This window comes from Brevundimonas sp. (genome assembly GCF_046299595.1).
In the GTDB taxonomy this organism is placed as follows: Bacteria; Pseudomonadota; Alphaproteobacteria; order Caulobacterales; family Caulobacteraceae; genus Brevundimonas.
In genome coordinates, this window is record NZ_JBKBHQ010000001.1 from 1,925,097 (window position 1) to 2,144,328 (window position 219,232).

The following is a 219,232-nucleotide window of genomic DNA, read 5'->3' on the forward strand; positions in this document are numbered from 1 at the left end:
CCCCTGCGCGTGGCGGGCTTCGACATCTATCCGACCGTCTCGATCGGGGCGGTGCGCGCCGAGGGCGGACCCGATGCGGCGGATTCCGCCGAACTGCTGCGCCGTGCGGAACTGGCGGTCGAGTCGGCCAAGGGCGGCGGGCGCAGCGGACTGGCGGCCTACGGGCGTGCGCTGGAGAGCGACTCGCTCTCGCGTCTGGCGCTGGAGAGCGATCTTCGCAACGCGCTGGTGCGCGGCGAGGTCGAGCCCTTCTATCAGCCCATCGTCAACCTCGACACCGGCGCGGTGGCGGGCTTCGAGGCCCTGGTGCGCTGGCGCCATCCCAAGCGCGGACTGGTGCCGCCGGACGAGTTCCTGACCCTGGCCGCCGAGATGGGCCTGATGAACGACATCGGCCTGCTGATGATGCAGGGATCGGCCCGGCAGCTCGCCGAGTGGCTGGCGCGCCATCCGCGCGCGGGCAAGCTGTTCGTCAGCGTCAATCTCTCGACCATCGAACTGGAGCGCGAGGGGCTGATCGAGGACGTGGCGCGCATCCGTTCCGAGACGCGCCTGCCGCCCGGTGCGCTCAAGCTGGAAGTGACCGAAAGCGATATCATGCGCGATCCCAACCGCGCCGCCCTGACCTTGCAGGCACTGCGTGAGGCGGGCGCGTCGCTGGCGCTTGACGACTTCGGTACCGGCTTTTCATCGCTGTCCTATCTGGCGCGGCTGCCCTTCGACACGCTCAAGATCGACCGGTACTTCGTGCTGACCATGGGCGAGGACGAGGGCTCGTCCAAGATCGTGCGCTCGGTGGTGGCGCTGGGCCGCGACCTGTCCCTTGAGGTGGTGGCCGAGGGGGTGGAGAACGCCGCGCTGGCGCGCAAGCTGCTGGGCGCTGGCTGCCACTATGGTCAGGGCTTTGGCTACGCGCCGGCCCTGCCCGCCCAGGAGGCCGAGGTCTATCTCAATGAATCGCTGTCGGACGGCATGGCGCCGATCAAGGCGAGGTCGGGCTGAGACCGGGCGTGGCCTGCAAGATCGGGCCTGGGTCAGGCATGGCCTGACAGGCTGCTGAGATTGGCGGCATTGATGCCCAGCAGGGCGAGCGCCCGCGACCACTTGCCCGCATAGTCGTCATCGAAGATCAGCGCCTCGTCCGCATCAAGCGTCAGCCAGACGTTCTCGAGCAGCTCGCCCTCGAGTTGGCCCGCATCCCAGCCCGCATACCCCAGCGCCAGAAAGGCCCGGCGCGGCCCCTCGCTGATACCGCTCAGCGCCAGCAGGGCCTCGCGCGTGGTGGTCAGACCCAGCCCCGGCCTGATCGGCAAGGTGGCCTCCTCTATGCGCCAGTCATCGGAGTGGATCACGAAGCCACGCTCGCGCTCAACAGGTCCGCCCGAGAGCACGGGAGCATCGGCATTGGGCAGGTCCATCTCGATGCCGAGCCGCTCCATGACCCGCGCCAGCGTCACGCCGCGCGCAGGCTGGTCGAGGCGCACGCCCAGGGCGTGCTCGTCGGTGTGGGCACACACCAGTATCACCGCGTGCTCGAAGCGCTCGTCGTCGATACCGGGCATGGCCACGAGAATGCGCCCGGCGAGGCTGTGCTCGGGCTCCAGCCTCGGCCTCGGAGTGATGGAGGGCTCATGATCCATGAGGGCATCAAAGCGATGATGGGAACGGAAGGCAAGGTTTGGGGGTTGGCGCAGTCACCTGCGCGGCCTATCTGTCGGCCAGCGTGATCCTCCTCCCATGAAAGAGACTGTCATGACCATCCAGCCCGGCGATCGCCTGCCCGAGTGCACCCTGACCACCCCGTCCAAGGACGGTCCCCAGGCGGTTTCGACCAGCGAGCTGTTCAAGGGCAAGACCGTCGCCCTGTTCGCGGTGCCCGGTGCCTTCACGCCGACCTGCTCGGCCCGTCACCTGCCCGGCTTCAAGGACAAGAAGGACGAGCTGAAGGCCCGCGGCATCGACCAGATCGCCTGCCTGTCGGTCAACGACGCCTTCGTCATGCAGGCCTGGGGCGAGAGCCAGGGCGTTGACGGCGGCGAGATCCTGATGCTGGCCGACGGCAATGGCGAGTTCACCCGCAAGCTCGGCCTCGAGCTGGACGCCAGCAAGTTCGGCATGGGCGAGCGCTCGCAGCGCTATTCCATGATCGTCGAGGACGGCGTGGTGAAGACGCTCAACGTCGAGGAAGGCGGCGAGTTCAAGGTCTCGTCCGCCGAGCACCTGCTGACCCAGCTCTGATCCGTCAGGCGGCGGCGCTGGCCCCTTCGCCCGCGTCGCCCGCCTCTGCCGCCGCGCTGAGCACATGGTTGACCGCACCCAGCAGGGCAGCGGGCGTCAGCGGCTTGGAGACGAAATAGTTCATCCCTGCGTCCATGCAGGCGGCCACGTCGTCTTCGGAAGTATCGGCGGTGACGGCGATCACCGGCGTGAACTGGTTGGGTCCGGCGTGCGCGCGAAGGCGGCGCGTGGTCTCGCGACCGTCCAGCTCGGGCATGCGCACATCCATGAACACCAGATCGAACGGCTCCGCTCCGGCGGCCTCCAGCGCGGCCATGCCGTCGGCGGCGGTGGCGACATTCACGCCCAGCGGCATCAGGATCAGCTGTATGGCGCGGCGATTGATCTCGTGATCGTCGACGATCAGCACGCTGAGCGCGCGGCCCGCATCCTCGCCTTGCGCGGCCTGCTGCGCCTCGGGCTCGGCGGGAGCCTGCGAGGGGGCGGCTGAAACAGTCCGGGGCTCGGCAGCTTCAGCGACCGCAGGTTCGGCCGCCGCAGGCGCGGGCGCGGGCGCGGGTGCGGGCGCGATCCGGGCGGGCGTCACCAGGGCGGGAGGCGCGACCAGCAGGGTGCGGATGGCCTCGCGGGTCTCCAGGGTGGCATTGGCGAGCGCGGGCGTGGAGCCGGCATCGACCGGATCGAGGTTGAGGGCGATGGTGAAGGCGGCGCCAAGGCCCTTCTCGCTGCGCACGGTCAGGGTGCCGCCCATCAGGCGCACCAGATCGCGGCTGATGCTGAGGCCGAGGCCCGATCCGCCGAACTTGCGGCTGACACCCTCGGCGGTCTGGTCGAAGGGGGTGAACAGGCGCGCGAGCTGCTCGCGGTCCATGCCCGGCCCGCTGTCGCTGATCTCGATGGTGAGGGCGTGCTGGCCGTTCTCGTTCACCCAGGCGCTGAAGCGCACGCAGACGAAGCCGTCGGTGGTGAACTTCAGGGCGTTGGAGAGAATGTTGTTCATGACCTGCTGAAGGCGCATGCCGTCGGCGCGCACATGGGAAGGAACGCTCGCCGCGCCCTCGATGCGAAAGCGCAGGCCCTTGGCGCGGGCCTCGCGCTGCCACAGTTGCAGGCTCCGGGCCAGCAGGGCGCGCAGGGGCAGGTCCGAGGGCTCGACCCTCATGCCGCCCGCCTCCAGCTTGGCGTGGTCGAGCAGGTCGTCCAGCAGTGCCCGCATCATGATGCCGGCTTGGGTGATGAGGGCGGCGTGGGCGCGCGCCGAGCTGTCGGTGGCGGTGCGCTCAAGCTCGTGGGCGCCGGTGAGAATGGCCCCGATGGGCGTGCGCAGGTCATGGCCGACGGCCGCGAGCATGGCGCTGCGGCTGTTCATCAGGGCCTCGGCCTCGCGCTGGCGGGCCTCGGCCTCGCGGCGCGCGGCGCTCTCGGCCAGCCAGGCCTTCTCGACCATGTGCCACAGGCTGATGCAGTAGCCGACATAGACGATCAGGCTGAGGGTGACGGCGACGATGAAGATGCGCGGCGCGCCCGCTGCGGCCATGAAGACCGGCGTCATGGCCATGTAGAGCACATGGGGCGCCAGCGTCGCGGCCAGCACGGCCTTGGAGCGCGGCGAGTTCATCACCGCATAGATCGAGGCCGCCGATACCAGTATGGCGGCAGCCACGCCGCCGAACTCGCCGCCCGACAGCCACAGCGCCGCCGACAGCGAGGAAAAGATCACCGAGTTGATGCCGAGCACCAGCAGGCCCCCGGCCGTCCTCAGGCTGCCAAAGCCCTCGCGGCGCCCCGAGGTGATGGGCGCGAAATAGACTGCCTCGATGACCTGTATGGCGAAATAGGCGCAGGCCCAGAGCGCCACGACTTCCCAGCCGATCACCGGCGTGAACACCAGGGCCGTGATGCAGCCCATGCCCGAGCGCAGCACGAGCGAGCGTCTGCGCTGGCGCACGGCGGTGGCCAGGGTGGTGTCGTGTTCACGCATCTGTCTTGAGGGCATAACCGTTTCCCCGGACCATCACTGATGAGGAGGCGAGACGGGCTTCTTGGCGGCCTGATGGCGCTCCCTCAGGCTCCCACAGTGGCACACAAGGGCCTAACGCGGCGTCAACGCGTGCGGGGGCTTCCGGCTTCGGCGGCGCGGGCCAGATCGCGGTTGAGCCGGGCGATCAGGCCCGGACCCTCGAACACCAGCGCGCTGTAGATCTGCACCGCATGGGCACCGGCCTGAAGGCGGGCCTCGACATCGCCTGCCGTCTCTATGCCCCCAGCCGCGATCAGGGCGAGGCGACCGTCCGCAGCGGCTGCGGCATGGCTCAGCGCCTTGAGGGCCCTGTCTTTCAGCGGCGCACCCGACAGGCCCCCCGACTGGGGCGCATGGGGCGAGCGCAGTGTCTCGGGCCGCTCCAGCGTGGTGTTCGAGACCACCATGCCATCGAGGCCGTGGGCGATCACACTGGCGACAATGGCACCTATGGCCTCGGCATCGAGATCGGGCGCGATCTTCAGGAACAGGGGTGCGCGGACCGCAGGCGACAGGCGCGCGCGGGCCTCGGCCAGGGCGTCCAGCAGGCGCGCCAGCTCCTGATCGCCCTGAAGGGCACGCAGGCCGGGCGTGTTGGGCGAAGAGATGTTGATGGTGAAATAGTCCGCCAGACCCCATAGGCGCTGAAGCCCCGTCACATAGTCGACGGTTCGGTCCTCGCTGTCCTTGTTGGCGCCCAGATTGGCACCGACCACACCGCTCACGCGGCCGCGCGCAAGGTGTGCCTCGAGCCGCCGCGCGAAGGGCTCCAGTCCCTCGTTGTTGAAGCCCATGCGGTTGATGACCGCGCGATCCTCGCTGAGGCGGAACAGGCGCGGTCGCGGGTTGCCGCTCTGGGGGCGCGGCGTGACCGAGCCGCACTCGATGAAGCCGAAGCCCAGGGACAGCAGCCCGTCGATGGCGACGGCATCCTTGTCGAACCCTGCGGCCAGACCTATGGGCGAGGGCAGCGACAGCCCGGCAAGCGTGGTGCGCAGCGCAGGCGCAGGCGCGGGCGCACGCGGGCCAAGGCCTATCTGCACCGCCTTCAGCGCCAGGGTATGGGCCTGTTCGGGATCGAGCGCGCGCAGCAGCTCCAGCCCCAGATCGTGAACAGCGCTCAAGGCTCGATGCCCAGACTGCGGGGCGTGAAGTGGCCCTCGAAGGTGAAACGCTCGGCGGCATCGACACCAAAGACGCACAGCGCCGCCGTGGGAAAGCCCTCGGACAGGCGCGCGCCGGCAGAAGCGGGGCCTGCGCCTTCTTCCAGAAGTTCGAGCGCCAGTTCGTGAATTCCGGGGTTGTGGCCGATCACCAGCAAGGTGCCCGGCTGGGCCATTGCCGCCTCGATGCGGGCACGCCAGCGCGAGGCGGGTGCATTGTAGAGGGCCTCGTCCTCGCTGGCGACGGCGTCGGGAAACAGCGGGGTCATGGCCTGCCAGGTGCCGCGCGTGCGTGCGGCCGACGAGACCAGCACACGATCAGGCCGCAGCCTGCGCTCTGCCAGCGCCTCGCCCATGGCCAGCGCCTGTGCCAGTCCGCGCGGGCTCAAGGCGCGGTCGAAGTCGCGGCCCGAGGCGCTGGCGCGCTCGGCCTTGGCATGGCGCATGATGATGAGGCGGTCCATGCGCCCTCTTAGGGGGCTTTTCCGACCCGTGACAAGCGTGGCATTCGCCCGCTGGCGGGCTGGGGCAGCAGGGTGCCGGGGGCCAGCGCCGGTCGCGCGCGGGCGCGATGACCGGGCAGGGTCAGGGCAGGCACCTGCCGCCCCGCCTCCAGCAGGATCAGACCCGCCGCGCCGGGCAGCAGGACCGAGCCAAAGCTCTCGAAGCTGTCGGCCATGGCAATGAAGGCGCGCCAGGGCGGCACATAGAGGGTCTGGGACCATGCCAGTGGGGTCAGGTCGGCCCCGCGCACCAGTTGCTCGACTTGACCGCGCGTGAAAGGTCGTCCGTGGCCGAACGGCGTGGCCTCCGAGCGGGTCCAGAAACCGCCACGCGCAGCCACGGCCACGATCAGCCGCCCGCTGGGCCGCAGCACCCTTGCCGCCTCGATCAGGGCTGCCTGCGGATTGTCGCTTTCCTCAAGGGCATGGATCAGCAGCACGCGATCAAAGCTGCCGGTGGCGAACGGCAGGGCGAACTCGCTCACCAGGGCGGTGCGGCTGCGTGCATCCAGCGGCCAGACCTCCGCGCCCTGACCCTCGGGCATGGCCGCCAGGGCGCGCCGCGCGGCGGGAAAGCTGTCGAGCCAGGGGGTCGCATAGCCGATGCCCAGCACGTCGCATGCAGGCGCATCGCCCCAGGCATCGCGCAGGCGCCGGGCCACGAGACGGCGGACCAGTGCTCCGGCGGGCTCGGCATAGAAGCGGCGAAGATCGTCGATCGAGCGGCGCATGACGGCGACACTATAGGCCATCGGCAAGGCGCGCTCTATACGAAGGCCCATGGCCCTCGAGATCCTCCAGTTCCCCTGCCTCATCGACAACTACGGCTTTCTTGTGCGCTGCCCCGGGACCGGTGTGGTGGCCAGCATCGACGCGCCCGAGGCCGAGGCCGTGATCGCGGCGCTTGACCAGACGGGCTGGGGGCGGCTCGACCTGATCCTCAACACCCACTGGCACGGCGATCACACCGGCGGAAACGGCGCTCTTCATGCGCTGTTCGGCTGCGAGATCCTTGGCCCCGAGGAAGTCCGGCGCGCCGCGCCTCTGGACCGCGCGCTCGCCCATGGCGATGAGGTGCGGGTCGGAGAGGTGCGCTTTCAGGTGCTGGCCACGCCGGGCCATACGCTGGGCCACATCGTCTATCGCTGCATGGACGAGCCGCTCGCCTTCGTGGGCGATACGCTGTTCGCGCTTGGCTGCGGGCGTCTGTTCGAGGGCACGGCGGCCCAGATGTTCGAGAGCCTGCGCCTGACGGACGCCTGGCCCGGCGAGACGCGCATCTACTGCGCGCACGAATACACCCTGTCCAATGCCCGCTTCGCCCTGAGCGTGGATGAGCGCCCGGAGATGAAGGCCCATGCCGATGCCATCAACGCGCTGCGCGCGAGTGATCAGCCCACGGTGCCGACCACCCTGGCCGTGGAGCGCCGGTTCAATCCCTTCCTGAGAGCTGACAGCGCCGAGGCCTTTGCGGCGCTGCGGGCGGCCAAGGACAGCTTCGGCTGAGCCGCTCAGGGCCGCATTCAGGGCCGCATGGAGAAGGCGCGCACGATCCGCGCCGATGAGGGCCGCCCCTCGACCCCGCGCGAGGGCACCACGGTGATCAGCAGCACCGCGCCATTGAAGCTCACGTCCGGGCGGCTGCCCTCGCGGATGATGATCTGGCGCAGGCGCATCGCCTCGGGGCGCAGGTTGCGCGAGCGGGTCATGCGCTGGACCGCCTCGACGGCGGTAGCCGCAGCGTCGGCATAGACGGCCTCGTTGCCCGGCGTGATCTCGGGCGCGTCGATCAGAACGGGACGTCCCAGCGCGCGCAGCAGGGCATGGCTCTGGGCCATGAGAAAGCTGGTCAGCTGCATCACCGACATGGGCGGCGGCGACAGCCGGTCGGCCGAGCCGGCCACCGAGACGGGAATCCCCCCCGGCGACTGGGGCGTGAACAGGGTCAGCCCGCCGTTGCGCGTGACGCGCAGCACCAGATCGCCCGCATCATTGCGATAGAGAACGTCACCGGCAGGCGCGGGCACCGGGCGCAGCGACCAGACCTCGCTGGAGTTGTCGAAGCGCATAAGCGGGCGCGAGCCCGAGCGGTCGAGCACGAAGGAGGTGCCGTTGCTGGCCTGATAGCGGGCGGTCTGGGGCAGGCTCTGGGAGGCGAAGCGCTCACGCAGCGAGCGGCTGTCCTCGGCCTGGGCATTGGCACCGCGCTGGGCGAGGCTGGGCGTGGGCGCAAGCATCGCAGCGGCGCCAAGCGCCATCGCGATCACCAGCGGCCTTGCAGCCGACCTGACCCATGAACGAACCATCATGGCCCTAGCGTTGACTCCCCACCCGGGCGGATTTTGGGCCAAGGGCCGTCGCCCGCCCCCTAGCCGACCAGATACTGACCGCCGTTCAGTGAAAGCGTACAGCCTGTGACATATCCGGCACGCTCGCCCGCCAGCCACGAGACCATGTCGGCGATCTCCTCGCCGCGCCCGAGGCGGCCCACGGGAATCTGGGCGATGATGGCATCGAGAACCTTCTGGTCCATGGCGCCGACCATTTCGGTGTCGATATAGCCCGGCGCGATGCAGTTGACCGTCACGCCCTTGCGCGCGTTCTCCAGCGCCAGTGCCTTGGTAAAGCCGATCATGCCGGCCTTGGCTGCGGAATAGTTGGTCTGGCCGATCTGGCCCTTCTGGCCGTTGATCGAACTGATGTTGATGATGCGCCCGAAGTTGCGCTCGCGCATGCCGCCGATCACATGACGGGTCATGTTGAACACCGAGTCCATGTTCACGCGGATCACGTCGGACCACTGCTCGGGCGTCATCTTGTGAAAGAAGCCGTCGCGGGTGATGCCGGCGTTGTTGACCAGCACATCGACGGGGCCAAGCTCGGCCTCGACCGCCTGCACGGCGCGCTCGCAGTCCTCGTAAGAGCCGACGTTGCCCTTGACCACCATCACGCCCAGTTCCTCGGCGGTGGCGCGTGCGGCGTCCTCGTTGCCCGAATAGCCCGCCGCGACCTTGTGGCCGTCGGCCTTTAGGCGCTCGACGATGGCGCGTCCGATACCGCGTGTTCCGCCCGTGACCAGTGCAACCCGGCTCATGTAACCTCCCGTTGTTTCCTGTGATGCCGCGCCATGCGAAGCGACGCGATCGTGCCTTGTGGATAACCCTAGTCAGGCGCGCCGGTCAGGCCAAGAGGCGAATGTCGCCCTGTGCTCAGCCGCGCTCGACGCACATCGCCACGCCCATGCCCCCGCCAACGCACAGCGTGGCAAGACCGCGCGCCGCGCCGCGCCGCTTCATCTCATGAAGCAGGGTGACGAGGATGCGTGCACCCGAGGCCCCGATGGGGTGGCCAAGGGCGATGGCGCCGCCGTTCACATTCACCTTGTCGGGATCGAGCCCAAGCTCGCGCACCACGCACAGCGCCTGTGCGGCAAAGGCCTCGTTGCTCTCGATCAGGTCGAGGTCGGCGACGCTCCAGCCCGCCTTTTCCAGCGCGCGGCGGCTGGCGGGGATGGGGCCGGTGCCCATGATGGCCGGATCGACCCCGGCGTGGGACCAGGACGCGATGCGCGCCAGCGGCTCAAGGCCCCGGCGTGATGCCTCGTCGGCGCCCATCAGAACCAGGGCAGCGGCCCCGTCGTTCAGGCCCGAGGCGTTGGCCGCCGTCACGCTGCCCTCGCGCGTGAAGGCCGGGCGCAGGCCTGCCAGGGATTCGGCGCTGACGCCCTCGCGGATGTATTCGTCCCTGTCGACCACGGTATCGCCCTTGCGCCCGCTGATGGTCACGGGCGTGATCTCGTCGGCAAAGCGGCCCTCGCGACGGGCGGCTTCGGCGCGGTTCTGGGAAGTGGCGGCAAAGCGGTCCTGATCCTCGCGCGAGATCGACCAGCGCTCGGCGATGTTCTCGGCGGTCTGACCCATGTGGTAGCCGTGGAAGGCATCCCACAGCCCGTCGCGGATCATGGTGTCGACAAGGGCGAGGTCGCCCATTTTCTGGCCCTGGCGCAGGGGTGCGCAGTGGGGGGCCTGGCTCATGCTCTCCTGACCGCCGGCGACGACCACCTTCGCGTCGCCCTGGGCGATCTGCTGCATACCGAGCGCCACCGCGCGCAGGCCCGAGCCGCACAGCTGGTTGAGGCTCCATGCCGGGGTGTGATGGCCCAGCCCGGCCTTGATCGCCGCCTGTCGCGCAGGGCCCTGACCGGCGCCCGCCTGCAGCACCTGACCCAGGATCACCTCGTCCACCTCGCCCGGATCGACACCGGCGCGCCTCAGGGCCTCGGCAATGACGCGCGCGCCAAGTTCATGAGCCGGAAGGCTGGAGAGGCCCCCCAGAAAAGAGCCGATGGGAGTGCGCGTGGCAGAGACGATGACGATGTCTTGGGCGGTTTCGGACATGGGGGGAGCTTTCGTCCTCAGCTTGATGTCTGGGTCGCCGCTGGCGGCGGCGGGTCTCGGGGAGCGACTGATCTAAGCGCGCTACGGTTCCGGCCGCGAGCCGTTTTCGCAGCCGCGCACAGCCGACTGTGGCGCTTTTGCCCCATCGCGAGGCTCCCGTCACCTCTGGGCAAAGGGAACGAGTTGGCTCCTCTGGCGATTCAGTCTCGCGACATCTTTTTATGAGAGGCTTCTCGTAAGACCCGGATCAACCGGGCCTCGATCAGACCATTGTTTGACCACACGTGCCTATGGGGATGAAAGGTGATGATGAACGCGCTGCGACGGCTTGGCCGCCACATGCTGACCCCCGATGCTCTCGACATGGCCGAGCACTACGAGACGCGCGCCGAGCGTGAGGCGGACCTGTGGGTCCATGTCATCGGTCTGGCGCTGGCAGCGCTGGGTGCCGTGGTGCTGGCGGGGCTGGCCGTGGTTTACGGCGGCATGAGCGTGATGGTGGCGACGGCCATCTATGCCCTGTGCCTGATCGCCATGCTGACCTGTTCTACAATCTACAACCTGACCCATCCGTGCACGGTTCGCCCCCTGCTGCGGCGCCTCGACGAGGCGGCGATCTTCGTGATGATCGCGGGCTCGTACACCCCTTTCACGACCCAGAGGTTCGAGGGCGCATGGGCCGTGGGCTTCACGGCCCTGATCTGGGGCATCGCACTCGCTGGGGTGCTGGCCAAGCTCTTCGCCCCGCGCATCAACGATATGTTCTGGAGCGCGGTCTATGTGGTGTTCGGCTGGCTTGTGGTGCTGGCGATCCGCCCGCTGATCGAGACGGTGCATCCGGTGGCGCTGTGGCTTCTGGTCGCTGGCGGGCTGATCTATACGGCGGGGGTGTTCGTTTTCATCAACCAGAAGATCCGCTTTCGCCGCGCGATCTGGCACGGCTTCGTCGTCGCGGGCGCGGGCACGCACTGGGCAGCGGTTCTGGTCGGTGTGGTGCTGGCCCCGGCCATGGGCTGAGGGGTGCAGGTCATTAGCGCTGGCGTCTCTGGTGCGTGTGCGGAATAATGCAGCGCCCCCGCCGAGGGGCCCTTGAGCGAGGGGACTTGCGTGGCAGACACCAGCCGGGACGGACGATCCAAGAAGGACGATGCGGGCGCCAGGGCGGGGGCCTCGCAGGACGATGCCATCGTCATCAAGAAATATGCGAACCGGCGCCTCTACAACACCGCCTCGTCGGCCTATGTGACGCTGGAAGACCTGGCCGCCATGGTGCGCGAAGGTGTGCACTTCGTGGTCTTCGATGCCAAGACGGGCGAGGATCTGACCCGTCAGGTGCTGACCCAGATCATCTTCGAGGAGGAAAGCCGGGGCCAGTCCCTGCTGCCCGTGCAGTTCCTGCGCCAGCTCATCGGCTTTTACGGCGACCAGATGCAGGCGGTGCTGCCCAGCTATCTGGAGATGTCTCTCGACAGTTTCGCGCGCCAGCAGGAACAGTTCCGCGCCCAGTTCTCGCGCGCCTTCGGTGCGGCACCGGGCGCAGGCTTCTTTGACGAGCAGGTGCGCCAGAACGTGGCCATGTTCGAGCGGGCCATGAAGATGTTCAGCCCCTTCGCCTATCCGGGCACACCGTCCGCAGACGCGGGAGCCCGCAAGGATACGGCCCCAGCCCGCACCGACCCTGCATCCGACTCCGCATCCTATGCCGCCCTCGACGAGATGCGCCGCCAGATGGCCGAGATGCAGGCGCGTCTCGATCAAATCGCCCAAGGCCAGTCAGGCAAGGCGGGGAAAACGGGGGAGGGATGAGCGGGCCGGTCAAGCCCCCTTCGCCTGCATCGGGCGTCAGCGAGCGGCGCGCGGAACAGCGCCGGGCCGACGAGCGCCGCCAGCGCGACCGGCGCGCGGAGCACCGTGCCCTCATGCTCAGCGGGGAAGATGAGCCCAGGGCCGATACGGTCGCCCCGTCACCTCATGCCAGCAAGAGGGCGCAGCCTGCGCCTGAGGGGGCGACAGCATTTTCGGCCCAGGTCATGGGACAGGACGGGCAGAAGCGCGGCCTGAAGGGCGGCGAGCCCGTGCTGGATGCGGCGCGGCGCAGCTATCTTGGCACCGAGTATGCCGGCACACGCGATCGCAGGCCGCGTGCGGGGGTGGTCAAGAAGACCGAGATCTGAGCGCCCCACCCTGGGGGACACTCTGGCGCAATCCTTGCAGGGCTGAGGGCATCTCGTTTCGCTTTGCTCAGGCCCCGTCATGTCGCTTCTGCTGCAAGTTGCCGCCCGCACCCTCGACATCAGCGTGCTCGCCCTGATCTTTCTGGCCCTGGCCTGAGGCCTGCGGGGACGCTTCTCAGCCGGGGCGTAACGGTCTAGTCAGCAGGCATGAACCTTCGCGCCCTGCCGTTCGGCCTGCTGTTTCTCGTCAGCCTGGTAGCCGGGGCCGGCAGCATGGCCCTGCAATCCGTGCTGCCGGCCATCGGTCGCGAGTTCGGCCTGCCCGATACGCTGGTGGCGGGCGCCTTTGCCATCTCGGCCCTGATCTGGACCCTGACCTCGCCGGTGTGGGCGCGCCTGTCTGACACGGTAGGGCGCAAGCGCATCATCATGGTGGGGCTGGGCGGCTTCACCGCCTCCATGCTCTGTTTCGGTCTCGCGGTCACGGCGGGGCTTGAGGGCTGGCTGCCGGTGCTGGTGGCGTTCGTGGCCATGGCGGCGGCGCGCTCGCTCTATGGCGTGTTCGGCTCGGCCTCGCCCATCGCGGCCCAGGCCTATGTGGCCGACCGCACCAGCCGTGCCCAGAGAACGCGGGCCCTGAGCCTGCTGGCTTCGGGTCAGGGGCTGGGCACGGTGCTGGGACCGGCGCTGGCCCCCTTCTTCGTGCTGCCGCTGATCGGTCTGGCAGGGCCGATGTATGCCTTTGCCGCCCTGGGGCTGATCGTGCTGTGGGCCGTTTGGCGCCATCTGCCTTCGGGCGAGGTCGAGCGAAAGCCCACCGAGGGTGCACGGCAGGGCCGCCACCTGTGGCGCGATGCGCGGGTGCGCGATTTCCTGCTGTTCGGCCTGCTGGTCACCTCGGTGCAGGCGGCCAATATGTCGGTGCTGGGCTTTCACGTCATCGACGAACTGGGCCTGCCCGCGCGCGAGGCCCAGTCCTTCATCGGCATCGCCATGCTGGCGGGCGCAGCGGCGACCCTTATGGCGCAGTGGGGCCTGATACCGCTGCTGCGGATGCAGCCGCCGGAGCTGATGAAGTGGGGGGTGGCACTGGCGCTGGCAGGCAATGCGCTGAGCCTGGTCGCGCCGGGATATTTCGGTGTGGTGGTCAGCTATGCCCTGGTGTCGCTGGGCTTCGGCTTTGCGAGGCCGGGCTTCACGGCAGGCTCGTCCATCGCGGTGGGACCGAGCGAGCAGGGCGCCATCGCCGGTCTGATGATGATGCTGGCGGGACTGTCCTTCCTGGCACCGCCCGTGCTGGGCGTGGGGCTGTATGAGCTGGCCGAGCACGCGCCCTTCATCGCCAATGTGCTGGTGCTGCTGGTGGCCCTGTGGCTGGCCTTCACGCGCGCGAGCCTGAGCCGCCACGGCGGCGATCCGCCCTCGACCAGCCTGCCTCCGGCCAGCCTGCCGCCCGCCTCGCGTGCTGGCCCCTGATGATGGGGGGGCTGACGGTAAGGGGCCTTGAAGGCGGGGGGCCTTTTTTTGGCTCCGCCGATGAGCTAGCCAGAGCCCATGGATTTTCGCGTCGAACACCGCATCGGGATTCCCCTGTCCGCCGAGGACATCTGGGAGGTCTTCGCCGACATGGAACGCTGGCCCGAGTGGAACCCGCTCTACAAGCAAGCCGAGGGCAGAATCGGCATCGGACAGCCCCTGACCTTGCGCGAGGCCATCGAGGGCCTGCCCGAGCGCATGGTGCAGGCGCGCGTGCTGGACTGGGTGCCCAACGAACAGCTCATCCTGACCGAGAAGCGCGGCTGGCAGTTCTCGGTGGTGCGCTATTTCGAGATCGAGCCCCTGGCGCCGCGCAGCAGCATCGTCTCCAGCGGCCAGATATTCTCGGGCATGCTGGGCGAGGGCTTCCTCAAGAAGAACAAGGGCCGCCTGCGCGCATCGCTGGAGGCCAAGAACACGGCTTTGAGCGCGCGCGTTCTGGGGACCGCTCGCTAGAGCCGGGCGCAGGCCCTATATGCCTCGGTCATGATCGACGCGCTCTACAGCGATGCCGTGCTCAGGCTGGCGGCGAACCTGCCCCATTCGGGCCGCCTCGATGCGCCCCACGGTACGGGCGAGAAGGTGGCGCGGCTGTGCGGCTCTCGGGCCATCGTCGATGTGCGGCTGGACGGGTCGGGGCGCATCGCGGACTTTGCCCAGGACGTGAAGGCCTGTGCGCTGGGTCAGGCGGCGGCGTCGCTGCTGGGGCAGGCGGTCGTGGGCGCATCGGCTGACGAGATCGAGGCCCTGCGCGAACAGATGCTCGCCATGCTGAAGCGCGGCGGAGCAGGCCCGCAGGGGCGCTTCGAGGCCCTGCGCCTGCTCTCTCAGGTTGCTGATTATCCCGCGCGCCATGCCTCGACCCTCGTGGCCATCGAGGCGACCGCCGAGGCGGTGAGGCAGGCGCTCCGGCGCGGCGACGGGGCGATGCCGTCCTGAGCGCCCGCGCGCGGCCCGCTTGATATGGCGGGCACCTTGGGGCCATAAGCGGCTTCGCTTCTTCACTCCTGTGTGCTGTGCACCGTCATGTCGACGTATGAACGCAGCGTCCGCCTTGCCCACCGGGCCTACAAGGTGACGCTGTCGCCCCTGATCGGTCAGCAGTGCCGCTTCCTGCCGACCTGCTCGGACTATGCGGCCGAGGCCCTGATCCGTCACGGGCCTGCGCGCGGCGGCTGGCTGGCGCTGAAGCGTTTGTGCCGCTGTAATCCCTTCGGGGGATCGGGCTTTGACCCGGTGCCGCCGGACCCTGTTGACCCTTCCGAGACCTGACCATGATCGAGCTGATTTTTCCCGATGGCGCCCGACGCGAGTATCCCGAAGGCACCACGGGGCGCGAAGTGGCGGCCTCGATCTCGCCGTCTCTGGCCAAGAAGGCGGCACTGGTCGAGCTGGAGGGCGAGCAGCGGGACCTGGATCGCGCGCTCGAGAAGGGCGGGCGCTTCCGCCTGCTGATGCGCGATGATCCCGAGGCCCTGGCCACCATCCGCCACGACTGCGCGCACGTTCTGGCCGAAGCGGTGCAGAGCCTGTTCCCCGGCACCCAGGTCACGATCGGCCCGGCCATCGAGGATGGCTTCTACTACGACTTTGCGCGTGACGAGCCCTTCTCCACCGACGACTTCGCCGCCATCGAGAAGAAGATGGCCGAGATCATCGACCGCGACGCGAAACTGGAGCGCGAGGTGTGGGAGCGGGACGCGGCCATCGCCTATTTCGAGGCCCGGGGCGAGACCTACAAGGCCGAGCTGATCCGTGACCTGCCCGAAGACGAGACCATCACCATCTATCGCCAGGGCGAGTGGCTGGACCTGTGCCGGGGGCCGCACTTCCCCTCATTGAAGTTCGTGGGCAAGGCGTTCAAGCTGACCAAGCTGGCCGGGGCCTACTGGCGCGGCGATCACCGCAATGCCCAGCTTCAGCGAATCTATGGCACCGCCTGGGCCACGCGCGAGGATCTGGACGCCTATCTTCAGCGCCTCGAGGAGGCCGAAAAGCGCGATCACCGCCGCATCGGCCGACAGATGAACCTGTTCCACATGCAGGAAGAAGGCCGGGGCATGGTGTTCTGGCACCCGAGGGGCTGGGTGCTGTGGCAGGTGATCGAGGCCTATATGCGCCGCCGGCTGGAGGCTGCGGGCTATGTCGAGGTCAAGACGCCCCAGGTGCTTGATCGCAAGTTCTGGGAGGCCTCGGGTCACTGGGAAAAGTACCGGCCCAACATGTTCGTGTGCGAGACGGTGGAGGGCGAGACGCTCTCGCTCAAGCCGATGAACTGTCCCGGCCACGTCCAGATCTTCGGCATCGGCCAGCGCTCCTATCGCGAGCTGCCGCTGCGCATGGCCGAGTTCGGGGCCTGCCACCGCTATGAGCCGTCGGGCTCGCTGCACGGGCTGATGCGGGTGCGCGGCTTCACCCAGGACGATGCCCACATCTTCTGCCGCGAGGACCAGATCGTCGAGGAGACGGCCGCCTTCATCGAACTGGCGCGCAGCGTCCACGCGGACCTCGGCATGGAAACCGCCTACATCAGCCTCGGCACCCGGCCTGAGGTGCGGGCGGGCTCGGATGCGTTCTGGGACAAGGCCGAGGCACTGATGGCCGAGGCGGCGCGCGCGGCAGGCACCGAGCCGGTGGTCACCGAGGGCGACGGTGCCTTCTATGCGCCCAAGCTCGATTTCATCGTCAAGGATGCCATCGGGCGCGAGTGGACCTGTGGCACCATCCAGCTCGACTATGTTCTGCCCGAGCGGCTGGACGCGACCTACATCGGCGAGGATGGCGGCAAGCACCGTCCCGTGATGCTGCACCGGGCCATTCTGGGCAGTTTCGAGCGTTTCATCGGCATCATGATCGAGAACTATGCCGGGGCCTTCCCGCTGTGGCTGGCACCGGTGCAGGTGGTGGTGGCGACCATCACCTCGGATGCGGACCCCTATGCCGAGGCCGTTGCGGCGAAGATGCGTGCGGCGGGCCTGCGCGTCGAGACGGACCTGCGCAACGAGAAGGTCGGCTACAAGGTGCGCGAGCACTCGGTCGGCAAGGTTCCCGTGATCGCCGTGGTCGGTCGCAAGGAGGCCGAGGAAGGCAAGGTGGCCCTGCGCCGTCTGGGCAGTCAGGACCAGAGCATCGTGTCTCTGGACGAGGCCATCGCCCTGCTGTGCGACGAGGCCCTGGCGCCCGACCTGAAGCGCGCGCGCTGAAATCGGGCACGGCGCGCGCTCGCCCCTCGCCTTGATGGCGGTGCGCCGCTATAGGCGGGGCCTCGGCAGACTCTAGGCAGGAGTGCAAGGCGTGGCCAATGTCGCGGTGATCGGGGCCCAGTGGGGCGACGAAGGCAAGGGCAAGATCGTCGACTGGCTGTCGAACCGGGCCGATGTGGTCGTGCGATTCCAGGGCGGGCACAATGCGGGCCACACCCTGGTGGTGGGCGAAAAGGTCTACAAGCTCAGCCTGCTGCCGTCCGGCGTCGTGCAGGGCAAGCTGTCGGTGATCGGCAACGGCGTGGTCGTCGATCCGCGCGCCCTGCTCGCCGAGATCGCGCGCATCGAGGCGCAGGGCCTCTCCATCACCCCCGACGTGCTGGTGCTGGCGGACAATGCCTGCCTGATCTTGCCTCTGCATCAGGATCTGGACGCGGCGCGCGAGGCGCAGGCGGGCTCAGGCAGGATCGGCACCACGGGCCGGGGCATTGGTCCGGCCTATGAGGACAAGGTCGGCAGGCGCGCCATTCGCGTGGCGGACCTGCATGATCCCGAAAGCCTCGCGCCCAAGGTCGAGCGCCTGCTGGCGCACCATGGCGCGCTGCGCCGGGGCCTCGGCCTGCCCGAGGTGGACCCGGACGCCCTGATCGCGGACCTGCTGGCTCTGGCTCCCGACATACTGAAGTTCGCCCGGCCCGTGTGGCGCGAGCTGGACACCGCCTTTCGTGCAGGGCGCCGCATCCTGTTCGAGGGCGCGCAGGGTGCCTTGCTGGACATCGACCACGGCACCTACCCCTTCGTCACCTCGTCGAACACGGTGGCGGGGCAGGCGGCAGCGGGCTCGGGGCTCGGCCCGCGGGCGATCGGCTATGTGCTGGGCATCGTCAAGGCCTACACCACGCGCGTGGGCGAGGGGCCCTTTCCGACCGAACTGTCCGACGCCATCGGCCAGCGGCTGGGCGAGCGCGGGCGCGAGTTCGGCACGGTCACGGGGCGGGCGCGGCGCTGCGGCTGGTTCGATGCCACCCTGGTGCACCAGTCGGTCGCCATCAACGGCATTCACGGCATTGCCCTGACTAAGCTCGACGTGCTGGACGGCTTCGAGAGCCTGAAGGTGTGCACGGGTTATCGCATCGGCGATCAGACGCTTGACCATCTGCCTGCGGGCCTCAAGGCCCAGGGCGCGGTCGAGCCGGTCTATGAGACGCTGGAGGGCTGGTCGCAGAGCACCCAGGGCGCACGCTCCTGGATGGACCTGCCCGCGGCTGCCATCAAATATGTGCGGCGCATCGAGGAGCTGATCGGGGCGCCGGTCGCCCTGCTGTCCACCAGCCCCGAGCGCGACGACACCATCCTGATGCACGACCCCTTCCAGGCCTGACGGGCACGCGCAGAACCCCGGCGCGTCAAGCCGATCTTTACCACAGGCGGTTAGAACGATCTGTCACCAGTGGAGCAGGTCGTACAGTGTTCAGTCTCGATCCCAAGACCTCGGGCCGTGTCGCCGAGCGTATCCGTCGCGTGCTTGTCGTTGATCCCAACTTGGCTTCGGCGCGTCTGGTGGCCGATCTCATGAAGTCCATCGGCACCCGGCAGGTGGCGTTCGAGACCACCGAACAGGCCGCCCTGATCGCGGCGCGGGACATGGACCCGCAGATCATCTTCGTCGAGCGCGCGGGCGAGGGGCTGGACGGGGAAAGCTTCACCCGGCGGCTGAGACGATCGAACCTTAGCTGCCGCATGGTGCCGGTCATCATGATCACCGCCGATGCCACCGCCACCTCGATCAAGGGCGCGCGCGATGCCGGCGTGCACGAGTTCGTGCGTAAGCCCTTCACCAGCGGCGACATCATCAAGCGTGTCGAGGTGGTCAGCCTGAAGTCGCGCAACTGGGTCGAGGCGCTGGGCTATGTCGGCCCGGACCGGCGGCGTTTCAACTCGGCCGACTACAAGGGCCCGCGCAAGCGCCAGAGCGAGACGGCCACGACTCCTGCCGATGCCAGCGCGGCCACCATCGATCAGGCCATGCGCATCATTGCCTCGGCCCATGAGCGCTTCGACACCGATCCCATGCAGGCGGTGCGGGCCCTGCGCAGCCAGGTCGATGCGCTGCGCGGCACCGTGGCCTCACGCCCCGACATGGGCGCGGCCATCGAGATGCTCGGTGCTGCCCTGTCCGAGGGCAATCCCACCCGCCAGAGCCTCGGACCCAGCGTTCAGGCCCTGCTGAAGTTCGCCGATCCGGCATCGCTTGCGCCCCGGCATCTGGCCCAGCCCTCGGCTGCGTGAGCGCTGACCTTTACAGGCGCTAGCCTGTTCCCGTTCCGCGCTGGAAGCTCTCGACCAGCGATCCGGCCACAAGGCGCCAGCCGTCCACCAGCACGAAGAAGATCAGCTTGAACGGCAGGCTGATGATGACCGGCGGCAGCATCATCATGCCCATGCTCATCAGCACGCTGGCGACCACAAGATCGATGACCAGGAACGGCACGAACAGCAGAAAGCCGATCTCGAAGGCGCGCTTCAGCTCCGAGATCATGAAGGCGGGGGTGACCACCCGCAGGGGCAGATCGCGCACATCGCCCGTCGCCTCGACGCCCGACAGACGGGTGAACAGCTCAAGCTCGCCCTCGCCTACCTGTGACAGCATGAACACCCGGACCGGGTCGGTGGCGGCATCGAAGGCCTGGGGCAGCTCCATTTCCTGATCCATCAGGGGCCGGATGCCCGCGTCATAGGCCTCCTGCCAGGTCGGGGCCATGATGACCGCCGAGAGGAACAGGGCCAGCGAGACCAGCACCGCATTGGGCGGGCTCTGTTGCAGGCCCAGCGCGGTTCTCAGCAGGCTGAGCACCACGATGATGCGCACGAAGCTGGTGGTCATGATCACGATGCTGGGCGCCAGCGACAGCACGGTCAGCAGGCCGACGAGCTGCACGACCCGCTCGGTCAGGCCCGCCCCGGTGCCAAGGTCGATGTTGATGGCCGAGCCGCCCGCCGCCACATCCTGGGCAAAGGCCGCCAGCGGGAAGGCCCAGCTGAGCAGGGTGACGATCAGCGACAGGCGCGCGGCGCGCCAAAGGTCGGCCCGGCTGGGGATGCGGAACAGCGCCCTCACGAGAAGATGTCCTGGTCGGGATCGCGGGCACCGGGCCGTGCGGTTGGCTCAGGCCTGGACGCGGAATTGCCGGGCGCGGCGGGCTGGACGGCGAGGCTGCGCTGGCGCGGCTCGATCAGCTCGCGCCCCTCGCCCAGCAGCAGCAGGCGCTCCTCGTCATCGATCCTGACCAGCACCAGACGGCGCGCCGGATCCAGCACCAGGGTCTCGACGACGCTGAGCCTGCGCTCGCCCCGGCTGGTCTGCATCCGCTCCAGAAACTGCGGGGCATAGCGGCGCAGCACGAAGGCGGCCAGGCCGATCAGTCCCAGGGTGATCGCGAGGCCGAGGATGGCGCGCAGATAATCGAGAATGTCCATTCAGGCCCCGAAGGTGGCCGCCCCGCATTCGCGCTCTGGTGCCCGATTGCTCTGGAGCACGACTCAGGGCGGCTTTCGGTGCCAACCCTTGACGAACAGGGTTAACGGGGCGTTGCCAGATACCTTTGCTTAACCATAGGGGCGGCATTTTCTGCCCATGAGCATCGATTCCCTGCCCATCTTCTCGGTGATCCGTGACCGGCTCGGCTGGCTGAACGCGCGCCAGAGGGTGATCGCGGAGAACGTGGCCAATGCCGACACGCCCGGCTATGTGGCGCGCGATCTGGCCGAGCCCTCACGCTTTCAGCGGATGCTGGGCGGCGGGCAAGGGAGTGCGCAAGGTGGTGCTCAGGGCGGCGTACAGGTGGCGCGCACCCAGGCCGGACATATCGCGCCGGCCGCGCCGCGCACGGCGGCCTATGGCACGGTGAGCGCGCCCGACTCCGAGACCACTCTGGATGGCAACTCCGTGGTGGTCGAGGAGCAGATGCTGCGCATGGCCGAGAGCCGCATGGCCTATGACGCGGCCATCAGCTTCTATCAGAAATCCCTGTCCATGCTGCGCATGGCGGCCCGTCCGCCGGGACGGGGCTAGGCCTTGAGGGACATGACCCATGAGTGATCCCGTCGCACCGCGTAACCAGACCATGGCCGTGGCCGCCTCGGCCCTGCGCGCCCAGCAGTCACGCATGAGGGTGATCGCCGAGAACATCGCCAATGCCAACTCGACCGCGCCGGTGGCCGGGGGCGAGCCCTATCGACGCCAGGTGCCGGTGTTCCAGACCCGCAGCATCGACGGCGCCTCGGGCGTGGCGCTGGCACGGGTGCAGCCGGATCAGCGCGACTTCCGCCTCGAATACGAGCCCGGCCATCCGGCTGCGAACGAGGAGGGCTTCGTGCTGCGGCCCAATGTGGACACCCTGGTCGAGAGCATGGACATGCGCGAGGCGCAGCGCGCCTATGAGGCCAATCTCAACGTCATAGAGACCGCGCGCACCATGGAATCGCGCACCCTCGACCTGCTCAAGCGCTGAGGCCCTGACCGATGAACCCCGTCCTTGCCACCCGCGCCTATGCCGCCATCCAGAACAGCGCGGGCATCACCGAAAGTGGCGCCAGCGCGCCTGCCGGAGCCAGCGGCTTTGCCCAGCTTCTGCAAGGTGTGATGGGTGATGCGGTCAGCGCCTCGCGCCACGCCGAGACACAGATGATCGCCAATGTCGAGGGGCGTGCCGAGCTGGTGGACGTGGTCACAGCCGTCGCCTCCGCCGAAGCCTCTCTGGAGACGGTCATGGCCGTGCGCGATCAGGTGATCCAGGCCTATCAGGAAATCATGCGCATGCCGATCTGACCGCGGGGCGGCACAGGTCATTAGCGCGGCGTTAACCATGAGCGTTCAGCTTGGGCGGCAGTTTCTGCCGGGTGCCCGCGCGCCCGGCGCGGGATGCGGGAGTTAAGGATCATGAACGGCGCCGAGGTTCTGGATGTGGGACGCGATGCGCTGTGGCTGACCATTCAGCTCGCCGCGCCGGTGCTGATCGTGGGGCTGCTGGTGGGCGTCACCATCGGGCTGTTTCAGGCCCTGACCCAGATTCAGGAGGCGACCTTGATCTATGCGCCCAAGATTCTGGCGATCTTCGTCTCGCTGATGATCTTCCTGCCGCTGATGGGCACGCTTCTGGGCGCGTTCATGCGCCAGATCGCGGGCCGCATCGCCGGGATGTAGCGCGTGGAGCCCCACGCCACGGCCGAGCAGGTCTGGGCCGCCAGCCTGATCTTTGCGCGCATCGGGGCGGTGGTGATGCTCATTCCGGGCATCGGCGAGGCCTATGTGCCCCCGCGCATCCGCCTGGCCCTGGCCCTGCTGGTCACCCTGGCCCTGACGCCGGTGATCGCCCCTGCGCTGCCGTCGCTGCCCGCAAGCGTGGGCGCCATGGCGGGCTGGGTGCTGCGCGAGCTGATCACGGGGCTGATGATCGGCGCGCTGATGCGCATGATGATCGCGGCCATGGGCATCGCAGGCGAGATCGCCTCGCTTCAGACCGCGCTGGGCTTTGCCCAGACCGCCAATCCCATGCAGGCCCAGCCGGGCACCACACTGTCAGCCTTCCTGACCCTGATGGCCGTGACCCTGGTGTTCGCCACGGGCACCCATCACCTTTTCATCGCAGGGATTGCGGGCAGCTATGAGGTCATCACGCTGAGCGCGCCGCTGATGATGGGCGACTTCAGCACCCTGGCGGTGCGCACCCTCGGCCAGAGCTTTCTTCTGGGCGTGCAGCTGGCCGCGCCCCTGATGGTGTTTTCGCTGATCTTCAATCTGGCCTCGGGGCTGATCGGGCGGGTCATGCCCTCGTTCCAGATCTATTTCGCCGCTGCCCCGCTGAACGTGCTGCTGGGCCTCAGCGTGTTCGCCCTGTCTCTGGGGGTGATCGGGATGATGTTCATCGACCGCTATCAGAGCTTCCTGCAGACCTTTACGGGAGGTGCCGGTGGCTGAGGAGAAGGAACAGTCTTCCAAGACAGAAGAAGCCACCCCGCGGAAACTCGAGGAAGCGCGGAAAAAAGGCGATGTGGCGCGCACCCCGGACCTGCCCAGCGCCCTTTCGCTTACGGGGGCAACGCTGGTGCTGATGGTGGGCGGGACATGGTTCGCACCCATGATGGCCGAGGGGCTGGTGCCTTTCATCGCCAGCCCCCATGCCATGGGCGGCGTGCTGCATTCGGGCTCGGGCGCTGAGATTCTGCGCCATGCGGTCATGGTGATCGCCCCGCTGCTGGGTGCCATGGCGCTGGCCACCATTCTGGGCGGGGCGGGCGGCAATCTGATGCAGTCGGGCGGACTGATCATCTCGGGCGAGAAGCTGAAGCCCAAGCTGGAGAAGATCTCGCCCCTGAAGGGCTTCAAGCGCATCTATGGCCCGGATGGCCTGATGCAGTTTGCCAAGACCCTGGCCAAGCTGGTCGCCACGGTGGTGATCGCCTGGGTGGTGCTGCGGCCCCACACGCGTGAGCTTGAGGCCCTGGCCAGCATGAGCCCGGCGGCCATACTGCCCTTCGTGCGCGATCTGGCGCTGGCGATCATGGCGTCCATGCTGGCGTTTCTGGGCATTGCGGCGGGGGCGGACTGGCTGTGGCAGAAGCACCGCTTTGCCATACGAATGCGCATGACCCGCGAGGAGCTGAAGGATGACTACAAGCAGTCCGAGGGCGATCCTCACGTCAAGGCGCGACTGAAGCAGATCCGCATCGAGCGATCGCGCCGGCGCATGATGGCCAGTGTGCCCACCGCCACGGTGGTGGTGACCAACCCCACCCACTATTCGGTCGCCCTGCGCTACGAGCCGGGCAAGGATGCGGCGCCGGTCTGCGTGGCCAAGGGTGTCGACACCCTCGCCCTCAAGATACGCGAGGTGGCCCGCGAGCATGGTGTGCCCATTGTCGAGGACGTGCCTCTGGCGCGCGCCCTGCACGCCGCCGTCGATGTGGACCAGACCATCCCCGAGGCGCACTTCGCTGCTGCCGCACGCGTGATCGGCTTCGTTCTGGGCCAGAAGGCCCGACGGGGCGGCGGCGCGGGCCGATGACGGCAAATGGCGAAAGGGCGCTATGATGGTCACGATGATTCGATGGCGGCGGCTTGCGACAGCCCCGGACGGCGAGAGATGACAGCAGACCCGCAGCTGGCCGCACAGATCCGGCCCTCGCACGGTGGCCCCGCGGTTAGGCCGGGACGCAAGCCCGGAGTCTTGCGTGGGTCGAAGGCCTCGCGTGCGCTTGCGGGCCTCGATCCCTGGCTGGTGACGGCGGCGGTGTTCTTCGTGATCGCCTTTGCGGCGGCCGGTTATCCCGCGTTCCGTGCCGATCCGTGGAGCGCGCCGGGCCTGATCCTGATCATCGCCATATCGGCTGTGGCCCTTGTGGGACTGTTCGCGTTCGCGCGCGCCGAGCAGGCGCCTGCAAGGCCTGCACAGAGCATCGATCTCATCAGCGCGCTTGGCGAGCCTGCGGCCCTGGTCACCTCCGGCGGCGGCGTGCTGTCACACAACGGGGCGTGGGTGGAGAGCGGCGGCTCCGAAGCCCTGCCGCGCGCGGTCCAGTCGCCCGGACTGATGGCGGCCTTTGCCGAGGCGAGGCGGGGCGGGCAGGGCCGTGCCCTGCTGAAGCTGTCTGGGCGCGATGTCGAGGTCATGATCGCGCGCACGGACTGTGGCCGGTATCTGGTGCGCGCCGCGCCCGATGCCCTGCTGGAGGCCGAGGCCCCCCAGCCCCTGTCGGGAAGCGCTCCTTCGCCTGCGACCCTGACCGGCACGGATGCGGCGGTGCGCGTCAGCGGCGCGCCCTTCGGCTCGGCACTGATCGAGGGCGAGGACATCTTTGCGGTGCGCCCGCTTGATGCCAACGCGGCCCTGTCCGAGCTGACGGGACCGGCGCCCTCGGGCGATGCGCCGTTCGGCGCCCTGTTCAAGGACGAGAGCGTGCGCGATGCGCGCGAGCGGCTCAAGGACGGCTCGACCGGGCCGATCGAGCTGGTGCCCCGCGCCTTCAAGGACCGCACCTTGCATCTCTACATCGCGCCCGAGGGCGAGGCGCGGCGCATATGGCTGTTCGACGTGTCGGCCCAGAAGAGCCTGGAGCTTGAGCTGTTCCAGTCCCAGAAGATGCAGGCGGTGGGCCAGCTTGCGGGCGGCGTCGCCCATGACTTCAACAATCTCCTGTCGGTGATCGAGGGGCACCTCGACCTCCTGTTCCAGCGCCACCCGGTCGGCGATCCGTCCTATGACTCCTTGCGCGAGATCCGCTCGACCACGACGCGCGCGGCGGACCTGATCGGCAAGATGCTGGCCTTTTCGCGCAAGCAGACCGTGCGGCGCGAACGTCTCGATCTGGGCGAGCTGATCTCGGAGTTCCAGGTGCTGCTGCGCCGCCTGATGCGCGAGGACGTGCGCCTCGAGACCGAGCACGGGCGCGACCTGCCCGTCATTCTGGCGGACAGGGGCCAGCTCGAGACGGCGGTGATGAACCTGGCGGTCAATGCGCGCGACGCCATGCAGGGCTTTGTTCCGACAGGGCAGGGCGTGCTGACCATCCGTACTGCGCGCCTTGGCCTGGACGATGCCCGCCAGCTGGGCTGGCCGGGCAGCGAGCCGTCGTCCATCGGCATGATCGAGGTGGCCGACAACGGGCCGGGCATCGCGCCCGAGCTGCTGGACAAGATCTTCGAGCCCTTCTTCACCACCAAGGCGGTCAACAAGGGCACCGGCATGGGCCTGGCCACCGTCTATGGCATCGTGCAGCAGGCAGGCGGCCACATCAGCGTGAGCAATCGCAGCGACGGGCAGAGCGGGGCCGTGTTCCGCATCCTGCTGCCCGAGGCCGCCCCCGCCCGGCCCGAGGAGTCCAAGGTGGCTGCCGGGACCGCGAGCGCACCGCCGGTGCGCCGCGCGCCGCGCGACCTGTCGGGAGCGGGACGCATCCTGCTGGTGGAGGACGAGCCTGCGGTGCGAGACATCACCGCGCGCCTGCTGCGCCAGCGGGGCTATGAGGTCATCACGGCGGACGACGGCCTGCACGCGCTGGAACTGGCCGAGGTTCATGCCGGCGAGATCGACATGATGATCTCGGACGTCATCATGCCGGGGCTGGACGGACCGGCGCTGCTGAGAAAGGCGCGCCCCTTCCTCGGCGATGTGCCGGTGATGTTCATTTCGGGATATGCGGAGAGCTATTTCTCGGATCTGCTTCAGGACGACGCCAACATCTCGTTCCTGCCCAAGCCTTTGAACATCAAGCTGCTGGCCGAGCGGGTGAAGCAGGAACTGCATCAGGATCAGGCACCGGCGGCGGACCCCAGCCTTACCGAGGTTTAATGCCCCACACCTAGGCGTCGGCGCTGGCGGGTGATACCGCTTGCCCCTGACATCTTGAGGGAGGCATCCATGATCGATCGGCGCAAACTTCTGGCGGGTATGGCTGTCAGCGCAGGCATGGCCGCGTCGGGCACCGCAATCGCCCGCGCCCAGAGCGCCTCCGAGAGCCTGCACGCACTGCTGGACCGCATCTTCAACGAGGAAGTGCTGTCCTCGCCCGAGACCCTGACCGCGCTGGGTCTCGATACCGGGCCGAATGCGGCCATGAAGGCCAGGCTGGATGATCGCTCGGCGGCCTATGTGGCCCGGTCGAGAAGCCGGTTCCTTGGACACATGGAAGCGCTTTCGCGCATTGACCGCAGCGCCCTCGATGCGCGTGACAGCGTCTATTACGACACCGTGCGCTTTGCCGGCGAGACCAGCGTGATCGGCTATGGCTTCGACTATGGCAGCAGCGGCTATCCCGCGCCCTATCTGGTGAGCCAGCTGACCGGCAGCTACAACGCCATTCCCGACTTCCTCGACAGTCAGCACAGCATCGCCAGTGCCGAGGATGCCGAGGCCTATCTGTCGCGCCTGTCCCAGTTCCCGCAGGAACTCGATCACGAGACCGAGCGCATGAGGGCCGATTTTGCGCGCGGCGCGACGCCGCCGGATTTCATCATCGAGCGGACCACCGGCCTGATCCGCAACATCACCGAGGTGGCGGCGGCGCAGTCGACCATGGTGGAATCCATCGTGCGCCGCACGGGCGAGCAGGGCATCGGCGGTGACTGGGGCGCGCGCGCCGAGCGCATCGTGTCGGAGGGCGTCTATCCGGCCCTGGAGCGCCAGATCGCGGCCTTCGAGGCGATCCGCCCCGGTGCCAGCCACGATGCGGGCTGCTGGCGCCTGCCGGACGGTGAGGCCTACTACGACTATGGCATCCGCTCCTACACCACCACGACCCTGTCGGGCGCGGAGATCCACCAGATCGGTCTGGAGCAGGTGGCGGAGATATCGGCGCGGACCGACACCCTGCTGCGCGCCCAGGGCATGACCACCGGCACGGTGGGCGAGCGTCTGGCCGCCATGATGGCCGATGAGCGCTTCCTCTATCCCAACACCGGTGCAGGCCGCGAGCAGCTGCTGGCGGACCTGAACGCGCAGATGGCCGACATGCAACAGCGCCTGCCGGACTATTTCGGGCGCATCCCGCGCTCGCCGGTCGAGGTGCGCCGCGTGCCCGAGGCGATCGAGGCGGGTGCGCCGGGCGGTTATTACCAGATCCCGGCTCTGGATGGCTCGCGCCCCGGTGCCTATTACATCAACCTGCGCAACACCGCCGAGTGGCCGCGCTGGACCCTGCCGACCCTGACCTATCACGAGGCCTCGCCGGGCCATCACCATCAGCTCGCCCTGCAGATCGAGAACGACGACTCCCCGATGCTGCTCAAGGTGATGGGCTTCTCGGCCTATTCGGAAGGCTGGGCGCTCTATGCCGAGCAGCTTGCCGATGAGATGGGGGTCTATGAGAGCGATCCGTGGGGCCAGATCGGCTATATGCAGTCCTTCCTGTTCCGCGCCGTGCGCCTGGTGGTCGATTCGGGCCTGCACTACGGCCGCTGGAGCCGCGAGCAGGCCATCCGCTACATGGTCGACACCCTGGGCGATCAGGAAAGCACCGTCACCACCGAGGTCGAGCGCTACTGCGTGTGGCCCGGCCAGGCGTGCAGCTACAAGATCGGTCACACGGTCTGGGACCGCCTGCGCACCGAGGCACGCACCGCGCTGGGCAGCCGCTTCGACATCCGCGGCTTCCACGACACGGGCCTGGCGGCGGGAGGCATTCCGCTGGCGGTGCTGGAGCGCGTGATGGGCGAGTGGGTGGCCGCCCAGGGCGGCTGAGGCCTTCAGATCTTGGACAGGAGGTCAGATCTTGGACAGAAGGTCTGGGTCTTCGCCGGGCCGGGTGGCGCGCGCGCTTGACTGAGGCGTGCGCGCCGCGCCCGTCTCGTGGTCGCGCTCGATCAGGCGCCGCATGATCCTCAGGTCGTCGCTGATGCGGAAGATGGCGACGTAGAACTCGCAGAACGAGCGCCACACCAGTGCGACTATGGCCAGCACCAGAAAACCGATCACCACGGTCGGTATGGTCAGAAGCCACGCCATGATGCCCGGCTCGCGCAGGGCCAGCCCCACCGCCGTGCCCGTGATGCTGAAGCCCGCCAGCACGATCAGCGCCAGCCCCGCCCAGTAGATCAGATGAATGACCGGCCCGGTCAGCAGCCGGTCAAAGGTGAGGGCGTTCCAGAACAGCTCGGGCACGGACGTGCTCTTGAAGCTGTGCAGCAGGCTGCCTGCGCGTGCGCGATCAGTGTGGGAAGAGGGCCTGGAGCCGGGCATGGGACGCCTCCTGCGCTGTTGGCGATCCTAGGGCTAACAGGGCCGCGCCGGTGGTGCAATCGCGCGCGGGCGCGGCGGTCTCCCGTCCGGCGGGGGCTTGCATGGCGGGCGTGCGCCGCTATACCCGCGCCGACCCCCTAGCTCAGACAGTTCGAGAGGCAAGCGCCCATGGCCAAGATCAAGGTCGACAACCCCATCGTCGATATCGACGGCGACGAGATGACCCGGATCATCTGGCAGATGATCAAGGACAAGCTGGTCTTTCCGTATCTGGACCTGGAGCTGGACTATTACGATCTGGGCATGGAGAACCGCGACGCCACCGACGATCAGGTGACGATCGATGCGGCCGAGGCGATCAAGCGTCACGGCGTGGGCGTGAAGTGCGCCACCATCACCCCTGACGAGGCCCGCGTGGCCGAGTTCGGCCTCAAGAAGATGTGGAAGTCGCCCAACGGCACGATCCGCAACATCCTTGGCGGTGTGGTGTTCCGCGAGCCGATCATCTGCCGCAATGTGCCGCGTCTGGTGCCCGGCTGGACCCAGCCCATCATCATCGGCCGTCACGCCTTTGGCGATCAGTACCGCGCCACGGACTTCCTGTTCCCCGGCAAGGGCACGCTCACGATCAAGTTCGTGGGCGAGGACGGCCAGGTGATCGAGCACGAGGTGTTCAAGGCCCCGTCGGCGGGCATCGCCATGGGCATGTACAATCTGGACGACTCGATCCGCGATTTCGCCCGCGCCAGCTTCGCCTACGGGCTGGACCGGGGCTATCCGGTCTATCTGTCGACCAAGAACACCATCCTGAAAGCCTATGACGGTCGCTTCAAGGACATCTTCCAGGAGATTTTCGACGCCGAGTTCAAGGCCGATTTCGACAAGCGCGACCTGACCTACGAGCATCGCCTGATCGACGACATGGTGGCCTCGGCGCTCAAGTGGTCCGGCGGTTTCGTCTGGGCGTGCAAGAACTATGACGGCGACGTGCAGTCCGACACCGTGGCCCAGGGCTTCGGCTCTCTGGGCCTCATGACCTCGGTGCTGATGACGCCTGACGGGCGCACGCTGGAGGCCGAGGCTGCCCACGGCACCGTCACGCGCCACTATCGCCAGCACCAGAAGGGCGAGGCCACCTCGACCAACTCCATCGCCTCGATCTTTGCCTGGACGCGCGGCTTCAAGCACCGGGGCAAGCTGGACGGCAACCAGCCCCTGATCGATTTCGCCGAGACGCTGGAGAAGGTCGTCATCGATACCGTCGAGAGCGGCTTCATGACCAAGGATCTGGCGCTGCTGGTCGGCGATCAGCAGGGCTGGCTGACCACCGAGGGCTTCCTCGACAAGGTGGCCGAGAACCTCAACGCCGCCATGAAGGGCTGAGGCGCGCCGCGCACCAGCCCTGCTTGCCGGAGTCTCCTGCCGGGCGCAGTCCATTGCGGGCTGCGCCCGGACGTGCATCCTGACGCCGGTTTTATCGTTAAGACCTGATATGGGTGCGGGGGTGAAAGGGTCTTTGCATGGGTGCTTTGTCCAAACTGATCGTCTGGATCGTTGTGCTGGGCGCGCTGGCGTTCGTCGCCGCGCCTTATGGTGCCTATTACGGCCTGCGCTCGGCGGCGCTGTCGCAGGACGTGGCGGCGGTCGCCGAGCTTGTAGACTTTCCCGCCGTGCGCCAGTCCCTGCGCCCGCAGCTTTCTGACCGGCCCGAGGCCATGCGCCCTGCGCCGGGCCTGCTCGAAGACCCCATCGGCGCCATCCGCCAGTCGTTCGAGAACAGCCGCACGCCCCAGCCGGACGTAAACGCCTATCTGACGCCCCAGGCCATCGCTGCCCTCACGCTTGGCGAGGGCCGCTATGCCTCCGAGCGCTCGCGCCCCGGCGCTTCCATGCCAGTGGCCGAGAGCCGCATCCAGCCGCTGCCGCGCCCGCGCTACTGGGGCATCGACCGCGCGCGCATGGCCGTGAGGGACGAGGGCGGGTCCGAGACGATCTTTACGTTCGCGCGCAAGGGAATCTATCGCTGGCAGCTGGTTCACGTCGCCCTGCCGGACGGCGGCACACCCACCGATGACGGTGAGGTGCGCTTTGGCGAAGAGCCATCGGCACAGCCCTGACTCTTCACGTTTTCGTCACTGGAAAGAGAGTGGCAACACACGCCACACAATCGTCACGGCTACGCTGACATTAGGATCACGCACAGGCTCGGCCGTGTTCGCGCACAGGCCCGCAGCGCAGGCTCCGGTTGTGGCTGCTGACATGAAACTTGCAGGCCGCACGATACGGTCATCGCGCCGAAGGAAACAACGATCCCGCACCGGGATCAGTCGAGGGATGGGTTGAATATGGGCGAACCCGGCACGGTTCACATGCTGAACGTCGTCGAGCTTTTCATGAGTGCGGACTGGGTGGTGAAGTCGGTCATGATCGGCCTCGTCATCGCCTCGCTGTGGTCGTGGGCCGTCATTCTGGACAAGGCGTTCAAGTTTGCAGGGCTCAACCGCCAGGCAAGCGCCTTCGAGAACGCCGTGTCCTCGGGTCGCCCGCTTGAGGAAATCGCCGCCCAGGCCGGTCCCGATCCCGCCCATCCCCTTCCGCGCATGCTGCAACTGGCCCTGACCGACTGGCGAGAGGCGCGTCAGGGCGGGGCGCTCAGCGAAACCCAGGGGCAGCTGCTGATGTCGCGCATCGAGCGCAGCCTCGACAGCCTGATCGCGCGCGAGAGCCAGCAGGCGGAAGAGGGGCTGGGCGTGCTTTCGGTGGTGGCCACATCCTCGCCCTTCATCGGTCTGTTCGGCACGGTGTGGGGCATCATGAACGCGTTTGGCGCCATCGCCTCGGCGGGCAACACCAATCTGGCGACCGTGGCCCCGGCCATTGCCGAGGCCCTGTTTGCGACGGCGCTGGGTCTGGCCGCAGCCATTCCCGCTTACATGGCCTACAACAAGTTCTCGATCGATGCGGGCAAGTTCACCGGCCGGCTGGAGAGCTTTGCCGACGAACTTCAGGCCGCCGTGGCGCGCCGCCTCGGCCGGAGCGCCTGACATGGGCATGGGTGCGGGCTCGGGCAGCGGCGGGGGCGGGCGCGGCAGGCGCCGGGCCAGAAAGAGGCCTCTGTCGGAAATCAACGTCACGCCGCTGGTCGACGTGATGCTGGTGCTGCTGATCATCTTCATGATCTCGGCGCCACTGCTGACCGTGGGCGTTCCTGTCGAGCTGCCCAAGACCGATGCGGGCGCGGTCGAGGACGTGCAGACGCCCATCAGCGTGACCGTCGACCGCAGCGGCGCCATCTTCGTCGAGGAAGACCCGGCAACTCTCGATCAGCTCGCCCCGCGTGTGGGTGCCATTGCCGATGCCTCGCGCAATCTTTCCGAGCGGCCGATCTTCGTGCGGGCAGACGGGCGCGCGCCCTATGAGGCAGTGGCCCAAGTCATGGCGCGCCTGTCATCGTCGGGCTTCACGCGGCTCAATCTCGTGACCGACACGGCGGCCCCCCAGGCTACTGGTCAGGGCGCGGGTCAGGGCGCTGGTCAAGGCGCGGCCGAGGCGTCTGCTGCGCCTGCCGTGCGCGAGGCCGTGCCGCTGGCGGCCCCGCAGGAGGCGCGCTGAGCCCATGCGCAGGTCCTCACTGGCAGGATCGGTCATCGTGCACCTCGCCGTGGTGGGGGCGGCCTTCATCTCGTGGCCGCGCGGGGACTCGAACCTGATCGTGGGGGCAGTGCCCGTGACCATCGTGTCCGACGTGATCCAGGAGGCTGCGCCGCGCTCCGAGCCCGAGGCCGAGGCCGAGGCGCTGGACGAACAGACCTTCGGCGAGCCCGAGCCCGCTCCTCCCGAACCCACGCCGCCCGTGCCGACGCCGCCTGCGCCGACGCCGCCTGCGCCGACACCGCCCCAGCCCGCACCACAGCCCGCCCAGCAGCGCCCGCCTGAAAAGGCCCCGCCGCGCCAGAACACGCCGCCTACACAGACGCCGCCGCGCCAAAACCCGGCCCAGAATCCGCCGCAGCGCCAGCCCGATCCGGGCCTTGATCTGGACGCCCTGTCCCGGCCCGGCCAGACCCGCACGCCCAACACCACCGGCCCCAGCGGTCAGGGCAGCGCGCCCGTGGCCACCGGTCCCCAGATCGCGGTGCTGGTCGGCCAGATCTACGAGCACTGGAACCTCGGCTCGACCTGCGAGGCGCCGAACCTGTCGGACATGGTGTTCCGGGTGCGCATCACCATCTCGTCCCAGGGCCGCGTGACCTCTGGCCCGACCCTGGTGGAGACCCGCTCCGATCCCGCATGGCGGACCGCTGCCGAGGCGGCCCTGCGCGCGGTGCGTGCCGCCGATCCGTTCCGGGTGCCCGATGGCTTCGTCGGCCAGACCATCACCTTCCGTTTCCTGGCCGAACAGGCGTGCGGGCGGTGAGTTCGCGCCCCTGCCCCTGTTTGGTCCGCTGTGACCGATACGTTATGCCTATCTCAGCCCTCTCAGAACCGTGCGGGAGACCCTGATGCGCCTTGGAAACACCCTTGCCGGAACCGCCCTCGCCCTCGTGATGGCCGCGGGCCTCAGCCACCCGGCCCTGGCCCAGAGCCAGCCTTCGGGCGGTGATGTGGACGTGACCCAGGGCGTGCTGCGCCCGACGCGCATCGCCATTGCGCCCTTCATCGGGCCGAACGGCGGTGAGATCACAGGGGTCATCTCGAACAACCTGCAGCGCTCGGGCTACTTCTCGCCCATCGATCCCAATGCCTTCATCGAGCGCGAGCTGCGGGTGGCCAACCAGCCCACCTTCGATGCCTGGACGCGCATCGGGGCCGAGGCGGTGCTCTATGGCGAGGCCCAGCCCCAGCCGGACGGCCGCGTGGCCGTGGCTTTTCGCCTCTATGATCCCTATCGCCGCTGCCAGCTGGTCGGCTACCGCTTCGTGACCACGCCCGAGAACTGGCGGCGCGTGGCGCACAAGGTGTCGGACGTCGTCTATCAGCGCATGACGGGCGAGCCGGGCTATTTCGACACGCGCATCGCCTATGTGGCCGAAAGCGGCTCCGGCCCCAACCGCTCGACCCAGCTTGCGATCATGGATCAGGACGGCTTCAACCCCGTTTATCTGACCCGCACCGACGAGATCATCATCACGCCGCGCTTCTCGGCCAACAGCGACGAGCTGGTCTATATGGCGCTGGGGCGGGACTATACGCGCATCTATATGCTCAACATCGCCACCGGGCGGCGCGAGAGCCTGGGCCAGTTCCAGGGCAATGTGTTCGCGCCCCAGTTCTCGCCCGATGGCACGCGCGTGGCCTTTTCCATCGAGCGCGGCGGCAACACCGACATCTATGTCATGAACCTGCAGAGCCGGAACCTGCAGCGCCTGACCACCGATCCGGGCATCGACACCTCGCCCAGCTTCTCGCCCGATGGCCGCCAGATCGTGTTCAACTCGGACCGGGGGGGGCGCCCGCGGCTCTACATCATGAACGCGGACGGCTCGAACCAGCGCCCGATCTCGCGCGGGAGCGGCAACTATCACACGCCCGCATGGAGCCCGCGCGGCGACCTGATCGCCTTCACCAAGCAGCAGGGCGGGCGCTTCCACATCGGCGTCATGGCTCCTGACGGCACGGGCGAGCGCATTGTCTCCTCGTCCTATTTCGAGGAAGGCCCGTCCTGGGCACCCAACGGTCGCTATCTCGTCTTCTCGCGCCAGCAGGGCAGCTCGCGCCTCTGGATGGTGGACGTGACAGGCCGCGTCACCTCGGCGCTGTCCTATGGGGGTGCCGCGACCGATCCGGCGTGGTCGCCGCTGCTCGATCCGCCGCCGTCCAACCTCGGGTTTGGTGACGGCCCGGACAGCTGTCCGCTTGGCGCGGCGCAATAGTCAGGGCCTTGCGCGCAAATCGGACGGCCACAGGGAGCCGCCCGGTCAACTGTGCGTTATCGGGCGTTGGCGGCCAGAAGCGGTCGCGCTAGACGTATGGCCAAGCTGGAGCGGGCCGTGTCCCGTGCCAAGCCAGAGGAGATGACCCCCAATGACAAGCCTTAAGACACTCGTTCGCCTGTCCGTCGTTGGTCTGGCCGTTGCGGCCATGGCGGCTTGCGCCCGCCAGCCCGCCCAGACCCCGCCCGCGACCACCCCGCCGCCCGCGACCCAGCCCGGTGGCACCACGCCGCCGCCGCCGCCTCCCGTGCAGCAAGGCCCGATCGGTGCCGTGACGCCCGGCTCGGTGGCCGATTTCAATCAGAACGTCGGCGACCGCGTGTTCTTCGACTTCGACAGCTATGCCGTGCGCTCCGACGCCCGCCCGCGTCTGGACGCCCAGGCCCAGTGGCTGCTGCGCTACCCCTCGGTGCGCGTGCGCATCGAGGGCAATGCCGACGAGCGCGGCACGCGTGAGTACAACTTCGCCCTGGCCGCGCGCCGTGCCGAAGCGGTCCGCGCCTATCTGGTCGAGCGCGGCGTGCCCGCCAACCGCATCGACACCATCTCGTACGGCAAGGAGCGTCCGATCGCTCAGGGCTCGAACGAGGCGGCGTGGGCCCAGAACCGCAACGCCGGCACCGTGATCATCTCGGGCGCCCAGTAACCAGCTACAGTAAGCGTTGTGACCTGTGCGTCGGCTCATGCCGGTGAATGGAAAGGGGGCTGGAGCGATCCGGCCCCCTTTTTGCGCCGCTCCGCCGCACAGCACTGCCCTCGCAATGCCGCAAACCGCTGAGAGCGTGGCAAGGCACGCGCCTTGGAAGGGCGCGCGGCGCGCACTAGACTAGGCTCCCTGTTTTTCCCTGCCCGGACCGCCGGGCCGATCAGAGTGGTTGAACACTGATGACCCCGATCAAGACGCCTCATGAGGCTCCTTCATCCGCAGGTGGCCGCACCACGGGCCGATCTGCACCGCTGCGCACGCTCATCGCCGGGCTGATGGTCTCGGTTCTGGGCGCAGGCTTCATCGGCACGGTCGTGATCGCCCAGGCCCAGCCCCAGCAGGCGATCGAGTGGGACAAGCGCCGCCTCGACCAGCTGGACCGCAATGTGCGCCGCCTTGAGCGCGCCCTGACCCAGCGCAACGCCGCAGGTGCCCCGGTCATCATCGAGCCCGATCCCGAGGTGGTGGCGCTTCAGGGCCGCGTGGACGTGCTGCAACGCAGGCTTGAGGACATCGAGGCCAGCTTCCAGCGCGTCAATCAGGACATGGAGCGCATGAGCTTCGCCCTCGACGAGGCCGAGCGCTCCAACACCCAGCTGCGCCGCCGCCTCGATGCCACCACCGAGCGGCTCAACACGCTCGAGACGCGCGCCTCGGCCATCATCGAGGCCAATACCCCCGTGGCGGCCAACTCGCCCACCGGCAGCGCGGCTGGCGATTATGCCGAGGCGATGCGCTTCATGAACCAGGGCGATTTTGCCGCCGCGCGCCGCGCCTTCGAGGTGTTCGTGGTCACATGGCCCGATGCCGAACAGACGCGGGAGGCCAACTACCGCCTCGGCGAGACGCGCCTGCTGGCCGAGGACAACAGCGGTGCGGTCCAGGCCTATGCCGCCTCGCTTTCGGGCTGGCCGCGCACGCCCTGGGCGGCGGATGCGACCGTGAAGCTGGCCACGGCCCTGCACGCGGACGGGCGCACGCCCCAGGCCTGTCAGGCCCTCAACGAGTTCCGCACGCGCTACAACGAAGGCGCTCCCCAGGCGGTGCGCACCCGTGCCACCCAGCTTCGCACCCGCGCCCAATGTGCGTGAACCCGGCGGACAGGCGGCTCACCATCATGGGGTCTGCACCAAAGGCTCTCTGACGCCTGAGTGGATCGAGGCGGCTGTTCATGCCGAGCTTTCGCGGCGTCTTTCGACCAGGGCGCGGGGCCCTGTGGCGGTGGCGTTTTCGGGCGGCGGCGACTCTCTGGCCCTGCTCATGCTCACGCGGGGCTGGGCGGCAGCCAACGGGCGCGAGATACTGGCTCTCAGCGTCGATCACGGACTGAACCCGCGCTCGGGCGCGTGGATGGCCTGGTGCGAGGCGCGCGCACGCTCGCTCGGCGTTCTCTGGCAGGGCCTGAAGTGCGCCTCGTTTGCGCCCGCTGTAGGCGGGTGGGCCAGCGGCCTTCAGGCGCGCGCGCGCGATGGCCGCCTGCGGCTGATCTGTGAGGCGGCGCGAGAGGCCGGAGCCCGCATCGTTCTGACCGGTCACACCTGCGATGACGTGCGCGAAAGCGCGCTGATGATCGCCCGCGCCGAGATGCGAGGGCGCCTGCGGCCCGTTGCACCTGCGCCGGTCTGGCCCGAGGGCCGGGGGCTTTTGCTCGTGCGCCCCCTGCTTGATGTGTCGCGCGCGGACCTGAGGCACTGGCTGACCGCGCGCGGGGCGGACTGGATCGATGATCCGGCCAACGAGGATGCGCGCTTTGCCAGGGTCCGAGCGCGGGCCGATCTGGGTGCGGGCGAGGGCGCGCCGCCTTTGCCTGATGCGCCGGGCGCTTCCCTCGTGCTGCCTGCACTGATGAGTCTGGGCGCGGCCTGGTTCTGCGAGCTTCCCGGCGCAGAGAGTCTCGCCCATGCGCTGGTGGCCGTGGCCGGACATGATCGACTGCCGCGCGGCAGGCGGCTGGCCGCGCTCCTTGCACGCATGAGGCAGGGCGAGGGGGGCACGCTGGCGGGCGCGAGGGTGGAGCCCTGGCGCGCGGGCTGGCTGCTGACGCGCGAGCGTGGGCGCGGGCCGGGCGCGCATCTGGCGCTGGCGGCGGGTGAGACAGGGCTGTTCGAGGGGGTGTTCGAGATCACCGCCCATGACCGGCCCATCACCGTGGCGCGCGCGGGCGGGCATTTGAGGGCGCTTTTACCTGAAGACCGCGGGGCGCTGCAGGCCTATGCGCCCTCGATCAGGGCCGCCCTGCCGGTGGCGATCGGGCTCGCGGAGGCACCGGTTCTTGCATGGCACCGGGCAAGCGTTCAGCCCCTTGTGCCATTGCGGCTCACCCTGGCGGCAGGGGTGCGCTCCGGCGCCGTCGCCAGCGAAGACGACCTGGCGCGCGCGTCGTATGTCGCAGGTGATGGCGGTTTGCTGACGAAGTGCCTATCTAGTGAGCTTGCATCGTGGGCCCGAAGCAGGTGCGACAGCACCACAGCCAAGGGCGGTGTCATCGAGGACGACAATGAACCTGCGTAATCTGGCGGTCTGGGGCCTGATCATTCTTTCGGCTCTGGCGCTCTATCAGATGTTCGGTGCCTCCATGGGCGGGGCGGGGCAGAACGCGGCCAAGGCCGGCGCACGCCCGGCCGAGATCACCTATTCGCAGCTTCTCGAGCGCATCGAGGCCGGGCAGGTCGAGCGCCTTCACCTTAAGGCCGACGTGGCCACGGCCACCACCACGGACGAGGAAGTGGTGCGCGCCACCACGCCCACACCGTCCACCTATCTGGAGGAGCGCGCCCGCGAGGCGGGTGTGAACATCGAGGTGGAGTCGGCACGCACGCCCCTGCTGGTTTCGATCCTGATCGGCCTTCTGCCGTTCGTGCTGCTGATCGCCATCTGGATCTGGTTCATGAACCGGATGCAGGGCGGCGCGCGCGGGGCCATGGGCTTTGGCAAGTCCAAGGCCAAGCTGCTGACCGAGCACAAGGGCCGCAAGACCTTCGATGACGTGGCCGGTGTCGACGAGGCCAAGGAGGAGCTGTCCGAGGTCGTCGAGTTCCTGAAGGACCCCGCCAAGTTCCAGCGCCTGGGCGGCAAGATCCCCAAGGGCGCCCTGCTGGTCGGCCCTCCGGGCACCGGCAAGACCCTGCTGGCGCGCGCGGTGGCGGGCGAGGCGGGCGTGCCCTTCTTCTCGATCTCGGGTTCGGACTTCGTGGAGATGTTCGTCGGCGTCGGTGCCAGCCGCGTGCGCGACATGTTCGAGCAGGCCAAGAAGAACGCGCCCTGCATCATCTTCATCGACGAGATCGACGCCGTGGGCCGCCATCGCGGCGCTGGCCTTGGCGGCGGCAACGACGAGCGCGAGCAGACCCTCAACCAGCTTCTGGTCGAGATGGACGGCTTCGAGGCCAACGAGGGCATCATCCTGATCGCTGCCACCAACCGCCCCGATGTTCTGGACCCCGCCCTGCTGCGCCCCGGTCGCTTCGACCGCCAGGTGGTGGTGCCCAACCCCGATGTCTCGGGCCGCGAGAAGATCCTGCGCGTGCACATGAAGGACGTGCCCGCCGGGCCTGACGTCTCGATCCGCACCATCGCACGCGGCACGCCCGGATTTTCCGGTGCGGACCTGGCCAATCTGGTCAACGAGGCGGCCCTGATGGCAGCGCGCAAGAACCGCAAGATGGTCACCCAGCGCGACTTCGAGGACGCCAAGGACAAGGTGATGATGGGTGCCGAGCGTCGCTCCATGGCCATGAACGAGGAGGAGAAGCGACTGACCGCCTATCACGAGGGCGGCCATGCCATCGTGGCCATGTCGGTTCCCCAGTCCGACCCGGTGCACAAGGCGACCATCGTGCCGCGCGGGCGTGCGCTGGGCATGGTGATGCAGCTTCCCGAGGGCGACCGCTATTCCATGAAGCAGCAGCAGATGCTCTCGCGCCTCACCATCCTGATGGGCGGGCGCGTGGCCGAGGAGCTGATCTTCGGCAAGGAGAACATCACCTCCGGTGCTGCCTCCGACATCGAGCAGGCCACGCGGCTGGCGCGGGCCATGGTGACGCGATGGGGCTTTTCCGATCAGCTCGGCGTCGTGGCCTATGGCGAGAACCAGGAAGAAGTGTTCCTCGGTCACTCGGTTGCGCGCCAGCAGAACATTTCGGACGAGACCGCGCGTCTGATCGATGCCGAGATCAAGCGGCTGGTCGAACAGGGTCACACCGAGGCGCGCCGCATCCTGACCGAGCGCATGGAAGACCTGCATCAGCTGGCCAAGGCCCTGCTGGAGCACGAGACGCTGTCGGGCGAGGAAATCCGCGACCTTCTTGAAAAGGGTGTCATGCCCCAGCGCGACGAGAACGACCTGCCGGATACCGGTCCCTCGGTGTCGGTGCCCGTGACGCCCGAGCCCACCGAGCCCGAGGCACCGCGCACGGTGCACTGAGCGTGAGCACCGTGCGCCCGCTCGTTATGGGCATCGTCAATGTCACGCCGGACAGCTTCTCGGACGGCGGGCAGCACGCGGATGCGGACGCGGCGTTGCGCCATGGGCTGGCTCTGGTCGAGGCAGGGGCCGACTGGCTCGACGTGGGCGGCGAGAGCACGCGCCCCGGTGCCGCGCCCGTCAGCGAGGACGACGAGCTTGCCCGCGTGCTGCCGGTCATCACTGCCATCCGCCGCCACTGGTCAGGCCCCGTCAGCATCGACACCATGAAGCCCCGCGTGGCGCGCGCAGCGGTGGAGGCGGGCGCATCGGGCTGGAACGATGTGAGCGCGCTGAGCCATTCGCATGACAGCCTCGAAGTAGCTGCCGCGCTCAAGGTGCCGGTGTTTCTCATGCACATGAAGGGCGCGCCGCCCACCATGCAGGATGCGCCCGCCTATGGCGATGTGGTGGCAGAGGTGCGGACGACGCTGCTGGCGCGCGCACGGGCGGCCGAGGCGGCGGGCGTGGTGCGCTCTGATATCTGGCTCGATCCGGGCATCGGCTTTGGCAAGACGACGGCGCACAATCTGGCCCTGACGGCGCGCCTGTCAGAGCTGTGCGCGGCCGGCTATCCCGTCCTGTTCGGGGCCAGCCGCAAGCGCATGATCGCCGATCTGGACGCGCCCGCGCCTGCGCCGGATGCGCGCCTCGGCGGCTCGCTGGCCCTGGCCCTGGCGGCAGCGGCGCAGGGCGCGGCCATGGTGCGCGTGCATGACGTGCGCGAGACGGTGCAAGCACTGAGCGTGCAGGCGGCCCTCGATGGGGCGGCTGTCAGCGCGCGATGATCTGCCAGGACACGTCGAAGCGGTCCTGGACCCAGGCGAAGCGCGGCGCAAAGCCGTAGTCGCCCGGCGGCATCATCACCTTACCGCCCTCACCCAGGGCCCCGGCGAGGGCATCGACCGCCTCGCTCTCATCGACTTCGAGAAAGATCGACAGGGAAGGCGTGAAGGTGAAGTCATGCACGGGCGGGGAGTCATTGGCCATGACCTCGAGCCCCGCCACCGACAGCCGCGCCATGGCCACAGTGCCGTCAGGCTTGCGCTCCAGCGCAAGGATGCGCGTGTCGGGCACGCTCGCTTCATAAAAGGCCAGCGCCTCGGCGCAGCGGCCCTGAAACATGAGGAAGGGGCGGGCAGTGGGGCTCATGCGGGGCTCACTTCACGCGGGTGTAGGTCGTGCGGCTGAAGTCGCGCCATTGCCCGTTCTCGTCCTTCACGCGGGCCTGGGAGAGGCGGATATCGGGCGAGACGATCTCGAAGATGTCGTCGTATTCGCGCTCCCCGCCCTTGCCTTCCATGTCCGGGCCGCGGCTGTAGAGGTGCAGCCGCCCGTCAGCCTCGACCTCGCCCTCGTATGTCCACAGAAACGGATGCTCCCAGTGCACGAAGTCGCCCGCAAGCTTGCCCGTCTCGGGGTCCATGGAGAACTGGAAGCGGTAGTCCTCGCCCTCGATCACCAGCCATGCGCCCCGTCGCGTGACGTGCTCGGTGCCCGTGCGCGCCTGGGCAGGATCATCGGGCACCATGCGCCCGTCATAGGTCCAGACCCCCACCATCTGATCGAGCCAGTCTGCCATCATCAGTCCTCCAGTGTTGCGCCATAGGCATCGCGCAGCGCGAACCATTCGTCCCAGACCCACAGCCTGCGGCGGCCAAGGGCGGCGTCGTCAAGGCCTTCCATGTGATAGTGCCAGCCGCTGAGCACGTTCCGACGCGCATCGCGCCAGCTTTCCGGGATCACATGGGTCAGGGACAGGTGCGTGCCATCGCCATCGGGCGTCAGGCGCCAGGTCACCACGGAGTCCGGGTTCGAGCCGAAGGTGTGGCGGAACAGGCGCGGGGGCACGACCTCGAGCACGGTGTTGCTCTGTCGGCGGCGCTCGGGCGTGTCGGGCATGAACTCGTGGTCGGGTTGGCGGAAGTTGAGGGACATCTCGCCGCCGGGCTCCAGCTCAAGCTTCGCCTCGGCCAGCCAGCAGGCAAGGCCCTCGGGCGTGGTCAGGGCGGCCCACACGCGCTCGATGTCGTGGCGCAGGCGACGCTCGAAGCGAAGCTCCCATCCGCCCTCGATGCGGACAAGATGACCGGCCTCAGCCGGAAGAGTGCTGGTGGTCATTGGGACTCCTGACGGTCGAGGTGGGCCTCCAGCGCATCGAGCCGCCCGGACCAGAACCGGCGGTAGGGCGCGAGCCAGGCATCAAGCTCGGCCAGGGGCTGGGGGTTGAGGCGATAGAGGCGACGCTGGGCGTCCTTGCGCACACTCACCAGACCGGCCGCGCGCAGCACGGCGAGGTGCTTGGATACGGCGGGCTGGCTGATGGGCAGGGCGCTGACCAGATCGCCTGCGGCCCGCTCGCCCTCGCCCAGAAGGCCGAGAATGGCCAGCCGGTTCGGCTCTGACAGGGCGGCGAGGGTGTTGTGCATGAATATTCTTTATCAGCTATATTCGCCTATGGCAATATGAGTGCTCTTGCCCGCCAAACCCTGATGGTTCAAGAGCGGGCTATGCCCATCCCTCCGATCCATCCCTGGCTGGCCCTCATCATCGCAGGCGTTCTCGAGATCGCCTGGGCCTCGGGCTTCAGGTTCATAGGCTTCAACCGCCCGGTGGTGAGCCTGGTCGTCGCCATGGTGATGGTGCTGAGCTTCTACTTCCTGTGGGTGGCGGTGCAGCGCCTGCCCATCGGCACGGCCTATGCGGTCTGGACGGGCATCGGTGCCGTGGGTGCGGCGGTGGTGGGCATGGTGCTCTATGGCGAGCCTGCAGGCGCGATCCGCATCGTCTCGATCGTTCTGATCGTGGCGGGCATTGTCGGGCTGAAGCTGGTTTCCGCCCATTAATCTCGCCTGAAAACCCGCCGTTAAAGGCACCGCGCTAAGGTGCGCACACCCCTTGCTGAGGCCTGATGGCGGAGGGGCTACGCAGCGGATGTGCAAGTCCGCAAAGCCTCCGTTCGAGTCGGAGGTCAGGCCTCCAATCCCTCCATCAAGTCCTGTGCGCTGCCAAAGCGGCACGCACCGCTTGCCTTCTCTCGCGTCGCTCGCCATGCAGTCGGGATGATACCGCCCAGACAGCCAGCGCGCGTTCTCATCATCGCCGGATCCGATTCGGGCGGCGGGGCGGGGATACAGGCCGATCTCAAGACCGTGACCATGCTCGGGGCCTATGGCGCGACGGCCCTCACCGCGATCACTGTGCAGAACACGCTGGGCGTCTCGCGCGTGTACCCTTTGCCCGTGGACCTGATCGAGGCCCAGGCCCGCGCCGTGCTCGATGACATCGGCGCGGATGTCATCAAGACCGGTATGCTGGGCACGCCCGAGGTGGTCGAGGCCGTCGCGGGCCTGATCGACGAGGCGGGCGTGGGCGCGGTCATCGATCCGGTCATGATGGCCAAGGGCGGGGCCAGCCTGCTCGATGACACCGCGCAAGAGGCCGTAAGGGGGCTCATGGTGCCGCGCGCGCGCCTGCTCACGCCGAATGCGCCCGAGGCCGAGGCCCTGACAGGCATGGAAGTGCGCGATCTGGACGGCCAGCGCCGCGCGGGCGAGCGCCTGCTGGCCATGGGGGCACAGGCGGTGCTGATGAAGGGGGGGCACATCGCCCATGAGCGGGTCGTGGACCTGCTCGTGACCCCGGCGGGAGAGAGTCTGTTCGAGAGCGAGCGCATCGACACGCGCCACACCCACGGCACGGGCTGCACGCTCGCCAGTGCCTGCGCGGCGGGTCTGGCCAGGGGGCTTATGCTGGAGCAGGCGGTGGCGCAGGGCTGGGCCTATGTGGCCGAGGCCATCCGTCGCGCGCCGGGACTGGGGCACGGGCACGGGCCGCTGCATCATGGCTGGCCCCTCGATGACTGAGGCGGCGCTTCAGGCCCGGCTGGTCGAGCTGGTTCGAGGCGATGCTGCCCTGATGCAGGTGCTGCGGACCTTGCACGTGCTGGATCTGCCCGACTGGTGCGTGTTCTCCGGTGCGGTCTATCAGTGCGTCTGGAATGGCGTGAGCGGGCGAGCGCCCGGCTACGGCATCCGCGACTATGACGTGGGCTATTTCGACGCTTCCGACATCGGCTGGGACGCTGAGGATCGCGTGATCCGCCGCGTGGCCAGCGCCTTCGACGAGCCGCTGAAATCTGCCGTGGAAGTCAGGAACCAGGCCCGCGTGCACCTGTGGTTCGAGGATCACTTCGGTGAGCCCTATGCCCCGCTGTCCAGCACGGGCGAGGCGCTGTCGCGCTTTGTCGCTCCGGCCTTTGCGGTGGGCGTGCGCCTAGGGCCGAACGATGGGATCAGCGTGACCGCGCCATTCGGCCTTCAGGATGTCTTTGCCATGCGCCTGCGGCCCAACCCGACGCGCCCGCGTGCGCGCGGCTGGCAGAAGGCGGTGGACAGCGCCCGTGCCCGCTGGCCTGAGGTGATCGTCGAGGACGCCTGAGGGGGCTCGCGCCTGCCGTTATTTTGCCTCACGATCCTGTGATCACTGGCGCGCTGGCGGCGAACGGGCAGAGGTCTGCGCGGGGGCGGAACGCCATCTCTGACAATGGAGTGCGCATTGGACGCGCTGTTTCCGAGCTGGCTGCTGATCGCGGGCGGACTGATCGGGCTGTTTGCCGGGGGCGAAGCCCTGGTGCGCGGAGCGGTGGGTGTGGCGGGGCGACTGCGCCTGCCCAGCCTGCTGATCGGCCTGACCGTGGTGGGCTTTGGCACCTCGACGCCCGAGCTGCTGGTCTCGCTGGACGCGGCCCTTAGAGGCTCGCCCGACATCGCCATCGGCAACATCCTTGGCTCGAACATCGGCAACATCCTGCTGATCGTCGGTCTTGCGGCCCTGGTCTGGCCTATCCGGCTGGGCCAGATGCGGATGGCACGCGACGTCGGTGTGATGCTGCTGGCCGCCCTGATTCTGGTGCCGCTATTTCTGGGCGGACAGCTGGGCCGCGCTGCGGGTGCGGCTCTGGTGGCCCTGCTGGTGGCCTATCTGGTCTGGTCATACCTCAGGCCCGGCGATGGCGCGGGCGACGAGGCGCAGGGCAGGGCCCGCAGTCTGTGGCTTTCGGGGCTGTGGGTCGTGCTGGGCCTTGCCGCCCTGATGCTGGGCGCCCGCGCCCTGGTGAGTGGCGCCGTGGCGGTGGCGCGCGATTTCGGGGTGTCTGAGGCCTTCATCGGCCTGACCATCGTGGCCATAGGCACCTCACTGCCCGAGCTGGCGACCTCGATGATCGCAGCCCTGAGGCGTCAGTCCGCCATCGCCATCGGCAACATCGTCGGCTCGAACATCTTCAATGTGCTGGGTATTCTGGGGGTGACGGCCATGGTCGCACCCATTCCCGTGGCCAGCCGCTTTCTGGTGCTCGACCTGCCGGTGATGATCGCGGCCACGCTGTTGCTGGCGTGCCTGCTGCTGCTGAACAGGGGCGCGGGGCGTTCCTGGGGGCTGATTCTGCTGGTCGCCTATGGTGCCTATGTGTTCGTGGCCCAGGGCTGAGTCTTCCTGGCGGGGCTCAGGCGGCGCTGACGATGGCGTCGTCGCTGTCGCCGGTCATGTCCTCGGCGGCAAAGACGGACCAGTCGAGGTCCGGCGCACTGGCGCAGGCCGCCGCCATCAGGGCGCGAAGCTCGGCCGCAGAGGCCGCACCCACCACCACCTTCGCCACGCCGGGCTGACTGAGCGCGAAGGCAAGGGTGGCCTGCATGGGATCAAGACGCGCCTCGGCCAGTCGGCGACGCAGGCGCGACATGGCCATGTCCGCCTCGGTGGGACGCACCAGCAGCCGCTCTGACGGCGCGAAGATGGCGCCGCCATGAAACAGCGAGCAGAGCTGAACCTCGATACCGAGGGTGGCCAGCGATTCGACCAGGCCCGTGCGGATGACCCGCTGGTCGAGCAGGCTGGCGGGCACCTGGACCACGTCGGGACTGAAGCGCCGGGCCAGAAGAAGCGGTCCGTCGCTCATGCGGGCGCGAAACCCGATGCGCCGGTAAAGGCCCGCAGCCTTCAGCCCCTCCAGCCGCGCCCACAGTGCGCCGCCCTCGGCACCCAGCAGGTCCGTGGCCTGACCGACGATCAGGGTGTCGCCGCGCGGCAGGCCCATGCGCTCCAGCGACTGGCGCGCGCGCGCCTCGACGCGGGCGATGCCCTCGCTGGCGGGAAGGGTGCGCACGCTGACGCCGAACGGGCTCGGGAAGGGCCAGCTCTGACCCAGCACGCGCTCGACATCGCCGGGGCGCGCCTCGATGTGGCGGATGCCGCCGTCCGCCGCTGTGGTTAGCAGGGCGCGGGTCTGGTCGATGGCGATGCGCCCGGCGCGGGCCGGGTCGCTGGCGGCGGCACGCGGCTCGGCCACGGGACTGGCGGCGAGCACGAGCCGGCCCTGTGCAAAAGGCGCGCTCGATCGCGGCAGACCGGGACTGGGCGGGTTGAAGCTCATGCGCCGTGCCGGGCCACGAGTGCGGGGAGGACGGCGTCATAGGCCGCCACCATGTGAGCGACGTGGCTCTCGTCGATGGCGAGCGAGGGCACGTGCGAGCCGAGGCTCATCACGCCTGCCGCTTCGAGACCTGCGCTTAGTTCATCGCGAATCCTGCCGCCAAGCTGTCCGTCATCGCGCGCACGAACCACGCTCCAGGCCGGATCGCCGCACAGCTCGAACAGGCCATCGGCACCGTGGCGGCGCAGGGCGCGCGCGCACTCGACCTCGATCTCGGCTCCCACCACCGCCAGGGCGCGCGGGCCATCGAGGGTGTCGAAGCGGCTCAGCACGTGAAGGCCCGCGATCAAGGCCTCGCGCAGGGCGGCGGGTGAGAGGGCACTGAGGTCGCTGTGGACCGCGCGCATGATCTCGTAATGGCCACAGATGGCGCCAATGGCGCGGCCGTTGGCCAGAGCGGGTCCGAGCACCGTCACATCCGCGCCGACACCGTAGAGCCCCGCCACGCCCGCGTCGTGCACGCGCAGCATGGAGCGGCTCTCGTCGAAGATCAGCACCGCGCCGATGCGCTCGGTCACAAGGCGCGCGCGCATGAGAAAGCGGCGCGGCACATCCAGCGGACGAATGACAAGGGCGGCGAGCTGGTCGGCATGGCGGCTGACCGCCTGCTCCAGTGTCTCGACGTCGCCCGACAGGGCGGTGGCCTCGTCGCACAGAAAGGCCCCGTCGCGCCCGGTCAGCGCCTTGGCAGCCATCAGCGTGCTGGCCAGGGCGTCGGAGAGCGAGGGTGCAAAGGCCACGGCCTCGGCGCCGATCACCCGCGCGCTGAGCTGGGAGGCCAGCTGGCCCATCAGCGCCGAGGTGTCGCCATCGGCTTCGCTGATCGCGCGGCTGATGCCCGCATCGTTCCAGCCGAGCAGCACCTGACCGTCGTCATTGTCCAGATCGAGAAGCTGGTGCCCGCGCGCACCCTTCAGCCAAGCGCCCCGGCTCTCGGGCAGGAAGGCGGGCCTGTGCGAGCGCGCGCGCGGCGGCGCGTCATGCACGCTCCTGCCCGGTTTTCTCAGCGCATTGCCCATCACGTCCTCGCCTGATCCGATGCTTTCGCTCGCCCGGATCGTTGGGGACCAGCATGGAGCGCAATGCTTAAGGGACGCTGAGCAAGACCCTTATCAGGGGTTAAGACGGCTCAGTCCGCGTCGGGCTGATTGTCAGGGTGCGCATCAATGAAGGCCTTGTGCGCGCTGGCGTTTTCCTCGACCCGCAGCAGGGCGGTGTAGGGCGAGAGGTCCACGTTGAAACGCCGGGCCGAATAAATCTGTGGAACAAGATAGCAGTCGATCAGTCCGGGCTGATCGCCATGGGCGAATCGCGCGCCGCGCGCGCTGACGTGGGCGTTCAGCGCCTCGAAGCCGGGGCGGATCCAGCGTGCGGCCCACGCATCGAGCGCCGCCTGATCAGCACCGAACTGCCCCTTCAGGGCGGTCAGCACGCGAAGATTGTTCAGGGGGTGAATGTCGCACCCGATGATGGCGGCCAGCGCCCTGACACGGGCGCGCTCCAGCGGATCGTGCGGCAACAGGGGCGGGTCGGGATAGCGCTCCTCCAGCCACTCGATGATGGCAGGCGACTGGGTGATGACCTGCCCCTGCACCTCCAGCGCGGGCACCAGCCCCTGGACATTGAGGGCGCGGTAGGCCTCGCCGGCCTGATCGCCGCGGCGCAGGTCTATGGCGCGCTGCTCATAGGAGAGCCCCTTGAGGTTCAGGGCGATGCGCGTGCGGTACGATGTGCCCGACCGCCAGTAGCCATGCAGGATCATGGGATGGTCGCTCATGTCTGATCCCTCATTCCAGGGTGAAGGCGAGGGAGGGCAGGCCCTCGATATGCGCCTCGACGCGCTCGCCGCGCACGATAGGGCCGACGCCCTCGGGCGTGCCGGTAAAGATCAGATCGCCCGGCGCCAGGGTCCACAGCCTCGAGGCTTCCGCGATGACCTCGGGGATGGACCAGATCATGTCGGACAGTCGGCCGCCCTGGCGCTGCGATCCGTTGACCGACAGGGTGATGGGTGCATCGGGCGCAGGGGCCTCGCGCGAGATCGCTCCCATGGGCGCGGAGTGATCGAAGCCCTTGGCCGTGTCCCAGGGCCTGCCCGCTGCCTTGGCCGCCGCCTGAAGATCGCGCCGCGTCAGATCGACGCCCACGCCATAGCCATAGATCAGTGCCCCGGCCTCGTCCGGCGGGATGTCGCGCCCACCGCCCGACAGCGCCACGACCAGCTCCACCTCGTGATGCAGATCATCTGTCGCGCCCGGATAGGGCAGATGGACGTGCCCGCTTATGCCGAGTGCGGAGTCGCGCGGCTTGGTGAAGAAGAACGGCGGCTCGCGCTCGGGGTCTGCGCCCATCTCGCGCGCATGGGCCGCATAGTTGCGCCCGACGCAATAGATGCGCCGCACCGGAAAGGCGGCGCGCTCGCCGATCACCGGAAGCAGGACCGGCGGGGCCGGATCGAAGACGGTTGCACTCATTATGGCCGCCCATGGGCAGGGATGGGATGGTGGGCAAGGTGCGCCTATCGAGCATGATGCGTGCCTTGGCGCAAACCCCGAATGGCCAAGGATTGCAAGATGGCCCTCGCGCTCGATTGCCGGGAACAACCCTGGGGGGTCTGGCGTTTGAAGCGCGACCGCCCTATCTCACATCACAAGCTTAGCTGGAGAGCGCATCATGGCCACGACCAAGGCACGCGAAGACATCAAGAACGACCTCAAGACCCTGAAGGAAGACCTCAAGGTCGGTGCGCGCGAAGAGGCGGATCGCCTGAAGGATCTGGCCGTGCAGGCCGAGAACCGCGTGCGCGAGGAAGCCTCCAAGGCCCGCGCCAAGGCCGAGGCCTATTACGAGCAGGCGCGCATCCGCGGTCGCGAGTATTTCGACGACGCTTCCGAGCGTTTCGATGAGGCTCAGCGCTATGTGACCGAGCGCGTGCAGGAGAAGCCCCTGCAGTCGACCGCCATCGCCATGGGCGTCGGCGTCATCCTCGGCCTGCTGCTGGCCGGCCGTCGTCACTGATGATTGGCAAAAGCCTGATCCGTAAGGTCGTTATGGCTGCGGCGGTGGCGGGCTGTGTGCTCGTCGCCGTCGTCGCGCTCGGTTTTGCCATCTATGCGGCGCTGGCGCTGGTTCTGATACCGGCGGGTGCCGCTGCGGTGACGGCGTTGCTGTTCGCGGCGGCTGCCGGGCTCGGGGCCTATATGATGGGCCGCGACAGCGGTGGCAGCGATGCCCACGACGACGAGCCTGTGGGCATGGGACAGCGCGCCTTCGAGCTGTTCCGCCAGCGTCCCGTTCTGGGCACGGTTGCCGCCCTGGCCGGGGGCTGGATCTTCCTGCGCAATCCGGCCTTGGCCACCATGGTCGCGGCCGCCTTCACGGAAAAGAGCCACGTCCGACGCTGACCGGACCGCTCGCTGTCCAGCGCCGGGGGCAAGTGCCCGGCAACAGGATTTGACGGGAGCGCGCCTGAGCGGTGCGCTCCCGTTTCTGCATGGCCGACACCTCGGGGAATGCCCGTCGGCGAGAAAAGAAAAAAGCGTCATGTTTGTGTCGGCGAATTGAGTGGTCACGGGAACGCGGAAGGTCAGAGAGCGTTTATTTTCCGACTTCGATACCGGGGTCACACCTTAGAAATGCTAGTGAAGGGACTACGCTATGTTGCGTTGGGCACTGATCTTCCTGGTCGTCGCGCTGATCGCCGGTGTGCTGGGCTTTAGCGGTATTGCGGGCGCTTCCGCAAACATCGCCTGGATTCTTTTTGTTATCTTCATCATCCTGTTCGTGATCTCGCTGGTCTTCGGCGGAATCCGGGGACGACGACTGTAGCATCAGAGTTCAACTCTTGTGCATTGAAGGCCGCAGGGTTCGCCCGGCGGCCTTTTTGCTTGCGGTTGATCTTGCAGCAAGGCGCGGCAGCGCAGCCGTTTCAGCCGCCCGTGACGTCGTGGGGCTGGCGTCGGATCAGGTTCCAGGTGCGCTCCGGGCTGAAGCCCTCGCCGTCCCACGCCTGGGCGGTGACGCAGATCTCGTCATTGGTCCAGCTGATGCAGTTGAAGCCGGGCGCCGCGCCGCGCTCACGCACCGACAAGGTACCGCATCCGATCGCATAGCTGGATCGGTCGCCCATCTCGATGGGCAGGGCGAAGGGCACGTGCACATGGCCCGTGGTGATCAGGTCGACCCCCGCCTCGGCGAAGATGTGCGCGGCCTCCTCGCCCCGACGGACAGCGCCGGTCATGGGCGTGCCGAGCATTTCGATCAGCGGGTGATGACAGGCCAGCACGCGCAGCACCCCTCGGGGCGCCGCCCGGAGCGCGTCAGCCGCGCGGCGCGTCTGGTCGAGATCGATGGAGCCCTTCGACCAGTTGAGCCGCGCCTGCCAGCCCCGGGCCGTGGTCACGCCGCGAACCCAGACCTTGTCGCTGATGAACTGGTGGTCGTGGGCGGGATGGCCGACATAGCGCTCGAAGCGCTTCCAGGGCCAGAAGACGCGCGCGAGCGGATTCCAGTAGGGCACATCGTGATTGCCGACCGTGACGAAGACCGGCTCGGGCATGGCCCTGATCCACTCGGCAGCCGCAGCGAACTCGCGCCGATAACCCTGCTGGGTCACATCGCCGGTGATCAGCACCAGATCGGGAGGATCGGCGAGGGCGAAATCGAGGGCAGCTTGCACGGCCCTGGGGTGTTCGACCCCGAAATGCACGTCCGAGAACTGGAGAATGCGCCCCATCCTCAGACGCCATCGCCCTGTTCGGGAGGTGGCGCAAGGGTGCGGAAGGCCACAGGCAGGAATCGGGCCTCGGCGAAGGCTTCGAGCGCGACGGACTCGCCGTCGAGTATCGCCGGAATGCGCGAGCGCGCGGCAATGTCGATGCGGCGCGAGGGGCGGGTGCGAACCATGGGGTCGGCGCGCCAGTCGTCGAACAGCGCGCGCGCAGCGAGGCGGAAGGCGTCGGCCGCGTCGTTGAGGTTCATGATCGCTGCCTCCAGGCCCGTGGGCGTCTCCATGGCGCGTGAGATCAGCGGGCTGATCAGCACCAGCGCCTCGGCGCGCTCGGTGCGCCCGCCATCGAGGCGAAAGCGGATGCGCCCCGAAAAGGCCCGCTTGAAGGCCCTCAGACCATAGAGCCAGGCGCGCTTGATCCGCCAGCCGCGCAGGGCCTCGCGCGCCGGTGCCCACAGGGCGGGAGAGCCGATGATGGCCGCGCAATAAAACGGATGACCGTCCAGCGTGCCGCCCGAGACGGGACGCACCTGCCCTTCGCTCAGCAGCCGCTCGAGCGCCAGCTTCCAGTCGGCTGTGTGATAAAGCGCCTTGGGCAGCATGTTCATGGTCCCGCCGGGCAGGGGTGCCACCAGCGGGCCGTCCGCCCCGGCCTTGGCCGCGATCGCGCGCGCAGTGCCGTCTCCGGCCAGGACGATGACCAGGTCGGGGCCACCGGCAAAGGCCTGCTCGATCGTTTCGGCAAAGCCGTTCTCGCCCAGCTCGAACACCTCGGACTCAAAGGCATATTCGCTGAGCGCCTCGCGCATCTGCTCGGTGGCGCGCGCGTCGACGCCGCCCGACAGCGGATTAACCAGGGCATGAACCCTGGTCAGCGGCACGCAGGCCGTCTTGAGCACGGATGTCGCCGGTGCCGCCTCGCCACCGCCACCGCCATCGCCTTCGTGGCGCGCGCCATCGCCAGAGGCTCCGTCAGGCGAACGCTCTTGCGAGGACTCGGGCGGCCGAGCGGCATTATTGCCTTGTGCGTGATCGTTGCCGATGGATGTCATCAGTGAGGCCAGGACGGCGGCGGGCGTGTTCATCCCGCCGCAACGTCCGGCCCGCCCCACGGTTCCGCTTGCCGCGTTGCGCCGCAGGCGGTCCGTTCAAGCATGACGTCGCCTCAGTTCGAGGCGGCGTCCGAAACGCGCTCGGCACCCTCGCGGGCCGCATCGCCGACCTGGCTGGCGGCATCGCCGATGGCCTCGCCGACCTCGCCCGCCGCGGCATCGGTTTCACCGGCCACGCCGCGAACCGTGTTCCATGCCGTGGAGATCCAGCCGTCGATGATCGCTCCGCCCTCGGCGACGGACTGCTCCTTGATGGACAGCACGGCGGTCAGCGCGCCGAACAGGGCCAGCACGGTCACCAGCAGGCCGATGATCGGATTGCCGCCGCTGCGGCGGCGGGTGCGGGCCCAGACAGGGCCGGTGTCGTCCGCCATGCGGACCGGTTCAGGAAAGCGCATCGTGTGTTCAACCCCCAGATACGAACGCGGAAAAAGGCCGGACGACAAGGCCCTGACCCCGGCTCATTCCGGCTGGGCCCCCTCTTTATCGCCGACTTTCCGCCACGAGCTTAGCGTTAACCTTGCCCGTTCGACAAGCAATAGGCCGGGAACCGCCGTCCTGATCCAGCGTTCTCGCCCTGTGAGCGAACTTGTGGGAGCAGGCCCCATCGGGCCGGTCCCTTCGGGCGCGTTCTCGCAAGTGTCGAAACCTCGAGTGTTCAGGGGGGTCAACAGGGATGAAGGAAATCACGATGTACAAGTCTATCGTCGCCCTCGCCGGTGCTGGCCTGCTGGCCGCAGCCTGCACGCAGACCGGCAACATTGAGCGCAACGCCGCCGCAGGTGCCCTGATCGGTGGCGTCGCCGGTGCCGCGATCGGCAACAACGTCGGTGACGGCAATGCCGGCCGCGGTGCTGCCATCGGTGCTGCGGTTGGTGCCGCTGCCGGTGCCGTGCGCGGCTCCGAGCAGGACCGCGCCAACCAGCAGCGTTACTGGGACAGCCGTGCGGGCCGTTACTACTACTGCTACGACAACCGTCAGAACGAGTGCTACTGGGAAGACGGTCGCCGTCGCTACTGATCGGCCCGGCTGATCAGTTCGGCTGATTGAACGGATCGGGCGGCTCGACGTGTGCGGGCCGCCCTTTTCATGGGGATTTTCCCCGGGGACTGGAGGGGAGTGGGCAATGGTAAGGGGAAAGAGCGCGCGCATCATCGCGATCGCCGGTGCGGCGCTGGCCATGATCGGCGTGTCTGGCTGCGAGCAGGCGCGCAGTGTCTTCAGGGATCGCAACGATCTGGTCGCGGACATGAGCCCGTGCCGCGAGCACCGCTTTGAAATCTATTTCGTCGAGGGTCAGGCGCGCCTGACGGCTCCCGCGCGCGAGCTGATCGCGCTGACGGCAGAGCAGATGCGGGACTGCCGCATCGAACGGGTCCATGTCACGGGCCTTGCGTCGGCCACCGGCTCGTCCGCCGCCAACCAGCGTCTGTCCGAACAGCGCGCCGAAGCGGTAGTTGCGGCCATGCGTGAGGAGGGCTGGCCGTTGCCGGGCTTCGAGGTCGAGGCCATGGGCGACGAGGGCGCGCGCACCGAGGGCGGAGGGCTCGCGCCGCTGCGCCGCCGCACCGAGGTGTTCATCAATGCGGCCCGGCGTTGAGGTCTGAATCTGGCACAGGATCGGTGTCATTTGGCTTGATCCTGCGCTGTCGGGCTTTAGGGTGTGGGCAGAGCGGGTCTGCACCCGAGCCCCGCATTCAGACGGCCTAGCCAGATACCGGCCTGTTTCACACTGGCGATGGCCGGACGCATGACGCCTCAGGAGGTCCGCCCCTGTTTCGCTCCCGATACATGAATCCTGACCGGTTCCCGCTCTGGTCGCAGGGCACGCCTGCGCCCCTGCTGATCATGGTGCTGGCCCTGATGCTCGCCTTGATGCCGAGCCTCTGGGGTGCGGTCGCGAGCGCGCAGCAGGGCGGTGCGGTGGAAGGGCCCGAGGTCAGCTCGGAGCGCATCAGCGCGCGGCTGGTGCCCATGACGCGCGCGGCCACGCCCGGCTCGACCCTCGTGCTGGCCGTGCGCCAGGACATCGAGCCCGGCTGGCACACCTATTGGCGCAATCCGGGCGATTCAGGCGGTGCGACGCGCATCGAGTGGCGCCTGCCCGAGGGCTGGGAAGCGGGCGACATCATCTGGCCCCTGCCCGAGCGCCAGCGCATCCAGACGCTGATGAATTACGGCTATTCGGACGTGGTCTATCTGCCGGTGCCGCTCGAAGTGCCCGCCGGGGCCAGCGGCACGGTGAGCCTCGAGGCCACGGTTCACTTCATGGTCTGCAGCGACGAGATGTGCGTGCCGGACAGCTTTGAGATGAGCCTCGAACTGCCTCTGGCTCCGGGCGAGGCCGCCATGAACGCGCCCCATGCCGACGCCATCGCTAGGGTGATGGCCGAGGCCCCGCGCTCTTCGGAGCTTTCGGCGACGGTGTCGCGCAGCGGCGAGACGGTTCTGCTGAGCGTCAGCGGCCCGGAGCTGGCCTCGCGCGAGGCCATACAGGGCGCTTACTTCTTTCCCTATCTCGGCGGGGTCATCGACCATGCCGCCGTGCAGCAGGGCGAGGCAGGCGAGAACGGCCTGACGCTCACGCTCACGCCGGGCGGGCTGATCCGCGCCTCGGGCCTGACGGAGCCGGTGCAGGGCGTGCTCGCCACAGCCGCAGGGGCATGGGAGATCACCGCCGTACCGGGCGAGCCCCTGGCCGGAACCGCGGGCGGCGGCGCCTTGCGCAGTGCCGATGAGGGCGGCGCAGGCAGTGCGGCTGCGATGTCGCTGGCCGGTTTTCTTCAGGCGGTGGGACTGGCGTTCCTCGGCGGTCTGATCCTCAATCTGATGCCCTGCGTGTTCCCGGTGCTGTCCATGAAGGCGGCCAGCCTTGCCTCCAGCGCCAGCGTGCCGCGCGAGGCGCGCATCGACGGCCTGATGTTCCTGCTGGGCGTGGTCGTCTCGTTCCTGGTGCTGGCGGGGGCGCTGCTGGGGCTGCGGGCGGCGGGCGAGGCGATCGGCTGGGGCTTTCAGCTTCAGTCGCCCGGCGTGATCGCCGCGCTGGGCCTGCTCATGCTGGCGGTGGCGCTGAACCTGTCGGGTGTGTTCGAGATCGGTGCCGGTCTGCAAGCCGCCGGGGGGCGGGCGTCGTATCTGAACGGCCGCGCAGGCGCATTCCTGACGGGTGTGCTGGCGGTGCTGGTGGCGGCACCGTGCACCGCGCCCTTCATGGGCGTAGCCATGGGCACGGCCATGCTGATGCCGTGGATCATGGCGCTTATGGTGTTTGCGGCGCTCGGCGTCGGCCTGGCCCTGCCCTATGTGCTGATCGCCTTCTCGCCGCGCCTTCTGTCGCTGTTCCCGAGGCCCGGCCCGTGGATGGAGCAGCTTCGTGGCCTGCTGGCGTTTCCGATGTATGGCGCGGCGGCCTGGCTGGCCTGGGTGCTCTCTCGCCAGAGCGGCTCGGAGGCGCTGGCGCTGTTCTTCCTTTCCGCTCTCGTGCTGGCCCTGTCCGCGTGGCTGTTCGGTCAGGCCCAGCGCAAGCAGGACCGCGCCCTGGGTTGGCGTATTGCCGCTGGCGTGATGCTGGCCCTGGCCCTCGGCCTTTCGGTGGTTACGTCGCGCATGGCACCATCGCCCTCGCAAACGGCGGCGGGCAGCGTCGATGAGGTGGTCCTTGGCGCGCAGCCCTGGTCGCCGCAGGCCGTGCAGGCGGCGCTCGATGAGGGGCGTCCGGTGCTGGTGAACTTCACGGCCGACTGGTGCGTGACCTGCAAGATCAACGAGCGCACGGCGCTGGCGAACGAGCGCACCCGTGCGGCCCTGGCCTCGACAAACACGCTTTATCTGGTGGGCGACTGGACCTTGCAGGATGCGCAGATTGCCGCCGAGCTGGCCGCCCACGGGCGCTCGGGCGTGCCGCTTTATCTTCTGTATCGTCCCGGAGCCGACCAGCCCGAAATCCTGCCTCAGATCCTGACCACCGGCATTGTCGTGCGGGCCCTGTCCCGCGCGGGCGATGCGTCCTGACTACCATTACTCAAGGAGGAAAGACCGATGAAGATGCGACTGATGGTGACTCTCGCGGCCTCGTGCCTGGTGCTGGCGGCCTGCGGGCAGGGCGGTGAAGCGGGCGGTGCCCAGCAGGTAGCCGATGACGGCTCGGCCTCGGCCGAGGGGCTGCAACTGGCTCCGGCCTTCGATCTGGTCGACAGCGAGGGCCAGCGCCGCACGCTGGAGGAGTTCCGCGGCCGCGTGGTGGTTCTGGAATGGACCAACGAGGGCTGTCCCTATGTGCAGAAGTTCTACAACGCCGGGGCCATGCAGGCCCTGCAACGCGAGGCGACGAGCAATGGCGTGGTCTGGCTGACCCTGATCTCGTCGCGCCCCGGCGCCCAGGGCTATGTCGAGGGTGACGAGGCCCGCCAGTGGTCCTCGCGCAACAATGCCGGGGCCAATCACCTGCTGCTCGACCCGACGGGCGTGACGGGTCAGGCCTATGACGCGCGCACAACGCCGGACATGCGCGTGATCGACGAGCAGGGCCGCATCATCTACGCCGGAGCCATCGACGACCGCCCGACCAACGATCCGGCAGACATCGAAGGGGCGACCAACTATGTGCGCGCCGCCCTGGCCGACCATGCGGCGGGCCGCGCCGTGGCCGTGCCCTATGCCCAGCCCTACGGCTGCTCGATCAAGTATCCCGGCGTCGACTGACGAGGCTTGGGGCCGCGAGTCGTGACAGCTTGGTCGTGACTGGCGAGGCCTGCTGACCGTGTCGTGCTGATCCCGTCCTGACGGCCTGCGCCGGACGGGTGGGATCAGTCGGGCGGGATCAGTCGCTTTCGGCTGTAGCGGGCTGGGGCGGGGACAGCACCACGGCGGCGTTGTCCTCGAACAGGTGACGCAGCTCGCCCAGCGCGCTCTGGCGCTCGGGCGCGGACGTGGCGGCGGCGTAGTCCGACAGGCGCACGGGGATGTCCTCGGCCAGCCCACGCAGGATGCACTTCAGGTCGCCGTCCACACTGCGCGCGGCCAGATCGTGATGCCCGCGCATGTTCAGCTCGGCCAGAGCGCCCGCCTCGGCACGAAGATCGGCAAAGCGCTGACTCTCGGAAAAGCCCGCGTCCACTCCCTCTCCCGCCGCAAGCCACTGGGCCACAGTGCGCTCCAGCGACTGCGCGCGCGCGACGATCTCGGCATAGAGGGGCTCCTGGGCGATTACCGCGGCAGGGGCGGGCATGTGCGCCGACATATCCTGGGCTTCGGGCACGCTCAGCATCAGGCTTGAGGCGATCAGGGCGGCGCACAGCATATCGGGGGACTCCTCGGCTCGGGCTTCAGCCTACCGCCCCCAGGGTAAACGAGCCCTTTCGGGGCACGGGTGCCTGATATTTGCTCTTTGTCATTCGCGGCGGATGTGAAAAGTCTCGGCCCATGGTTTCAGGGCACGACAAGGATCAGGGCCGCACGGCACACGCCATCGGCGAGGCGTCGGGCGATGCGCTGGGCACGGCGCTTTTGCAAGGGGACCGGGCGCGCACCATCAGCGCGCATTTCGCCGATGAGCCCGATCGGATGGCCCGCCTGACGCTCGAGGCAGCGGGCCTGTTCATCGACCTGTCCAAACAGGCCTTCAGCCTCGATCAGCTTGATCGCCTGCTGAAGCTGGCCGAAGCCGCTGACGTGCCGGGCTGGCGCGCGCGGATGTTCGCGGGCGAGGCTGTCAACGCATCGGAGCAGCGCGCGGTCCTGCATCCGGCTCTGCGCGCCGAGGATGACGCCGACTTTAGCGCCCTCGGCAAGCCGGTCATGGACGAGGTGCGCGCCCAGCGAAGGGCCATGCAGGCCTTGGCCGAAGCCATCGGCGCGGGCGAGCGGCGCGGGGCGGGCGGGGCTGCATTCCGGGCCATCGTGCACATCGGCATCGGCGGCTCCGATCTTGGCCCGCGGCTGGTGTGGGAGGCGCTGCGGCCACGCGCGCCCGGCATGGATCTGCGCTTCGTGGCCAACATCGACCCGGACGAGCTGGACGAGGCCTTGAGCGGGCTCGATCCGGCCAGCACCCTGGTGGTGGTGGTCTCCAAGACCTTCACCACGCGCGAGACCCTGTTCAATGCCGAGCGCGCACGCCGGTGGCTGGCGGCGGCGCTAGGCGAATCCGAGGCCCGTTCCCATCTGATCGGCGTCAGTGCCGCGCCCGAGCGCGCGCGTGCTTTCGGTTGCGGCGAGGTCATCGGCTTTGCCGACTGGGTGGGCGGGCGCTTCTCGCTGTGGTCGGGCGTGGGGCTCTCGTGTGCCATCGCGCTGGGCTGGCCGACGTTCTCGCGCCTGCTGGACGGCGCACGCGCCATGGACGCGCATTTCCTGTCCGCTCCGCTCGGCGCTTCTGCGCCCGTGCTGATGGCCCTGGCCGAGGTGTGGAACGTCAACGCGCTGGGCCGCCATGCCCGCTCGGTGGCGCCTTACGCCCACCGCCTGCGCCGCCTGCCAGCCTATCTGCAGCAGCTCGAGATGGAATCGAACGGCAAGAGTGTCGGCAGGATGGGCCAGCGGCTGGATCACCACACCGCGCCCGTGGTGTTCGGCGAGCCCGGCACCAATGGCCAGCACGCCTTCTTTCAGATGCTGCATCAGGGCACCAGCGTCGTCCCCGTCGACATCATCGCCGTGCGCGAAAGCGTGGAGCAGACCGGTGATCGCCGTCCGCTGAACGCCAATGCCATTGCCCAGGGCGAGGCCCTGATGCTGGGGCGCAGCGAGGCCGAGGTGCGCCAGCGCCTCGAGGCCGAGGGCCGCAGCCCCGCCGAGATCGACGCCCTCGCGCCCCAGATGGCCTTTGCAGGCGACCGTCCCGCCACCACCATCGTGCTCGATGCACTGACGCCCGAGCGTCTGGGTGAACTGATCGCGCTTTTCGAGCACAAGGTGTTCGTGCTGGGTGTGATCTGGGGCGTCAACAGCTTCGATCAGTGGGGCGTGGAGCTGGGCAAGGTGCTGGCGCGCACCCTCGAGGCGGCGCTGGAGCGCCCGCAGGATGCCGCTGGCCATGATCCCTCCACCCTGTCCCTGATCGCACGGCTCACACAGGCTCCGCAGAGCTGATTTTTCTGGACGGCGGCCTTGACGCCATGGGCCCTGGTGAATACCTGCCGGGGCATTGGCACTCTCGCCTTGTGACTGCTAACAGCGACCGTCCATGACGGGGCCGTAGCGTCGCGGGCGAGGGGCAAACCCTGACCCAACGGAGAAAAATCAGATGGCGTTCCGTCCTCTCGGCGACCGCGTGCTGGTGAAGCGCGTCGAAGAAGAAGCCAAGACCAAGGGGGGCATCATCATCCCCGATACCGCCAAGGAAAAGCCCCAGGAAGGCGAAGTCATCGCCGTCGGCCCCGGCGCGCGTGACGACAACGGCAAGCCCGTGCCCCTCGACGTCAAGGCCGGCGACCGCATCCTGTTCGGAAAGTGGTCCGGCACCGAGGTCAAGATCGACGGCGAAGACCTGATCATCATGAAGGAAAGCGACATCCTGGGTACCCTGTCCTGATCGCTGATCCGATGACCGATGCCGGTGCCTGCGGGCCAGTTGCCCCGCGCCGGTATCCAGCCACCCAAACCCATTCAAGAGGAGCTGCCTGATGGCTGCCAAGATCGTTCACTTCAACACCGACGCGCGCGACAAGATGCTGCGCGGCGTCAATGTCCTGGCCAATGCGGTCAAGGTCACCCTCGGTCCCAAGGGCCGCAATGTCGTGATCCAGAAGTCCTTCGGCGCGCCGCGCTCGACCAAGGACGGCGTGTCGGTTGCCAAGGAAATCGAGCTGGAAGACGCCTTCGAGAACATGGGCGCCCAGATGATCCGCGAAGTGGCGTCCAAGACCAATGACAAGGCCGGTGACGGCACCACCACCGCGACGGTGCTGGCCCAGGCCATCGTTCAGGAAGGCCTGAAGTCGGTCGCAGCCGGCATGAACCCGATGGATCTTAAGCGCGGCATCGACAAGGCCGTCACCGCCGTGATCGCCGAGATCAAGTCGAACGCCAAGAAGGTCTCGGCCAACTCCGAAATCGCCCAGGTCGGCACCATCTCGGCCAATGGCGATTCGGAAGTCGGCGACATGATCGCCAAGGCCATGGAAAAGGTCGGCAACGAGGGTGTCATCACCGTCGAGGAAGCCAAGACCGCCGAGACCGAGCTGGACGTGGTCGAGGGCATGCAGTTCGACCGCGGCTACCTGTCGCCCTACTTCATCACCAATGCCGACAAGATGGAGGCCGATCTCGACGAGCCGCTGATCCTGCTCCACGAGAAGAAGCTCTCCTCGCTGCAGCCCATGCTGCCGATCCTCGAGGCCGTGGTGCAGTCGGGTCGCCCACTGGTCATCATCGCCGAAGACATCGAGGGCGAGGCCCTGGCCACCCTGGTGGTCAACAAGCTGCGCGGCGGCCTGCGCGTGGCCGCCGTCAAGGCGCCGGGCTTCGGCGATCGCCGCAAGGCCATGCTGGAGGACATCGCCGTCCTGACCGGCGGTCAGGTGATCTCGGAAGACCTCGGCATCAAGCTGGAGAACGTCGGCCTCGACATGCTGGGCCGCGCCAAGAAGGTCACCATCACCAAGGACAACACCACCATCGTGGACGGTTCGGGTGAGAAGGACGCCATCGAGGGCCGCATCTCGCAGATCAAGCGCCAGATCGAGGACACCACCTCGGACTACGACCGCGAAAAGCTGCAGGAGCGTCTGGCCAAGCTGGCGGGCGGCGTCGCGGTCATCCGCGTCGGCGGCTCGACCGAGGTCGAGGTCAAGGAGAAGAAGGACCGCGTTGACGATGCCCTGAACGCCACCCGCGCTGCTGTGGAAGAAGGCATCGTCCCGGGCGGCGGCATCGCGCTGCTCAAGGGCTCCAAAGCGCTCGACGGCCTGACCGGCGACAACGCCGACCAGAACGCGGGCATCGCCATCATCCGCCGCGCCCTTCAGGCCCCGATCCGTCAGATCTCGGAAAACGCCGGGGTCGAAGGCTCGATCGTGGTCGGCAAGGTGCTGGAAGCCAAGGAAGCCAACTTCGGCTTCAACGCCCAGACCGAGGAATACGGCGATCTGGTCAAGATGGGCGTGATCGACCCGGCCAAGGTGGTGCGCACCGCCCTTCAGGACGCGGCTTCGGTCGCGGGCATCCTGATCACCACCGAAGCGGCCGTGGCCGATGCGCCCAAGAAGGCCTCGCCCGCTCCGGCCATGCCGGGCGGTGGCATGGGTGATATGGACTTCTGAGGAAGTCCATAAGCTCAGAGTGAACAGGAAGGGCGGGTCCAGCGATGGGCCCGCCCTTTTTGCTTGCGCCAGGGCTGGCGGGGAAACGAAAGTCGTGCTCGCGGGGTTGCCCTGACAGGGGGCATGGGCTAAGTGCCGCCCCCCGGAAGCGGGCCTCTGGCCCCTCATCGCCATCTTGCAAGGAGGCTGACATGGACGACGGACCTAGTCGCATGGCCGCATGCCTTGCTGCGCGCGGCCACAACTCGATCGCCCCCAATCTGAACGGCCGGTGATGTTCGCCTGATCGCGTCCGCCGGCCCCTGCGCCGATGGAGACTGCGATGACGCACACCCACGACCTTCATACCCGCGATCTCGAGCCGGTGATCGCCCGCCTCAATGACCTGCCCGCCGATGCGCTGCGTGCGGAGCTGGCGGAGTTCCACCCTGCGGACCTGGGCCAGCTTCTCGCGGAGCTGCCTGCGAGCGATGCCGCGCGCTGGCTGTCCCTTCTGCCGCGCCAGGACCAGGCCGATGCCTTCGGCTATCTGCCGCTGGAGTGCCAGGCGGCGGTGGCCGAGTCCCTGGACCGCAACGCCCTGATCGGCATTGTCGGAGCCATGTCCCACGACGAGCGTGCGGACCTCTACAACCTGCTGCCCGAGGATCGGCGCGAGCGCCTGCTGCCGGCGCTGGCGCAGGCGGAGCGCGAGGACATCCGCAAGCTGGCCGCCTATGCCGAGGGCACGGTCGGCGCGGTCATGACCTCCGACTATGCCACCTTGTCCGCACAGATGACGGCGGCCGAGGCCATCGATGCGCTGCGCCGCGCCGCGCCCGACCGCGAGACCATCTATGATGCCTATGTGATCGACGCCGCGCGCCGCCTGATCGGTGTGGTCTCGCTGCGCGACCTGATTCTGGCACCGGCCGATGCGCGGCTGGAGCAGTTCATGACCACCGAGGTGATCTTCGCGCGCGCCGAAGAGCCCCAGGAGGAAGCGGCGCGGCGCATCGCCCGCTATGACCTGCGCGCGCTGCCGGTCATCAACGGCGGCGACATGCTGGCGGGTATCGTCACCCAGGACGACGCCATGGACGTGGCCGAGGAGGAGGCGACCGAGGACTTCCACAAGGTCGGGGCCTCGACGCGCCTGCTGGGCGGTCTGCGCCGCGCGGGCGTGATGGCGCTCTATCGCGCCCGCATCCCGTGGCTGGTGGTGCTGGTGTTCGGGAACCTGTTTTCGGGTGCGGCCATTGCGGCCTATGAGGACACCATCGCCGCCTATATCTCGCTGGTCTTCTTCCTGCCGCTGCTGATCGACTCGGGCGGCAATGCGGGCTCGCAGTCGGCGACCCTGATGGTGCGCGCCCTGGCGACCGGAGACGTGCGTCTGCGCGACTGGTCCTCGATGCTGGGCCGCGAGGTGATGATCGCCGCCATGCTGGGCGCCACCATGGCGCTGGCGGTCTCGACCATCGGCTATGTGCGCGCAGGGCCGGACGTGGCCCTGGTGGTCTCGCTCTCCATGGTCATCATCGTGATCGTGGGCAGCCTGATCGGCATGACCCTGCCCTTCATCCTGACGCGCCTGAAGCTCGACCCCGCCACGGCCAGTGCGCCGCTGATCACCTCCATCGCCGATGCGACCGGGGTGCTGATCTATTTCGCCATGGCCACCAGCCTCCTGCCCGGCCTGATCGAGGCGGGCTGAGGTCGCTTGAAAGGAGAGAGATCATGCGCAAGATCATGATCCTGGGCGTGCTGATGCTCGCCCTGCCGGGCGCTGCCCTGGCCAATCCCTATGCCGTGGACGATGCGGCCATCACCGATGCAGGGGCCTGCACCACCGAACTGGCGTGGCGCGACGGGGAGAGGGAGGCGCGCGCCTCTTTTGCCTGCACGCCCGGGGCCGTCCCGTTCCTTGAGGCGGGCCTTGATGTCACCCACGACGGTGCGGCGGCGCTTTCGCCTTATGCCAAGCTGTTGCTGCCCGAGCCCGCGCGGGGGGTGGCCCTGGCCGTCAGCGCGGCACCGGTGTTCGCCTCTGGCTATCAGGGCACAGAGATGCGGCTCATGGCCGGGGTGTCGCTGGGCGAGAGCACGGTGCTGAGCCTCAATGCCGGGCGGTTCTTCGCGCGCGGCGGCGAGGGGAGCAACCTCTATGGCGTGCGGATCGACCATGAACTGGGGCCGCGCTATGGCGTCGTTGCCGAATGGTCGCGCGAGGAAGGGGAGCGCGCCGTGCCGGCCATCGCCCTGCGCTACAGGCCCGGGCGGGGCGACATCGAGCTGGACGCGGGCATCAGCGTCACGGACAGCCGTCCGCGCCTGATGCTGGGTTTCGCACTGGTGCGCTGAGGCCCGGCTCAGGCGGTGCGACGGCGCCGCTCGGTGCCCTGCAAGGTGGCGCGCAGGAACTCTGCGGGCGGATCGGTCTCGGCCAGAACGGCGTCCTTGATGGCGCGCGGCTCACCGAACAGGTGGCCCTGGCCGAGGCTGACGTCGAGATCGAGGATGTCGACGATCTGGCGCTCGCTCTCGACCTTTTCTGCGATGACCTCAAGGCCATAGCGGCGGGTGAGCGGCACATAGTCCTCGGCGCGGATGTCCTTCAGGCGCGAAAGGCCGTGGCCCGCCTCGGCATCCATGAGCTGCTCGATCATCAGGTCGGCACCGATCTTGAGGAACTTCACGTCCGAGCGTTGCAGGTCAGCAAAATCGAGGTCCAGGGTCTGCACCTTGTCGAGCGAGAAGCGGAAGCCGAGGTCGGCCAGCTTGGCCATGTTGCGCGCCTCGACCGCGCCGCGCGCATCGAAGGTGGCCTGGCCCAGCTCGAAGATCAGCGCATCCTTCAGGTCGCGGTTCTCGCTGAGGAAGTCGAGGAACTGGGGAAAGAAGCTCTCGTCGCCCAGCGAGGCGAGCGAGACGTTACAGAACACGCCGATGCGCCGGTCCTCGCGCGCCAGCCGCCGCACGATCTGGGCACAGCGGAACAGCAGCAGATTGTCGATGGCGCCCACCAGCCCCTCGCCCTCGGCGATGGAGAGATACTCGGCGGGCATCATGATGCGCCCGCTGACGTCGCGCAGGCGCGTGAAGCTCTCGTAGAAGGTGGTGCGCCGCTGGGGCAGGGTGACGATGGGCTGAAGATACAGGTCCACGCGGTTCTCGATCAGCGCCTCGCGCACGGTCTCGATCAGGGCATGGCTCTGGCGCGCCCGGCGACCCTCGAAGCTGTCAGGCGCGGTGTGGACGGGCGTTTCGGACAGGCGCGCATCGAGGCTGTCGCTCATCTGCTGGATCAGGCCCTCCAGCATCTTGACCTCGCTGCTCAGCTCCTCGGTGCGCGACAGGGCGCCGGACTCCATTGCTGTCGCCAGATCGCCGAGCGCGCCCTGGGTGCTTTCCAGCGCATCGGCCAGCAGGTGATGGGCCTCGCGTATGGCCGACAGTTCGCGCTTCAGGTGCACCACGGCAAAAAGGGCGGTCATGCCCACGTGCAGCGCCAGCAAGGTCGCGAAGGTGGCCAGCACCGCCGTCGTGGCCACGGCGATACCGAGCCCGGCCCGGAACGTCAGGGCCGCAATGCTGAGGCCCAGAAACAGATAGGCGAACAGCAGAACCGCATGGGTGAGCTTGCGCATGAAAAAGGCCCGTCGCTCCTGATCGCCGGGCGCGAGCGGCCCGGAGTTGCGGGCGCTGTCCCGGCGCGGCATGACACAATCGCCACCCGCAGGAGGGAATCACCCACAGGCACTCTAACAAGACTTTGCCGTCCTCGCATGGTCTTGTGCCCGAAGGCGCGCTAAGCGGTGTGCAAAACCTTCCGTCAGCAAGGGCAAATGGCATGGAACTGTTCGATCTCGGCGGCCAGGTGGCCATCATCACGGGCTCGTCGCGGGGCATCGGCAAGGCGATTGCCGAGCGCATGGCCGAGCACGGCGCAAAGGTGGTGATCTCGTCGCGCAAGGCCGGACCCTGCGATGAGGTGGCGGCCGGGATCAACGGGCGCTTCGGCGAGGGCCGCGCCATCGCCGTGCCCGCCAACATCGCCTCCAAGGAAGACCTGCAACGCCTTGTCGACGAGACCCTGTCGGCCTTCGGTCGCATCGATGCGCTGGTGTGCAACGCCGCCAGCAACCCTTACGCGGGGCCGATGGCGGGCATTTCGGACGAGCAGTTCGAGAAGATCCTGCACAACAACGTCATCTCGAACCACTGGCTGATCCAGATGGTCGCGCCGCACATGCTGGAGCGCGGCTCGGGCACTATCACGGTGATCTCCTCGATCGGCGGGATGCGCGGCAATGCCCAGATCGGCGCCTACAACATCTCAAAGGCCGCGGACATGCAGCTGGTGCGCAATCTGGCGGTGGAGTGGGGTGCGTCGGGCGTGCGGGTGAACTGCATCGCGCCGGGTCTCGTGCAGACCGACTTTGCCCGCTATCTGTGGGAGAACCCCGCCCTGCTGAAGATGGTCACCGAGCCCGCGCCGCTCAAGCGGATCGGCCAGCCCGACGAGATCGCGGGGGCTGCGGTCTATCTGGCTGCGCCCGCCTCATCCTACATGACCGGCCAGACCCTCGTGGTCGACGGCGGTCTGACCATCGCCTGGTGAGCGCGCCGCCATGACGCGCGACGAGGGCGAGAGAATCGCGAATCCACCGCGCGCCGCCGGTCCCATCGGCCAGGAAATCCAGTGGCGGATCGAGGCGGCGCTGTTCTCGGGCTACATCGCCCTGATGCGTGCCCTGCCGGTGGAGTGGGCCTCTCGCCTCGGCGGGGCGCTGCTGGGCTGGCTGGGGCCGCGCATCGGCACCGAGCGCACGGTGCAGAAGAACCTGCGGCTGGCCTTCCCCGCCATGGGCGAGACCGAGCGCCGCGCCCTCTCGCGCGCCCAGTGGGCACAGACGGGGCGCACCTTTGCCGAGGTCGCCATCATGGACCGCCTCACACCGGCCAGCGGGCGCGTCGAGATCGTCAATGCCGAGCGGCTGGAGGCCATTCGCACTTCGGGCACGCCGGTGGTGTTTGTCTCGGGGCATCTGGCCAACTGGGAGATCATGCCCATGGTGATCCTGGATGCGGGCATACCGTGCCAGATCACCTATCGACAGGCCAACAACCCTTATGTCGACGACATGATCCGCAAGAGCCGGGCGCGCTATGGCGTGCAGCTTTTCGCGCCCAAGGGCGGCGATGGCGCGCGCGAGCTGCTGGAGGGCATGAAGCGCGGCCAGTCGGTCGCCCTGATGAACGATCAGAAGTTCAGTCAGGGCCTGGAGGTGTCGTTCTTCGGTCATCCGGTTCATGCCGCGCCGGGGCCATCGCGCCTGGCGCACCGCTTCGGCACCGTGCTCCAGCCCATGTCGGTCGAGCGGGTGGGCGGGGCGCGCTTTCGCGTGGTGGTGCACGAGCCCATTGCGCTTGACCGCACGCTGGAGCGCGGCGAGGCCATCCATCGCGCGGTGCAGGACATCACCGATTTCGTCGAAGCGCGCGTTCGCGAGCGCCCCGAGGAGTGGTTCTGGAGCCACAAGCGCTTTTCGGATGCGGCCTACGCCACGCTCTCGGACTGATTGGCCTCGTCGGTGGACCTGCGCCACGGTCCCTTGTAGCCGAAGCCGGTGGTGCGCCTGCGGCAGGGGCCGAAGTAGTCGCCCGACTTCACGAACGGGCGCGGGTGGAAGATCACCGCCTGGATGCGGCTCAGGATCGCCTTGGCGGTGATGGGCTTTGCCACGAACTCGGTCACGCCCGCGTCGCGTGCCTCGGTCACGCGGGTGCGCTCGGAATGGCCGGTCATCATGATGATGGGCAGATAGGGATTGGCGCTGTCGGGCGAGTTGCGCACGAGGCGGGTGAACTCGACACCGTCCAGCGGGAACATGTTGAAATCGACGATGGCCAGGTCGATGGGCTGCTCGCGCAGGGCCTGCAAGGCCTCGGAGCCGTCATTGACCTCGCGGATGCGACGGATCCCGGCCGAGCCCAGGATCGTCGAGGTGATCGCGCGCATATGCTGATTGTCGTCAATCAGCAGGATCTGCAACGCCTGAAAGGCCGATGACATGAGAGGACCGGGTCCGGGAGCCGAAAATATCCGTCAGCTTTGAGCCGCGAATGGTTATCAGATCATGACTGGAGGCCTGCGGAAAATGCAGGTTTCTCAATCAATTCCGATGACACCGGGCGCACGCACCCCCACCAGCAGAGAGGGGTCGAGATTGCGGTCGCGCCACTTCAGGCGCCAGCACAGGTGCGGGCCGGTCGCACGGCCGGTAGCGCCCACGCGCCCGATGGGCTGGCCTGCGCTGACGACATCGCCGCGCGAAACCAGCAGGCGCGACTGGTGCAGGTAGGCCGAGATCAGCCCCTGACCGTGATCGATCAGGGTCAGGCCGCCTTCGAAATGCAGGTCGCGCTCGGCCAGGGTGACGAGGCCGGGGGCAGGAGCGCGGATCTCGGTGCCCGCAGGAGTTGCCAGGTCGATGCCATAGTGCGGGCGCGCGGGCGTGCCGTTGAGAATGCGCTGGGCACCAAAGCGCGACGAGACCCGATAGCTGGTCAGCGGCCACACGAACCCTTGGATGAAATGATCGAGGTCGGTGCGGCTGGCAAAGCCTTCGGCCTTGACCGCGGCCTCGCGCTGGATGCGCGCCAGCAGGGCCGGATCGGTGGGCGTGACGGTGGAGGGCGGCAGGCCATCTACCCGCTGAACGGCAAAGTCTCCACGGGCCACCTGGATGCTCTGGCGGGCCACGGTGCTGACGCCGTCACGCACCTCGATGGTCGTGCTGGCTGGCGCATCGCGGTCGAGGCCGACGATGAAGAAGCCGCGCGCCGAGGCCGTGGCCAGGGCCTCGCCGTCCACCATGATGGTCGCGCGCGGCCGCGTCCGCCCGATGATGGCGCCGCCCTGAACGCGCGGGCCCCACAGTTGCAGGGCTTCACTCTGGCGATGGGCGAGGGCGCGATGGGCGAGGGCGGAAGGGGCCAGCGCAAGCCCGCCTGCCGACAGCAAAAGGGCCCGCCGGTTCATGGCGATGACGGTCCCATGCGCGAGAGCGCTTCCTGAGGGCCGAGATAGGCTTCCTGCCGGTCTTTCGACCAGTAGCGCAGGGCGTTCAGGGCTATGGGCCTGCCGGTGACGGCGCACAGGACGTGGTGGCCGGGCTTGAGCACCACATATTCCCCGTCACCATAATGGAGCGAGGCAAGCTGGCCGGGGCCTGAGGCAGTATCTTTCATGGGGGCAGCTTAAGGGCGCGGCAGGCCCTTTTCCAAGGGGGCCGGAGCCTAGAACAGATCACCCTGGCGTGATGAGGGCGCTGCGGCGCGCGGTGCCTTGCGTGCGGCAGCGGGTTTGTCGGCGGCGGCCTTTTCGCCCTTCGTGCCCGAACCGATCAGGGCCTCGTGCTGACCATCGGCGAAGACGAGGCGCACCGCGTCCCCGTCCGACAGATCGCCCGCACCATGGACCAGGGCGCCATCGCTCCTGTGGACGCGCGCAAAGCCTCGCTGCAGCGGCGAGTCGGGGTTGAGGCTGAGCAGCAGGCGCGACAGGCGCGACAGGCGCTCGCTTTCGCGCGGCAGGGTGCGGGTCAGGCCCGAGGTAAGGCGCGCGTGCAACTCGTCCACACGCTCGCGGCGGGCAGCGAGGCTGCGCAGCAGTGCCGCCGAAGACAGTCGCGCGCCGGCCCCCGCCAGCGCCCGTTCGTGTACCGAGACATTGCGCTGCAAACTGGCACCGAGGCGCGATGTGGCCAGATCGAGCCGCTGGCCGGGCAGGGCGAGCAGGTCTTCGGGCCGGGACGGCAGGCCGCGAGCGGCGGCGCGGAGGCGGGTGCGGCGCTCCTCGATCATGCGCCCCGAGGCCAGCGTCAGGCGTCGGCCCTGCTCGTCGACGAAGGCGCGCAGCTCCGACAGCACGGGCGCGGCCATCTCGGCGGCTGCGGTGGGCGTGGGCGCGCGCCGGTCGGCCACCAGATCAATGAGGGTGGTGTCGGTCTCGTGGCCGATGGCCGAGATCACGGGCAGGTCGAGCGCCGCGACCGTGCGGGCCAGAGCCTCGTCGTTGAAGGGCCACAGATCCTCGACCGAACCGCCGCCGCGGGCAACGATCACGACATCGGGGCGGGGCACCGGCCCTTCGGCAGACAGGGCCGCAAAGCCCTTGAGGGCGCGGATCACCTGGCCGCTGGCCGCTTCGCCCTGCACCACCACCGGCCAGACCAGCACCCGGCAGGGCCAGCGCTCGGACAGGCGGTGCAGGATGTCGCGGATCACGGCGCCCGTGGGGCTGGTGATGACGCCGATGGTGCGCGGATAGGCGGGCAGGGGCCGCTTGCGCTCGGGCGCGAACAGGCCTTCGGCGCGCATCGTCTCCTTCAGGCGCTCAAGCTGGGCCAGCAGGGCGCCGACACCCGCAGGCTCCAGCGTGTCGATCACGATCTGATAGCTGGAGCGTGCCGGATAGCTGGTGATCTTGCCGGTGACGATCACCTCTAGCCCCGTCTCCGGGCGGGTGGGAAGGCGCGCGGCCACGCCCTTCCAGATCACCCCGTCGATGGCGGCGCGCTCGTCCTTCAAGGTCAGATAGACGTGCCCCGAGCTGTGGCGATTGACCTTGGAGACCTCGGCGCGCAGGCGCACGAAGCCGAAACGGTCCTCCAGGGTGCGCTTCAGGGCGAACGACAGCTCGGAAACCGACCAGGGCGCGTCATTGGCACCGCCATCGCGGTTGCCGGACATGGAGCCGGTTTCGGGTGCGCTATCGGGAGTGTCGGAAGGGGTGCCGCTCATGCCGGGCCGAGCATAGAAGCGTGCCCGCACCCTGACCAGCCCGATGGCGGAGCTTCGGGCGGCGCACAACTTGACCGGCGGCGCGATGCGGGCCATTGCGCGGCCATGAACATTCTGCTGGTCGGATCGGGCGGGCGCGAGCACGCTCTGGCATGGAAGATCGCCCGCTCGCCGCTGCTCGAGCGGCTGGTGATCGCGCCCGGCAATCCCGGCATGGCGCGCCTTGGCGAGCTGCGCGCAATCAAGCCGACCGATGTGGATGCGCTCACGGCCTGCGCGCGCGAGATCAGGGCCGATCTGGTGGTGGTCGGGCCGGAGGCGGCGCTGGATGCGGGTCTGGCCGACCGACTGGCCAGTGTGGGCATCGCCTGCTTCGGCCCATCGCGCAGGGCGGCCCGCCTCGAGACCAGCAAGGCCTTTGCCAAGGCGTTCATGGAGCGCCACGACATCCCCACCGCCGCCTACGGTGTCTATGACCGACTCAAGGATGCCAAGGCCGCCCTCGACGTGTTCAGGCCGCCCTATGTGCTCAAGGCCGATGGCCTGGCGGCGGGTAAGGGCGTGGTGATCTCCGCAGATCGGCGCGAGGCGCGCTCCGAGCTGGAGGACATCTTCGGCGGCCGCTTCGGCGCGGCGGGGGCGAGGGTCGTGATCGAGGAGTTCATGACCGGCGAGGAGGGCTCCCTGTTCGCCCTGTCGGACGGGCGCCACGCCATGCTGCTGGGCGGGGCCCAGGACCACAAGCGCGCCTTCGATGGCGATCTCGGCCCCAACACCGGCGGCATGGGTGCCTACAGCCCCGCGCCCGTGTTCGACGCCGACACGGTGGAGGCGGCCCGCACGCGCATCGTCGAGCCGACCATTGCGGCCATGAACGCCGAGGGCTGTCCCTATCGCGGGGTGCTCTATGCGGGCCTGATGGTCGGCGAGGAGGGGCCGAGGGTGGTCGAGTTCAACGCCCGCTTCGGCGACCCGGAGTGCCAGGTGCTGATGATGCGCATGGAATCGGACCTGGTGCCCTATCTGCTGGCGTGCGCGCGCGGTGGTCTGGAGCGCCTGCCCGAGCCCGTGTTCTCGCCGCAGGCCGGGATCGTGGTGGTGCTGGCGGCCAAGGGCTATCCCGACAGCCCCCTGGAAGGCTCGATCATCCGTGGTGCCGAGCAGGACTTCGGCGAGGGTGTGCAGGTCTTTCACGCGGGCACGCGGCGCAGGCCCGACGGCACCCTGATCGCGGCGGGCGGGCGCGTGCTGAATGTCTGCGCCGTGGGCGATTCCCTGGCCGAGGCCCGCGCGCGCGCCTATCGCGCCGTGCGCGCCATCGACTGGCCGGGCGGCTTTCATCGCTCGGACATCGGCTGGCGGGCCCTGGCCCGCGACGAGGGCAGCGACAGCGCCTGAGGCCACGCTCAGGGGCATCTGTGGCAATCTGGCCGCACGGTCCGGTGCGTGAGCGCTTGCCGACACAACGGTCCCGCCTGTCCGGTTTTCGCGATCACGCGCCATTACAGCGCGTTAACAATCTCATTTGAGTCCCGAATTGCGCCGTTCTCTCGCCGCATTGGACGGTAACCGTGGATGTCATCATTCTCCCGCCGGGTGAAAAGCGCGCTCTCGCACTTGACGCTCTGGTATGGGTTCGCCAAAGGAGCTTGACCGCGTCCTTTGCGACTGCGGCTAAGGGTATTGCCTGTGGCTTGCCACCGGTGTTCTCTTGCCACCTCTTGCCAACGGCCAGACCAGTCACGACTGGCGCAACCGGAAGCATCCGACGCGTTTCGGCGATGGCGCCTCTGGGCCGGAGTCGGGCGTACTTTTACAAGCTTAGGGTCAGGCGCCGTGCGCCCTCCCATGGTCCCAACGTGTCAGACCAAACAGGAACTGGCGAAAAGATGCTCGAAATGAAAAAGACGAACCTCCTCCTCGCCCTGGCCGGCGTTGCCGTGCTCGTGGCAGGCTCTCCGGCTCTCGCGCAGGACGCGGCGCCGGCTCCCGCCGAGGCCCCCGTGGCCGAAGCCCCCGCGACCACCGAAGCTCCGGCTCCGGCTCCGGCTGAAGAAGCGGCCGAAGAGGGCGCTGGCCATCACGGCGAACTGACCGTTGCGCGCATGTTCCTCGACTCCGACGCCGTCGTGCAGTCGGTGATGATCGGTCTGGTCCTGGCCTCGATCATCTCGTGGACCCTGCTGGTCATCAAGCTGTTCGAGTTCGCCTCGCTGAACCGTGGCACGGACCGCTTCCTCGAAGCCTTCCGCGGCACCCGCACCATCGCTGACATGCGCCGTGTGGCCATCTCGGACGAGTTCGACGGCAATCCGCTCGCGGACATGGCGGCTGCGGCCACCGAAGAAGTCGAGCTGTCGCGCCAGGCAGGCCTCGCCGTCACCGGCGAGCACCGCGAGACCACCATCAACCGCGCCCAGATCGCCGTGGCTGCCGTGCAGTCGGGTCTGGCCAAGCGCCTCTCGGGCGGTCAGCAGTTCCTGGCCTCGCTGGGTTCGGGCGGTCCGTTCATCGGTCTGTTCGGTACGGTGTACGGCATCATGAACTCGTTCATCGGCATCGCGAACACCAACACCACCAACCTCGCGGTCGTGGCCCCCGGTATCGCCGAGGCGCTGCTGGCCACGGGTCTCGGCCTGTTCGCCGCCATTCCGTCGGTGATGTTCTACAACTACTTCCAGACCCGCATCGCGGCGTATGGCGTGCGTTCGGACGGCTTCAACGCCGAACTCATGAACGCCATCTCGCGTCAGCTCGACAAGGGGGCCTAAGCCTTGGGAGCCAAACTTGCCGGTTCCGGCGGTGGTGGCAAGTACGCCATCCAGCAGAACAGCGAGATCAACGTCACCCCGTTCGTGGACGTGATGCTCGTGCTGCTGATCATCTTCATGGTGGCGGCTCCGCTCGCCACCGTGTCGGTGAAGGTGGACCTGCCTCCGGCCGTCGCACCGCCCGCGCCGAACCCGCCGACGCCGATCTACATTTCCATCCAGAACAACGGGAATGTGTTCATCGGTGACAACCTGGTCCCCATCTACTCGATGGGTGACGAGCTCCGTCGCCTGATCGGTCGCCGTAATCCCGACGATGAACGTGTCTTCATCCGCTCTGACAGAACGACCCGCTACGGGGACTTCATGCAGGTGATGAATACGCTGCAGGACAATGGTTTCTACAGCGTGGCACTCGTCGGTGAGGACACCAACACCTTCTAAGGGTCACGGTCCAAAAGTATGACTGAAGAACATCATCGCGACCCTATTCTCGATCCGCCTCGCCGCCGGAAGAAAGGTCTTTCGACCGGCGTCATGGTCGGCATCGGGATGTCCGTGGTCGTCCACGCGTTGGGAGCGTACTACCTCTACAAGGCCAAGTTCGAGCTCAAGGAAATCACCTACTCGGACGAGTCCATCGAAGTAGAGCTGTTCACGCCTCCGCCGCCTCCGCCGCCGCCTCCTCCTCCTCCGCCGCCGCCGCCGGACCAGCCGCCGCCGCCGAAACTGCAGGTTCGTGAACCTCAGATCGCGTCGGATGTGCCTCCGCCGCCGATCCAGCTGCCGATCGAGGCGACGAAGAAGGAAGACCGCGTCGAGTATGAAGGTCCTCCGGTGATCGTCCCCGGACCGCCGCCGCCGCCGGCTCCGCCTGCGCCGCCGCGTCCGAGCGTCATCACCAACCCGGACTGGGTCAGCCGCCCCTCGGGTGCCGACCTGGCGCGCTTCTACCCGACGCGTGCTGCCGAGCAGGGGATCGCGGGCTCCGCGACCATCCGCTGCACGGTGCGGGCCAACGGCTCGCTGGCCAACTGCTCGGTGCTCTCCGAGAGCCCGCCCAACGCCGGCTTCGGCCGTGCCACGGTGCAGCTGGCCTCGCGCTTCCGGATGCGTCCGCGGACCGTAGATGGTCAGGCGGTTGAAGGCGCCCAGGTGGACATTCCGATCCGCTGGCAGCTCGCCGACTGATCCGGGGCTTTCGGCTCCATACGACAACACCCCGAGGGTTCGCCCCCGGGGTGTTTTCTTTTGTGCCGCATGGTTTTGCCAGCCTGCCGCAGCGGCCTGGGCAGCGCACCCAGACTAACCGCGTGAAGGGCTCTCCAGCCGGGCACGAAGGGCGCTCTTCATGGCATTGACCCAGCCGGTGAAGGTTTCGGTGCGGGCGGCCAGCTGTGACACATCTTGCCCGCGCAGGGGCTCGCCCCCCTCGAACACGATGCGCATGGCGGCAGACTGGCGCGCGCCGGCGATGAGCGCGCCATAGCGCCCGCCCAGCCGCGCCACCGCAGCGCCATCGCCTGACAGAACATAGCCTATGCCCGCGCGAAGCAGGCGCGCTTCCTCATCGGCGTTCAAAGATTCGCTCTGGCGCCAGCGCTCGGCGAGGCGGGCCTCATAGATGCGCGCGGCGTCGGCCCAGGCCTGCTGGCGCCACAGCACTTCGGCGCGCACGTCCTGGGCCTCGGCGCTGGTGTCCGTGCCCAGCACCTCCAGCGCGTGCTCATAGCGGCTGAGATCCATGAGCGCGCGCGCCTCAATGGCACGCCTGCGGCTGTTGAGGGCGGCGGGCAGCAGGGTCGTGCGGCTGGACCATAGCGCCTGAAGGGCCTGCTCGGGCTCGCGGTTCATCACATAGACGGTGGCCAGATCGGTGGCGACCTGGGCACGGGCCACGCCCTCCAAACGGTTGTCGACCTGATGCTGGAGCAGCTCGCTGGCCGCATCGAGCAGGTCCACGTCGATCAGGCGGCGCGCCAGCCTGCGCACCATGTCGTCGCCCTCGGCGCCCACGGGGGTCAGCTCGCGAAAGTCGTAGAACAGCGCCAGCGCCTGCACGGGCTGCAAGCCATCGGCACCGCCCTCCAGAAACAGGGCGCGAAACGCGGTGGCCAGATCCTGTTGCAGCCCGACCGCCTCGGGCAGGTTGGGCAGGCGCGCCCCGGCACTGCGCAGCGCATCGAGCGCCTCGCGGTATCGGCCTTGCGCCAGATAGATGCCGCCCAGGGTGCGGATCACGGCAAGCTCCGTGGCATCGCCCCGCCAGCGCCAGCGCAGTGGCTCCAGATGCTGCACGGCCTGATCGGGTGTGAGCGTGCCGCGCGCAAGCTCGAGGCGTACCACGTTCATGCGCGCGGGCGTGGCGAGGGCGTCGAGAGGGGCACGGCCAACGGCGCGATAGACGGCCAGCGCGCGATCAGGCTCACTCGAAAGCTCGAACAGGCGCGCCTGCACCAGACGCGCGCGAAGCTGTTCGGCAGGGGCGATGTCCTGGCTGAACACATAGGCCAGCAAGGTGCGCGCGGCATTGAGGTCGCCGGTCTCGATGGCCGCCTCGGCATGGGCGGTGCCAAAGCGCGCACGCCAGATGGGCGGAAAGTCGTCGAGGGTGCGTGCGCCTGCCACGAAGCCCTGGCGGGCGGCGGTCCAGTCGCGCTGATGGGCCGCGATATAGCCGCGCCAGACCGAGGCGGACGGATCGCCGGACAGGGCCGAGGCGGCAAAGTCGCTCTGGGCCTCGCCAAAGCGTCCGATCATGGCGCGTGCCGCACCGCGAAGGCCGCGAATCTCGGCCTCGCCGCCGAGTCCGGGCTGGGACTGCATCAGGGCGTTGAGAACACCGATGGCCTCGAAGCCGAGCTGCGAACCGACCAGAAAGCGCGCCAGCGCCAGCCGCGCCTCTACAGGTGCGCGCGGATTGCTCGCGGCCATGTCCGCCTCGCGCGCGGCGGCGTCCTGAAGCTGGCGATAGCGGGCAAGAAAGCTGCCGTGGCCCGTGTCGGCCCAGCTCTCGAGGATCAGGGCCGGCAGGCGCGCGCGCGCGGGCAGCTCGTCAAGCCCGCTGGCCTGCGACAGGGCATCGACAGGCGAGGACAGCGCGAGCCCGCCGGGGCGGCTGACGCGCACCAGATCGCCTGCGGCGACAATGCTGAGGTCATCGCGCCGCGCCTCGAGCGCAAGGCCGTGGGCCGAGGGCAGCAGTGTCAGATCGACAAGCTGGCGGCGTGCGCCCAGTCCCTTGACCGGCCCGACGGCAGGCACGGCGGCGAAGCGGTCGCCGATCAGCGGATCGGTCAGCCACAGGGTGCGGCTGGCCCCGGCCATCTGGGCGACAAGGGCCGTGGGACCATTCAGGTCGTCGCGGGCCAAGGAGACGCCGGTGGCACCCTCGCGCGGGCCGCCAATACGCACGCTCCAGCCCTGGCCGTCCTGACGGGCCGAGACGGCGAGGGTCTCGGGCGCGCTGATGCGAACTGCGACATAGCCCTCGCCGCCAGCCCAGCGGATGTCACTGGCCGGGCCGGTGGGCTGATCGGCGCTGACGCGTGGGCCGAGGTCCAGGCGCGCAGGCGTGTCGAACACGATCCAGACGGCGGGGCCCCGGCGGAACACGGCAGCGGGCGTCGGTGTGGTGAAGTCAAAACCGAGATCAAGCCGGTCGTCGGTGGCCTCGATGCGGACCGGAACGCGGGTCTGGGCCTCGGGCGGCGGCGCGCTGTGGTGCAGATTGACATAGGCGACGCCATCGGCGCGGCCCAGCCTCACGCCCGCACCCTCGGCCAGCGTCAGGACGATCTCGTGGCCGCCAGCAACGGGTGTGCGCGTCACACCGGCGAGGGCGGCGGGGCGATCGACTCTGAGGCGCGAGATGTCGGGCGGCTGGGTGCCGGGCACGCGCACCACCACCTGATTGCCCGTGCGGCGCAGGGCTACGCGGCCCTGACGCTCGGAAATCTCGATGCGCACGAAGCCATCGGCCGTGCCCACGCTGATCAGCGATGGGGGCGGTGCAGGCGTGCTCTCGGCCAGCACCGGCGCCAGCGGCGACAGCACCACGCTCCCGGCAGCCGTGAGGGCCACCGATGTCCTGAGCAGACGGCGTGGAGAGGGGCGTGCGCGCATCAGGCGCACTCTCGCGCGCGCGCCTTACGTCGCGGTTAACGCGAGGGTAACGGCGGAGCCGAAAGCGGGCGGCGGGCACCGCACGGGCGGCAAAGGTGCTGGCGGATGTCACAACAGTTTGGACTCCGTCCCGTGCAATTACAGCGCCGTATGCGGAGTGGCGTCACCCTGCTTGGACCGCCGGTGCCACAGTAGTTTGGACCAACATCTCAATTCGTCAGAAATGCTGGGACTGTTTCGCGCCGCCCCATCCGGGTGGTAGCAGGAGGGCTCAAGCGGCCAATGGCGGCGTGTCGCCCAATGCCTCGGCCACTCCCACCTCTTTCAACCATGCGGCCCACGCAGACAGAAACGAGCGGAAGTCATCCTTGTGGACCCGAAGGACATTTAGCCCAACCACGTTATGGCCTCTCGTCACCGCTCCTGCGAAAGCCAGCATTTCGGCAGCCCCCTCTGATGCCCGGCCGACAGCGTCGAGGTATGCTACACCGCCGTGAGCCAAGGCGTTTCGTAAGTCCTGCAAGATTCGCCAAGTCGGCGCGCGCTCGGCCGCTTCTCTGGCAGCCTCGGTGCCTAATTGGTCCAAGAGATCTTCAGGCCACTGCTGGCCGACATTGAAGGGGCCAACCCTCTCAGCATACGTCCAGCGCCTGGAGCCGAATGGGGCGCCTCCGAATGCATGATCTTCGCCGAGCACCGACTTCACGCCTCGTGCTAGCGCTTCGTCGATCCCTCGATCATCCGCTACACCGGGGTCATTAAACGCAACCCGCTTGAATATCCGCTCGACTGGCAGGACGACCATCGGCGTGGCGAGGGCCAATAGGAGCGTAGTTTTCAGGGGCCCTCCGAACTTGGCGTCCGCTCTCAGCCCGCCTTCGACAATAGGAAGCAACTCTTCGATCAGCGCCTCACACCTTTGAGGCACATCCCTACTGTAGTGTTGTGGAATACCCATGATGTTCTCTCATTGTGGAAACCACTCTGGCACTCAGGAAGCATACGCGAAAGAAGGTTGGACTGAGAGTTCGCGCTAGACGGCAGCGCTTTAGGCGCTGGCGACCCCGGCAGGACTCGAACCTGCGACCTCCGCTTTAGGAAAGCGCTGCTCTATCCGGCTGAGCTACGGGGCCTGATGCCGCTCACCGATAGCGGCAAGACCGGCCCTTGCCTAGGCTTGTTGCGGTTCCGGGCCGTCTTGCGGTTAAAGCGCGTTAAGATACAATATCTTGTATGGAACAAAGCCTGAATCGGGCCTTGTCAGTGATTCGGTCCTGATTCGTTTCGCGCCTGTTCCGCTGTGTACGGGTGGCCCGTTAACCCTGGCGCGCACGCCGCTGTTGAGGACATCCCGGCGGTGCGCAGGTTTCGCTTGAGTGCAGGCGGGGGCGTGCCCACCTTGAGGCCATGAGCGATCGCGGCACGGGCCGTCATCCCGCACGGATCACCGCCGTGCTCGGCCCCACCAATACCGGCAAGACCCATCTGGCGCTCGAGCGCATGATGGCCCACGCCAGCGGCATGATCGGCCTGCCGCTGCGCCTGCTGGCGCGCGAGGTCTTCGAGCGGGTGCGCGCGCGCATGGGCTCGGGCTCGGTCGCGCTCATCACCGGCGAGGAAAAGATCGTGCCTGCGCGCGCGACCTATTTCGTCTGCACGGTCGAGGCCATGCCCTTGCAGCGCCAGGTCGAGTTCATGGCCATCGACGAGGTGCAGCTGGCCAGCGATCCGGCGCGCGGCCATGTGTTCACCGACCGTCTGCTGCGCGCGCGCGGCACAGCCGAGACCATGCTGCTGGGCGCGGGCACCATGGCGCCCCTGATCCGCACCCTGATCCCGGAGGCCGAGATCGTGGGCCGGGACCGCCTGTCCATGCTGTCCTATGCAGGACCGGCCAAGCTGACACGCCTGCCGCGCCGCACGGCCATCGTCGCGTTTTCAGGCGAGCAGGTCTATGCCATTGCCGAGCTGATCCGCCGACAGAAGGGCGGAGCCGCCGTGGTCATGGGCAGCCTCAGCCCGCGCACGCGCAACGCCCAGGTGGCCATGTTCCAGTCCGGCGAGGTGGATTATCTGGTGGCGACCGACGCCATCGGCATGGGCCTGAACATGGACGTGGATCATGTGGCGTTTGCGGGCCTGCGCAAGTTCGACGGGCGGCGAACGCGCTGGCTGGCACCGCAGGAGGTGGCCCAGGTTGCAGGCCGGGCCGGGCGGCACATGCGCGATGGCACCTTCGGCACCACGGGTGAGTGCCCGCCCATGGACGAGGACATGATCGAGGCTGTGGTCGAGCACCGTTTCGATCCCGTGCCGATGCTCGAATGGCGCAATGCCAGCCTTGATTTCGACAGTGTGGCGGCCCTGCTGCGCTCTCTGGGACAGGCGCCCGCGCGCGAGGGGCTGAGGCTGACGGCCGAGGCGCTGGACGAGCAGGTGCTGCGCAGGCTGTCGGGCGACGAGGAGGCAGCGCGCCGGGCGCGCTCGCGCGGCGGGGTCATGCGCCTGTGGGACGTGTGCCAGATGCCCGACTTCCAGAAGGTGTCCATGGACGACCATGTCGATCTGGTGCGCGCCATCTTCATGACGCTGACGGGCGCAGGTGGGCGGCTCGATGACGACTTCATGCAGGCGCGCCTCGGCGGGGCCGATCGGCTGGACGGCGAGGTCGATCAGCTCTCGGCCCGGCTGGCGCGGGTGCGCACCTTGTCCTACATCGCCCAGCGACCGGACTGGGTGCGCGATGTGCGCGAATGGCGCGAGCGCATGGCCGAGCTGGAGACGCGCCTTTCCGACCGGCTGCACGAGCGACTGACCGCGCGCTTCGTCGACCGGCGTACCAGCGTGCTGATGGCGGCGCTCAATGTGCCCGACGAGGTTCTGGCCGAGCTGTCGGGTGATGGGGCGGTCAAGGTGGCGGGCGAGAGTATCGGCGCGCTGCACGGGGTGCAGTTCTCGCTCGAAGCGGGGCAGAGCCAGGTGGAAAACCGTGCCCTGCGCGCGGCGGCCCATCGCGCCATCGCACCGGAAGTGGCGCGGCGGCTGGGCGAGCTGGCGGCCAGCAAGGACGAGGCCTTCAGCCTCACCCCGGACGGACAGGTGCTGTGGCGCGGGGCGGCGGCGGCGAGCATTCTGCCCGGATCGCCCTTTTCGCCTCGCGCGCGGCTGCTGGCGCATCTGGGCGGCGCAGCCCTGATCGAGCGGGCGGGCCGGCGGGTTGATGCATGGCTGATGACCCGCTCGCGCGCGCTTCTGGCACCGCTTCACGGCCTGCGCGCGGCCATGGAGGACGGGCGGCTGCGAGGCCTGGCGCGCGGCATAGCCTGGCGGCTGATCGAGGCGGGCGGGGTGATCGCGCGGCGCGAGGTGGCCGATCAGGTCAGCCAGCTCAGCGTGCACGAGCGCCGCACCTTGAGGCGGCTGGGCGTGAGCATCGGTGCCGAATGCCTGTATCTTCCCGCCCTGAAGGGGGCCGAGGCGCGCACGCTCATGGGCCTGCTGGCCGGGCCGCAAGCCATTGCGCTGGCTCGGACGGGGGACGGCCCCCGTCGCCATGATGGCGCGCCGCTGAGTGACATGGCCCTGTCGGCCGCGGCGTGCGTTCGGGTCCACGACTGGATCGTGCCGCTTGACGGGCTGGAGCGGCTGGCCGATCTGATCCGCGAGCACCGCCACCGGCCCGTCGAACCCGCTGAAGGCGATGGCGCTCAAGAGCCCGGCAGCAGGCAGGCCGGGCACCGCCAGCTTCGCCCCCGCGCAGAGGTGATCGCCATGATCGCCCCTGTCGCCAGCAGCGAGCTGGGCTGGAGCGAGGGGGATGTGCGCGCCATCGCGCAGGCCATGATGCAGCCGCGAAAGCCGGGCAGGGGTGGTCCTGCGCGAAGCCCGGCGAACTCGCCCTTTGCCGCGCTCTCGGAGCTGAAGCCCCCGGCAAGGCCTGCTGCCTCGCGCCGCAAGCCCCGCGGAAAGCGCGCGCCTCGCAAGGCCCGTGGCGGTGCCTCGGGTGAGTGAGGACTGCCGCATCGACGTGTGGCTGTGGCATGCGCGCCGCTTTCGCACACGCACCCTGGCGGCGGATTTCGTCGAGGCGGGCCGGGTGCGGCTGGTGCGTCCGGGCCAGGGCGCGGTGCGCCTCGACAAGCCTTCGCGCAAGGTGCGTGTCGGCGACCGGCTGATCTATGTGCAGGGCGGGCGGGTGATCGAGGTCGAGATCCTCGGGCTTGCCACGAGGCGTGGCTCTGCGCCCGAGGCCGCCAGCCTGTTCCGGCAGGTCGACGGCGAGGCCACCGCGCAGTTGACAGAAAGCCCGGCGGGGGCCATGTCCCCGGCTCCCGATCCACCAAACCACAGCCCTGAACGAGCCCGCCGCACGCCATGACTTATATCGTCACCGATGCCTGTGTGAGGTGCAAGTTCATGGACTGCGTGGAGGTGTGTCCGGTGGACTGCTTCTACGAGGGCGAGAACTTCCTGGTGATCCACCCGGACGAGTGCATCGACTGCGGGGTCTGTGAGCCCGAATGCCCGGTCGATGCCATCAAGCCGGACACCGAGGACGAGCCGGACGGCAAGTGGCTCCAGATCAATGCCACCTATGCCAAGGTGTGGCCCAACATCACCACCAAGGGCGAGCCGCCCGCCGATGCGGCCCAGTTCGAGCGCGAGAGCGGAAAGTTCGAAAAGTACTTTTCCGACAAACCGGGGCGCGGTTCCTGAGCGCGCGGCAGCGTGCTTTGAATTGTAGAGTTTTTGTGATATAACAGTCGCCTTGGTCGGGCGGTGTGCATCCTGTGCGTGCCGCCCGAATTCGTGAAAATCCGCACCAAAGCGGCATCGATCCGAGGTTGGGTGTTTCGTTTCCGGCTCTAGTTTCAGGTATTTTCATGCGCCGCGCCGCAGGGCGTGCGCGCACGCGATAATCTTGTCACCGGACGTCGGCGCGCAGAGCGCCCAGGCCCGCGATTTCGAGGCCAGCCGCGTTGGTCAGTGCGAGAGAAGGATGGCTATGTCGAACAAGCAAACGGGCCTGGCATTCAAGGTTGGCGACAGCGTGGTCTATCCTGCCCATGGCGTCGGCAAGGTGGCCGCCATCGAGACGCAGGAAGTGGCCGGAATGTCGCTCGAGGTCTATGTGGTCACCTTCGACCATGAGAAGATGACCCTGCGCGTGCCGACCAAGCGCGCCTCCACGGCCGGTCTGCGCCCTCTGGCTGCCGAGGACGTGGTGGGCAAGGCCCTGACCACGCTCAAGGGCCGCGCGCGTGTCAAGCGCACCATGTGGTCGCGTCGCGCCCAGGAGTATGAGGCAAAGATCAACTCCGGCGACCTGGTTTCCATCGCCGAGGTGGTGCGTGACCTGCACCGCGCCGACAGCCAGCCCGAGCAGTCCTACTCCGAGCGCCAGCTCTATGAATCGGCTCTGGACCGCATGGCCCGCGAAGTGGCGGCCATCGAGCGTATCGACCGCGACGCCGCCGTCGAGATTCTTACCCGGTCGCTGCTCAAGAAGGCGGCCTGACCGCGCATCGCGCGTCAGCTGAAATGCAAGAGGGGCCTTCGCGGGCCCCTCTTTTTCTTTGCGGTGTCAACTGCGGTGGCGCGGCTCAGAAATACTCTGCATTGGCCGGGCAGGTGGCCGAGAGCCTGCGCGCATTGATCGAGCCCGGCACGCGCGGCGTCCAGACGCCGCCGACGCGGGTGCTGACCGAGCCGCGGAAGTTGAAGCTCTCGGGCGTGTAGGGGCCTTCGAGGCGCACGCGAAGCTGGCGCTGGCTGCGGCCGGTGCTGACACAGGTGCCCTCGAACAGGGCCTGACCGTTACCCACCTGGCGCGTCGGATAGGTGCAGTTGTAGCGCCTCGTGCTGAGCCCGCCGAAGAAGCGGTTGATCTCGCTGGGGCGCACGCAGCGCCGCTCCGTCTCGTTCTGGCCGAGCGCGCGCGTGGTGTATTCCCAGTAGCCCGGCAGGATGGTGTCCGAACTGCGGTTCTGGGCCTGGGGCTGGCCTGCGCTGATGGCGACGAGGGCAGCGCCGGCAAGCAGCGGCGCGCCCAGCATCGCGGCACGGTGAAGCGCCTTGCGGTGGTCAAAGGTGCGGGCCTTGGCCTTGGTCATGATGACATCCCGATGGTGAGCCGTCTGCGACGGGCGAGTGAGGTGTTTTCCTTGGGCGGACGCAGACTTGCAAGGGCAATCCAGCGCGCCGCCATGGCCCTTGTGTGGCAGGGGGCGCTTGAACGCATGCTGAACGAGATGGGCGCAGAGCCGTTCCCCGCACACTGCGCGCATGACCCCTAGACGGCCCGCACTCTGCATGAGGGGCGAGAGGGAGCGGGCGCGCGCAAGGGGGCAGGGCAAAGGGCGATCGGGCCTTGACGCGCATGGGCTTTCCGCCCTATAGAGCCGCCTCCCGCGCGGGGGGCTTTCCCGTGCGAACCCTTTTTGCCTCGCAGCTTTTTTGCCTGGCGCCCTGAAACAGGCCCGCCCGCCGGTCCCGTATCAGTCGCCCGACGATCAGGAAACCAAGTCATGTCGCGCCGTTGCGAACTTACCGGGATCGGCCCGATGGTCGGCCACAGTGTCAGCCACTCGAACATCAAGACCAAGCGCCGCTTCCTGCCGTCGCTGAAGGCCGTGGGCCTGCAGTCCGAAGCCCTCGGTCAGTCGTTCCGCCTGCGCATCTCCAACGCGGCGCTGCGCACCCTCGACTACAAGGGCGGCCTCGACGCCTATCTGCTCAAGGCCCGCGACGAGAAGCTCTCGCTGCGCGCCCAGCGCATCAAGCGCCAGATCAAGGCCAAGCTGGCCGACTGACCGCCCGGCGGCCCTGCGCCGGGAGGCCTTGCGCCGCTGACGTGATACGAAAAAGGACGGGCCGGTCTTCACCGCCCGTCCTTTTTGCTTATGCGATTTGCGGGGGCTGAGCCGATACTCAGGCCGGTTCGAGGTTGCGGTCCTCGGCAGCAGCGCGCATGGCCTTCTGCAGCTTTTCAAAGGCGCGCACCTCGATCTGGCGCACGCGCTCGCGGCTGACGCCATAGTGGCCGGCCAGCTCTTCCAGAGTGACGGGATCATCCTTCAGGCGGCGCTCGGTCAGGATGTGACGCTCGCGGTCGGTCAGCTCGTGCATGGCCTCTTGCAGAAGGCTCATGCGGATGTCGCGCTCTTCGGATTCGGCCAGCGCGGTTTCCTGGCTGACCTGACTGTCGTCGGCGAGCCAGTCCTGCCATTCGCTTTCAGAGTCCGAGCGCAGGGGCGAGTTGAGCGAGGCGTCGCCCGAAAGGCGCCGGTTCATCGCCACCACGTCGTCCTCGCTGACGCCCAGGCGCGTGGCGATGGCCTCGACATGCTCGGGGCGCAGGTCGCCGTCCTCCAGCGCGCTGATCTCGGACTTGGCCTTGCGCAGGTTGAAGAACAGCTTCTTCTGGGCGGCGGTGGTGCCCATCTTCACAAGTGACCACGAGCGCAGGATGTATTCCTGGATGGAGGCGCGAATCCACCACATGGCGTAGGTGGCCAGGCGGAAGCCCCGATCAGGGTCGAATTTCTTCACGGCCTGCATCAGGCCGACGTTGCCTTCCGAAATCACTTCACCGATGGGCAGGCCATAGCCGCGATAGCCCATGGCGATCTTGGCCACGAGACGCAGATGGCTGGTCACCAGCTTGTGCGCGCTTTCGGTGTCCTGATGCTCGGTCCAGCGCTTGGCGAGCATATATTCCTCGTCCTTGCTGAGCATCGGGAACTTGCGGATTTCGGACAGATAGCGCGACAGCCCCTGTTCAGGCGACATGACGGCCAGGCTCTTGATTGTCATGGTCTTTGGACCCCTTGTCCTTCTCGATGATGAGCGGGTCTTTCGCGGCCCGGCCAGATCATCTGCACCAGGCCTCACACCCCTCAACCAGACACATAGATATTGGTTTCGCGCCCCGTCAGGGGGCAGGTCTCCAAATCGGGCGCAATCGAGACTTTTTTGCATCAATCCCGGTTACGGCCACACCCTAGCAGCCAGTGCGTTCTCTTTCAAGACGGACTGGCGCGGGCGTCGCAAACGCCGTTTAGGCTGGACTTTTGCGGCTTCATTCTCTTGAAACGTGGTGAAACATTTCCCCTGAAGCTGTGATGGTTCATCGCGCATGACGCAGACGCCCCCGGACTCGGCCCCGAATTCGCCCAGGAACTCGGCCCCTGCCTCCGGCCCCCAGCCGGGCGGACCGGCCCGGCGCAATGCCTTCACGCGCTTTCTCGACGGGGTGGAGTGGCTGGGCAATCTGCTGCCGCACCCGGTGACGCTGTTCGCCATTCTGGCGGTCGGCATGATCTTTCTTTCCGCCCTGTTCGCCTGGCTGGGGGTGGCGGTCGAAGACCCGCGCCCCGTGGGCGCCGCCGGGCGCGACGCCGATGGCGTGATCGAGGCCGTGAGCCTGCTGACCGGCGATGGCATCAGGCGCATCTTCACCGGACTGACCGGCAACTTCACCAGCTTCGCCCCGCTGGGTGTGGTGCTGGTCGCCATGCTGGGCGTGGGCGTGGCCGAGCGCTCGGGCCTGCTGTCGGCAGGCGTGCGCGCCATCGTGCTGTCGGCGCCGCGTCATGTGGTGACCTTTGCCATCGTCTTTGCGGGCGTGGTGTCCAACACGGCGTCCGAGATCGGCTATGTTGTGCTGATCCCGCTGGCTGGGGCGGTCTTCTATTCGCTGGGCCGACATCCGCTGGCGGGCATGGCCGCGGCGTTCGCGGGCGTGTCGGGCGGCTATTCGGCCAACCTTCTGATCGGCACCATCGATCCGCTGCTGGCAGGCATTACCGAGGAGGCCGCGCGCCTGATCGACCCGAGCTATACGGTCGATCCCACCGCCAGCTATTTCTTCATGGCGGCCAGCACATTTCTGATCACCATCGTCGGCTCGCTGATCACCATCTATATCGTCGAGCCCAAGCTCGGCCCCTACGACAGCAGCCGCGCTGACCCGGCCGTGCTGGACGACAACAGCATGAAGCCGCTGGAGCCCATCGAGCGCAAGGGCCTGCGCATGGCAGGTCTGGCGATGCTGGGCGTCTTTGCCCTGATGGCCCTGACCATCCTGCCCGAGTGGGGCATCCTTCGTGACCCGGAGACGGGCGATCAGATCCGCTCGCCGTTCTTCACCGGCTTCGTCACCTGGATCCTGCTGTTCTTCGTGGTGCTGGGCATCGCCTACGGGCGCACCGTGGGTACCATGAGGAACGACCGCGACGTGATCGATTCCATGGCCTCGGCCATTTCGACGCTGGGCCTCTACATCGTGCTGGTGTTCTTTGCGGCCCAGTTCGTTGCCTTCTTCAACTGGTCCAACATCGGCGCGATCACGGCAATCGCGGGGGCGCAGTTCCTTCAGGACACGGGCATGACGGGCCCGGCGCTGTTCATCCTGTTCATCCTGATGTGCTGCTTCGTGAACCTGATGCTGGGTTCGGCCTCGGCCCAGTGGGCGGTGACCGCGCCGATCTTCGTGCCCATGCTGATGCTGATCGGCTATTCGCCCGAGGTGATCCAGACCGCCTACCGGATCGGTGATTCCACCACCAACATCATCACGCCGATGATGAGCTATTTCGGTCTGATCCTGGCGTGGGCGACGCGCTACGACAAGAATCTGGGCATCGGCACCATGATCGCGATGATGCTGCCCTACACGATGTTCTTCATAGTGCTCTGGACGGCGTTCTTCTTCCTGTGGGTGTTCGGGCTGGGCCTGCCGGTCGGGCCGGGCACGCCGACCTTCTACACGCCCGGCGGCTAGACCAGCTCCAGCGCCTCGGCGAGGGCCTGCATGTCGTCCGGCATGGGCACGGTGAAGCGTAGCCTTTTGCCGGTGATCGGGTGAACGAAGCCCAGATGCTCGGCGTGCAGGGCCTGGCGCGTCAGGCCTGCCTCGCTGATCGCCTCGCGCACGCGCAGTGCCGGGCTACCCGAGCCATAGACCGGATCGCCCAGGCAGGGCGCGCCCAGGGCGGCCATGTGCACGCGAATCTGGTGTGTGCGCCCGGTGTGCAGGGTGCAGCGAACCCGCGCGGCCAGCGGCTTTTCCTCCGGCCCGCAAATGGCGAGGGTCTCATAGTCGGTGATGGCGGGCCGTCCGCCGCTCCTGACCACGGCCATCTTCTTGCGGTCGTGATGGGCGCGCGCGATCAGGGTCTCGATGCGCCCGGCAAAGGCGCGCGGCGCCCCCCGCGTCAGGGCCACATAGCGGCGCGAGATGTCGTGCCGCGAAAACAGGGCCGTGAGTCCTGCGTGGGCGGCATCGCTCTTGGCGGCGACCATCACGCCGGAGGTGTCCTTGTCGAGACGGTGCACGATCCCTGGCCGCAGCACCCCGCCTATGCCCGACAGCGAGCCGCGACAGTGATGCAGCAGCGCATTGACCAGGGTGCCTGACGCCGTGCCGGGCGCAGGATGGGCGGCCATGCCCGCGGGCTTGTTGATGACGATCAGGTCGCCGTCCTCGAACAGCACATCGAGCGCGATGGCCTCGGCCTGCGGCTCGGCGGGCTCGGGCGCGGGGATCACCAGCACATAGTCGCCCGGCTGGGCCTTGGTGCTGCCGCCCGTGATCACCTGACCGTTCAGTGTCAGCGCGCCCGCCGCGATCAGGGCCTGAACCCGCGCGCGCGACAGCTGGGGCACAGCCTCGGCCACCGCCTTGTCCAGCCTTTGCGAAGCGGCCTCGGGCGGCAGGGTGAAGGGAGTGGAAACGCCCTCTGCAATCGGATCAAAAGTCACGAAATCGTCAATAAAATCCGATGTTTCGTCGCCTGTCACGCTTCATGTCTCCGTCACGCTGGCGTCGTGGGAACGACACGACCCGGACTTATCGGTGATCTCATGGAGCCCGCATCCAGCGGGCAGGGGGACTATACATGGCTCGCTCGCACGCGCTCATCCAATCTGGCAGATCGACACTCATGGCCACGGCGGCCCTGGCGCTCGTCATCGCCCTTCCCGTCATCGCCATGCCCGCTGCCGCCTCGGCACAGGACGGCCCGACGACCGTCGATGAGCTGCTCATCACCTTGCAGAAGCGCGAGCAGTCCATCGTGGACGTGCCAGCCGTCGTGACGGCCTATTCGGGCGAGTTCCTCGACGAGCTTGGCATTCAGGACTTTGCCGAGCTTTCGGCCTTCGTGCCGGGCTTTCTGGTGCAGGATCAGTCGCCGAACAATCCCGGCTTCGTGATGCGCGGCATCACTTCCGATTCCGGTCAGGCCTTTGTCGAGCCGCGCGTGTCGGTGTTTCAGGACGGCGTGTCCATCTCCAAGTCGCGCGGCTCCTATGTCGAGCTGTTCGATCTGGAGCGCATCGAGGTGGCGCGCGGGCCCCAGTCGACCCTGTTCGGTCGTGGCGCCCTGATCGGGGCGGCCAACATCATCCAGGCCAAGCCCAACCTGTTCGTGGCCGAGGGCCGCGCCAGCGTGGGGGCGGGCGACTACGGCAGCTTCCTGCTGGAGAGCATGGCCAATCTGCCGATCACCGAAAACATCGCCCTTCGCGCCGCCTTCCGCGTGCGCGAGCGTGACGGCTACATCGAGAGCCTGCTGCCGGGCGAGCGCGACTTCAACAGCATCAATACCGCCGCCGCGCGCATCTCGCTGCGGATCGCGCCCAGCGACCGGGCCAATCTGGACCTGATCTTCAACTATCAGACCGACCGTCCCACCGGCACCTCGTTCAAGTCGATGAACTATCTGCCGACCAATCCCGCCACGGGCGCGGTTCTGGGCGATACCATGCCCTGGACGGCTGCGGCGCTCTCGGCGGGTGCGGGCTTCGTCGATGGCGGACGTCTTGGTCTTGACCGCACGGTGCAGGGCGTCAGCGCCCTGTTCGACTACAACATCAGCAATGCCCTGACCCTGTCGTCCATCACCGCCGTGCGCCGCTTCCGCTCGCTCGAGATCGTCGATGGCGACGGCCTGTCGCTGCCGATCCTGACCTTCTCGGAAGATGCCTTCGGCGACCAGTTCAGCCAGGAGCTGCGCATCAACTTCGACAATGGCGGGCGTGTGCGCTGGTTCGCGGGCGTGGGCTATTTCGAGGAAGACGGCTATCAGCGCACTCCGGCGCAGTTCGACGAGCGCATGGCTCTGGCCCAGATCACCGGCCAGCTGCACGGCGGCGCGGCGGGCACGGGCCTGCCGGCCAATCATCCGGCCCCCGCGGCGCTGTTCGCCAATACGGCCTTCACCGGTGCCCTGCTGCAAGGGCTGGTCTTTGCCAGCTCCAACGGCAATGTCCTGCTGACGGCCCCTCAGGCTCAGGCCATCGCCGCCAACCTGCGAGCCAACCATGCCGAGACGGCCACCAATGCCTCGGACCTGCGCGCCATCGACATCTTTGCCGATGTCAGTTTCGACCTGACCGACCGGCTGGAGCTGGGCCTTGGCCTTCGCTACACCCGCGACGAGCGCACCACGGCCTTTTCCTCCAGCCTGATCGGTGCCCAGCGCAGCGTGCTGGGCGGCGTGATCGGCGCCTCGGGACTGGCGGCGGACGGCTCGGCGGCCGGGATCGCCCAGGCCAACGCCATTCTCGGGGCTCTGGCAGTGCCCAATGCGGCCTTCATTCCCCAGTCGATGATGTACCCGATCCCGCAGTTCGGGCTGACCTTCCAGCCGACCGCCGGTGGTGCTGCCTTCTCGCAGGACAGCAGCGACGAGGGCTTCACCTGGCGCCTGACCGCCCGCTATGCGCTCAGCCCCGATGCCAGCGTGTTCGCAACCTACGCCCGCGGGCGCAGGCCCGAGGTGCTGTCGGTGGGGTCGCCGTCCGCGCCCGGCGGCCTGCCGCGCTTCGGCATCGTCGAGGCCGAGACCGTGGACAGCATCGAGGTCGGCTACAAGGCGGTGCGCCTGATGGGCGGCGTGCTGCGCTTTGACGCCTCGGCCTTCTATTACGACTACAGCAACTTCCAGACGACGGTGCAGCAGGGCACCTTGTTCGTGACCACCAATGCGGGCGAGGCGACGGCCTATGGTTTCGAGACTCAGGCGTTCCTGGCGGCGGCACCGGGCCTCGACCTGTTTGCGACCTACGGCTTCAACCGTGCGCGCTTTGGCTCGGGCCTGTTTGAGGGCAACCGCTTCCGCCTCTCGCCCGATCATTCGGCCTCCATCGGGGCCAACTGGCGCGTGAATCTGGGCGGCGGCGAGCTGAGCATCCGTCCGACCTACACCTGGCAGTCGCGCATCTTCTTCGACGACAACAACGACCGCCCCGACCTGCAACAGCCGCCGCTGGCGCTGGTGGCGGACAATATCCAGGACGAGGTGCAGGACGGCTTTGGCCTGCTCAACCTGCGCCTCGGCTTCCGCCCGGCCAATGGCAACTGGATGCTGGAGGTTTACGGCGAGAACCTCACCGACGAGACCTATCTGAAGGATGCGGGCAATACCGGCGATGCCCTGGGCCTGCCGACCTTCATCGCCGGGGCCCCGCGTATGCTGGGCGCACAGATCACCGTGCGCTACTAAGCGCACTGGTAAGCGCACTGGTAAGCGCACTGGCCGAGCCACCGAGGAGACACGCATGACCCGACCGCACCCCGCCAGACGTGGTCTGAACCGTCGCCAGGCTCTCGCGAGCCTCGCTGGCAGTGGTGTGGCGGGTGGTGCGTTCGGCGCTCATGCCGACACAGCGCCTGCGCGCTTTGTGCACGGCGTGGCCAGCGGCGATCCCTATGCCGACTCGGTGCTGCTGTGGACGCGGATCACGCCGCCCGACGGCGCGCATCTTCAGCCCGTGCGCCTGCGCTGGGAAGTCAGCGAGAGTGCCGATTTTGCCCGCCTTGCAGCCTCGGGCGACTATCTGGCCACACACGAGCGCGATCACACGGTCAAGGTCGTGGCCGAGGGCCTCCAGCCGGGGCGCTGGTATCACTACCGTTTCGTCAGCGAGGCCGGAGAGGTCTCGCCGGTGGGGCGCACGCGCACCCTGCCGCCGCACGATTCGCGCGATCCGGTCGTGTGGGCGGTCGCCTCGTGCTCGCTGCATCCCAACGGCTACTTCAACGCCTATCAGGCCATCGCCGATCTGGACCGGGTCGATGCCGTGCTGCACCTGGGCGACTACATCTATGAGTATGGCGCGGCAGCTGGCGACTACGGGATGCGCAATGGCCTGGCGCTGGGCCGCGTGCCCGAGCCCGCCCACGAGATCGTGACGCTGGGCGACTATCGCCAGCGCCATGCCCAGTACAAGGCCGACCCCCAGCTTCAGGCCGCCCATGCGCGCGCGCCCTGGATCGTGGTCTATGACGATCACGAGATCACCAATGATCCGTGGGTCGAGGGCGCCCAGAACCACCAACCCGAGCTGGAGGGCGACTGGGCCACGCGCAAGGCCACGGCCCTGCGTGCCTATTACGAGTGGATGCCCATCCGCGATCCGGGCACGGGCGTGGGCCTGTCGGCGGCGACCATGCGCGATTTCCGTTTTGGTCAGGTGGCCAGCCTGCACATGGTTGAGACGCGCCTGCTGGCGCGCACACGCCAGCTTTCCTATGGCCGCGATCTGAACTGGAGCGAGGATGCCTCGGGCCGCCGCGTGGCCGATGTCGAGGCCTTCGAGCGCCTGCGCCAGGATCCGTCCCGCCAGCTTCTGGGCGAAAGCCAGATCGGCTGGATCGAGGCCAGCACACGCGCCGCCGTCGCGCACGGCTGCGTCTGGCAGGTGCTGGGCAATCAGGTCGTTACCGCGCGGGTGCGCGCGCCGAACCTGCGCCGGGTGCTGGGCGATGACATGATCAACATGGCCCTGGCCAGCGTCGATGACGCCACGCGCCCGCGCCTGCAACAGATGGTCGAGCAGTACGATCTGGGCCTGCCGGTCAATCTCGATTCATGGGACGGCTACCCGGCCGAGCGCGAGCGGCTCTATGGTGCCCTGCGCCGCGCAGGTGCGCGCCCGGTGGTGCTGGCGGGCGACAGCCACAGCTTCTGGGTCAACACCCTGTCGGACGAGGCGGGCGAAAAGCTCGGCATCGAGTTCGGCACCACCGCCATCTCCAGCCCCAGCCCCTCGGCCTCGGCCATGCTGCCCGGCTTCGAGATCGGGCAGGTCATCGCCGCCCAGAACGAAGAGGTCGAATATGTCGACTTCGGCCCGCGCGGCTTTCTTAAGCTGACCCTGACGCCCGAGGCTGTGACGGGCGAGCTGGTTGGCGTGTCGACCATCACCGAGCCGCGCTTCCAGACCACTGTGATCCGCAGCTATCGCGCCGAGGCCGTGGCGGGCGGCGTGGGGCCGCTGCGCCAGATCTGACCCGGCCGCTCCCGCCATCAAGACGCGCCATGAAAAAGGCCCGCCGGTTCGCACCGGCGGGCCTTGATCGTCTGGAGCGGAATGAAATCCTACTCGATGTCTTCGTTCAGGAGGCCGACCTTGTAGTAGCCGTTCTCCTGCAGGCGGTTCATGACTTCCATGAACTGCTCGTAGCGCACCTCGGCCTGGGCGCGCATGAACACGCGCTCCTCGGTCGGGTTGCTGCCACCGATCTGGGCGGCGAGGTCAGCGGGCAGGGTGTCGAGAGTGGTTTCCACGTCGCCGAGGAACAGCGCGCCGCCTTCCTGGATCGAGACATAGACCGGCTCGGGCGGATCTTCGCCCGGTGCGGGCGGCGTGGCCGGCGGCAGGTCGAGGCGGATCGACACGGTGGCGAGAGGCGCGGCGACCATGAAGATGATCAGCAGCACCAGCATCACGTCAACGAAAGGCGTGACGTTGATGTCCGAGTTCTGGTCGATCGTCTTGCCGTTCTGACCGCTCGGTCCCGAGAGTTTGGCACCCATGCTAGTTCGTCTCCGTCGGGCCTGCCAGCACGCGGCAGGCGGAAGTGGGGTTCGAAAGTCTCTTGGCGTGCAGCGGCGCCATTGTAAAGCGCCATAGGCCACCAAAGCGCCTATGGCCCGCGATTACCCCCATCAGGCGAAGCTTGGCGGGCCTCGGCGCGCGAGACTTCAGCGACCGGCCAGCTTCAGAAAGCGATCCTGCAAGCTGGCGTCGTCGCGGAAGGCGCCAGTAAAGCGGGTGGTGATGGTCGAAACATGGCGATGATGCACCCCGCGGGTGGTCATGCACTGGTGCTCGGCATCGATCAGCACGGCCACACCCGCAGGCGACAGGTGGTCCTCGATGGCCTGGGCAATCTGCTGGGTCAGGGTTTCCTGGGTCTGAAGGCGCTTGGAGAAGATCTCCACGACCCGCGCGATCTTGGAGATGCCCACCACCTTTTCGGTCGGGACGTAGGCGACATAGGCCTTGCCGAGGAAGGGCGCCATGTGGTGCTCGCAGTGGCTCTCGACCTCGATGTCGCGCAGCATGACCATGTCGTCATAGCCCTGCACGTCCTCGAAGGTACGCGACAGCTCTCTGGCGGGATCGGCGCTGTAGCCCTGGAACCAGTCGGCATAGGCATCGACCACGCGCCGGGGCGTGTCGATCAGGCCCTCGCGGCCGGGGTCGTCTCCCGTCCAGGCGATCAGGGTGCGCACGGCCTCGAGGGCTTCTTCGCGCGTCGGACGGCGTTTCTCGTCCCCAGGGTTGAAGGCGGGGCTCTGGGACACCTGCAAATCCATATCTGGTAATCAGCGACGAAGTAGCGCCGGGACGAAGGCCCCGGAAGGACGCGCGCCGCTCTCCCTTGCCGGTCATGTGTTTTCACGACCGCTGCTTGGCTATATGGGATGGTCCCCCTCTCCTGCAAGAAAGTCCCGGCGTAAATCCATGGTCCTGCGTCTTTACGACACCCTGGCGCGCGAGAAGCGCGACTTCGTTCCGCGCGATCCGAAGCGGGTGACGATGTATGTGTGCGGGCCGACGGTTTACGACTTCGCCCACATCGGCAATGCGCGCCCGGCGGTGGTGTTCGACGTGCTTTACCGCCTGCTGCGCCACACGTTTGGCGAGGGTGCCGTGATCTATGCGCGCAACATCACGGACGTGGACGACAAGATCAACGCCAGGGCCGCCAGCGAAGGCGTGCCCATCGGCCGGATCACCGCGCGCTATGAGGCGGCCTATCTGGAGGACATGGGCAAGCTCGGCGTGCTGGCACCCACGCTTGCCCCGCACGTCACCGATCACATGGACGCCATCATTGCCCAGATCGGGGCGATCATGGAGCAGGGCTGCGCCTATGCGGCCGAGGGCCATGTGCTTTTCGATGTCTCGGCCTATGAAAACTACGGCAGGTTATCGCGGCGCAATCTCGACGACATGATCGCGGGCGCGCGCGTCGAGGTCGCCCCCTACAAGAAGAATCCCCACGACTTCGTGCTGTGGAAGCCCTCAAAGGCCCACGAGCCGTCGTGGCCATCGCCGTGGGGAGAGGGCAGGCCCGGCTGGCACATCGAGTGCTCGGCCATGATCGAGGAAAATCTCGGCCTGCCCATCGACATCCACGGCGGGGGCATCGATCTGGTGTTTCCGCACCACGAGAACGAGATCGCCCAGGGCGTCTGCGCCCACGGCCACAGCGCGCCTGATGCCTATGCGCGCTACTGGATGCACAACGGCTTTCTGACCATCGAGCAGGACAAGATGTCCAAGTCGGTCGGCAATGTGCTGCTGCTGCACGATCTGGTGGCGCAGGTGCCCGGCGAGGTGGTGCGATGGGCGCTGCTGTCGGCTCACTACCGCCAGCCGCTCGACTGGAGTGCCGGCCTGATCACCCAGTCGAAAAGCGCGCTCGACCGCCTCTACGGGGCCTTGAGGCGCAGCGCAGGCATGGGCGGCGAGGCCGATCCGGCCCTTCTGGCGCCGGTGCTGGAGGCTGCGCGCGACGATCTGAACACCCCTGGCGCCATGGCAGGGCTGTTTGCCATGGCCTCGGAGCTGGAGCGGGCGCTCAATGCCGGCGATCAGGCGAGGGCAGGGGTGGCGCGCGCCAGCCTGTGCGCTGCGGGCGAGCTTCTGGGGCTGTTGCAAGATGATCCCGAGACCTGGTTCCGGGGCGGGGCCGATGAGGCGCTGGCCGAGCAGGTCGAAGCCCTGATCGCAGCGCGCAAGCAGGCCAAGCTGGCCCGCGACTTCGCCGAGGCCGACCGCATCCGCGACGAGCTGACCTCCATGAACATCGAGGTCATGGACGGACCGCAGGGCACCACATGGCGCATCCGCGATTGATGCGCTTCTGCCATTGACCCGCCTGCCACGGCGTCCCTAATGCCGCCCATGCTGAAGAACCTTGAAGCCCTGTCCCGCGAGGCCCGCTCCTGGCCGTTCGAGCAAGCGCGCAACCTGCTGGTCCATGTGCTGAAACGCCGCCTGGCCGACGCTGCCGAGCGCAGGGAGGCCGAGAGCCTGATCGCCGCAGGCAGGACCGATGAGGCGCTGGCGCGCTTCGAGGCCCTGGGCGCGCCCGTGATCCTCGAGACCGGCTATGGCCCGTCGGGTCTGCCGCACATGGGCACCTTTGGCGAGGTGGCGCGCACGACCATGGTGCGCAATGCCTTTCGCGCCCTGACGGGGGATCACTGGCCCACGCGCCTGATCGCGTTCTCAGATGACATGGACGGCCTTCGCAAGGTGCCCGACGGCGTGCCCAATCCGCAGATGCTGACCGAGGATCTGGGCCTGCCGCTGACGCGCGTGCGCGATCCGTTCGGCACCCACGACAGCTTTGGGGCCCACAACAATGCCCGCCTGCGCGCCTTCCTCGACGGCTTCGGCTTCGATTACGAGTTTCTGAGCGCGACCGAGTGCTATCGCTCGGGGCGCTTTGACGAGACGCTGCTGCTGATGCTGGAGCGCTTCGAGGCCGTGCAGGCGATCATGCTGCCCACTCTCGGCCCCGAGCGGCGCGCGACCTATTCGCCGTTCCTGCCCGTCAGCCCCAGCACCGGGCGCGTCCTTCAGGTGCCGACGCTGGAGCGCGATCTGGCCCGCGGCACCATCGTGTTCGAGGATGAGGACGGCAGCCGCGCCGAGGTTCCGGTGACGGGCGGTCACGTCAAGCTGCAGTGGAAGCCGGACTGGGCCATGCGCTGGACCGCCCTCGGGGTCGATTACGAGATGAGCGGCAAGGACCTGATCGACTCGGTCAAGGTCTCGAGCAAGGTGTGCAGGGCGCTGGGCGGCGTGCCGCCCGAGGGCTTCAACTACGAGATGTTCCTCGACGAGCACGGCCAGAAGATATCCAAGTCACGGGGCAATGGCCTCAGCATGGAGGAATGGCTGCGTTACGGCGCGCCGGAGTCGCTCAGTTACTACATGTTCCAGTCGCCCAAATCGGCCAAGAAGCTGCACTTCGACGTCATCCCGCGCGCCACGGACGACTATCTGCAGTCGATCGCCAACTTCCCCGGTCAGGCGCCGCTCAATCAGATCGACAACCCGGTCTGGCACATTCATGCCGGTCAGCCGCCCGCCGCAACCAGCCCGGTGAGCTTTGCCCTGCTGCTCAATCTGGTGGGTGTGGCCAATGCCACCGACAAGGCGGCCCTGTGGGCCTATTTCGCCCGCTATCTGCCCGAGGCGACGCCGCAGAGCGAGCCCATGCTCGATCGCCTGATGGGCTATGCGCTGAACTACTACGAGGACTTCGTGCGTCCCTCCAAGGCGTTCCGCCTGCCCGAGCCGCACGAGAAGGCCGCCCTGATGGATCTGGCCGAGCGCCTCAAGGCCCTGCCCGCCGACACACGCGATGGCGAGCTGATCCAGAACGAGGTCTATGCGGTGGGCAAGGCCCATGGCTTCGAGCCCCTGCGGGCCTGGTTCGCGGCGCTCTACGAGGTTCTGCTGGGCCAGAGCCAGGGGCCGCGCTTCGGCTCCTTTGCCGCCATTTACGGCCTTTCGCGCACCATCACTCTGATCGAGGACGGTGCAGAAGGGCGCCTTGCCGATAAATAGTCATTGTAAATCAGTTGCTTGTCAGATTTAATCTAGATGAACGCTAGCTGATGGGCACCTTCGGCCTGGCTTCAGGCTCACCTTGCCATAGTCGCATCATCGACAAGCGAAGTAGCAAGGAGAGCGACATGTCGAAGATGAAGACCATTTCCAAGGCCGTCATGGCCGCCACGATCGCCGGTGCTCTCAGCGTGCCTGCCGTCGCTTCGGCCCAGTACTACGGCCAGACCCAGCAGCGTCCGGGCGTGTTCAACTGCCCGGCTGAAGGTGGCCGTCAGCAAGCCGGTGCCGCCATCGGTGCCGTGGTGGGCGGGCTGCTCGGCAGCCAGATTTCACGCAACGAGCGCACGCTTGGTGCCGTGGGTGGTGCCGCCGCCGGTGCGGCTGCGGGCTCCTACATCGGCTGCCAGCAGCAGATCAACCGTCAGGGCAGCTATAACTCGGGCTATTACAACGGCTATCACAACGCCAACATCTATGTGGCCCAGTCGAACCTGCGCGTGCGCTCCGGTCCCTCGACCCGCTATGGCCAGATCGGCACCCTTCGCGCCGGTCAGCAGTTCGAAGCCGTGGGCTTTGAAAACGGCTGGATCCGCCTGTCGAACGGCGGTTGGGTCAGCGGCTCCTATGCTGCCCGCGCCTACTGATCGCGTTGCCAGCAATAGAACCAGGGGGTCGGGTTCGCCCGGCCCCTTTTTGCTGTGCGGGAAGGCTACTTGAAGGGGCGCTATTCGAGACCGGCGGCGCGCCGCTCCTGCCAGGCCCAGAAGGTGCCGATGGCCAGCGCGACCAGTGTCCCGTAGCTGGCGATCACCAGCACGGTCCAGTATGTGTTGGCGGGGGGCCTCATGTCGAGCCAGAGCACGATATGGCCGAGCACGGCGATGAGCTGAAAGGCGGTGGCCCAGACCGACCAGGCCCGCTTGGCCTTGTAGGAAATCCAGACGAACACCCCCAGCATGATCACATCTATGGCGAAGATGGCCGGCTGGATCGCATAATAGCCCCCGCCGGACTGCAGCAGCATGGCCGCGATCCACGCCACCGCATAGGCTATGGCACCGGCGCGCTCAGGCTCGTCGCCCTTCCAGAGCGCGAAGATGAGGACGGCAACGGCGAACACACCGCCGATCTGCGAATATAAAGTATCAAACATGAAAATCGCCCCCAGCTGCAGAGCTGAGGGCGATTATCGGTCGAGTCGGTTGTGTCCGATACCGACCTTGAGATGAGTTACGGCGAATTAAGCGACGCGCAGGTCGGGGCGGGCGCCCTCGATCGGACGGGTCCAGTCGTCGCCCTTGTCCAGCGGACCGACTGCGTAGGTGCCCCAGCCCATCTTGCGATGCGCCTTGGCCATTTCCTGGTGCGCGGCCACCACGGCCATGCGGGCTTCGCCCAGAGCGGCGATGGCCTGCATCATCTTGGCCTGGGCCTCGGCGCCGACCACCGGCGAGACGCTCAGCTCGGTGCGAGCCGAGATCATCGTCTGAACCATCTCGGCGGCCTGGGCGATGGCCGCATCGACCGATTGCTCGGTGGCGGTCAGGGTCTGGCCGAGGCCGAGAACGACTTGGTCTTTGTCCATGTGTGTACCCTCCACTGAAAGTTAAGAAGGTATTAACACGCGGCGACACTTCTGAACAGCGGTTTTTTAACACAGTGTTTACTATGTAACGCGCTGTAAAAGCGAGGCTTTGGCTTCGCATGCCGATTCCGTGATGCCGCCACCGCGAACGGGACCGTCCTCCTCGGGCTTGTCGAACGGACCTACGGCATGGCCGGGCAGGCCCTTCATGCGGGCGATGGCGGCGAGCTGGCGATGGACCGAGGCCAGCTTCTCGCGCGCGTCCGTGAGGGCGCTGATGGCGTCGGCCACGGCCCGGAAACTGGCTTCTCCCGTTGTCGCGGACAGGCGGGCGCGCAGGCGCGCACCGGGCAGCTCGGCACCGAAGGCGGCGGTGCGGGCCAGGGCCATGTCGATGGCTTCTTCCGCGTCATGAAGACGGGTGCTGACGAGATCGGCGCTTTCGCGCAAGTGGCCGGAGCGAATCATGGAGCCTCCCTTGATGTGAGAGCAGGCTCGCAGGCGGGCAAACGAAAATCAACCCTAAGTGGTATTTGTGGTCTCGGCCAGCATGAAATGGGCCTGCAGCCGGGCGATGGGTTCGGCCTCATCGCGCTGCCAGGCTTCAACTTCGACGTGTGCGATGCGTTTGCCCACCTTGCTGGTGCGCGCCCTTGCAAAGGTATCCAGCGCCCGGCCCGAGCGCAGATAGGCGATGGTCACATTGATGGGCCTGGGCAGGTGCGCTCGCGGCTCCTGCAAGGCGAGGGTGATGAAGGCAGTCAGTTCCATGAAGGCCGCGCTGGTGCCCCCGTGCAGGGCCGGAAGCATGGGATTGCCGATCAGGTGCGCACTGAAGGGCATGACCAGAACGGGGGGCTGGCCGTCCTCATGGCTGTGCAGGCGCAGACCCAGAAAGCGTGCATAGGGAATGCGGGCGATGGCCTCGTCGCTGAGCGGCGGCGGCGGCGGGGGCGGGGCGGCGGAGTTGTCGCTCACCGCTGATCGCCTTCGGTTTGCGGGGGGGCGTGCCTGCCCGGCCTGCGCGGCGTGAGGGTATAGGCGCCTTGGGCTGCCGCAATGGGCTCATCGGGGCTCTCGTCATAGGCCCAGGCCCGCACGAAGGCGATGCGCCGGGTCAGATGAAAGCATCGCGCCCGCGCATGGATGTCGAGCCCCGGCTTGGAGCCGCGCATATAGTCGACGCGCAGGTCGACCGTGGCGATGGGCTGAAATGCCTTCAGCGCCGCCCACACCGCCAGCCCGCCGGCATGATCGAGCAGGGCCGAGACCAGCCCCGATGCCAGAACACGCGTGTCGGGATCGCCGATCAGGTCTTCGCGATAGGGTGCGGTGAGCACCACGGCACCATCGGGCTCCAGCCCTCCGAAGCGGAGGCCAAGGGCGTGGGTGTGTGGTGGCAGGCAGGCCAGCTGGGGCAGCAGGGATTCGATCGAGGCCAGCGTCATGGCCGGAATCTAGCGTCCGCTGCCTGTCATGAGCAACCGCGATGGCGCACTTCAGGCGCTGGCACGGACCGAGGAGGCGTGAGAGCGCTCGGGTGCCGTCTGGGCATCACTGCTGAGGGCCGCATTCATGGCCTGGCGCAGACGCTCGGGCTTGATCGGCTTTTCGACCACCGCCTGCATACCTGCGGCCAGATAGCGGCGCGCGTCCTCGGCATCGGCATTGGCGGTCAGCGCGATGATCGGCGTCTCGCCTGCCGGACCATTGATCGCGCGAATGGCCTGGGTGGCCTGAACGCCGTCCATGCGCGGCATCTTGATGTCCATCAGGATCAGGTCGAAACGGCGCGCCATGGCCGCTTCCAGCGCCTCTGCGCCGTCCTCGGCCGTCTCGGAGGTGCAGCCGAACATCTCGCACAGGGCCTGGGCGACCACGCGGTTGGTGGCATTGTCATCCACGATCAGGATGTGGGCCTGCCCCCGGAATTGCAGGTCCGAGAGCTGCGAGATGTTGGAGCTGTCGCCGCTCTCCAGCCACGCTCTGGGTGCGCGCAGCCGGAACGAGAAGGTCACGCCACGGCCTGCATTGGCCTCGGCAGTGATCTCGCCGCCCATCAGGCGCATCAGCTGCTGGCTGATGGCGAGGTCGAGCCCGCTGGCATTGTCGCCGCGACGCTCGTTGAAAGGTGTGAACAGGCCGGGCAGCAGGGCCGGATCGGCCTGGCTGGCATTCTCCCGGACCATGCCCTCGATGACGACATCGGTGCCCTCGGCTCGGGCGGTCATGCTGGCCTCGACCACATCCTTGCGCGCAAAGCGCAGGCTGTGCCCGACCAGATTGCTCATGACCTGATGCAGGCGCTCGGCGTCGATCAGGGCGGCCAGTTCGGTGTCGCCCTCATAGCCGACCATCAGGCGCACCTCGTCCTGGGCGGCGCGCGCGGCCCAGGTGTCTTGCAGCCTGTCCATCAGATCGCGCAGCGGCGTGGGTGCGGGAGCCAGGGCCAGTTCTCCGGCCTCGGCGCGGGTGAGATCGAGCGCGCCCTGCATCACTCCGAGCAGGGACTCCGAGGAATCGATGACGGTCTGCACATAGGCATGGGCATCGGCATTGAGCGGCTGGCGCTTGAGCAGCTCGGCCACGGCCAGAATGCCGTTCATGGGGGTGCGAAGCTCGTTGCAGAAGGCCGAGAGCATCACCGCGCGCTGATGGGCGATGTCGGCGGCGCTCGCAGTCGCTGGAGCGGCGGTTTCGGCGCTGGCGCGTCCACGCAGATTGTGGATGGCCTGCATGAGGCTCAGCACGGTGCCCGTGCCGCTGTAGCGGCCCTCGCGCGTGACGATGAAGCCGCGAACCAGATCGCTCGGCCGCCCGGTCAGGGTGGCGGCGCACAGGGCCTCGACCTTGGTGGAGCCCTCGACGATGACGGGCTCGGGATCCATCAGATCCCGCGCTGGCAGGGAAAGACACCGGTGTCCTTCCTGGGCGATGCGAAGCAGGAACGGGTCGCGTTCGATCAGGCCTTTGGGTGCATGATCGTCCACCACGGCGAGAACAAGCGTGTCCGGCTCGCGCTCGAAGCGTTCGAGCACGGTGGCTCCCGTGCACGTCAGTGACACGGGGCTGTCATGGTGGGTCAGCGACTCGATCGTGGGCATAGGCACGCGCCCTGCAAAACTGTTCGGGACCTATCCGATACCGAAAAGCCTTTGCCGAACCGTTAAATGCCGGGGCTTTGCTCGCGAACCCATGCCAGAAAGCCCGCCGAGCTGGCGGTCGCATCGGCGCGCAGACCCACGAGCGCGGGCTCCTCATGGGGGTGGGCCGCCTTCATCGCCTCGATCAGAGCGCCGCTGGCCGCGCGGGTGGTCTTGAGGATCATCACGTGCTCGCTCGCGTGCTCGATTTCGTCCTCCCAGCGATAGATCGCCTCATGCGCCGCCATCAGATTGGCGCAGGCGCAAAGACCCTGTGACACCGCATGACCGGCGAAGCGGCGCGCGGTTTCCGCCTCGGGCCATGTGGTGTAAAGAAGCACGACCTCATCTTGCATGAGCATTCTCTCCCTTGATGCGCGCGGCAGCCCTGCCGACCGCAGGTCAGTCATGAGCGATTTTCAACCCCTGACCCATACTCTCGCACAGGCCCCGGCTGAACAGTCCGGCGGGCGGGCACTCGTGCTGTTTTCGGGCGGACAGGATTCTGCGACCTGTCTTGCCTGGGCCCTGCGCCGCTATGGGGAGGTGGAGACGGTCGGCTTCGACTACGGCCAGCGTCATGCCGTCGAGCTTGAGGCGCGGGAGGCCGTTCGCGCACGCCTGCCCCATGTGCTGGGCAAGGATGCGGGCAGGCTTGGCACCGATCACATGGTTGACCTGCGCGGCTATGGTGCCATTGCCGACAGCGCCCTGACCTCCGATCAGGAGATCAGCCTGGGCGAGCGGGGCCTGCCCACCACCTTCGTGCCCGCGCGCAATCTGGTGTTCCTGACCGTGGCGGCAGCCATCGCCGACCGGATCGGGGCGCAGGCCATGATAGGCGGCATGTGCGAGACCGATCACGCCGGCTATCCCGACTGCCGGGCCGAGACCCTGGCTGCGTTGGGGCGCGCCATCTCACTGGGGCTGGGCCATGATCTTCGCATCGAGACGCCGCTGATGCACCTGACCAAGGCGGGCACATGGCATCTGGCGCAGGCGCTGGGCGGCGAGGCCCTGGTCGAGCTGATCGTCGAGCACAGCCACACCTGCTATCGCGGCGAGCGGGGCGTGCGCCACGCCTGGGGCTATGGCTGCGGCACCTGTCCGGCGTGCGAGCTGCGCGCGCAGGGCCACCGGGAGGCCGGACTGTGAGCTACAGCGTCAAGGAAATGTTCCTGACCGTGCAGGGCGAGGGCGGACAGGCGGGGCGGGCTGCGGTGTTCATCCGCTTTGCAGGCTGCAATCTGTGGAGTGGGCGCGAACAGGACCGCGCGCGCGCCGTCTGCCAGTTCTGCGATACCGATTTCGTGGGCATGGACGGCGACGGGGGCGGGCGCTTCACCACGGCCGATGATCTGGCGCGCAGGGCTGCGGGCCTGTGGCGCGGCGCGGGCGAGCGGCTGGCTGTGCTGACGGGCGGAGAGCCCCTTCTCCAGGTCGATCAGCCCCTGATCGCGGCGCTGCATGAAGAAGGTTTCGAGATCGCGGTCGAGACCAATGGCACCATCGCCGCGCCCGAGGGGCTGGACTGGATCTGCGTCAGTCCCAAGGCCGACGCTCCGCTCGTTCAGACCCGCGGCCATGAGCTGAAGCTGGTCTATCCGCAGGCCCTGGCCATGCCCGAGCGTTTCGAGGGTCTCGACTTCGAGCGCTTCTGGCTGCAGCCCATGGACGGGCCTGAGCGCGAGGCCAATACGGCGGCCTGCGTGGACTACTGCCTCAGCCATCCGAAATGGCGCATCAGCGTCCAGACCCACAAGTACATCGGTGTGCGCTGAGGCTGTTACGCGGCCCGCGTCGGGTCGGGAGGGCTTCGCCCGACGACCGCGGGCCAGAGAGATTTTTGTGCGCAGGCGAGCCCTGTCAGTCGCGGCGCGACTGGCGGCGCTGTTCACGCTCGCGCCTGCGCGCTTCTTCCTCGTCCGAGGTGGTGACGGCATCGATGCCCGCGCCCACCACCGCGCCGGTGGCCTTGACGCCGGTGACGGCGACGGCGGCGGTGGTGCCGACCACCACGCCCGTGGCCGCGGCCACAAGGCAGCCGGAGGTGCCCAGCGCAATGCCCATCAGGGCAAGCGGGGTCAGAAGACGGGCGGTCGAAAGGCGGATGGGGCGGCGCATGGATGCAGGCCTCTGGTGCGATGAGGCCTGCATCCTAGGGCCAACAGCCTTAACGGGATATGGGCAGCCTTCAGCGGCTGTCGACCATCACCAGCTCGGCATCCTTGAGCGCGCGGATGCTCAAGGCGGGCTCGTCCTTGATCGCCGCGCCGTCGCGGGCGTTCAGCGCGACACCATTCACCTCGATCTGACCCTCGGCAGGCACCAGATAGGCGCGGCGCCCCTCGCCGAGGCTGTAGTCCAGGCTCTCGCCCGCTTTCAGCGTCGCGCCGAGCACGCGGGCATCGGCGTTGATATGCAGGGCATCGTCGCCCTCCATGCCGCTGGCCAGCACCTGAAAACGGCCCGAACGGTCGGACTTGGGGAAGGGGCGCGCACCCCAGCTCGGTCTGGCACCGGGCCGGTCGGTCTCGATCCAGATCTGGAACAGGGTCGTGGTCTCGGTCTCGAGATTGTATTCGGCGTGGCGCACGCCCGTGCCCGCGCTCATGACCTGAACGTCGCCCGCGCCCGTGCGGCCCTGGTTGCCCATGCTGTCCTGATGGGTGATGGCGCCTTTGCGGACATAGGTGATGATTTCCATGTCGGCGTGGGGGTGGGGCGGAAAGCCGGACTTGGCGGCGATTTCGTCGTCGTTCCACACGCGCAGGCGGCCCCAGCTCATGCGGTTGGGGTCGTAGTAGTTGGCGAACGAGAAGTGATGGCGGGCCTTGAGCCAGCCGTGATCCGCGCCGCCGAGGCTGTCGAAGGGACGAACGTCGATCATTGCTGCATCTCCCCTGTAGGTGCGGGCCGCGCACGGCCCTGTCATGGACGTGGGCGACTATATAGTAACCAATGCTGTGACGAAAAGGGGGTCGGCCTCCCGCAATCCCTATCGCAAGAGTGACACCTAGCGTCCCGTCTGGGCGCGGTGGCGCAACATGGCATCGGCGAGGGTGCAGGCGGCCATGGCCTCGACCACGGGCACGGCCCGGATGGCGACGCAGGGGTCGTGACGCCCGCGCGTGCGCACCTCGATCGCGTTGTTGTCAACGTCCACGCTGCGGCGTGCGATCAGGATGGAGGACGTGGGCTTGAACGCCACGCGCAAGGTGATGTCCTGACCGCTCGAAACCCCGCCGAGGATGCCCCCGGCGTGGTTTGACAGAAAGCGCGGGCGGCCGCCCTCTCCGGGGACCATTTCGTCGGCATTGTCCTCACCGCGCAGGGCCGCAGCACCAAAGCCTGCCCCGATCTCGACACCCTTGGCCGCATTGATCGACATCATGGCCGCGGCCAGCTCGGCATCGAGCTTGCCATAGACGGGCGCGCCCCAGCCCGGCGGTACGCCCTGCACACGCAGCGCCACCACCGCACCGACCGACGATCCGTCCTTGCGCACGCCATCGAGATAGGCCTGCCATGGCTCGGCCGCCGCATCGCTGAGCGCGAACAGGGGATTGCGCGCCGCTGCGCTCCAGTCGATCCGGTCCGGCGCGATGACGTGCTCGCCCAGTTGCACCAGGCCGCAGGAGAAGCGCACGCCCTCGCCCAGCACCTTGCGGGCCACGGCCCCGGCGGCCACGCGCAGCGCCGTCTCGCGCGCCGATGAGCGCCCCCCGCCGCGCGGGTCGCGCACGCCGTACTTTGCCTGCCAGCTGTAGTCGGCGTGGCCGGGGCGATACTGGCGCGCGATCTCGTCATAGTCCCGGGATCGCGCATCCTCGTTGCGGATCATGATGCTGACGGGTGCGCCCGTGGTGACGGGGCCTGCGCCCGCATCATGGGTGCCGGACAGGATCTCGGCGCGGTCCGGCTCGCGCCGCTGGGTGACGAAACGCGAGGTGCCCGGCCTGCGCTGGTCCAGCCAGTGCTGAAGGTCGGCCTCGTCCAGCGCCATGCCCGGCGGGCAGCCGTCGATGACACAGCCGATGGCCGGGCCGTGGCTCTCGCCCCATGTCGTCACGCGAAAGAGATGACCGAAGGTGTTGTGTGACATCGGATGGCGGTCTGGCTGGGTGTGCGATGGCGGGTGCCGCCGCTGTCGAAATGACTTAGGCCGCCTCGGCAGGCCGCGTCCAGACGCTGCGGAAGCGGTGGAGCAGGTCGGCGCTGGCGCTGGGACAGCTCTCGGTCTCGATCAGGCGAACGAACAGATGACCGGCGGCGCGCCTGCCGCGTGCGGGCAGGCCGAGACCCTTGATGCGCATCAGGCGGCTTTGCTGATCGGCGGTGATCCAGAGGCTGTGCTCCCCGGCATGAGTCGCCACGCTGACGCGCCCGCCGTGGCGCAGCACGCGCGCATCGACGGGCCAATCCATGTAGAGGTCCGCGCCCTGCACCGCCATGTCGCCCTCGCTGCGGATCAGCACGGGCAGGAAGATGTCAGCACCTCCGTCCCCGGCAGCGGCCAGACGAATGTGATCGCCCGCGCGCACGCCTGCGGGGATGCGCACGTCCACGATGCGTCCCTTGCCAAGGCGCACCCGCCGCGTGGTGCCCGAGAGGGCCTCTCTCACGCTCAGCGACACCACCGCCACGGGCCGGGGCACGCGGCGCGGCGCGGGCAGGGCGAGGGGCGCGGGCTCGAGGCTGCGGATCATGTGCCAGGCGCTGATGATCTGGCGGAACCGGTCGGGATCACCGCCCGGAGCATCGGGGCGCGCGGCCTTGATGGCGGTGCGGAAGGCCGCCTTGCAGGTCTCGGGGTCCGCCGGACCGGTGAGGCCGAGCAGGGCACGCGCTTCGCTGAGGCTGCAGGTGGCGGTCATGGCCGCACCATCATGGGCATATGGTCAAGGCCGGGTTAACCGTGGCCACGGCGGCGCAGCGCGCTATATCATCAGCACCATGAGCCAGCCGCCCTCAGACCTGATCCCGCCGTCGCCCTCGCGCGAGGCTTATGCGCGTGCCTATGCCGAGGCCCATGAGGCCAATGCGGACGAAGCCTTCTACGACACCGGCGATCCCTTCGCCCTGTTCGCCCGCTGGCTGAAGGAGGCGGGCCGGGCAGAGCCCAACGATCCCAACGCCATGACGCTGGCCACGGTCGACGAGGCGGGCCTGCCCGATGCGCGCATGGTGCTGCTCAAGGATCTGGATGCGCGCGGTTTCACCTTCTATTCCAACCTGGCCAGCGCCAAGGGCCGCCAGATCGCCACGGCACCGCGCGCGGCCCTGGTGTTCCACTGGAAATCGCTGCGCCGTCAGGTGAGGGTGCGCGGCATGCTGGAGCCGGTCAGCGATACCGAGGCCGATGCCTATTTCGCCACCCGTGCCCGCGAGAGCCGCATCGGGGCCTGGGCCTCGGACCAGTCGCGCCCGCTGGAGGATCGCGCGGTGCTGGAAGCACGCCTGGCCGATCAGACCCGCCGCTTTGAGGGAACCGAGGTCCCGCGACCCGATCACTGGAGCGGCTGGCGCCTCGTGCCCTTGCAGATCGAATTCTGGCGCGACCGGCCCTTCCGCCTGCATGACCGGTTGCAGTTCACGCGCGCCAGCGAGGGCGAGGGCGCGGGCGGGGGCTGGGCGCGGGGGCTGCTCTACCCCTGAGGGGTCTTACCTCGGGGCCGTTCCGTAGCGGTGCATGAAGGTCTCGACGGCATCTTCGGCGATGTCGCCCAGCGCGCGCGCGGCCTTGACCTCGTCGCCCGTGACCAGCGGCACGAAGAACACCGGATGCTCGATCATGCCCATGAGCTGACCGGCGGCCCATGACGGCTTTTCGACCTTGATCTCGCCGGCTTGCTCAAGCTGGGAGAGGATGCCCATCAGCACGGCCCCGATGTGGGCGCGGCCATAGTCGAAGAAGTGCTGGGCGGTCGCCTGGAAGCGTTTGCGCTCGGCCATGACCAGGCGGAATATGGCGCGCACGAAGGGCTCGGAGAGAAACTGGGCATAGGCGCGGGCAAAGGCGCGCAGCTGCTGGCGCGCATCGCCCTCCAGCTTGCGGATCTCGTCGATGGCGGCGCCGAAATCGCGCGAGGCATCCAGGATCACGTGGCGGAACAGCTCGGCCTTGCCGGGGAAATAGAGATAGAGCGTTGCGGTCGAGACCCCGGCCTCGCGCGCGATCGCCTCCATGGCCGCACTGGCGTAGCCTTCAGTGATGAAGTGCTTGCGCGCGGCTTTCAGGATTTCCCGCGCCTTGGCGTCATCGCGCCGGATGTCAGCGGTGGTGTCCGCCATGGTCGCCTCCGATGGCGACACGCTGTTCAAGGTCAAACCGCGAGTTTTCTTACGCGGCGTCAACCCCTTGTGTCGCCACCCGCACACAGAGTGTCCCGGATGTTGCCGCGCTGCAAGTGAAGATTTCGACGCTGGCAAGCGAAGGTTATTTCACCACCTCAGGCCCGATACCCCTCGAACAGGGGGTGGGCCAGCACCGGCGCGATCAGGCGCGTGATGGTGGTGGGGTCCTCGATCCGCACGGCGGCGGCGCTGTCGGCCACGATGAAGTCGGCCACCGCGCGCGAGGGCTCGGTGAAGCGCTCGTGGCCCGGCCGCACGGTCTTGAGATACTGGCTGATGACCGAGTCCGCCGTGCGCCCGCGCTCGACCTGATCGCGCAGCAGCCTGCGGATGAAGCGGATGTCGGCAGGCGTGTCGACAAACACCTTGAGGTCGAACAGATCGGCGAGCGCAGGTGTGCACAGCACATGGGCGCCCTCGACCACGATCACGGGGCGGGCCTGCACGCTGAGGCCGCCCGGCTCGCGCCCGTGGTGAACCAGCGAATAGATCGGTGCCAGCACGTCACGCCCGGCGCGCAGATCCTTGAGCTGCGAGATCAGCAGGCCATGGTCGCGCGCGGCCACGTCGTCGAAGTCGTAGGTGGCCGGATCGAAGCCCGGCACGCTGGCCGCGTCGTGATAGTACCAGTCCTCGCGCACCAGGGTGGCGACACCCTCGGGAAGGGCCTCGATGAGGGCCTCGGCAAGGGTGCTTTTTCCCGATCCGGAACCCCCGGTGATGGCAATGAGTCTGGTCATGACATGGCCTTTGCCAAAATCGACACCGAAGCCTTACGCATGGTCAAGCTCACGGTGCCGGTTGGCGTTGCTTAACACCGATCACCTGTTTAGCGTGGCTTCAAGCACCGCTCACAGGCGCACGATGGAGGAATGATACCGATGCAGGGACTGATGCAGCATTGGCCGCTGACGGTCGACAAGATTCTCGATCACGCGCGGCACTGGCATGGCAACCGCGAGGTCGTCACCCGCTCGGTCGAAGGCCCCATGGTCACCACGACCTATGCCGAAATCCACGAGCGCGCGCGGCGCGTCTCCAATGCGCTGAAGTCGTGGGGTGTAGGGACAGGCGACCGTGTCGCCACCATCGCCTGGAACACGGGCCGCCACATCGAGGCCTGGTACGGCATCATGGGCATAGGCGCGGTGTGCCACACCCTCAATCCGCGCCTGTTCCCCGAGCAGCTGATCTACATCATCAACCACGCCGAGGATAAGGTCATCTTCACCGACCTGACCTTCGTGCCGCTGCTGGAGGCGATCCTCGACAAGTGCCCCAGCGTCGAGCGCGTCGTGGTGATGACTGACGAGGCTTCCATGCCTCAGACCAAGCTGCCGCGCGCCGAGTGCTACGAGCACGTTCTGGCCGAGAATTCCGCCGAGTGCGACTGGGGCGGGTTCGACGAGAACACGGCCTGTGGCCTTTGCTACACTTCGGGCACCACGGGCGATCCCAAGGGCGTGCTCTATTCGCACCGCTCGAACTTCCTGCACACCCTGATCACGCTCCAGAACGACGTGATGGGCGCCTCCTCGCGAGACACCATCCTCGCCATCGTGCCCATGTTCCATGCCAATGCCTGGGGGCTGGCGTTCAGCGCGCCGGCGGTGGGCGCACGCCTGATCATGCCGGGCGCGCGCATGGACGGCGCGGCCATCCACGAGTTGCTCGAGACCGAGAAGGTCACCTATTCGGCTGCCGTTCCGACCGTCTGGCAGGGCCTGTTGCAGCACCTGCGCCAGAGCGGCGGCCAGCTCACCACGCTGAAAAAGGTGCTGATCGGCGGCTCTGCGGTGCCTGCGGCCATGATCCGCGCCTTCCACGACGAGTTCGGCGTCGAGGTGGTGCAGGGCTGGGGCATGACCGAGACCTCCCCCGTGGGCACCATCTCCAACCTCACGCCCGAGCTGGCGGCGCTGCCCTACGAGGAGCAGATTCCCTGGCGCACCAAGCAGGGCCGCCCGCCCATCGGCATCCATCTCACGCTCAAGGATGACGAGGGCAAGGTGCTGCCACAGGACGGCGTCGCCTTCGGCCGCCTCATGGTGCGCGGCCCCACCGTGGCGGGCAGCTACTTCAAGGGCGTGGGCGGTCAGATCCTCGATGACGAGGGCTATTTCGACACCGGCGACGTCGCCACCATCGATCCCACGGGCTACATGGCCATCACCGACCGCGCCAAGGACGTGATCAAGTCCGGCGGCGAGTGGATCAGCTCCATCGACATCGAGAACATCGCGGTGGGCCACGACAAGGTGGCCCTGGCCGCCGTAATCGGTGTGGCCCATCCCAAGTGGGACGAGCGCCCCTTGCTGGTGCTCAAGCTCCACGAGGGCGTCAGCGGCGACAAGCAGGAGTTCCTCGACTTCCTGCAAGGCAAGATCGCCAAGTGGTGGATGCCCGACGACGTGGTGTTCGTGGATGACATTCCGCTGGGCGCCACGGGCAAGATCGACAAGAAAATCCTGCGCGAGCGCTTCAAGGATTACCGGTTGCCCACGGCCTGATCCTGGGTCAAGTTCCGGCTCCTCGCGCGATGGCGACCGTAAGGGCGCACGCCTGCGCGGGTTGTGTCTTTGCCGTCTGCTGCCGATCAAAGGGGGCCACCGGTGCCTGCCAAAGCCACCTCTGCCAAAGCGAGCAAGACCCTGGCGGGCATCGTGCGCGTGATGATGCTGCTGGCCCTGATCGGCCCGGCTGTCGTGCTGGCCGGGGTGATCGGCCTGACGTTCGGACTGCTGGATTACGGGCTCGGGCTGGAGATCATGATCCTCCACTATGGCCGCCTTGCCACCTTGGCGGGCGTGGCGCTGGGGGTCGTCATCGTGCTGCTGGCGCTGCTGCGGCGCAGGCGCGCGCTGATCCTCGGCATCATTGCCGTGGCGATCACGGGCCTGTCGGCGCTGGGTGTGGAGCGGCTGCGGCTTGAGCGCGCCGAGAATCCGCCCGTGCATCAGGTCTCGACGGACTGGAGCGACCCGCCCGGATTTTCGGATGCCATGATCGGGCGGCGGCGCGGGGCCGCCAACCGCGTGGAGGCTGACCCGCGCGTGCCCGATGATCTCTCTGCCTTGGTGAGCGGGCCGATACCTGCGGGCTGGCTGGCCTATCGGGGTCGCCGCGTGGCCGAGATCAACGCAGAGACCTGTCCCGAAGCGCAGGCCGTGCCCCGCCAGCTTCATCCCGATCAGGTGGCTGCCGCGCTGCGCAGCGAGGGGATCACCGTGGTGGGCCGCGCGCCCTGGCGCGTCGAGGGCTTTGTCCAGAGCCCCGTGCTGGGCTTTACCGAGGACGTGGTGGTGCGCATCCGCCCCGGTCGCACCGACGTGCGCGTCATCCGCCGCGAGGGTCTGGGCGATGGCGGAGCAAGCTGTCGCCGGGCCAGCGCGATCATCGCGGCCCTGGGCGCCTACGCGATCTCGTAAAGACCCTCGCGGCAGAAGACGCGACCTTCCTCCATCAGCTTGATCAGGTGCGCGCGCATCGAAAGGCCCGCTGCGGGCCAGAGTTTCGGATCGGTCTCTGCATAGAGCTTCGGCACCATGGCCTCGATGCCGGCGGGCCCGTGGGCGAGGGCGTCCAGCAACTGGCGCTCGCGCATCAGGCGGTGATCAAGGCAGGCTTGCAGGAAGGGGCCGACATTGCGCACGGGCGGTCCGTGGGTGGGCCACAGCGTCCCGTATCCCTCGGCCATCACGCGCTTCAGGCTGTCGATATAGGCGCGCATGTCGCCATCGGGCGGCGCGACCACGGTGGTGGACCAGCCCATGACGTGATCACCGCTGAACAGGGCGTTTTCCTCCTCCAGCGCAAAGGCGACATGGTTCGAGGCGTGACCGGGCGTAGCCACGGCCTTGAGCTTCCAGCCGGGCCCGCTCACCTTCTCGCCGTCCTCGATCCAGCGGTCAGGCTCAAATGCGCCAAGATCCGGCTCGTCGAGGGTATGGACGCTGGCCGCGCCTGCACCCGCGCCGCGCATGGCCAGCAGCTCGGCCCCCGTCGCCTCGGCCAGCGGTCGGCCCAGCGGGGCGTGGTCGGCATGGGTGTGGGTGATGAGCACATGGGTGACGCGCTCGCCCTCAAGCGCCCTCTTCAGCGCATCGAAGTGATCGCTCAGCGCCGGGCCGGGGTCGATCACCGCCACCTGGCCATGGCCGACGATGAAGGTTGCCGTGCCCGTAAAGGTGAAGGGGCCGGGATTGTTCGCCATCACCCGCCGGATCAGGGGCGAGACCTGATCGCAGCGCCCGTATTCGAAGTCGAAATCGCGCACGAAGGGGATCACGGCCCGGACACCTTGTCTGGCAGGGCGCTTGCGAGGGTGCGCCCGTCAGTGGATGAGGAGGCGTATCGGTGGGTCATTACGAAACAGATGGCAAGGGCGCCCTGGCGCGGACAGGCCGTGCGCGGACGCTGGTCCTTGATGCCGGGCTCTATGTCTCTTCGCGCCTGCAGATGCTGGCCGTGGCCGCTCTGGTTCTGATGGCCGGACAACTGACGGCGGCCTCCTGCACGCCCGAGCCGGTGCCCTATGCCACGCGCATCGGCATCGAACGCGGCTACTGACTATTCCAGCGGCAGGCCCGACAGGTCGTAGCCGGCGTCTGCGGCACGCTGGCGCGCGGTCTCGGCATCGAGGGTTCCGGCGCTGACACTGCCCATGGCCCATGCGGCGGTGGAGCGCATGCCTGAGCGGCAGAACATGAAGGTCTTGCCCTCGCTGGCCGAAAGGATGCGGAGCTGCTCGGCGGCCTGCTCCGGCCCCGGGCGTCCCGAAACGGGATTGTGGTGATAGCCGAGCCCCAGGGCCTCGGCGGCAGCCCTGAGGTCAGCGCTGCCGGGCTGGCCCGGCTCCTCGCCATCGGGGCGATTGTTGATGATGGTGGAAAAGCCCTGATCGGCCAGGGCGCGCAGGTCACTCTCGCCCAGCTGGGGGCCGACATAGAGATTCTCGTGCAGTTTCTTCATGATGTCTCGCTCCGATGTTCTGTCACTGGTCGCGGCGCACCCTGATGGCACGGCTGGACCCTGCGGTGAGCAGATAGCTGCCGAGGCTCGCGCGGCGCACGCGCACCTCCAGACCGGAACGCGCGGACAGGCGCACCGGGTCCGAATCGGCCTGTCGCCATGTGGAGCCGTCATCCAGAACGAACACCCAGCGTCCGTCGCCGCCCTGACTGGCCCGTGTGAGCGTTGCCGTGACCGCTTCGATGCGCTCGCTTGCCGAGCCCCGGTCGAGCAGGGTGAAGTTCGGCACCTCGAATCCGAACAGCTGGCGGCGCGCGGCGCTGACCTGGGCGCGGTCGACCACAACGATATCCCCGGAACGCTCCGCAGCATCGATGGAGGCGCTAACCCGATCGTAACATTCCAGCCGGGCCGCTGCCTCGGACACGTCTCGACACTGTAACAGTTGCAGTAATAGTTCGGCGCGCTCGCCGCTGTTTTCTTGTGCCACCGCCGCGGTTGCCAATAAACCCCATGCGATGACTGCGGCACCCGCAACCCCTTGGCAATGCAAGGCTTTCTTGAATCCGGCCGGCGTGGTGGTCATGGGGCAATCTCACCTTTTCCCTGGAACGTTCGCCACATTCTGGCCGAACAGCAAGCCCTTGCCTAGCAGGCGATAGGCGTGAGTGCGCCGCAACGCCTCGCCACAAGCGTGGCCCGATTGCGACACCTGTGCGACGAGGTGATTACAGATGAGTAATTTGCTTTGACGATAAAATGTTCGCGGCCCATCGTCCGGCCAGCCTGCGAGGAAAGTGCCCCGCAGGTTTTGATTGCGTTTCATCGCTTCGGCAGACGTCCACCATCGGGGGCAGGTGCCGGGCTCAGGAGGATGAACCTTGAAAGCCTTTACTACGCGTGAGCGTCTGCTCGCCTCGACCATGATCGGTGGTGCCATGCTGGCGCTGGCGGCCGTTCCGGCTGCCGCCCAGGACCAGCCCACCCAGGTCGGCGAGATCGTCATCACCGGTTCGCGCATCGTGCAGCCGAACCTCGTGACCACCAGCCCGGTGACCCAGGTGACCGGCGAGGACATCCGTGCGCAGGGCGTGACCCGCGTCGAAGACCTCGTGACCCAGCTGCCCCAGGCCTTCGCCGCCCAGAACTCGACCGTGTCCAACGGCGCCTCGGGCACGGCCACGGTCAGCCTGCGCAACCTCGGTTCGACCCGTACCCTGGTACTGATCGACGGCCGCCGCATGGGCTACGGATCGCCCAACGACACCGCCGCCGACCTGAACCAGATTCCCGGCCAGCTGGTCGAGCGCGTCGAAGTGCTGACCGGCGGTGCCTCGGCCGTCTACGGCTCGGACGCCGTCGCGGGCGTGGTGAACTTCATCACCAAGCGCAACGTCGAAGGCATCCAGATCGACGCCCAGTACGGCTTCTATCACCACCGCAACGACTATGACGGCCCGGGCAACCTGCGCAACGTGATCGCGGCGCGCGCGGCCACCAACCCGTCGCAGTTCCGTCTGCCGGAAAACAGCGTCATGACCGGCTTCAGCCGTGAAGTGACGGCCCTGCTGGGCATCAATGCTCCCGACAACCGCGGCAACCTGACGGCCTATGCCGGCTATCGCCGCAACAACAAGGTGCTGCAGCGCGACTATGACTATTCGTCGTGTGCTCTGGGCGCGCCGACGCCGACGGCCTTCACCTGCGGCGGCTCGGGCACCTCGTTCCCCGGCCTGTTCACGAACTTCGCCACCTACAACTTCACCTTGGGCCCGACGCCCGGCACCTGGCAGAACTACAATGCCGCAGTGAACGCCTATAACTTCGGTCCGCTGAACTACTACCAGCGTCCCGACGAGCGCTATGTCTTCGGTGCCAGCGGCTACTACACCCTGAACCCGAACGTCGAAGTGTTCACCCAGCTGATGTTCAGCGACTATTCGTCGGTGGCCCAGATCGCCCCCTCGGGCATCTTCGCCAACACCAGCACCATCAACTGCGGCAACCCGCTGCTTTCCAACACCCAGAAAACCCAGATCGGCTGTACGCCGGCGGACATCGCGGCCGACAACTCGGTGCCGTTCTTCATCCTGCGTCGTAACGTCGAAGGCGGCGGCCGTCAGGACGACCTGCGCTACCAAAGCTATCGCGGCGTGGTCGGTCTGCGCGGCGAGATGGGCCCGGGCTGGGACTACGACCTGGCCCTGCAATATTCGCGCGTCCAGCTGTCGCGGACCTATCTGAACGACTTCTCGGTGACCCGTGCCGCGCGCGCCATTGACGTGGTGAACGTGGGCGGCGTGCCGACCTGTCGCTCGGTGGTCAACGGCACCGATCCGAACTGCGTGCCCTACAACATCTTCGGCTTCGTGCCCGGCGGTGTGACCCAGGCGGCGCTGGACTATCTGCAGATTCCGCTGATCCAGACTGGCTACACGACCCAGCAGGTCGGAACGCTCGCCTTCACCGGTGATCTCGGTCAGTACGGCTGGCAGTCGCCCATGGCCTCGCGTGGTGTGCAGGTCGCCTTCGGTATCGAGTTCCGTCGCGATGCGCTGGGCTCGACCACTGACGCTGCCTTCGCCTCGGGCGACGGTGCCGGTCAGGGCGGCCCGACCATCGGCTTCAGCGGTGCGATCAGCAACCAGGACGTCTTCATCGAGGCCCAGGTTCCGCTCGCCGAAGGCCAGCCCGGCATGCACTGGGCGTCGCTGGACCTCGCCTATCGTCACTCGAACTACAGCACCGGCATCACCGCCGATGCCTACAAGTTCGGCGCTGACTGGGCCCCGGTTCCCGACATCCGCTTCCGCGGCAGCTTCCAGCGTGCGGTGCGTGCGCCGAACGTGATCGAGCTGTTCACCGCCCAGGGCTTCAACCTGTTCGACATGGACGAGGATCCCTGCGGTCCCGCCCAGACGGCGACCCTGGCGCAGTGCGTGGCCACCGGCGTTCCCGCGCCCCAGTACGGCAGCGCCGCCCTGGACAGCCCCGCTGGTCAGTACAACTTCCTGCAAGGCGGCTTCATCGGCCTCGAGGCCGAAGAGTCGGACACCCTGACGCTGGGCTTCGTGTTCACCCCGAGCTTCCTGCCGCGCTTCGTGCTGTCGGTGGACTACTATGACATCGAGGTCACCAACCTGATCTCGACCTTCGGGGCCGAGAACACGATCAACGAGTGCTACTTCAACAACGATGCCGCTGCATGCAGCCGCATCAACCGCAACAATCTGGGCCAGCTCTGGATCGGTGACGGCTTCGTTGAAGACCTGAACACCAACATCGGTGGTCTCTCGACCTCGGGTGTGGACATCAGCGCCTCCTACGGTCTCGACCTTGCCGACTTCGGCATGGATGGCTTCGGCGGCCTGAACTTCAGCTTCGTGGGCACCTGGCTGGAAAGCCTGGTCACCGACACGGGCACCGGCCTGGTCTATGACTGCGTCGGTCAGTTCGTCAGCTCCTGCGGCACGCCCAACCCCGAGTGGCGTCACCGTGCCCGCATCGGTTGGTCGACCCCGTGGGACGGCATCGAGCTGGCGGCCACCTGGCGTCACTACAGCTCGGTGACCATGTTCGGTGGCAACCCTGCGCGTCTCGACTACGAGTTCCCGGCGATCAACTATCTCGACCTGTCGGGTAGCTGGCAGATCCGCGACAACATGCGTCTGCGCGCCGGTGTCAACAACGTGCTCGACCGCGACCCGCCGTTGAACGCCAGCGTCGGAACCACGGGTAACGGCAACACCTATCCCCAGACCTATGACGCCATGGGCCGCTTCATCTTCATCGGCATCACGGCAGACTTCTAAGTCTGAGGAACGACACTCCGGCCTTCGGGCCAGAGACGGAGACGGCGGGTCCATCCGGGCCCGCCGTTTTCTTTTTGCCACGCTTGTGCGCCAAACAGCGTTCCTGGCCCATGACGCATGAACGCCCGCGCGGGCGGATGCGTTAGGGCTGATCACAGGGGGTGCGCGTGTCGGCTGTGGAGCTGACGCACGACCACGAGGTCCAAGAGGTAGATTGCAGATGACCACGACCGTTTTCGCCTTCGCCATGGCGCTGGGCCTCCAGCAGCCAGCGCCCGCCCAGCAGACTGGCCAGCAGGGGGCTCAACAGCCCGCTCAGGACCTGATCGTCACCGGCGGCACCACGATCAGGCCCGATGGCTCCGACGACACCCGCTATCGCGAGGCCATCGCCTATGCCCTGCCGCTGCCCGCAGGGGTGCCCGAGGACGACTACGGCCTGGTGTCCTGGTGCCACGGCATCGTCATGGGTCATGTGCGTCTGGGTGAGAGCCTCGGCACCCTGTCGGCAGACGACCAGGACTTCATGCGCATCGCCCGCCTGGAGGCCACGGACTTCGCGGGCGCTCTGGCCAGTGCCCGTGGCCGCCAGAGCCCTGAGTCCCTGGCCAGCGCCGAAGCCGCCAGCGAGCGCGCCCGCGCGTTCTGGGCGCCCTACATGGCCCAGGAGACGGCCGAGGAGCGTCGCAACACCTTCGATCTGTTCTTCGGCCTGCCGGGCCGCTGCGAGCACGCCGCCCGTCGCCTGCGCCGCAACATCACCACGCCTCCCGCCACCCTGGCCGAGGTCGGCATCGACGAAGCCGCCTTCCGCGAGAGCCTGCCGCCCCAGTCCTCTCCGCCCCAGTCGTCTCAGCCCCAGTCGTCTCAGCCCCAGTCCGCCGAATAGTCACGCGGCGCTGGCGTCGGGCACCTCGCGGGGCTGATAGCTGAGAATGGGCGCCAGCCAGCGCTCGGCCTCGGCGAGGCTCCAGCCCTTGCGCTGCGCATAGTCGGCGACCTGATCGCGGTCGATGCGGCCCACGCCGAAATAGTGGGCCTGCGCGCGCGCGAAATAGAGCCCGCTGACCGAGGCCGCCGGGCTCATGGCATAGCTTTCGGTCAGGCCGATGCCGGTGTGGGCCTCGGCCTGCAACAGATCGAACAGGGTCGCCTTTTCGGTGTGATCGGGCTGGGCCGGATATCCGGGCGCGGGGCGAATGCCCTGATAGCGCTCGGCGATCAGATCATCGAGGCTGGCGCTCTCGTCAGGCGCATAGCCCCACAGATCGCGGCGAACGCGCGCGTGCAGGCTCTCGGCAAAGGCTTCGGCCAGACGGTCGGCGAGGGCCGTGAACAGGATGGCGGAATAGTCGTCGCCCGCAGCCCTGAACGCTGCCGCCCGCTCTCGCTCTCCGATCCCGGCGGTGACAGCAAAGCCGCCGATGTGGTCGAGCCCGTCCTCGCTGAGGAAATCGGCCAGCGCCAGATTGGGGCGGTCCGTGCTCTTGCCCATCTGCTGGCGCAGGGTGTGCAGGCGCGCGCGTTCATGGGTGCGGGTTTCGTCACTCCAGATCACGATGTCGTCGCCGCGAGCATTGGCGGGCCAGAAACCGACCACGCCGCGCGCGCTCAGCCAGCGTTCGCGCCTGATGGTGTCGAGCATGGCAAGGGCATCTGCGTGCAGCGCCCGCGCCGCCTCGCCCACGACCTCGTCCTCGAGAATGTCGGGATAGCGCCCCACCAGCTCCCAGCTGGCAAAGAAGGGCGTCCAGTCGATGTGGGCGATCAGGTCATCGAGGGGCCAGTCGTCAAAGGCCTGAACGCCCGACGTGCGCGGCGGCGGCGGCGGGGCACCCGTCAGGGCAAGGGCGTTGGCGCGTGCGGCATCAAGGGCGGTGCGCCCGCGCTCGCTCTGGGCCCGCGCATACTGTGCCCTCGCGCGCTCGAAGTCCGCGCGGGTCTCGGCCTCGAAGCGCGGACGATCGGCGGGTGAAAGCAGGCTCGTCACCACGCCCACCGCGCGGCTGGCATCGGTGACATATGTGGTCGAACCATTGGTGTAGGCAGGCGCGATCCTGACCGCCGTATGGGTGCGCGAGGTGGTCGCCCCGCCGATCAGCAGGGGAAGGCTCAAGCCCCGGCGCTGCATCTCGGAGGCGACGAACACCATCTCGTCGAGGCTGGGCGTGATCAGGCCGGACAGGCCGATGGCGTCGACCTCGTGGGCCAGGGCCTCGTCGATGATGCGCTGCGCCGGGACCATGACGCCAAGGTCTATGACCTCATAGCCGTTGCATTGCAGCACGACGCCGACGATGTTCTTGCCGATGTCGTGCACGTCGCCTTTCACCGTGGCCATCAGGATGCGCCCGGCGCTGCTGCGCACATCCGCAGTGCCGGCGTCACGCTCGGCCTGCATGAAGGGCTCCAGATAGGCCACCGCCTGCTTCATCACGCGCGCGGACTTGACCACCTGGGGCAGGAACATCCTGCCCGCGCCGAACAGGTCTCCGACCACGTTCATGCCGTCCATCAGCGGGCCTTCGATGACGGCGAGCGGACGGCCCAGTGCCAGGCGCGCCTCCTCGGCGTCGGCCTCGATGAACTCGGTGATACCGTTGATCAGGGCATGCTCGATGCGCCGGGCCACCGGCTGCTCGCGCCACGACAGGTCCGCGCCCTTTGCCGCGCTGCTCTCGCCCCTGTAGCGCGCGGCCATCTCGACCAGCCGCTCGGTGTTGGAGACCCCGGCGCGCGCGGGCCGGTTCAGGATCACGTCCTCGACCGCCTCGCGCAGCTGCGGCTCGATGTCGTCATAGACCGGCAGATCGCCCGCATTGACGATGCCCATGTCCAGGCCCGCATTGATGGCGTGGTAGAGGAACACGGCGTGGATGGCCCGGCGCACCGGCTCGTTGCCGCGAAAGCTGAACGAGACGTTCGACACGCCGCCCGACACCTTGGCGTGGGGCAAGGTGCGCTTGATCTCGCGCGTCGCCTCGATGAAGTCGACGGCATAGTTGTCGTGCGCCTCGATGCCCGTGGCGACGGCAAAGATGTTGGGATCGAAGATGATGTCTTCGGGCGCAAAGCCAACCTCATCGACCAGCAGGCGGTAGGCACGGGTGCAGATCTCGACCTTGCGCGCCAGAGTGTCCGCCTGTCCGGCCTCGTCAAAGGCCATGACCACCACCGCCGCGCCATAGCGCAGGCACAAGGTCGCCTGCGCGCGAAAGGGCGCCTCGCCTTCCTTGAGACTGATCGAGTTGACGATGGGCTTGCCCTGAACGCACTTCAGCCCCGCCTCGATCACGTCCCAGTTCGAGGAATCGATCATGATGGGAACGCGGCTGATGTCCGGCTCGGCGGCAATCAGGTTGAGAAAGGTCGTCATGGCATGGGCACCGTCCAGCAGGCCCTCGTCCATGTTGACGTCTATGATCTGGGCACCGGCCTCGACCTGCTGGCGCGCCACCGACAGGGCGGCGCCATAGTCGCCCTCGACGATCAGCTTTCGGAATCTGGCCGAGCCGGTGACGTTGGTGCGCTCGCCCACATTGATGAAGACGGGTCTCACGCCAGTGCCTCGAAGGGCTCCAGCCCCGACAGCCGCAGGGCGCGCGGGCGCTCGGGGATCGTGCGCGGTGCCAGCCCCGCCACGGCCTGCGCGATGTGGCGGATGTGTTCGGGCGTGGTGCCGCAACAGCCGCCCAGAATGTTGACCAGCCCGCTCTGGGCCCACTCCCGCAGGTGAGCGGCCGTCTCGTCAGGCTGCTCGTCGTATTCGCCCATGGCGTTGGGCAGGCCCGCATTGGGGAAGGCTGCGATGCGCGTATCGGCGACGCGGGCCAGCGCCTGGATGTGCGGGCGCATCAGATCGGCACCCAGCGCGCAGTTCAGCCCCACGGCAAAGGGGCGCGCATGGCGCACGCTGTTCCAGAAGGCCTCGGGGGTCTGGCCCGAAAGCGTGCGCCCCGAGCGGTCGGTGATGGTGCCCGATATCCAGATCGGCAGGGGCTCCAACCCCTCGTCATGCAGATCGATTATGGCCTTGATGGCCGCCTTGGCATTGAGGGTGTCGAAGATGGTCTCGATCAGGAAGATGTCCACGCCGCCCTCGTGCAGGGCGCGCGCCTGCTCGGCATAGGCTGCATACATCTGGTCGAAGCTGACGGCGCGATAGCCCGGATCGTTGACATCGGGGCTGATGGACAAGGTGCGGTTGGTCGGTCCCATGGCCCCGGCGACGAAGGCCCTTCGTCCGGGGTGCTCGCGGTTCCAGCCGTCGACGGCGCGGCGCGCGGCGCGCGCGGCCTCCAGGTTCAGCTCACGCGCCAGCGTCTCCAGCCCGTAGTCGGCCTGGGCAATGGAGGTGGATGAAAAGGTGTTGGTCTCGGTGATGTCCGCCCCCGCCTCCAGATAGGTGCGGTGCAGGCCCTCGATCAGGTCCGGGCGGGTCAGGCTGAGCAGATCGTTGTTGCCCAGAAGCGGCCGGGGATGGGCGGCGAGGGCGGGGGTGCGAAAGTCGGTCTCGCTGAGGCCCATGCGCTGGATCATGGTGCCCCACGATCCGTCCAGCACCAGAATGCGCTCGTCGGCAGCGCGCGTCAGGGCCTGTGTGACCTCGGCGCGGGTCACGAGGCGATCTCCCGCTCCTCGCGCAGGCCCAGCACGCGGCAGATGGCATAGACCAGATCGGCCCGGTTCAGGGTGTAGAAGTGAAAGTCCGAGAAGCCCTCCTCCTGAAGGCGCGCGCACTGTTCTGCGGCGATGGCGCCCGCGATCAGGCGACGGGTCTCGGGATCGTCGTCCAGCCCGTCGAAGTGAGCCTTGAGCCAGTCGGGTATGCTGGTGCCACAGCCCTCGGCCATGCGCAGAAGCGCGCCATAGTTGGTCACGGGCATGATGCCGGGGATGAGGCGCACCGCGATGCCTCGCGCCGCCACCGCATCGCGATAGCGCAGGAAGGCCTCGATATCGAAGCAGAATTGGCTGATGGCCCGGCTGGCCCCCGCATCGGCCTTGGCCTGCAACACATCGAGATCGTGGTCCAGCGAGGGGCTCTCGGGGTGCTGCTCGGGATAGGCACCCACGCTGATCTCGAAGGGATGGCGCGCGCGCAGACCCTCGACCAGGGCGGTGGCGTGGGCATAGCCGTCCGCGCGCGGGCAGTAGCGCCCGCCGATCACGCCCTCGCCCGTGGGCGGGTCGCCGCGCAGGGCCACGATATGGCGCACGCCCGCCTGCCAGTAGGCCTCGGCCACGGCATCGACGTCCGCGCGGCTGGCCTCAACGCAGGTCAGATGAGCGGCGGGCACGAGGCGGGTTTCGGACAGGATGCGCCCGACCGTACGGTGGGTGCGCTCGCGCGTCGAGCCGCCTGCGCCATAGGTGACAGAGACGAAGGCGGGGTTCAGGGGCTCCAGCCTGCGGATGGCGCTCCAGAGCGCGGTCTCGGCGGCATCGGTCCTGGGCGGGAAGAACTCGAAGGAGACCCGCACCGGCTCATGGCTGCGCCCGGCGCGTGCCACGGGGCCGAGCGGCGAGAGCAGGATCTCGCGCGCCCGCGACAGTGACGCCCGCGGAAGTGACGCCCGCGAAGGGGCCGTATCTGCGGGCGAGAGGCTCATGCGGCAGAGCGTCCCTGCTGGGCGCGTTCGGCCGTCCAGATGGTGACGGTCAGCCCCTCGCGGTCGGGCGGCAGGGCAATGGGCGCGGCCGGTTTCAGCCCCGCGTCGCTCAGCCAGCCGCGCACCTCGCTGTCGGCAAAGCCCAGCCTGCGATGCTGATGCTCGCGGCGCAGCGCCTCGATGGTATGAGGGGCAAAGTCCACGATCAGCAGGCGCCCGCCGGGCATGACCAGACGCGCCGCCTCGGCGATGGCGGCGGCCGGGTCGGTCAGGTAATGCAGCACCTGATGGACCACCACGAGGTCCGCGCACTGGCCGGGCAGGCGGGTGGCGAAGATGTCACCGTGGCGAAGCTCTGCGCCGTCGAGGCCGCAGCGCGCCACATTGGTGCGCGCCAGATTGAGCATCTGCTGCGACAGGTCCAGCCCGATGGACGTGCGCGCCCTGCGCCCAAGGAGGGTGAGCATCCGCCCCGACCCGGTGCCCAGGTCCACCAGCCGCTCGAAGGGGCCCGGCCCGGCGGCGCGCTCGATCGCCGCTTCCACCGCGCTTTCCGAGACATAGAGCGAGCGGATGCGGTCCCATTGCGGGGCGACACGCTCGAAATAGGTTTCGGCTTCGATCTCGCGCTCGCGGCGCACGTCCTCGAGCCTTTGCAGGTCGCGCTCGGCGTCGGCATTGTCGAGCAGGTCCAGCACCGTATCGGCCAGCCTGCGCACTGGCCCGTAGGCGGGCAGGCGATAAAACACCCACGCCCCGTCGGGAAAGCGCTCGATCAGGTGGGCATCGGCCATCAGCTTGAGATGGCGCGAGACGCGCGGCTGGCTCTGGTCGAGAATGCGCGACAGCTCCATCACCGACAGCTCCTCGCTGGCCAGCAGGGCCAGGATGCGCAGGCGCGTCGGCTCACCGGCGGCGCGCAGGGCTTCGACAGCGTGATCGGCAGACAGGCTCATAGGGCATATAAAGATATCCTTATGTCCTTATGGCAAGTGAAAATGCGTGTCCCTGCGACGGAAGGGGCTCAGATCAGGCGTTACAGCCTCAACGGCCCGCCCTTGATACTGCCTGCAATTTGAAAGTGTCTGTCACGAGCCCCCGGAGTTGCCCATGCGTCGCGCCCTTCTGATCTTGTCCGTCTCTGGCCTCGTGCTTGCCGCCTGCGGTGAGCGCGAGCCTGCCGTTGCCGAAAGCGATGCCGACAGCGTTGCCGTCACGACCGATACCCAGCCGGGCCTCGATCCCGACACCCCCGTCAGCAGCGAGGGTGCGGGCGCATCTGTCCGAGGCGAGAACCGTCAGCGCGGCGAAGGGCGCGGGGCGCGCATGCAGGGCGGCGAGGCGACGCTGGAGGAGATGCTGACGCGTGCGCGGCGCGGCTTTGACCGGCTCGATGCCAACGGCGACGGCGTGATCAGTGCCGAGGAGCTGTCGGCGCTTGATGGCGGGCGCGGCGCGCGACGCTTCATGATGGCGGATGCCAACAACGATGGCCGCATCACCTGGGCCGAGGTCGAGGCCCAGACCCGCCAGATGTTCGCGCGCATGGACCGCGACGGCGACGGCGTGATCTCGGAAGGCGAGCGCCCCGCTTGGGGCGGCGGCCAGAGAGAGGGCGGGGGCGAGGGCCGCGTGCCCTAGGCTCTCAATCGGTCCTCACAGGTGTGATCAGCGGCTGGCCCGCGAAATGGGCGGCGAGGTTCTGCATCATCAGCGACAGCATCCCCTGAACCGCTTCGGTGGTGGCTCCGGCGGTATGGGGCGTCAGGGTCGTGTTCGGCACGTCCTTCCAGCGCGCCGCGCTGGTGGGCTCGGTCTCGAACACATCGAGGGCGGCATGGCCGAGGCGCCCCGCGTGCAGGGCGTTGATCAGGGCGTCCTCGTCCACCAGCTGTCCGCGCGCCACATTGACCAGCAGGCCATTGGGCCCCAGCGCATTGATCACCTCTGCCGAGATCAGGCCCCTGTTGGTCTCGTCGGCCTTGCAGGCGATCACGAGGATGTCGCTGGTGCGCGCCAGTTCGATCAGGCTGTCGGCACGCGGCCAGGCGCTGTCCTTGGGGCGCGGCCCCCACCATTGCACCTGCATCGAAAAGGCCTCGCAGCGCCGCGCAATGGCCTCGCCGATCAGGCCGAGGCCGACGATGCCGACCTTTGCCCCGCGCAGCGATGGCGTGATGGTCTTGGCGTCCACCGTCCACTCTCCGGCCCGCACCGCCCTGTCGCCCGCGACGATCTGGCGGCGCGCACCGATGATGAGGCCCAGCGCGTGATCGGCCACGTCCTCGTGGTTCACGCCCGGCGCATGGGTGACGGGCAGGCCGCGCGCGGCGCACCACGCCACATCGATGCCGTCGTGCCCCGAGGTGAAGCACGCGATCAGCGACAGCCGGGGCAGGGCCTCGATCAGGGCCTTGTCCAGCTCGAACTCGCCCGCCACGACCAGAGCCTCGACGCGCGCGCTGGCCTCGACCGGCGGCCCCTCCCAGAAGCGATAGACATCATAGGCGCTTTCCAGAAAGGCGGTCAGCGGCGCCAGATGTCTCTGCATGATCAGAACGGCAGGGCGCGTGGTCATGGCAGGGGCCTCACGGGATCAGGCGGCAGGTCGGGTCAACGGCCGAACTTCTGGAACTTGATGCGTTTGGGGATCAGGCTGTCGGCACCGAGGCGGCGCTTCTTGTCTTCCTCATAGGCCTCGAAGTTGCCCTCGAACCATTCGACGTGGCTGTCGCCCTCGAAGGCGAGGATGTGGGTGGCGAGGCGGTCGAGGAACCAGCGGTCGTGGCTGATGACCACCGCACAGCCGGGAAAGTCCTCCAGCGCCGCTTCCAGCGCCTGAAGCGTCTCGACGTCAAGGTCGTTGGTCGGCTCGTCCAGCAGGATGACATTGCCGCCCGACGCCAGGGTCTTGGCCAGGTGCACGCGGTTGCGCTCGCCGCCCGAGAGCAGGCCGACCTTCTTCTGCTGGTCGCCGCCCTTGAAGTTGAAGCTGCCGACATAGGCGCGCGAGTTGATCTCGCGCTTGCCCACCAGCATGACATCGAGCCCGCCCGAGATTTCCTCCCAGACGGTCTTGTTCGCATCGAGGTTGTCGCGCGACTGGTCGACATAGGAAAGCTGCACCGTCTCGCCGATGCGGATGGCGCCCTCGTCTGGGGTTTCCTGGCCGGTGATCATGCGGAACAGGGTCGACTTGCCCGCGCCGTTCGGACCGATCACGCCCACGATGCCGCCGGGCGGCAGGCGGAAGTCGAGCCCCTTGACCAGCACCTTGTCGCCATAGGCCTTGGTCAGGCCCTCGGCCTCGATCACCACATTGCCCAGGCGCGGGCCGGGCGGAATCTGGATCTGGGCGAAGGTCTGGGCGGCGCGGGCGTTTTCCTGCTCGGCCATCATCTGGTCATAGGCGGCGAGGCGGGCCTTGGATTTCGAGCGACGCGCCGAGGGGCTGGAGCGCACCCATTCCAGCTCGCGGCTGATGGCGCGCTGGCGGCCGACGTTCTCGCGCTCCTCCTGGGCGGTGCGCTTGGCCTTCTGCTCCAGCCAGCTGGAGTAGTTGCCCTCGTAGGGAATGCCCTTGCCGCGATCCAGCTCCAGCGTCCACTTGGTGACCTGATCGAGGAAATAGCGGTCGTGGGTGACCAGGATCACGCAGCCGGGGAACTGTTCGAGGTGGTGCTGCAGCCAGGCGACCGACTCGGCGTCGAGGTGGTTGGTGGGCTCGTCGAGCAGCAGCATGTCGGGCTTGGACAGGAGCAGGCGCGCCAGCGCCACGCGGCGGCGCTCGCCACCCGACAGCTTGCTCACGTCCGCATCGTTGGGCGGACAGCGCAAGGCCTCCATGGCCATTTCGATGCGGCTGTCGATGTCCCACAGGTCGCCCGCGTCGAGCTTCTCCTGAAGGGCCGTCATCTCCTCCATGAGCTCGTCGGAGTAGTCCTCGGCCATCTGGGCGGCGATGGCATTGAAGCGGTCGAAGGTCTGCTTTTCCTCGCACCAGGCGATGACGTTCTCCCAGACGGTCTTGTCGGCGTCGAGGCTGGGCTCCTGCTCCAGATAGCCGCGCTTGATGCCGTCGGCGGCCCTGGCCTCGCCCGAGAACTCGGTGTCGATACCGGCCATGATCTTGAGCAAGGTGGACTTGCCCGAGCCGTTGACCCCGACCACGCCGATCTTGGCGTCGGGATAGAAGCTGAGCCAGATGTTCTCGAAGACCTTCTTGCCGCCGGGATAGGCCTTGGTCAGGCCCTGCATCTGAAAGATGTACTGCTGCGCCATGGGCTCGGTCGCGCCTTTGCTTTCACTGGGAATGGGAGGTTGGCGCGGGATGTAGCGACTGCGCGCCAGCTTGGCAAACGCGCCGGCGTGGCAAACGCGACGCCGTGCCTCAGCGGTAGTTGAAGCTGATCGAGATGCGCGGCTTTCGCGCACCGTTGGGCGGCACTTCGTGGCGTAGCCAGCTCTCCCACATCAGCACCGTGCCGGGCCGGGGAGTCAGATAGACGAAGGGCTGGCGCTGTTCGGGCGCGCCGGTCTGCACGGTGGGGCGCGCCATCATCAGGCCGAGGCGCGGGTCTTCCAGCTTCAGCGCGCTGGCGCCCTCGGGCACCGAGACATAGAGCGTGCCCGAAATCACGGAATGGGGATGGATGTGGCCGCTGTGGCCCGCGCCGGGCTTGAGGACGTTCACCCACAGGCTGTCGAGGCGGGGCTTGCGGCCCATGTCGAGTTGCAGGGCGCGCGCATAGGCGAGGGCGTGCCGGTCGAGGTGGCGCTTCAGTTCGGCAAACAGCGGATCGCGCAGGGGCAGGTCGCTCAGCGAGCCATAGGAGGTATAGCCACGATAGCCATGCTCGCGGCACCAGAGCTGTCCGGCCCTGTCCATTTCGGCCAGATCAAGGATGGCCTCATGCAGCGATACGATCAGGTCCTGCTGGCTGGGGCTCTCGCCCAGATGCGCCTGATAGATCTCGGTGACGAAAAGGGGCTTCAGACCTGGGGGTGTGGACATGGCCCACGCCATAGCAGATGGGCGCGGCTTTGAAACCGGCGCGGCGCGTGATGCCTTGTTGTTGCCCGAGGGCGAGCCTATCTTGGGCGTCGGCGGGAGTGCTGCTTCGCTCGTCGGAGGCAACTTATCCCAGCGACCTTAATTCACTCGAAGGGAGCTGTCCCTGCATGGGCCCGAGGGCCCGAGCACATGGCGCCCACCTGGTCATCCAGGTCGAGGGGATTGAACCGTCCTTCACGGCGCTTGCGGCGCCCGCCACCCTCTTTCCCGATAATTCCGCATTCCCGCTATGTCAGGCAGGCACGGTCAGGCTATGGCAGTGGGCATGAGCGACAAGGCAACCTTGCGCGCGCGGATGCGTGCCCTGCGCAAGAGCGCGGCAGACGCCAACGCCGACGCGGCGAGGCGTGCGGCGGCGCATCTGGCCGCTGCGCCCCTGCGCGGGGTGCTCGAAGGCGGCGGCGAGGGCGCGCGAACGGTGGCGCTCTACTGGCCCATGGGCTCGGAGATGGACACCCGGCCTCTGGCCGAGGCGCTGGAGGCCATGAGCCACGATCTTGCCCTGCCCGTGGTCGAGGCGCGCGCCGAGCCCATGGTGTTTCGCCGCTGGCGACTGGGTGATCCGCTGGAGCTTGACATGGCAGGCTGTCCTGCGCCGCTGCCCCTGGCCGCAGAGGTGGTGCCGGACATCATCATGGTGCCGCTGCTGGCGTTCGATGCGCGCGGCTATCGCCTCGGCCAGGGCGGGGGCTACTATGACCGGACCCTGGCCCATCTTCGGGCCGTGCGGCAGCCTGTGGCCATCGGAGTGGCCTATGGCGCACAGCAGGTCGAGGCCGTGCCGGTCGAGCCCTTCGACCAGCGCCTTGATGGAATTCTGACCGAAGACGGCTATCGCGCCTTCTGAGACCGGCAAGAGAGGAACAAGCCCACCATGAGACTGGCCTTTTTCGGAGACGTGATCGGGCGCGCGGGCCGCGACGGGCTGAGCGATCATCTGCCCGGCCTGCGCCAGCGTCTCGGGCTCGATTTCGTGGTGGTCAATGCCGAGAACGCGGCCGGCGGTTTCGGCATCACCGAGAGCACGGCGCGCGAGATCTTCGCGGCGGGCGCAGACGTTCTGACACTGGGCAACCATTCGTGGGACCAGCGCGAGGCCCTGACCTACATCGTGCGCGAGCCGCGCCTGCTGCGCCCGGTAAACTATCCGCGCCTGATGGACGCGCCGGGGCGCGGTGCCGATGTGTTCACGCTCTCTGACGGGCGGCGCGTGCTGGTGATCTCGGTGCTGGGCCGGGTGCACATGGACCCCATGGACGATCCCTTCTCGGCCGTTGAACGCGAGCTGAATGCGGCGCCTCTGGGCGTGGTGGCCGATGCGGTGATCGTGGATGTGCACGCCGAGGCCACCTCCGAAAAGATGGCCATGGGCCACTTCTGCGACGGGCGCGCCTCTCTGGTGGTGGGTACCCACACCCATGTGCCGACCGCCGACGCCCAGATCCTGCCGGGCGGCACTGCCTATCAGACCGACGCGGGCGGCTGCTGTGACTATGACTCGGTGATCGGCAACGACAAGGAAGAGCCCCTGCGCCGCTTTACCACGCGCCTGTCAGGTGGACGCTATCAGCCTGCCTCGGGCGAGGCGACCATCTGTGGCGTGTTCGTCGAGACCGACGAGCGCACCGGGCTGGCCACGCGCATCGAGCCCATCCGCATGGGCGGGCGTCTCAAGGCCAGCGTGCCCGCGATCTGAGGTGCCTTCAGCGGGGGCGTGCTTCAGTCGAGGCGGCCCATGAGCGCCAGCGCGCCCACCGCCGTCAGCACGCCCAGCGCAAAGGCCGAGACGATGGCGCCCGAGGCCACGGCGGTCGAAACGGTCACGGGACGGGCCTCGTACCACTCGATCAGGGTGTCTTCGTCGTCGAGGTCGATGACGTCTTCGGCGCCCATCAGGCTCTCCATCGCTACAGGGGTGATGGTGGCTTAATCCGTGCGCGCGCCAGCGGTTCCCCCTTGGCGCACCGTGAGCTTTCAGGACGGGTTTCAGGGTGATGACTTGATCCGCGCGCTGGGCTAGAGGCTCAGGCCCCAGACAAGCCTGAGGTCAGGCACCTTTACCTTCTGACGCGGACGACCATGGCCGGACATTCGAAGTTCAAGAACATCATGCACCGCAAGGGGCGCGCGGATGCGGCGCGCTCCAAGCTGTTCTCGCGACTGTCGCGGGAGATCACCGTGGCGGCCAAGTCCGGCCTGCCCGATCCCGACATGAACCCGCGCCTGCGCCTGGCGGTGAACAACGCCAAGGCCGAATCCATGCCCAAGGACAACATCGAGCGCGCCATCAAGAAGGCGTCGGGCGGCGAGGCCGATGCGCTCGAGGACATCCGCTACGAGGGCTTTGGCCCCGGCGGCGTGGGCATCATCGTCGAGGTGCTGACCGACAACCGCAACCGTGCCAGCTCGAACGTGCGCGCGGCCTTCAGCAAGTATGGCGGCAACCTGGGCGAGACCGGATCGGTCAGCTTCATGTGGGACCGCGTGGGCCAGATCCTCTATCCCGCCGAGGCCGGCAGCGAGGATCAGGTCATGGAGGCGGCCATCGAGGCCGGGGCGAGTGACGTCGAGAGCGACCTCGAAAAGCCCGACATCTATGAGGACGCTCCGGGCCACACCATCATCACCGCCTTCGAGGAGCTGAACGAGGTGGCTGAGGCCCTCTCCAAGGTGCTGGGCGATCCGCGCTCCACATCCGTGATCTGGAAGCCCAAGGCCCTCACGCCCGTCAGCGGCGATCAGGTCGCGACCCTGATGAAGCTGATCGACGCGCTCGACAGCGACGATGATGTGCAGCAGGTTTATTTCAACGCCGACATTTCCGACGAGGACGCGGCGAAGCTGGCGGGGTAAGTCTCGCCGGGAACGCGCCTCACCAAGACAGGACTTCCCCCATGCTGCCTTCGCCTCTCGTCCCGGCCCTGCTGGCCGCTCTGGCCCTGGGCGGGCAGCCCGCGGCAGAAACCGCGAGCCCACCCGAGCCGCAGCCCACCATGCCGCGCGTGCTGGGCAATGTGCAGTATCAGGACGTGACTCTGTTTTATCCCCCGCTTGCCATGGCCGAGGACGTTCAGGGCGTTGGCATTGTCGAGTGCTGGGTCAGTGAGGCGGGGCGCTTCGAGGACTGCCGCGTCGTGTCGGAGAGCCCCGAGGGCTACGGCTTTGGCGAGGCGACCATTCGTCTGGTCTCGCGCTATGAGCTGGAGCCCGCGCGCCTCGATGGCGTGCCGGTGCGCTTTGGCCCGGTGCGCCAGCGGATCATCTGGGAGTTGCGCTAGAGGGTCATGGATACGCTCGCGCCCCTGCTGCCCGCCCTGGCTCTGGCCCTGCTCGCCGGAGGGCTGATAGGTCTGGAGCGCGAGTGGCATGCCCACCCGGCGGGCTTTCGCACCCACATTCTGGTCGCCCTGACATCGGCTCTGCTGATGTTCGCCGCGACCCATCAGGGCGCCTGGGCCATGGTCCTGCCCGAGACCGCCAGCATTGTCATCGACCCTACGCGCATGGCCCATGGCATACTGACTGGCATCGGCTTTCTGTGTGCGGGCGTGATCTTCCGCGAAGGCTTCAGCGTCACGGGCCTGACCACGGCGGCCTCGCTGTGGATCACATCGGCGCTGGGCATACTGTCCGGCGCGGGCCTGTGGGGGCTGGCTCTGGCGGGGCTGGTCATCACCCTGATTACCCTGATCGCGCTGAAGCTGGTCAGCATCCGCGTGCCCACGCGCGTGCCCGTGGACCTCAGCGTCACCAGCGCGTCAGCAGACAGCGGTGCCGATGCGCGCGTCAGGGCGGCGCTGGATGACAATGGCGCCCGCGTCCGGCTCCTGAGCCTGGAGGCCCAGCAGGGCAGGCGCACGACTCACTATCGCCTGCATCTGCCGCGCACGCGGCTGCACGCGCTCGCAGAGGCGCTCGGCGGCATCGAGACCCTAGATGGCTACACCCTGACCCCGCGCGCGGATTAGATCACTCATTGTCCGACAAGGCGCGGTGGGGCAAGCTGCGAACAGATGACGAACACGATTCGAATCCTCGGGCTCGATCCCGGACTGCGGCGCACCGGCTGGGGCGTGATCGTCTCTGACGGCGCCCGCCTGCGCTGGATCGCCCACGGAGTCATCCGTCCCGATGAGCGTGCGCCCTTTTCCGAGCGGCTGCTGGCCCTGCTGGAGCAGACCACCGCTGTCTGCCGCGAGCACGCCTGCGACGAGGCCGCCATAGAGGAGGTATTCGTCAACATGAATCCGGCATCGACCCTCAAGCTCGGCCATGCCCGCGCCGCCGTGATGCTGGCCCCTGCGCGTGCGGGCCTGCCGGTGGCCGAATATGCGGCCAATGCCATCAAGAAGGCGGTGGTCGGCGCAGGCCATGCCGACAAGAGCCAGATCGCCTTCATGGTGCGCCGCCTGCTGCCCGCTGCCGGTGAGGTCAGCGCGGATGCCGCCGACGCCCTGGCCGTGGCCCTGACCCACGCTCAGCTTCGCAGGCACCGGGCCATGTGCGCAGGCGCGGCATGATCGGCCGGCTGCGCGGACTGATTGCCGATGTCGGCGAGCACGAGGTGCTGATCGATTGCATGGGCGTGGGCTATCTGGCCACCTGCGGTGCGCGCACCCTGTCGCGCCTGCCTGCCCTGGGCGACGAGGCCACCTTGTTCATCGAGCACCAGTGGAGCGCCGAGCAGGGGCCGCGTCTCTACGGTTTTCTGGGCCGGGACGAGCGGCGCGCCTTCACCGCCCTGATCGCCATTCAGGGGGTTGGTCCCAAGGCGGCGCTGAGCGTGCTCGATGTGCTCTCGCCCGGCGAGCTGGCCTCGGCCGCCGCGCGCGAGGACAAGGCGGCGGTGGCGCGCGCCAACGGCGTCGGTCCCAAGCTGGCCCTGCGCATCGTCACCGAGCTGAAGGGCAAGGCACTGGGCGAAGTCAGCTTCGCCCCGGCGGCCAGCGTGCCCGAGGCCGCTGGCATCGCGGCCCCGTCGGTATCCGGCGAGGCGGTCTCGGCCCTGCTGGGGCTGGGCGTTGCCGAGGTGAATGCGCGCCGCGCCGTCGATCAGGCCCTGGCGCGCCTGGGCGATAATGCGGAGCTGCCCGCCGTGATACGCGCCAGCTTGCAGGAGCTGGGCCGATGAGCGAGCGCCTGATCGATGCCGACCGCGCGCCGGGGGATCACGACCGCGCCCTGCGCCCCCAGACCCTGGCCGATTTCGTCGGCCAGCCCCAGATCAGGGCCAATCTCAAGGTCTTCATCGAGGCGGCGCGCGGGCGGGCCGATGCGCTCGACCACGTCCTGCTGTTCGGCCCTCCGGGCCTTGGCAAGACCACCCTGGCCCAGATCATCGCGCGCGAGCTGGGCGTGGGCTTTCGGGCCACCTCGGGGCCGGTGCTGGCCAAGGCCGGTGATCTGGCCGCCATACTGACCAATCTCGAGCCGCGCGACGTGCTGTTCATCGACGAGATCCACCGGCTCAGCCCGGCGGTGGAGGAGATTCTCTATCCGGCCATGGAAGATCATGTGCTGGACCTGATCATAGGCGAGGGGCCGTCGGCGCGCTCGGTCCGCATTGATCTGGCCCCGTTTACCCTGGTGGGCGCGACCACGCGCGCGGGCCTGCTGGCGACGCCGCTGCGCGACCGTTTCGGCATACCGATGCGCCTCGAATTCTATTCGCTGGCCGATCTGACCACCGTGGTCGAGGGCACGGCCCGGCGCATGAACGCGGCCATCAGCGCCGACGGGGCCGCCGAGATCGCCGGGCGGGCGCGGGGCACGCCGCGCGTGGCCGGACGCCTGCTGCGCCGCGTGCGCGACTTTGCCAGCAGCGAGGGGGCTGATGTGATCGACCGCGCGGTCGCCGCGCGCGCGCTCAGCCGCCTCGACGTTGACGAGGCCGGTCTCGATGCGCTTGATCGCCGCTTCCTGCGCGCCCTGATCGAGAACTACGGCGGCGGGCCGGTCGGTATGGACACACTCGCGGCCGCCATCGCCGAGGCGAGGGACGCGGTCGAGGACGTGATCGAGCCCTTCCTGTTGCAACAGGGCTTCATCCAGCGCACCCCGCGCGGGCGAATGGCCTGTGCCCGAGCCTATGAGCATCTGGGGCTGGAGCCGCCGCGCTCGCCCGATCAGACGGGCCTGTTCGGCAAATGATCCGTCGCCATCCCCTCGGGGTGACAGCGCTGGGGACTGCGGTTGCCATCGGCCTGGGGCTCGTGGTCCAGCACCGTCTGGGCGCGCCGGGCTCGGCGATGGTGATACAGGCCGCCGCCGCCGGTCTGGGTGCCCTGCTGGCTCTCGGGATCGCCCGCGCGCGCCTGCCGGGTCGAGAGGCCGTCAGGGCCTCGGTGCTGATCGTCCTGCTGGTCATCATGGCCCTGCCCCTCGTCTTTGGTCCCGAACTGGCCGGCGCGCGGCGCTGGCTGCAACTGGGCCCCGTCAGCACCCAGCCATCCATGATCCTGCTGCCGGTGGTGATCTGGCTGGCGGCGGCGGGGCGGGCCAGCCCTGTCTCCAGCTTGCTGGTTCTGGCGCACGGCGCGGTCCTGGCCCTGCAGTTCGACGCGGCGGCACTGACCGGCCTGACGCTGGCATGGGCGGCATCGCGCGCCCTCTGCCCGCAGCGCGACGCGCTCCATGGCTGGCTCGTGAGCGCCGCACTGCTGGCGCTCAGCGTGCATGCGTGGATCAGGCCCGATGACCTGCCTTCGGTCGCCTATGTCGAACAGGTCCTGCCCGGAGCGTGGCAGGCCGGTGCTGTCACCGGGGCCATGGCCAGTCTGGCGGCGGTTCTGGTCGTGGCCATGTTCGCCGTGCCAGAGCGGAAGGACAGGGCGCTGGTAGCGGGCCTTGCGGCCTTCTACACCGGCCTTGTGGGCGCGGCGCTTATCGGCAACTATCCGCTGCCGGTCGTGGGTCTCGGGGCATCGCTGGTGCTGGGCTGGCTCATCGCGCTGGGCCTTGCCGCTGCCCGGCCCATCAAGGGCATGCCATCATGACCGACCAGCCGACAGCCGGACGTTTACACGGGCGTGTGCATCGCCTGCCCGTGCGCGTCTATTACGAGGACACCGACTTCACCGGCCTCGTCTATCACGCCAACTATGTGCGCTATTTCGAGCGGGGACGTTCCGACTTCCTGCGGCTGGTGGCGGGCGATCACTCGGGCCTGCTGGAGCGCGAGCGGCCACTGGCCTTCGTGGTCACGCGCATGGATCTGCGGTTTCTGAAGGCGGCGCGCATCGACGACGCCCTGATCGTCGAGACGACTTATGACGCCATCCGTGGCCCGCGCCTGATCATCAGCCAGGCGATCGTGCGCGCGGGCGAGCGCCTTTGCGAAGCGGCGGTGGAGGCGGCCTGCATCGACCTTGGCGGACGGCCCATGCGCCCGCCCGCCGACATGGTCGCGACCTTGAAACCCTGGCTGATCGATCAGGCCTCAAGCGCCTGACGCACCACGGCGAGGGCAGCGTCGGCATCGCCACCGCCCGGTGCCCCGCCCTGCGCAAAGTCAGGACGCCCGCCTGCGCCTGCGCCGCCCAGCGACTGGACCATGGCCCGCGCCAGATCGGCGGCATTGAAGCGCCCGGTCAGGTCCGGCGTGACCGCCACGCTGACCGCCGCCTTGCCCTCGGCGAGGCCCACCAGCGCCACGACGCCAGAGCCCAGCGACTTGCGGAAATCCTCGGCAACGGGGCGCAGGCCCTTGCCATCGACGCCATCGAGTACGCGCGCGATCAGCTTGACCCCGCCGATCTCCTCGGGCCCGCTGGCCGCGGCCCCGCCGCCCAGTGCCAGATCGCGCTTGAGCTGGGCGACCTGTTTCTCGAGGGCCTTGCGCTCGCCCACCAGTGCCTCGATGCGCGCGGGCAGGTCGGCGGGCTGGACCTTCAGGCTCTGGGCCAGATCGCGGGTCACATTGGCCTGGCCGAGCAGATAGCGGCGTGCGGCCTCTCCGGTCAGGGCCTCGATGCGCCGTACCCCCGCGGCGATACCCTGCTCGGACACGATCTTGAACAGGGCGATGTCGCCGGTGCGCGCCACGTGGGTGCCCCCGCACAGCTCCATGGAATAGGCGCCTTCGCCATCCAGCGCGTCACCGAGCGTGAGCACGCGCACCTCATCGCCGTATTTCTCGCCGAACAGGGCCATGGCCCCGGCCTTGATGGCCGCGTCGGGCGTCATCATGCGCGTCTGCGCCTCGCGGTTCTGGGCGATGACGGCGTTCACCTCGTCCTCGATGCGCGCGATCTCGTCTGCCGACAGGGGCGCGCCGTGGCTGAAGTCGAAGCGCAGCCGCTCGTGATCGACCATCTGGCCCTTCTGGGCGACGTGCTCGCCCAGCACGCGGCGCAGGGCGGTGTGCATGATGTGCGTCGCCGAGTGATTGGCGCGCGTTGTGCGACGCTTCTCGGCATCGACGTGCAGGCTGACGCGGGCGTCGGGCTTCAGCTCGCCTTCCAGCACCTCGACGCGGTGCACGTGCAGGTCGGCGGCGGGTTTCTGGGTGTCGAGCACCCGCCCGTATCCGCCCGGCCAGCGGATGGTGCCCTTGTCGCCCGCCTGGCCGCCGCCCTCGCCATAGAAGGGGGTCTGGTCGGTCACGACATCGCCGCTCTGGCCGGTGCCGAGTTGATTGATCTCGCCGTTTTCGCCGACGATGGCCAGAACCTGCGCCTCGCCATCGAGGCCGTCGTGGCCCGTGAAGCGCGTCGGGCCGAGCCGGTCCTTGAGCGCCAGCCAGACTTCCGCCGATGCCGACTGGCCCGAACCGGCCCAGTGCTCGCGCGAGCGGGCACGCTGTTCGCTCATGGCGGACTCGAAGCCCGCCTCGTCCACGCCAAAGCCGCGTCGGCGCGCCTCGTCCTGGGTCAGGTCCAGCGGGAAGCCATAGGTGTCATAGAGGGTGAATGCCGTCTGGCCGGGCAGGGTGCCGCCCTCGTCAAGCCCTGCCAGCGCCTCGTCCAGCAGGCTCATGCCGCGCCCCAGCGTGGTGCGGAAACGCTCTTCTTCCTGGCGCAGGGTCTCGGTGATGAAGGCCTGGGCGCGGCCCAGCTCGGGATAGGCCTCGCCCATCTGTTGCACCAGGGCGGGCACCAGGCGGTGCATCAGCGGCTCGCTGGCACCCAGCAGGTGGGCATGGCGCATGGCCCGGCGCATGATCCGGCGCAGCACATAGCCGCGTCCCTCGTTGGAGGGCGTGACCCCGTCGGCGATCAGAAAACCGCTGGCGCGCAGGTGATCGGCGATGACGCGGTGGCTGGCGGCCTGATCGCCGCGCGCCTCGGTGTCCGTCGCCTGCTGCGAGGCCTCGATCAGGTTGCGGAACAGGTCGGTGTCATAGTTGGAGTGCACGCCTTGCAGCACGGCGGCTACGCGCTCCAGCCCCGCGCCGGTGTCGATGGAGGGCTTGGGCAGGGCCGAGCGCGTGCCATCGGCGGCCTGCTCGAACTGCATGAACACCAGGTTCCAGATTTCCACCCAGCGATCGCCGTCCTGATCGGGGCTGCCGGGCGGGCCGCCGGGCACGTCCTCGCCGTGATCGAAGAAGATTTCGGTGCACGGACCGCAGGGGCCGGTATCGCCCATGGACCAGAAATTGTCCGAGCCCGCGATGCGCGCGATGCGGCTTTCGGGCAGGCCGGCGATCTTCTTCCACAGATCGAAGGCCTCGTCGTCATCGACATAGACCGTAGCCATCAGGCGCGAGGCGGGGATGTCGAACTCGTCCGTGACCAGCTTCCAGGCGAACTCGATGGCCGCGGCCTTGAAGTAGTCGCCGAACGAGAAATTGCCCAGCATCTCGAAGAAGGTGTGGTGGCGCGCGGTATAGCCCACATTGTCGAGGTCGTTGTGCTTGCCGCCTGCGCGAACGCATTTCTGGGCGCTGACCGCGCGCGAATAGGGCCGCGTCTCCTTGCCGGTGAAGACGTTCTTGAAGGGCACCATGCCCGCGTTGACGAACAGAAGCGTCGGATCGTTCTGGGGCACCAGGGGGGCGGAGGCGACTTGCTCGTGGCCGTGGCGGGCGAAGTAGTCGAGGAAGCTCGAGCGGATCTGGTTGAGACTGGCCATGGGTGCGGACTTCTGGAGCGGCTTGTTTTTCGTTGGGCGCGTGAGCGCGCGGCGGGGAGAAGAGCGTCGTCATATAGGGGATCGCGCGCGATTGCATCACCCGTGCCCGTGCGCCCGCGCGATTGATGGCGCAAGCGGGCACCAGTGGCCGACACGCACCTTGAACAGAAAAAAGGCCGCCTGACGCGATGGCATCAGGCGGCCTCGGTTTTCCCGGCCCTTATCCTGCGGGGTCGGTTGGCGGGTCGCAGGGCCAGGGCGGGAAAGCGGTGGGCAGGGGAGGGCGCGCGCGCCGCTCAGAGGTCCTGGCCCTCATCGGGTTCGGGCGTGCCCAGCAGGTCGTCGGCGATCTTGCTGGTGGACTGGCGCACGGCCTTTTCGATGGCGTCGGCCACGTCGGGATTGGTCTTCAGGAACTCGCGCACGTTCTCGCGGCCCTGGCCGATGCGCTGGCTGTCATACGAGAACCACGAGCCGGACTTCTCGATGATGTTGGCCTTGACGCCCAGATCGATGATCTCGCCGATCTTGGAGATGCCCTCGCCGTACATGATGTCGAAGGTGACCTCGCGGAACGGGGGGGCGACCTTGTTCTTGACCACCTTCACGCGCGTGGTGTTGCCCACGATCTCGTCGCGGTTCTTGATGGCGCCGGTGCGGCGGATGTCGAGGCGCACGGAGGCATAGAACTTGAGCGCATTGCCCCCCGTGGTCGTCTCGGGGCTGCCGTACATCACGCCGATCTTCATGCGGATCTGGTTGATGAACAGCACGATGCACTTGGACTTGGAGATCGAGGCGGTCAGCTTGCGCAGGGCCTGGCTCATCAGGCGGGCCTGAAGGCCGGGCAGGCTGTCGCCCATCTCGCCCTCGATCTCGGCGCGCGGGGTCAGGGCGGCGACCGAGTCCACCACCACGATGTCCACTGCGCCCGAGCGCACCAGGGTGTCGGTGATCTCCAGGGCCTGCTCGCCCGTGTCGGGCTGGGAGACCAGCAGGTCATCGAGGTTGACGCCCAGCTTCTGGGCATAGACCGGGTCGAGCGCGTGCTCGGCATCGACGAAGGCGGCCACGCCGCCGGCCTTCTGCACCTCGGCGACCGTGTGCAGGGCCAAGGTGGTCTTGCCCGAGCTTTCGGGGCCGAACACCTCGATCACGCGGCCCTTGGGCAGGCCGCCGATACCCAGCGCCAGGTCCAGGCCCAGCGAGCCGGTCGAGACGCTCTCGATCTCGACCACCTGTCCGCCCGAGCCGAGCTTCATCACCGAGCCCTTGCCGAATGCGCGATCAATCTGTGCCAGCGCCGCCTCGAGCGCGCGCTGCTTCTCGCCGTCGTCCTTGCCCACCAGTTTCAATGCCGCCTGTGCCATGTCGAAAACCCTTCTGTTGCTACACGATTCTGGCGTCTGTCGCCGTCGCTTTGCCGGAAGGGCCCGCCATCGACCCGCCCCGTGCCGCCATATGTGCACGGTTTGTTCTTGTTCGCAATATGTTCTTGTTGCCACCGTCGCGGGATAGAGCCACCGACCGGACGTGCCGCACCCTGGGCACTACCCCCAACCGCCGACGAGTCGGTAGCGGGGGCTCTCCTGGCAGAAGCCGAGCTACGCAGTTCGTTCCTGATTCAGGTTGAAGAGCCGCGCTAGAATTTCCTCATCACTTAATGTGCCCTTCCGGAAATCATCGCCCCATCCGTAAGCGTCAGAAACCGCTTCATCGACTGCCTTCTGCGCATTTTTCAGCCACTCCGGATAATCGTTGTAGAGCTTCGTGAGAGTGCGTTTAGCGAGTTCCTCGGCAGCGCTCGGGCTCAGGGGCACGACCCGCTCGGGATAACATTCCACAATGTCGGGCACTCGGTGAGCAAGGTTCGGAGGATTTAGCCAGTTCTCGCGCTGCGTGTTAAGAGCAGCCGCAGCGGTAGCGATGGCGTGCCCTGGCGTACCCTCTGCGTGAGCCTCTGCCGGCATGTCCGGCGAGAAGCCGACTGGGAATGGGAAAGTCAGGAAGGTGCGGGTCGCGTTGTATCGGCCCTGATTTCCGACCCCCATCTGGTTTCCATGAGCTTTTGTCCATACGCGGTGGATGTGGGAGCTTAAGATGCCGAAGGTGATGTGATCGTCACGGCAAATGACAAACAAGCTGCCGCTGAAGATGTACGAGCTTGGCAAAAAGCGAAACAGGAGATGTTCGCTGGTCTCCGGCACCGCAATGATACGATCGAATGCGGCGACGGCGCTTCTCAACTTCGGGCGAGGCCGCTGCATCAGCCAGAACTTTTCGAGCCGATCTACCTCAGTCGCGGTTCCCACCTCCCGGGTCCGCCGATGCTCGGCCACTTGAGTTCGAACATGCTGAAACGGCTTTTCAAATAGGGCGGCATCGGTCGATTCCGGATAGTCGGTAAAATCAAGCACCCAAGCGTCGCGATCCCGCATCGTGACGTCGTCATTTCCCGCGAACCTTCGAACGACCTCGGAGTTCGGTTTTCCATTTGGATTGGTCGGCTCTTGCAAGAACGACCGGGCGAGAGAGTCGCTGATCTCGAATGGACCGTTCAGCTTCACGCCTTGGAATGCGCAGTTCCGATTTTCTCGAACGGGCTTTGCCTTGCTGACATCCAATCCAGCCGTAAGGTCGGGATTGATGAGGCCCGATGGCTTCCCATCCAGCTCAAAATCCGTGGGGGAACGCTTGGCGCAAACGACTGCCACCCGTACCTGGGCCCCATCCACGACCCAAGGCTGGTTTCGTGATGCGCTGAAAATTCGAAAATCGGTGTCGGTAACCAACTTGGAGAGGGGCTTGTTGCTGGCCCCCTTTCCGATCGACTTCGTTGCGATGAGTCCGAGTGCCGACAGTCGCTCGGAGCTCGCCATGGCAGCGGCATTGGCAAACCAATAGCTGACCAGATCAGCTGACGCGGGCACGCTGCCACGATAGGCAGCGTAAAGCGTGTCAGTGTAGTTGTCGCCTAAGCCCTTTAAGGCGGGCTTCGTCTTCGTTGCCGGCCTGCCTTTGCGATGAAACTTCGAACCGAGAAATGGCGGATTACCCACTATCGCGTCGGTATCTGGCCAATCCGCCCGCTTGCCTTCAGCGGTAAGCAGCGCGTCCCGGCATTCCGCGTCCCGGCATTCAATGTTAGTCAATGTGCGGAGGATCGGGTTGCGCGAGGCCTCAAAGCCGTTTCGACGCATCCATTGGATTTCACCAATCCAAACCGAGATTCGAGCCAGTTCCGCTGCATAGGGATTGAGCTCCAATCCCATGACGTTTTCAGGCCCAACGCGAGGGAAACCGCGTGGGAGGCCGAGCACCTCCGCTTCCACATTTGCTCGGTGCTCGATGTCCTTCAGCGCCAGCAATGAGAGATAGAGGAAGTTCCCCGACCCGCAGGCCGGATCAAGAACGCGGAATTTCTCGAGACGCTTGAGAAAGGCCCTGTGAATCGACTCCGCTTCGTTGAGGGCCTTGGTGCGAGCCGCCAACTCCTTGCCGCGCAGCAGTTTCTCCTTCGTCGGGACGGGCGCGTTCTCGATCAACTCGGTGATCCTCGCCCTGGCGTCCGCCCACTCCCGTTGCAGCGGCTCCGCAACAACAGGATCGATGATCTGCAGGATTTTTTCGCGGTCGGTGTAGTGAGCACCAAGTTGACTTCGCTTGTCCGGATCGAGCCCTCGCTCGAACAGGGTTCCCAGTACTGAGGGATCAATCTCGGACCAGTCCAAGTGTGCGGCGATCAACAGATCGTCGATGTCGACGGGTTCTAACGGCAGGCTGGCATCATCATCGAATAGCCCCCCGTTAAACCATTCGACTCTCTCGAAGCCGACCATACCTCCCGATTTCATCGCATCAAAAAGAGTGCGGGCGTGGTCGCCGAACTGCGTCGGTGAAGCGCGGCTCAGCTCACACTACACCCTGACTGAAATCGAGCAACGTCCGCTCCCAACCCAAAGAGAGCTTTGGTGGGTCCACCTATGGCGGACCCACCGCGGCCTAAAGGTCGATCTGCCCAGAGATCTCCAGAGCGCTGAGCCGTAAGGCTGTAGGCGTCTAGTGCCATTCAGGAGCACCCTCAACAGGGCCAGTCTGTATCTAGCTCCCAAGTCGCAACCTCGATTGCACGAGCAGCTCAATCTGGCTCGGCTGACAGGTTCGTGCCCGGCGGAACCAGATCGGCATGGTGAAGCAGCAGCGTTCGGACAGCTTGGCCTGCGGGGGCAAACCCGCCAGATGCTTACGGAAGGCGCAGCGATACAGTTCGCCTCCCTTGCCCTTCGTCTCCGCAGTCGAGGACACGACGCGCAAGCGGTCGCCCATTTCGTCAATCGGCTCGTATTCTGCATGTTCGCAGAGGATGTGGACCTCCTTCCTGGCAAGATGTTCACGCGGATGATCGAGGCGATGGAACGTCCATTGTCAGCCACTGAGACTGCTCTGATCAAGTTTATCGCCGCCGGGTCCCTTCCCAGCGCAATGCTTGCTGATTTGCATCACAGGTTGGTCCGAGAGATGGACGACGGACGGATGGGGAGCTTGCAGTTTGTCGGGGCCGCTGACCGCAGCATGGGTAGCACTGTCGCACATGCGGAGTTCGAGGACGCTGATGGCGTTCCGGTTAGTGTGGCCCTGCTGCTTGATCAGGAGGGTCGCCTGTTTGAGCTTGATATCTGGAAGGTCGATTTCAGTCCGCTGATACGAACAGCGGATGTGACGCTCTTTCGTGCCGCTCGGTAGCTCGGGCCGAAGGTCTGCTTCGGGTCGGGAGCCGCCAATGTTTTCGAGCCCGAAAGCGGACGCTGCGGCCCTGGCATAGGGGCGGCCCAGTCGAGTTCAAGCAATCAGCCAAAGGCTAGTGCCCAATGTGCGGCTCGTCGGGCCGGTGGCTCTATCCCGTTGCCACCGTCGCCCAAGCCGGGACGAAGGGCGTGTGATGCGACCGGAACTGACGCAGGCCAGAGCCGCGCGCCATCGGAACCGCCACGCTCGCAGGGCTTTTAGATTCGTGATCCGCAGGCGCGCCGGCCTGGTGCCGCGCCGCTCTCATCAAGACGTCCGGGGCCCTCATGACCAGAAAGAACAAGCCCGCGCTCCTTCAGGTGCGCACGGCCACACTGCAGGATGTGGAGGCCATCTCGGCACTGGTGCGCAAGGTCTATGGCAAGATGCCCGCCTATACGCCCGGCATGCTGCAAGGCCAGATATCCAACTTTCCCGACGGCCAGTTCCTGGTCGAATACGAGGGCGAGATCATAGGCTATGCCGCCAGCTTCCGCATCGACGAGAAGACGGCGCTGTCTGCCCACACCTGGACCGAGATCACCGGCGGCGGCTATGGCTCGCGCCACGATGCGCGCGGGCCGTGGCTCTATGGCATGGAGGTGTGCGTCGATCCCGACCGCCGCCGCCTTCGCATCGGCCAGAGGCTCTATGACGCACGCCGGGATCTGTGCGAGCGGCTGAATCTCAAGGGCATTGTGTTCGGCGGGCGCATGCCGGGGCTGGCGCGGCGCAAGAAGGCCTACCCCGAGCCCGAGGCCTATCTCGATGCCGTGGCGGCGCGCAAGCTCAACGATCCGGTGATCGGCTTTCACCTGCGGGCGGGCTTCGAGCCCATCGGGGTGCTGAGGAATTATCTGAAGTCCGACACCGCCTCGCTGGGCCATGCGACGCACATGGTCTGGCGCAATCCTTATGCCGAGGAGGTCGAGGGGCCGGGCGGACAGATGCACGCGGTCAAGGAATCGGTGCGCGTGGCCACGGTGCAGTTCCAGGCCCGCAAGGTGTCCAGCTTCGACGAGTTCATGGCCAACATCGAATATTTCGTCGATGTGGTGGCGGACTATCGCTCGGACTTCGTGGTGTTTCCCGAGCTGTTCACCCTGCAACTGCTGGCGCTGGAGGAGCGCAGGCTGAATCCGGCTGAGTCCATCGAGGCCCTGACGCGCTACACGCCGCACTTCATCGAGCGGATGCGCGATCTGGCGGTGGGCTACAACATCAACATCATCGGCGGCTCGCACCCCACGCGGGCCGAGGACGGCGACATCCAGAACGTGGCCTATGTTTTCCTGCGCGACGGCTCGGTCCATGCGCAGGAAAAGATTCACCCCACGCCCAACGAGCGCCACTGGTGGAACATCAAGGGCGGCGATCGCGCCAGTGCCATCGCCACGGACTGCGGCCCCGTCGGGGTGCTGATCTGTTACGATTCCGAGTTCCCCGAGCTGGCGCGGCGGCTGGTGGACGAGGGCGCGCGCATCCTGTTCGTGCCGTTCTGCACCGACAACCGCCAGGGATACCTGCGCGTGCGCTACTGCTCTCAGGCCCGCGCCATCGAGAACCAGTGCTATGTCGTGCTGTCGGGCAATGTCGGCAATCTGCCCAATGTGGAGAACATGGACGTGCAGTACGCCCAGTCCTGCATCCTGACGCCGTGCGATTTTCCGTTTGCGCGCGACGGCATCGCGGCCGAGGCGTCAGAGAACGTGGAGACCGTCACCGTGGCCGATCTCGACCTGACCGATCTGGCGTGGGCCAAGGCGCAGGGCACGGTCAGGAACCTGCGCGACCGGCGCTTTGATCTGTACAAGACCGTCTGGCACGACGGAGGTTGATAGGGGGGCTGAGAGCCGTCAGGCCTGCGCGAGGGCCTCGCCCAGAGCCTCGGCGGCGGGTTTCGGCTGGCCGACGCCGTTGAACAGCAGGGGGGCGTCGGCACGCGCGCGGCGGCGATCACGCACCAGCCAGCTGTCGCTGTCGCGCAGGCCCCAGACCGTCAGGCCGAAGCGTTGGCGCTCGGGCAGGGCGGCCATGGCCTCGGCGGCCTCGGCATAGATGGCGGGCTGGCGGCGCGCATCGCCGTATCGGGTCGAGACGTCGATCTCGGAGATGTGCACGGGCAGGCCGAAGCGCGCCAGTTCGCGCACCGTGGCGCTGATCGCACCGGGGGCCAGTTCGCAGTCCACATGGGTCTGGGTGCCGATGGCGTCGATGGGGGCACCCGCATTCAGGCACGCCTCGATCAGGCGCTGATAGGTGGCCAGCTTTCGGGCGTTGGTCTCGAGATTGTATTCGTTGATCAGCAGGGGTGCGCCGGGGTCGGCGGCGCGGGCGGCGCGAAAGGCCTCGATGACATAACCCTCGTGGCCTAGCTGCTGGCTCCACAGGCAGTCGCGCAAGGTGGAACCCTCGTCGGTGACGGGCTCGTTGACCACGTCCCAGCCCGCAAGCTGGCCGCGCCAGTGGCCGATCACGCGCCCGACATAGGCCCGGTATTCCTCGCGGAAGCGCCGGGGCGCGCTGGCAGCCAGAGCGGTGAAGTGATCGGGCACCTGGGAATACCAGACGGGGGTGTGGCCAAACACGCCCATGCCCTGCTGCCGCGCCCAGTCCACGATCCGGTCCGCGCGCGAGAAGTCCTCGCGCGGGCCGCTCATGAAGAAGGCCTCGGCCTTCATCTCCCACTCGGGCGTCAGGCGATCGAAGTGGGTGCGCGCCAGCTGCGTCCACTGCGGGTCGTCAAGCTGGCCGGTCATGACACAGACGCCCAGCGGAAAGGGGCTGAGCGACTTCAGCGGCGCGATCTCGCCGGGCGCATCCACGGCCCGCGCCCCGCAGGCCGAAAGCCCCAGCGCCATGGCCAGAACGGTGCGCCGGTCGAGCCCTGCCATCGCGCTTACAGCGCTGCCCGCCGACGCGAGGCGGTCTCGTCCATGGCGGCGGCCTCGCGGCGCGAGCGCGCGGCCAGTTCGTGCAGGCGGCTCTGCTCGGCGACGTGCTCGAACTTCTTCAGCTCGGCGAAGGCGGCGTTGAGCGCATCGCGCGCGCCTTCCTCCTCGGTGTCGATCTCGCTCAGGTCCGCATCCAGCGAGGTGCGTCGGCTCTGATAGCCCTTGAGATAGCTGGACAGGGCCATGGCCCCGTGGGCGTCGATCTCGGCACGGCTGCGCTCCACCTCGGCCTCGGCATCGAGCACGGCCATGCGCATCTCGACCGATACGCGCCGCGAGGTGATCTCGGCCAGGCGCTTCTGCAAGGTCTCGACCTCATAGGTGGATATGCGGATCAGCGATTGCGCCCACTGGGTCATGCGGCGTCTCCTTCGAGGATCTGTTCAAGGCTGGCAAAGGCCCCGTCGAGGCGCGTGACCTCATCGGGGCGCTGGGAGAGGAAGGCGCCGAGCGCGCCGTTCAGCGAAATGGCGCGGTCGATCATCGGGTCAGAGCCCGCGCGATAGGCGCCGATGCGGATCAGTTCCTCCATCGACTCATAGGCCGACAGAAGCTCGCGGGCGCGCCGGTTGATGGTCTGTTCGCGCGCGCTCTGGTTGGCGGGCATGGTGCGGCTGACCGATTTCAGCACGTCGATGGCCGGATAGCGGCCCCGCTCGGCGATCTTGCGGTCCATGACGATGTGACCGTCCAGAATGCCGCGCACGGCATCGGCAATGGGCTCGTCGTGATCGCCGCCGTCCACCAGCACGGTGAACAGGCCCGTGATCGCGCCCGCCTGGGTGCCATCGGCGCGCACCGGGCCGGGACCGGCGCGCTCCAGCAGCTTGGGCAGTTCGGTGAAGACGGTCGGGGTATAGCCCTTGGTGGTCGGCGGCTCACCCGCCGCCAGGCCGATCTCGCGCTGGGCCATGGCAAAGCGGGTGACCGAATCCATCAGGCACAGCACGTTCATGTCCTGATCGCGCAGATATTCGGCCAGGGCCAGAGTCAGATAGGCGGCCTGCCTGCGCTTGAGCGCCGGCTCGTCCGAGGTGGCGACCACGACGATGGCGCGCCTCAGGCCCGCCTCGCCCAGGGTCTCCTCGATGAACTCGCGCACCTCGCGGCCCCGCTCGCCGATCAGGCCCACCACCACGGCGTCGCAGCGCGCCTCCTTGGCCAGCATGGACAGCAGCACCGACTTGCCCACGCCCGAGCCTGCGAAGATGCCCAGCCTCTGGCCCTCGCAGGTGGTGGCGAACACATCGAGCGCCCTCACCCCCAGATCGAGGCGCTCGCCTACGCGTCCGCGCGTATGGGCAGCGGGCGGGCTGGCGCGCAGGGGGTAGGCAGCCGTGCCCCGCTCCAGCGGGCCCTTGCCGTCTATGGGCTGGCCAAAGGCATCGACGATCCGGCCGAGCCATGCGCGCGTGGGGCGCACGCTGGCGGTGGCGTCCACGATGTTGATGTCCGCGCCCGGTGCGACGCCCTCGATGGGGCCAAAGGGCATCAGCAGGGCCTTGGCGTCGCGAAAGCCGACCACCTCGGCAGGCAGGGGCTGCTGGCCGCGCCGCGCGATCTGCGCACGCGCGCCCACCGACAGGCGTGACAGCCCGCCTCTGGCCTCGATCAGCAGGCCCGACACGCCCGCGACGCGGCCGGTCACCTCGATCGGGTCGATCGCCTGAACGGTCTGGATCAGCGAGCGCAAGGTCAGGAAGGCCCCGGACTTAAGCAATGGAACAGGCTCGTGGCGGGCCATGGCAAATCAGGCGTGCGCCGCTGTGTTAAGATTCGGGCGATGAGAGTTAAGGTCGGGTGAAGGCGCGCCCGCTCACCCCTTCTTTCCGGTCAGTCCGCCGGGCCAGGTGCCAGTCTGTCGAGAACCGAGCGGGCAAAGGCGGGCAGGGTGTCGTCGCGCGCCCCCATGATGACGATGCGGTCGCCCGCGCGCGCCTCTTTCACTAGCCAGTCGCCGCAGGCCTCGCGCGTCTGCAGCGCGTGGGCGCTGAGGCCGTGCGCGGCGAGGGGTTCGGTGACAGCGCTGCTGCCCACGCTGCGGTCGGTGGTGCCGCCATAATAGACCGGCTCGGGCATCACGAGGGCATCGCCCTTCTGCATATGGGCGGCAAAGGTCTCGACCAGCGGTTCGGCAAGCTGGCGCAGCGGGCCATAGCCGTGAGGCTGGAACATCAGCAGCAGCCGCCCCGGAAAGTCGTGCAGGGTGCGCAAGGTGGCGGCGATCTTGTCAGGGTTGTGGGCAAAGTCGTCGATGACCGTGACACCGCCGCGCGTGCCGATCACATCCAGCCTGCGCCGGATACCACCAAAGTCGCCCAGCGCCGCGCAGGCCTCATCGAGGGGCACGCCGCACGCCCTCGCCGCCGCGATGGCCGCCAGGGCATTGGACAGATTGTGCAGACCCGGCATTGGCAGGCTGACGCGCGCCTGACCGCCCGCGCGCTCGATCACCGTGAAGGCCATGCTGGCAGGCGACAGGGCGATGTCGCTGGCATGGAAGTGTGCGCCCGGATCGCGCTCGGAAAAGGTTATGCTCTCCGGCCCGACAAGGGCGCGGGTCTCATCGTTGTCGAGGTTCAGCACGGTGTGGTTGGCGCGTTCCAGATAGTCGGCGAACAGGGGGCGAAGCTCGCTCATGGGCTTGTGATCGAGCGAGATGTTGGTGACCACGGCAATGTGGGGGCGATAGTGGGCGATGGAGCCGTCGCTCTCGTCGATCTCGCTGATGAACAGGTCCGGCGTGCCGATCAGGGCCGAGGCGAAGGGCGTGTCGGCGCTGGCAAAGCTCTTCATCTCCGCGCCGTTCATGACCGTGGGAGAGCGCCCGCTGCGCGAGAGGATGTGCGCGATCATGCCGGTGGTCGTGGACTTGCCGCTGGTGCCCGCCACGCCGATGCTGATGCCTGCGCCGTTGAAGAGCCGGGAGAGCAGCTCGGCGCGCTTGACGATGGGGGCGCCCAGATCAAGCGCGGCCTTCACGTCGGGAATCGAGGGCTCGACCGCCGTGGAGATCACCAGCGTCTGGTCGCTGCCCGACAGGCCCGTGCCGTCCTGAGGGTGCAGCGTGATGCCCTGATCTTGCAGATAGCGGGCCTTGTCCAGATTGCGCTGTTGATCAAACGCCCGGTCCGAACCGGCGACCTGCGCGCCGCGCGCGCTCACGATCAGGGCCAGCGGAGCCATGCCGCTGCCGCCGATGCCGCAGAAGAAAAAACGCTTGCCTGCAAGATCGCTCTGATTCATGGCCGGACCCTAGGCGGCTGGAGCGAAGGCCGCAATCGGTGCCGGAAGGCGCGCCATCACTGAGGGCGGCACGATCATGAGCAGCGTCTCCAGACCCTTTCGCATCGGCGTGGTGGCCCCCGGCGGGCCGATGCAAAAGGCCCTGGCCGAGCAGGCATCATCTCTGGCGGCCGAGCTGCATGGTGAAGCGGTCGCGCTGGTGTTCCATCCCCAGTGCTTTGCCAGTGCCGGGCACTTTGCGGGCGAGGACGCCATGCGCGAGGACGCCTTCGTCCAGATGGCCAGTGATCCTGATCTTGATGCCGTCTGGTTTGGGCGCGGAGGCTATGGCGCGTGCCGCATGGCCGAGGCGGCGCTGGCCCGGCTTGGCCCGGCGGCCCATGGCAAGCGCTATCTGGGCTATTCGGATGCGGGCATGCTGCTGGCCGGGCTCTACCGCCACGGCATCGGGCGCGTCGCCCACGGGCCGATGGTGCAGGATCTGGCGCGCGAGGGCGGGGAGGCGGCCTTTGCCCGCGCCCTCGACTGGCTGATGTTCGAGCGGGCCGAGACGCTGGAGGCGGGCCTCGATGCGCGTCCGTCAGCGGCCTTCAACATCACCATACTCAGTCATCTGCTCGGCACGGCGCTGGAGCCTGACCTGACCGGTCATGTCCTGCTGCTGGAGGATGTGTCCGAGCACATGTACCGCATCGACAGGGCGCTGTTTCACATCCTCGGCCAGCCGCGGATGCGTGCCCTGGCCGGGCTTCGCATGGGGCGCTGTTCGGACGTTCCCGTGAACGATCCCGACTTCGGCCTCGACGAGGCGGCCATCGCCCGCCACTGGTGCGAGCGCGCAGGCGTGCCATGGCTGGGCCGCGCCGACATCGGCCACGATGCGGACAACAAGGTGGTGCCGTTCGGACACGCCCGTCGCCCGTGAGGCGAAAAAATGCAGCCGGGAATCGAATCGTTGACTCTGGCGCTGGACGCGGATTCGCAAATCAGCCTACGATTCGTATTAACGGTCGGCTTTAACCAATCTTAAGTTTTTGACGGCTTAACGTGCCAGAAAGGTTACCGGATAACCGTGTTCGGTAATCGTCAGCGAGCCTGTGCCTGGAGGGGCGGATGCGTATTCTGTTGATTGAGGACGACAGCGCGACGGCGCAGGGCATTGAGCTGATGCTCAAGAACGAGAATTTCAACGTCTTCACGACCGATCTCGGGGAAGAAGGCGTTGATCTGGGCAAGATCTACGACTACGACCTCATTCTTCTTGACCTCAACCTGCCCGACATGAGCGGCCTTGAAGTGCTGCGCCAGCTGCGGGTGGCCAAGGTCAACACGCCGGTGATGATCCTGTCGGGCACCAGCGAGATCGAAACCAAGGTCAAGACCTTCGGCGGTGGTGCCGACGACTACATGACCAAGCCCTTCCACAAGGACGAGATGATCGCGCGCATCCATGCCGTGGTGCGCCGCTCCAAGGGCCACGCCCAGGCGATCATCACCACGGGCGAGATTTCCGTGAACCTCGATGCCAAGACCGTCGAGGTCAACGGCCACCGCGTGCATCTGACCGGAAAGGAATATCAGATGCTCGAGCTGCTGAGCCTGCGCAAGGGCACCACGCTGACCAAGGAGATGTTCCTCAACCATCTCTACGGCGGCATGGACGAGCCGGAGCTGAAGATCATCGACGTGTTCATCTGCAAGCTGCGCAAGAAGCTGGCCACGGCGGCAGGCGGCAAGCACTATATCGAAACGGTCTGGGGCCGCGGCTACGTGCTGCGCGATCCGCAGGAAGGCTCGGTGACGGTCGCCGCCTGAGGCGCAGACGTCGCGAACAGATTTTGAGCGGGCGTGGCCTCACCGGCTGCGCCCGTTTCTGCATCGGAAACGTGCAGGCGGGACGCACCGGCTTCAGTGACTGTGGGCCGTCATCTGCACGCCATCGGCGCTGCGCACCTCGGGCTCGAGCACGCGGCCCAGGCCCGCCATGGCGATGCCGCCCACGACAAGCACAAGGGCAAGGGGCATCAGCACCCGCGCGCCCATCTCGGGCTGCAGGGGGCGAAGCGCCATCAGCGCCAGCAGGGCCACCACCATCACGATGGCGGGCAGGTCCATGCCGATGCCCAGAAAGCCGTTGTGACCGAACACGATCAGCCAGGCCGTGATGATCACCGCCATGACGCCCAGAGCGATCAGGGTGGCCGGATGGCGGATGTCCGGGTCTTTCCATGCCACCAGCACAGCGGCGAGGCTGGCCAGCGTCAGGGGCCACAGCAGCATGTGCGCGGTCACCGGCACAATGGCCTGAACGGGAAGGCTGAGCACCAGGATCAGCGCCAGCACGCCCAGCCATGCGGCCAGGGGCGCGGGCCTGCGCCCGGCTATGGCCCACCACATCACGCAGGCCGCCACGAACAGGGCCAGACTGATCAGCAGCGGCACCGGGCTGAGGCCGAGAAAGCCGAGCGCCGCCAGGGGCACGAACCAGATCGCACCGATCAGGGCCATGGCAAAGCCACGCGCGCTGCGCGAGCCGGCATGAAGGCCCGTGGCCATGACGAGTACAAGCAGCCCCAGCGCCGCCGCGAACAGCCCGGTCTCGAGCCACGGCAGGCGCCGCAGCAGGGTGTAGTACAGCTCGGGCGAGCTGGCGCGCGTCATGGGTGGTCCGGCAGCGAGGCGCACCGATCCGGCCACGATGGCGCCCATGACCACGATCCATAAGCCCGACAGCACGCCGTGACCCGCATCGAGCAGGCTCAGGCGATCGTGCCTGCGCGCGAGCAGGCCTGCGCCCACGATGCAGGCGAGCGAGACCAGCGCCAGCACCCAGCCCAGCAGCGGGCCGTGGATCAGCACGAAGAAGCCGAGGTAGTCGGCGAACACGCGATCGGGGCCGGGCGCCGGCAGGCTCGGGGCATCGATCAGCGCCCGTGCCAGCGCCAGGGTGTTGTCGCCCATGTGCTGCACCGCGCCCTGGTCGAGGGCCTCGGGCGTGGCCGAGGGGTCGTGATACTGGCTGGGCCGTCCGATGAAGGCCTGATTGAGCCCGGCGATGCCCTCGTCCTTGGGAATGGTGAAGTCGGTGCCGTTTGGCATGGCGTCATAGACGAAGGCGGCCAGAGAATTGGTCGCCGGGCGCGGGGCGTGGCGGGCATAGAGGCGCACCATGCCCGCATTGTCGCGACCGGTCTCGAACATCATGGCCAGGCCGCCGCCGCCGCGTGCCTCAAGGTTCAGCACCACGCCCACGCGCTCGCGCAGCGGGTGGCTGTCGAAGAAGGCCCGTGCGCCATCGAGGCCCAGTTCCTCTGCGTCGGTGATGAGCACGATCAGGTCGCGCTGGGGGCGGGAGTTGGCGGCGAGGATTGCGCGCACGCTCTCCAGGATCACGGCCACCCCCGCGCTGTCGTCCGCCGCGCCCGGCGAATTTGCCACCGTGTCGTGATGGGCCATGAGCAGCACGGCGCGGCTTTCGGGATTGCTGCCGCGTACCACCCCGATCAGATTGGTCAGGACGGTATCGTCCGGCACCTGCTCGCCCCAGCGGCGCAGGCGCGCGATGGAGGTCTCGGGCAGGGGCGCGGTCTGTTCGCTGACCTCGAGGCCCAGCGCCTCCATGCGGGCGATCAGATAGGCGCGCACCTCTGCATTCTCGGCGCTGCCGGTCGGATGCGGTGCCTGGGCAATGCGGCGCACATCGGCCATGGCGCGCGCGGCCGAGAACTGATCCTCGGGGGCGGTGTCAGGCGCGGGCGCGGGCGTTTGCAGGCGCAAGCTGGCGAGCGAGACGCTCATCACCAGAACGATCAGAAGTGCGATCGAGCGCAGCATTCACCCCTCCTTGCTCTCAAGGGCTGGACTAGCACGCAGACGCGCGTGCAACCAGAAGCACCGATGGCGAAGGCCTTTTGCGCGATCAGGCCGAGCGTGCGGTGCGGATGGGCGTCTTGACGTAAAGCCCTGCACGCCCGGCCACCGGGCGGAAGGTGGCGGCGGCCTCGGCCACGGCCTCGTTCTCGCCGAGGAACAGGCAGCCATCGGGGGCCAGCGACTGGGCGAGGGTGTCGAGCGCCTGCACGCGGTGGCGCGGTGCCATCTCGGCCAGCACATAGCGGCAGAAGATCACGTCGAAGCCGGTATCGACGGGTTCGTCCAGCACATTGGCGCGCACGAAGCGCACGGGCGACTTCAGGTGGGGCGCGACCGACCACATATCGCCGGCCTTCTCGAAGTGGTCTAGCAGCTTGCGCGCCGACAGCCCCCGCTGCACCTCGAACTGGGTGTAGAGCCCCGACTGGGCCTTATCGAGAGCGCGCCCCGAAAGATCGGCTGCCGTGATCTCGATCTTGGCTCCGGCCTCCAGCGCGCACATGGCGAGGGAATAGGCCTCCTGGCCCAGCGAGCAGCCCATGGACAGCGCCCGCACGCGCCCGCCGGGCCTTGCACGCGAGAGGGCCGGGGCCAGCTCGTCGCGGAACGAGCGGAACGGGCGCCGGTCGCGCATGAACCAGGTCTCTGTGTTCAGCATGGCCTCGATCACGGCCCAGCCGAGCGCGCCCACGGGCTTGTCCAGCACCGATTCCAGCAGGGCCGCGACGCTGGCGTGGTTCTCGCGGCGCGCCAGCGGGGCGAGGCGGTGCGCGACCAGATAGGCGCGCTCGCTGTCGAGGTGGTAGCCCGAGCGGCTGGCCAGCAGGGCCTGGAGGGCGTCGAAGTGAGACTGCTGCATCGCGCGTCAGACAGCCCCCACCTCGACCAGCTTGGATTCCAGAATCTCGCCGTCGAAAGGCTTCATGACGTATTCGTCCGCGCCCGCCGACAGGGCCTCGCGGATGCGCTCGGCCTCGGTCTCGATGGTGCAGAACAGCACCTTGGGCCCGGCACCCCCTTCCATGGCGCGCAGCCTTTGCAGGAAGGTCAGGCCGTCCATGACCGGCATGTTCCAGTCCAGCAGGATGACGTCGGGCATGACCGACTGGCACCAGCCCAGCGCCTCGGCGCCATCGGCGGCCTCGTCGACCTCGAAGCCGAGGTTCTCGACGATCCGCCGGGCGACTTTGCGGATGATGCGGCTGTCATCGATGATCAGGCAGGTCTTCATGTCGTCATCGCTGGAGCAGGCTCGCACGGGTGCGAGCGCGGGGCACAGGCGGACAGTCTGGCGGGTTTCCGGTTAATGAGTCGTTCGGAAAAGGGCCGACAGCCTTGATCGTGAACGCCCCGCTGTCAGAGGCCGCAGGGCGGCTCGCCTGCGCTGACCCCAGCCATAAGGGCTTAAGCGCATCGGGGCTTCAGTGTATCGGGACTTCAGTGCATCAGGCCCCGAGTGGCGGGGGTTCAGGCGCGGGCCGGAATGGCGGCGCGCAGGCTGATCTGGCCCTCGCCCTCGCGCACGCTGACCTGGCCACCGGCCTCGGCCACGCTGAGCCACAGCCAGTAGGGCTGGACCCACAGACCCGTCAGGCCCTCGGACAGGCGCTGTCCGGCAAGGCCCACACTGACCTCGGCCTTGAGGCGCACGCGCTCGTGCACACAGCGGGCCTTGACCTGGAACACCCCGTCGGCGCGCGAGGCCTCCAGACTCAGAACCCCGCCCAGCGGCAGGGTGCTGAGCGCAACCTGCGCCAGATTGAGCAGAATGCGCGCCTGGCGCTTGCTCAGGGCCATGTCGGGCACCTGCCAGTCGAGGCTGGCGCGCGCGCCCTCGAACAGGGCCTCGACCATGGGTTTCAGGCCGGTGCTGTCGAAACTCTCCACCGTGGTGGCGGCACCGTAGGCCACGCGGGCGAACTCGACGATCTGGATCAGCTTGGCCGCGCTGGCCCTGATCATGTCGAGAGCGTGCTCGCGCATATCTGCGCTGGACGGGTCGTCCATCAGGTCAAAGCCGGTGCTGATCGCGCCTGCCGGGCTGATGAAATCGTGGCACAGCTTGCCGGACAGATAGGTGGCCAGCTCGCTGCCTCCGATCATCTCGGGCTCGGCGGCGGGGGCGTCCGGGATCTTCAGGGCGGGTTCAGACATGGGTAAGGATTGGCGCCGGGACGGTAAAGGAAGGCTGAATGGGGTCAGCCTGCGCTGATTTGGCGGCGCGTGAAAGCGGGGCGGGCCAGGAGCGTGTGGAGCGTTGCGCGATTTTGCGCTTCTGGGCGGGCGGCCTGCTCTGCTAGGGGCTAACGGGTGAGCGCGACCCTGACCCGACATCTGAACTCTGGCCGGCTTGCCGTGGCGCTGTCCGAGATCGCGGGCGAGGCCGCCGAGGTGATCCGCCCCTTCTGGCGCAGCGGCACCAAGGTCTTGCGCAAGGCCGACAACAGCCCCGTCACAGAAGCCGACCGCCTGGCCGAGCGCGTCATCTCCGAGCGCCTGCGCGCGGCCTATCCGGGGGTGCAGATCATCGGCGAAGAGGGCACGGAGGCCGCGGGGCTGCCCGAGCGCGTCGAGCGCCAGTTCTTCCTGATCGATCCGCTCGATGGCACGGCGTCGTTCTCCCGCGATGCCGAGACCTTCACGGTCAACATTGCCCTTGTGCGCGAGGGCGAGGCGGTGGCCGGAGCCATAGCGGCGCCCGCGACGGGTCAGGCCTGGCGAGGCTCGGGCGACAGGGCCGAGATGCAACGCGTGCCCGGCGAGCCATGGCGCGCGATCCGCACCCGCACCCTGCCCGCCGAAGGGGGCGTGGCCCTGCTCAGCCATGCGGCGGGCGATGTGGAGGCCGAGCGGCTGGCGCGCAGGTACGGCTGCACAAGCTGGCAGGCGGTTCACTCCTCGCTCAAGTTCTGCCTGATGGCCGAGGGGCGCTTTGACGTCTATCCACGCACCGGCCCGACCTCGGAATGGGACACGGCGGCGGGCGATGCGATCCTGCGCGCGGCAGGCGGGCGGGTGCTGACGCTCGATGGCGAGCCGCTGCGCTATGGCAAGCTGGACCGGGCCCTGCTCAACCCCGGCTTCGTCGCGCTCGGACAGTAAAGCCCCCGCTCTGCACGACCCCGTAAAGACAAACCGCCCCGGCGCGGGCCGAGGCGGCTGTGTCGTCTTGAGAATGTGCTGTGATCAGCGACTGCGGCGCGGCTTGCGGCCGCCCTGGCCGAGGCCCATCTGCTTGGCCAGCTCAGAGCGGGCCTTGGCATAGTTCGGCGCGACCATGGGATAGTCCTTGGGCAGCCCCCACTTGGCGCGGTAATCTTCGGGGCTCATGTCGTACTTGGTGCGCAGGTGACGCTTGAGCGACTTGAACTTGCGGCCGTCTTCCAGACAGATCAGATAATCGGGCGTGATCGACTTGCGGATCGGCACGGCCGGCTCGCGCGGCTCGGGCTCGGGCTCGGCGGCACCGACCGAAGCGGTCGACAGGGCCACGTGAACACTGTGAATCAGCTGCGGAAGCTCGCTGGGCTCGACACTGTTGTTGCCGACATAAGCCGAAACGATGTCAGCGGTCATATCCAGCAGAGGCGAATGTTCATCCATATCCGGTCGGTTCCTTCGGCAACAGGCCTGACGATGCTCAAGGCCAGAAGTGATTTCAATCGTGCGGTGTCTATAGTGCGTCGCCAGCAAACACAAGGTGCGTGACTTCGTTTTTCAAACGCTATGAACAACTGTCCGGATCCATGAAAAGCCTCATGGAAAGTAATTTCGCCGCGCCGCGCGAGTTTCCGATGGGCAGGCAAAGATATTCAGATGTCCGATCGCGCCCGTTCGAGGCCGGGTTTAGCGGCGCAGGTCGGCCCTGAGTGCCAGCATGGCGCTCTTTTCTGGTGCCGAATACTCGTTAAGGCTGTCCTCGTCGCCCTCGCGGATCGCGCGCATCAACTCTGCCGTGATGGCCGATGACAGCGACCAGTTCCAGTATCGCAGGATGGTCTGGGCACGATCGACCGCCAGCATCTCGAAGGTGACCAGCACGCGCTCCAGGGTCGGATCGATCCCGCCTGCCTCGTCCGCCTCGCGGCGGCGCAGGCCTCGCCACAGGGCCAGCAGGTCGTTGCGCGTGCACCCTGTTGCCTTGCACAGGATCGCCAGCGGCTCGCCGCCCGGATCAGAAAGGATCTTGGCGCCGGTCAGGGGCTTGATGCCGGACAGATAGGCGATCTCGCTGGCGATCTCGCGGCTCATGCCGGACTCGGCGGCGGTGGCGAGGGCGTGCTCAAGACTGTCGAAGGGGCTTTTCTCGATGGCCGCACGATTGCGCTGGCGTCGCTCGATGAACTGCAGGGCCTTGCGCGAGAGAGGGTCGGACCAGTTCTCGGCGGCCGCCATGGCGAACACGTCCTCGGCCACCTCCTGCATCACCTCGCGCGAGACGCCAAAGCGCTGAAGGATGGTCCGCCGCTCGTCCGGTCCGCACCACCAGAACATGACATAGGCGCCCCATGGCCGAAGCTCGCTGCGCCGCAGCAGCGGCACGCACAGGCGCGTCTCGTTCTGGCTGAGGGCCACGATCATCTCGACGCTGGAAGGCGACAGCCGCGCGGTGGGATTGGCGAGCACGCACAGCACCACCTCAGGCTCGCGGGTCTCGATCAGCGCCTTGCACACCACCTCGCCGATGCCGCGCCGGCGCGCGATCATCAGGTGGTGGGCGTGGCCGGTGTCGCGCACGGCGTCGACCAGGTCGGCCTCGGTCAGGGCGGCGCACTGCTCGATGAGGGGGGCGGCAACCTCGGGCTCGTCGCGCAGCAGCAGGCGCAGCAGACTGTCGGGCAGCTCGGCCAGGGGGGAGAGGCGATGGGCGACGCGCGCGCGCTCGGCCAGGCTGGCCATGGAGAGCATCTCGACCAGCAGGTCGCCGACCACGGAGCGCTCGAAGGCGTTGACGCGGCTGGCGGGCAGGCACACCACATCGGCCAGGCGCTTGAGCAGGGCCTGACGCGCACGCGAGCGAGGCTCGGCCGCAGGGCCGACCTCAGGCTCGAATGCGTCCTCGCCGCTGATCCCGGCCCTCTCGCTCATGGCCGAATCCTAGGCGGCTTTGGGTTAACCGGGGGTGTCGAGACCCTCGAACAGGGCGGTTGACAGATAACGCTCGGCAAAGCTGGGCACGATGACCACGATCTGCTTGCCGGCGTTTTCGGGGCGGGCCGCGAGGCGGAACGCCGCCACCAGGGCCGCGCCCGAGCTGATGCCCACGGGCAGGCCTTCGATCCGGGCGGCCAGGCGCGCCATGGCAAAGGCGTCGTCGTTGCCGACCCGCTCCACCTGATCGATCACCTCGCGCTCAAGGATCGAGGGGACAAAGCCTGCCCCAATGCCCTGTATCTTGTGCGGGCCGGGCTCGCCGCCCGAGAGCACGGGCGAGGCCTCGGGCTCGACCGCCACCATCTGCAAGGCGGGCTTGCGCGCCTTCAGAACCTGTCCGACCCCGGTGATGGTGCCGCCGGTGCCCACGCCCGAGACGATGATGTCCACCTTGCCGCCGGTGTCGTTCCAGATTTCCTCGGCGGTCGAGGCGCGATGCACCGCAGGGTTGGCCGCATTGTCGAACTGCTGGGCCATGACGGCGCCGGGGGTGCTTTCCAGCAGCTCGAGCGCGTGCGCGATGGCACCTTTCATGCCCTTTTCGGCCGGAGTCAGCTCAAGCTCGGCACCCAGCAGCAGCAGCATCTTGCGCCGCTCGATGGACATGCTCTCAGGCATGACCAGGATCAGGCGATAGCCCTTGGCCGCCGCGACAAAGGCCAGGGCAATGCCGGTATTGCCACTGGTGGGCTCGATCAGGGTGTCGCCGGGCTTCAGGCGGCCTTGCGCCTCAAGCGCCTCGATCATGGCGGCACCGATGCGATCCTTGACCGAAGCTGCGGGGTTGAAGAACTCGAGCTTGGCCAGAACCTCGGCCCCGCCCGCATCCTCTCCCAGAACCTCGCGCGACAGGCGCGGCAGCCGGATGATCGGCGTGTCGCCGATGGTGTCGATCAGGCTGTCATAGATGCGCCCGCGCCCCTGTCGTCGAAAGCGGGCGGCGTCATAGGGCGTGGCGGTCATGGCGGGCATCCTCGCACCGGAAATCAAGGTCAGGAACATAGGCACGGCCGCGCGCGCGCCAATGGGAGGGCTCGAAGATTTCTTCGCACCCTTTGCGGCGGCGGGTGGGTGCGGCCAGTCCCGGCGTTAACACGGATGCGACCGGGGCTGACGTATCAAGGGCGACAATCTGCACGTCACGGTCGTGGGCGGGTCGAACGTGATCAGAGCGAGCGGCGTCTGAGTGCGCCGCTCTCATCATCTCGATCATTCTGGCCTTTCAGGAGCGTATTGCCATGCCTGCCCCCCCTGACACCCCTGCGCACGATGCGCGCAGGCCCGACCCGGACAATCCGACGCGCGACGCCATTGCGGTGTGTCAGGCCTCGGTCGTGCAGCGCACCCGTGCCGAAATGGACGGGCGCGAGGCGGCGCTGGTGATCCAGATGGTCGCGGCGATCAGCGCCGTGCCCGCACCGGACATTTCCTCGCCCCAGAGGCGCGACATGCGGACCTCGCGCGCACGCAGCATTGCCATGTATCTGGCCCACACGGCGCTGGGCTGGCCCTTGCAGCGCGTCGGCCAGGCGTTCGGCCGCAACCGCACCAGCGTCTCGCTGGCCTGCACCCGCGTGGAGGAGGCGAGGGATGATCAGGCGTTCGATCGCCTGCTCGAACAGCTCGAGGGATGCGTGCGCCTGATGAGCGGGCTTCAGGCCAACAGCGTCAATCTCAAGGTGATCCGATGAGCGCGCCTGCGGGTCTTGAGCGCGCCTCGCGCCTGCTGCGTGCGCCCGGTCACTGGCTGGAGGTGACCGACGAGGCCCTGCTGCTGCGCCATGGTCCTGACCGCCGCCGCCGCCCGGTCATGCGACTGTCCCTTGGTGCGTTGCAGCCCTTGAGCGAGCGGGCCGGGCTCAGGGCTGTGCCGGGCGAAGATGCGCGCGCTCTGGCATGTTCAGCCGCTTTGGAACAAAACAAGAACAAAATGGAGACAGCGCAGCGGGGCAGGGCCGGGCGGCCGGGTGTGGTCGAGGGCGTGGCATTGCGGCCCGACGACAGCGGTGCCCTCGTGGCCAGGCGGGTCAATCTGGCGGAATCGCCGCTCTACTGGCTGGCGCGCAGACGTGACCGCAATGGCGAACCGTGGCTGTCCCCGATCGAGGTGGCGGCGGGAGAGCGGCTGCGCAACGACTCGCTCATTGCTCTGCGCCAGCCGGGCCTGACCATGCGCTGGGATGCAGGCCCGCGCACGCCGAGGGGGCAGGGGCGCGACGTCTCGCCCATCCGTCGCATCGATGCGGAGCGCCGGGTCGAGGCGGCGCTGGCAGCGGTCAGGGCGCCGCTGCGGCCCATGCTGGTGCATGTGTGCGTGCGCGCCTCCAGCCTCGAGGTGGCCGAGCGAGGGCTGGGGCTGAAGCGGCGTGCGGGCCGCACGGTGCTGAAGTCGGCCTTGCAGGACCTGGCGCGGCACTACGCGCTCGTGTGAGGGGCTCAGGTGGCCCTGGCGGCATCCTCGCGGATGCGCGCGATCATGGCCGCAAGGCCGTTGGCGCGCTGGCTGGAGAGGGCCGATCCCAGGCCCAGCCGCGCCACTGCGGCACCGGCGTCGAAATCGAGGATCTCGCGCGCCGTGCGCCCCGAATAGAGCGTGAGCAGCACGGCGATCAGACCGCGCACGATGTGGGCATCGGAATCGCCGCGAAAGTGCAGCACATCGCCCTCGCGCGCGCTGACCAGCCAGACCTGACTGGCACAGCCCGAGACCCTGGTATCGGCGTTGCGCTCGTGATCGCTCAGGGGCTCGAGTGCGCGGCCCATGTCGATGACATGGCGATAGCGCTCCTCCCACTCGCCCAGCAGGTCGAAGGACTCGGCCATGTCGTCGAGGGTAGCGTCCATGGAGAGGGGCTGGCCGGGCGGCAGGGTCATGGCGCGGGCTTAGACAATGCGGCGCTCAAGCTCAATGCCGATGGATGCGGCCCATGGATGCGGCCCATGGATGCGGCCCAAGGATGCGGCGCATTGATGCGGGCCAAGGATGCGACATTGGGACGGGCGCTCATCGTGGTGCTTTCGCCTGAGACGGGAGCGGCCTCGCGCGCTCGCGGGCCAGTGCCTAATGTCCGGCCTGATCGGTCCACTGAGGAAAAGCCCTGACCGGTGCGGGGAATCAGGGTCTAGATTGAGAGTTTCGCACCTTCGAGACCGCGTTCATCCCGAGCGCACTCGCCCGACCGCAGCCCTCCCGGAAGCCCAGTTCTTGTCCAGCCCCGCCCCTGACAAGCCCAAAGCGGTCCCGCCCGCCCAGCGGGCAGATGCGAAAGGGGCCGTGCCGCGCGCAGAAGTGGCCATGCTGGCGGCATGGCACGCGGCCTTTGTCGTGGGGCTGGGCATACTGGTGCTGCTCCATGCGGCGCTGGGGCGGCCGCTGTCGCCCATGGAGGCCGGAGCCCTGCTGGTGATCGCCCTGCCGGGGCTGGCGGGGCTGGGGCTGATGCTGCGCGATCAGGCGTCGGACCGGCTGGGCCTCGTGCTGGTCTGGGGTCTGACGGCGGCGATCGTGCTGGCCCTGACGGGCGGGGCCTCGGGGCTGATGAGCGCCCTGTCGCTGATGCCGCTGCTGGCGGGGGTGCTGCTGGCGCGTCCCGGCCTCAGCCGCAGGCTGGTGCTGGCGGGAGCTGCGGCCTCGATCACGGCGGTGATGGCGGGGCTGCTGGCCTCGCGCTACATCGCCGCCCCCGCGCCCGGCACCCTGTGGGAGGGCGTGCCCATGCTGGTGCTGGTGATCCTGATGGCGCTGGGTGCGCTGCTGATCGGCTGGCACCGGCGCGAGGCGGCGCTGGAGCGGGCGCTGGGCTCGCTGTCGCGGCTCGAGGCCCTGATGGCCGGTCAGCCGGGGCTGACCGTGGTGCTCGATGCCAGCGGGCATCTTCATGCGGCCTATGGCACCGCCCCGCCGGGCCTCGATGTCGGTGCCCTGTTCGATGACGGACTGATCGCGGCGGTTCATGCGCCGGATCGTCAGGGGCTGGTCGAGGCGCTCGCTGCGGCCTCGGCGGGCCTGCAGGTGAGGCAGGCGCTGTTTGCGCCGCGCGTGGCGCTGGACCGCAGGGTGCAGTTTCTGGTGCGCGCGCTGGGCGATGAGGAGGGCCGCCTGATCGCGACCCTGACCGATGCCACCTTGCAGCACGCGCGCGAGCTGACGCTGGAGGCCGAGCGCAGCGAAGCGCTGAGCGACAGCGCGGGCAAGACGCGCTTTCTGGCCAACATGAGCCACGAGCTGCGCACGCCGCTCAATGCCGTACTGGGCTTTTCCGACATGATGCGCCAGCGCCTGTTCGGGCCTCTGCCCGACAAGTATGTCGAGCACGCCAGCGCCATCCACGAGGCGGGCACGCACCTGCTCGACCTGATCAACGATGTGCTCGATGTCAGCAAGATCGAGGCGCGGCGCTATGAGCTGAACCGCGAGCGTTTCGATGCACGCGAGGCCATCACCGCCGCCATGACCCTGATCCGCGTCTCGGCGGCCGACAAGGGCGTGGAGCTGGCCGGGGTGCTGCCGCCCGAGCCCCTGATGGTCGATGCGGATCGCCGCGCGCTGAAACAGGTCACGCTCAATCTGCTGTCCAATGCCGTCAAGTTCACGCCGCGCGGCGGACACGTCAGCGTCAGTGCCCAGGCCATCGGCCCCTATCTGGAACTGGTGGTGGCGGACACAGGCGTGGGCATCGCGCCCGAGGACGTGGCGCGTCTGGGCCAGCCCTTCGTGCAGGTCGGACGCGAGGACCAGCGCAGCCTCGGCACCGGGCTGGGCCTGTCACTGGTGCGGGCTCTGGCCGAGCTGCATCAGGGGCGCATGACCATCGAGAGCACCCTGGGCGAGGGCACGGCGGTCACGGTGCGCCTTCCGGTGGTCGAGGTGGCACGCATCCCCATCCCCGAGGATGCGAAGGACAAGGTGGTCAGTCTGGATGCGCTGGACCGGCGCGGCCTGCGTGGCCCGACCGACGCGGGCACCGGCGAGCGCAGCGGCTCTACGGATGGCGAAGGCGCCTGAACCCGCCGGGGCGGCAGGGGCCGTTCGGGGATCGAACCCCTCGCGCCCGTCTGGCTTTTCCAACCGATCTCGGACTTTAGAGAAGCCCGCTCCCCTCGGGTCTGGCAGGCATCTCATTGCCCCAGCAGGAAGCGAGTTCTCGCAACGCCCTGTCGTAAAACTCTGCCAGAGGCCCATCGTTGGCCATGAATGTCACCTGGTGCCCACTCTGAGAGCTTGTATCCGGGTTCATTACCCCGCGTGCCGACACCTCATAAACCAGCCCTGTTTGCACCGGAAGTGGCCAGCGTCGGCCAGGCCCGAAAAAATCGAGACCCATGGGGGGCAGTTGTCTGAAGTTCTCTATGACCGTTGAGATCTGAGGGCATGTATCTGAACTCGCCCATCTGGGGTTTCTCTCGGCACCTCGAGTGAAACCCATGTTCAGCATGACCCAGTTTTCGTGAGTGACGCCATCACGAAACTGAATGAATCGATATCCCATCACGGTCGTCACCTGTAAATGACGGATGTCCGTGTGTGTGAACTGTATAGTTGGCAGTTGCTCAAAGTGGCGTACAAACCGCATGCGCTGTTGAAATGCAGCAAGAGCGTGTGAGGCCTCCTCTTGCGTCAGACCATTGAAATCAAAAGCCCCTCCCGGCTCCCAGACACTGGGTGGCGATGAGGGGGTCTGGGCGATTGAGACGCTGGCGAGACAGAGCGTACAGAACGCGGCGATCAGCGCTCCGGCGCGGCCTGCGGCTGGGATGCTTCTCATCGACCGGCTCCTCATTCATTGCACGGCGGCAGGGGCTGTTCGGGGATCGAACCCCTCGCGCCTATCTCGCTTACAGAGGTGCCCAGGGTCAGAGCCAAGTGCCACCTTCTGGTCTGGCGGGCGTCTCGTCACCCCAGCAGGAAGCGAGTTCTCTGAGCGCCATCATAACAAATGCCTCGACGGGTCCATCAAGTGCCGAATAGGTCACGATGTTGTCGCCATGGGAGCGAGGATCGTCCTGCATGACACCGCGGGACGACACCTCAAAGCGCAAGCTGGCGCTGACGGGGGCGGGCCAGCGCCTGCCCGGTCCGAAGAAATCTAGGCCAAGTGCCGGCAGATTGCGGAAGCTCTCGATGACCGTGGCCATCTGAGGGCAGGTGTCGGAGCTTGCCCACCGCGGCTCTGACTCCACGCCCTGGGAGAAACCCGTTCTCATCATGACCCAGTTTTCGTGGGTGACGCCATCACGATGCTGAATGAAGCGATATCCGAGTACGATGGATGTCTGCACATGACGGTTGTCGAACATGACGAAGTGAATCAGGGCGCGTTCCCCAGCGTAGCGGGTAAAACGCATCCGATCATGGAAGGCGGAACGCGCTTCTTGCGCCTGCTCACGCGTCAGACCACCGTAATAAAAGGGTCCGCCCGGCTCCCACGGGCTGGCCTGAGAGGGCTGCTGTGCCAGCGAGGTGCTGGCAAGTAGTAACGCGCAAACGGCCAAGGCCAGCGCTCCGGCGCGGCCTGCGGCTGGGATGCTTCTCATCGACCGGCTCCTCATTCACTGCACGGCGGCAGGGAGAATGAGCGCACAACCGCCGCGCGTGGGCCAGTCAATCTGGCGTTATCGGGCCGGCGTTAGCAGGCTGGCGTCAGCAGGCGGCATCAAGCCTCAGGAAAAGGCGGCCTTGAGGCGATCAAGCTGGCTCTGCACGGGGTTTTCCACCGCGTCGGGTGCCGCTTCGAGATACATGCGCCGGTCCAGATAGATCACCCGCTCCAGCAGCTTTTCAGAGCGCACCATGTGCTCGATCAGGGCGATGGGCAGGTCCGGGTGCGAGGGCTCGCTGCGGCTGACAGGGCCGACATTGAGGCGATAGCGCGCATCGCAGGCCAGCTCGGGCGCCATGTCGCCCTCGCGCACCGCGCGCTGGACCAGCAGCCACGAGGCGATCTGCATCAGGCGCGTGGTCAGGGCCATGCTCTCGGCTGCATAGGAAAGGGCGGCCTGTCGCGACAGCAGGCGAGAGTCGCGCCGGCCCTCGCCATCCAGATAGGCGGCGGTGTCCTCGACCAGTTCCATGCCGTCACGGAAGGTGCGCTCGAACAGCTCGGAACGGGCGAAATCCCGCACTACGGCCGCGCGGCTGGCGATGGCATCGGGGGCGGCAGGGCCCGTATCGGCGGCGGCTTCGACCATACGCTGTTCAAACCTCTACTGACGCGCAGCCAGACAAGCTGACGCAACTGGGCCTTTGTGTGCAACCCCCGTGCCAGCCGTGACAGCCAAAGGCGGCGGGGCCGTGACATTCGTGCACGCCGCTGTGTGCCGCGCTTTTCTAGTCCGCCCCGCCCTTGAACGAGAACAGCGCGTCGGCGGCAGACTTGCGCGCCTGTTTCGACGACAGGGCCGCCTCGGCGCGCGCGATCTCGGCACGAAGCGTCTCGATGCGGGCCTGAAGCTCCTCGGTGCCTTGCAGGTCCAGATCCTCGCGGGTCAGGGCGCGCAGGGCGGCATCGCGAGAGGCGCGCGGCTCTGAGTCGTCGAACACCATCTGGCTTCCTCCCTCTGCATCCAGACTTTAGAGAACGCCCATCGGCGCGTGATTTCAAGAGCGCGGCCATGGCAGGTGGCAGGGAGACGAGCCCGATGGCGGAGATGAAGGTCGTGGAGATCACGCCGGGCGTGCGCGGGCCGGAGGCTCTGGTGATCGCGACGCGGGCGCGGCCCGAGCCCGGCCCTGGCGAGGTGCGCATCAAGGTGGCGGCGGCGGGCGTGAACCGTCCCGATGTGCTTCAGCGCATGGGGCTCTATCCGCCGCCCGAGGGGGCGTCCGACATTCCCGGCCTTGAGGTTTCGGGCGTGGTCGATGCGCTGGGGGAGGGGGCCGATGCCGCATGGCTGGGAGCGAGGGTCTGTGCCCTGCTTGCAGGCGGTGGCTATGGCCAGTGGGTCACGGTGGATCAGCGCCACCTGATGCCTGTGCCCGATCACATGGCCCTGAGCGATGCGGCGGCCCTGCCCGAGACCGTGATCACGGTCCATGCCAATGTGTTCGAGGCGGGCGGGCTGAAAGGCGGGGAGACCCTGCTGGTCCACGGAGCCACCAGCGGCATCGGCGTCACCGCCATCGCTCTGGCAAAGGCGGCGGGCGCGCGTGTGGTCGCCACCTCGCGCGGGGCGGACAAGGCCGAGGCGGCGCGGGCGCTGGGTGCGGATGTGGCCATCGATGCCAGCGCCGGGCCATGGCAGGCCGGGGCCGAGGCGGCCGGCGGGGCCGATGTGATCCTTGATATGGTGGGTGCAGGGTATGCGCGGGCCAATCTGGCGGTGCTGAAACCCGGCGGGCGCTGGGTGGTGATCGCCTTTCAGTCCGGAGCCCTGGCCGAGGTCGATCTGATGACGCTGATGCGAAAGCAGGCGGTGCTGACGGGATCGACCCTGCGCGCGCGATCAGATGACGAGAAGGCGCGCCTGATCGCCCAGGTCCGGCAGCGTCACTGGCCGCTGATCGACAGCGGCGCGGCGCGCATCCCGGTCAGTGCGCGCTTTGCCCTGGACAAGGCTGTGGACGCCCACCGCCTGATGGAAGCGGGCGTCCACACGGGAAAGATCATCCTCGATCTGGAGGCGTGAGCCTTAGCGCAGGGGGCGCATCGAGGAGATGGTGTCGTTCAGGCCATGCTGGCGCAGGTTGCGAACGTCACCGTCGAACACCTGGCAGCGGCCGCGGAAGTTGGCGTCGCTGCACACCAGCCAGCTGCCGCGCAGACGCATGGAGCTTATGCGGTCGTTGAAGCCGGTGCGGTCGAGGTTGGGCATCTCGCCACGGAAGGTGGTCGAGGCACCGCGATAATCGGCATCGACATAGACGGTGATCTCGCTGCGACCACCCCAGCCGCCGCCGGGACGACCGGGACGGCCATCATTCCAGCCACCGCCGGGACGGTTCCAGCCGTCACGCCCGCCATACCAGCATTGCAGGCGGCCGTCGTTGTTGCCGATCTGGGCGCCGCGGCACTCGTCGACGCGGATCGAGGTGCGCACCCACTGGGCACGGCGCGTCTGGCAGACGGCATAGAGGGTGCCGCCGCGCACGCTGATGTCACGGCAGGTGTCCTGATAGGGCCCGCGGGGGCCGGGCTGGGCCTCGGCCGTGGAAGGGGCGCTGAGGGCAACGCCCCCGATGATGGCTGCGGCCAGGCCGCTCAGGCCAAGGGCGGTGATCTTTTTCATGGGTCTCTCCCGAACAGTCCTGATGGGATAACGCTGTAACTGTCCGTGAGGGTGCAACCGCGCGCCTGAACGCAAGCTGTATGGGAAGTTCGCTCTCGTTCAGACTTGTTCAGGGGTGTCGAGGGGGCGGGCGAGCGTTCGAAGCCCGTTTTCTTTTCAGCCGTCACACACTATAGAGAGTCATCACGCGCCCGGCCGAAAGGCCGGGCGCCGCCGTTTCGGGCCGGGCCCACAAGCCTTGCGCCCCCACGTCAAGAAAGAGCGAGACAGTCCATGTCCCAAATCCTCATGCCCAAGGCCACGGCAGTCTGGCTGGTGGAGAACACCGCGCTCACCTTCGAGCAGATCGCCGAGTTCTGCGGCCTGCACCCGCTGGAGGTGCGCGGCATCGCCGATGGCGACGTGGCCCGCGACATTCGTGGCGCAGACCCGATCATGAACGGCCAGCTCACCCACGAGGAACTGGACAAGGCGCAGGCCGATGCCAGCTATCGCATGAAGGCCGTGGTCAGCCGCCATGCCGAGCTGCTCAAGCCGACCAAGAAGACGCCGCGTTACACGCCCGTCTCGCGCCGTCAGGACCGCCCCGATGCGATTATGTGGTTCGTCAAGAACCACCCCGAAGTGACGGACGCCCAGATCTCCAAGCTGCTGGGCACCACCAAGTCCACCATCGAGAGCGTGCGCGGGCGCACCCACTGGAACAGCGCCAACATCAAGCCGGTGGACCCGGTGACCCTGGGCCTGTGCGGCCAGATCGAGCTGGACGCGGTGATCCGCAAGGCGGCCGAGAAGGCCGGCAAGACCGACGCGGGCCGTACCCTGCTTGAAGATCAGGCCGATGAGACCCCCGCCGCGCCCGAGGCCATTGAGACCGAGGAGATCGACGAGCGCCGCGGGCCGGAGCCCGACGCGGCTTCGGTCTTTAGCGACTTCACCGACGAGGGCGGCGAGGACTGACCGTCTGAGCCCGATACTGTGATCCGGGCGGCGATCCGGCACGTCAGCAGCAAAAAAGCCCCGCCGGACAACCGGCGGGGCTTTTCGCTATCTCAGTGGTGCTGGCCCTGAAGCGCTTCGATCTGTTCCTTCAGCCGAAGTTTTCGTCGCTTCATTTCCTTGAGCTCAAGGGCATCTGCGCTCGGTCGGATCATTTCCTTCTGGATCGCTTCGTCGAGGGTGCGGTGACGATTTCCGAGTTCGCGAATGCGAGCGTCAATGCTCATAGCTTGCGCCTCCTTCTCTAAGGGACCATTCATCCAACACCTGAAAGGGGCGGATGTGGAGTCTTTTCGGCGATCATCCGATCACACATCGAGGAGGCCATATGAGCGGGGCGAGAAAGCGGCTGATCGTGGGTATCAGTGGTGCATCCGGGATTGTCTATGGAGTCCGGGCACTTGAGATGGCACGCGCCCTCGATGTGGAGACGCATCTGGTCGTATCGCGCGCGGGTGCCATGACCCTGTCCCAGGAAACCGATCTCTCGCTGGCCGACCTGAAGGCCATGGCCGACGAGGTTCATGGCATCAACGATGTGGGCGCCTCCATCGCCTCGGGCTCGTTCCGCACGCTCGGCATGATCGTTGCGCCGTGCTCGGTGCGCACCTTCAGCGAGATCGCCACGGGCGTGACCAGCTCGCTGCTGACGCGCGCGGCCGACGTGACCTTGAAGGAGCGCCGCCCGCTGGTCCTGATGGTGCGCGAGAGCCCGCTGCACCTCGGCCACCTGCGCTCTCTGGCGGCTCTGGCCGAGATGGGGGCCAGCATCGTGCCGCCGGTGCCCGCCTTCTATACCCGCCCCCAAAGCGTGGCCGAGATCGTCGATCAGTCCGTGGGCCGCGCGCTGGACCTGTTCGGTCTGGACTGGGGGGGCACCCGGCGCTGGCAGGGGATGGAGCCGCAGTGAGCGAGGACGCACGCTCGTTCTGGGACTGGGCCGTGCAGGCCTATGGCGGCGAGGGCGTCAGCGAGGCCTGCCTTGGCCTTCAGGACGATCACGGCCTGAGCGTGCCGCTGCTGCTGTGGGCCGCTTGGTGCGCGCACACCGGCAGGCATCCTGATGCCGAAACCATCGAGGCCGCCGCAGACCTAGCCTCGAACTGGGAGGCCGCGATCATCGGGCCGGTGCGCGCCTTGCGCCGCCGTCTCAAGCAGCGCCTGCTCGATGTGGACGATGCGGTGCGCGAAGACATCCGCGCCGACATCAAGGCGGTGGAACTCAAGGCCGAAGCCGGGCTGATCGGGGCGCTCGAAGTGCTGGCCCCGGCACCTGCCGGCACCCCTGAGCGGTCCATCGCCCTGATGGTGGCCGTCGCCTCGCACAGTGCGCGCGCCCTGCCTCGACCTGCGCTTCAGAACCTTGCGGATCGGCTTTGGGCGGCGCGGTGAACTGCGCTATATTGGCCCGTGTCGTGCTGCGGCCATCTCCTTGAGGGGAATCCTGCGTCCATGAGAGAAGAAGACGCTTCGGTCATCGAGCTGAAATCGAAAGAGCGCGGGCCGGATGCGCCTGTCAGCGCTCCGGTTCAGGACATGGAGGCAGAAGTCGAGGCCAGCCAGACCCTGGCCTATCAGCGCGCCTTGCGCGAGCGGCTGGCCGAGCTGCGCCAGGAGCATCTGGACCTGGCCGCCTCCATCGAGGCGCTGGGCGCCATGCCCGTGCCCGATCAGCTTACCATCGCGCGCCTCAAGCGCCGCAAGCTGGCGCTGAAGGACGAGATCACCCGGCTTGACGACGAGATCCTGCCCGACATCATCGCCTGATCCGCCTCAGCGCGAAGGCTTCTTGCGCACCCACATGGCCGCATCGGCCTCGGCCAGCCAGACTTCGGCATCGGCCTGACCGGCGAGCGGGCGCACGCCGAAGGCACCGTTCACGACCACCTGCCGCCCGTTCCACTCGAAGCCTCGCGATGCCAGTGCCTCACCCAGCGCACGCGCCTTTTCGCGGCCATCGTCGAGGGCGGCGTTCATCAGCAGCAGCGCGAACTCATCGCCGCCCAGCCGACCCAGCGCATCGCTCTCGCGCAGATTGGCCTTGAGGGTCTCGGCCACATGGATCAGGGCGGCATCGCCCGCCGCGTGGCCCAGATCGTCATTGATGCGCTTGAAGCCATCCAGATCGAGATAGATCAGGCTGGCGGGCACGTCATGGCGGGCGCAATAGGCCATGGCGCGGTTCAGCACCTCGACGAAGCCGCGCCGGTTCAAGGTGGGGGTCAGCACATCGTGGTCCGCCGCCGCCTCGGCCGCCTCGGCCCGTGCGCGCATGGCCTCGAGATCGCGGGTCAGGCGCTCGACCTCGGCGCGCAGCAGCGCCAGCTCGTCGCTCTCGCCTTTAGCTGGCTGGCTCGTCTCGCGCAGGGCCTGAGGGGACATCGGGTCCGATCCCGTGGAACACAGTGCGGCGGGCACCGACTCAAGCGCCCGTGGCCCGTGCCCATGCTAGTGCCACAGGGCCAAAGCGCAAAGACGCCAGATGCGGACCCGCGCGGTTGTGATAAGGGCCGTCTTGACATAACGTCCGCGCCCTTTCCGAAGGTTTGCTGCCCCGAGACCCCGATGACCCACAGCCCCGCCGTCGCCATCGTCATGGGCAGCCGCTCGGACTGGCCGACCATGAAGCACGCCGCCGACGCCCTCGATCAGCTTGGCGTGGCGTGGGAGGCCAAGGTGGTCTCGGCGCACCGCACCCCCAATCGCCTGGTGGCCTTCTCCAGTGGCGCCCGCGCGGCAGGGTTTCGCGTCATCATCGCAGGGGCGGGCGGCGCGGCGCACCTGCCGGGCATGGTGGCATCCATGACCGCGCTGCCCGTGCTGGGTGTGCCGGTCAAGAGCCGCGCGCTGGCCGGGCTGGATTCGCTTCTGTCCATCGTGCAGATGCCCGGCGGCGTGCCCGTGGGCACCCTGGCCATAGGCAAGGCCGGCGCGCGCAACGCAGGGCTGCTCGCTGCCCAGATACTGGCCCTGTCGGACGAGGCCCTGGCCGGGCGGGTCGAGGCGATGCGCCAGCAGCAGACCGACAGCGTGCTCGAGAGCGTCGAGGACTGAGTGCCGGACCTGCCGCTTTCCCCCGGATCGAGCATCGGCATCCTCGGCGGTGGCCAGCTTGGCCGGATGCTGTCGCAGGCGGCATCGCGCCTGGGCTTCGACGTCGTGATCCTCGATCCCGAGGACAACAGCCCCGCCGGGCGCGTCTCGCGCGGCCAGATCGTGGCGGCCTATGACAACGAGACCGCTCTCGATGTGATGGGGCGGGTCTGCGATGTCGTCACCTTCGAGTTCGAGAACGTGCCTGCCTCGTCGGTCGAGCGGCTGGCGCGTGCGGGCGCTCTGGTGGCACCGGGGCCGATGGCCCTGGCGGTGGCGCAGGACCGGGTGAGCGAAAAGACCTATCTGAACGCGGTCGGAGCCACGACCGTGGATTTCGCCGCCGTGGACGATCTGGAGGGTTTGAGGGCCGCGCTGGATGTCATCGGCCTGCCGGCCCTGCTCAAGACCCGGCGCGAGGGCTATGACGGCAAGGGCCAGGTCTGGATCCGCCGCAAGGGCGATGCGCGCAGGGCCTGGGAGGCCATCGGCGCGCGCCCGGCCATCCTCGAGGCCAGGGCCGATTTCGAGCGCGAGCTGTCGATCATTGCCGCGCGCGGGCGCGATGGCGCAGTGGGGCTGTATCCGCCCGGAGAGAACGTGCACGAAGGGGGCATCCTTCGCACCACCACCGCCCCGGCTACCTTGTCGCCCGCGGTCTCGAGGCGCGCGCGCGCCATTGCCGAGGCGGTGCTGGACGGGCTCGACTATGTGGGCGTCATGGGCATCGAGCTGTTCGCACTGAAGGGCGGGCGGCTGCTGGTCAACGAGATCGCCCCGCGCGTGCACAACACCGGCCATTGGACCCAGGACGGCTGCGCCTGTGACCAGTTCGAGCAGCACATCCGCGCCATAGCGGGCTGGCCGCTGGGCAGCTTCGAGGCCCAGGCGCGCGTCGAGATGACCAATCTGCTCGGTCCCGAGGTCGAGCAGTGGCGCACGGCGTCGGGCGAGGCCGGGGCCTGCGTGCATCTCTATGGCAAGGGCGAGGCGCGCGCGGGCCGCAAGATGGGCCACATCAACCGGGTGCTCGGCCCTGCCCGTCAGGCGCGTGCCCGCTGAGGCCCTTCCGTCATGCCCGGCCTGTCTTTCGCTCGGCCTGGCTTAAGCCCGGCTTGAAAAGGGATAGGGGCTGATCGACTTGGCGAAGTCGTCGACGATCAGGGTGCGCGTCAGAGGCGGGGCGGCGCGCTCACGGCACGGGTGGCGCTCGCACAGGCCGCAGGCCGGACCGATGGGAGTCACATCCGGGTTCTCCAGATCGAGGCCGCGCGCATGGATCAGGCGATGGGCGTGGCTCAGCTCGCAGCCGAGCCCGATGGCCAGGTCGTGCCGACCGGAACCGCCCCCCGCCGCACCGCCGGGACGCTGAACCGTGCGCGACAGCGTGAACCAGCGCCCGCCCTCCGGCGTCTCGATGATCTGGGTCAGGGTCTCACCCGGCTGGGCAAAGGCCCCGTGCAGGCGCCAGCGCGGGCACGAGCCGCCGAGGCGCGAAAAGGGAAAGCGGTCCGAGGCAAAGCGCTTGGAGACATTGCCCGCCCGATCCACCCGCATGAAAAAGAACGGCACCCCGCTGGCGCCCGCGCGCGACAGGGTGGTCAGGCGGTGCGCGACCTGCTCGAAGCTGGCCCCGAAGCGCGCCATCAGCCGGGCGATGTCATAGCCGCTGTCTTCGGCGAGGCGGTGGAAGGGGCCATAGGGCATGAGGATGGCGGCGGCCAGGGTATTGGTCAGCGACACCTTCAGCAGCCTGCGCGCGGAAAGATCGGGCGGCGAGGCCTGATCGGCCATGGCATCGAGGGCAGGGCCATGCTCGCCGAGGCCCAGCTGATAGGCGATGGCGAACAGGCGCGTGGCGGGCTCCAGCCCCTCCACCAGCAGCAGGCGGCGGCGGTGAAAGTCGAAGCGGCGCGTCCATTCGACCATCACCTCGGCCGGAAGGGTGCGAACGCCGAGGCCGTGGCGCTGTTGCAGGCGCTCGCGCATGAGGGCCTCGAGCCCCTCGGTTTCCAGCCGCACGCGATCGGCGCTCAGCTCGCCATGGATGGCCTCACCCCAAAGGTCGATCTGGGGGAAATGGTTGCGCCGCCCCTGCACATAGGCGCGCACCCATTCGGCCGCGGTCTCGATCATGGGCTCGGCAGTGGTCTCGCGCCGCTCGGAGGCGAGCTGGCCGCGCCGGCGCGCATCCAGCAGGGCCCGATAGAGCCGCCCTATGGCCTCGCTGGCGGCGGGCGCATCCTCGATCATGCCCAGTACTTCGTGGCGCGGCACGCGCAGGCCCTCGAACAGGGGGTCGGCGAACACCTCGCTCAGCTCCGCCTCCTGATTGCCGACCGGGCCGGAGCCGAAGGCGCGCAGGTCGATGTCATAGACCTCGGCCAGTTTCAGCAGCAGCTGGGCGGTGACGGGGCGCTGGTTGCGCTCGATGTGGTTGAGATAGCTGGGCGAGACGCCAAGCTCCTTCGCCATGGCGGTCTGGGTGCGGTCCAACTCGCGACGCAGACGCCTGAGCCGCCCGCCGAGGTAGAGCTTTCGATCGGTCGTCTCGGCCATAGATGTCACATTGACATGATTTGACAGGCTCGAGAAGTCAGATTGTGTCCAGATGACCTCGCGGCGGGCGTCCGCCCTGTCACGCCAAGGCCAGAAACGTGTTCTTCTCACAGCGAGCACACCGGGCCGCTGTCATGCAGGTCAGGTCCTGGTGAAGATGAGCGGGGATTGACACATCATGACTGACGCCTTTTCCGATCTTGTCCCGAGCGCGCCCGAAGGCCGCTATGACGGCATCGAGCGCCCCTACGGCCCGGATGAGGTGCGCCGCCTGCGCGGCTCGGTGCCGATCCGCCATACGCTGGCCGAGCGCGGAGCCAACCGCCTGTGGGCGCTGCTGCGCGAGGAGCCCTACATCAATGCGCTGGGCGCGGTGACGGGCAATCAGGCCATGCAGATGGTGCGCGCAGGGCTGAAGGCCATCTATCTGTCGGGCTGGCAGGTGGCGGCGGACGCCAATACGGCAGGCGCCATGTATCCCGATCAGTCGCTCTATCCGGCCAATGCGGCGCCCGAGCTGTGCCGCCGCATCAATCGCACCTTGCAGCGGGCCGACCAGATCGAGCACGCCGAGGGCAGGCTGAGCCGGGACTGGTTCGTGCCCATCGTGGCCGACGCCGAGGCCGGCTTCGGCGGCCCGCTCAACAGCTTCGAGATCATGAAGGCCTTCATCGAGGCCGGGGCGGCGGGCGTCCACTTCGAGGACCAGCTGGCCAGCGAGAAGAAGTGCGGCCACCTGGGCGGCAAGGTGCTGATCCCGACGGCGGCACACATCCGCAACCTGACCGCCGCGCGCCTGGCCGCGGATGTGATGGGCACGCCCACCCTGATCGTGGCGCGCACCGATGCGGAGTCCGCGCGCCTCATCACCTCGGACGTGGACGAGCGCGACCGGCCCTTCATCGAGGAAGGCAGCCGCACGCCCGAGGGCTTCTATCGCCTGAAAGAGGGCACGGGCCTCGATCACTGCATCGCGCGGGGTCTCGCCTATGCCCCCCATGCGGACCTGCTGTGGTGGGAGACATCGCACCCCGATCTCGACGAGGCACGCGCCTTTGCCGAGGCCATCCACAAGGTGCATCCGGGCAAGCTGCTGGCCTACAACTGCTCGCCGAGCTTCAACTGGGCGGCCAAGCTGGACGAGGCGACCATCGCGCGCTTCCAGCGTGAGCTGGGCGCCATGGGCTATCGCTTCCAGTTCGTGACCCTGGCGGGCTTTCACGCCCTCAATCACTCGATGTTCGAGCTGGCCTGCGGCTATCGCGAGCACGGCATGAAGGCCTATTCGGCCCTGCAACAGGCCGAGTTCGCCTCGGAGGCCGAAGGCTATACCGCCACCCGCCACCAGCGCGAGGTCGGCACGGGCTATTTCGATGCGGTCGCCACGGTGATCTCGGCGGGCCAGTCCTCGACCACGGCCCTGAAGGACTCGACCGAAGCGGCCCAGTTCGAGCCGCAGGCGGCCTAGGCGCCGCCCCGTCACACTGCAAACCCATGGACTAAGGAGCCAGGATCATGACCACGGAGCGTTACTGGGTCGTCGGGGGCGAATATGAATGCATCGGCTTTCACCGCCTGAAGGGCCTGCCCGAGCTGAGCGGACCCTATCTGACGCGCGACGAGGCCCGCGCGGCATGGCGCAGCCTGTCGGAGCGCACGCGCGCCTGTGCTACGGCCCGCTACAGCATCGCCGCCGAGCAGGTCCGCCTGCCCGGCTGACCCGTCCGACCGTGCCGCAGCCCGCGCCTAAGGAGGGCGTCCGAGCCATGCCCATCGCCGAACTCGATGCCATCCGTGCCGAAGTGCGCGCGCCTGCCGCGCCGCGCCAGAGCGAGGTGCTGACCCCCGAGGCGCTGGGCTTTCTGAGCGAGCTTCACCGCCGCTTCGAAGCGCGCCGCAAGGCCCTTCTGAAGGCGCGCCTGACCCGCCAGGCCCGCCATGATGCCGGTGAACTGCCCGACTTCCGCCCCGAGACGCGCGAAATCCGCGAAGGGGACTGGCGCGTCGCGCCCGCGCCGCACGACCTGCGGGATCGGCGCGTCGAGATCACTGGGCCGGTGGACCGCAAGATGGTCATCAACGCGCTCAACAGCGGCGCGCGCGTGTTCATGGCCGACTTCGAAGATGCCACCGCGCCCGCCTGGGCCAACCTGATCGAGGGTCAGGTCAATCTGAAGGATCTGTGGGCGGGCACGCTCAGCTTCGATGATCCGCGCACGGGCAAGGCCTATCGGCTGGGCCCCCAGCGTGCGGTGCTCAAGGTGCGTCCGCGCGGCTGGCATATGGACGAGGACCACCTGCGCGTGGGCGGCGAGGCCATGTCGGGCGCCCTGTTCGATCTGGGGCTCTATCTGTTTCACAATGCGCGCGCGGCGCTGGATCAGGGCAGCGGGCCCTATGCCTATCTGCCCAAGCTGGAGAGCTTCGAGGAGGCGGCGCTGTGGAATGACGTGCTGGCCCATGTCGAACAGCGCCTCGGCCTTGCGCGCGGTGCGGTGCGTGTCACGGTCCTGATCGAGACCCTGCCCGCAGCCTTTCAGATGGAAGAGATCCTGCATGCGCTGAGAGAGCGGATCGTGGGGCTCAACTGCGGGCGCTGGGACTATATCTTTTCGACCATAAAGTGCCTGTCCGCCGACGCGCGCTTCATCACGCCCGACCGTGCGCGCATGGTGATGGGCGAGGCATTCCTGCGGGCCTATTCGCTGCGCCTGATCGAGACCTGCCACCGGCGCGGCGCGCACGCCATGGGGGGAATGGCGGCACAGATTCCCGTGCGCGGCGACGAGGCGGCCAATGCGGCGGCGCTTGCCAAGGTCCGGGCCGACAAGATGAGGGAGGCGCGCGACGGCCATGACGGCACCTGGGTGGCTCACCCCGATCTCGTGCCGGTGGCCATGGCGGTGTTCGACGAGATCATGCCCGAGCCCAACCAGTTCGCGCGCCGTCACGACCTGTCAGAGCTGGATCAGGCGGCCCTCCTGAGCCTGCACGAGGGCACGCGCACCGAGGCGGGGCTGAGGGGCAACATCCGCGTGGCCATCCTCTATATCGCCGCCTGGCTGTCGGGGCGCGGCGCGGTCCCGATCGACAATCTGATGGAGGATGCGGCCACGGCGGAAATCTGCCGCGCCCAGCTGTGGCAGTGGCGCGTTCACGGCGCGAAGCTGGAGGATGGGCGCGTGATCGATGCAGCGCTGATCATGGACCTGATCGAACAGGAGACAGCGCAACTTGCCGATCGGCCTGCGCATCTGGATGCGGCGGTGCGCCTGTTCAGCGATCTGGTCATGGCCGAGCGGCTGGAGCCGTTCCTGACCGGCCCGGCCTACAGGCTGCTGAGCGCCGTCTAGGCGGCGACGCTGGTGCTCTGGCTGGCCTTGGTCTCGGCCATTTCGGCGATGGTCGAGAGCAGCAGCTCGGCGTTGATCGGCTTGGACAGGTGCCGGTCCGCGCCAGCGGAGGCCGCTGCGGCGACGTGCTCGGGCATGGCGTTGGCGGTCAGCATGACGACGGGCGTGCGCGACAGGCCGTGCGTCGCCTCGTGCAGCCTGATCTCGCGCGTGGCGGTCAGGCCGTCCATGACGGGCATCTGCATATCCATCAGCACACAGTCGAAGGGCTCTTCGCGGAAGCGCTCGAAGGCCTCGGCGCCGTTCTCGGTCATGACCAGTTCGATATCGGCGGCCTGAAGGAACAGCTCGATGACCTTGCGGTTGGTGGGATGGTCGTCGGCCAGCAGCACGCGGCGGGTGCGCGAAGCGGCAGCCTGTGCAGCCACGTCTGGCGCGCAGTCGCGAAAGAGGCTTTCGTCGGGATCGTCAGCGCTCTCGCTGGCCGCAGGGCCCGGTATGGCGACCTCGGCACGCGGCATGGGCAGGGTGAGGATGAAGATGGCCCCGCCCCCAGGCTCGCTCTCGGCATCAAGCTCGCCATCCATCATCTCGGCGAGCTGGCGACAGATGGACAGGCCCAGTCCGGTGCCGCCGAAGCGGCGCGTGATCGAGCCGTCAGCCTGCTCGAAGCGGCCGAACAGGCGCTCCTTGACCTGTTCGCTGAAGCCAACGCCCGTGTCCTCGATGGTGAAGCGCACAAGCGGCTGGCCATTGCGCTCGCCCGCGGCTTGCGCCGTCAGGCTGACGAAGCCGGTCTCGGTGAACTTTACGGCATTGGAGACCAGATTGGTCAGGATCTGTTTCAGGCGCGTGGGATCGCCCTCGACATGTTCGGGCAGGCCATCGCCCACATCGATGAAGAACTGCAGGCCCTTCAGCGTGGCCGAGGCCTGATAGAGCTGTCCGGCCTCGTGGATCACGGCCTTGAGGTCGAAGGTCTCGGGGCGAATCTCGAGGCGGCCCGATTCGATGCGCGCCAGATCGAGAATGTCGCTGAGCAGGTGTTGCAGCGTCAGGCCGGACGACTGGATCAGCTTGATCATGTCGCGCTGCTCGGCGCTCAGGTCGGTGGCGGCCAGGGCCTGCGCCACACCGATGACGCCATTGAGCGGCGTTCTGATCTCGTGGCTCATGTTGGCGAGGAAGTCGCTCTTGGCCTGGTTGGCGGCCTCGGCGGCATCGCGGGCCTGGGCTAGCAGCTCGGCATCGCGCTTAAGGTCGGTGATGTCGTTGACCACCGTGACCACGCCACCATCGGCGGTGCGACGGTCCTGCACGCGCACCCAGCGTCCGTCCTTCATGCGCTGCTCGATGTTGGACGACAGGGCCTCGCGCGCCTTGAGACGCTCCTCCAGCCACTGCTGTTCGCGCCCGATGGCCTCGATGTACTGGCCTTCCTGAAGGCCCGCATCGACGATCTCGCGGAAGGTGCGGCCCTGACGCAGCACGCTGACGATCTCGGGATTGATCTCGGTGTAGCGGGCGTTCCACAGCACGATGCGATCAAGGGAGTCATAGAAGGCCAGACCGTCGGGCATGGCGTCGATGGCCTCGCGCAGGCGGTCCAGCGCCGAGGTGCGCGACCAGCGCTCCATCACCGTGACCATGGCCCCCGCCAGGGCGATCAGGAAAGAAAGAACGGCCACGCTGAAGGCAATGCGGTTGCTCGACAGCAGCATGCCCTCGGGCACGATGCTGCCGGGGCCGGGCTCGAAATGCGTCGAGAGCATGCCGGTCATGTGCAGGGAGACGACACCAAGCGCGAGAATGGCAGCGGTGGTCAAGGCGGTCATCCACCTGTCGTTGCGCCGCGAATAGACGAGGCCGGCCCCCATCAGGGCGCAGCCCAGCACGATCGACAGCACCACAAGGGCGGGCTCGAAGCTGATCTGGCCCGCACCGCGCACGCCCATCATGCCCAGATAGTGCATGACGCCCACGACGATCCCCGCGAGCACACCGGCCTGGGCGGCGCGCAGGCGCTTTTCGCTGGAGACAAGCAGCAGGAAGGCTCCGCCCATTCCAAGTACTGCAATGACCAGCGAGCCGATGGTCTCGGTCATGGCATAGGCGATGGGCCTGCCCGGATCGTGGGAGAGCATGGCGATGAAGTGGGTGGCCCAGATACCTGATCCCGCCACCGCTCCGGCCAGCATCACCCAGAAATTGCGGAATGCGCCCAGCGCCGAGCGGGCGCGCATCAGCAACCGCAGCGCCGTAGCCAGTCCCAGCAGACAGACCAGGGCGGCCACGACGAGCAGGCCCGCGTCATGGCTTGAGGCGACGTGATGGACGTGATGATGCAAGGACAGGCTCCCGAATATCGCCGATACCCTAATGGCCAAGTCGTGAAGAAACGGTGCCCTTTGGCAGGGCGTGGGGCACCGGGTGCGCTGCGGCGTGCGGACTGATCCGGGGGCGGAACACTCTATCTTCTGTCATGATCCGTCTTTAGGCTTTCCGCGCGTCGCCATGAGCGACGTGAGCACACCCCTCAGCCATGCCCCTCGATCAGACACCATCGCCTGTGATGCCCGCGGCGAACCGCATCCGCATCAACCCCGGCTGGATCGGCGGGGGGGCGGGCGTCGTCGCGCTGGTATTGCTGGCGGTGGTCCACGATCATCTCAGCGGCCCGGCTATGACAGCGGCCCTGATCGTGGCGCTGATCACCCTTGGCGCCAACCTGCGCAGCGCCAGCCGCAGCCCCGTGGTGGACGACAGCACGGCCCAGCCTGCCGCTCATGCGTCCGGTGCAGAGAGCCATCCCGGCGTGATCGAGGCGCTGGATGCGCTTAGTGATCCACTGGTCATCATCGAGGGCAGCGAGCCGGACGACCTGGCCGGGCGGCGGATCAGTTTTGCCAATGCGGCGGCGCGCAAGCTGTTCCGCATGAGCCGCTCGGGCGGGCTTCTGGTCACGGCGGTGCGCGATCCGGCCATTCTGGAAGCTGTGGACGAGGCGCTGTTCGGCGGCATGGCCCAGACCACCGATTACGAATCCGGCGGCGCACAGGAGCGGGTGTGGCGCGCACACACCCTGCCGCTGGAGGTGACCGGCGGCGCGCGGCGCGTGGTGCTTCACCTGCGTGACGAGACGGACGTGCGGCGCATGGAGCATATGCGCGTGGATTTCCTGGCCAATGCCAGCCACGAACTGAAGACCCCGCTGGCATCGCTGACCGGCTTCATCGAGACGCTGAAGGGCCATGCGCGCGAAGACCCGGTGGCGCGGGACCGGTTCCTCGACATCATGGCCGCCCAGGCCGAGCGCATGAGCCGACTGGTCGCGGACCTCCTGTCACTCAGCCGCATCGAGCTGAACGAGCACATCACGCCTTCTGGGCGCGTGGACGTGGGTCTCGTCGCCGTGGATGTCATAGACGCCCTTGGCCCGCTGGCCCGCGAGAAGGGTGTCGAGATACGCCTCAGCGTGCCCGACGATACCCGCGCCCTGATCACCGGCGACCGCGACGAGATCGTGCAGGTGGTCCAGAACCTGATCGACAACGCCGTCAAATATTCCAACGAGGGGCAGGGGGTCGATGTCAGCGTGGAGGCGGGCCTTGCCCTCGAGGCTGCCCAGGCCGCAAGCCTGCCGGGCGCATCGCGCCTGTCGCTGCTGACACCGGACCGCGAGGACGATGCGCTCTACATCCGCCTGTGCGTGCGCGACCACGGCCGGGGCATGGAGCGCGAGCACCTGCCGCGCCTGACCGAGCGATTCTATCGTGCCCCGGGACAGAAAAGCGGCGAGCATCCGGGCACCGGCCTCGGCCTCGCCATCGTCAAGCACATCGTCAATCGCCACCGGGGCGGCATGACGGTCGAGAGCCAGCTCGGAACGGGTTCTCAGTTCTGCGTCTATTTTCAGCAGCTTGAGCCCAGGCCTGCGGCAAACGTGACAGAGTTTGAACAGGCGGACGCGCGTCGTAACAGAACTGTCATCAAAGCTTCGTAATCCGCTGACCAATCGCAGGCAGGTTCCGCGCCACAAGGCCGGGCTCCTCCGGCCGGCTTCGCGCGTGCGCCACAGGACGACCCCTCGCATCGGGTCGGGCAAGCGGGCGGGGGGTTGCCTGCCGGTTATTGATGATCTTTATCGCCGCTCTGGTTCTTGTCGTGTTTTCCCTCGCCACATTCCTGTGGGCGAGGGCCGCTGCGCGCCGCAGAGCGCGCGATACGCGGCTGCATTCGCGCCCGGTCTATCATGGCCTCTACGGTCTGATCTGGACGGCGGTGCCCGCCCTGCTGCTGCTGATGGCGGTGGCCAGTTTCGACGGGCGCGTAACCCAGTCCGTGCTCGTGTCGGCCGCATCCGACACGGTGATGAGCATGGAGGCGCCGCGCCGCGAGGCCTTCTTCAACGACGCGCGCCGCGTGGCCGAGGGCTCGCGCCCCAACATCGAGTGGAGCGGTGCGCTCGAGACCGAGTTCGATGAGACCGCCGCGCGCGCGTCCCGCGTCAGCGGCACGCTTCGCTGGGGTGCCATCTTTGCCGCCTTCGCCCTCGCCCTGATCGGTGGCACGCTCGCGGTGCGGCGCTTCTCGCCCGAGCGGCGGGTCAGGAACCGGGTAGAGGGCTGGGCCACGGGCGTGCTGTTCCTGTCGTCGGCGGTTGCGGTGCTGACGACCGTGGGCATCGTCGCCTCCCTGGTGCTGGAGAGCATCCGCTTCTTCCAGGCCGTGCCCATCGGCGAGTTCCTGCTCGGCACCCAGTGGAGCCCCCAGATCGCCATCCGCATGGATCAGGTCGGCTCGACCGGCGCCTTCGGGGCCGCGCCCCTGTTCGTGGGCACCTTCCTGATCATGATGATCGCCATGCTGGTCGCCGGGCCGATCGGCCTGTTCTCGGCCATCTATCTGTCGGAATACGCGGGCGGAAAGACCCGCGCGATCATCAAGCCCTTGCTGGAGGTGCTCGCCGGGGTGCCCACCGTGGTCTATGGCTTCTTCGCTGCCCTGACGGTGGGCCCTGCGTTCCGCGAGTTCTTCAACTGGATCGGCGCCCAGCTCGTCGGCGGGCCACTGGACGGCATCGGCCAGTATCTGCTGCTGGTCCAGAACCAGATGGCCCTGGTCGCAGGAGCGGTGATGGGCATCATGCTCATCCCCTTTGTCAGCTCGCTGTCCGACGACATCATCAATGCCGTGCCCCAGAGCCTGCGTGACGGCTCCTATGCCCTGGGGGCCACCCAGTCCGAGACGGTGACCAGGGTGCTGCTGCCTGCGGCCCTGCCGGGCATCGCCGGGGCGTTCCTGCTGGCGATCAGCCGCGCCATCGGCGAGACCATGATCGTGACCATGGCGGCGGGCCTTGCGGCCAACATGACGCTGAACCCGCTCGATACCGTGACCACCGTGACCGTCCAGATCGTCACCCTGCTGACGGGCGATCAGGAGTTCAACAGCCCCAAGACTCTGGCCGCCTTCGGTCTCGGGCTGACGCTGTTCGTGGTGACGCTGATCCTGAACATCGTCGCCCAGCGCATCGTGCTTGCCTATCGGGAACAGTATGACTGACGCCGCCCCCGCACCCGGACCGGCCGAGCACGCCCTGACGCAGCAAGGGGCCGATGCGCGCGCGCAAAAGCGCCTGCGCCGCCGCTATCGTGCCGAGAAGCGCTTTCGGCTGTATGGCCTGCTGGCCATCACCGTGGCCGTGGCTTTCCTGGCCCTGCTGCTGGGGCGCATCATCGAGCAGGGCCACACGGCCTTCTATACCCACTCGATCTCGCTGCCGGTCTATGTGGACCCCGAGCGCGTCGATGCGGCCAATCCGGCCCTGGCCAACTATGATCTGATGATCGCCGAGCAGGCGCTGGCGCGTGCAGGGATCGTGGATGACGAGTACCGCAGCCGGGCGAGTGCCTATCGCGCCCTGTTCTCGACCTCCATGGGCTTCGAGCTGCTGGACCGGGTGCGCGCGGACCCCTCGCTGATCGGTCAGACGATCACCATGACAGCGCCCGTCGGGGCCAATGCCGATCTCTATCTGAAGGGCAAGATCAGCCGCGACACGCCGCCCGAGGAGCGCAGCCTCACCGATCAGCAGATCGACTGGGTCGAGGCCGCGCGGCAGGAAGGCGCGATCCGAGGCCATTTCAACAGTGCCTTCTTCACCCGCTCGGACTCCACCCAGCCCGAGCTGGCCGGGGTGCTGGGCGCGGTGGTGGGCTCGGCGCTGATGTTGCTGGTCACCGCCTGCCTCGCCATTCCCATGGGCGTGTTCGCGGCCGTCTATCTGGAAGAGTTCGCTCCGCGCAACCGCATCACCGACCTGATCGAGGTGAACATCAACAACCTGGCCGCCGTGCCCTCGATCGTCTACGGCCTGCTGGGCGTGGCGGTGTTCATCAACTGGATGGCCCTGCCGCGCTCCTCGCCTCTGGTGGGCGGGCTGGTGCTGGCGCTGATGGCCCTGCCCACGGTGATCATCGCCACACGATCGGCGCTGAAGGCCGTGCCGCCCTCGATCCGCGAAGCCGCACTGGCCATGGGTGCCTCCCGCACCCAGGCGGTGTTCCACCATGTGCTGCCGCTGGCCATGCCCGGCGTGATGACCGGAGCCATCATCGCCATGGCTCATGCCCTGGGCGAGACCGCGCCCCTGCTGCTCATCGGCATGGTCAGCTTCGTGCCGGGCATTCCCGAGGCGGTTACGGCACCATCCAGCGCCCTGCCGGTGCTGGTCTTCATCTGGGAGAACGCCTCCGAGCGCGCCTTCCACGAGCGCACCGCCGCAGCCATTCTGGTACTGCTCGGTTTCATGATTGTGATGAACGCGGCCGCCATCGTTCTGCGCCGCCATTTCGAACGCAGGTGGTAAGGCCGATGCGCTTTCCGATCTTCCGCAGCCCCGACGGCACCGAAGCCGGCTCAGGCACCGACCTCCAGTCGCGCCCGACCGAGCCGCCCGCCGATGTCACACGCCCGATCAAGGTCTCGGCGCGCGACGTCAACGTCTACTATGGCGACAAGCAGGCCCTGTTCGATGTGTCGCTGGACGTGCCCGACAAGACGGTGACGGCGCTGATCGGACCGTCGGGCTGTGGCAAGTCCACCTTCCTGCGCTGCATCAACCGGATGAACGACACCATCCCCGGCGCCCAGGTGTCGGGCACGATCAATCTGGACGGACAGGACCTGAACCACCGCAGCGTCGATCCGGTGCTGCTGCGCCAGCGCGTCGGCATGGTGTTCCAGCGCCCCAACCCGTTCCCCAAGTCCATCTACGAGAACGTCGCCTATGGCCTGCGCATACATGGTCTCGCCGAGAGCAAGGCCGAACAGGATGCCATCGTCGAGCAGTCGCTGCGCCGCGCGGGGCTCTGGGACGAGGTGGCCGACCGTCTGCATAATCCCGGCACGGGCCTGTCCGGCGGTCAGCAGCAGCGGCTGGTGATCGCGCGGGCCATCGCCATCAGCCCCGAGGTGATCCTGATGGACGAGCCGTGCTCGGCGCTCGATCCCATCGCTACGGCCCGGATCGAAGAGCTTATCGACGAGCTGCGCGAGCAGTACTGCATCATCATCGTGACGCACTCCATGGCCCAGGCGGCTCGCGTGTCGCAGCGCACGGCCTTCTTCCACCTCGGCAGGCTGGTCGAGACCGGCGACACCGAGGAAATCTTCACCAATCCGCGAGACCCGCGCACCCTCGACTACATCACCGGCCGCTTCGGCTGAGGACCACCTCCCCATGAACCAGCACACCGTCAGAGCCTATGGAGACGAGCTGAACCAGCTCACCGCCGAGGTCGCCCGCATGGGCGGTCTGGCCGAGGCCCAGGTGGCCGATGCCGTGGAATCGGTGGCGCGGCGCGACGTTGCCCAGGCCCAGGCCGTGATCGAGCGCGACGCCAAGCTCGACGCCATGCAGCGCGAGATCGAGCGCAAGGCCATCCGCCTGATCGCCCTGCGCCAGCCCGTGGCCAGCGACCTTCGTCGCACGCTCTCGGCCCTGAAGATCTCGTCCGACCTGGAGCGCACCGGCGATCTGGCCCGCAACATCGCCAAGCGCGGACTCAGCCTCGCCGAGGTCGATCCCATGACACCCCTGACCCGCTCCATCGAGCGCATGGGCAAGCTGGTGGGCCATCGCCTCAAAGACGTGCTGGACGCCTACACCGCCGCCGAACTGGACCGCGCCATGTCGGTGTGGATGTCCGACGACGAGGTGGACGAGCATTACAACGCCCTGTTCCGCGAGCTTCTGACCTACATGATGGGTGATCCGCGCACCATCGGCGCGTGCGCGCACCTGCTGTTCATGGCCAAGAACCTGGAGCGCATCGGCGATCACGCCACCAATATCGCCGAGATCGTCCACTACGAGATCACGGGCGACGACATGCCCGGCGAGCGGCCCAAGTGGACCGCCGTGAGCCCGCAGGACATCGGCCAGCCCGACCCGCCCGCCCCCGACAAACCCTGACCCAGCCCGGCCAGACCCAAGGAGCCTGCGCGTGACGCCCTATATTCTGGTGATCGAGGATGAGGACGCCCTGGCGACCCTGTTGCAGTACAATCTGCAAAAGGAGGGCTATGAGGTCGTGATCTCGTCCGATGGCGAGGACGGACTGATGCAGGTGGACGAGCGCCTGCCCGATCTGGTGGTGCTGGACTGGATGCTGCCCAAGGTCTCGGGCATCGAGGTCTGCCGGCGCCTGCGCTCGCGAGCCGAGACGCGCAACCTGCCCATCATCATGCTGACCGCGCGCGGCGAGGAAAGCGACCGCGTGCGCGGGCTCGACACGGGCGCGGACGACTATCTGACCAAGCCGTTCTCCATGACCGAGCTGGTGGCGCGCATCCGGGCCGTGCTGCGGCGCATCCGTCCAGGCCTCGCCGAGGACCGGGTCGCGCACGGCGACATCGTGATCGACCGGGTGGCGCACCGGGTGAAGCGCGGCGGGCGCGAGGTGCATCTGGGGCCGACCGAGTTCCGCCTGCTCGACTACCTGATGCAGCATCCGGGCCGGGTGTTCTCGCGCGAGCAGCTTCTGGACGCGGTGTGGGGCTCGGATGTCTATGTCGAGGCGCGCACGGTGGATGTGCACGTCGGGCGCCTGCGCAAGGCGCTGAACACAGGGGCCGAGCGCGATCCGATCCGCACCGTGCGCTCGGCGGGCTATTCGCTCGATCTCGAGGACTGAAAGCGCAGGCGGGCGCGCAACCTTTGCCGCTTTCGCGCGTCTAGCCAGTTCAGGGCGCATGAGCCATCGTGCGCGCGCAATCCTCGTTGCCAGACGCGCGCCGGAACGCCCGCTGGCCGGTTGAACGGATCGGGAGACAGGCATGACCACCCATACCCCCCTTCGCAGCATGAACCGAAGCGTGCTCCAACACTGGCGCAAGGGCGCGCTCGCCGTCTCGCTCGCCTCGGTGCTGGCGCTGGGCGCGTGCGCCTACAACGAGACGCTGGGGCGTGACCAGCTCCTGCTGGTAGACGAGAGCGCGCTGATCCAGGCCTCGCAGCAGGCCTGGGCCGAGACGCTGCGCACCCAGCGCGTCTCGACCAATGCCGCGCTCAACAACCGTGTGCGCACCGTGGGAGAGCGCATCGTGCGCGGTGCCAACCTGACCGACCGCTCGTGGGACTATGCGGTGTTCGAGAACACCTCGCCCAACGCCTTCGTTCTGCCGTCGGGGCACATCGGCGTGACCACGGGCCTTCTCAACCTGGTGCAGAACGATGACCAGCTCGCCGCGGTGATCGGCCACGAGGTCGGCCACGTCGTCGCGCGCCACGCTGCCGAGCGCTATTCCCAGACCGCCCTCACCCAGACGGGCCTCAGCGTGGTGCAGGGGGCCGCCGGTGACTATGGCCGCGCGGCTGCGGCCTTTGGCGGGCTGGGTGCCCAGCTTGGCGTGCTGCTGCCCTTCTCGCGCCGTCACGAGCTGGAGGCCGACCGCCTCGGCGTCGACTACATGGCCGCTGCCGGATATCGCCCGCGCGAGGCGCTGTCGCTTTGGCGGCTGATGGCCCAGCAGCGCCAGGGCTCCACGCCCGAGTTCGCCTCGACCCACCCGTCCGACCAGACGCGCATCGCCGAGCTCGAAGCCTACATCACCCAGCGCGGCTGGTAGCGCAAAGGGTGCTTGATCGCGGCGCGCCGGGCGGCTAGAGACCACGGCTCGCACGCGATGAAGAGATGTGCCGCCCTAGCTCAGTTGGTTAGAGCGCCAGATTGTGGCTCTGGAGGTCTCCCGTTCGATCCGGGAGGGCGGTACCATCGCGATGCGCTCGCCTCCCTCTGTTTCGCAGATATTCCGGCTCACCCGTGCAGCATACCCTTGCAGTGCTTGGCATGAGCGGGTTTGCACGCTCGCGCCCCACGGACGGGTCGCCGTGCGGCGCGTGAGGACGGATACCAGGCCCGGCCACGAAAAAGGGGTCCGGGAGGCGGTGCCTGGCCCGAACCCCATCAGAGATGTGCTCTTTTCAAGGTCCGCACAGTCAACCGTGGGGCGAGACGTTTGTTCCCACACCGCCAGGGCAGGCGGGCAGGAGATTTCGCGCGCTCGCTAACGCTCGTTTAGAAACGGGTGCGGTGGCGTCCCAGTATTTTCAATGACTTGAGCGCTGCACGGCGTCCGACTTTTGGATTAACAACCGGCCTGTGTCGGAAAGCATCGGTTCCGGCCGTTTTCCATCGCAGCCCAAAGTCGGACACGAAAAAGGGGCACCGCGCGGGTGCCCCTCTGTGTGATCGTCGGCCCGGCCGGGATCAGGCCCAGGTCGAAATGTTCGCCACGGTCACATCGCCGGTGGCGGGCACGGCGGTGACGCGCAGATAGCGCAGGGCCGCGTTGTTGGCCACCTCGGCCAGGATCAGGTCGCCCACCTGAAGATACTCGCGCGCGCCGTTGAAATAGCCTGCGGCGACCACGGTGGCCGCGTTGTCGGCGCCGCTGTCATAGTGCCAGTGCGACTGGTTGCGCGCGCGGCCCGTGACGGCAATCGGGTTCGCGGCCTTGGAAAGCTTGTCGAGATTAAGGGCCATGTCGGCGTCTCCATGTGAGAGGACCGCCAGGGCGGCGATCATGGGCAGAGCCTATCGCCGCACACCCTCATGCAAGGCAGGGGGGCAGCCGTCCCGCCCGCTCGTGCCAGCCTAGGCCAGCCGTTCCCACCTTTGCAGGGCTTCATCACGGGTCAGGGTGAAGCCCGACGATTGCGCGATCTTCTGCGAGGCCACGTTGCCCGCCTTGATGTGCGCGATTACCGTCCCTTCGGGCATGGCGGCGCTGACCATTTGCTTTCCGAAGCCGCGCCCGCGCGCATCGGGAGCCACAGTCCAGCTCATTTCCGTCTCGTGGCCCCGGTCGATGCGAACGGTTCCGACCGGCCTGCCGTCCACCTCAGCCACCAGCAAGGTACGGTTCGGGTTCTGAAGCGAGGCCGTCAGCCAGCCGACATGGGCTTCGAGCGGCACAGGGTCCATGTTCACCGACGCCTCGCGGGTCAACGGATCGTTCCGCCATTCCAGCAAGCGTTCTGCATCGTCGAGGGTCGCAGCGCGTAGTTTCATGGTCGTCTTCTCCCGGCGCGCACTATGAGAGCGCAGGGCGCAGTTGCCAAGGCCGCTGCCATCCTTCAAACCATGGCCGCTCTCCGGGAGGCCTGCGATGTTCAACCCCTTGAAGTTTTTGCTCTGCCTGGCAATGGGCCACCAGTGGACGCATTCACGCCGCTACCATGGCCGCAAGCGGTGCATGAGGTGCCGCCTCCTGCTGACGCGCTAGATCCCGGTATGACCGCCATGCCTGCTCAAAACGCGGTGGCCGGGTCGCCTCCGTAACTCCCGGCACCGGCCCCTGCACAGGCGAGCTTTCCGCTCTATGGTCGGCCGTGTTGCGCGGCCTTGACCGGGGGCTGGACCCACGAAGGATTGCAGGGGCTAAGGCTCGGGACAGCGCACCTCCATGCCGTTGGCGGCGGCCCATCGGCAGAGGCGCGCGACGGTGCGCCAGCCGCGCTCGCCCCACGCCTCCAGAGCAATCTCGTGCGCATCGAGGGCGGCCTCGCTATCCAGCGCAGCAGGATCGAGGCGGGGCTTCGGCTCGACGCGCAGGTCATCGGCAGGCGGGAATAGCGGCTGGATCGTCGCCCTGCTGGCGCAACCGCTCACAGGCAAGGCGCACGCGGCGATCAGAAGGAGGGCCGTCAGGCAGGGTGTCGAGCGCATCGCGCATCTTCCTCTCGTCGGCATGGGTTTTCAGAATGTCCGCCACGCGCTCCGTCGCGGCGCGGTCGCGGGCGATGGCGTCACGCTCCAGTGCTCGTGCATTGGCCTCGGCGAGGGCCTGGGCGGCCCGCTGGCGCTCCTGATGGCGCGCCCGCTGATCGACAGCGCACAAGGCGAGGATGGCCACCACAAGCCCGCACAGCGCGATTGCGGCCCATCCGCTCGGGGTCAGGGGGTTGGCGAGGCGCAGGATCATGCGCCCCTCAGCTCATAGTGGGGGCCGTCGATAAAGGCGCTCTGGCCCAGCGCCCGGCGTCGGGCGACATAGGCCGCCACGGCCCGCTCCAGTCCCTCGGGCGATCCGTCCAGATCACCGAACGGGCGATCCCACACGCCGCCCCACGTCAGGGCCACGTTCAGCTCGCGCGCGGCCTGGTGCATGGCGGCGGCAATGGGCCAGATCAGCGGCCATTCCCATCGCGGCTGCCCGTTCACCCACGGCACCAGATCGACGGCGTGGCCGTATCCGTCCGCCTGCACGCGGTGTTTGCTGTTCATGGTCTTGCTGGCCCCGCGCTGGACCAGGGCGCGCTGCTGGGCCTCGGTGCGCACGCCGTCCTGCACGGTGAAGTCCTGCGGCGTCAGGGCGATGGCCCGTTCCACCACGGCGATCAGGCGCGGATGCACGCCCGACAGCTTCGCGCGGCTGCCAGAGCCCAGCACGAAGCCGCTGGCCGGTCGCTCGGGCGACACCGGCGCGGACGGCGCGGGCGGCATGATCTTCTCGGCAAACGCGCGGTTCGTCACCGGCCCGGCATGGCCGTCCACGGTCACGCCCAGCCATGCTTGAGCGCGGCGCACAAAGGCCTCGTTTTCAGCGGCTCGGGTCAGCATCATCCGGCTCCGGGCAGAGTGGGGGGCACGCCGCTCTCGACGGCGCCGGTCAGAACGTGGGTCAGGAAGCGCGCCATCGCCGCCCCCAGCTCGCCACCGCCCGAGGTCAGCAGGCCGAACATGATGGGCAGCAGCCACCAGCCGACGCGCGGGAACCACGTGCGCAAAAACGCACAGAAGCGCAGCCACTTGCCCGCCACCTCGCCCGCTGTCTCAAGGTAAGGCTTGATGGCCTCCAGCCCGGTGCGGATGTTGGCCAGCTCTGCGGCGATGGCGGTCATGGCGGCGGCCTGCTCGCGCTGGCAGTCGTTGTCGGCACAGCGCGGCGTCTGCGGCGCGGGCGATGCGGCGGGCTGGGCGGCGGCGCGGCGTGCGGGCATCAGGTCAGGTCTCCATCAGCCCGGCAGTGCGCAGGCGTCCCAGCAAAGCGTTGAAGTCGGAAACGAGGCCCGCGACATCTGATGCGGTCGAGTTGGCCTGCGCCGTGGCGCGGCGCACCTGGGCGATTTGAGCCCAGCCCGTATTGCCGGTGCCGCTGTTCTTCTTCCACAGCGTCGTGTCGCCGGTGCCGTCGGTCTGTGCGTAGATCGAGCCGGGAGGCCCGGTTACGACGCCCTCGGGCGAACCGCTGCCGCTGGTCCAGATGACGCCGCCAGCACCGGGGCGAAACTCCCGGGCATAGGCCGCTCGCCAGCGCACGCTGGCCGATCCGAGGTCGCGCGTGTTGTCCGTGTCCGAGAACCAGCCGGTCGATCCGCCGCGCACGAAGGCGGTGCCGCCCACGGCAAAGCGGATCGCGTGTGTGCCGCTGCTCACACTGACCGGACAGTCCATGCGGACGGTGACATCAGTGGCCCTGTTGCGCAGGTCCAGCCCCGGATTGCTGTCACTGTCGATGAGGGGATGAAGCGTCGCCGCACAGCTGATCGTGAACGGGTTGGTGCTGTTCACCCGGCGGCGGAAGCCACGCACCCCGTCCTGCACTTGCAGGATGCCCGCCGTGCCGTTCAGGTTGGTGGCGAGGTCCGAGACCGCGCCGCCGCCCGTAAGCATGTGAATATAGAGCTGATGCTGGGCACCGAACTTGCCGCTCGTGCTCTCCCACGCCGTGACCGTGTTCTCCAGATAGCGGATCACATAGGTGTTCTGGGCCAGCGACGCCGCCCTGCTGGCATGGCCGACGCGGAAGGCCACGCCGGTGCCGCTGGCGTTCTCCACCGCGCCGATCTCCCAGCGGTTGCCGCTGCCCACCTGGTCGAGGACGTGCACGAGGAACTGGCCCATGCGCGGGAAGATGTAGGTGTTCGCGTTCGGCCCGCGGCTGGCGGTCAGGTCGCCGGTGCTGGTCGTGGTGACGTGGGCGAAAGACCCCGTGCGATTGAAGCCCTGGAAGCGGATCGTGAAGGTGTTGTAGTAGGGGCCGGTGCCGTGCTCCACATCGCCGATCGAGCGCAGGCCCACACAGTTGGTGCAGCCCGCCGCGCTCATGGTCACGCGGGCCTCGACGTTGGAATAGGAACAGGTCTCCTGAATGGCGTCCTGCCCGTCCGCCGTCAGGATGATCGACAGCCCGGAAATGCGCTGATTGACGGGATAAGCCGTGCCGACGCGATCAAAGCCGATGCAGGTGGTGCCCGCCGCGCCGGTATAGGTGATGTCGCCCAGGAACTCGAAGCGCTGGACGTGGTGGCGGAACTTCACTCCGCTGGCCAGCGTCATGTTCGTCTGCACCACGCCGGGGCGCGAGGTGGCCCCGCAATGGTCGATCATCTTCTGGAGCTGGGCACTCTGATCGCCCGTGGTGCCGATGTTCCACGCGCGGCTGTAGTGCCGCCCGGCGACGGGCAGCACATACAGCTTGACGCCGCCTGCCGTGGTCAGGTGCTCGTCCACGGCGACGGCGGGCGCGACCTTGTAGCAGAAGGCTTCTTCCCGGCACGTCAGGGTCGTGTCGGCAGGAAACAGGATGTCGCTGGCCAGCAGCGAGGAAAGGTTGGCAAAGGCGAAGTTGGCGCTGATGGCCTCCACCGCCAGGTCGCGCGCGGCCTCATAGGTCTGGGTGGCCTCGGCGGCCACCACCTGCACGGTGGAAAGGCTGGCGGCGGCCGCCGTGGCGCTGGCGTGGGCGGCGCTGGCGCTGTCGATGGCGGCTTCGACGCCCGCCGTGAACTCGGCTTCGGTATAGGCCGAGGCCATGAGGGCCGCGCCCGATAGCGCCGCGCCGAACAGGGCCATCCGCCCCGCGCGCTCCAGCATCCTCGGCAGCTCCATCCCCGGCTCGCCGGGCGGCGCGCTGACGGCCCGGTCCACGTCCCGCCGCAGCTCCTGCGCCTGGGCGGTGGCCTGGCGGGCATCGCCCTCAAGGATCGGGGTGCGGGTGGCACCGCCTGCCGCGTGCGCGCGCGGGCGGCGCTGGGGCAGGCGCGAGATGATGAAATAGCGGTCGCCCGCCTCGGCGGCGGCGGCCAGGCGCACGGTGAAGCTGTTGGCCGCCTCGTCGATGATGTCGAAGTCCTCGCCGCCCCACGTCAGGGTGACGGTCTCGTCGCCGCGCTCGCGCCGCACGGTGATGCCCGTGCGCGTGTCGTAGCCGTCCTCGCGCAGCAGCGGGAAGTCGGCGGGCAGGTCCGTCTCGCCGCCAGCGGCGATCAGCGGGCCGGTGATGCGATCATTGACGGGCAGGTTGTCCATGCAGCCACCATGCCGCGCGCCCCGGCGGTGCAAGGCAGGATCATGCGGGCCTCGGGTCGGGAGGGCGAAGCCCGACGAGGGCCCGCAAAAAGAAAAGGGCCTCGGGTCGGGAGGGCGAAGCCCGACGATGGCCCGCAAAAAGAAAAGGGCCTCGGGTCGGGAGGGCGAAGCCCGACGATGGCCCGCAAAAAGAAAAGGGCCTCGCGCTTAGTCCCGGCGCTCCAGCGCGTTGCCCGGATCGGGCAGGCGCTCGGGCAGGTTCGCCCCGTCCGGCCACCATTGCCCCTGGCCGCGCTCGTCGCGCAGGCGCCGGGCGCGGCGCTCGAACACGTCCTCGGCCTCGGGGTCCAGCGCCCGCTGAAGGTTGTCGGCAATGCCCCGGTTCCACGCCAGGCGCGCCCACACCAGCGTGTTGAGCGGGCTGTAGTTGCGCATGACCCGCGACAGGTCGCGGCCCGGCCGTGCGCGGGCAATGGCCTCGTCCAGATCGTCGCCATCGGCCATGTTGCCCACGGTCTCGACCACATTGCCGGCCGTCAGGTCATAAAGGTCCGCCGTCACCTGCCCCACGGGACCAAAGCCCACGATGCCCGCCGTGCGGCCGTTGCGGGCCTCGGCCGCATAGAAGAAATCGCCCAGGATGCCCAGGCCGCCGCCCTGCATCATCGCGGCGCCCCAGAAGCGCGGATCGTCCATGGGGCGCGGATCGTTGCCCTTCACCGTCTCGCGCAGCTGGATCGCCATGGCCCCCGCCAGCGTCAGCCACAGCATGGCCCCGCTCGCCCGCGCCGCCAGGGCGCCGGCAAAGGCGCGCTGGCCGCTGCCCGCGCTCTGGCCGCGCGCCATGGCCTGCAAGGCCATTTCCTCGGCATAGAGGTATCCGGTCGTGACCGAGAAGGATTTATACATGGCCAGCGAGCGGCGCGCCTCGCCCGCCACGCTGCCCGGCTGGTTGCTGCCCACCAGCTTGGATCGCGTCCACAAGGTCGCCTCGGGACTGACGAACCGGGTTTCCAGCTCGATGGCCTCGGCCAGTCGCATGGCAAGGTCGCGGTCCTGCACGTTGCGCGGCAGCAGGAACTGCGCCCCCGTGTCCGGCTCCCACACCTCGCTGGCGCGGATCGTGTCCCAGTCCTTTGCCGTGAAGCCCCGCGCCTCCATCCAGCGCGCCAGTGCCCGGTCGCTCTCGCCCCCGCGCTTCAGATCGGCAAGGGTGCGCCCGCGCACGTCATGCAGGCGGCCCATGAACTCGAAGCGGTGCGCCCGCTTCCGGGCGCTGACATAGCCCGTCATCCCCTGGGCGCGCAGGGTGAACACCGGCAGGCGGCGGAAGAACACATTGGCCCCCCGCTCGGCCTTGTCGCCCACGGTCATCAGGCGCAGGTTGTCGTGCGTCGCGCGCACGAAGCCGTCCGTGGCCTGCTCGATGATGAAACCGCTGCGCCGGGCCGTGGCGCGGGCCTTGGGGTCCGCCACCATCCTGATCATGGTGGTAAGGCTGCCGTTGCGGTCCAGCCCGGCAAACTCGCGGGCCATGCGGCCGAACACCAGTCCGCTCGGGATTTCCGACACGATGGCAGAGCCCAGCGCCACGGAGGTCAGGCCGCCGCGCACGGCCTGGCCCACCCCGGCCACGCCGGGCCGGTAGGGCATCGACGCCTCGCCGTTGTAGTGCTCCATCATGGTGCGCGCCGTCTGCACATAGCGCTGGGCGCGGGCGCTGGCGCCGGTCACGCCCGCCGCTTCCTCCAGCGCCGCCTCGCGCAGGGCAAAGCGGCTCATCCACTCGAAGGCGTGGGCGGGGTTCGGCCCCCACACCTCCATCAGGGCGATGTCGCGGGCCATGCCGTCCAGGTGCGCCATCATGGCCTCGAACGGATCCCCGGTGCCGAACGCCTCCTGCATCTTCAGCCAGGTGTCGGCGTCTCTCCAGATCAGGAACCGCTCGTCGGCGCGGCTGTTGGCCAGTGCGCCCTTGCCAAGGTGCTCGCCTGCCTCGCGGCGCGAGGCCCCGTTGGTGGCGATGCTTTCCCAGACATCGCCCAGCACGGCGCGCAGGCGCATCTCGGTAAAGGGCAGGCCGGTGGCCCGGTCGATCATGGCGTCGCGGTTCAGGCCCGGCAGGGCCTGTTCCACCCACGCCTCGCGGCCGAAGTTTCGCACCCGCGCGCTGTCCCAGCTCGTCGGCATTCCCCAGCCGTCCAGCTTGCCGATATGGCCGCCCGCCCCGTTGTAGAGCCTGCGCGCGTGCTCGGCCGTGTCGCCCCAGGCCTTGGCCATGGCCTTGGCCACCGCGTCGCCCGTGTCCTCGCCGAACGCCTCGCGCACGATGTTCCGGGCCTGGGCGCGGCCCGGCATATTCAGGCCGAACTGCGTTTCAAACCGCTCGATCAGGTCGGCCATCATGGCGTCGAACTCGCCGCGAATGGCGCGATAGCGGCCCTCGGCACTGGCACCGGGCGCGCCGGACAGGCCGGGCTTGTTCTCCATCTTCAGCTCCAGCGCCCGTGCCGCCCACGCGCCGCCGCGTCCCGGTCCGTCGCCGGGCGGGCGTCCGCCCTGGTGCCAGCCGTCCTTGGGGGGCTTGCCGTCGCCGCCGCCCAGCGCCCGCACGTCCTGATAGCCGCGCTGCGTCTTCAGGCCCGCGATGTCCTCCAGCATCTGGCGGCGGGTCCGCATGGCCAGCAGGCGCTGGCGCTTGCGCTCCAGCGCCTCGCGTTCCAGCCGCTCCATGGCGATCTGGCCTGCGCGGCGGTCGCCCTCGACCGGGCCGAAGGTGCGCGACATCTGCTCGATGGCATCGTCATAGGCCTCGCGGGCCTTGGCCGCGCCCTCGGCGACGATCTCGCCGCGCTCCAGCGCCTCGTCGATACAGCGGCGAAAACTCATCAGGCGCGCTCCTAGACCGCACAGGCGCGCAGCACGCGCGCCGTGTCGGCCTCAATCTCGGGTTCCATCAGATCGTCGAACAGGCCCGGCGGCGGGTCCGCTTCCAGGGCCGCGTCCTCGGGCTTGGGCTCCAGCTGCTCGCGCGCGCCGGGGCCGTCCGGCTCGTCGAAGCGCGTGGCCGCATCGCGCATGGCCTGGCTCGGGGGCTCGGGGTCGATCACGTCCTTGCGCGCCACCTCCAGCGCCTCGCCCGATTTCACCAGGGCGCGGATGTCCTTGACGATCTCGCGCGCCACGCCCGCCACGCTGGCGCTGCCTTCGGTGACGGCCACGGCACCCTTGCTGAAACGCTCGCCCAGCGGGCCACTGCGCAGGCTGAGCTTGGACACCAGCTCATGACCGGCCCGGTCCATCATGGCCCGCACCTCGTTGTCCGTGCGCGCCAGCACATTGCCGCCCGCCTCGATGGCGTCGGCATTGCGCACCAGCGTCTCGTTGAGGCGGGCGTCCTTTTGCAGGTCGCGCATCACGGCCTCGCGGATGCGCGCGCGCGCGATCACCGTGGCCTCGCGGGGCAGGCCGCCGAACATATCCACCTGCACGCCTTCCAGCGCGATGAAGTCATCCAGCAGGGCCTCGTGCACCAGCGCGCGCGTGGCGGCGTCGCCGCGCGGCTCGGCCTTCTGCACCAGCGCCACCAGATCGGTGTGCAGGTCGGGCCGGTTCACGGCCAGCTCGCCGATGATCGCCCCCTGTTTCGGGGTGATGACGCCGTTGGTGACGCCCCGGAAGGCATCGTCGCCCAGCGCCGCCAGATGGCGGGCCTGCTGGATGAAGTCGCCCGTGACGGGCAGGCTGCGGTCGCCCAGGGCGGCGGGCACCTCGCGGAACACCTTGGCCGCATCGAGGATGGTGCCCGATCCTTCGCGGATGTTCTTCAGGGCCGCCACCACGCGCACCTCGCGCGCGGTCCAGCCGTCGCGGGCGCGGAACATATAGCCGTCGAGAATGGCCCCGTCCTCGAAGCCCTCCTGCACAAGGCGCAGGGCCAGCCCCCGGCGCTGGTGGCCATCGGCGATGAAGCGGCCGCCGTCGAAGTCCTCGAACACGATCACCTTGCCGCTGGCCGTGGCATCCCACGCGCCCACGCCGCGCAGGCGGGCCGTGACCCCGCTGGCGTCGCCATCGGCCTTGTATTGAAAGCGCAGGGCATCGGTGGCCACCTCGCGCGGATCGAAGCGCCCCGACCACACCTCACGCCCGCGATACTCGGCACGGGCGAAAGCCGCCGCACCGGATGCCCCCGCCGCGTCGGAACCCGGTTGCAAAAGTGTGCCGGAGTGTGCCACCTGCGGCGCGCGGTCGCGCGGGGTGGACGGCGCAAACAGTTGATCAAGCTCGCTTTCCGGCCCCATGTCGGGCGGCAAATCACCCCGGCGCAGGTGATTTGCGGCATCGTCGTATCCGACGCCCGGCGGGGTGGCCGCCTCGATCTCGCTCACGCGGTCCAGTTCGTTGAGGGCACCGCGTGCCAGCGGGTCGGCATCGCGGCCCGTCATCTGGCGCACCGCGCGCACGCCCGCGCGGCCCGTGGTCAGCAGGCCCTCGATGGCCACGCCGCCGGCAAAGCCGAACGCCACATCCAGCGCGGCCTCGCCAAGATCGTATTCGGGGCCGAAGGTGCGGGCGTCCTCCATGCGCAGGGGCGCTTGCGCCGCCTCGATGCCTGCCCCCGCCGCGCCCTGGGCCAGCAGACGGGTGGCGATCCCCCGGCCATAGCCCCAGCCGCCGGTGGCCACGCCCGCCGCCACATTGGCCGGATCGGTCAGGGCCGCCGCCACCTGGCCACCGAACGCAGCCACGCCCGTGGCCAGGCCGCCCGCCTCGGCGCTCTCGATGGCACGGGCGCGCACGCCGCGCAGGTCCGCGTCGTGGCGCGCGAACATGGCGTCGCGGCTCTCCAGTCCCTCAAGCTGGGGGAACTGGCCGCGCAGGGCCTCCAGCCGCGCCTCGTAGTCCTCGGGGTCGATCCAGCCGACGCCCGTGGGGTTGCGCGTGCCCCGGTCGAAGGGGTCGGCGGGGGCGGCGGCGCGCGCCTCGTCCAGCCCCATCATTTCCCACGTCACCGGCAGGCGCTGGCCGGTCAGGCGCTCGATCTGGCGGTGACGCTCCCACAGGCGATCCCGCCATTCGGCCCCGCGCATCCCCGGCGTGCGGGTGCGGAAACCGTCCTCGGCATTGCGCACGAAGGCACGGCCCACCTGATCCCAGAACGGCTCCGGGCTCTGATAGCGGGGCCGGGCCTCGGGGTTCTCGCGGCGCAGGTTCGGGTTGGCACCGGGGCGCAGCGGGCGGGCCGTCTCAAGCGGTTGATCGGTCATCGGGCGGGCCTTCCACCGGCCCGGATCGCCTCGCCCATCTGCTGGCGCAGCCAGCCGCGCGAAGCCTCCAGGTCCAGCCGATAGACCCGGCCGTCCGCATCGCTGGCCACCGCCCCGCTCGGCGCGCGCAGCAGATAGGTGCCGTCCGCGTCCAGCTCCAGCGAGAACCGGCGCAGCTCGGCGGCCGGAATGGGCAGGCCGTTGCTCTGGCGCGGCCCGCGTGCGCCGCTGGCCAGGTTCGTGGCCAGGGTGCGCCAGATGTCCTCCATGGCCCCGGCCTCGGCCCAGACCGGGGCGATTACGGCGCGGCCGTTCACCTCGGCCAGCCCTCCGTAACGGCGCCCGTTGCTGCCCGTGGTGCCGCCCAGGGCGCTGTTGATATACCATTCGGCCGCGCGCAGATCGCCTGCGGCGGTGGCGGCAATGGCACGATCCTCGGCGGCCCGGCGCACATGGGCCATCTCGTCGGGAATGTTCTCGAAGGCGGCACCGAACCGGCGCAGGGCCTGGTCGATGTTTTCTTCCCGGCGGCGGGTGCCCGAGCGTCCCACGCTCTCGAACACCGGCGCGCTGGCACCCTCGGCGCGAAGCTGGCGGCCGCGCATGGCCCCGCGCACGAAGGTCTCGCTCTCGGGGTTGTTCATGGCCAGGGTGGCCAGATAGATGTCGCTGCCTGCCACGCCGCCCCGGCCGAGATCGCGCAGGGCCGCGCGGGCCACCTCGGGTCCGGCCTGGTCATACAGGGTGCGCGCCAGGGTCAGGGCCTGCACCGGGTCGGCGTCGATGGCGTCCTTGTAGAACGCCACCTCGGCATTGGTGAACACGCGGGCGGGCACGCTGTGGCTGCGGTTCAGCTCGCGGCCCTGGGCATGGCGGCCCGCGACGGCCTGCGCCCAGGCGCGGCGCTCGCCCGCATCGGCGGAAAAGACCGCGCCGGGCTCTAAGGCGACCACACCGGCCATGACGGGCGGGCGGGTGCGGGTGCCGCGCGCATACTCCAGCGGGTCGCTGGAGAAGCCTTCGGCCGCGCGCTGGCTCTGGCGCAGGTTGGCGATCTGGCCGCGCACGCGGCCCTGCCGGGCGCGCCAGCCGTTCAGGTGGCGGGCATGGCGCGGATCGGACGCGGCCAGTCTCTCGAAGCGGGCCATCTCCAGTTGCAGGAAGCGCTCCACGTCGCCGCCGGACCGGGCCAGCAGCTCGCGCGCCGTGCCGACACCGCCCACCACGGCGGCGGAAAAGACCGCCACGGCCAGATCGGGGGGCAGGGCGTCGAGGCCCAGCGGTTCCCAGTATTCCCGGCGATAGATGGCGGCGGCTTCCTCGCGCGTGACGCGCCCGTCCGCCCAGGCCTGCGGGTGGCTGCGTTCGGTGATGCCCCACTGGCTGCGGCCCGCCCCGTTGTCGTCGGGCACCAGGCCGCCGCCCTCCAGCCGGTCCAGCAGGAAATCGACCGCGCCCGCAAAGCCGGGCAGGCCCGCGCCGCCCTCGCCGCCACGGGCACCGCGCGCGCGCTCCTGCGGGCTCACTTCCCAGCCGTAGGCGAGGCGGTATTCCACCTGGGCCTGAAGGCCCACATCGCCCGACAGGCGGGCGGCCTCGCGCAGCTCGTCGGGGTCCACGTCCGCGCCATACTCCAGCGCGGTCAGCAGGTCGCGCGTGCGGGCTTCCAGGGCGGTGCGCTCGGCGCGCTCGCCCGAGGCGGTCGCCGCGATCTCCCGTTCCATGCGCCCGCTGAGGCGCTCGAACTCGGTAAACGACAGGCGCGACAGGGGGCCTTCGCCCTGCGCCCACAGCTCGCGCACGCCGGTCAGGAACGCCATCTGGGCATCGGCACCCTGCACGCGCGCCAGCGCGCCCAGCATCCATGCCTCGCGGGTCTCGTTCTCGACCTCGATCTGCACCGCCGTCAGATCGTCCACGCTCATCACGTTCAGGCGCGACGGGTCTTCCTCGAAGCGCACGCCGCCCAGCTCGAAGGCCCCGGTCGGGCCATAGTGCGCCAGGTCGCGGGCATGGCTCTGCAAGGCCGCGCCCACCAGCGCCGCGCCGTTGTCGTCGAACTGCGCCGCCGTGGCCGTTTGCCCGGCCAGGGCGCGGGCGGTGCGGGCCGTCTCGCGCAGGGCGCCGCGCGCGGCCTCCGCCATGCGGCCGCGCTGCACCTCGCGCACCCGGCCAAGGCCCGCCGCCTCGGTCAGGGTCATGAACTCGCCCAGCTCCAGCGACAGGCGCGGATCGACCGCCGCCGCCTGCTCGAAGCGCTGGCGCGTCACGGCCATGGCCTCGGCATAGGCCTGCGGGTTGTCGGGATGGGCGGCGCGGTTGCGGTCTTCTTCCTCGGCGAACTGGCTGCGCAGGGCCGCCGCGCGGGTGCGCCCCGCCGCTTCGTTGTAGGCGCGCGAGCCCACGTCGAAGCCCCGGCGCGGCGTGAAGCCCTCAAGGGAAGGATCGCGCGCCGCATCGCGGGCCGCGTCGGTAAGGCCCTCCTGCACCAGCCTGCGGTCGGCCGCCTCGCGCAGGTCGCGGCCCAGCGCCCGCGCCGAACTGGCCAGGCTTTCCAGCGCGGGTGCCGAGGTGCCCGCCGCACCGGGCACATTGCCCGCCGTCTGCTGGCGTCCGAACGGGCTGTCGCCCCCGTGGGGGAACCGGCTGCGGGCCATCAGCGGCCCCCGGCGATGCTGGAGCCGAGGTCCATCACCAGCTTGGCGGTGGAGAGGATCGACTGGTTGCGGGCCTGGTTGCGCAGGTTCAGGCTGCGCAGGCGGCGCAGGCTGGCGTTCATGTCGGCACTGTTGCGCAGGGTGCGGCGCTCGCGGTCGGCCTCGTCGCGCAAGGCGTTGCGCGCGGCCACCACGCTGCCCGATGACGGGTCGATGCCCATTTCGCCGGTTGCCGCCAGCTGGGCACCCACCATGGCGTTATAGCGGGCGTCGATGGCATTGATCGCCTCGTCGGCGCGCGTGTATTCCAGCCGTCCGGCCAGGCGCTCGTCGCGCGCTTCCTGGCGCAGGCTGGCGGCGCGCTGCTGGCCTGCGGCGAACTCGGCGATGCTGGACAGGGCATCGACGCCGCGGCTCATGCCGCCCAGCGTCTTGCCTGAAAACGACGAGGTGGCTCCCTGGCCGGCCTGCTGGCCTGCGCGCCGGATCATGAAGGCTTGAACGGTCTGCATGGGGGCTCCTAGCTTGTCACCGTGGCGACGATTTCCTGCACCTCCAGCGGGCCGGGGCGGGTCTGCACCAGGGTGACCTGGGCGTCATTCTGGAAACCGGGCACCGGATAGACGCGGGTGTGGCCGCTGAACGGGTCGATGTTGCTGCCGATGTCGAGCTGTTCGGCCGGGCGGCGCTTCATGGGCACCGGCCACAGGTGTTTTCCGGTCATGCCCGCCTTCAGCACGCCGCCGCTCGGGCCGAGACGCAGGGCGATCTCGCCGGTGCGCGCGCGCATCGAGGCCCCGGCGCGCGGATCGGTTTCCATCACCATGGGCATCAGGGTCATGCGCGGCTCGAAGTTGCGGCCGATCTCGACGCTGACCTGAGGCGCATAGGGCAGGACGGCCGCGCCGTTCTCGATCACCACGTCGCCCGCGTCCCCGCCGTCGATGATGACGGTGGCCGTGGCGCCCTCCAGGTGATCCAGCCCGGACACCACGGTCAAGGGCTCGTCGAACGGGCCTTCGATGACCACGCTGGCGTCCAGCAGGCGCTCGGGCGCGACGCGCTCCAGCAGCTGGCGCGCACGGCCGTCCACCTCGCGGCGCACGATCACATACAGATCCCCGGCCAGCTCGCCGCCCGCCTCGACATAGGCCCCGTCCGTGGTCCACGGCACAAAGCCCAGCACCTCCTGCGAGGGCAGGGCGCTCATCACCGACAGGCTGCCGTCCTCGCGCACCAGGGCGGCCAGGTTGGGCTCTGTCGTCGAGCGGTGGCGGCGGAAGCCTGCCGCCACGATGTCGCGCGTCAGATGGGCGTGAAAGCTCGACAGCGGTTCGGACACATAGCCCTGGGCCGCGTCGTCGTAGAAGAACTGGCGCACCGTGTCGCGGCCCGCCGCCACGAACAGGGTGGTGCCCTCCATGTCCAGCAGGGGCGTGCCCGGCGCCAGTCCGATCTGGCTGGTGCGCACGAACTCGGGCGGCGGGGTGAAGGGGCCGGGGCAGAAGAACTCGGCGCTCTGGGTGAACACCTGAAGGTGGCGGCCCGCCACCAGTCCCAGGATGCGCGTGCTCTGGTCGGTGGCCAGCTCCACGTCGATGCCCTTGTCCGCCTGCGCGCCCTCGATGCGCAGGTCGAAGAAGAAGCCCGCGCGGCTGGAAAGGATCGTCTGCGGGCGCGAGGCCAGACCGGCCAGCACCAGCCGGTTCTGATAGAAGCACCCCGTGGCGGGCCAGCCCCGCGTCTCGCTCATGACCGGCTCGCCGCCCGGCTTGCCCTGGGTCAGGGTCGCCACCCGGATCAGGCCCTGTGCGCTGCTGATCGCCTGGGTGGCCAGCTCGCCCACGTCATCGGCCCGGTTGCGCCCCGTGAAGGTGATGCGCAGCACCTTGTCGGCCGTGCTCGTGACCGTCACGCCGCCGGTGCCGATGTTGGGCAGGGTCTGAAGCGCGTTGGACACCGAAGCCGCCAGCGTCGTCATGTCGGTGGAATAGGCAATGGACGGCGTGGTCTCGCCCTCCAGCGTCAGGTTGAACGTCTCGCCGTTCACGTAATCCACGAAGGTGAGCTGCTGCACCTCGTCCACGCCGCCCGCCCGCGTGCCGTCATAGTCGAAGATCGGCACGTTCTCGAAGGTCTGGGCGCGCACGTCCCATTCGGTGCTGGCTCCCTGGCGCGAAAAGCGCATGGGCGGCACCTCGCGGTGAAAGGCCAGCAGGGTGTCGAGGCTCTGGGCCCGCCGCACTTCCAGAAGCTGCTGTTCGGTATAGGGGCTGGCGATGCAGGCGACGAACTGGCCGCGCTTATAGACGTCCACATGGCCCTCGGTCACGATCAGGCCATAGCGCTGCTCGCCGGTGTCGAAGTCGAAGCTCCAGCGCTTGACCGCCGACAGGGCCTCGCTCTCGCGCCACAGGCGCAGGCGGCGCGCGGTGATCACCTCGAAGCCGTAATCGTGATCGCCCGTCTTGATGATGCGCCAGCGCCGCGCACTGACCCGCACACCGGCGGGCAGGCCCAGCCTCCGCGTGCGCGCGAAGGTGCCGAAGTCGCAGGTGGCCACCGTGTGCCACACCTCGTCCGCGTCCTGGTATTGCAGGGCCAGGGCCTCGCGCACCGTCGCGCTCATGGCAGCGGCCCGATCTGGTCGAAGGGCGGCAGGATCTCCCAGGGATACTGCGGGGGGGCCACCGGCGGGGGAATGTCGGTGTCGGGGTCGAAGCCCTGCGGCACCAGGGCGAAGTTTTCCAGATCGACCACGGCCACCTCGGTCGGCTCGCCAAAGTCGATCTCCACCACCACATAGGGGTCGATGGTGCCCATGCCGGTGATCGTGGCGGTGGCGTTGCCCGCGATCAGGTCGCCGCCGCTGCCGCCGTTGGGCATGGAAACCTGTTCGGGCTCCACGGGCACGGCCACCAGCTTCTCGCGCACGAAGCCGCAATGCTCGCTGCCGGGCCTGCGGCGCGCCGGACCCTGCGGCATGGGCAGGATGTTGGCGGCCTCTGCCAGCCCGGCGAAATAGGGCTTCAGGTCACGGCGGCCCTTCAGGTGCGGGTCCAGCTCGCCTGCGGTGAAGTTTCCCTGACGGATGATCTCGCGCGGCATCACTCACCGCCGATGATGATGGTAACGGGCGCGCTGCTGCCGAAGCTGCGGCCGAAGCCGCCCATCTGGCGCGCGCCCACCAGCGGCCCGGCATCCACGCCGGTCACCAGCTGGCGCGGCGGGGCCTGGCGCGCGTCTTCCTCGCGGGCCTGGCGATACAGCCCGCCCTCGCCGCCTTCGCCCGGCGTGCCGAACGCCTCCATGCGAAGATCGCGCGCCAGGCTGCGGTTCTGGCAGAAGTCGGCCATGTCGGCGGCAAAGGCCGTGGTCGCCAGCCGCACCATCCAGCCCGGCCAGCGCGCCTCGACCACGCGGGCGGTGTATTCGGCGAACAGGGGCGTGGTGTCGGACCACAGCGCCCCGTCCATGCTGGCCACGGTCACATGTCGCGGGCTCGCGTCCAGCCGCGCGCTGTCGCGCCAGGCATGGACCGCGCCCACCAGATCGGCGGGCGGCTTGTAGGCATAGGCGTAGGGGCGGGCCGCGCGGGCCTCGGCCTCGCCGTCGCGAAGCAGTTGCGCGACCGTGCTGGCAAAGCTCCAGCGATATTTCGACAGCAGCCAGTCGCGGAAGATCGGCCAGTTGGCGGTGCAGAAGACGCCCAGCGGGCTGTCCTCGCCGAACGCCTCGATCCGGTCGCCCGACACGCGGTCGATGGCGCGGTTGCAGATATCGAGATCGGTCTGGGCCATGGCGCGCGGGCTTCCGGTGCATCGGGCGGGGACTGTGGGGATTGGGGGCGGCGCACTCGGCCACGCACCGCCCCCGCCGCCCGGATCATCCCCACAAGCCGGGCGGGGTCTTCTGGCCTCAGCCCTAGGCGGGCAGGATGCCCACCAGGCCGTTCACGTCCGTGGCGCGGCGCGTGATCGGGAAGGTGGCCTTGGACTTGATGCGGATGATGCCGCGACCGTCGCGCGGGGCCGCACCCACCTGGAGCCAGTAGCCGTTCATGTCCGTCAGCGAGGCGCCCAGGCGCTCGTCGATCTTGGTCATCTGGTCGTTGTAGGCACTGACCATGGCCGAACGGGCATAGAGGTAGATGTCCACGCCATCGGCCTCGGGCTTGGGCAGCATCTGGGTGTGACGCCAGCGCACGTCCTCCCAGGGGCGGTTGCCCTTCATGTCGGACTTGGCGAGGTAGGGGTCCATCGACAGCAGCACCTTGTTGCGGAACGGGGTCACGCAGGTGATGTCCTCGCCCTCGAAGGCCTCGTTCTCGCCCAGCAGGGTGATGCCCTCGACGATCAGGTCGAGGTCGGCGGGCGTGTCATAGTCCCCGATGGTGGTCACCGGCACCGGCGCGCCGCCGCCGATGGGTGCGACGCCCACCGTGCCGGCCACGTTCAGCGCATTGATGATGGCGCGGTCTTCGGCGCGGGCGATGGCGGCGGCCGCCGCCTTGCCGTATTCCACCGCCGTGGCGATCGAATACTTGTTGTGGTCCGGGTCATAGAGGCCGAAGGCAATGAACTTCGCCTTGGCCGACACCTCGATGAAGTCCTGGTCGGCATTGGCAAGGGCCAGCTCGGCAAAGCGGACGTTCTCGTAGGCCTCGACCACGCCGAGGCGCGGGAAGTAGCACTTGTCGCCCACGAAGGTGCCACCACCCGAAACGGTGTCACCCAGGCGCGTGGTGCGCTGCTGGTAAGCCTGGTGCACCTCGGTCTCGAACCGGGGAATGAACCATTCCTTGATATTCTGGGTCATCGCTCTTCTCCTGTTCCGGCGATGCCCGCCGGGATCGTTGACCCCGTGACGCTAGCGCCGCCCGAAAGGGCGCAAGGCAGGATCATGCGGGCCTCGGGTCGGGAGGGCGAAGCCCGACGATGGCCCGCAAAAGGAAAGGGCCTCGGGTCGGGAGGGCGAAGCCCGACGAGGGCCCGCAAAAAGAAAGCCCCTCGGGTCGGGAGGGCGAAGCCCCTCGGGCCGGGCGGGTGTCAGGCCCGCCCGCCGAAGGCTTCGGCCCAGGCGCGATCTGCCTGGAGCGTGAACTGGCGGTCCTTGCCGTAGCGCTCGTCCTTGGCCATGGCCTTGGCCGCTTCCCTGGCCTTGTCGGCATCGCTGGTGGCCGCCCCGCCCGTGGTGCCGCCACCCTCTGCCGGGCGGGCCTTGCGGAAATATTCCAGCAGCTCGACGCCCGCCGCCGTGGGCGTCAGGCTCATCAGCTCGGCATAGGCGCCCTCGCTGATCTCGCCGCGATCCTTCAGGCTCTCGACATAGATTTCCGCCTCGCGGCGCCGCTCGGGGCCACGCTCGCCCAGCGCCGCCAGCTCGGCCTGCGGGTCGAAGCCGGTGTCCAGCACGCCACGATCCGACAGGTCGCGCACCAGGTCGATGACATCATCGACGAAGCCCTGCGGCTTCTTCGAGGTGGCCGCGTATTCGCGCAGGCCCTTGGCCAGAGGGTCATCGTCCTTCAGGCCCAGCTTCTCGCGCACGGCATCGTCCGCCGTGATGGCATAGTCCTCGGCGCTCTCGAACACGCGGGCGCGCGGATCGTCGCCAGGCGCCGCCGGGTCGCCTTCAGGCGCGGGGGCAGCGGCTTCGGGCGCGGCGGGGGCAGCGGCTTCGGGCGCGGCGGGAGCGGGATCGCCGCCCGGCGCATCACCGCCCGGCAATGAGCCCTGCGGGGTCGAAGGGTTCGGGTTCGGGGTCGCGTTCGGGTCGCTCATCTGTGGGGCTCCTGTGGTGAACCTCGAAGGCATCGAGGTGATTGACGATCATGGCAAAGACCATGGCGCGGCCCTGCCGGATCAGGGCGTCGGGCAGCATCCGGTCGGGCGGCAGGGCGTGGTTCACCGAACCCGCCAGCACGGTCATTTCGGCGAAATCCAGCAGCAGGCGCATCCCGGCCTCGCCGCCAAAGGCCGCCTGAAAGCGCTGCACCCGCTCGCGGGGCAGGGCCTTCAGCTCGTCCTCGCGCGCGCGCGCCACCACGTCCGGCATCTCGGCGCGGATCGCGCCCGTGCGCACCCATGCCAGGGTTTCCTCGATCAGGGCTGCGCCTCTCACGGCATGGCCTCCATGGGGGCCTCCATGGGGGCCTCGGCCGGGGCCTGCGCCTCGGCGGCGGCCTCGCCCATGGCCTGCATGATCTGCCTGCGCTGGTCGGCAGGGCGCACGGTCCACGCGGGAGCCCCCATCAGCGGGCCAAGCCGGTGCATTTCCTCAAGGTTGCACAGCGCCATCTTCAGCTCGCCGCCGCCGATGGCCTGGATCAGCTCGACGAAGCGCGCCGCGCTCTCCACGTCCTCCAGCCGCTGGCCGCGTGCCAGCGGGCTTGTCACCTTCACCTTCATCACGAGGTGGTCGATGTTGAGCATGTCGAAGTCGATCAGGGGCACCTTGGCCGCGTCCAGCAGGTCCAGCACGCGCGCGACCACGGCGGGGGCGAACTCGTGATTGAGCCGTCCGAAGGCCGATCCGGTGTCGAAGGCGAACTCGCGCAGGCGCTCGACGATTTCCGTGGGCGAGCGCACCGCCGCGCTTTCGGGCGGCAGCTGACGCGCCATCAGGTTCTGGGCGATGTTCGCCTTCATGTCGCGCAGGGCCAGATCGGTCAGGTTGACGTTGCCGCCCATGTCCAGCGGCTCGATGGGCGCGCCCAGTTGCCCGCCGGTGCGCGTGACCTTGATCAGGGCGTGAGGGTGAATGCGCAGGGCGTCGGGATTGACCACGCCGTCATGGCTGACCATCAGGGGCGGGGCCAGCTGATAGGCCGCCGCGCGCAGCATCATTTCCACGGCCTTGTTCGCCGTCATGATGTCCGGCAGCACCAGCATCAGGGGGCCAAGGCCCCACGGGTTGCCCGGCGTGGTCCACCAGCGCGGGATGATCCAGGGGTTCGTGCGGTTCAGGCTGGAATAGACCCGCACCGCCGCGCCACGGCTGTCGCCCGGCCCGTCGCTGCCCTGAAGGCACAGCACCTCGAAACGCCAGCGCCGCACCCTGGCGTCGTAATAGCTGGCCTGGAGCACGCGCACCTTGTCGGTGGCATTGGCATTGATCAGCCGCTGAACCCCCTCGGGCCAGCCGCGCGCACCGGGCCACAGCCGCTCCAGCTGGTCGGCCGGATAGTCGCGCTCCCAATAGACGTTATCGACCCGGCCGCTGGGGCCTTCCTCGATGCCCAGGTCCGTGGGCGGCACCGCCGTCCACCGGATCAGCTCGCCGTCCGTGCCCGGCACGCCCAGCAGCGCGCCGGTGCCCACGGCCAGATCGGTGTAGCATTCGTGGCTGGCCTTGGGGAACGCGCTGGCGTCCAGCGCCGCGTGGCAGATTTTCGTTACCGCCTCCAGCTGGCGGTTGACTTCCTCGGCCTCGTCCAGCGGCACCAGCGGCCCGCACTCCAGCTCGAACCAGCGCGAGAAGCTGGGCGAGAAGTCCGCCTGAAGGCGGCTGGCAAAGCGATGCACCCCGGTCGGGCCGCTGCTGTCGAACAGGCGGTCAAAGGCCTCGCGGCCCTTCTGCTGGGGCTTGCGCCACGGCATCGCATATTCCAGCGCCCGGTCGATATAGGGCTGCACCTGGGCACGCGCCGCGTGCGCCGCGCGCGACCGGCTCAGGATGTCCTGAACGCTCCAGCCGCCGGATTGCGTGCCGCTGCCCTGCATGTCAGCCCCCCAGAACCTGGGCGGCTCCCATGCGCTGGCCCTCCCACGTCAGGGCGGCCCGGCCTGCGCCGCGCAGGCGGCGCCCGGCGGCGGTGCGTTCCGACCGCTCGCGCTGGGCGTCTTCCTCGGCCTGACGCTGGGCCTGGCGCGCCGCCAGCTCGGCATCACGCTGGGCGCGGCGTTCGGCGCGGGTGCGGCCCCCGAACAGGCTGCGGACACGTTGCATATCATCGGCTCCCGTGATCGAAGCGGCGTTCCAGCCGCACCAGGGGCGGGCTGGTGTCGTCATCCAGCCCCGCCATCGTGAAGCCCAACCTTGCCCCAAGCCGCACCCCCGCAAGGCAGGCGGGCGAGGCGCCCTCGCCCCATCCGGCCGGGGCCATCACATAGGCCCGCACGCAGGTCAGACCGGCCAGCGGCGCGAACTGCTCCAGCAGGTGCCGGATGCGGCGCAGGGCGCGCGGCGCACAGGCGCGAAAGGCCGGGCCTGCGGCGAACCAGGCTTCCTCGTGATCCGCCTCGGGCCACAGCCCCACGATGGCCACCAGCACCCCGTCGCCGGTGCGCAGCGAATAGGCCACGCCCTCGGCCACCTGCCGGGCCATCTGGCCATAGCGGCGGCGCGTCAGCCGCACCGGCTCGCCATCGTTCCCCAGGGCCTCCAGCAGGTCGGCCGTGGCCGTGCGGCACACCATGAGCGGGCTCAAAACACGCTCCAGTCTGTCGCATAGCTGGGGCCGCCATGGCCGGGACCGCCGTGGCGGCCCGTTCGCTCGCCCGTGCTCAACAGCACGCCCTCGCCCCGGTTCAGCTCGTACCGCTCACCCGAGATCACCCCGGCGCGCCCCAGATCGCCAAGGCAGGCATACTCCAGCGCCTCCATGACGTGAGACGATGGCGTCTTCTGGCGCTTGCGCTTCAGGTGCGGCTGGAGCGGGTTCAGGGGCTCCCACTTGAAATCGCCCGCAAAGCCCCGGCGCAGCCACCGGCATGACGGGTTGATCAGCAGGTCGGGCTTGCCGTCCACCGCATTCACGCGGCCGATCAGGGTGCGCACCGCGTCCATGCGCGTGTCGGTGGCGTTGCTGGGGGCCGGGGCCAGCGGGAAGCGCAGGCGCTGCGCCGCCGCCTCCAGCGTCGAAAGCTCGCCCATGGGCCGGTCCACGCCATAGAACGCGCTCGGGTCGGCCCAGGCCATGCTCACACGGCAACGGGAAAAGCGCGGGTGCAGGGCCGCCTCCAGCGCCTCGGTCCAGCGGCGCAGGCCCACGGAATGCAGCAGGCGCTCGCCCTTGGGGTCCAGAGGATCGGTCAGCACCACCTCGGCAAAGACGATGCGCCGCCCCGGCGCGCGCGGATCGCGGCCCATGATGACGGCGGCCGGGGTTCCCCCGCCGTCCTGCCCCATGATGATCTCGCACGCCCCTTCGGGCTCCATCTCGAAGTCGAGGAACAGGGTGCGGTTGGCCGCTTCGGGATAGACCGGCTCGCCGCCGCGCGTGGTGCCCCATTCGTTGCGCAGCATCCGCCGCACGAAGTCGGGATCGGACCCGCTCTGGAGCGCGCTGCGGACGTAGTAATCATCATCCAGCCGGGCCAGGTTCTCGGCGGCCGGATTGGTCAGGAAGGGCGGGCCGCCCGGCAACAGGCCCGGCGGCTGGTCGAAGAACGCCAGCTCCCGCGGATCCTGCGGCTCTTCCTCGCACACCCGATACAGGGGGTGATCGACATCGGGCTTGTTGAAGGTCGCCCACACGCCGCGCGAGACGCGGGCTTCCTTGCGACCGCCGCGCTGCACCCGCGTGCCCAGATACGACAGCGCGCCGAAGGGCACCAGGTCCGCCTCGTCCACATAGGCGCCGTGCAGCGCCCAGCCCCGGCAGGTGGCCTCGTAGTCCATGGAGCTGCCCATGGCCCGCCATTCCACCTCCAGCACGCACTTGCCGCCGCCGGGCGTCCCGTCGATGTAGGGCGCCATGAACTCCAGCTTGTGGAAGGCGGGCCGGTCATCCGATCCGCGATACTCGCCCACCTCCTTCGGCACCCACTCCAGCCACAGCTTCATCGTCGTGGCGTAGAGGTTCCGATAGGTGTCGCGCAGCACGCCCACGCTGGCGCGCCGCACGCCCTGGCCGTCCGGCCGCTGGGTGATGACCGTGAAGAACGGCTCGGCCACGCCCGCCGCCGTGGTCTTGCCCGAGCCCACCGGACCCGCTAACAGTCGCGTGAAAGCCCCACTCTCATGAAATCGCTTCAGCGTTTCCCCGGCGGGCAGATACTTCTGGGGATCGAACACGGCCACACCCTGACCCGTTGATGTCAGGTCGAAGCGTGGGCCACCTCCCGGATCGGCAAGGCAGCCAAGTGCGGGACGCACCCCACGTCAGGGGCGGCGGGGGCCGCTTTGGGGGGCACCCCCTCGCGCGCACGGGCCCGGAAACTAACCCGCCGTTAGCGCCCGCGCCCTTGCTGTGCAGGGATTTTAGCCGGTTTCCGACTTCTCGCGTCCGACTTGCGCCAGTTTCACCGGCAGCGCCTCGCCCTCGATCACTGCGTTTTTTTCGGCCAGGCCGCCGCGCGCGCCAGCTGAAACCCCTCCGAGATCGACGCCGCCCAGCTGGATCGTGAAGTGGCTCTGCGCGTCGAGCTGCACCGCCTGGGGCAGTCGCTGCGCGACATAGGGCGCGGCATCGACGGCGAAGCCCATCTGCATCTTGAACACGGCCAGCAGGTTGTCCTGGGTCGCGGCCACGCCGATCTTGGCGCACAGCTCGGCCGGGCTCATGCTGTAGGCTTCCATGAGCACGGCCACCGGGTGCCGGTGCTGGCTCAAGAGCCACGCCCGCGTCGCCTCGGTGTTCTTGTTGCGCGACCCCTTGGGCCTGCCCGGCCCGGTGCGGCGGTTCGGCATCAGGGCCGACAGGGGCGACGGTGCATCGACGTTGCCGGTCTCGGCGTCCTCGAAGCCTTCCAGCAGATCGGCCTGCGCCGGTTCGGCCTCGGGCTCATGGGCGGCCACGGCTTCGGCCAGCGCGCTCTTTTCTCCTGACATATCAAGCCCTTTGTTTATTCGCTCCGATCATGGAGCCCAGGGCGGCAGGGCAAGGCAGGGTTTCAGGAACACGTTTGAGACACGCTTTGATACATTCAACCTCCTGATTTCTAATGGCTTTTTATGTCATGTCTCAAATGTATCATTTGTATCTCTCGCGCTCGCACAAGCACCGCTTTCACGATGCCGACCCGAACGCGATCCGCCACGCGCGCATACGCGTCCGAATGATACATTTGAGACATTTGAGACATTTGCCGATTTGTTACGCTTTTTCAGAGGCTTAAAAGTCTCAAAGCGTGTATCAAGCGTGTTCCCCGAACCCGGGGGCAGAGCGCAAAAGGGGCTCGGCGGCCCCCGTCTCCCTCTAAAGTCATCATCAAGGGGTCGGGGTCAAGGGGAATGATGCGGGCGCGGACGCCTGCGCACCGCCTGCACGGGGTCGGGGCCGGACGGGGTGATGCAGACGGTGGCCGCGCGCACCGCGCCCAGCCCTCGCCATCGGCTCGGGCTGGCCGCTGCGCGGCCTCTTTCGTCAGATGGGTGGGGGCAGGCGAGCCGTTCAGTCCGTCTCGTCGCTCGGGTCGCGCTCGAAGATCGGCACCATATGGCCGTTGATTTCCACCTTGGCGTCGAGCCACACCTGCACACAGCGCTCGCGGTCCAGCTGGGGCACGTTGGCAGAGCGCCACACGCCCGTGCCCTCCTCGCGGTCATAGGGCCGGGCGTTGCGCAGCGCGCCCGTCCATGCGCCATCGCCGCCATGGGCGCGGGCATCCTGGTTGGCAAACATCGCGCTGATCTGCTGGTGTTTCCCAGGGATGGCCAGGAAGAAGCGGCCGGTGGATCGCTCGCGCACCACGGCCAGGCCAGCGCGGTTCAGCTTGCGCTGCATGTTGCTCGCTTCTTCAAGGTTCGTGTCGGCTGCTCTCAGATAGCGCCGCACGATCTCGCCCACGCTCGGAAACCCGTCAGAGCGCCACGGCTCCGGCTGGGCGGTCAGGATATGCCGGAAAAGCGTCAGCCACAGGGGCTCACTGCGCTCGTATTCATAGAGGCTGGTGCGCTCCAGCCCGGCCACCAGCCCGGCCGCCGCGCTCGCATCGGGCACGGTGTCATGCAGGATCAGGTCGGCCACGGCCATCAGGGTGCCATACTGGCGCGCGCCGCGCTGGTTGTGCCCCCCCATCTCGATCAGGGCGGCCTCATAGGCTTCCAGCGTGTCCTCGAAGCGGTCCCATCCGGCCACCACGCGCGCCACCAGCTGCTGGCCCAGCTCGCGCCACTCGGCATCGGTGCGCTTGGCCAGCTTGCGATCCTTGGGCAGGGGGAACAGGCGCAGGAAGCTCACCCGCTGCATGTCCTGGGCGCGCATGGACGGGGCCATGATCGCTGAAAACGCGAAACAGCCGCGCAGCTGGAACTCGCTGGCCTTGTGGTCGGTGCCGCCGCGATAGACGGTGCCGCCGCTGGCCGCCACACGCGCCAGCTTCATCACCTGCACGGCCTGATCCGTGGTCACGTCCGCCTCGATCTCGTCGAAGCTCACCCCGATGGCGTCGTTGTTGATGATCTGGCGCAGGGCGGCGGGCGTGGCGTCCACGGTGCCCACCAGGCGGCCGGGCAGCATCTTCTTGATCGTCTCCTGCAGCGTCGATTTGCCCGTGCCGGCGTCACCGGTGATGAAGATCATCGGCCGCCATTCCAGCGCCGCGCCCAGGACGCAGCATCCCATCCAGCCCAGCAGAAGGCGCGGGTCCAGATCGGGGCGCGACCAGGCCCAGCTGTCGAAGTGGGCGAACACCTCGCGCATGGCGGCCTGGCTTTCGCTGGCCTTGTCAATGCCGGGTTTCAGGGGCGGGCGGCCGGGATAGACGTGCTCGCCGATCTGGCCGGGGTCGTGCCGCTCCGATCCCACCAACACGTGGTCGCCCAGGTGCTGCACCAGCTGGCCGTCCTCGGATCGCCAGCAGCCCAGCCCGCGCACCTTGTCGCGGGTGTCGAAGGTTCCAGCATCGCTGGCGGCCTTGATCAGCGCTTCGGCGGCATACTGCGCCGCAAAGCCCTTCCAGGTGCCGTGCTGATTGAACTGCGGAAAGGCCCTGTTGAGCCAGTCGCAGTGCCTGCCGAACAGGGCGCGCAGGTGGTTCTGGCCCATCTTGCCGCCGTCCAGCGCCACCAGCTGCCCCAGCGGGTCGAGGAAAAAGCACACCCCGTCGCGGTTCCCCAGCGGCTGCACCGGACAGGGCGCGTGCACACCCGTCTCCAGGTCGATTGACGCATAGGTCAGGGTGCCCTCGGCCGTGATGCGCGGGATCCGCAAGGCGCGATAGATGCGCGGCTCGTCGTCGCCCCCGCCTGCACCGCCGCCCCCGCCGCCGCCGCCACGGGTCTGGCCGGGCGCTTCCATCAGGGCGGCGCGGCCGCGCGAGCGCGCGCGCTTCTTCTTGGCGTCGGTCAGCGAGACGACATTGGCGGGCGCCTCATCCTGCGCAGGCACGTCATCCTCGGGGCCTTTGTCCATGTCGTCACTCATTCGTGCCCCCGCACCAGGTCGTTGAAGTCCTTGCCGGACGGCGAGCGGGCCACGCGCACCTCGATCCGGTATTCGTCGCGCAGGCGCTTCACGGCCCGTTCCAGCAGGGCCACCGCCTGGGGCCGGTCCCAATCGTTATCGGCGGCGATGATCAGGCTGCGCGTGAAAGGATACGGCTCATAGGCCAGCAGGCCGGGCAGGCTTCCGGCCGCGTCCACGCGCAGCTCTGGCGTCATCCATGCGATCGACAGGCCATCCTCGACCCCCTCGCACACCACCACGTCCTCAAGGTGCCCGACGCGGGCGGCGGCATCCGAGGGCTTCAGGCCCTTGGCACCGCGCCACAGCCGCATGGCAGAGCCCGCCGCATTGGGCCAGATCTTGCGCGGCGGGTTCAGGTCGGCCTTCTCGCCCGGCCGGGTGGGGTCGATCCAGATGCGGTGCATGGCCGCGAACGCCCCCTTGGCCAGCGTCATGGCCGTCACCAAGGCCGGGCCGGTGTGCGCCACCACACCGTCATCGTCGAACCAGTCTTCCTGCGGCGAAAACCGCACCGCGCGGGGCAGGCGCGGCAGCTCGTCAAGCGGAATGCCGCGTGCCTCCAGATAGCGCGCGCCGTCACAGCCCCGCACCTGGCCGCGCGTCGGCTCCAGCGGGCGGGCCTCGCGCCATCTGGCAAAGGCCACGGCGCGCTGGCGCTCCAGCCTCGTGGCCGCGTCACGCTGGCGGGCCTCGGCCCGGCGGCGGGCCGCCTCGGCACGGGCCGCCAGGGCGCGGGCCTGGTCGGGATCGCTGCGGCCCAGGCCGAAGTGCCCGCGTGCCCAGCGCAGGGCCTCGCCCCGCGCGGCGCTGTCCTTGCGCCCGCCGGTCAGGGTGCAGGCGATCAGGTCCAGCCCGTCGCCGAACAGGCCGCCCGCCCAGTCGTTCCAGCGACCGGCGCGCGGGTAAATCTCGATTTCCAGCTTGGGCCGATGGTGGCCATCCCAGGGCGCGAAGGCATACAGCATCCGGCGCGTGCGCTTCGCCACGCGGATCGACAGGGCGTCGGCCACGTCCTCGATGCTGTCGTTGATAAGCGCACAGAGCTGGCGCACGTCATCGCTCATGGGGCACCGCCGTCCAGCTCGCGGCGCAGCAGCACTTCCTGTTCCCACAGGCCCGCCCGCGCGGTGACGGCGGCCCGGCGGCGGGTGCGCGAGATGGCCACGCGGCCGTCCTCGATGTCCTCGGGGTGATCGCCGTCGCGCTGGCGCAGATAGCTCTCGGCCGCGCTCTCGACCGCCTGGCGGCTCACGCCCAGCACGGCGGCGATGCGGCTGGCGGCCACGCGCGCGACCACGACGCACAGGGCGGCGGCGTGGGACCGGGCCTTCTGGGCCGGGCTGGCGTTGATGCCGCGCCCGCGCGCCGGTTCGGCCAGCACCGCGCGCACCGGCAGGCCGTGCTGGCGGGCGGCAAACTCGGCCACCTTCAGGATCAGGCCGAAATCCACGATGTCCATGGCCTCGGCCGTCACCTCGGCCCGGCGCACCGTCACCCTGGCGGCCTCACCGGGGGCCAGGGCAAAGCGCTGGCGCACCAGCTCGGCCCGGCGCGCGGCGCGTTGCAGGGCGATCCAGCTCTCCAGGTCGGGGCGCAGGTCTTCGGGCATCACGCCCGCCGCGTCGGCCACGCGGAACACCCAGGCGCGCGGCACCCGGCGCCAGCGCGCGGGCTTCTGGTGCCGCTCGCCCAGCCTGCGGGCCAGCGCGCGCACGCCGCCGCACTTCTCGATGGCCAGCTGCATCCCGGCATCGCGAACCGCACCCCCCATCACGATCACCCGTCGATGTCGGCGCGCGGGGGCAGGGGCGGCGCGACGGGCACGGGCACGCCGCGCTCACGGCTGGCATAGGGCGCGATCATGGCGCGAAGGCGAAAGGCCCAGCGCTGCATGGGCTCCAGCAGGGCCGCGCGGCCCTCGTCATCCATGCGCACCCACGCCTGCACCGCCCATTTCAGGGTGGTGGCCATGCTGAACAGGGCGGCATTGGCCGCCGGGCTCATCACCGGCGGCAGTCCGGCGGCCAGCGCGCCCATGTGGCCCAGGCGCAAGGCCCATGGCTCCATCTGGCCGGGCGCGGGTTCGGCCACGGCGCTCTCGACCATGGCCACCAGGTGCAGCCACTCGTCGACCACGCGGGGATCGGGCGCGCTCATGCCAGCGCCTCCTGTTCCGCCAGCCCGCCCCACTGGTCGGCCATGGCTTCGGCGATGCCGCTGAAAAACCGGCTGCGCTCGCGCGCGCGATCCGGTCCCGGCGGCATCCGGTGCACGCGCGGCTCGCGCCCGCTCACGACATTCGTGGGCACCAGCGGCGGCAGGCCTCGCAGCCACAGGCAGGTGCGCTTGCTCTCACCGTGTCCGAACTGCCACGGCTGCACCGACTGGGCGGGCGGGCGATAATCGCGGATCAGCGCCTTGGCGTGGCGGTGCATGACCGGGTTCTCGATGCAGACCCGCTCGATGGGGGCGGTCCAGAAGTCGGAGAACAGGGCGGCGGCCTCGGCCAGCTCGGCGCGCATTTCCTCGCGGGTGCGGCCCGGCGGCGGCGTGTGCAGCCAGCGCACACCGCTGTTGCAAAGGCGCGTGCACGGCGGATGCGCCACCATCAGCAAGTCCCAGCCATCGTTCAGGTGGTCGCGCGCGTCGCCCCGGATATGACGGTTGGAACCGTCCTCGGCGGGCAGCAGATCGCAGGACCAGGCATCGTGCCCGCGCGCGGCAAAGGCCCGCCGCACCGTCCCGCTGAACTCGCAGGCCACCAGCACACGCAGGGCGCGGCTCATCACTGCACCCCCTGCATGATCTCGGCCACGGTCGGCACATGGCTTTCCGGGCGCACCTTGCCATCGGTGACGATCACGATGCGGGCGCGCAGGGCCGGGCTGGGCTCCTTGCGGGCGGGGTGCCCGAACGGGCGGCGCATGGCGTTGACCATGGCGCGCGAGCATCCGAACAGGCGCGCGCCCTCGCCGTCGGTCAGGCCCCGCTCTCGCATCCAGATGTCCAGATCGGGCAGGCGCCGCGCGACCGCATTTGACGCAACGGCGGCACTATCTGGGGTGATGGCAGGAGCGGACACACGCATCGGGGGCAGCCTCGGGAGTGGAAGTCAGCCCGAATGGGGAGGGTGATTTGGTGGCATCTGTCAACGCCATTTCGTATCATTTGTGTGGACATTGATACGGCTATGCTGTTCATAACGTCGCTATGTCGTCGCTCGCGCACAGGTCTGAACCGTGGCTACGGGGCTCCATGCCTCGTATCAGCGACCGTATCTCCGCCAGTCAGGCCCTGCACCGCCAGCGGATCGGCGCGGCCCTGCGCATTCTGCGCCAGCGTGCGGCGCTTTCGCAGGAGGAGCTGGCGCACCGCGTCGGCATCCATCACCAGTCCCTGCGCAACTACGAGACCGGCAAGCGCGCGGTCGACGACGCCCTGCTGGCGCGCCTGCTTGAGGCCACCGGCCACGATCACGACGCCCTGCAAGCGGAGATGCGCAACCTGGAGCCCGCGCCTGCGCCCGAGCCCAGCCGCCTGCCCGCCTCGCCGGTTGTCGTGCTGCCCGTGGGCGGCGTCGCCCACGGCGGCGGGCTGCATCCCAACGTCTATGACGGCGGGAGCGAGGCCGAGGTGATCGACTTTGCCGAGTTCTTCAAGCCGGGCACGCGGGTGCTGCGGCTGGCGGGAATGTCGATGTATCCCTATGCCGACAGCGGCGGATTCGTGACCTACAACCCGCGCCATCCCGCCCGGCGGGGGCAGGGCTGCGTGATCGAGTTCAATGACGGGGCCTTTGCCGTCAAGCGGTTCGAGCGCATGGACGCCGAAAGCCTGCACGTCACGGAGCTATACCCCGTCGAGCGCGAGCTGACCTTCCCGCTGTCAGAGGTCCGGGGCGTCTATGCCATCGGCCTGCGGGGCGAATAGGCCGCACAGGGCTGCGCGCAACTCATCCGCCCTCATCGCCTGAAGATCGGCCAGGACGGTCATGTCGTGGGCCGCGTCGGCGCGCTCGCGCAGCACCCGCCTGACCGTTCCCAGCAGGGGGTCGCGCACGCCATCGCGTGAAAGGCTGGCGGGCAACCCGTCCGCCATGCGTTGCAGCATCACCCGCTCGAAGACCAGTCCCTCGAACAGCTCCTGCGCCGTCTCGTGCAACAGATCGGCCATGGCGCAGGCTTCGGCGTCAGGCGCGGGCTCGTAGGCCGCTTCCGCCTCGGCATCGGGCGGGCCGGACAGGATCAGGGACAGCAGCGCGATCAGCATGAAAGCCATGCTGGCGCAGTTTTTTCCGCGTGGCCAGCGCCGTGCCCGTGTCAACGGTGATACGGCAAAACCGTATCAATCTCGTATAAATCTGTTGACACCTGCTACAAAGCAGGGGCGATATTCCCCCCGTCACCGCCGGGTCGCGGCTGTGGTGGCGGGCGCCGCGCCCCCTCCCGGTCGGCCTTGCCGCCCCCCTTGCACGAGGAACGCGGCCCGGCGGTGGCGACCGATCCATTCCCAGGAGGGGACCATGACCGACCACACCGACTATCCCGAAATCTATGCCGATGGCCCGCTGGCGGGCCTGGCGCGGCGCCAGCGTGTGCACGAGAGCGCCGACATCATCCAGCTGGCGCGTGTCGCCAACCGCGCCGTGCCCAGCCGGGCAGAGCGCGCCGCCTACATGCGCGGGCTGGAAAAGGGGCGCGAGCTGGCCATGCAGGCCATGCGCACCGGCTACGCGCCCATGCCGCAGCGGGACGAGCCCCCGGCGCGCGGGCTCGCCACCGCCGTGCTGGCCCTGGCCACCCTCGCCATCGCGGCGGCGATCCTGTGGGGGGCCGCGTGATGGCAAAGATCATCATTGATGTGGATCCCAACGGCGGCGTGCTCCTGCGACATCAAGACTGCGCGCCTCACGATCTGGCACGCGCGGCGGGCGCCCTGTGCCGCGAGCTGGAGGCGGGAGGGAAATCCGGCACCACGCCACACCATCGCCAGAAGCTCGAAGATGCGCTCCGGGCCGAGCGCG

General features: G+C 68.1%; 222 protein-coding genes, 2 tRNA genes, 1 other RNA gene and 1 pseudogene (2 of these 226 only partly in view). 114 read left to right on the top strand and 112 right to left on the bottom strand.

Features of this window, described 5'->3' with window-relative positions; translation table 11 throughout:
- Window positions 1-1,002, top strand: the 3' portion of a protein-coding gene (locus ACK4E3_RS09460) for a putative bifunctional diguanylate cyclase/phosphodiesterase (RefSeq protein WP_409699666.1). It extends 669 nt beyond the left edge of the window; the window shows 1,002 of its 1,671 coding nt (coding positions 670-1,671); its start codon lies off the left edge, out of view; its stop codon occupies window positions 1,000-1,002.
- 32 nt (window positions 1,003-1,034) lie between these two features.
- On the opposite strand, the gene ACK4E3_RS09465 is transcribed toward ACK4E3_RS09460, so the two are convergent.
- Window positions 1,035-1,640 (bottom strand): YqgE/AlgH family protein, encoded by a 606-nt coding sequence (locus tag ACK4E3_RS09465; RefSeq protein WP_409699669.1) that lies wholly within the window; start codon window positions 1,638-1,640, stop codon window positions 1,035-1,037.
- 112 nt (window positions 1,641-1,752) lie between these two features.
- Here ACK4E3_RS09465 and ACK4E3_RS09470 point away from each other — a divergent pair, with 112 nt between their 5' ends.
- On the top strand, window positions 1,753-2,238 hold the full coding sequence (locus tag ACK4E3_RS09470; RefSeq protein WP_409699672.1) for a peroxiredoxin: 486 nt from the start codon (window positions 1,753-1,755) through the stop codon (window positions 2,236-2,238).
- A gap of 4 nt (window positions 2,239-2,242) precedes the next feature.
- On the opposite strand, the gene ACK4E3_RS09475 is transcribed toward ACK4E3_RS09470, so the two are convergent.
- The 4 genes from ACK4E3_RS09475 to ACK4E3_RS09490 form a co-directional block, all read right to left on the bottom strand.
- Window positions 2,243-4,219, bottom strand: a complete 1,977-nt coding sequence (locus ACK4E3_RS09475) for a response regulator (RefSeq protein ID WP_409699675.1) — start codon at window positions 4,217-4,219, stop codon at window positions 2,243-2,245.
- 122 nt (window positions 4,220-4,341) lie between these two features.
- A complete protein-coding gene (locus ACK4E3_RS09480) occupies window positions 4,342-5,382 on the bottom strand; it encodes a quinone-dependent dihydroorotate dehydrogenase (protein WP_409699678.1) in 1,041 nt (346 codons plus the stop codon).
- Window positions 5,379-5,885: a SixA phosphatase family protein gene (locus ACK4E3_RS09485; protein ID WP_409699681.1), complete on the bottom strand. Its 507-nt coding sequence runs from the start codon at window positions 5,883-5,885 to the stop codon at window positions 5,379-5,381. Before ACK4E3_RS09485 ends, ACK4E3_RS09480 begins: the two co-directional genes overlap by 4 nt.
- A gap of 8 nt (window positions 5,886-5,893) precedes the next feature.
- On the bottom strand, window positions 5,894-6,706 hold the full coding sequence (locus ACK4E3_RS09490; protein ID WP_409699684.1) for a class I SAM-dependent methyltransferase: 813 nt from the start codon (window positions 6,704-6,706) through the stop codon (window positions 5,894-5,896).
- On the opposite strand from ACK4E3_RS09490, the gene gloB reads away from it, so the two are divergent.
- On the top strand, window positions 6,705-7,430 hold the full coding sequence (gloB, locus tag ACK4E3_RS09495) for a hydroxyacylglutathione hydrolase (RefSeq protein ID WP_409699686.1): 726 nt from the start codon (window positions 6,705-6,707) through the stop codon (window positions 7,428-7,430). The genes ACK4E3_RS09490 and gloB overlap by 2 nt on opposite strands.
- Window positions 7,431-7,447: 17 nt before the next feature.
- On the opposite strand, the gene ACK4E3_RS09500 is transcribed toward gloB, so the two are convergent.
- The 3 genes from ACK4E3_RS09500 to ACK4E3_RS09510 all read right to left on the bottom strand — a co-directional run bounded on the left by ACK4E3_RS09500 (window position 7,448) and on the right by ACK4E3_RS09510 (window position 10,321).
- On the bottom strand, window positions 7,448-8,161 hold the full coding sequence (locus ACK4E3_RS09500) for a DUF4908 domain-containing protein (RefSeq protein WP_409699689.1): 714 nt from the start codon (window positions 8,159-8,161) through the stop codon (window positions 7,448-7,450).
- A gap of 131 nt (window positions 8,162-8,292) precedes the next feature.
- Entirely contained in the window at window positions 8,293-9,018 is a 726-nt protein-coding gene (locus ACK4E3_RS09505) for a beta-ketoacyl-ACP reductase (RefSeq protein WP_409699692.1), read from the bottom strand.
- A gap of 115 nt (window positions 9,019-9,133) precedes the next feature.
- A complete protein-coding gene (locus ACK4E3_RS09510; protein ID WP_409699695.1) occupies window positions 9,134-10,321 on the bottom strand; it encodes an acetyl-CoA C-acetyltransferase in 1,188 nt (395 codons plus the stop codon).
- A 306-nt stretch (window positions 10,322-10,627) separates the two neighbouring features.
- Here ACK4E3_RS09510 and trhA point away from each other — a divergent pair, with 306 nt between their 5' ends.
- The 10 genes from trhA to ACK4E3_RS09560 all read left to right on the top strand — a co-directional run bounded on the left by trhA (window position 10,628) and on the right by ACK4E3_RS09560 (window position 19,523).
- The gene (gene trhA, locus ACK4E3_RS09515) at window positions 10,628-11,338 is read left to right on the top strand and encodes a PAQR family membrane homeostasis protein TrhA (RefSeq protein WP_409699698.1); all 711 of its coding nucleotides are present in this window, start codon (window positions 10,628-10,630) and stop codon (window positions 11,336-11,338) included.
- Window positions 11,339-11,428: 90 nt separating this feature from the next.
- Complete coding sequence (gene phaR / locus ACK4E3_RS09520) at window positions 11,429-12,127, top strand: polyhydroxyalkanoate synthesis repressor PhaR (RefSeq protein ID WP_409699701.1); 699 nt, start codon at window positions 11,429-11,431, stop codon at window positions 12,125-12,127.
- The gene (locus ACK4E3_RS09525) at window positions 12,124-12,495 is read left to right on the top strand and encodes a hypothetical protein (protein ID WP_409699704.1); all 372 of its coding nucleotides are present in this window, start codon (window positions 12,124-12,126) and stop codon (window positions 12,493-12,495) included. Before phaR ends, ACK4E3_RS09525 begins: the two co-directional genes overlap by 4 nt.
- 207 nt (window positions 12,496-12,702) lie before the next feature.
- Window positions 12,703-13,971, top strand: a complete 1,269-nt coding sequence (locus tag ACK4E3_RS09530; RefSeq protein ID WP_409699707.1) for an MFS transporter — start codon at window positions 12,703-12,705, stop codon at window positions 13,969-13,971.
- Between the two features lie 78 nt (window positions 13,972-14,049).
- Window positions 14,050-14,487, top strand: a complete 438-nt coding sequence (locus ACK4E3_RS09535) for an SRPBCC family protein (protein ID WP_409699710.1) — start codon at window positions 14,050-14,052, stop codon at window positions 14,485-14,487.
- Between the two features lie 30 nt (window positions 14,488-14,517).
- Window positions 14,518-14,970 (top strand): iron-sulfur cluster assembly scaffold protein, encoded by a 453-nt coding sequence (locus tag ACK4E3_RS09540; RefSeq protein WP_409699713.1) that lies wholly within the window; start codon window positions 14,518-14,520, stop codon window positions 14,968-14,970.
- Window positions 14,971-15,057: 87 nt separating this feature from the next.
- Window positions 15,058-15,303 (top strand): membrane protein insertion efficiency factor YidD, encoded by a 246-nt coding sequence (gene yidD, locus ACK4E3_RS09545; RefSeq protein WP_409699716.1) that lies wholly within the window; start codon window positions 15,058-15,060, stop codon window positions 15,301-15,303.
- A 2-nt stretch (window positions 15,304-15,305) separates the two neighbouring features.
- The gene (gene thrS / locus ACK4E3_RS09550; RefSeq protein WP_409699719.1) at window positions 15,306-17,234 is read left to right on the top strand and encodes a threonine--tRNA ligase; all 1,929 of its coding nucleotides are present in this window, start codon (window positions 15,306-15,308) and stop codon (window positions 17,232-17,234) included.
- A gap of 91 nt (window positions 17,235-17,325) precedes the next feature.
- On the top strand, window positions 17,326-18,615 hold the full coding sequence (locus ACK4E3_RS09555; protein WP_409699722.1) for an adenylosuccinate synthase: 1,290 nt from the start codon (window positions 17,326-17,328) through the stop codon (window positions 18,613-18,615).
- Between the two features lie 86 nt (window positions 18,616-18,701).
- Window positions 18,702-19,523, top strand: coding sequence for a two-component system response regulator (locus ACK4E3_RS09560; protein WP_409699725.1), 822 nt, complete (start codon window positions 18,702-18,704; stop codon window positions 19,521-19,523).
- A gap of 19 nt (window positions 19,524-19,542) precedes the next feature.
- Here ACK4E3_RS09560 and fliP read toward each other — a convergent pair whose 3' ends face one another.
- Both fliP and ACK4E3_RS09570 read right to left on the bottom strand, forming a co-directional pair.
- Window positions 19,543-20,352, bottom strand: a complete 810-nt coding sequence (fliP, locus tag ACK4E3_RS09565; protein ID WP_409699728.1) for a flagellar type III secretion system pore protein FliP — start codon at window positions 20,350-20,352, stop codon at window positions 19,543-19,545.
- Complete coding sequence (locus ACK4E3_RS09570) at window positions 20,349-20,711, bottom strand: flagellar biosynthetic protein FliO (RefSeq protein WP_409699731.1); 363 nt, start codon at window positions 20,709-20,711, stop codon at window positions 20,349-20,351. Before ACK4E3_RS09570 ends, fliP begins: the two co-directional genes overlap by 4 nt.
- 157 nt (window positions 20,712-20,868) lie before the next feature.
- Here ACK4E3_RS09570 and flgB point away from each other — a divergent pair, with 157 nt between their 5' ends.
- From flgB to ACK4E3_RS09610, 8 genes are all read left to right on the top strand, one after another.
- Window positions 20,869-21,306, top strand: coding sequence for a flagellar basal body rod protein FlgB (gene flgB, locus ACK4E3_RS09575; protein ID WP_409699733.1), 438 nt, complete (start codon window positions 20,869-20,871; stop codon window positions 21,304-21,306).
- A gap of 19 nt (window positions 21,307-21,325) precedes the next feature.
- Entirely contained in the window at window positions 21,326-21,745 is a 420-nt protein-coding gene (gene flgC, locus ACK4E3_RS09580) for a flagellar basal body rod protein FlgC (RefSeq protein ID WP_409699735.1), read from the top strand.
- A gap of 11 nt (window positions 21,746-21,756) precedes the next feature.
- Window positions 21,757-22,062, top strand: a complete 306-nt coding sequence (locus ACK4E3_RS09585; RefSeq protein WP_409699738.1) for a flagellar hook-basal body complex protein FliE — start codon at window positions 21,757-21,759, stop codon at window positions 22,060-22,062.
- Window positions 22,063-22,170: 108 nt separating this feature from the next.
- Window positions 22,171-22,437 (top strand): flagellar biosynthesis protein FliQ, encoded by a 267-nt coding sequence (gene fliQ / locus ACK4E3_RS09590; RefSeq protein ID WP_409701229.1) that lies wholly within the window; start codon window positions 22,171-22,173, stop codon window positions 22,435-22,437.
- 3 nt (window positions 22,438-22,440) lie between these two features.
- Complete coding sequence (fliR, locus tag ACK4E3_RS09595; protein ID WP_409699741.1) at window positions 22,441-23,211, top strand: flagellar biosynthetic protein FliR; 771 nt, start codon at window positions 22,441-22,443, stop codon at window positions 23,209-23,211.
- Window positions 23,204-24,298 carry a flagellar biosynthesis protein FlhB gene (gene flhB, locus ACK4E3_RS09600; RefSeq protein WP_409699744.1) on the top strand — a complete coding sequence of 365 codons (1,095 nt, stop codon included), beginning with the start codon at window positions 23,204-23,206 and terminating at the stop codon, window positions 24,296-24,298. The genes fliR and flhB overlap by 8 nt, the downstream gene beginning before the upstream one ends.
- 162 nt (window positions 24,299-24,460) lie before the next feature.
- Complete coding sequence (locus ACK4E3_RS09605) at window positions 24,461-26,581, top strand: response regulator (protein WP_409699747.1); 2,121 nt, start codon at window positions 24,461-24,463, stop codon at window positions 26,579-26,581.
- A gap of 69 nt (window positions 26,582-26,650) precedes the next feature.
- On the top strand, window positions 26,651-28,468 hold the full coding sequence (locus tag ACK4E3_RS09610) for a DUF885 domain-containing protein (protein WP_409699750.1): 1,818 nt from the start codon (window positions 26,651-26,653) through the stop codon (window positions 28,466-28,468).
- A gap of 24 nt (window positions 28,469-28,492) precedes the next feature.
- Here ACK4E3_RS09610 and ACK4E3_RS09615 read toward each other — a convergent pair whose 3' ends face one another.
- Window positions 28,493-28,966, bottom strand: coding sequence for a DUF4282 domain-containing protein (locus tag ACK4E3_RS09615; RefSeq protein ID WP_409699753.1), 474 nt, complete (start codon window positions 28,964-28,966; stop codon window positions 28,493-28,495).
- Window positions 28,967-29,134: 168 nt separating this feature from the next.
- Between ACK4E3_RS09615 and ACK4E3_RS09620 the strand changes: the two genes are divergently transcribed.
- The 11 genes from ACK4E3_RS09620 (at window position 29,135) to folP (ending at window position 40,855) form a co-directional block, all read left to right on the top strand.
- Window positions 29,135-30,349, top strand: a complete 1,215-nt coding sequence (locus ACK4E3_RS09620) for an NADP-dependent isocitrate dehydrogenase (RefSeq protein ID WP_409699756.1) — start codon at window positions 29,135-29,137, stop codon at window positions 30,347-30,349.
- A 137-nt stretch (window positions 30,350-30,486) separates the two neighbouring features.
- Complete coding sequence (locus ACK4E3_RS09625; protein ID WP_409699759.1) at window positions 30,487-31,083, top strand: DUF2939 domain-containing protein; 597 nt, start codon at window positions 30,487-30,489, stop codon at window positions 31,081-31,083.
- Window positions 31,084-31,311: 228 nt separating this feature from the next.
- Window positions 31,312-32,010: a protein TolQ gene (tolQ, locus tag ACK4E3_RS09630; protein ID WP_409699762.1), complete on the top strand. Its 699-nt coding sequence runs from the start codon at window positions 31,312-31,314 to the stop codon at window positions 32,008-32,010.
- Between the two features lies 1 nt (window position 32,011).
- Window positions 32,012-32,578: an ExbD/TolR family protein gene (locus tag ACK4E3_RS09635; RefSeq protein WP_409699765.1), complete on the top strand. Its 567-nt coding sequence runs from the start codon at window positions 32,012-32,014 to the stop codon at window positions 32,576-32,578.
- 4 nt (window positions 32,579-32,582) lie between these two features.
- Window positions 32,583-33,383 (top strand): hypothetical protein, encoded by an 801-nt coding sequence (locus tag ACK4E3_RS09640; RefSeq protein WP_409699768.1) that lies wholly within the window; start codon window positions 32,583-32,585, stop codon window positions 33,381-33,383.
- A gap of 85 nt (window positions 33,384-33,468) precedes the next feature.
- Window positions 33,469-34,839, top strand: a complete 1,371-nt coding sequence (gene tolB / locus ACK4E3_RS09645) for a Tol-Pal system beta propeller repeat protein TolB (RefSeq protein WP_409699771.1) — start codon at window positions 33,469-33,471, stop codon at window positions 34,837-34,839.
- A gap of 151 nt (window positions 34,840-34,990) precedes the next feature.
- Complete coding sequence (pal, locus tag ACK4E3_RS09650) at window positions 34,991-35,545, top strand: peptidoglycan-associated lipoprotein Pal (protein WP_409699774.1); 555 nt, start codon at window positions 34,991-34,993, stop codon at window positions 35,543-35,545.
- A 239-nt stretch (window positions 35,546-35,784) separates the two neighbouring features.
- Window positions 35,785-36,696 carry a tetratricopeptide repeat protein gene (locus ACK4E3_RS09655; protein WP_409699776.1) on the top strand — a complete coding sequence of 304 codons (912 nt, stop codon included), beginning with the start codon at window positions 35,785-35,787 and terminating at the stop codon, window positions 36,694-36,696.
- Complete coding sequence (gene tilS, locus ACK4E3_RS09660; protein ID WP_409699779.1) at window positions 36,659-38,116, top strand: tRNA lysidine(34) synthetase TilS; 1,458 nt, start codon at window positions 36,659-36,661, stop codon at window positions 38,114-38,116. Before ACK4E3_RS09655 ends, tilS begins: the two co-directional genes overlap by 38 nt.
- Window positions 38,103-40,028, top strand: coding sequence for an ATP-dependent zinc metalloprotease FtsH (ftsH, locus tag ACK4E3_RS09665; protein ID WP_409699782.1), 1,926 nt, complete (start codon window positions 38,103-38,105; stop codon window positions 40,026-40,028). Before tilS ends, ftsH begins: the two co-directional genes overlap by 14 nt.
- 26 nt (window positions 40,029-40,054) lie before the next feature.
- The gene (gene folP, locus ACK4E3_RS09670; protein WP_409701232.1) at window positions 40,055-40,855 is read left to right on the top strand and encodes a dihydropteroate synthase; all 801 of its coding nucleotides are present in this window, start codon (window positions 40,055-40,057) and stop codon (window positions 40,853-40,855) included.
- Here the strand turns inward: folP and ACK4E3_RS09675 are convergent.
- Genes ACK4E3_RS09675 through ACK4E3_RS09690 form a run of 4 tightly spaced genes read right to left on the bottom strand, consistent with a single transcriptional unit; the run spans window position 40,842 to window position 42,496 of the window.
- Window positions 40,842-41,219: a VOC family protein gene (locus ACK4E3_RS09675; RefSeq protein WP_409699785.1), complete on the bottom strand. Its 378-nt coding sequence runs from the start codon at window positions 41,217-41,219 to the stop codon at window positions 40,842-40,844. The two genes, folP and ACK4E3_RS09675, sit on opposite strands and share 14 nt — an antisense overlap.
- Before the next feature lie 7 nt (window positions 41,220-41,226).
- Window positions 41,227-41,652, bottom strand: a complete 426-nt coding sequence (locus ACK4E3_RS09680; RefSeq protein WP_409699788.1) for a DUF1579 family protein — start codon at window positions 41,650-41,652, stop codon at window positions 41,227-41,229.
- Window positions 41,652-42,188: an SRPBCC family protein gene (locus ACK4E3_RS09685; protein ID WP_409699791.1), complete on the bottom strand. Its 537-nt coding sequence runs from the start codon at window positions 42,186-42,188 to the stop codon at window positions 41,652-41,654. Before ACK4E3_RS09685 ends, ACK4E3_RS09680 begins: the two co-directional genes overlap by 1 nt.
- The gene (locus ACK4E3_RS09690; protein ID WP_409699793.1) at window positions 42,185-42,496 is read right to left on the bottom strand and encodes an ArsR/SmtB family transcription factor; all 312 of its coding nucleotides are present in this window, start codon (window positions 42,494-42,496) and stop codon (window positions 42,185-42,187) included. The genes ACK4E3_RS09685 and ACK4E3_RS09690 overlap by 4 nt, the downstream gene beginning before the upstream one ends.
- An 81-nt stretch (window positions 42,497-42,577) precedes the next feature.
- Between ACK4E3_RS09690 and ACK4E3_RS09695 the strand changes: the two genes are divergently transcribed.
- From ACK4E3_RS09695 to ACK4E3_RS09710, 4 genes are all read left to right on the top strand, one after another.
- Window positions 42,578-42,913 carry a DMT family transporter gene (locus ACK4E3_RS09695; RefSeq protein WP_409699796.1) on the top strand — a complete coding sequence of 112 codons (336 nt, stop codon included), beginning with the start codon at window positions 42,578-42,580 and terminating at the stop codon, window positions 42,911-42,913.
- A 216-nt stretch (window positions 42,914-43,129) separates the two neighbouring features.
- Window positions 43,130-43,933, top strand: coding sequence for a bifunctional hydroxymethylpyrimidine kinase/phosphomethylpyrimidine kinase (thiD, locus tag ACK4E3_RS09700; protein WP_409699799.1), 804 nt, complete (start codon window positions 43,130-43,132; stop codon window positions 43,931-43,933).
- Entirely contained in the window at window positions 43,926-44,507 is a 582-nt protein-coding gene (locus tag ACK4E3_RS09705) for a nucleotidyltransferase family protein (RefSeq protein WP_409699802.1), read from the top strand. The genes thiD and ACK4E3_RS09705 overlap by 8 nt, the downstream gene beginning before the upstream one ends.
- A 117-nt stretch (window positions 44,508-44,624) precedes the next feature.
- On the top strand, window positions 44,625-45,557 hold the full coding sequence (locus tag ACK4E3_RS09710; protein ID WP_409699805.1) for a calcium/sodium antiporter: 933 nt from the start codon (window positions 44,625-44,627) through the stop codon (window positions 45,555-45,557).
- A 16-nt stretch (window positions 45,558-45,573) separates the two neighbouring features.
- Here ACK4E3_RS09710 and ACK4E3_RS09715 read toward each other — a convergent pair whose 3' ends face one another.
- The 4 genes from ACK4E3_RS09715 to ACK4E3_RS09730 form a co-directional block, all read right to left on the bottom strand.
- The gene (locus tag ACK4E3_RS09715) at window positions 45,574-46,434 is read right to left on the bottom strand and encodes an aldo/keto reductase (protein ID WP_409699808.1); all 861 of its coding nucleotides are present in this window, start codon (window positions 46,432-46,434) and stop codon (window positions 45,574-45,576) included.
- 62 nt (window positions 46,435-46,496) lie between these two features.
- On the bottom strand, window positions 46,497-47,579 hold the full coding sequence (locus ACK4E3_RS09720) for a hypothetical protein (protein ID WP_409699811.1): 1,083 nt from the start codon (window positions 47,577-47,579) through the stop codon (window positions 46,497-46,499).
- A gap of 110 nt (window positions 47,580-47,689) precedes the next feature.
- Entirely contained in the window at window positions 47,690-48,337 is a 648-nt protein-coding gene (gene maiA, locus ACK4E3_RS09725; RefSeq protein WP_409699814.1) for a maleylacetoacetate isomerase, read from the bottom strand.
- A gap of 10 nt (window positions 48,338-48,347) precedes the next feature.
- Window positions 48,348-49,034, bottom strand: coding sequence for a fumarylacetoacetate hydrolase family protein (locus ACK4E3_RS09730; RefSeq protein ID WP_409699817.1), 687 nt, complete (start codon window positions 49,032-49,034; stop codon window positions 48,348-48,350).
- 199 nt (window positions 49,035-49,233) lie between these two features.
- On the opposite strand from ACK4E3_RS09730, the gene ACK4E3_RS09735 reads away from it, so the two are divergent.
- From ACK4E3_RS09735 to ACK4E3_RS09745, 3 genes are all read left to right on the top strand, one after another.
- Window positions 49,234-49,578 (top strand): YqjD family protein, encoded by a 345-nt coding sequence (locus tag ACK4E3_RS09735; RefSeq protein ID WP_409699820.1) that lies wholly within the window; start codon window positions 49,234-49,236, stop codon window positions 49,576-49,578.
- Window positions 49,579-49,610: 32 nt separating this feature from the next.
- Window positions 49,611-49,964 carry a hypothetical protein gene (locus ACK4E3_RS09740; protein ID WP_409699823.1) on the top strand — a complete coding sequence of 118 codons (354 nt, stop codon included), beginning with the start codon at window positions 49,611-49,613 and terminating at the stop codon, window positions 49,962-49,964.
- Between the two features lie 253 nt (window positions 49,965-50,217).
- Window positions 50,218-50,388 carry a DUF1328 domain-containing protein gene (locus tag ACK4E3_RS09745; RefSeq protein WP_409699826.1) on the top strand — a complete coding sequence of 57 codons (171 nt, stop codon included), beginning with the start codon at window positions 50,218-50,220 and terminating at the stop codon, window positions 50,386-50,388.
- Between the two features lie 331 nt (window positions 50,389-50,719).
- Here the strand turns inward: ACK4E3_RS09745 and ACK4E3_RS09750 are convergent.
- The 3 genes and pseudogenes from ACK4E3_RS09750 to ACK4E3_RS09760 form a co-directional block, all read right to left on the bottom strand.
- Window positions 50,720-51,295, bottom strand: a pseudogene (locus tag ACK4E3_RS09750) (metallophosphoesterase family protein); the annotation flags it as partial.
- A gap of 2 nt (window positions 51,296-51,297) precedes the next feature.
- Complete coding sequence (locus ACK4E3_RS09755) at window positions 51,298-52,374, bottom strand: diacylglycerol/lipid kinase family protein (RefSeq protein WP_409699829.1); 1,077 nt, start codon at window positions 52,372-52,374, stop codon at window positions 51,298-51,300.
- 80 nt (window positions 52,375-52,454) lie between these two features.
- Window positions 52,455-52,799, bottom strand: a complete 345-nt coding sequence (locus tag ACK4E3_RS09760; protein ID WP_409699832.1) for a hypothetical protein — start codon at window positions 52,797-52,799, stop codon at window positions 52,455-52,457.
- A gap of 293 nt (window positions 52,800-53,092) precedes the next feature.
- Here ACK4E3_RS09760 and ACK4E3_RS09765 point away from each other — a divergent pair, with 293 nt between their 5' ends.
- The 4 genes from ACK4E3_RS09765 to ACK4E3_RS09780 all read left to right on the top strand — a co-directional run bounded on the left by ACK4E3_RS09765 (window position 53,093) and on the right by ACK4E3_RS09780 (window position 57,103).
- Window positions 53,093-53,422 carry a YMGG-like glycine zipper-containing protein gene (locus ACK4E3_RS09765; protein ID WP_409699835.1) on the top strand — a complete coding sequence of 110 codons (330 nt, stop codon included), beginning with the start codon at window positions 53,093-53,095 and terminating at the stop codon, window positions 53,420-53,422.
- 106 nt (window positions 53,423-53,528) lie between these two features.
- A complete protein-coding gene (locus ACK4E3_RS09770) occupies window positions 53,529-54,002 on the top strand; it encodes an OmpA family protein (protein WP_409699838.1) in 474 nt (157 codons plus the stop codon).
- Between the two features lie 191 nt (window positions 54,003-54,193).
- Window positions 54,194-56,413 (top strand): protein-disulfide reductase DsbD family protein, encoded by a 2,220-nt coding sequence (locus ACK4E3_RS09775; RefSeq protein WP_409699841.1) that lies wholly within the window; start codon window positions 54,194-54,196, stop codon window positions 56,411-56,413.
- Window positions 56,414-56,440: 27 nt separating this feature from the next.
- Window positions 56,441-57,103 carry a redoxin family protein gene (locus ACK4E3_RS09780; protein WP_409699844.1) on the top strand — a complete coding sequence of 221 codons (663 nt, stop codon included), beginning with the start codon at window positions 56,441-56,443 and terminating at the stop codon, window positions 57,101-57,103.
- Between the two features lie 118 nt (window positions 57,104-57,221).
- On the opposite strand, the gene ACK4E3_RS09785 is transcribed toward ACK4E3_RS09780, so the two are convergent.
- The gene (locus tag ACK4E3_RS09785; RefSeq protein WP_409699847.1) at window positions 57,222-57,701 is read right to left on the bottom strand and encodes a hypothetical protein; all 480 of its coding nucleotides are present in this window, start codon (window positions 57,699-57,701) and stop codon (window positions 57,222-57,224) included.
- 122 nt (window positions 57,702-57,823) lie between these two features.
- Between ACK4E3_RS09785 and pgi the strand changes: the two genes are divergently transcribed.
- The 5 genes from pgi (at window position 57,824) to ACK4E3_RS09810 (ending at window position 64,005) form a co-directional block, all read left to right on the top strand.
- The gene (gene pgi / locus ACK4E3_RS09790; protein WP_409699850.1) at window positions 57,824-59,491 is read left to right on the top strand and encodes a glucose-6-phosphate isomerase; all 1,668 of its coding nucleotides are present in this window, start codon (window positions 57,824-57,826) and stop codon (window positions 59,489-59,491) included.
- A gap of 154 nt (window positions 59,492-59,645) precedes the next feature.
- Window positions 59,646-59,933, top strand: coding sequence for a co-chaperone GroES (groES, locus tag ACK4E3_RS09795; protein WP_409699854.1), 288 nt, complete (start codon window positions 59,646-59,648; stop codon window positions 59,931-59,933).
- Between the two features lie 91 nt (window positions 59,934-60,024).
- Entirely contained in the window at window positions 60,025-61,662 is a 1,638-nt protein-coding gene (gene groL, locus ACK4E3_RS09800) for a chaperonin GroEL (RefSeq protein WP_409699857.1), read from the top strand.
- Between the two features lie 322 nt (window positions 61,663-61,984).
- Complete coding sequence (gene mgtE / locus ACK4E3_RS09805) at window positions 61,985-63,358, top strand: magnesium transporter (RefSeq protein WP_409699860.1); 1,374 nt, start codon at window positions 61,985-61,987, stop codon at window positions 63,356-63,358.
- A 23-nt stretch (window positions 63,359-63,381) separates the two neighbouring features.
- Entirely contained in the window at window positions 63,382-64,005 is a 624-nt protein-coding gene (locus tag ACK4E3_RS09810; protein WP_409699864.1) for a hypothetical protein, read from the top strand.
- An 8-nt stretch (window positions 64,006-64,013) separates the two neighbouring features.
- Here the strand turns inward: ACK4E3_RS09810 and ACK4E3_RS09815 are convergent, their stop codons facing one another.
- Window positions 64,014-65,291, bottom strand: coding sequence for an EAL domain-containing protein (locus ACK4E3_RS09815; protein ID WP_409699867.1), 1,278 nt, complete (start codon window positions 65,289-65,291; stop codon window positions 64,014-64,016).
- 203 nt (window positions 65,292-65,494) lie between these two features.
- Here ACK4E3_RS09815 and ACK4E3_RS09820 point away from each other — a divergent pair, with 203 nt between their 5' ends.
- Both ACK4E3_RS09820 and ACK4E3_RS09825 read left to right on the top strand, forming a co-directional pair.
- Window positions 65,495-66,265 carry an SDR family NAD(P)-dependent oxidoreductase gene (locus tag ACK4E3_RS09820; protein WP_409699870.1) on the top strand — a complete coding sequence of 257 codons (771 nt, stop codon included), beginning with the start codon at window positions 65,495-65,497 and terminating at the stop codon, window positions 66,263-66,265.
- 10 nt (window positions 66,266-66,275) lie between these two features.
- A complete protein-coding gene (locus ACK4E3_RS09825) occupies window positions 66,276-67,226 on the top strand; it encodes a lysophospholipid acyltransferase family protein (RefSeq protein ID WP_409699873.1) in 951 nt (316 codons plus the stop codon).
- On the opposite strand, the gene ACK4E3_RS09830 is transcribed toward ACK4E3_RS09825, so the two are convergent.
- The 4 genes from ACK4E3_RS09830 to xseA all read right to left on the bottom strand — a co-directional run bounded on the left by ACK4E3_RS09830 (window position 67,205) and on the right by xseA (window position 70,401).
- Window positions 67,205-67,720, bottom strand: a complete 516-nt coding sequence (locus tag ACK4E3_RS09830; RefSeq protein WP_409699876.1) for a response regulator — start codon at window positions 67,718-67,720, stop codon at window positions 67,205-67,207. The genes ACK4E3_RS09825 and ACK4E3_RS09830 overlap by 22 nt on opposite strands.
- Before the next feature lie 96 nt (window positions 67,721-67,816).
- Window positions 67,817-68,689 carry a M23 family metallopeptidase gene (locus tag ACK4E3_RS09835; protein WP_409699879.1) on the bottom strand — a complete coding sequence of 291 codons (873 nt, stop codon included), beginning with the start codon at window positions 68,687-68,689 and terminating at the stop codon, window positions 67,817-67,819.
- Window positions 68,686-68,898, bottom strand: a complete 213-nt coding sequence (locus ACK4E3_RS09840; RefSeq protein WP_409699882.1) for a DUF2093 domain-containing protein — start codon at window positions 68,896-68,898, stop codon at window positions 68,686-68,688. The genes ACK4E3_RS09835 and ACK4E3_RS09840 overlap by 4 nt, the downstream gene beginning before the upstream one ends.
- Window positions 68,899-68,946: 48 nt before the next feature.
- Window positions 68,947-70,401 carry an exodeoxyribonuclease VII large subunit gene (gene xseA / locus ACK4E3_RS09845; protein WP_409701235.1) on the bottom strand — a complete coding sequence of 485 codons (1,455 nt, stop codon included), beginning with the start codon at window positions 70,399-70,401 and terminating at the stop codon, window positions 68,947-68,949.
- 156 nt (window positions 70,402-70,557) lie between these two features.
- On the opposite strand from xseA, the gene purD reads away from it, so the two are divergent.
- From purD to ACK4E3_RS09865, 4 genes are all read left to right on the top strand, one after another.
- Window positions 70,558-71,850 (top strand): phosphoribosylamine--glycine ligase, encoded by a 1,293-nt coding sequence (purD, locus tag ACK4E3_RS09850; RefSeq protein WP_409699885.1) that lies wholly within the window; start codon window positions 70,558-70,560, stop codon window positions 71,848-71,850.
- A gap of 491 nt (window positions 71,851-72,341) precedes the next feature.
- Complete coding sequence (locus tag ACK4E3_RS09855; RefSeq protein ID WP_409699888.1) at window positions 72,342-73,223, top strand: MotA/TolQ/ExbB proton channel family protein; 882 nt, start codon at window positions 72,342-72,344, stop codon at window positions 73,221-73,223.
- A gap of 3 nt (window positions 73,224-73,226) precedes the next feature.
- A complete protein-coding gene (locus ACK4E3_RS09860) occupies window positions 73,227-73,667 on the top strand; it encodes a biopolymer transporter ExbD (protein WP_409699891.1) in 441 nt (146 codons plus the stop codon).
- Window positions 73,668-73,685: 18 nt separating this feature from the next.
- On the top strand, window positions 73,686-74,414 hold the full coding sequence (locus ACK4E3_RS09865; protein ID WP_409699894.1) for an energy transducer TonB: 729 nt from the start codon (window positions 73,686-73,688) through the stop codon (window positions 74,412-74,414).
- A gap of 114 nt (window positions 74,415-74,528) precedes the next feature.
- On the opposite strand, the gene ACK4E3_RS09870 is transcribed toward ACK4E3_RS09865, so the two are convergent.
- From ACK4E3_RS09870 to ACK4E3_RS09880, 3 genes are all read right to left on the bottom strand, one after another.
- A complete protein-coding gene (locus ACK4E3_RS09870) occupies window positions 74,529-77,348 on the bottom strand; it encodes a hypothetical protein (protein ID WP_409699897.1) in 2,820 nt (939 codons plus the stop codon).
- Window positions 77,349-77,619: 271 nt separating this feature from the next.
- A complete protein-coding gene (locus tag ACK4E3_RS09875; protein ID WP_409699899.1) occupies window positions 77,620-78,306 on the bottom strand; it encodes a hypothetical protein in 687 nt (228 codons plus the stop codon).
- A gap of 98 nt (window positions 78,307-78,404) precedes the next feature.
- Window positions 78,405-78,481: transfer RNA gene (locus ACK4E3_RS09880), tRNA-Arg, on the bottom strand.
- Window positions 78,482-78,755: 274 nt separating this feature from the next.
- Between ACK4E3_RS09880 and ACK4E3_RS09885 the strand changes: the two genes are divergently transcribed.
- The 4 genes from ACK4E3_RS09885 (at window position 78,756) to ACK4E3_RS09900 (ending at window position 82,866) form a co-directional block, all read left to right on the top strand.
- Window positions 78,756-81,359 (top strand): helicase-related protein, encoded by a 2,604-nt coding sequence (locus ACK4E3_RS09885; RefSeq protein WP_409699902.1) that lies wholly within the window; start codon window positions 78,756-78,758, stop codon window positions 81,357-81,359.
- Window positions 81,352-81,726, top strand: coding sequence for an RNA-binding S4 domain-containing protein (locus ACK4E3_RS09890; protein ID WP_409699905.1), 375 nt, complete (start codon window positions 81,352-81,354; stop codon window positions 81,724-81,726). The genes ACK4E3_RS09885 and ACK4E3_RS09890 overlap by 8 nt, the downstream gene beginning before the upstream one ends.
- Window positions 81,723-82,064: a ferredoxin FdxA gene (gene fdxA / locus ACK4E3_RS09895; protein WP_409699908.1), complete on the top strand. Its 342-nt coding sequence runs from the start codon at window positions 81,723-81,725 to the stop codon at window positions 82,062-82,064. The genes ACK4E3_RS09890 and fdxA overlap by 4 nt, the downstream gene beginning before the upstream one ends.
- Before the next feature lie 289 nt (window positions 82,065-82,353).
- A complete protein-coding gene (locus tag ACK4E3_RS09900; RefSeq protein ID WP_409699911.1) occupies window positions 82,354-82,866 on the top strand; it encodes a CarD family transcriptional regulator in 513 nt (170 codons plus the stop codon).
- Between the two features lie 85 nt (window positions 82,867-82,951).
- Here ACK4E3_RS09900 and ACK4E3_RS09905 read toward each other — a convergent pair whose 3' ends face one another.
- Complete coding sequence (locus ACK4E3_RS09905; RefSeq protein WP_409699914.1) at window positions 82,952-83,461, bottom strand: DUF3617 domain-containing protein; 510 nt, start codon at window positions 83,459-83,461, stop codon at window positions 82,952-82,954.
- 414 nt (window positions 83,462-83,875) lie between these two features.
- Here ACK4E3_RS09905 and rpmB point away from each other — a divergent pair, with 414 nt between their 5' ends.
- Window positions 83,876-84,160, top strand: a complete 285-nt coding sequence (rpmB, locus tag ACK4E3_RS09910) for a 50S ribosomal protein L28 (RefSeq protein ID WP_409699917.1) — start codon at window positions 83,876-83,878, stop codon at window positions 84,158-84,160.
- 118 nt (window positions 84,161-84,278) lie between these two features.
- Here the strand turns inward: rpmB and rpoH are convergent, their stop codons facing one another.
- On the bottom strand, window positions 84,279-85,163 hold the full coding sequence (rpoH, locus tag ACK4E3_RS09915) for an RNA polymerase sigma factor RpoH (RefSeq protein ID WP_409699920.1): 885 nt from the start codon (window positions 85,161-85,163) through the stop codon (window positions 84,279-84,281).
- Between the two features lie 322 nt (window positions 85,164-85,485).
- Between rpoH and ACK4E3_RS09920 the strand changes: the two genes are divergently transcribed.
- Window positions 85,486-87,132, top strand: a complete 1,647-nt coding sequence (locus ACK4E3_RS09920) for an AbgT family transporter (protein ID WP_409699923.1) — start codon at window positions 85,486-85,488, stop codon at window positions 87,130-87,132.
- Here the strand turns inward: ACK4E3_RS09920 and ACK4E3_RS09925 are convergent.
- Window positions 87,129-88,151: an RluA family pseudouridine synthase gene (locus ACK4E3_RS09925; protein WP_409699926.1), complete on the bottom strand. Its 1,023-nt coding sequence runs from the start codon at window positions 88,149-88,151 to the stop codon at window positions 87,129-87,131. The genes ACK4E3_RS09920 and ACK4E3_RS09925 overlap by 4 nt on opposite strands.
- A 143-nt stretch (window positions 88,152-88,294) precedes the next feature.
- Between ACK4E3_RS09925 and ACK4E3_RS09930 the strand changes: the two genes are divergently transcribed.
- Both ACK4E3_RS09930 and ACK4E3_RS09935 read left to right on the top strand, forming a co-directional pair.
- Entirely contained in the window at window positions 88,295-90,859 is a 2,565-nt protein-coding gene (locus ACK4E3_RS09930) for a TonB-dependent receptor (RefSeq protein ID WP_409699929.1), read from the top strand.
- A 55-nt stretch (window positions 90,860-90,914) separates the two neighbouring features.
- A complete protein-coding gene (locus tag ACK4E3_RS09935; RefSeq protein WP_409699931.1) occupies window positions 90,915-92,648 on the top strand; it encodes an alkaline phosphatase D family protein in 1,734 nt (577 codons plus the stop codon).
- 89 nt (window positions 92,649-92,737) lie between these two features.
- Here ACK4E3_RS09935 and ACK4E3_RS09940 read toward each other — a convergent pair whose 3' ends face one another.
- On the bottom strand, window positions 92,738-93,175 hold the full coding sequence (locus ACK4E3_RS09940) for a biopolymer transporter ExbD (protein ID WP_409699934.1): 438 nt from the start codon (window positions 93,173-93,175) through the stop codon (window positions 92,738-92,740).
- 168 nt (window positions 93,176-93,343) lie between these two features.
- A complete protein-coding gene (gene folE / locus ACK4E3_RS09945; protein WP_409699937.1) occupies window positions 93,344-93,949 on the bottom strand; it encodes a GTP cyclohydrolase I FolE in 606 nt (201 codons plus the stop codon).
- A 160-nt stretch (window positions 93,950-94,109) separates the two neighbouring features.
- Here folE and cysS point away from each other — a divergent pair, with 160 nt between their 5' ends.
- The 3 genes from cysS to ACK4E3_RS09960 all read left to right on the top strand — a co-directional run bounded on the left by cysS (window position 94,110) and on the right by ACK4E3_RS09960 (window position 97,882).
- On the top strand, window positions 94,110-95,510 hold the full coding sequence (gene cysS, locus ACK4E3_RS09950) for a cysteine--tRNA ligase (protein WP_409699940.1): 1,401 nt from the start codon (window positions 94,110-94,112) through the stop codon (window positions 95,508-95,510).
- A 48-nt stretch (window positions 95,511-95,558) separates the two neighbouring features.
- On the top strand, window positions 95,559-97,235 hold the full coding sequence (locus ACK4E3_RS09955) for a lysine--tRNA ligase (RefSeq protein WP_409699943.1): 1,677 nt from the start codon (window positions 95,559-95,561) through the stop codon (window positions 97,233-97,235).
- Between the two features lie 128 nt (window positions 97,236-97,363).
- Window positions 97,364-97,882: an SH3 domain-containing protein gene (locus tag ACK4E3_RS09960; protein WP_409699946.1), complete on the top strand. Its 519-nt coding sequence runs from the start codon at window positions 97,364-97,366 to the stop codon at window positions 97,880-97,882.
- Between the two features lie 80 nt (window positions 97,883-97,962).
- Here ACK4E3_RS09960 and ACK4E3_RS09965 read toward each other — a convergent pair whose 3' ends face one another.
- The 7 genes from ACK4E3_RS09965 to cutA form a co-directional block, all read right to left on the bottom strand.
- On the bottom strand, window positions 97,963-98,391 hold the full coding sequence (locus tag ACK4E3_RS09965; protein WP_409699949.1) for a hypothetical protein: 429 nt from the start codon (window positions 98,389-98,391) through the stop codon (window positions 97,963-97,965).
- 87 nt (window positions 98,392-98,478) lie between these two features.
- On the bottom strand, window positions 98,479-98,823 hold the full coding sequence (locus ACK4E3_RS09970; RefSeq protein ID WP_409699952.1) for a hypothetical protein: 345 nt from the start codon (window positions 98,821-98,823) through the stop codon (window positions 98,479-98,481).
- Between the two features lie 81 nt (window positions 98,824-98,904).
- Window positions 98,905-99,291, bottom strand: coding sequence for a hypothetical protein (locus ACK4E3_RS09975; RefSeq protein ID WP_409699955.1), 387 nt, complete (start codon window positions 99,289-99,291; stop codon window positions 98,905-98,907).
- A 54-nt stretch (window positions 99,292-99,345) separates the two neighbouring features.
- Window positions 99,346-99,801, bottom strand: a complete 456-nt coding sequence (locus ACK4E3_RS09980; protein ID WP_409699958.1) for a PaaI family thioesterase — start codon at window positions 99,799-99,801, stop codon at window positions 99,346-99,348.
- Window positions 99,798-100,271, bottom strand: a complete 474-nt coding sequence (locus ACK4E3_RS09985; RefSeq protein WP_409699961.1) for a PaaI family thioesterase — start codon at window positions 100,269-100,271, stop codon at window positions 99,798-99,800. The genes ACK4E3_RS09980 and ACK4E3_RS09985 overlap by 4 nt, the downstream gene beginning before the upstream one ends.
- A gap of 51 nt (window positions 100,272-100,322) precedes the next feature.
- A complete protein-coding gene (locus ACK4E3_RS09990) occupies window positions 100,323-101,927 on the bottom strand; it encodes a response regulator (protein ID WP_409699963.1) in 1,605 nt (534 codons plus the stop codon).
- Between the two features lie 62 nt (window positions 101,928-101,989).
- On the bottom strand, window positions 101,990-102,322 hold the full coding sequence (gene cutA / locus ACK4E3_RS09995; RefSeq protein ID WP_409699966.1) for a divalent-cation tolerance protein CutA: 333 nt from the start codon (window positions 102,320-102,322) through the stop codon (window positions 101,990-101,992).
- Between the two features lie 52 nt (window positions 102,323-102,374).
- Between cutA and queC the strand changes: the two genes are divergently transcribed.
- Together queC and queE are read left to right on the top strand one after the other, a co-directional pair.
- A complete protein-coding gene (gene queC, locus ACK4E3_RS10000) occupies window positions 102,375-103,121 on the top strand; it encodes a 7-cyano-7-deazaguanine synthase QueC (protein WP_409699969.1) in 747 nt (248 codons plus the stop codon).
- Complete coding sequence (queE, locus tag ACK4E3_RS10005; protein ID WP_409699972.1) at window positions 103,118-103,747, top strand: 7-carboxy-7-deazaguanine synthase; 630 nt, start codon at window positions 103,118-103,120, stop codon at window positions 103,745-103,747. Before queC ends, queE begins: the two co-directional genes overlap by 4 nt.
- 85 nt (window positions 103,748-103,832) lie before the next feature.
- Here the strand turns inward: queE and ACK4E3_RS10010 are convergent, their stop codons facing one another.
- From ACK4E3_RS10010 to ACK4E3_RS10025, 4 genes are all read right to left on the bottom strand, one after another.
- Window positions 103,833-104,090: a hypothetical protein gene (locus tag ACK4E3_RS10010; protein ID WP_409699975.1), complete on the bottom strand. Its 258-nt coding sequence runs from the start codon at window positions 104,088-104,090 to the stop codon at window positions 103,833-103,835.
- 70 nt (window positions 104,091-104,160) lie between these two features.
- Window positions 104,161-104,856 (bottom strand): pirin family protein, encoded by a 696-nt coding sequence (locus ACK4E3_RS10015; protein ID WP_409699978.1) that lies wholly within the window; start codon window positions 104,854-104,856, stop codon window positions 104,161-104,163.
- A gap of 126 nt (window positions 104,857-104,982) precedes the next feature.
- A complete protein-coding gene (aroC, locus tag ACK4E3_RS10020; protein WP_409699981.1) occupies window positions 104,983-106,071 on the bottom strand; it encodes a chorismate synthase in 1,089 nt (362 codons plus the stop codon).
- A gap of 55 nt (window positions 106,072-106,126) precedes the next feature.
- Window positions 106,127-106,843: a DnaJ C-terminal domain-containing protein gene (locus tag ACK4E3_RS10025; protein WP_409699984.1), complete on the bottom strand. Its 717-nt coding sequence runs from the start codon at window positions 106,841-106,843 to the stop codon at window positions 106,127-106,129.
- 79 nt (window positions 106,844-106,922) lie between these two features.
- Between ACK4E3_RS10025 and pdxH the strand changes: the two genes are divergently transcribed.
- Window positions 106,923-107,624 (top strand): pyridoxamine 5'-phosphate oxidase, encoded by a 702-nt coding sequence (gene pdxH / locus ACK4E3_RS10030; RefSeq protein WP_409699987.1) that lies wholly within the window; start codon window positions 106,923-106,925, stop codon window positions 107,622-107,624.
- A gap of 6 nt (window positions 107,625-107,630) precedes the next feature.
- Here pdxH and ACK4E3_RS10035 read toward each other — a convergent pair whose 3' ends face one another.
- Window positions 107,631-108,260, bottom strand: a complete 630-nt coding sequence (locus ACK4E3_RS10035; protein ID WP_409699990.1) for a TetR/AcrR family transcriptional regulator C-terminal domain-containing protein — start codon at window positions 108,258-108,260, stop codon at window positions 107,631-107,633.
- Window positions 108,261-108,418: 158 nt separating this feature from the next.
- Window positions 108,419-109,063: a uridine kinase gene (udk, locus tag ACK4E3_RS10040; RefSeq protein ID WP_409699993.1), complete on the bottom strand. Its 645-nt coding sequence runs from the start codon at window positions 109,061-109,063 to the stop codon at window positions 108,419-108,421.
- Window positions 109,064-109,204: 141 nt separating this feature from the next.
- Here udk and ACK4E3_RS10045 point away from each other — a divergent pair, with 141 nt between their 5' ends.
- Window positions 109,205-110,833: a long-chain-fatty-acid--CoA ligase gene (locus ACK4E3_RS10045; protein ID WP_409699995.1), complete on the top strand. Its 1,629-nt coding sequence runs from the start codon at window positions 109,205-109,207 to the stop codon at window positions 110,831-110,833.
- A gap of 102 nt (window positions 110,834-110,935) precedes the next feature.
- Window positions 110,936-111,751, top strand: a complete 816-nt coding sequence (locus ACK4E3_RS10050) for a DUF1499 domain-containing protein (protein ID WP_409699998.1) — start codon at window positions 110,936-110,938, stop codon at window positions 111,749-111,751.
- Here the strand turns inward: ACK4E3_RS10050 and ACK4E3_RS10055 are convergent.
- The gene (locus tag ACK4E3_RS10055; RefSeq protein ID WP_409700001.1) at window positions 111,736-112,611 is read right to left on the bottom strand and encodes an MBL fold metallo-hydrolase; all 876 of its coding nucleotides are present in this window, start codon (window positions 112,609-112,611) and stop codon (window positions 111,736-111,738) included. The genes ACK4E3_RS10050 and ACK4E3_RS10055 overlap by 16 nt on opposite strands.
- Window positions 112,612-112,679: 68 nt before the next feature.
- Between ACK4E3_RS10055 and ACK4E3_RS10060 the strand changes: the two genes are divergently transcribed.
- Window positions 112,680-112,892, top strand: a complete 213-nt coding sequence (locus ACK4E3_RS10060) for a hypothetical protein (RefSeq protein WP_409700004.1) — start codon at window positions 112,680-112,682, stop codon at window positions 112,890-112,892.
- Here ACK4E3_RS10060 and ACK4E3_RS10065 read toward each other — a convergent pair whose 3' ends face one another.
- On the bottom strand, window positions 112,893-113,294 hold the full coding sequence (locus tag ACK4E3_RS10065) for a TIGR01244 family sulfur transferase (protein ID WP_409700007.1): 402 nt from the start codon (window positions 113,292-113,294) through the stop codon (window positions 112,893-112,895).
- Between the two features lie 22 nt (window positions 113,295-113,316).
- Window positions 113,317-113,880 carry a hypothetical protein gene (locus ACK4E3_RS10070; RefSeq protein ID WP_409700010.1) on the bottom strand — a complete coding sequence of 188 codons (564 nt, stop codon included), beginning with the start codon at window positions 113,878-113,880 and terminating at the stop codon, window positions 113,317-113,319.
- A gap of 295 nt (window positions 113,881-114,175) precedes the next feature.
- On the opposite strand from ACK4E3_RS10070, the gene ACK4E3_RS10075 reads away from it, so the two are divergent.
- Window positions 114,176-117,106, top strand: a complete 2,931-nt coding sequence (locus tag ACK4E3_RS10075) for a TonB-dependent receptor domain-containing protein (RefSeq protein ID WP_409700013.1) — start codon at window positions 114,176-114,178, stop codon at window positions 117,104-117,106.
- A gap of 220 nt (window positions 117,107-117,326) precedes the next feature.
- Window positions 117,327-117,995, top strand: a complete 669-nt coding sequence (locus ACK4E3_RS10080; RefSeq protein WP_409700016.1) for a hypothetical protein — start codon at window positions 117,327-117,329, stop codon at window positions 117,993-117,995.
- Here the strand turns inward: ACK4E3_RS10080 and metH are convergent, their stop codons facing one another.
- From metH to ACK4E3_RS10100, 4 genes are read right to left on the bottom strand one after another with little or no spacing between them, the layout of a single operon-like run.
- Window positions 117,996-120,665, bottom strand: coding sequence for a methionine synthase (gene metH / locus ACK4E3_RS10085; protein WP_409700019.1), 2,670 nt, complete (start codon window positions 120,663-120,665; stop codon window positions 117,996-117,998). It lies immediately after the preceding gene.
- Window positions 120,662-121,726: a homocysteine S-methyltransferase family protein gene (locus ACK4E3_RS10090; protein ID WP_409700022.1), complete on the bottom strand. Its 1,065-nt coding sequence runs from the start codon at window positions 121,724-121,726 to the stop codon at window positions 120,662-120,664. Before ACK4E3_RS10090 ends, metH begins: the two co-directional genes overlap by 4 nt.
- Window positions 121,723-122,718: a methylenetetrahydrofolate reductase [NAD(P)H] gene (metF, locus tag ACK4E3_RS10095; RefSeq protein ID WP_409700025.1), complete on the bottom strand. Its 996-nt coding sequence runs from the start codon at window positions 122,716-122,718 to the stop codon at window positions 121,723-121,725. The genes ACK4E3_RS10090 and metF overlap by 4 nt, the downstream gene beginning before the upstream one ends.
- On the bottom strand, window positions 122,715-123,674 hold the full coding sequence (locus ACK4E3_RS10100; RefSeq protein WP_409700028.1) for an ArsR/SmtB family transcription factor: 960 nt from the start codon (window positions 123,672-123,674) through the stop codon (window positions 122,715-122,717). The genes metF and ACK4E3_RS10100 overlap by 4 nt, the downstream gene beginning before the upstream one ends.
- A gap of 154 nt (window positions 123,675-123,828) precedes the next feature.
- On the opposite strand from ACK4E3_RS10100, the gene ACK4E3_RS10105 reads away from it, so the two are divergent.
- The gene (locus tag ACK4E3_RS10105) at window positions 123,829-124,359 is read left to right on the top strand and encodes an EF-hand domain-containing protein (protein ID WP_409700030.1); all 531 of its coding nucleotides are present in this window, start codon (window positions 123,829-123,831) and stop codon (window positions 124,357-124,359) included.
- A 4-nt stretch (window positions 124,360-124,363) separates the two neighbouring features.
- Here the strand turns inward: ACK4E3_RS10105 and ACK4E3_RS10110 are convergent, their stop codons facing one another.
- From ACK4E3_RS10110 to ACK4E3_RS10120, 3 genes are all read right to left on the bottom strand, one after another.
- Window positions 124,364-125,296, bottom strand: a complete 933-nt coding sequence (locus ACK4E3_RS10110; RefSeq protein WP_409700033.1) for a 2-hydroxyacid dehydrogenase — start codon at window positions 125,294-125,296, stop codon at window positions 124,364-124,366.
- A gap of 35 nt (window positions 125,297-125,331) precedes the next feature.
- Window positions 125,332-126,999 carry an energy-dependent translational throttle protein EttA gene (gene ettA, locus ACK4E3_RS10115; protein ID WP_409700036.1) on the bottom strand — a complete coding sequence of 556 codons (1,668 nt, stop codon included), beginning with the start codon at window positions 126,997-126,999 and terminating at the stop codon, window positions 125,332-125,334.
- A gap of 109 nt (window positions 127,000-127,108) precedes the next feature.
- Window positions 127,109-127,732 (bottom strand): TIGR02466 family protein, encoded by a 624-nt coding sequence (locus ACK4E3_RS10120; RefSeq protein ID WP_409700039.1) that lies wholly within the window; start codon window positions 127,730-127,732, stop codon window positions 127,109-127,111.
- A 95-nt stretch (window positions 127,733-127,827) separates the two neighbouring features.
- Between ACK4E3_RS10120 and ssrS the strand changes: the two genes are divergently transcribed.
- From ssrS to ACK4E3_RS10135, 3 genes are all read left to right on the top strand, one after another.
- Window positions 127,828-127,988, top strand: a non-coding RNA gene (gene ssrS, locus ACK4E3_RS10125) — 6S RNA.
- Window positions 127,989-128,057: 69 nt separating this feature from the next.
- Window positions 128,058-128,639, top strand: a complete 582-nt coding sequence (locus tag ACK4E3_RS10130) for a 5-formyltetrahydrofolate cyclo-ligase (protein WP_409700042.1) — start codon at window positions 128,058-128,060, stop codon at window positions 128,637-128,639.
- Between the two features lie 27 nt (window positions 128,640-128,666).
- Window positions 128,667-129,488, top strand: coding sequence for a YmdB family metallophosphoesterase (locus ACK4E3_RS10135; protein WP_409700045.1), 822 nt, complete (start codon window positions 128,667-128,669; stop codon window positions 129,486-129,488).
- Between the two features lie 23 nt (window positions 129,489-129,511).
- Here ACK4E3_RS10135 and ACK4E3_RS10140 read toward each other — a convergent pair whose 3' ends face one another.
- On the bottom strand, window positions 129,512-129,685 hold the full coding sequence (locus ACK4E3_RS10140; protein ID WP_409700048.1) for a hypothetical protein: 174 nt from the start codon (window positions 129,683-129,685) through the stop codon (window positions 129,512-129,514).
- Window positions 129,686-129,871: 186 nt separating this feature from the next.
- On the opposite strand from ACK4E3_RS10140, the gene ACK4E3_RS10145 reads away from it, so the two are divergent.
- The 8 genes from ACK4E3_RS10145 to ACK4E3_RS10180 are packed head-to-tail and all read left to right on the top strand — an operon-like array spanning window position 129,872 to window position 135,242.
- Entirely contained in the window at window positions 129,872-130,645 is a 774-nt protein-coding gene (locus tag ACK4E3_RS10145; protein WP_409700051.1) for a YebC/PmpR family DNA-binding transcriptional regulator, read from the top strand.
- Between the two features lie 41 nt (window positions 130,646-130,686).
- The gene (locus tag ACK4E3_RS10150) at window positions 130,687-131,070 is read left to right on the top strand and encodes an energy transducer TonB (protein WP_409700054.1); all 384 of its coding nucleotides are present in this window, start codon (window positions 130,687-130,689) and stop codon (window positions 131,068-131,070) included.
- A gap of 6 nt (window positions 131,071-131,076) precedes the next feature.
- A complete protein-coding gene (locus tag ACK4E3_RS10155; RefSeq protein WP_409700057.1) occupies window positions 131,077-131,760 on the top strand; it encodes an MgtC/SapB family protein in 684 nt (227 codons plus the stop codon).
- Between the two features lie 45 nt (window positions 131,761-131,805).
- Window positions 131,806-132,312 carry a crossover junction endodeoxyribonuclease RuvC gene (gene ruvC, locus ACK4E3_RS10160; protein WP_409700060.1) on the top strand — a complete coding sequence of 169 codons (507 nt, stop codon included), beginning with the start codon at window positions 131,806-131,808 and terminating at the stop codon, window positions 132,310-132,312.
- Window positions 132,309-132,923 (top strand): Holliday junction branch migration protein RuvA, encoded by a 615-nt coding sequence (gene ruvA / locus ACK4E3_RS10165; protein WP_409700063.1) that lies wholly within the window; start codon window positions 132,309-132,311, stop codon window positions 132,921-132,923. The genes ruvC and ruvA overlap by 4 nt, the downstream gene beginning before the upstream one ends.
- A complete protein-coding gene (gene ruvB / locus ACK4E3_RS10170; RefSeq protein WP_409700067.1) occupies window positions 132,920-133,942 on the top strand; it encodes a Holliday junction branch migration DNA helicase RuvB in 1,023 nt (340 codons plus the stop codon). Before ruvA ends, ruvB begins: the two co-directional genes overlap by 4 nt.
- Window positions 133,939-134,787: an FtsW/RodA/SpoVE family cell cycle protein gene (locus ACK4E3_RS10175; protein ID WP_409700069.1), complete on the top strand. Its 849-nt coding sequence runs from the start codon at window positions 133,939-133,941 to the stop codon at window positions 134,785-134,787. The genes ruvB and ACK4E3_RS10175 overlap by 4 nt, the downstream gene beginning before the upstream one ends.
- Window positions 134,784-135,242: a YbgC/FadM family acyl-CoA thioesterase gene (locus ACK4E3_RS10180; RefSeq protein ID WP_409700072.1), complete on the top strand. Its 459-nt coding sequence runs from the start codon at window positions 134,784-134,786 to the stop codon at window positions 135,240-135,242. The genes ACK4E3_RS10175 and ACK4E3_RS10180 overlap by 4 nt, the downstream gene beginning before the upstream one ends.
- On the opposite strand, the gene alaS is transcribed toward ACK4E3_RS10180, so the two are convergent.
- From alaS to ACK4E3_RS10195, 3 genes are all read right to left on the bottom strand, one after another.
- Window positions 135,224-137,866: an alanine--tRNA ligase gene (gene alaS / locus ACK4E3_RS10185; RefSeq protein ID WP_409700074.1), complete on the bottom strand. Its 2,643-nt coding sequence runs from the start codon at window positions 137,864-137,866 to the stop codon at window positions 135,224-135,226. The genes ACK4E3_RS10180 and alaS overlap by 19 nt on opposite strands.
- 296 nt (window positions 137,867-138,162) lie before the next feature.
- Complete coding sequence (recA, locus tag ACK4E3_RS10190) at window positions 138,163-139,236, bottom strand: recombinase RecA (protein WP_409700077.1); 1,074 nt, start codon at window positions 139,234-139,236, stop codon at window positions 138,163-138,165.
- 234 nt (window positions 139,237-139,470) lie between these two features.
- Window positions 139,471-141,705 carry a class I SAM-dependent DNA methyltransferase gene (locus ACK4E3_RS10195; RefSeq protein WP_409700079.1) on the bottom strand — a complete coding sequence of 745 codons (2,235 nt, stop codon included), beginning with the start codon at window positions 141,703-141,705 and terminating at the stop codon, window positions 139,471-139,473.
- Window positions 141,706-141,991: 286 nt separating this feature from the next.
- On the opposite strand from ACK4E3_RS10195, the gene ACK4E3_RS10200 reads away from it, so the two are divergent.
- Complete coding sequence (locus ACK4E3_RS10200) at window positions 141,992-142,609, top strand: DUF6984 family protein (protein ID WP_409700082.1); 618 nt, start codon at window positions 141,992-141,994, stop codon at window positions 142,607-142,609.
- Window positions 142,610-142,938: 329 nt separating this feature from the next.
- A complete protein-coding gene (locus tag ACK4E3_RS10205; RefSeq protein WP_409700085.1) occupies window positions 142,939-144,489 on the top strand; it encodes a GNAT family N-acetyltransferase in 1,551 nt (516 codons plus the stop codon).
- Between the two features lie 18 nt (window positions 144,490-144,507).
- Here the strand turns inward: ACK4E3_RS10205 and ACK4E3_RS10210 are convergent, their stop codons facing one another.
- The 4 genes from ACK4E3_RS10210 to murC form a co-directional block, all read right to left on the bottom strand.
- Window positions 144,508-145,545, bottom strand: coding sequence for an endo-1,4-beta-xylanase (locus tag ACK4E3_RS10210; RefSeq protein ID WP_409700088.1), 1,038 nt, complete (start codon window positions 145,543-145,545; stop codon window positions 144,508-144,510).
- 5 nt (window positions 145,546-145,550) lie between these two features.
- Complete coding sequence (locus ACK4E3_RS10215; protein ID WP_409700091.1) at window positions 145,551-145,964, bottom strand: flagellar export protein FliJ; 414 nt, start codon at window positions 145,962-145,964, stop codon at window positions 145,551-145,553.
- A complete protein-coding gene (gene fliI / locus ACK4E3_RS10220) occupies window positions 145,961-147,298 on the bottom strand; it encodes a flagellar protein export ATPase FliI (protein ID WP_409701238.1) in 1,338 nt (445 codons plus the stop codon). The genes ACK4E3_RS10215 and fliI overlap by 4 nt, the downstream gene beginning before the upstream one ends.
- Window positions 147,299-147,438: 140 nt before the next feature.
- Window positions 147,439-148,851, bottom strand: a complete 1,413-nt coding sequence (gene murC, locus ACK4E3_RS10225) for a UDP-N-acetylmuramate--L-alanine ligase (RefSeq protein ID WP_409700094.1) — start codon at window positions 148,849-148,851, stop codon at window positions 147,439-147,441.
- Window positions 148,852-148,927: 76 nt separating this feature from the next.
- Here murC and ACK4E3_RS10230 point away from each other — a divergent pair, with 76 nt between their 5' ends.
- Both ACK4E3_RS10230 and ctrA read left to right on the top strand, forming a co-directional pair.
- Complete coding sequence (locus ACK4E3_RS10230) at window positions 148,928-149,776, top strand: LD-carboxypeptidase (RefSeq protein ID WP_409700097.1); 849 nt, start codon at window positions 148,928-148,930, stop codon at window positions 149,774-149,776.
- Window positions 149,777-149,964: 188 nt separating this feature from the next.
- Window positions 149,965-150,666: a response regulator transcription factor CtrA gene (ctrA, locus tag ACK4E3_RS10235; protein ID WP_409700100.1), complete on the top strand. Its 702-nt coding sequence runs from the start codon at window positions 149,965-149,967 to the stop codon at window positions 150,664-150,666.
- Window positions 150,667-150,759: 93 nt separating this feature from the next.
- Here the strand turns inward: ctrA and ACK4E3_RS10240 are convergent, their stop codons facing one another.
- The 4 genes from ACK4E3_RS10240 to chpT all read right to left on the bottom strand — a co-directional run bounded on the left by ACK4E3_RS10240 (window position 150,760) and on the right by chpT (window position 154,878).
- Window positions 150,760-152,685 carry a M20/M25/M40 family metallo-hydrolase gene (locus tag ACK4E3_RS10240; RefSeq protein WP_409700103.1) on the bottom strand — a complete coding sequence of 642 codons (1,926 nt, stop codon included), beginning with the start codon at window positions 152,683-152,685 and terminating at the stop codon, window positions 150,760-150,762.
- An 85-nt stretch (window positions 152,686-152,770) separates the two neighbouring features.
- Window positions 152,771-153,583 (bottom strand): CheR family methyltransferase, encoded by an 813-nt coding sequence (locus tag ACK4E3_RS10245; protein ID WP_409700106.1) that lies wholly within the window; start codon window positions 153,581-153,583, stop codon window positions 152,771-152,773.
- Window positions 153,584-153,589: 6 nt separating this feature from the next.
- Entirely contained in the window at window positions 153,590-153,955 is a 366-nt protein-coding gene (locus tag ACK4E3_RS10250; protein WP_409700109.1) for a response regulator, read from the bottom strand.
- 236 nt (window positions 153,956-154,191) lie between these two features.
- Window positions 154,192-154,878: a histidine phosphotransferase ChpT gene (gene chpT, locus ACK4E3_RS10255; RefSeq protein WP_409700112.1), complete on the bottom strand. Its 687-nt coding sequence runs from the start codon at window positions 154,876-154,878 to the stop codon at window positions 154,192-154,194.
- Window positions 154,879-155,034: 156 nt separating this feature from the next.
- On the opposite strand from chpT, the gene cysQ reads away from it, so the two are divergent.
- Window positions 155,035-155,826, top strand: coding sequence for a 3'(2'),5'-bisphosphate nucleotidase CysQ (gene cysQ, locus ACK4E3_RS10260; RefSeq protein ID WP_409700115.1), 792 nt, complete (start codon window positions 155,035-155,037; stop codon window positions 155,824-155,826).
- Between the two features lie 84 nt (window positions 155,827-155,910).
- Here the strand turns inward: cysQ and ACK4E3_RS10265 are convergent, their stop codons facing one another.
- The 3 genes from ACK4E3_RS10265 to cysK form a co-directional block, all read right to left on the bottom strand.
- Window positions 155,911-156,327, bottom strand: coding sequence for a MucR family transcriptional regulator (locus ACK4E3_RS10265; protein WP_409700118.1), 417 nt, complete (start codon window positions 156,325-156,327; stop codon window positions 155,911-155,913).
- A 243-nt stretch (window positions 156,328-156,570) separates the two neighbouring features.
- Window positions 156,571-157,812 (bottom strand): DUF2336 domain-containing protein, encoded by a 1,242-nt coding sequence (locus tag ACK4E3_RS10270; RefSeq protein ID WP_409700121.1) that lies wholly within the window; start codon window positions 157,810-157,812, stop codon window positions 156,571-156,573.
- 24 nt (window positions 157,813-157,836) lie between these two features.
- On the bottom strand, window positions 157,837-158,841 hold the full coding sequence (gene cysK / locus ACK4E3_RS10275; protein ID WP_409700124.1) for a cysteine synthase A: 1,005 nt from the start codon (window positions 158,839-158,841) through the stop codon (window positions 157,837-157,839).
- A 275-nt stretch (window positions 158,842-159,116) separates the two neighbouring features.
- Between cysK and ACK4E3_RS10280 the strand changes: the two genes are divergently transcribed.
- Window positions 159,117-159,569, top strand: coding sequence for a helix-turn-helix domain-containing protein (locus tag ACK4E3_RS10280; RefSeq protein WP_409700127.1), 453 nt, complete (start codon window positions 159,117-159,119; stop codon window positions 159,567-159,569).
- Window positions 159,566-160,309 carry a DUF6456 domain-containing protein gene (locus ACK4E3_RS10285; RefSeq protein ID WP_409700130.1) on the top strand — a complete coding sequence of 248 codons (744 nt, stop codon included), beginning with the start codon at window positions 159,566-159,568 and terminating at the stop codon, window positions 160,307-160,309. Before ACK4E3_RS10280 ends, ACK4E3_RS10285 begins: the two co-directional genes overlap by 4 nt.
- A 5-nt stretch (window positions 160,310-160,314) precedes the next feature.
- Here the strand turns inward: ACK4E3_RS10285 and ACK4E3_RS10290 are convergent, their stop codons facing one another.
- Window positions 160,315-160,752 carry a SufE family protein gene (locus ACK4E3_RS10290; RefSeq protein WP_409700133.1) on the bottom strand — a complete coding sequence of 146 codons (438 nt, stop codon included), beginning with the start codon at window positions 160,750-160,752 and terminating at the stop codon, window positions 160,315-160,317.
- Between the two features lie 400 nt (window positions 160,753-161,152).
- On the opposite strand from ACK4E3_RS10290, the gene ACK4E3_RS10295 reads away from it, so the two are divergent.
- Window positions 161,153-162,883: a sensor histidine kinase gene (locus tag ACK4E3_RS10295; protein ID WP_409700136.1), complete on the top strand. Its 1,731-nt coding sequence runs from the start codon at window positions 161,153-161,155 to the stop codon at window positions 162,881-162,883.
- 848 nt (window positions 162,884-163,731) lie between these two features.
- Here the strand turns inward: ACK4E3_RS10295 and ACK4E3_RS10300 are convergent.
- From ACK4E3_RS10300 to ACK4E3_RS10310, 3 genes are all read right to left on the bottom strand, one after another.
- Window positions 163,732-164,412 carry a hypothetical protein gene (locus tag ACK4E3_RS10300; protein ID WP_409700139.1) on the bottom strand — a complete coding sequence of 227 codons (681 nt, stop codon included), beginning with the start codon at window positions 164,410-164,412 and terminating at the stop codon, window positions 163,732-163,734.
- A 126-nt stretch (window positions 164,413-164,538) separates the two neighbouring features.
- A complete protein-coding gene (locus ACK4E3_RS10305) occupies window positions 164,539-165,066 on the bottom strand; it encodes a DUF1465 family protein (RefSeq protein ID WP_409700142.1) in 528 nt (175 codons plus the stop codon).
- A 139-nt stretch (window positions 165,067-165,205) separates the two neighbouring features.
- Entirely contained in the window at window positions 165,206-165,421 is a 216-nt protein-coding gene (locus tag ACK4E3_RS10310) for a DUF1192 family protein (RefSeq protein ID WP_409700144.1), read from the bottom strand.
- Between the two features lie 95 nt (window positions 165,422-165,516).
- Here ACK4E3_RS10310 and ACK4E3_RS10315 point away from each other — a divergent pair, with 95 nt between their 5' ends.
- Complete coding sequence (locus ACK4E3_RS10315; RefSeq protein ID WP_409700147.1) at window positions 165,517-166,503, top strand: NAD(P)H-quinone oxidoreductase; 987 nt, start codon at window positions 165,517-165,519, stop codon at window positions 166,501-166,503.
- Between the two features lie 3 nt (window positions 166,504-166,506).
- Here ACK4E3_RS10315 and ACK4E3_RS10320 read toward each other — a convergent pair whose 3' ends face one another.
- Complete coding sequence (locus tag ACK4E3_RS10320; protein ID WP_409700150.1) at window positions 166,507-167,103, bottom strand: beta/gamma crystallin-related protein; 597 nt, start codon at window positions 167,101-167,103, stop codon at window positions 166,507-166,509.
- A 273-nt stretch (window positions 167,104-167,376) separates the two neighbouring features.
- Between ACK4E3_RS10320 and ACK4E3_RS10325 the strand changes: the two genes are divergently transcribed.
- Window positions 167,377-168,063, top strand: a complete 687-nt coding sequence (locus ACK4E3_RS10325; protein WP_409700153.1) for a DUF1013 domain-containing protein — start codon at window positions 167,377-167,379, stop codon at window positions 168,061-168,063.
- A gap of 92 nt (window positions 168,064-168,155) precedes the next feature.
- Here the strand turns inward: ACK4E3_RS10325 and ACK4E3_RS10330 are convergent, their stop codons facing one another.
- Window positions 168,156-168,329 carry a YdcH family protein gene (locus tag ACK4E3_RS10330; RefSeq protein ID WP_409700156.1) on the bottom strand — a complete coding sequence of 58 codons (174 nt, stop codon included), beginning with the start codon at window positions 168,327-168,329 and terminating at the stop codon, window positions 168,156-168,158.
- Between the two features lie 101 nt (window positions 168,330-168,430).
- Between ACK4E3_RS10330 and ACK4E3_RS10335 the strand changes: the two genes are divergently transcribed.
- The 3 genes from ACK4E3_RS10335 (at window position 168,431) to ACK4E3_RS10345 (ending at window position 169,869) form a co-directional block, all read left to right on the top strand.
- The gene (locus tag ACK4E3_RS10335; protein ID WP_409700159.1) at window positions 168,431-169,012 is read left to right on the top strand and encodes a UbiX family flavin prenyltransferase; all 582 of its coding nucleotides are present in this window, start codon (window positions 168,431-168,433) and stop codon (window positions 169,010-169,012) included.
- Window positions 169,009-169,494, top strand: coding sequence for a TIGR02444 family protein (locus ACK4E3_RS10340; RefSeq protein ID WP_409700162.1), 486 nt, complete (start codon window positions 169,009-169,011; stop codon window positions 169,492-169,494). The genes ACK4E3_RS10335 and ACK4E3_RS10340 overlap by 4 nt, the downstream gene beginning before the upstream one ends.
- 144 nt (window positions 169,495-169,638) lie before the next feature.
- Window positions 169,639-169,869, top strand: coding sequence for a YdcH family protein (locus tag ACK4E3_RS10345; protein ID WP_409701241.1), 231 nt, complete (start codon window positions 169,639-169,641; stop codon window positions 169,867-169,869).
- Window positions 169,870-169,875: 6 nt separating this feature from the next.
- On the opposite strand, the gene ACK4E3_RS10350 is transcribed toward ACK4E3_RS10345, so the two are convergent.
- Window positions 169,876-170,484, bottom strand: a complete 609-nt coding sequence (locus ACK4E3_RS10350; protein ID WP_409700165.1) for a GGDEF domain-containing protein — start codon at window positions 170,482-170,484, stop codon at window positions 169,876-169,878.
- Between the two features lie 183 nt (window positions 170,485-170,667).
- Between ACK4E3_RS10350 and purE the strand changes: the two genes are divergently transcribed.
- Both purE and ACK4E3_RS10360 read left to right on the top strand, forming a co-directional pair.
- On the top strand, window positions 170,668-171,156 hold the full coding sequence (gene purE, locus ACK4E3_RS10355) for a 5-(carboxyamino)imidazole ribonucleotide mutase (RefSeq protein ID WP_409700168.1): 489 nt from the start codon (window positions 170,668-170,670) through the stop codon (window positions 171,154-171,156).
- Window positions 171,157-172,257, top strand: coding sequence for a 5-(carboxyamino)imidazole ribonucleotide synthase (locus ACK4E3_RS10360; RefSeq protein WP_409700171.1), 1,101 nt, complete (start codon window positions 171,157-171,159; stop codon window positions 172,255-172,257).
- A 42-nt stretch (window positions 172,258-172,299) separates the two neighbouring features.
- On the opposite strand, the gene ACK4E3_RS10365 is transcribed toward ACK4E3_RS10360, so the two are convergent.
- Window positions 172,300-173,754 carry a short-chain fatty acyl-CoA regulator family protein gene (locus ACK4E3_RS10365; protein ID WP_409700174.1) on the bottom strand — a complete coding sequence of 485 codons (1,455 nt, stop codon included), beginning with the start codon at window positions 173,752-173,754 and terminating at the stop codon, window positions 172,300-172,302.
- A 178-nt stretch (window positions 173,755-173,932) separates the two neighbouring features.
- Between ACK4E3_RS10365 and aceA the strand changes: the two genes are divergently transcribed.
- From aceA to aceB, 3 genes are read left to right on the top strand one after another with little or no spacing between them, the layout of a single operon-like run.
- Entirely contained in the window at window positions 173,933-175,222 is a 1,290-nt protein-coding gene (gene aceA, locus ACK4E3_RS10370) for an isocitrate lyase (protein WP_409700177.1), read from the top strand.
- 47 nt (window positions 175,223-175,269) lie between these two features.
- Window positions 175,270-175,473: a hypothetical protein gene (locus ACK4E3_RS10375; RefSeq protein WP_409700179.1), complete on the top strand. Its 204-nt coding sequence runs from the start codon at window positions 175,270-175,272 to the stop codon at window positions 175,471-175,473.
- A gap of 47 nt (window positions 175,474-175,520) precedes the next feature.
- Entirely contained in the window at window positions 175,521-177,107 is a 1,587-nt protein-coding gene (gene aceB, locus ACK4E3_RS10380; protein ID WP_409700182.1) for a malate synthase A, read from the top strand.
- Here aceB and ACK4E3_RS10385 read toward each other — a convergent pair.
- Entirely contained in the window at window positions 177,104-179,455 is a 2,352-nt protein-coding gene (locus tag ACK4E3_RS10385) for an ATP-binding protein (RefSeq protein WP_409700184.1), read from the bottom strand. The genes aceB and ACK4E3_RS10385 overlap by 4 nt on opposite strands.
- Before the next feature lie 224 nt (window positions 179,456-179,679).
- On the opposite strand from ACK4E3_RS10385, the gene ACK4E3_RS10390 reads away from it, so the two are divergent.
- The 8 genes from ACK4E3_RS10390 (at window position 179,680) to ACK4E3_RS10425 (ending at window position 187,387) form a co-directional block, all read left to right on the top strand.
- The gene (locus tag ACK4E3_RS10390) at window positions 179,680-181,110 is read left to right on the top strand and encodes a sensor histidine kinase (RefSeq protein ID WP_409700187.1); all 1,431 of its coding nucleotides are present in this window, start codon (window positions 179,680-179,682) and stop codon (window positions 181,108-181,110) included.
- A gap of 131 nt (window positions 181,111-181,241) precedes the next feature.
- A complete protein-coding gene (pstC, locus tag ACK4E3_RS10395; RefSeq protein WP_409700190.1) occupies window positions 181,242-182,672 on the top strand; it encodes a phosphate ABC transporter permease subunit PstC in 1,431 nt (476 codons plus the stop codon).
- Window positions 182,665-183,978, top strand: a complete 1,314-nt coding sequence (pstA, locus tag ACK4E3_RS10400) for a phosphate ABC transporter permease PstA (RefSeq protein ID WP_409700193.1) — start codon at window positions 182,665-182,667, stop codon at window positions 183,976-183,978. The genes pstC and pstA overlap by 8 nt, the downstream gene beginning before the upstream one ends.
- A gap of 5 nt (window positions 183,979-183,983) precedes the next feature.
- On the top strand, window positions 183,984-184,838 hold the full coding sequence (gene pstB, locus ACK4E3_RS10405) for a phosphate ABC transporter ATP-binding protein PstB (RefSeq protein ID WP_409700196.1): 855 nt from the start codon (window positions 183,984-183,986) through the stop codon (window positions 184,836-184,838).
- 13 nt (window positions 184,839-184,851) lie between these two features.
- Window positions 184,852-185,586, top strand: a complete 735-nt coding sequence (gene phoU, locus ACK4E3_RS10410; RefSeq protein WP_409700199.1) for a phosphate signaling complex protein PhoU — start codon at window positions 184,852-184,854, stop codon at window positions 185,584-185,586.
- 31 nt (window positions 185,587-185,617) lie between these two features.
- Window positions 185,618-186,307: a phosphate regulon transcriptional regulator PhoB gene (gene phoB / locus ACK4E3_RS10415; protein WP_409700202.1), complete on the top strand. Its 690-nt coding sequence runs from the start codon at window positions 185,618-185,620 to the stop codon at window positions 186,305-186,307.
- Between the two features lie 169 nt (window positions 186,308-186,476).
- Complete coding sequence (locus tag ACK4E3_RS10420) at window positions 186,477-187,241, top strand: M48 family metallopeptidase (RefSeq protein WP_409701244.1); 765 nt, start codon at window positions 186,477-186,479, stop codon at window positions 187,239-187,241.
- Between the two features lie 69 nt (window positions 187,242-187,310).
- Window positions 187,311-187,387, top strand: a tRNA-His gene (locus ACK4E3_RS10425).
- Window positions 187,388-187,882: 495 nt separating this feature from the next.
- Here ACK4E3_RS10425 and ACK4E3_RS10430 read toward each other — a convergent pair.
- The 28 genes from ACK4E3_RS10430 to ACK4E3_RS10565 form a co-directional block, all read right to left on the bottom strand.
- Window positions 187,883-188,158, bottom strand: a complete 276-nt coding sequence (locus ACK4E3_RS10430; protein WP_409700205.1) for a hypothetical protein — start codon at window positions 188,156-188,158, stop codon at window positions 187,883-187,885.
- Window positions 188,159-188,269: 111 nt separating this feature from the next.
- The gene (locus tag ACK4E3_RS10435) at window positions 188,270-188,686 is read right to left on the bottom strand and encodes a GNAT family N-acetyltransferase (protein ID WP_409700208.1); all 417 of its coding nucleotides are present in this window, start codon (window positions 188,684-188,686) and stop codon (window positions 188,270-188,272) included.
- Window positions 188,687-189,055: 369 nt separating this feature from the next.
- A complete protein-coding gene (locus tag ACK4E3_RS10440; RefSeq protein ID WP_409700210.1) occupies window positions 189,056-189,286 on the bottom strand; it encodes a hypothetical protein in 231 nt (76 codons plus the stop codon).
- Window positions 189,231-189,599, bottom strand: a complete 369-nt coding sequence (locus ACK4E3_RS10445; protein ID WP_409700213.1) for a hypothetical protein — start codon at window positions 189,597-189,599, stop codon at window positions 189,231-189,233. The genes ACK4E3_RS10440 and ACK4E3_RS10445 overlap by 56 nt, the downstream gene beginning before the upstream one ends.
- A complete protein-coding gene (locus ACK4E3_RS10450; RefSeq protein WP_409700216.1) occupies window positions 189,596-190,237 on the bottom strand; it encodes a M15 family metallopeptidase in 642 nt (213 codons plus the stop codon). The genes ACK4E3_RS10445 and ACK4E3_RS10450 overlap by 4 nt, the downstream gene beginning before the upstream one ends.
- On the bottom strand, window positions 190,237-190,617 hold the full coding sequence (locus ACK4E3_RS10455; RefSeq protein ID WP_409700219.1) for a hypothetical protein: 381 nt from the start codon (window positions 190,615-190,617) through the stop codon (window positions 190,237-190,239). The genes ACK4E3_RS10450 and ACK4E3_RS10455 overlap by 1 nt, the downstream gene beginning before the upstream one ends.
- Window positions 190,618-190,621: 4 nt before the next feature.
- Window positions 190,622-192,928, bottom strand: a complete 2,307-nt coding sequence (locus ACK4E3_RS10460; protein ID WP_409700222.1) for a hypothetical protein — start codon at window positions 192,926-192,928, stop codon at window positions 190,622-190,624.
- Between the two features lie 207 nt (window positions 192,929-193,135).
- Window positions 193,136-195,817, bottom strand: coding sequence for a hypothetical protein (locus ACK4E3_RS10465; protein ID WP_409700225.1), 2,682 nt, complete (start codon window positions 195,815-195,817; stop codon window positions 193,136-193,138).
- A gap of 11 nt (window positions 195,818-195,828) precedes the next feature.
- Entirely contained in the window at window positions 195,829-198,198 is a 2,370-nt protein-coding gene (locus ACK4E3_RS10470) for a hypothetical protein (RefSeq protein ID WP_409700228.1), read from the bottom strand.
- Complete coding sequence (locus ACK4E3_RS10475) at window positions 198,195-200,855, bottom strand: glycosyl hydrolase 108 family protein (protein ID WP_409700231.1); 2,661 nt, start codon at window positions 200,853-200,855, stop codon at window positions 198,195-198,197. Before ACK4E3_RS10475 ends, ACK4E3_RS10470 begins: the two co-directional genes overlap by 4 nt.
- Window positions 200,855-201,367, bottom strand: a complete 513-nt coding sequence (locus tag ACK4E3_RS10480; protein ID WP_409700234.1) for a hypothetical protein — start codon at window positions 201,365-201,367, stop codon at window positions 200,855-200,857. Before ACK4E3_RS10480 ends, ACK4E3_RS10475 begins: the two co-directional genes overlap by 1 nt.
- Window positions 201,368-201,375: 8 nt before the next feature.
- Window positions 201,376-203,484 carry a hypothetical protein gene (locus ACK4E3_RS10485; protein WP_409700237.1) on the bottom strand — a complete coding sequence of 703 codons (2,109 nt, stop codon included), beginning with the start codon at window positions 203,482-203,484 and terminating at the stop codon, window positions 201,376-201,378.
- A complete protein-coding gene (locus ACK4E3_RS10490) occupies window positions 203,481-203,963 on the bottom strand; it encodes a hypothetical protein (protein ID WP_409700239.1) in 483 nt (160 codons plus the stop codon). Before ACK4E3_RS10490 ends, ACK4E3_RS10485 begins: the two co-directional genes overlap by 4 nt.
- Window positions 203,963-204,655 (bottom strand): hypothetical protein, encoded by a 693-nt coding sequence (locus ACK4E3_RS10495; protein WP_409700242.1) that lies wholly within the window; start codon window positions 204,653-204,655, stop codon window positions 203,963-203,965. Before ACK4E3_RS10495 ends, ACK4E3_RS10490 begins: the two co-directional genes overlap by 1 nt.
- Window positions 204,656-204,779: 124 nt before the next feature.
- The gene (locus ACK4E3_RS10500; RefSeq protein ID WP_409700245.1) at window positions 204,780-205,673 is read right to left on the bottom strand and encodes a phage capsid protein; all 894 of its coding nucleotides are present in this window, start codon (window positions 205,671-205,673) and stop codon (window positions 204,780-204,782) included.
- A 230-nt stretch (window positions 205,674-205,903) separates the two neighbouring features.
- Window positions 205,904-206,638, bottom strand: coding sequence for a hypothetical protein (locus tag ACK4E3_RS10505; protein ID WP_409700248.1), 735 nt, complete (start codon window positions 206,636-206,638; stop codon window positions 205,904-205,906).
- Window positions 206,571-206,978 (bottom strand): hypothetical protein, encoded by a 408-nt coding sequence (locus ACK4E3_RS10510; RefSeq protein WP_409700251.1) that lies wholly within the window; start codon window positions 206,976-206,978, stop codon window positions 206,571-206,573. Before ACK4E3_RS10510 ends, ACK4E3_RS10505 begins: the two co-directional genes overlap by 68 nt.
- Entirely contained in the window at window positions 206,975-208,579 is a 1,605-nt protein-coding gene (locus ACK4E3_RS10515; protein WP_409700254.1) for a portal protein, read from the bottom strand. Before ACK4E3_RS10515 ends, ACK4E3_RS10510 begins: the two co-directional genes overlap by 4 nt.
- Before the next feature lies 1 nt (window position 208,580).
- Window positions 208,581-208,805 carry a hypothetical protein gene (locus ACK4E3_RS10520; RefSeq protein ID WP_409700257.1) on the bottom strand — a complete coding sequence of 75 codons (225 nt, stop codon included), beginning with the start codon at window positions 208,803-208,805 and terminating at the stop codon, window positions 208,581-208,583.
- Between the two features lies 1 nt (window position 208,806).
- Window positions 208,807-209,286, bottom strand: a complete 480-nt coding sequence (locus tag ACK4E3_RS10525; RefSeq protein WP_409700261.1) for a hypothetical protein — start codon at window positions 209,284-209,286, stop codon at window positions 208,807-208,809.
- Window positions 209,283-210,785, bottom strand: a complete 1,503-nt coding sequence (locus ACK4E3_RS10530; RefSeq protein WP_409700263.1) for a hypothetical protein — start codon at window positions 210,783-210,785, stop codon at window positions 209,283-209,285. The genes ACK4E3_RS10525 and ACK4E3_RS10530 overlap by 4 nt, the downstream gene beginning before the upstream one ends.
- Before the next feature lie 276 nt (window positions 210,786-211,061).
- The gene (locus tag ACK4E3_RS10535) at window positions 211,062-211,631 is read right to left on the bottom strand and encodes a hypothetical protein (RefSeq protein ID WP_409700267.1); all 570 of its coding nucleotides are present in this window, start codon (window positions 211,629-211,631) and stop codon (window positions 211,062-211,064) included.
- Between the two features lie 562 nt (window positions 211,632-212,193).
- The gene (locus ACK4E3_RS10540) at window positions 212,194-214,155 is read right to left on the bottom strand and encodes a hypothetical protein (protein WP_409700270.1); all 1,962 of its coding nucleotides are present in this window, start codon (window positions 214,153-214,155) and stop codon (window positions 212,194-212,196) included.
- A gap of 8 nt (window positions 214,156-214,163) precedes the next feature.
- Complete coding sequence (locus tag ACK4E3_RS10545) at window positions 214,164-215,273, bottom strand: toprim domain-containing protein (protein WP_409700273.1); 1,110 nt, start codon at window positions 215,271-215,273, stop codon at window positions 214,164-214,166.
- Window positions 215,270-215,980, bottom strand: a complete 711-nt coding sequence (locus ACK4E3_RS10550; protein WP_409700277.1) for a hypothetical protein — start codon at window positions 215,978-215,980, stop codon at window positions 215,270-215,272. The genes ACK4E3_RS10545 and ACK4E3_RS10550 overlap by 4 nt, the downstream gene beginning before the upstream one ends.
- Before the next feature lie 5 nt (window positions 215,981-215,985).
- Entirely contained in the window at window positions 215,986-216,366 is a 381-nt protein-coding gene (locus ACK4E3_RS10555; RefSeq protein WP_409700280.1) for a hypothetical protein, read from the bottom strand.
- The gene (locus ACK4E3_RS10560; protein WP_409700282.1) at window positions 216,363-216,995 is read right to left on the bottom strand and encodes a hypothetical protein; all 633 of its coding nucleotides are present in this window, start codon (window positions 216,993-216,995) and stop codon (window positions 216,363-216,365) included. Before ACK4E3_RS10560 ends, ACK4E3_RS10555 begins: the two co-directional genes overlap by 4 nt.
- A complete protein-coding gene (locus ACK4E3_RS10565; protein WP_409700285.1) occupies window positions 216,995-217,297 on the bottom strand; it encodes a hypothetical protein in 303 nt (100 codons plus the stop codon). The genes ACK4E3_RS10560 and ACK4E3_RS10565 overlap by 1 nt, the downstream gene beginning before the upstream one ends.
- 167 nt (window positions 217,298-217,464) lie before the next feature.
- Here ACK4E3_RS10565 and ACK4E3_RS10570 point away from each other — a divergent pair, with 167 nt between their 5' ends.
- The gene (locus tag ACK4E3_RS10570) at window positions 217,465-218,139 is read left to right on the top strand and encodes a helix-turn-helix domain-containing protein (RefSeq protein WP_409700288.1); all 675 of its coding nucleotides are present in this window, start codon (window positions 217,465-217,467) and stop codon (window positions 218,137-218,139) included.
- Here the strand turns inward: ACK4E3_RS10570 and ACK4E3_RS10575 are convergent.
- A complete protein-coding gene (locus ACK4E3_RS10575; RefSeq protein ID WP_409700291.1) occupies window positions 218,095-218,478 on the bottom strand; it encodes a hypothetical protein in 384 nt (127 codons plus the stop codon). The two genes, ACK4E3_RS10570 and ACK4E3_RS10575, sit on opposite strands and share 45 nt — an antisense overlap.
- Before the next feature lie 253 nt (window positions 218,479-218,731).
- Here ACK4E3_RS10575 and ACK4E3_RS10580 point away from each other — a divergent pair, with 253 nt between their 5' ends.
- Together ACK4E3_RS10580 and ACK4E3_RS10585 are read left to right on the top strand one after the other, a co-directional pair.
- Window positions 218,732-219,049, top strand: a complete 318-nt coding sequence (locus tag ACK4E3_RS10580) for a hypothetical protein (protein WP_409700294.1) — start codon at window positions 218,732-218,734, stop codon at window positions 219,047-219,049.
- Window positions 219,049-219,232 carry the 5' portion of a hypothetical protein gene (locus ACK4E3_RS10585; protein WP_409700297.1) on the top strand. Its footprint extends 158 nt past the window's final position, so only the first 184 of its 342 coding nucleotides appear in the window; it begins with the start codon at window positions 219,049-219,051; its stop codon lies off the right edge, out of view. Before ACK4E3_RS10580 ends, ACK4E3_RS10585 begins: the two co-directional genes overlap by 1 nt.

Excerpts from the sequence above, each read along its gene's own strand:
- ACK4E3_RS10535 (WP_409700267.1), bottom strand. The coding sequence starts at position 211,631 with ATGTCAGGAGAAAAGAGCGCGCTGGCCGAAGCCGTGGCCGCCCATGAG.
- ACK4E3_RS09870 (WP_409699897.1), bottom strand. The coding sequence starts at position 77,348 with ATGCGCGCACGCCCCTCTCCACGCCGTCTGCTCAGGACATCGGTGGCC.
- ACK4E3_RS09635 (WP_409699765.1), top strand. The coding sequence starts at position 32,012 with ATGGGCATGGGTGCGGGCTCGGGCAGCGGCGGGGGCGGGCGCGGCAGG.
- ACK4E3_RS09535 (WP_409699710.1), top strand. The coding sequence starts at position 14,050 with ATGGATTTTCGCGTCGAACACCGCATCGGGATTCCCCTGTCCGCCGAG.
- ACK4E3_RS10480 (WP_409700234.1), bottom strand. The coding sequence starts at position 201,367 with ATGCAGACCGTTCAAGCCTTCATGATCCGGCGCGCAGGCCAGCAGGCC.
- ACK4E3_RS10390 (WP_409700187.1), top strand. The coding sequence starts at position 179,680 with ATGCCCGCGGCGAACCGCATCCGCATCAACCCCGGCTGGATCGGCGGG.
- ACK4E3_RS10300 (WP_409700139.1), bottom strand. The coding sequence starts at position 164,412 with ATGAGAAGCATCCCAGCCGCAGGCCGCGCCGGAGCGCTGGCCTTGGCC.
- ACK4E3_RS10065 (WP_409700007.1), bottom strand. The coding sequence starts at position 113,294 with ATGAAGAAACTGCACGAGAATCTCTATGTCGGCCCCCAGCTGGGCGAG.
- ACK4E3_RS09940 (WP_409699934.1), bottom strand. The coding sequence starts at position 93,175 with ATGGGTGCCAAACTCTCGGGACCGAGCGGTCAGAACGGCAAGACGATC.
- ACK4E3_RS10215 (WP_409700091.1), bottom strand. The coding sequence starts at position 145,964 with ATGACCCAGTGGGCGCAATCGCTGATCCGCATATCCACCTATGAGGTC.
- ACK4E3_RS09825 (WP_409699873.1), top strand. The coding sequence starts at position 66,276 with ATGACGCGCGACGAGGGCGAGAGAATCGCGAATCCACCGCGCGCCGCC.
- ACK4E3_RS10140 (WP_409700048.1), bottom strand. The coding sequence starts at position 129,685 with ATGGGCGCCGAAGACGTCATCGACCTCGACGACGAAGACACCCTGATC.
- ruvB (WP_409700067.1), top strand. The coding sequence starts at position 132,920 with ATGAGCGAGCGCCTGATCGATGCCGACCGCGCGCCGGGGGATCACGAC.
- ACK4E3_RS10420 (WP_409701244.1), top strand. The coding sequence starts at position 186,477 with ATGAACCGAAGCGTGCTCCAACACTGGCGCAAGGGCGCGCTCGCCGTC.
- ACK4E3_RS10470 (WP_409700228.1), bottom strand. The coding sequence starts at position 198,198 with ATGACCGATCAACCGCTTGAGACGGCCCGCCCGCTGCGCCCCGGTGCC.
- ACK4E3_RS10505 (WP_409700248.1), bottom strand. The coding sequence starts at position 206,638 with ATGAGCGACCCGAACGCGACCCCGAACCCGAACCCTTCGACCCCGCAG.
- ACK4E3_RS09755 (WP_409699829.1), bottom strand. The coding sequence starts at position 52,374 with ATGAACACGCCCGCCGCCGTCCTGGCCTCACTGATGACATCCATCGGC.
- maiA (WP_409699814.1), bottom strand. The coding sequence starts at position 48,337 with ATGAGCGACCATCCCATGATCCTGCATGGCTACTGGCGGTCGGGCACA.
- ACK4E3_RS09615 (WP_409699753.1), bottom strand. The coding sequence starts at position 28,966 with ATGCCCGGCTCCAGGCCCTCTTCCCACACTGATCGCGCACGCGCAGGC.
- aceB (WP_409700182.1), top strand. The coding sequence starts at position 175,521 with ATGCCCATCGCCGAACTCGATGCCATCCGTGCCGAAGTGCGCGCGCCT.
- ACK4E3_RS10345 (WP_409701241.1), top strand. The coding sequence starts at position 169,639 with ATGGAGGCAGAAGTCGAGGCCAGCCAGACCCTGGCCTATCAGCGCGCC.
- ACK4E3_RS09490 (WP_409699684.1), bottom strand. The coding sequence starts at position 6,706 with ATGGGCCTTCGTATAGAGCGCGCCTTGCCGATGGCCTATAGTGTCGCC.
- ACK4E3_RS09830 (WP_409699876.1), bottom strand. The coding sequence starts at position 67,720 with ATGTCATCGGCCTTTCAGGCGTTGCAGATCCTGCTGATTGACGACAAT.
- ACK4E3_RS09585 (WP_409699738.1), top strand. The coding sequence starts at position 21,757 with ATGAACCCCGTCCTTGCCACCCGCGCCTATGCCGCCATCCAGAACAGC.
- ACK4E3_RS09960 (WP_409699946.1), top strand. The coding sequence starts at position 97,364 with ATGTCGAAGATGAAGACCATTTCCAAGGCCGTCATGGCCGCCACGATC.
- ACK4E3_RS10145 (WP_409700051.1), top strand. The coding sequence starts at position 129,872 with ATGGCCGGACATTCGAAGTTCAAGAACATCATGCACCGCAAGGGGCGC.
- ACK4E3_RS09620 (WP_409699756.1), top strand. The coding sequence starts at position 29,135 with ATGGCCAAGATCAAGGTCGACAACCCCATCGTCGATATCGACGGCGAC.
- thiD (WP_409699799.1), top strand. The coding sequence starts at position 43,130 with ATGATACCGCCCAGACAGCCAGCGCGCGTTCTCATCATCGCCGGATCC.
- ACK4E3_RS09735 (WP_409699820.1), top strand. The coding sequence starts at position 49,234 with ATGGCCACGACCAAGGCACGCGAAGACATCAAGAACGACCTCAAGACC.
- ACK4E3_RS09655 (WP_409699776.1), top strand. The coding sequence starts at position 35,785 with ATGACCCCGATCAAGACGCCTCATGAGGCTCCTTCATCCGCAGGTGGC.
- groL (WP_409699857.1), top strand. The coding sequence starts at position 60,025 with ATGGCTGCCAAGATCGTTCACTTCAACACCGACGCGCGCGACAAGATG.
- ACK4E3_RS10365 (WP_409700174.1), bottom strand. The coding sequence starts at position 173,754 with ATGGCCGAGACGACCGATCGAAAGCTCTACCTCGGCGGGCGGCTCAGG.
- ACK4E3_RS09625 (WP_409699759.1), top strand. The coding sequence starts at position 30,487 with ATGGGTGCTTTGTCCAAACTGATCGTCTGGATCGTTGTGCTGGGCGCG.
- ACK4E3_RS09685 (WP_409699791.1), bottom strand. The coding sequence starts at position 42,188 with ATGACCACCAGCACTCTTCCGGCTGAGGCCGGTCATCTTGTCCGCATC.
- ACK4E3_RS09865 (WP_409699894.1), top strand. The coding sequence starts at position 73,686 with ATGACTGAAGAACATCATCGCGACCCTATTCTCGATCCGCCTCGCCGC.
- ACK4E3_RS10570 (WP_409700288.1), top strand. The coding sequence starts at position 217,465 with ATGCCTCGTATCAGCGACCGTATCTCCGCCAGTCAGGCCCTGCACCGC.
- mgtE (WP_409699860.1), top strand. The coding sequence starts at position 61,985 with ATGACGCACACCCACGACCTTCATACCCGCGATCTCGAGCCGGTGATC.
- ACK4E3_RS10230 (WP_409700097.1), top strand. The coding sequence starts at position 148,928 with ATGAGCAGCGTCTCCAGACCCTTTCGCATCGGCGTGGTGGCCCCCGGC.
- ACK4E3_RS09780 (WP_409699844.1), top strand. The coding sequence starts at position 56,441 with ATGAAGATGCGACTGATGGTGACTCTCGCGGCCTCGTGCCTGGTGCTG.
- phoU (WP_409700199.1), top strand. The coding sequence starts at position 184,852 with ATGAACCAGCACACCGTCAGAGCCTATGGAGACGAGCTGAACCAGCTC.
- ACK4E3_RS10280 (WP_409700127.1), top strand. The coding sequence starts at position 159,117 with ATGCCTGCCCCCCCTGACACCCCTGCGCACGATGCGCGCAGGCCCGAC.
- ACK4E3_RS10035 (WP_409699990.1), bottom strand. The coding sequence starts at position 108,260 with ATGGCGGACACCACCGCTGACATCCGGCGCGATGACGCCAAGGCGCGG.
- aceA (WP_409700177.1), top strand. The coding sequence starts at position 173,933 with ATGACTGACGCCTTTTCCGATCTTGTCCCGAGCGCGCCCGAAGGCCGC.
- ACK4E3_RS10560 (WP_409700282.1), bottom strand. The coding sequence starts at position 216,995 with ATGAGCCGCGCCCTGCGTGTGCTGGTGGCCTGCGAGTTCAGCGGGACG.
- metF (WP_409700025.1), bottom strand. The coding sequence starts at position 122,718 with ATGAGCCTCTCGCCCGCAGATACGGCCCCTTCGCGGGCGTCACTTCCG.
- ACK4E3_RS09610 (WP_409699750.1), top strand. The coding sequence starts at position 26,651 with ATGATCGATCGGCGCAAACTTCTGGCGGGTATGGCTGTCAGCGCAGGC.
- ACK4E3_RS09530 (WP_409699707.1), top strand. The coding sequence starts at position 12,703 with ATGAACCTTCGCGCCCTGCCGTTCGGCCTGCTGTTTCTCGTCAGCCTG.
- ACK4E3_RS09470 (WP_409699672.1), top strand. The coding sequence starts at position 1,753 with ATGACCATCCAGCCCGGCGATCGCCTGCCCGAGTGCACCCTGACCACC.
- ACK4E3_RS10545 (WP_409700273.1), bottom strand. The coding sequence starts at position 215,273 with ATGAGCGATGACGTGCGCCAGCTCTGTGCGCTTATCAACGACAGCATC.
- ACK4E3_RS10180 (WP_409700072.1), top strand. The coding sequence starts at position 134,784 with ATGACCGACCAGCCGACAGCCGGACGTTTACACGGGCGTGTGCATCGC.
- ACK4E3_RS10135 (WP_409700045.1), top strand. The coding sequence starts at position 128,667 with ATGAGACTGGCCTTTTTCGGAGACGTGATCGGGCGCGCGGGCCGCGAC.
- ACK4E3_RS09930 (WP_409699929.1), top strand. The coding sequence starts at position 88,295 with ATGGCCACGGCGGCCCTGGCGCTCGTCATCGCCCTTCCCGTCATCGCC.
- ctrA (WP_409700100.1), top strand. The coding sequence starts at position 149,965 with ATGCGTATTCTGTTGATTGAGGACGACAGCGCGACGGCGCAGGGCATT.
- ACK4E3_RS09775 (WP_409699841.1), top strand. The coding sequence starts at position 54,194 with ATGAATCCTGACCGGTTCCCGCTCTGGTCGCAGGGCACGCCTGCGCCC.
- ACK4E3_RS10495 (WP_409700242.1), bottom strand. The coding sequence starts at position 204,655 with ATGGCCCAGACCGATCTCGATATCTGCAACCGCGCCATCGACCGCGTG.
- ACK4E3_RS10325 (WP_409700153.1), top strand. The coding sequence starts at position 167,377 with ATGTCCCAAATCCTCATGCCCAAGGCCACGGCAGTCTGGCTGGTGGAG.
- xseA (WP_409701235.1), bottom strand. The coding sequence starts at position 70,401 with ATGTCCGGCAACCGCGATGGCGGTGCCAATGACGCGCCCTGGTCGGTT.
- pstB (WP_409700196.1), top strand. The coding sequence starts at position 183,984 with ATGCGCTTTCCGATCTTCCGCAGCCCCGACGGCACCGAAGCCGGCTCA.
- ACK4E3_RS09680 (WP_409699788.1), bottom strand. The coding sequence starts at position 41,652 with ATGATGGCAGACTGGCTCGATCAGATGGTGGGGGTCTGGACCTATGAC.
- thrS (WP_409699719.1), top strand. The coding sequence starts at position 15,306 with ATGATCGAGCTGATTTTTCCCGATGGCGCCCGACGCGAGTATCCCGAA.
- ACK4E3_RS10540 (WP_409700270.1), bottom strand. The coding sequence starts at position 214,155 with ATGGACAAAGGCCCCGAGGATGACGTGCCTGCGCAGGATGAGGCGCCC.
- ettA (WP_409700036.1), bottom strand. The coding sequence starts at position 126,999 with ATGGCGCAGCAGTACATCTTTCAGATGCAGGGCCTGACCAAGGCCTAT.
- ACK4E3_RS09540 (WP_409699713.1), top strand. The coding sequence starts at position 14,518 with ATGATCGACGCGCTCTACAGCGATGCCGTGCTCAGGCTGGCGGCGAAC.
- ACK4E3_RS09840 (WP_409699882.1), bottom strand. The coding sequence starts at position 68,898 with ATGAAAGATACTGCCTCAGGCCCCGGCCAGCTTGCCTCGCTCCATTAT.
- tolQ (WP_409699762.1), top strand. The coding sequence starts at position 31,312 with ATGGGCGAACCCGGCACGGTTCACATGCTGAACGTCGTCGAGCTTTTC.
- pdxH (WP_409699987.1), top strand. The coding sequence starts at position 106,923 with ATGAGCCAGCCGCCCTCAGACCTGATCCCGCCGTCGCCCTCGCGCGAG.
- pstC (WP_409700190.1), top strand. The coding sequence starts at position 181,242 with ATGATCTTTATCGCCGCTCTGGTTCTTGTCGTGTTTTCCCTCGCCACA.
- ACK4E3_RS09985 (WP_409699961.1), bottom strand. The coding sequence starts at position 100,271 with ATGACGCTGGCCTCGATCGAATCCCTGCTGCCCCAGCTGGCCTGCCTG.
- gloB (WP_409699686.1), top strand. The coding sequence starts at position 6,705 with ATGGCCCTCGAGATCCTCCAGTTCCCCTGCCTCATCGACAACTACGGC.
- alaS (WP_409700074.1), bottom strand. The coding sequence starts at position 137,866 with ATGGCCAGTCTCAACCAGATCCGCTCGAGCTTCCTCGACTACTTCGCC.
- ACK4E3_RS10105 (WP_409700030.1), top strand. The coding sequence starts at position 123,829 with ATGCGTCGCGCCCTTCTGATCTTGTCCGTCTCTGGCCTCGTGCTTGCC.
- ACK4E3_RS10320 (WP_409700150.1), bottom strand. The coding sequence starts at position 167,103 with ATGAAAAAGATCACCGCCCTTGGCCTGAGCGGCCTGGCCGCAGCCATC.
- ACK4E3_RS10290 (WP_409700133.1), bottom strand. The coding sequence starts at position 160,752 with ATGACCCTGCCGCCCGGCCAGCCCCTCTCCATGGACGCTACCCTCGAC.
- ACK4E3_RS09690 (WP_409699793.1), bottom strand. The coding sequence starts at position 42,496 with ATGCACAACACCCTCGCCGCCCTGTCAGAGCCGAACCGGCTGGCCATT.
- ruvA (WP_409700063.1), top strand. The coding sequence starts at position 132,309 with ATGATCGGCCGGCTGCGCGGACTGATTGCCGATGTCGGCGAGCACGAG.
- ACK4E3_RS09695 (WP_409699796.1), top strand. The coding sequence starts at position 42,578 with ATGCCCATCCCTCCGATCCATCCCTGGCTGGCCCTCATCATCGCAGGC.
- purE (WP_409700168.1), top strand. The coding sequence starts at position 170,668 with ATGACCCACAGCCCCGCCGTCGCCATCGTCATGGGCAGCCGCTCGGAC.
- ACK4E3_RS10070 (WP_409700010.1), bottom strand. The coding sequence starts at position 113,880 with ATGACCACCACGCCGGCCGGATTCAAGAAAGCCTTGCATTGCCAAGGG.
- ACK4E3_RS10490 (WP_409700239.1), bottom strand. The coding sequence starts at position 203,963 with ATGCCGCGCGAGATCATCCGTCAGGGAAACTTCACCGCAGGCGAGCTG.
- ACK4E3_RS10110 (WP_409700033.1), bottom strand. The coding sequence starts at position 125,296 with ATGACCACGCGCCCTGCCGTTCTGATCATGCAGAGACATCTGGCGCCG.
- ACK4E3_RS10435 (WP_409700208.1), bottom strand. The coding sequence starts at position 188,686 with ATGAAACTACGCGCTGCGACCCTCGACGATGCAGAACGCTTGCTGGAA.
- ACK4E3_RS10375 (WP_409700179.1), top strand. The coding sequence starts at position 175,270 with ATGACCACGGAGCGTTACTGGGTCGTCGGGGGCGAATATGAATGCATC.
- ACK4E3_RS09525 (WP_409699704.1), top strand. The coding sequence starts at position 12,124 with ATGAGCGGGCCGGTCAAGCCCCCTTCGCCTGCATCGGGCGTCAGCGAG.
- ACK4E3_RS09770 (WP_409699838.1), top strand. The coding sequence starts at position 53,529 with ATGGTAAGGGGAAAGAGCGCGCGCATCATCGCGATCGCCGGTGCGGCG.
- flgC (WP_409699735.1), top strand. The coding sequence starts at position 21,326 with ATGAGTGATCCCGTCGCACCGCGTAACCAGACCATGGCCGTGGCCGCC.
- ACK4E3_RS09875 (WP_409699899.1), bottom strand. The coding sequence starts at position 78,306 with ATGGGTATTCCACAACACTACAGTAGGGATGTGCCTCAAAGGTGTGAG.
- purD (WP_409699885.1), top strand. The coding sequence starts at position 70,558 with ATGAACATTCTGCTGGTCGGATCGGGCGGGCGCGAGCACGCTCTGGCA.
- yidD (WP_409699716.1), top strand. The coding sequence starts at position 15,058 with ATGTCGACGTATGAACGCAGCGTCCGCCTTGCCCACCGGGCCTACAAG.
- ACK4E3_RS10080 (WP_409700016.1), top strand. The coding sequence starts at position 117,327 with ATGACCACGACCGTTTTCGCCTTCGCCATGGCGCTGGGCCTCCAGCAG.
- ACK4E3_RS09835 (WP_409699879.1), bottom strand. The coding sequence starts at position 68,689 with ATGAACCGGCGGGCCCTTTTGCTGTCGGCAGGCGGGCTTGCGCTGGCC.
- ACK4E3_RS10430 (WP_409700205.1), bottom strand. The coding sequence starts at position 188,158 with ATGGCCCTTAATCTCGACAAGCTTTCCAAGGCCGCGAACCCGATTGCC.
- ACK4E3_RS10350 (WP_409700165.1), bottom strand. The coding sequence starts at position 170,484 with ATGTCCCCTCAGGCCCTGCGCGAGACGAGCCAGCCAGCTAAAGGCGAG.
- ACK4E3_RS10150 (WP_409700054.1), top strand. The coding sequence starts at position 130,687 with ATGCTGCCTTCGCCTCTCGTCCCGGCCCTGCTGGCCGCTCTGGCCCTG.
- ACK4E3_RS09885 (WP_409699902.1), top strand. The coding sequence starts at position 78,756 with ATGAGCGATCGCGGCACGGGCCGTCATCCCGCACGGATCACCGCCGTG.
- queC (WP_409699969.1), top strand. The coding sequence starts at position 102,375 with ATGAGCGATTTTCAACCCCTGACCCATACTCTCGCACAGGCCCCGGCT.
- ACK4E3_RS10575 (WP_409700291.1), bottom strand. The coding sequence starts at position 218,478 with ATGCTGATCGCGCTGCTGTCCCTGATCCTGTCCGGCCCGCCCGATGCC.
- ACK4E3_RS10305 (WP_409700142.1), bottom strand. The coding sequence starts at position 165,066 with ATGGTCGAAGCCGCCGCCGATACGGGCCCTGCCGCCCCCGATGCCATC.
- ACK4E3_RS09475 (WP_409699675.1), bottom strand. The coding sequence starts at position 4,219 with ATGCGTGAACACGACACCACCCTGGCCACCGCCGTGCGCCAGCGCAGA.
- ACK4E3_RS10130 (WP_409700042.1), top strand. The coding sequence starts at position 128,058 with ATGAGCGACAAGGCAACCTTGCGCGCGCGGATGCGTGCCCTGCGCAAG.
- ACK4E3_RS10450 (WP_409700216.1), bottom strand. The coding sequence starts at position 190,237 with ATGCTGACCCGAGCCGCTGAAAACGAGGCCTTTGTGCGCCGCGCTCAA.
- ACK4E3_RS09730 (WP_409699817.1), bottom strand. The coding sequence starts at position 49,034 with ATGAGTGCAACCGTCTTCGATCCGGCCCCGCCGGTCCTGCTTCCGGTG.
- recA (WP_409700077.1), bottom strand. The coding sequence starts at position 139,236 with ATGGCACAGGCGGCATTGAAACTGGTGGGCAAGGACGACGGCGAGAAG.
- ACK4E3_RS09935 (WP_409699931.1), top strand. The coding sequence starts at position 90,915 with ATGACCCGACCGCACCCCGCCAGACGTGGTCTGAACCGTCGCCAGGCT.
- ACK4E3_RS10270 (WP_409700121.1), bottom strand. The coding sequence starts at position 157,812 with ATGAGCGAGAGGGCCGGGATCAGCGGCGAGGACGCATTCGAGCCTGAG.
- ACK4E3_RS09740 (WP_409699823.1), top strand. The coding sequence starts at position 49,611 with ATGGCTGCGGCGGTGGCGGGCTGTGTGCTCGTCGCCGTCGTCGCGCTC.
- ACK4E3_RS10155 (WP_409700057.1), top strand. The coding sequence starts at position 131,077 with ATGGATACGCTCGCGCCCCTGCTGCCCGCCCTGGCTCTGGCCCTGCTC.
- ACK4E3_RS09570 (WP_409699731.1), bottom strand. The coding sequence starts at position 20,711 with ATGGACATTCTCGATTATCTGCGCGCCATCCTCGGCCTCGCGATCACC.
- ACK4E3_RS09465 (WP_409699669.1), bottom strand. The coding sequence starts at position 1,640 with ATGGATCATGAGCCCTCCATCACTCCGAGGCCGAGGCTGGAGCCCGAG.
- ACK4E3_RS10210 (WP_409700088.1), bottom strand. The coding sequence starts at position 145,545 with ATGGCAGGGCTCGACCGGCGCACCGTTCTGGCCATGGCGCTGGGGCTT.
- ACK4E3_RS10465 (WP_409700225.1), bottom strand. The coding sequence starts at position 195,817 with ATGAGTTTTCGCCGCTGTATCGACGAGGCGCTGGAGCGCGGCGAGATC.
- ACK4E3_RS10315 (WP_409700147.1), top strand. The coding sequence starts at position 165,517 with ATGGCGGAGATGAAGGTCGTGGAGATCACGCCGGGCGTGCGCGGGCCG.
- ACK4E3_RS10475 (WP_409700231.1), bottom strand. The coding sequence starts at position 200,855 with ATGGCCCGCAGCCGGTTCCCCCACGGGGGCGACAGCCCGTTCGGACGC.
- ACK4E3_RS09965 (WP_409699949.1), bottom strand. The coding sequence starts at position 98,391 with ATGTTTGATACTTTATATTCGCAGATCGGCGGTGTGTTCGCCGTTGCC.
- rpoH (WP_409699920.1), bottom strand. The coding sequence starts at position 85,163 with ATGACAATCAAGAGCCTGGCCGTCATGTCGCCTGAACAGGGGCTGTCG.
- ACK4E3_RS09510 (WP_409699695.1), bottom strand. The coding sequence starts at position 10,321 with ATGTCCGAAACCGCCCAAGACATCGTCATCGTCTCTGCCACGCGCACT.
- tolB (WP_409699771.1), top strand. The coding sequence starts at position 33,469 with ATGCGCCTTGGAAACACCCTTGCCGGAACCGCCCTCGCCCTCGTGATG.
- ACK4E3_RS09955 (WP_409699943.1), top strand. The coding sequence starts at position 95,559 with ATGCTGAAGAACCTTGAAGCCCTGTCCCGCGAGGCCCGCTCCTGGCCG.
- folP (WP_409701232.1), top strand. The coding sequence starts at position 40,055 with ATGGGCATCGTCAATGTCACGCCGGACAGCTTCTCGGACGGCGGGCAG.
- rpmB (WP_409699917.1), top strand. The coding sequence starts at position 83,876 with ATGTCGCGCCGTTGCGAACTTACCGGGATCGGCCCGATGGTCGGCCAC.
- pgi (WP_409699850.1), top strand. The coding sequence starts at position 57,824 with ATGGTTTCAGGGCACGACAAGGATCAGGGCCGCACGGCACACGCCATC.
- ACK4E3_RS10245 (WP_409700106.1), bottom strand. The coding sequence starts at position 153,583 with ATGCAGCAGTCTCACTTCGACGCCCTCCAGGCCCTGCTGGCCAGCCGC.
- ACK4E3_RS09990 (WP_409699963.1), bottom strand. The coding sequence starts at position 101,927 with ATGCCCACGATCGAGTCGCTGACCCACCATGACAGCCCCGTGTCACTG.
- ACK4E3_RS09810 (WP_409699864.1), top strand. The coding sequence starts at position 63,382 with ATGCGCAAGATCATGATCCTGGGCGTGCTGATGCTCGCCCTGCCGGGC.
- cysS (WP_409699940.1), top strand. The coding sequence starts at position 94,110 with ATGGTCCTGCGTCTTTACGACACCCTGGCGCGCGAGAAGCGCGACTTC.
- ACK4E3_RS10330 (WP_409700156.1), bottom strand. The coding sequence starts at position 168,329 with ATGAGCATTGACGCTCGCATTCGCGAACTCGGAAATCGTCACCGCACC.
- cysK (WP_409700124.1), bottom strand. The coding sequence starts at position 158,841 with ATGACCGCCACGCCCTATGACGCCGCCCGCTTTCGACGACAGGGGCGC.
- groES (WP_409699854.1), top strand. The coding sequence starts at position 59,646 with ATGGCGTTCCGTCCTCTCGGCGACCGCGTGCTGGTGAAGCGCGTCGAA.
- ACK4E3_RS10445 (WP_409700213.1), bottom strand. The coding sequence starts at position 189,599 with ATGATCCTGCGCCTCGCCAACCCCCTGACCCCGAGCGGATGGGCCGCA.
- ACK4E3_RS10010 (WP_409699975.1), bottom strand. The coding sequence starts at position 104,090 with ATGCGCCGCCCCATCCGCCTTTCGACCGCCCGTCTTCTGACCCCGCTT.
- flgB (WP_409699733.1), top strand. The coding sequence starts at position 20,869 with ATGAGCATCGATTCCCTGCCCATCTTCTCGGTGATCCGTGACCGGCTC.
- ACK4E3_RS09675 (WP_409699785.1), bottom strand. The coding sequence starts at position 41,219 with ATGAGCCCCACTGCCCGCCCCTTCCTCATGTTTCAGGGCCGCTGCGCC.
- ACK4E3_RS10265 (WP_409700118.1), bottom strand. The coding sequence starts at position 156,327 with ATGGATGAACATTCGCCTCTGCTGGATATGACCGCTGACATCGTTTCG.
- ACK4E3_RS10015 (WP_409699978.1), bottom strand. The coding sequence starts at position 104,856 with ATGATCGACGTTCGTCCCTTCGACAGCCTCGGCGGCGCGGATCACGGC.
- murC (WP_409700094.1), bottom strand. The coding sequence starts at position 148,851 with ATGAATCAGAGCGATCTTGCAGGCAAGCGTTTTTTCTTCTGCGGCATC.
- ACK4E3_RS10310 (WP_409700144.1), bottom strand. The coding sequence starts at position 165,421 with ATGGTGTTCGACGACTCAGAGCCGCGCGCCTCTCGCGATGCCGCCCTG.
- ACK4E3_RS10285 (WP_409700130.1), top strand. The coding sequence starts at position 159,566 with ATGAGCGCGCCTGCGGGTCTTGAGCGCGCCTCGCGCCTGCTGCGTGCG.
- ACK4E3_RS09765 (WP_409699835.1), top strand. The coding sequence starts at position 53,093 with ATGTACAAGTCTATCGTCGCCCTCGCCGGTGCTGGCCTGCTGGCCGCA.
- ACK4E3_RS09640 (WP_409699768.1), top strand. The coding sequence starts at position 32,583 with ATGCGCAGGTCCTCACTGGCAGGATCGGTCATCGTGCACCTCGCCGTG.
- aroC (WP_409699981.1), bottom strand. The coding sequence starts at position 106,071 with ATGTCACACAACACCTTCGGTCATCTCTTTCGCGTGACGACATGGGGC.
- ACK4E3_RS09905 (WP_409699914.1), bottom strand. The coding sequence starts at position 83,461 with ATGACCAAGGCCAAGGCCCGCACCTTTGACCACCGCAAGGCGCTTCAC.
- ACK4E3_RS10485 (WP_409700237.1), bottom strand. The coding sequence starts at position 203,484 with ATGAGCGCGACGGTGCGCGAGGCCCTGGCCCTGCAATACCAGGACGCG.
- ACK4E3_RS10100 (WP_409700028.1), bottom strand. The coding sequence starts at position 123,674 with ATGAGCCTGTCTGCCGATCACGCTGTCGAAGCCCTGCGCGCCGCCGGT.
- trhA (WP_409699698.1), top strand. The coding sequence starts at position 10,628 with ATGATGAACGCGCTGCGACGGCTTGGCCGCCACATGCTGACCCCCGAT.
- ACK4E3_RS10120 (WP_409700039.1), bottom strand. The coding sequence starts at position 127,732 with ATGTCCACACCCCCAGGTCTGAAGCCCCTTTTCGTCACCGAGATCTAT.
- ACK4E3_RS09975 (WP_409699955.1), bottom strand. The coding sequence starts at position 99,291 with ATGATTCGCTCCGGCCACTTGCGCGAAAGCGCCGATCTCGTCAGCACC.
- ACK4E3_RS10335 (WP_409700159.1), top strand. The coding sequence starts at position 168,431 with ATGAGCGGGGCGAGAAAGCGGCTGATCGTGGGTATCAGTGGTGCATCC.
- cutA (WP_409699966.1), bottom strand. The coding sequence starts at position 102,322 with ATGCAAGATGAGGTCGTGCTTCTTTACACCACATGGCCCGAGGCGGAA.
- udk (WP_409699993.1), bottom strand. The coding sequence starts at position 109,063 with ATGACCAGACTCATTGCCATCACCGGGGGTTCCGGATCGGGAAAAAGC.
- ACK4E3_RS09815 (WP_409699867.1), bottom strand. The coding sequence starts at position 65,291 with ATGCGCAAGCTCACCCATGCGGTTCTGCTGTTCGCCTATCTGTTTCTG.
- ACK4E3_RS10455 (WP_409700219.1), bottom strand. The coding sequence starts at position 190,617 with ATGCCCGCACGCCGCGCCGCCGCCCAGCCCGCCGCATCGCCCGCGCCG.
- ACK4E3_RS10240 (WP_409700103.1), bottom strand. The coding sequence starts at position 152,685 with ATGCTGCGCTCGATCGCACTTCTGATCGTTCTGGTGATGAGCGTCTCG.
- ACK4E3_RS09505 (WP_409699692.1), bottom strand. The coding sequence starts at position 9,018 with ATGAGCCGGGTTGCACTGGTCACGGGCGGAACACGCGGTATCGGACGC.
- ACK4E3_RS10025 (WP_409699984.1), bottom strand. The coding sequence starts at position 106,843 with ATGACCGCCACCTGCAGCCTCAGCGAAGCGCGTGCCCTGCTCGGCCTC.
- ACK4E3_RS10205 (WP_409700085.1), top strand. The coding sequence starts at position 142,939 with ATGACCAGAAAGAACAAGCCCGCGCTCCTTCAGGTGCGCACGGCCACA.
- ACK4E3_RS09705 (WP_409699802.1), top strand. The coding sequence starts at position 43,926 with ATGACTGAGGCGGCGCTTCAGGCCCGGCTGGTCGAGCTGGTTCGAGGC.
- ACK4E3_RS09920 (WP_409699923.1), top strand. The coding sequence starts at position 85,486 with ATGACGCAGACGCCCCCGGACTCGGCCCCGAATTCGCCCAGGAACTCG.
- ACK4E3_RS10555 (WP_409700280.1), bottom strand. The coding sequence starts at position 216,366 with ATGAGCGCGCCCGATCCCCGCGTGGTCGACGAGTGGCTGCACCTGGTG.
- pstA (WP_409700193.1), top strand. The coding sequence starts at position 182,665 with ATGACTGACGCCGCCCCCGCACCCGGACCGGCCGAGCACGCCCTGACG.
- ACK4E3_RS10045 (WP_409699995.1), top strand. The coding sequence starts at position 109,205 with ATGCAGGGACTGATGCAGCATTGGCCGCTGACGGTCGACAAGATTCTC.
- ACK4E3_RS09785 (WP_409699847.1), bottom strand. The coding sequence starts at position 57,701 with ATGCTGTGCGCCGCCCTGATCGCCTCAAGCCTGATGCTGAGCGTGCCC.
- ACK4E3_RS10195 (WP_409700079.1), bottom strand. The coding sequence starts at position 141,705 with ATGGTCGGCTTCGAGAGAGTCGAATGGTTTAACGGGGGGCTATTCGAT.
- ACK4E3_RS10500 (WP_409700245.1), bottom strand. The coding sequence starts at position 205,673 with ATGACCCAGAATATCAAGGAATGGTTCATTCCCCGGTTCGAGACCGAG.
- ACK4E3_RS09745 (WP_409699826.1), top strand. The coding sequence starts at position 50,218 with ATGTTGCGTTGGGCACTGATCTTCCTGGTCGTCGCGCTGATCGCCGGT.
- chpT (WP_409700112.1), bottom strand. The coding sequence starts at position 154,878 with ATGTCTGAACCCGCCCTGAAGATCCCGGACGCCCCCGCCGCCGAGCCC.
- ACK4E3_RS09500 (WP_409699689.1), bottom strand. The coding sequence starts at position 8,161 with ATGCTTGCGCCCACGCCCAGCCTCGCCCAGCGCGGTGCCAATGCCCAG.
- fdxA (WP_409699908.1), top strand. The coding sequence starts at position 81,723 with ATGACTTATATCGTCACCGATGCCTGTGTGAGGTGCAAGTTCATGGAC.
- ACK4E3_RS09855 (WP_409699888.1), top strand. The coding sequence starts at position 72,342 with ATGCTCGAAATGAAAAAGACGAACCTCCTCCTCGCCCTGGCCGGCGTT.
- ACK4E3_RS10460 (WP_409700222.1), bottom strand. The coding sequence starts at position 192,928 with ATGGACAACCTGCCCGTCAATGATCGCATCACCGGCCCGCTGATCGCC.
- ACK4E3_RS09900 (WP_409699911.1), top strand. The coding sequence starts at position 82,354 with ATGTCGAACAAGCAAACGGGCCTGGCATTCAAGGTTGGCGACAGCGTG.
- ACK4E3_RS09760 (WP_409699832.1), bottom strand. The coding sequence starts at position 52,799 with ATGCGCTTTCCTGAACCGGTCCGCATGGCGGACGACACCGGCCCTGTC.
- ruvC (WP_409700060.1), top strand. The coding sequence starts at position 131,806 with ATGACGAACACGATTCGAATCCTCGGGCTCGATCCCGGACTGCGGCGC.
- ftsH (WP_409699782.1), top strand. The coding sequence starts at position 38,103 with ATGAACCTGCGTAATCTGGCGGTCTGGGGCCTGATCATTCTTTCGGCT.
- ACK4E3_RS10550 (WP_409700277.1), bottom strand. The coding sequence starts at position 215,980 with ATGGGGGGTGCGGTTCGCGATGCCGGGATGCAGCTGGCCATCGAGAAG.
- pal (WP_409699774.1), top strand. The coding sequence starts at position 34,991 with ATGACAAGCCTTAAGACACTCGTTCGCCTGTCCGTCGTTGGTCTGGCC.
- ACK4E3_RS10520 (WP_409700257.1), bottom strand. The coding sequence starts at position 208,805 with ATGCAACGTGTCCGCAGCCTGTTCGGGGGCCGCACCCGCGCCGAACGC.
- ACK4E3_RS09720 (WP_409699811.1), bottom strand. The coding sequence starts at position 47,579 with ATGGGCAATGCGCTGAGAAAACCGGGCAGGAGCGTGCATGACGCGCCG.
- ACK4E3_RS09485 (WP_409699681.1), bottom strand. The coding sequence starts at position 5,885 with ATGGACCGCCTCATCATCATGCGCCATGCCAAGGCCGAGCGCGCCAGC.
- ACK4E3_RS10250 (WP_409700109.1), bottom strand. The coding sequence starts at position 153,955 with ATGAAGACCTGCCTGATCATCGATGACAGCCGCATCATCCGCAAAGTC.
- ACK4E3_RS09820 (WP_409699870.1), top strand. The coding sequence starts at position 65,495 with ATGGAACTGTTCGATCTCGGCGGCCAGGTGGCCATCATCACGGGCTCG.
- ACK4E3_RS10565 (WP_409700285.1), bottom strand. The coding sequence starts at position 217,297 with ATGCGTGTGTCCGCTCCTGCCATCACCCCAGATAGTGCCGCCGTTGCG.
- ACK4E3_RS10515 (WP_409700254.1), bottom strand. The coding sequence starts at position 208,579 with ATGCAGGGCAGCGGCACGCAATCCGGCGGCTGGAGCGTTCAGGACATC.
- ACK4E3_RS09970 (WP_409699952.1), bottom strand. The coding sequence starts at position 98,823 with ATGGACAAAGACCAAGTCGTTCTCGGCCTCGGCCAGACCCTGACCGCC.
- ACK4E3_RS10580 (WP_409700294.1), top strand. The coding sequence starts at position 218,732 with ATGACCGACCACACCGACTATCCCGAAATCTATGCCGATGGCCCGCTG.
- ACK4E3_RS10175 (WP_409700069.1), top strand. The coding sequence starts at position 133,939 with ATGATCCGTCGCCATCCCCTCGGGGTGACAGCGCTGGGGACTGCGGTT.